The sequence below is a fragment of the Pseudomonas sp. Root562 genome (genome assembly GCF_001427125.1).
GTDB lineage: Bacteria > Pseudomonadota > Gammaproteobacteria > Pseudomonadales > Pseudomonadaceae > Aquipseudomonas.
In genome coordinates this window covers 57,672-288,357 of record NZ_LMGK01000021.1, presented here as the reverse complement: position 1 = coordinate 288,357, position 230,686 = coordinate 57,672, and the positions used below count along the sequence as shown (strand labels likewise).

At 59.0% G+C, this 230,686-nt stretch carries 213 protein-coding genes, 3 tRNA genes, 1 other RNA gene and 2 pseudogenes (2 of these 219 only partly in view); 92 read left to right on the top strand and 127 right to left on the bottom strand.

Features of this window, described 5'->3' with window-relative positions; translation table 11 throughout:
• The 3 genes from ASD60_RS17090 to ASD60_RS17080 all read right to left on the bottom strand — a co-directional run.
• Nucleotides 1-733: the 5' portion of a TauD/TfdA dioxygenase family protein gene (locus ASD60_RS17090; RefSeq protein ID WP_056855130.1), read on the bottom strand. 116 nt of this gene lie to the left of the window's left edge; 733 of the gene's 849 nt are visible here — the first part of the coding sequence; it begins with the start codon at nt 731-733; its stop codon lies beyond the left edge, outside the window.
• 13 nt (nt 734-746) lie between these two features.
• Nucleotides 747-1,727 (bottom strand): quinone oxidoreductase family protein, encoded by a 981-nt coding sequence (locus ASD60_RS17085; protein ID WP_056855129.1) that lies wholly within the window; start codon nt 1,725-1,727, stop codon nt 747-749.
• Nucleotides 1,728-1,834: 107 nt separating this feature from the next.
• Nucleotides 1,835-2,098, bottom strand: coding sequence for a hypothetical protein (locus ASD60_RS17080; protein WP_056855128.1), 264 nt, complete (start codon nt 2,096-2,098; stop codon nt 1,835-1,837).
• A gap of 106 nt (nt 2,099-2,204) precedes the next feature.
• On the opposite strand from ASD60_RS17080, the gene ASD60_RS17075 reads away from it, so the two are divergent.
• Both ASD60_RS17075 and ASD60_RS17070 read left to right on the top strand, forming a co-directional pair.
• Nucleotides 2,205-4,121 carry an alkaline phosphatase D family protein gene (locus ASD60_RS17075; RefSeq protein ID WP_056855127.1) on the top strand — a complete coding sequence of 639 codons (1,917 nt, stop codon included), beginning with the start codon at nt 2,205-2,207 and terminating at the stop codon, nt 4,119-4,121.
• Nucleotides 4,122-4,156: 35 nt separating this feature from the next.
• Complete coding sequence (locus ASD60_RS17070; protein ID WP_056855126.1) at nt 4,157-4,636, top strand: adenylate kinase; 480 nt, start codon at nt 4,157-4,159, stop codon at nt 4,634-4,636.
• Here ASD60_RS17070 and ASD60_RS17065 read toward each other — a convergent pair.
• On the bottom strand, nt 4,626-5,804 hold the full coding sequence (locus ASD60_RS17065; protein ID WP_056855125.1) for an aspartate aminotransferase family protein: 1,179 nt from the start codon (nt 5,802-5,804) through the stop codon (nt 4,626-4,628). The two genes, ASD60_RS17070 and ASD60_RS17065, sit on opposite strands and share 11 nt — an antisense overlap.
• A gap of 102 nt (nt 5,805-5,906) precedes the next feature.
• Here ASD60_RS17065 and ASD60_RS17060 point away from each other — a divergent pair, with 102 nt between their 5' ends.
• A complete protein-coding gene (locus ASD60_RS17060) occupies nt 5,907-6,815 on the top strand; it encodes a LysR family transcriptional regulator (RefSeq protein WP_056855124.1) in 909 nt (302 codons plus the stop codon).
• 3 nt (nt 6,816-6,818) lie between these two features.
• Here ASD60_RS17060 and msrA read toward each other — a convergent pair whose 3' ends face one another.
• Nucleotides 6,819-7,526: a peptide-methionine (S)-S-oxide reductase MsrA gene (gene msrA / locus ASD60_RS17055; RefSeq protein ID WP_056855123.1), complete on the bottom strand. Its 708-nt coding sequence runs from the start codon at nt 7,524-7,526 to the stop codon at nt 6,819-6,821.
• Between the two features lie 42 nt (nt 7,527-7,568).
• Nucleotides 7,569-8,087 (bottom strand): peptide-methionine (R)-S-oxide reductase MsrB, encoded by a 519-nt coding sequence (msrB, locus tag ASD60_RS17050; protein ID WP_056855122.1) that lies wholly within the window; start codon nt 8,085-8,087, stop codon nt 7,569-7,571.
• A 149-nt stretch (nt 8,088-8,236) separates the two neighbouring features.
• Between msrB and ASD60_RS17045 the strand changes: the two genes are divergently transcribed.
• From ASD60_RS17045 to ASD60_RS17030, 4 genes are all read left to right on the top strand, one after another.
• Complete coding sequence (locus ASD60_RS17045) at nt 8,237-8,956, top strand: response regulator transcription factor (RefSeq protein WP_056855121.1); 720 nt, start codon at nt 8,237-8,239, stop codon at nt 8,954-8,956.
• On the top strand, nt 8,953-10,473 hold the full coding sequence (locus tag ASD60_RS17040; protein WP_056855120.1) for a sensor histidine kinase: 1,521 nt from the start codon (nt 8,953-8,955) through the stop codon (nt 10,471-10,473). Before ASD60_RS17045 ends, ASD60_RS17040 begins: the two co-directional genes overlap by 4 nt.
• A 308-nt stretch (nt 10,474-10,781) precedes the next feature.
• Nucleotides 10,782-11,486, top strand: a complete 705-nt coding sequence (locus tag ASD60_RS17035) for a hypothetical protein (RefSeq protein WP_056855119.1) — start codon at nt 10,782-10,784, stop codon at nt 11,484-11,486.
• A 333-nt stretch (nt 11,487-11,819) separates the two neighbouring features.
• Nucleotides 11,820-13,250, top strand: coding sequence for an aminotransferase-like domain-containing protein (locus ASD60_RS17030; RefSeq protein WP_056855118.1), 1,431 nt, complete (start codon nt 11,820-11,822; stop codon nt 13,248-13,250).
• A gap of 115 nt (nt 13,251-13,365) precedes the next feature.
• Here the strand turns inward: ASD60_RS17030 and ASD60_RS17025 are convergent, their stop codons facing one another.
• The 10 genes from ASD60_RS17025 to ASD60_RS16980 all read right to left on the bottom strand — a co-directional run bounded on the left by ASD60_RS17025 (nt 13,366) and on the right by ASD60_RS16980 (nt 22,660).
• Nucleotides 13,366-14,166, bottom strand: a complete 801-nt coding sequence (locus ASD60_RS17025; protein ID WP_056855117.1) for an N-acyl homoserine lactonase family protein — start codon at nt 14,164-14,166, stop codon at nt 13,366-13,368.
• A 14-nt stretch (nt 14,167-14,180) separates the two neighbouring features.
• Nucleotides 14,181-15,140 carry a diiron oxygenase gene (locus ASD60_RS17020; RefSeq protein WP_056855116.1) on the bottom strand — a complete coding sequence of 320 codons (960 nt, stop codon included), beginning with the start codon at nt 15,138-15,140 and terminating at the stop codon, nt 14,181-14,183.
• A gap of 66 nt (nt 15,141-15,206) precedes the next feature.
• The gene (locus ASD60_RS17015; RefSeq protein WP_056855115.1) at nt 15,207-15,965 is read right to left on the bottom strand and encodes a TauD/TfdA family dioxygenase; all 759 of its coding nucleotides are present in this window, start codon (nt 15,963-15,965) and stop codon (nt 15,207-15,209) included.
• Nucleotides 15,966-15,986: 21 nt separating this feature from the next.
• On the bottom strand, nt 15,987-16,859 hold the full coding sequence (locus ASD60_RS17010) for a branched-chain amino acid aminotransferase (protein WP_056855114.1): 873 nt from the start codon (nt 16,857-16,859) through the stop codon (nt 15,987-15,989).
• Nucleotides 16,860-16,882: 23 nt separating this feature from the next.
• Nucleotides 16,883-18,223 carry a KamA family radical SAM protein gene (locus ASD60_RS17005; RefSeq protein WP_056855113.1) on the bottom strand — a complete coding sequence of 447 codons (1,341 nt, stop codon included), beginning with the start codon at nt 18,221-18,223 and terminating at the stop codon, nt 16,883-16,885.
• A gap of 32 nt (nt 18,224-18,255) precedes the next feature.
• Complete coding sequence (gene yfcF, locus ASD60_RS17000) at nt 18,256-18,900, bottom strand: glutathione transferase (protein WP_056855112.1); 645 nt, start codon at nt 18,898-18,900, stop codon at nt 18,256-18,258.
• Between the two features lie 210 nt (nt 18,901-19,110).
• Nucleotides 19,111-19,596, bottom strand: coding sequence for a cupin domain-containing protein (locus ASD60_RS16995; RefSeq protein ID WP_056855111.1), 486 nt, complete (start codon nt 19,594-19,596; stop codon nt 19,111-19,113).
• A gap of 84 nt (nt 19,597-19,680) precedes the next feature.
• Nucleotides 19,681-20,175 (bottom strand): RidA family protein, encoded by a 495-nt coding sequence (locus ASD60_RS16990; protein WP_056855110.1) that lies wholly within the window; start codon nt 20,173-20,175, stop codon nt 19,681-19,683.
• A 61-nt stretch (nt 20,176-20,236) separates the two neighbouring features.
• Nucleotides 20,237-21,517, bottom strand: coding sequence for an ATP-grasp domain-containing protein (locus ASD60_RS16985; protein WP_056855109.1), 1,281 nt, complete (start codon nt 21,515-21,517; stop codon nt 20,237-20,239).
• A gap of 42 nt (nt 21,518-21,559) precedes the next feature.
• On the bottom strand, nt 21,560-22,660 hold the full coding sequence (locus tag ASD60_RS16980) for a hypothetical protein (RefSeq protein WP_056855108.1): 1,101 nt from the start codon (nt 22,658-22,660) through the stop codon (nt 21,560-21,562).
• A 151-nt stretch (nt 22,661-22,811) separates the two neighbouring features.
• On the opposite strand from ASD60_RS16980, the gene ASD60_RS16975 reads away from it, so the two are divergent.
• Nucleotides 22,812-24,230: an aminotransferase-like domain-containing protein gene (locus ASD60_RS16975; RefSeq protein ID WP_056855107.1), complete on the top strand. Its 1,419-nt coding sequence runs from the start codon at nt 22,812-22,814 to the stop codon at nt 24,228-24,230.
• 61 nt (nt 24,231-24,291) lie between these two features.
• Here the strand turns inward: ASD60_RS16975 and ASD60_RS16970 are convergent, their stop codons facing one another.
• The 9 genes from ASD60_RS16970 to hmpA form a co-directional block, all read right to left on the bottom strand.
• Nucleotides 24,292-24,738, bottom strand: coding sequence for a hypothetical protein (locus tag ASD60_RS16970; RefSeq protein WP_056855106.1), 447 nt, complete (start codon nt 24,736-24,738; stop codon nt 24,292-24,294).
• Nucleotides 24,722-25,360: a DUF6036 family nucleotidyltransferase gene (locus tag ASD60_RS16965; RefSeq protein ID WP_056855105.1), complete on the bottom strand. Its 639-nt coding sequence runs from the start codon at nt 25,358-25,360 to the stop codon at nt 24,722-24,724. The genes ASD60_RS16970 and ASD60_RS16965 overlap by 17 nt, the downstream gene beginning before the upstream one ends.
• Nucleotides 25,361-25,694: 334 nt before the next feature.
• Nucleotides 25,695-26,582 (bottom strand): heme o synthase, encoded by an 888-nt coding sequence (gene cyoE / locus ASD60_RS16960; protein ID WP_056855104.1) that lies wholly within the window; start codon nt 26,580-26,582, stop codon nt 25,695-25,697.
• Nucleotides 26,583-26,592: 10 nt separating this feature from the next.
• Entirely contained in the window at nt 26,593-26,928 is a 336-nt protein-coding gene (gene cyoD / locus ASD60_RS16955) for a cytochrome o ubiquinol oxidase subunit IV (RefSeq protein ID WP_007916940.1), read from the bottom strand.
• Entirely contained in the window at nt 26,928-27,548 is a 621-nt protein-coding gene (locus tag ASD60_RS16950; RefSeq protein WP_056855103.1) for a cytochrome o ubiquinol oxidase subunit III, read from the bottom strand. Before ASD60_RS16950 ends, cyoD begins: the two co-directional genes overlap by 1 nt.
• A gap of 3 nt (nt 27,549-27,551) precedes the next feature.
• Complete coding sequence (cyoB, locus tag ASD60_RS16945; RefSeq protein WP_056855102.1) at nt 27,552-29,582, bottom strand: cytochrome o ubiquinol oxidase subunit I; 2,031 nt, start codon at nt 29,580-29,582, stop codon at nt 27,552-27,554.
• A gap of 3 nt (nt 29,583-29,585) precedes the next feature.
• Nucleotides 29,586-30,521, bottom strand: coding sequence for a ubiquinol oxidase subunit II (gene cyoA / locus ASD60_RS16940; protein ID WP_056855101.1), 936 nt, complete (start codon nt 30,519-30,521; stop codon nt 29,586-29,588).
• Nucleotides 30,522-31,326: 805 nt separating this feature from the next.
• Nucleotides 31,327-31,836 carry a disulfide bond formation protein B gene (locus tag ASD60_RS16930; RefSeq protein WP_056855100.1) on the bottom strand — a complete coding sequence of 170 codons (510 nt, stop codon included), beginning with the start codon at nt 31,834-31,836 and terminating at the stop codon, nt 31,327-31,329.
• 261 nt (nt 31,837-32,097) lie between these two features.
• On the bottom strand, nt 32,098-33,279 hold the full coding sequence (gene hmpA / locus ASD60_RS16925) for an NO-inducible flavohemoprotein (protein ID WP_056855099.1): 1,182 nt from the start codon (nt 33,277-33,279) through the stop codon (nt 32,098-32,100).
• 155 nt (nt 33,280-33,434) lie between these two features.
• On the opposite strand from hmpA, the gene norR reads away from it, so the two are divergent.
• The 5 genes from norR to ASD60_RS16900 all read left to right on the top strand — a co-directional run bounded on the left by norR (nt 33,435) and on the right by ASD60_RS16900 (nt 37,827).
• Nucleotides 33,435-34,985 (top strand): nitric oxide reductase transcriptional regulator NorR, encoded by a 1,551-nt coding sequence (norR, locus tag ASD60_RS16920; protein WP_056855098.1) that lies wholly within the window; start codon nt 33,435-33,437, stop codon nt 34,983-34,985.
• A gap of 250 nt (nt 34,986-35,235) precedes the next feature.
• On the top strand, nt 35,236-36,138 hold the full coding sequence (locus ASD60_RS16915; RefSeq protein WP_056855097.1) for a chemotaxis protein CheV: 903 nt from the start codon (nt 35,236-35,238) through the stop codon (nt 36,136-36,138).
• A 27-nt stretch (nt 36,139-36,165) separates the two neighbouring features.
• On the top strand, nt 36,166-36,624 hold the full coding sequence (locus ASD60_RS16910) for a GNAT family N-acetyltransferase (RefSeq protein WP_056855096.1): 459 nt from the start codon (nt 36,166-36,168) through the stop codon (nt 36,622-36,624).
• A gap of 43 nt (nt 36,625-36,667) precedes the next feature.
• Nucleotides 36,668-36,994, top strand: coding sequence for a hypothetical protein (locus tag ASD60_RS16905; protein WP_056855095.1), 327 nt, complete (start codon nt 36,668-36,670; stop codon nt 36,992-36,994).
• An 83-nt stretch (nt 36,995-37,077) separates the two neighbouring features.
• A complete protein-coding gene (locus ASD60_RS16900; RefSeq protein WP_056855094.1) occupies nt 37,078-37,827 on the top strand; it encodes a YkgJ family cysteine cluster protein in 750 nt (249 codons plus the stop codon).
• A 153-nt stretch (nt 37,828-37,980) separates the two neighbouring features.
• On the opposite strand, the gene ASD60_RS16895 is transcribed toward ASD60_RS16900, so the two are convergent.
• Nucleotides 37,981-38,217, bottom strand: a complete 237-nt coding sequence (locus ASD60_RS16895) for a hypothetical protein (RefSeq protein WP_056855093.1) — start codon at nt 38,215-38,217, stop codon at nt 37,981-37,983.
• A 164-nt stretch (nt 38,218-38,381) separates the two neighbouring features.
• Between ASD60_RS16895 and ASD60_RS16890 the strand changes: the two genes are divergently transcribed.
• Nucleotides 38,382-39,362, top strand: coding sequence for a 2-hydroxyacid dehydrogenase (locus ASD60_RS16890; protein ID WP_056855092.1), 981 nt, complete (start codon nt 38,382-38,384; stop codon nt 39,360-39,362).
• Between the two features lie 197 nt (nt 39,363-39,559).
• Entirely contained in the window at nt 39,560-40,069 is a 510-nt protein-coding gene (locus ASD60_RS16885; RefSeq protein ID WP_056855091.1) for a DUF2165 family protein, read from the top strand.
• Between the two features lie 12 nt (nt 40,070-40,081).
• Here ASD60_RS16885 and ASD60_RS16880 read toward each other — a convergent pair whose 3' ends face one another.
• Nucleotides 40,082-40,984: a DMT family transporter gene (locus ASD60_RS16880; protein WP_056855090.1), complete on the bottom strand. Its 903-nt coding sequence runs from the start codon at nt 40,982-40,984 to the stop codon at nt 40,082-40,084.
• A 151-nt stretch (nt 40,985-41,135) separates the two neighbouring features.
• On the opposite strand from ASD60_RS16880, the gene ASD60_RS16875 reads away from it, so the two are divergent.
• On the top strand, nt 41,136-42,011 hold the full coding sequence (locus ASD60_RS16875; RefSeq protein ID WP_056855089.1) for a helix-turn-helix domain-containing protein: 876 nt from the start codon (nt 41,136-41,138) through the stop codon (nt 42,009-42,011).
• A 26-nt stretch (nt 42,012-42,037) separates the two neighbouring features.
• Here ASD60_RS16875 and ASD60_RS16870 read toward each other — a convergent pair whose 3' ends face one another.
• The 5 genes from ASD60_RS16870 to ASD60_RS16850 all read right to left on the bottom strand — a co-directional run bounded on the left by ASD60_RS16870 (nt 42,038) and on the right by ASD60_RS16850 (nt 46,005).
• Complete coding sequence (locus ASD60_RS16870) at nt 42,038-42,364, bottom strand: DUF3325 domain-containing protein (protein WP_056855088.1); 327 nt, start codon at nt 42,362-42,364, stop codon at nt 42,038-42,040.
• The gene (locus ASD60_RS16865; RefSeq protein WP_056855087.1) at nt 42,365-43,942 is read right to left on the bottom strand and encodes a PepSY-associated TM helix domain-containing protein; all 1,578 of its coding nucleotides are present in this window, start codon (nt 43,940-43,942) and stop codon (nt 42,365-42,367) included.
• A complete protein-coding gene (locus ASD60_RS16860; protein ID WP_056855086.1) occupies nt 43,939-44,244 on the bottom strand; it encodes a DUF3649 domain-containing protein in 306 nt (101 codons plus the stop codon). Before ASD60_RS16860 ends, ASD60_RS16865 begins: the two co-directional genes overlap by 4 nt.
• Before the next feature lie 188 nt (nt 44,245-44,432).
• Nucleotides 44,433-44,843 carry an HPF/RaiA family ribosome-associated protein gene (locus ASD60_RS16855; protein WP_056855085.1) on the bottom strand — a complete coding sequence of 137 codons (411 nt, stop codon included), beginning with the start codon at nt 44,841-44,843 and terminating at the stop codon, nt 44,433-44,435.
• A 214-nt stretch (nt 44,844-45,057) separates the two neighbouring features.
• On the bottom strand, nt 45,058-46,005 hold the full coding sequence (locus ASD60_RS16850) for a LysR substrate-binding domain-containing protein (protein WP_056855084.1): 948 nt from the start codon (nt 46,003-46,005) through the stop codon (nt 45,058-45,060).
• Between the two features lie 135 nt (nt 46,006-46,140).
• On the opposite strand from ASD60_RS16850, the gene ASD60_RS16845 reads away from it, so the two are divergent.
• Entirely contained in the window at nt 46,141-47,517 is a 1,377-nt protein-coding gene (locus tag ASD60_RS16845) for an L-serine ammonia-lyase (protein WP_056855083.1), read from the top strand.
• 244 nt (nt 47,518-47,761) lie between these two features.
• Complete coding sequence (locus tag ASD60_RS16840; protein ID WP_056855082.1) at nt 47,762-48,079, top strand: DUF3509 domain-containing protein; 318 nt, start codon at nt 47,762-47,764, stop codon at nt 48,077-48,079.
• On the opposite strand, the gene ASD60_RS16835 is transcribed toward ASD60_RS16840, so the two are convergent.
• A complete protein-coding gene (locus tag ASD60_RS16835) occupies nt 48,076-48,576 on the bottom strand; it encodes a phosphate-starvation-inducible protein PsiE (RefSeq protein ID WP_056855081.1) in 501 nt (166 codons plus the stop codon). The genes ASD60_RS16840 and ASD60_RS16835 overlap by 4 nt on opposite strands.
• Nucleotides 48,577-48,852: 276 nt before the next feature.
• Between ASD60_RS16835 and ASD60_RS16830 the strand changes: the two are divergent.
• Nucleotides 48,853-49,107, top strand: a pseudogene (locus tag ASD60_RS16830) (YebG family protein); the annotation flags it as partial.
• Between the two features lie 158 nt (nt 49,108-49,265).
• On the opposite strand, the gene ASD60_RS16825 reads toward ASD60_RS16830, so the two are convergent.
• A complete protein-coding gene (locus ASD60_RS16825; RefSeq protein ID WP_056855079.1) occupies nt 49,266-50,285 on the bottom strand; it encodes a Glu/Leu/Phe/Val dehydrogenase family protein in 1,020 nt (339 codons plus the stop codon).
• A gap of 183 nt (nt 50,286-50,468) precedes the next feature.
• On the opposite strand from ASD60_RS16825, the gene ASD60_RS16820 reads away from it, so the two are divergent.
• Entirely contained in the window at nt 50,469-51,272 is an 804-nt protein-coding gene (locus tag ASD60_RS16820) for a SirB1 family protein (RefSeq protein WP_056855078.1), read from the top strand.
• Nucleotides 51,273-51,360: 88 nt separating this feature from the next.
• On the opposite strand, the gene maiA is transcribed toward ASD60_RS16820, so the two are convergent.
• Genes maiA through hmgA form a run of 3 tightly spaced genes read right to left on the bottom strand, consistent with a single transcriptional unit; the run spans nt 51,361 to nt 54,621 of the window.
• On the bottom strand, nt 51,361-51,996 hold the full coding sequence (gene maiA / locus ASD60_RS16815) for a maleylacetoacetate isomerase (RefSeq protein WP_056855077.1): 636 nt from the start codon (nt 51,994-51,996) through the stop codon (nt 51,361-51,363).
• A gap of 12 nt (nt 51,997-52,008) precedes the next feature.
• Entirely contained in the window at nt 52,009-53,313 is a 1,305-nt protein-coding gene (gene fahA / locus ASD60_RS16810; RefSeq protein WP_056855076.1) for a fumarylacetoacetase, read from the bottom strand.
• A gap of 3 nt (nt 53,314-53,316) precedes the next feature.
• Nucleotides 53,317-54,621: a homogentisate 1,2-dioxygenase gene (gene hmgA, locus ASD60_RS16805; protein WP_056855075.1), complete on the bottom strand. Its 1,305-nt coding sequence runs from the start codon at nt 54,619-54,621 to the stop codon at nt 53,317-53,319.
• A 164-nt stretch (nt 54,622-54,785) separates the two neighbouring features.
• Here hmgA and ASD60_RS16800 point away from each other — a divergent pair, with 164 nt between their 5' ends.
• A complete protein-coding gene (locus ASD60_RS16800; protein ID WP_056855074.1) occupies nt 54,786-55,586 on the top strand; it encodes an IclR family transcriptional regulator in 801 nt (266 codons plus the stop codon).
• 39 nt (nt 55,587-55,625) lie between these two features.
• On the opposite strand, the gene ASD60_RS16795 is transcribed toward ASD60_RS16800, so the two are convergent.
• From ASD60_RS16795 to ASD60_RS16780, 4 genes are all read right to left on the bottom strand, one after another.
• Complete coding sequence (locus ASD60_RS16795; RefSeq protein ID WP_056855073.1) at nt 55,626-55,949, bottom strand: hypothetical protein; 324 nt, start codon at nt 55,947-55,949, stop codon at nt 55,626-55,628.
• Between the two features lie 124 nt (nt 55,950-56,073).
• Nucleotides 56,074-58,623 carry a LuxR C-terminal-related transcriptional regulator gene (locus tag ASD60_RS16790; protein ID WP_056855072.1) on the bottom strand — a complete coding sequence of 850 codons (2,550 nt, stop codon included), beginning with the start codon at nt 58,621-58,623 and terminating at the stop codon, nt 56,074-56,076.
• A gap of 140 nt (nt 58,624-58,763) precedes the next feature.
• The gene (locus ASD60_RS16785) at nt 58,764-60,134 is read right to left on the bottom strand and encodes a DUF1329 domain-containing protein (protein WP_056855071.1); all 1,371 of its coding nucleotides are present in this window, start codon (nt 60,132-60,134) and stop codon (nt 58,764-58,766) included.
• A 23-nt stretch (nt 60,135-60,157) separates the two neighbouring features.
• Complete coding sequence (locus ASD60_RS16780; protein ID WP_056855070.1) at nt 60,158-61,951, bottom strand: DUF1302 domain-containing protein; 1,794 nt, start codon at nt 61,949-61,951, stop codon at nt 60,158-60,160.
• A gap of 698 nt (nt 61,952-62,649) precedes the next feature.
• Here ASD60_RS16780 and ASD60_RS16770 point away from each other — a divergent pair.
• Both ASD60_RS16770 and ASD60_RS16765 read left to right on the top strand, forming a co-directional pair.
• On the top strand, nt 62,650-64,863 hold the full coding sequence (locus tag ASD60_RS16770; protein ID WP_056855068.1) for an S-type pyocin domain-containing protein: 2,214 nt from the start codon (nt 62,650-62,652) through the stop codon (nt 64,861-64,863).
• Entirely contained in the window at nt 64,850-65,110 is a 261-nt protein-coding gene (locus ASD60_RS16765) for a bacteriocin immunity protein (RefSeq protein ID WP_056855067.1), read from the top strand. The genes ASD60_RS16770 and ASD60_RS16765 overlap by 14 nt, the downstream gene beginning before the upstream one ends.
• 80 nt (nt 65,111-65,190) lie before the next feature.
• Here the strand turns inward: ASD60_RS16765 and ASD60_RS28885 are convergent.
• Nucleotides 65,191-65,307: pseudogene (locus tag ASD60_RS28885) on the bottom strand (serine/threonine protein kinase); the annotation flags it as partial.
• Between the two features lie 91 nt (nt 65,308-65,398).
• Between ASD60_RS28885 and ASD60_RS16760 the strand changes: the two are divergent.
• Complete coding sequence (locus ASD60_RS16760) at nt 65,399-65,662, top strand: bacteriocin immunity protein (protein ID WP_056855066.1); 264 nt, start codon at nt 65,399-65,401, stop codon at nt 65,660-65,662.
• A 48-nt stretch (nt 65,663-65,710) separates the two neighbouring features.
• Here the strand turns inward: ASD60_RS16760 and ASD60_RS16755 are convergent, their stop codons facing one another.
• The 4 genes from ASD60_RS16755 to ASD60_RS16740 all read right to left on the bottom strand — a co-directional run bounded on the left by ASD60_RS16755 (nt 65,711) and on the right by ASD60_RS16740 (nt 69,120).
• Complete coding sequence (locus ASD60_RS16755; RefSeq protein ID WP_056855065.1) at nt 65,711-66,622, bottom strand: SDR family oxidoreductase; 912 nt, start codon at nt 66,620-66,622, stop codon at nt 65,711-65,713.
• Nucleotides 66,623-66,746: 124 nt separating this feature from the next.
• Complete coding sequence (locus tag ASD60_RS16750) at nt 66,747-67,649, bottom strand: alpha/beta fold hydrolase (RefSeq protein WP_056855064.1); 903 nt, start codon at nt 67,647-67,649, stop codon at nt 66,747-66,749.
• Entirely contained in the window at nt 67,649-68,431 is a 783-nt protein-coding gene (locus tag ASD60_RS16745; RefSeq protein WP_056855063.1) for a class II aldolase/adducin family protein, read from the bottom strand. The genes ASD60_RS16750 and ASD60_RS16745 overlap by 1 nt, the downstream gene beginning before the upstream one ends.
• 233 nt (nt 68,432-68,664) lie before the next feature.
• The gene (locus ASD60_RS16740) at nt 68,665-69,120 is read right to left on the bottom strand and encodes a flavodoxin (RefSeq protein ID WP_056855062.1); all 456 of its coding nucleotides are present in this window, start codon (nt 69,118-69,120) and stop codon (nt 68,665-68,667) included.
• Between the two features lie 102 nt (nt 69,121-69,222).
• Here ASD60_RS16740 and ASD60_RS16735 point away from each other — a divergent pair, with 102 nt between their 5' ends.
• Both ASD60_RS16735 and ASD60_RS16730 read left to right on the top strand, forming a co-directional pair.
• Nucleotides 69,223-69,699 (top strand): PAS domain-containing protein, encoded by a 477-nt coding sequence (locus ASD60_RS16735; RefSeq protein WP_056855061.1) that lies wholly within the window; start codon nt 69,223-69,225, stop codon nt 69,697-69,699.
• Nucleotides 69,700-69,753: 54 nt separating this feature from the next.
• Nucleotides 69,754-70,359 (top strand): hypothetical protein, encoded by a 606-nt coding sequence (locus ASD60_RS16730; protein ID WP_056855060.1) that lies wholly within the window; start codon nt 69,754-69,756, stop codon nt 70,357-70,359.
• Between the two features lie 3 nt (nt 70,360-70,362).
• Here the strand turns inward: ASD60_RS16730 and ASD60_RS16725 are convergent, their stop codons facing one another.
• Nucleotides 70,363-71,322 carry a MerR family transcriptional regulator gene (locus tag ASD60_RS16725; protein WP_056855059.1) on the bottom strand — a complete coding sequence of 320 codons (960 nt, stop codon included), beginning with the start codon at nt 71,320-71,322 and terminating at the stop codon, nt 70,363-70,365.
• 266 nt (nt 71,323-71,588) lie between these two features.
• On the opposite strand from ASD60_RS16725, the gene folM reads away from it, so the two are divergent.
• From folM to ASD60_RS16695, 6 genes are all read left to right on the top strand, one after another.
• Nucleotides 71,589-72,299, top strand: a complete 711-nt coding sequence (gene folM, locus ASD60_RS16720; protein WP_056855058.1) for a dihydromonapterin reductase — start codon at nt 71,589-71,591, stop codon at nt 72,297-72,299.
• Between the two features lie 20 nt (nt 72,300-72,319).
• Nucleotides 72,320-72,895: a GTP cyclohydrolase I FolE gene (gene folE / locus ASD60_RS16715; protein WP_056855057.1), complete on the top strand. Its 576-nt coding sequence runs from the start codon at nt 72,320-72,322 to the stop codon at nt 72,893-72,895.
• Between the two features lie 2 nt (nt 72,896-72,897).
• Entirely contained in the window at nt 72,898-73,269 is a 372-nt protein-coding gene (folX, locus tag ASD60_RS16710; RefSeq protein ID WP_007970304.1) for a dihydroneopterin triphosphate 2'-epimerase, read from the top strand.
• Between the two features lie 96 nt (nt 73,270-73,365).
• Entirely contained in the window at nt 73,366-73,662 is a 297-nt protein-coding gene (locus ASD60_RS16705; protein ID WP_056855056.1) for a DUF1244 domain-containing protein, read from the top strand.
• A complete protein-coding gene (locus ASD60_RS16700; protein WP_056855055.1) occupies nt 73,655-73,993 on the top strand; it encodes a HopJ type III effector protein in 339 nt (112 codons plus the stop codon). The genes ASD60_RS16705 and ASD60_RS16700 overlap by 8 nt, the downstream gene beginning before the upstream one ends.
• 194 nt (nt 73,994-74,187) lie before the next feature.
• Nucleotides 74,188-75,438, top strand: a complete 1,251-nt coding sequence (locus ASD60_RS16695) for a 2-aminoadipate transaminase (protein ID WP_056855054.1) — start codon at nt 74,188-74,190, stop codon at nt 75,436-75,438.
• Between the two features lie 265 nt (nt 75,439-75,703).
• On the opposite strand, the gene trxB is transcribed toward ASD60_RS16695, so the two are convergent.
• A complete protein-coding gene (gene trxB, locus ASD60_RS16690; protein ID WP_056855053.1) occupies nt 75,704-76,660 on the bottom strand; it encodes a thioredoxin-disulfide reductase in 957 nt (318 codons plus the stop codon).
• A gap of 315 nt (nt 76,661-76,975) precedes the next feature.
• Here trxB and cysZ point away from each other — a divergent pair, with 315 nt between their 5' ends.
• Nucleotides 76,976-77,728 (top strand): sulfate transporter CysZ, encoded by a 753-nt coding sequence (gene cysZ / locus ASD60_RS16685; protein ID WP_056855052.1) that lies wholly within the window; start codon nt 76,976-76,978, stop codon nt 77,726-77,728.
• A gap of 40 nt (nt 77,729-77,768) precedes the next feature.
• Complete coding sequence (locus ASD60_RS16680; protein ID WP_056855051.1) at nt 77,769-78,968, top strand: glycosyltransferase family 4 protein; 1,200 nt, start codon at nt 77,769-77,771, stop codon at nt 78,966-78,968.
• Between the two features lie 81 nt (nt 78,969-79,049).
• Here the strand turns inward: ASD60_RS16680 and ASD60_RS16675 are convergent, their stop codons facing one another.
• The 3 genes from ASD60_RS16675 to ASD60_RS16665 all read right to left on the bottom strand — a co-directional run bounded on the left by ASD60_RS16675 (nt 79,050) and on the right by ASD60_RS16665 (nt 81,452).
• Nucleotides 79,050-80,153: an NADH:flavin oxidoreductase gene (locus ASD60_RS16675; protein ID WP_056855050.1), complete on the bottom strand. Its 1,104-nt coding sequence runs from the start codon at nt 80,151-80,153 to the stop codon at nt 79,050-79,052.
• Nucleotides 80,154-80,361: 208 nt separating this feature from the next.
• Nucleotides 80,362-80,844: a glutathione peroxidase gene (locus ASD60_RS16670; RefSeq protein ID WP_056855049.1), complete on the bottom strand. Its 483-nt coding sequence runs from the start codon at nt 80,842-80,844 to the stop codon at nt 80,362-80,364.
• 122 nt (nt 80,845-80,966) lie between these two features.
• Nucleotides 80,967-81,452, bottom strand: a complete 486-nt coding sequence (locus tag ASD60_RS16665) for an FKBP-type peptidyl-prolyl cis-trans isomerase (protein ID WP_007942189.1) — start codon at nt 81,450-81,452, stop codon at nt 80,967-80,969.
• Between ASD60_RS16665 and ASD60_RS16660 the strand changes: the two genes are divergently transcribed.
• Genes ASD60_RS16660 through ASD60_RS16650 form a run of 3 tightly spaced genes read left to right on the top strand, consistent with a single transcriptional unit; the run spans nt 81,421 to nt 84,813 of the window.
• Nucleotides 81,421-81,747, top strand: a complete 327-nt coding sequence (locus ASD60_RS16660; protein WP_056855048.1) for a DUF3565 domain-containing protein — start codon at nt 81,421-81,423, stop codon at nt 81,745-81,747. The genes ASD60_RS16665 and ASD60_RS16660 overlap by 32 nt on opposite strands.
• Nucleotides 81,748-81,807: 60 nt before the next feature.
• Nucleotides 81,808-83,907: a phosphate acetyltransferase gene (pta, locus tag ASD60_RS16655; protein ID WP_056855047.1), complete on the top strand. Its 2,100-nt coding sequence runs from the start codon at nt 81,808-81,810 to the stop codon at nt 83,905-83,907.
• Complete coding sequence (locus ASD60_RS16650; RefSeq protein WP_056855046.1) at nt 83,908-84,813, top strand: acyltransferase; 906 nt, start codon at nt 83,908-83,910, stop codon at nt 84,811-84,813.
• Nucleotides 84,814-85,014: 201 nt separating this feature from the next.
• Here ASD60_RS16650 and cysN read toward each other — a convergent pair whose 3' ends face one another.
• The 3 genes from cysN to ASD60_RS16635 form a co-directional block, all read right to left on the bottom strand.
• Nucleotides 85,015-86,913: a sulfate adenylyltransferase subunit CysN gene (gene cysN, locus ASD60_RS16645; RefSeq protein ID WP_056855045.1), complete on the bottom strand. Its 1,899-nt coding sequence runs from the start codon at nt 86,911-86,913 to the stop codon at nt 85,015-85,017.
• Nucleotides 86,914-86,922: 9 nt separating this feature from the next.
• On the bottom strand, nt 86,923-87,840 hold the full coding sequence (gene cysD, locus ASD60_RS16640; RefSeq protein WP_034147080.1) for a sulfate adenylyltransferase subunit CysD: 918 nt from the start codon (nt 87,838-87,840) through the stop codon (nt 86,923-86,925).
• Nucleotides 87,841-88,086: 246 nt separating this feature from the next.
• Nucleotides 88,087-88,845 carry a Nif3-like dinuclear metal center hexameric protein gene (locus ASD60_RS16635; protein ID WP_056855044.1) on the bottom strand — a complete coding sequence of 253 codons (759 nt, stop codon included), beginning with the start codon at nt 88,843-88,845 and terminating at the stop codon, nt 88,087-88,089.
• A gap of 103 nt (nt 88,846-88,948) precedes the next feature.
• Here ASD60_RS16635 and algW point away from each other — a divergent pair, with 103 nt between their 5' ends.
• The 3 genes from algW to ASD60_RS16620 all read left to right on the top strand — a co-directional run bounded on the left by algW (nt 88,949) and on the right by ASD60_RS16620 (nt 93,034).
• Nucleotides 88,949-90,109, top strand: coding sequence for a Do family serine endopeptidase AlgW (gene algW, locus ASD60_RS16630; RefSeq protein WP_056855043.1), 1,161 nt, complete (start codon nt 88,949-88,951; stop codon nt 90,107-90,109).
• Nucleotides 90,110-90,196: 87 nt separating this feature from the next.
• Complete coding sequence (locus ASD60_RS16625; RefSeq protein ID WP_056855042.1) at nt 90,197-92,302, top strand: TonB-dependent siderophore receptor; 2,106 nt, start codon at nt 90,197-90,199, stop codon at nt 92,300-92,302.
• A gap of 12 nt (nt 92,303-92,314) precedes the next feature.
• A complete protein-coding gene (locus ASD60_RS16620; protein WP_056855041.1) occupies nt 92,315-93,034 on the top strand; it encodes a DUF4198 domain-containing protein in 720 nt (239 codons plus the stop codon).
• Between the two features lie 189 nt (nt 93,035-93,223).
• Here ASD60_RS16620 and hisC read toward each other — a convergent pair whose 3' ends face one another.
• The 10 genes from hisC to ASD60_RS16570 all read right to left on the bottom strand — a co-directional run bounded on the left by hisC (nt 93,224) and on the right by ASD60_RS16570 (nt 101,173).
• The gene (hisC, locus tag ASD60_RS16615) at nt 93,224-94,276 is read right to left on the bottom strand and encodes a histidinol-phosphate transaminase (protein WP_056855040.1); all 1,053 of its coding nucleotides are present in this window, start codon (nt 94,274-94,276) and stop codon (nt 93,224-93,226) included.
• 1 nt (nt 94,277) lies between these two features.
• Entirely contained in the window at nt 94,278-95,603 is a 1,326-nt protein-coding gene (gene hisD, locus ASD60_RS16610) for a histidinol dehydrogenase (protein ID WP_056855039.1), read from the bottom strand.
• Nucleotides 95,604-95,728: 125 nt separating this feature from the next.
• Nucleotides 95,729-96,364, bottom strand: coding sequence for an ATP phosphoribosyltransferase (hisG, locus tag ASD60_RS16605; RefSeq protein ID WP_008018703.1), 636 nt, complete (start codon nt 96,362-96,364; stop codon nt 95,729-95,731).
• 126 nt (nt 96,365-96,490) lie between these two features.
• The gene (murA, locus tag ASD60_RS16600) at nt 96,491-97,756 is read right to left on the bottom strand and encodes a UDP-N-acetylglucosamine 1-carboxyvinyltransferase (protein ID WP_056855038.1); all 1,266 of its coding nucleotides are present in this window, start codon (nt 97,754-97,756) and stop codon (nt 96,491-96,493) included.
• A gap of 22 nt (nt 97,757-97,778) precedes the next feature.
• Nucleotides 97,779-98,018, bottom strand: a complete 240-nt coding sequence (locus ASD60_RS16595) for a BolA family protein (RefSeq protein ID WP_008054378.1) — start codon at nt 98,016-98,018, stop codon at nt 97,779-97,781.
• A gap of 114 nt (nt 98,019-98,132) precedes the next feature.
• On the bottom strand, nt 98,133-98,438 hold the full coding sequence (locus ASD60_RS16590; protein WP_056855037.1) for an STAS domain-containing protein: 306 nt from the start codon (nt 98,436-98,438) through the stop codon (nt 98,133-98,135).
• Nucleotides 98,435-99,088 carry an MlaC/ttg2D family ABC transporter substrate-binding protein gene (locus ASD60_RS16585; RefSeq protein WP_056855036.1) on the bottom strand — a complete coding sequence of 218 codons (654 nt, stop codon included), beginning with the start codon at nt 99,086-99,088 and terminating at the stop codon, nt 98,435-98,437. The genes ASD60_RS16590 and ASD60_RS16585 overlap by 4 nt, the downstream gene beginning before the upstream one ends.
• 11 nt (nt 99,089-99,099) lie before the next feature.
• On the bottom strand, nt 99,100-99,567 hold the full coding sequence (mlaD, locus tag ASD60_RS16580) for an outer membrane lipid asymmetry maintenance protein MlaD (protein ID WP_056855035.1): 468 nt from the start codon (nt 99,565-99,567) through the stop codon (nt 99,100-99,102).
• Nucleotides 99,567-100,364, bottom strand: coding sequence for a lipid asymmetry maintenance ABC transporter permease subunit MlaE (mlaE, locus tag ASD60_RS16575; RefSeq protein ID WP_056855034.1), 798 nt, complete (start codon nt 100,362-100,364; stop codon nt 99,567-99,569). The genes mlaD and mlaE overlap by 1 nt, the downstream gene beginning before the upstream one ends.
• Nucleotides 100,364-101,173, bottom strand: coding sequence for an ATP-binding cassette domain-containing protein (locus ASD60_RS16570; RefSeq protein ID WP_056855033.1), 810 nt, complete (start codon nt 101,171-101,173; stop codon nt 100,364-100,366). The genes mlaE and ASD60_RS16570 overlap by 1 nt, the downstream gene beginning before the upstream one ends.
• A gap of 275 nt (nt 101,174-101,448) precedes the next feature.
• Here ASD60_RS16570 and ASD60_RS16565 point away from each other — a divergent pair, with 275 nt between their 5' ends.
• The 10 genes from ASD60_RS16565 (at nt 101,449) to ASD60_RS16520 (ending at nt 108,472) form a co-directional block, all read left to right on the top strand.
• Nucleotides 101,449-102,423 (top strand): KpsF/GutQ family sugar-phosphate isomerase, encoded by a 975-nt coding sequence (locus tag ASD60_RS16565; RefSeq protein WP_056855032.1) that lies wholly within the window; start codon nt 101,449-101,451, stop codon nt 102,421-102,423.
• Nucleotides 102,423-102,947, top strand: a complete 525-nt coding sequence (locus ASD60_RS16560) for a KdsC family phosphatase (protein WP_056855031.1) — start codon at nt 102,423-102,425, stop codon at nt 102,945-102,947. The genes ASD60_RS16565 and ASD60_RS16560 overlap by 1 nt, the downstream gene beginning before the upstream one ends.
• Nucleotides 102,948-102,954: 7 nt before the next feature.
• Entirely contained in the window at nt 102,955-103,527 is a 573-nt protein-coding gene (gene lptC / locus ASD60_RS16555; protein ID WP_056855030.1) for an LPS export ABC transporter periplasmic protein LptC, read from the top strand.
• Nucleotides 103,514-104,062: a lipopolysaccharide transport periplasmic protein LptA gene (gene lptA, locus ASD60_RS16550; protein WP_056855029.1), complete on the top strand. Its 549-nt coding sequence runs from the start codon at nt 103,514-103,516 to the stop codon at nt 104,060-104,062. Before lptC ends, lptA begins: the two co-directional genes overlap by 14 nt.
• Complete coding sequence (lptB, locus tag ASD60_RS16545; RefSeq protein WP_056855028.1) at nt 104,062-104,787, top strand: LPS export ABC transporter ATP-binding protein; 726 nt, start codon at nt 104,062-104,064, stop codon at nt 104,785-104,787. The genes lptA and lptB overlap by 1 nt, the downstream gene beginning before the upstream one ends.
• Nucleotides 104,788-104,967: 180 nt before the next feature.
• On the top strand, nt 104,968-106,461 hold the full coding sequence (locus ASD60_RS16540; RefSeq protein WP_056855027.1) for an RNA polymerase factor sigma-54: 1,494 nt from the start codon (nt 104,968-104,970) through the stop codon (nt 106,459-106,461).
• 74 nt (nt 106,462-106,535) lie between these two features.
• A complete protein-coding gene (gene hpf, locus ASD60_RS16535; RefSeq protein ID WP_007941242.1) occupies nt 106,536-106,844 on the top strand; it encodes a ribosome hibernation-promoting factor, HPF/YfiA family in 309 nt (102 codons plus the stop codon).
• Nucleotides 106,845-106,856: 12 nt separating this feature from the next.
• Entirely contained in the window at nt 106,857-107,321 is a 465-nt protein-coding gene (ptsN, locus tag ASD60_RS16530; RefSeq protein WP_056855026.1) for a PTS IIA-like nitrogen regulatory protein PtsN, read from the top strand.
• A 2-nt stretch (nt 107,322-107,323) separates the two neighbouring features.
• A complete protein-coding gene (rapZ, locus tag ASD60_RS16525; protein WP_056855025.1) occupies nt 107,324-108,181 on the top strand; it encodes an RNase adapter RapZ in 858 nt (285 codons plus the stop codon).
• Nucleotides 108,182-108,196: 15 nt separating this feature from the next.
• Nucleotides 108,197-108,472, top strand: a complete 276-nt coding sequence (locus ASD60_RS16520; RefSeq protein ID WP_056855024.1) for an HPr family phosphocarrier protein — start codon at nt 108,197-108,199, stop codon at nt 108,470-108,472.
• 122 nt (nt 108,473-108,594) lie between these two features.
• Here ASD60_RS16520 and pmbA read toward each other — a convergent pair whose 3' ends face one another.
• A complete protein-coding gene (gene pmbA / locus ASD60_RS16515) occupies nt 108,595-109,941 on the bottom strand; it encodes a metalloprotease PmbA (RefSeq protein ID WP_056855023.1) in 1,347 nt (448 codons plus the stop codon).
• Nucleotides 109,942-110,049: 108 nt separating this feature from the next.
• On the opposite strand from pmbA, the gene yjgA reads away from it, so the two are divergent.
• The gene (gene yjgA / locus ASD60_RS16510; protein ID WP_008054354.1) at nt 110,050-110,574 is read left to right on the top strand and encodes a ribosome biogenesis factor YjgA; all 525 of its coding nucleotides are present in this window, start codon (nt 110,050-110,052) and stop codon (nt 110,572-110,574) included.
• A gap of 48 nt (nt 110,575-110,622) precedes the next feature.
• Here yjgA and tldD read toward each other — a convergent pair whose 3' ends face one another.
• The 8 genes from tldD to mreB form a co-directional block, all read right to left on the bottom strand.
• A complete protein-coding gene (gene tldD, locus ASD60_RS16505) occupies nt 110,623-112,065 on the bottom strand; it encodes a metalloprotease TldD (RefSeq protein ID WP_056855022.1) in 1,443 nt (480 codons plus the stop codon).
• A gap of 19 nt (nt 112,066-112,084) precedes the next feature.
• Nucleotides 112,085-112,933, bottom strand: a complete 849-nt coding sequence (locus ASD60_RS16500; protein ID WP_056855021.1) for a carbon-nitrogen hydrolase family protein — start codon at nt 112,931-112,933, stop codon at nt 112,085-112,087.
• A 71-nt stretch (nt 112,934-113,004) separates the two neighbouring features.
• On the bottom strand, nt 113,005-116,808 hold the full coding sequence (locus ASD60_RS16495; RefSeq protein ID WP_056855020.1) for a YhdP family protein: 3,804 nt from the start codon (nt 116,806-116,808) through the stop codon (nt 113,005-113,007).
• A gap of 75 nt (nt 116,809-116,883) precedes the next feature.
• A complete protein-coding gene (rng, locus tag ASD60_RS16490) occupies nt 116,884-118,341 on the bottom strand; it encodes a ribonuclease G (RefSeq protein WP_056855019.1) in 1,458 nt (485 codons plus the stop codon).
• A 57-nt stretch (nt 118,342-118,398) separates the two neighbouring features.
• On the bottom strand, nt 118,399-118,995 hold the full coding sequence (locus ASD60_RS16485) for a Maf family protein (RefSeq protein WP_056855018.1): 597 nt from the start codon (nt 118,993-118,995) through the stop codon (nt 118,399-118,401).
• A 32-nt stretch (nt 118,996-119,027) separates the two neighbouring features.
• Nucleotides 119,028-119,519, bottom strand: a complete 492-nt coding sequence (gene mreD, locus ASD60_RS16480) for a rod shape-determining protein MreD (RefSeq protein WP_056855017.1) — start codon at nt 119,517-119,519, stop codon at nt 119,028-119,030.
• The gene (gene mreC, locus ASD60_RS16475) at nt 119,519-120,676 is read right to left on the bottom strand and encodes a rod shape-determining protein MreC (protein ID WP_082557604.1); all 1,158 of its coding nucleotides are present in this window, start codon (nt 120,674-120,676) and stop codon (nt 119,519-119,521) included. Before mreC ends, mreD begins: the two co-directional genes overlap by 1 nt.
• A gap of 143 nt (nt 120,677-120,819) precedes the next feature.
• Nucleotides 120,820-121,857 carry a rod shape-determining protein MreB gene (gene mreB / locus ASD60_RS16470; RefSeq protein ID WP_002555108.1) on the bottom strand — a complete coding sequence of 346 codons (1,038 nt, stop codon included), beginning with the start codon at nt 121,855-121,857 and terminating at the stop codon, nt 120,820-120,822.
• Nucleotides 121,858-122,068: 211 nt separating this feature from the next.
• Here mreB and gatC point away from each other — a divergent pair, with 211 nt between their 5' ends.
• The 6 genes from gatC (at nt 122,069) to ASD60_RS16440 (ending at nt 127,274) form a co-directional block, all read left to right on the top strand.
• Nucleotides 122,069-122,356 carry an Asp-tRNA(Asn)/Glu-tRNA(Gln) amidotransferase subunit GatC gene (gene gatC / locus ASD60_RS16465; RefSeq protein WP_007976465.1) on the top strand — a complete coding sequence of 96 codons (288 nt, stop codon included), beginning with the start codon at nt 122,069-122,071 and terminating at the stop codon, nt 122,354-122,356.
• Between the two features lie 16 nt (nt 122,357-122,372).
• Nucleotides 122,373-123,824 carry an Asp-tRNA(Asn)/Glu-tRNA(Gln) amidotransferase subunit GatA gene (gatA, locus tag ASD60_RS16460; RefSeq protein WP_056855015.1) on the top strand — a complete coding sequence of 484 codons (1,452 nt, stop codon included), beginning with the start codon at nt 122,373-122,375 and terminating at the stop codon, nt 123,822-123,824.
• Nucleotides 123,825-123,834: 10 nt separating this feature from the next.
• Nucleotides 123,835-125,280 carry an Asp-tRNA(Asn)/Glu-tRNA(Gln) amidotransferase subunit GatB gene (gene gatB, locus ASD60_RS16455; protein ID WP_056855014.1) on the top strand — a complete coding sequence of 482 codons (1,446 nt, stop codon included), beginning with the start codon at nt 123,835-123,837 and terminating at the stop codon, nt 125,278-125,280.
• A gap of 130 nt (nt 125,281-125,410) precedes the next feature.
• Nucleotides 125,411-125,785, top strand: coding sequence for a septal ring lytic transglycosylase RlpA family protein (locus ASD60_RS16450; protein WP_056855013.1), 375 nt, complete (start codon nt 125,411-125,413; stop codon nt 125,783-125,785).
• Between the two features lie 50 nt (nt 125,786-125,835).
• The gene (locus ASD60_RS16445; protein ID WP_056855012.1) at nt 125,836-126,897 is read left to right on the top strand and encodes a calcium/sodium antiporter; all 1,062 of its coding nucleotides are present in this window, start codon (nt 125,836-125,838) and stop codon (nt 126,895-126,897) included.
• Nucleotides 126,894-127,274, top strand: a complete 381-nt coding sequence (locus ASD60_RS16440; RefSeq protein ID WP_056855011.1) for a carboxymuconolactone decarboxylase family protein — start codon at nt 126,894-126,896, stop codon at nt 127,272-127,274. The genes ASD60_RS16445 and ASD60_RS16440 overlap by 4 nt, the downstream gene beginning before the upstream one ends.
• A 108-nt stretch (nt 127,275-127,382) precedes the next feature.
• Here the strand turns inward: ASD60_RS16440 and ASD60_RS16435 are convergent, their stop codons facing one another.
• The 5 genes from ASD60_RS16435 to kdgD all read right to left on the bottom strand — a co-directional run bounded on the left by ASD60_RS16435 (nt 127,383) and on the right by kdgD (nt 134,010).
• Entirely contained in the window at nt 127,383-128,324 is a 942-nt protein-coding gene (locus ASD60_RS16435; protein ID WP_056855010.1) for an AEC family transporter, read from the bottom strand.
• Nucleotides 128,325-128,509: 185 nt separating this feature from the next.
• Nucleotides 128,510-130,063: a galactarate dehydratase gene (gene garD, locus ASD60_RS16430; RefSeq protein WP_056855009.1), complete on the bottom strand. Its 1,554-nt coding sequence runs from the start codon at nt 130,061-130,063 to the stop codon at nt 128,510-128,512.
• An 11-nt stretch (nt 130,064-130,074) separates the two neighbouring features.
• On the bottom strand, nt 130,075-131,436 hold the full coding sequence (locus ASD60_RS16425) for an MFS transporter (protein ID WP_056855008.1): 1,362 nt from the start codon (nt 131,434-131,436) through the stop codon (nt 130,075-130,077).
• A gap of 155 nt (nt 131,437-131,591) precedes the next feature.
• Nucleotides 131,592-133,037, bottom strand: coding sequence for an aldehyde dehydrogenase family protein (locus ASD60_RS16420; protein WP_056855007.1), 1,446 nt, complete (start codon nt 133,035-133,037; stop codon nt 131,592-131,594).
• Nucleotides 133,038-133,098: 61 nt separating this feature from the next.
• On the bottom strand, nt 133,099-134,010 hold the full coding sequence (gene kdgD, locus ASD60_RS16415) for a 5-dehydro-4-deoxyglucarate dehydratase (protein WP_020796617.1): 912 nt from the start codon (nt 134,008-134,010) through the stop codon (nt 133,099-133,101).
• A gap of 367 nt (nt 134,011-134,377) precedes the next feature.
• On the opposite strand from kdgD, the gene ASD60_RS16410 reads away from it, so the two are divergent.
• Entirely contained in the window at nt 134,378-134,752 is a 375-nt protein-coding gene (locus ASD60_RS16410; RefSeq protein WP_056855006.1) for a hypothetical protein, read from the top strand.
• Between the two features lie 6 nt (nt 134,753-134,758).
• Entirely contained in the window at nt 134,759-134,986 is a 228-nt protein-coding gene (locus ASD60_RS16405; protein ID WP_056855005.1) for a hypothetical protein, read from the top strand.
• On the opposite strand, the gene ASD60_RS16400 is transcribed toward ASD60_RS16405, so the two are convergent.
• The 4 genes from ASD60_RS16400 to ASD60_RS16385 form a co-directional block, all read right to left on the bottom strand.
• Nucleotides 134,983-135,732 carry a FadR/GntR family transcriptional regulator gene (locus ASD60_RS16400; protein WP_177336588.1) on the bottom strand — a complete coding sequence of 250 codons (750 nt, stop codon included), beginning with the start codon at nt 135,730-135,732 and terminating at the stop codon, nt 134,983-134,985. The genes ASD60_RS16405 and ASD60_RS16400 overlap by 4 nt on opposite strands.
• A gap of 182 nt (nt 135,733-135,914) precedes the next feature.
• Complete coding sequence (locus ASD60_RS16395) at nt 135,915-137,642, bottom strand: ABC transporter ATP-binding protein/permease (RefSeq protein WP_056855004.1); 1,728 nt, start codon at nt 137,640-137,642, stop codon at nt 135,915-135,917.
• Between the two features lie 97 nt (nt 137,643-137,739).
• Complete coding sequence (locus ASD60_RS16390; protein ID WP_056855003.1) at nt 137,740-138,300, bottom strand: response regulator transcription factor; 561 nt, start codon at nt 138,298-138,300, stop codon at nt 137,740-137,742.
• Nucleotides 138,293-139,555 carry an ATP-binding protein gene (locus ASD60_RS16385; protein WP_056855002.1) on the bottom strand — a complete coding sequence of 421 codons (1,263 nt, stop codon included), beginning with the start codon at nt 139,553-139,555 and terminating at the stop codon, nt 138,293-138,295. Before ASD60_RS16385 ends, ASD60_RS16390 begins: the two co-directional genes overlap by 8 nt.
• A 377-nt stretch (nt 139,556-139,932) precedes the next feature.
• Here ASD60_RS16385 and ASD60_RS16380 point away from each other — a divergent pair, with 377 nt between their 5' ends.
• On the top strand, nt 139,933-140,652 hold the full coding sequence (locus ASD60_RS16380) for an SIMPL domain-containing protein (RefSeq protein ID WP_056855001.1): 720 nt from the start codon (nt 139,933-139,935) through the stop codon (nt 140,650-140,652).
• Between the two features lie 461 nt (nt 140,653-141,113).
• A complete protein-coding gene (locus ASD60_RS16375) occupies nt 141,114-142,739 on the top strand; it encodes an ABC transporter substrate-binding protein (protein ID WP_056855000.1) in 1,626 nt (541 codons plus the stop codon).
• Between the two features lie 100 nt (nt 142,740-142,839).
• On the opposite strand, the gene ASD60_RS29630 is transcribed toward ASD60_RS16375, so the two are convergent.
• Nucleotides 142,840-142,965 (bottom strand): hypothetical protein, encoded by a 126-nt coding sequence (locus ASD60_RS29630; RefSeq protein ID WP_269083297.1) that lies wholly within the window; start codon nt 142,963-142,965, stop codon nt 142,840-142,842.
• A 79-nt stretch (nt 142,966-143,044) separates the two neighbouring features.
• On the opposite strand from ASD60_RS29630, the gene ASD60_RS16370 reads away from it, so the two are divergent.
• The 7 genes from ASD60_RS16370 (at nt 143,045) to ASD60_RS16340 (ending at nt 151,907) form a co-directional block, all read left to right on the top strand.
• On the top strand, nt 143,045-144,646 hold the full coding sequence (locus tag ASD60_RS16370) for an ABC transporter substrate-binding protein (RefSeq protein ID WP_056854999.1): 1,602 nt from the start codon (nt 143,045-143,047) through the stop codon (nt 144,644-144,646).
• A gap of 172 nt (nt 144,647-144,818) precedes the next feature.
• Nucleotides 144,819-146,252 (top strand): OprD family porin, encoded by a 1,434-nt coding sequence (locus ASD60_RS16365; protein WP_056854998.1) that lies wholly within the window; start codon nt 144,819-144,821, stop codon nt 146,250-146,252.
• Between the two features lie 78 nt (nt 146,253-146,330).
• Complete coding sequence (locus tag ASD60_RS16360; protein ID WP_056854997.1) at nt 146,331-147,926, top strand: ABC transporter substrate-binding protein; 1,596 nt, start codon at nt 146,331-146,333, stop codon at nt 147,924-147,926.
• Between the two features lie 73 nt (nt 147,927-147,999).
• Nucleotides 148,000-149,010 carry an ABC transporter permease subunit gene (locus ASD60_RS16355; protein WP_056854996.1) on the top strand — a complete coding sequence of 337 codons (1,011 nt, stop codon included), beginning with the start codon at nt 148,000-148,002 and terminating at the stop codon, nt 149,008-149,010.
• A gap of 11 nt (nt 149,011-149,021) precedes the next feature.
• Nucleotides 149,022-149,948: an ABC transporter permease subunit gene (locus ASD60_RS16350; RefSeq protein WP_056854995.1), complete on the top strand. Its 927-nt coding sequence runs from the start codon at nt 149,022-149,024 to the stop codon at nt 149,946-149,948.
• 10 nt (nt 149,949-149,958) lie between these two features.
• On the top strand, nt 149,959-150,927 hold the full coding sequence (locus ASD60_RS16345) for an ABC transporter ATP-binding protein (protein ID WP_056854994.1): 969 nt from the start codon (nt 149,959-149,961) through the stop codon (nt 150,925-150,927).
• A complete protein-coding gene (locus ASD60_RS16340) occupies nt 150,927-151,907 on the top strand; it encodes a peptide ABC transporter ATP-binding protein (RefSeq protein ID WP_056854993.1) in 981 nt (326 codons plus the stop codon). Before ASD60_RS16345 ends, ASD60_RS16340 begins: the two co-directional genes overlap by 1 nt.
• A gap of 168 nt (nt 151,908-152,075) precedes the next feature.
• On the opposite strand, the gene ASD60_RS16335 is transcribed toward ASD60_RS16340, so the two are convergent.
• The gene (locus ASD60_RS16335) at nt 152,076-152,333 is read right to left on the bottom strand and encodes a hypothetical protein (protein ID WP_056854992.1); all 258 of its coding nucleotides are present in this window, start codon (nt 152,331-152,333) and stop codon (nt 152,076-152,078) included.
• Between the two features lie 229 nt (nt 152,334-152,562).
• Entirely contained in the window at nt 152,563-154,146 is a 1,584-nt protein-coding gene (locus ASD60_RS16330; protein ID WP_007973058.1) for a peptide chain release factor 3, read from the bottom strand.
• Between the two features lie 341 nt (nt 154,147-154,487).
• Here ASD60_RS16330 and ASD60_RS16325 point away from each other — a divergent pair, with 341 nt between their 5' ends.
• The 5 genes from ASD60_RS16325 to ASD60_RS16305 all read left to right on the top strand — a co-directional run bounded on the left by ASD60_RS16325 (nt 154,488) and on the right by ASD60_RS16305 (nt 159,753).
• Nucleotides 154,488-155,204, top strand: coding sequence for an ABC transporter permease (locus ASD60_RS16325; RefSeq protein WP_056854991.1), 717 nt, complete (start codon nt 154,488-154,490; stop codon nt 155,202-155,204).
• Between the two features lie 20 nt (nt 155,205-155,224).
• Nucleotides 155,225-156,118 (top strand): glycine betaine ABC transporter substrate-binding protein, encoded by an 894-nt coding sequence (locus ASD60_RS16320; protein WP_056854990.1) that lies wholly within the window; start codon nt 155,225-155,227, stop codon nt 156,116-156,118.
• Nucleotides 156,119-156,130: 12 nt separating this feature from the next.
• Nucleotides 156,131-156,784 carry an ABC transporter permease gene (locus ASD60_RS16315; protein ID WP_056854989.1) on the top strand — a complete coding sequence of 218 codons (654 nt, stop codon included), beginning with the start codon at nt 156,131-156,133 and terminating at the stop codon, nt 156,782-156,784.
• Complete coding sequence (locus ASD60_RS16310; protein ID WP_056854988.1) at nt 156,781-157,938, top strand: osmoprotectant ABC transporter ATP-binding protein OsmV; 1,158 nt, start codon at nt 156,781-156,783, stop codon at nt 157,936-157,938. Before ASD60_RS16315 ends, ASD60_RS16310 begins: the two co-directional genes overlap by 4 nt.
• 651 nt (nt 157,939-158,589) lie before the next feature.
• On the top strand, nt 158,590-159,753 hold the full coding sequence (locus ASD60_RS16305) for a type III PLP-dependent enzyme (protein WP_056854987.1): 1,164 nt from the start codon (nt 158,590-158,592) through the stop codon (nt 159,751-159,753).
• Between the two features lie 92 nt (nt 159,754-159,845).
• On the opposite strand, the gene ASD60_RS16300 is transcribed toward ASD60_RS16305, so the two are convergent.
• From ASD60_RS16300 to ASD60_RS16285, 4 genes are all read right to left on the bottom strand, one after another.
• On the bottom strand, nt 159,846-160,724 hold the full coding sequence (locus tag ASD60_RS16300; RefSeq protein ID WP_056855258.1) for a hypothetical protein: 879 nt from the start codon (nt 160,722-160,724) through the stop codon (nt 159,846-159,848).
• Nucleotides 160,725-160,772: 48 nt separating this feature from the next.
• A complete protein-coding gene (locus ASD60_RS16295; protein ID WP_056854986.1) occupies nt 160,773-162,989 on the bottom strand; it encodes an alpha-xenorhabdolysin family binary toxin subunit A in 2,217 nt (738 codons plus the stop codon).
• 260 nt (nt 162,990-163,249) lie between these two features.
• A complete protein-coding gene (locus tag ASD60_RS16290) occupies nt 163,250-163,951 on the bottom strand; it encodes a tetratricopeptide repeat protein (protein ID WP_056855257.1) in 702 nt (233 codons plus the stop codon).
• 57 nt (nt 163,952-164,008) lie between these two features.
• Nucleotides 164,009-164,689, bottom strand: a complete 681-nt coding sequence (locus tag ASD60_RS16285; protein WP_056854985.1) for a Fe2+-dependent dioxygenase — start codon at nt 164,687-164,689, stop codon at nt 164,009-164,011.
• 207 nt (nt 164,690-164,896) lie between these two features.
• On the opposite strand from ASD60_RS16285, the gene ASD60_RS16280 reads away from it, so the two are divergent.
• Together ASD60_RS16280 and ASD60_RS16275 are read left to right on the top strand one after the other, a co-directional pair.
• Nucleotides 164,897-167,221 carry a TonB-dependent receptor gene (locus ASD60_RS16280; protein WP_056854984.1) on the top strand — a complete coding sequence of 775 codons (2,325 nt, stop codon included), beginning with the start codon at nt 164,897-164,899 and terminating at the stop codon, nt 167,219-167,221.
• 200 nt (nt 167,222-167,421) lie between these two features.
• Nucleotides 167,422-169,950 carry a PepSY domain-containing protein gene (locus ASD60_RS16275; protein WP_056854983.1) on the top strand — a complete coding sequence of 843 codons (2,529 nt, stop codon included), beginning with the start codon at nt 167,422-167,424 and terminating at the stop codon, nt 169,948-169,950.
• A 147-nt stretch (nt 169,951-170,097) separates the two neighbouring features.
• Here the strand turns inward: ASD60_RS16275 and ASD60_RS16270 are convergent, their stop codons facing one another.
• The 4 genes from ASD60_RS16270 to ptsP form a co-directional block, all read right to left on the bottom strand.
• Nucleotides 170,098-171,639 (bottom strand): alkaline phosphatase D family protein, encoded by a 1,542-nt coding sequence (locus ASD60_RS16270; protein ID WP_056854982.1) that lies wholly within the window; start codon nt 171,637-171,639, stop codon nt 170,098-170,100.
• Nucleotides 171,640-171,806: 167 nt separating this feature from the next.
• Nucleotides 171,807-173,558 carry a PTS fructose-like transporter subunit IIB gene (locus ASD60_RS16265; protein WP_056854981.1) on the bottom strand — a complete coding sequence of 584 codons (1,752 nt, stop codon included), beginning with the start codon at nt 173,556-173,558 and terminating at the stop codon, nt 171,807-171,809.
• An 11-nt stretch (nt 173,559-173,569) separates the two neighbouring features.
• Nucleotides 173,570-174,511 carry a 1-phosphofructokinase gene (pfkB, locus tag ASD60_RS16260; RefSeq protein ID WP_056854980.1) on the bottom strand — a complete coding sequence of 314 codons (942 nt, stop codon included), beginning with the start codon at nt 174,509-174,511 and terminating at the stop codon, nt 173,570-173,572.
• A complete protein-coding gene (ptsP, locus tag ASD60_RS16255; protein WP_056854979.1) occupies nt 174,511-177,372 on the bottom strand; it encodes a phosphoenolpyruvate--protein phosphotransferase in 2,862 nt (953 codons plus the stop codon). The genes pfkB and ptsP overlap by 1 nt, the downstream gene beginning before the upstream one ends.
• Before the next feature lie 291 nt (nt 177,373-177,663).
• Here ptsP and cra point away from each other — a divergent pair, with 291 nt between their 5' ends.
• Nucleotides 177,664-178,659, top strand: a complete 996-nt coding sequence (gene cra, locus ASD60_RS16250) for a catabolite repressor/activator (RefSeq protein ID WP_056854978.1) — start codon at nt 177,664-177,666, stop codon at nt 178,657-178,659.
• 3 nt (nt 178,660-178,662) lie between these two features.
• The gene (locus ASD60_RS16245) at nt 178,663-179,439 is read left to right on the top strand and encodes a TatD family hydrolase (RefSeq protein WP_056854977.1); all 777 of its coding nucleotides are present in this window, start codon (nt 178,663-178,665) and stop codon (nt 179,437-179,439) included.
• A gap of 136 nt (nt 179,440-179,575) precedes the next feature.
• On the opposite strand, the gene ASD60_RS16240 is transcribed toward ASD60_RS16245, so the two are convergent.
• From ASD60_RS16240 to ASD60_RS16225, 4 genes are all read right to left on the bottom strand, one after another.
• Complete coding sequence (locus tag ASD60_RS16240) at nt 179,576-181,606, bottom strand: methyl-accepting chemotaxis protein (protein ID WP_056854976.1); 2,031 nt, start codon at nt 181,604-181,606, stop codon at nt 179,576-179,578.
• Between the two features lie 179 nt (nt 181,607-181,785).
• Nucleotides 181,786-182,622, bottom strand: coding sequence for a regulatory signaling modulator protein AmpE (ampE, locus tag ASD60_RS16235; protein ID WP_056854975.1), 837 nt, complete (start codon nt 182,620-182,622; stop codon nt 181,786-181,788).
• Nucleotides 182,619-183,179 (bottom strand): 1,6-anhydro-N-acetylmuramyl-L-alanine amidase AmpD, encoded by a 561-nt coding sequence (ampD, locus tag ASD60_RS16230; protein ID WP_056854974.1) that lies wholly within the window; start codon nt 183,177-183,179, stop codon nt 182,619-182,621. The genes ampE and ampD overlap by 4 nt, the downstream gene beginning before the upstream one ends.
• 64 nt (nt 183,180-183,243) lie before the next feature.
• On the bottom strand, nt 183,244-185,424 hold the full coding sequence (locus ASD60_RS16225) for a DUF1631 domain-containing protein (protein ID WP_056854973.1): 2,181 nt from the start codon (nt 185,422-185,424) through the stop codon (nt 183,244-183,246).
• A 255-nt stretch (nt 185,425-185,679) separates the two neighbouring features.
• Between ASD60_RS16225 and nadC the strand changes: the two genes are divergently transcribed.
• Complete coding sequence (nadC, locus tag ASD60_RS16220) at nt 185,680-186,528, top strand: carboxylating nicotinate-nucleotide diphosphorylase (RefSeq protein ID WP_056854972.1); 849 nt, start codon at nt 185,680-185,682, stop codon at nt 186,526-186,528.
• Between the two features lie 45 nt (nt 186,529-186,573).
• Here nadC and ASD60_RS16215 read toward each other — a convergent pair whose 3' ends face one another.
• From ASD60_RS16215 to rlmE, 17 genes are all read right to left on the bottom strand, one after another.
• Nucleotides 186,574-186,879 (bottom strand): DUF6388 family protein, encoded by a 306-nt coding sequence (locus ASD60_RS16215; RefSeq protein ID WP_056855256.1) that lies wholly within the window; start codon nt 186,877-186,879, stop codon nt 186,574-186,576.
• 133 nt (nt 186,880-187,012) lie between these two features.
• Nucleotides 187,013-187,088, bottom strand: a tRNA-Thr gene (locus ASD60_RS16210).
• 138 nt (nt 187,089-187,226) lie between these two features.
• Nucleotides 187,227-189,332: a polyribonucleotide nucleotidyltransferase gene (gene pnp, locus ASD60_RS16205; RefSeq protein WP_056854971.1), complete on the bottom strand. Its 2,106-nt coding sequence runs from the start codon at nt 189,330-189,332 to the stop codon at nt 187,227-187,229.
• A gap of 207 nt (nt 189,333-189,539) precedes the next feature.
• Nucleotides 189,540-189,809, bottom strand: a complete 270-nt coding sequence (rpsO, locus tag ASD60_RS16200) for a 30S ribosomal protein S15 (RefSeq protein ID WP_011332409.1) — start codon at nt 189,807-189,809, stop codon at nt 189,540-189,542.
• Between the two features lie 118 nt (nt 189,810-189,927).
• Complete coding sequence (truB, locus tag ASD60_RS16195) at nt 189,928-190,845, bottom strand: tRNA pseudouridine(55) synthase TruB (RefSeq protein WP_056854970.1); 918 nt, start codon at nt 190,843-190,845, stop codon at nt 189,928-189,930.
• A 3-nt stretch (nt 190,846-190,848) separates the two neighbouring features.
• The gene (gene rbfA / locus ASD60_RS16190; protein WP_034148332.1) at nt 190,849-191,250 is read right to left on the bottom strand and encodes a 30S ribosome-binding factor RbfA; all 402 of its coding nucleotides are present in this window, start codon (nt 191,248-191,250) and stop codon (nt 190,849-190,851) included.
• A gap of 159 nt (nt 191,251-191,409) precedes the next feature.
• Entirely contained in the window at nt 191,410-193,929 is a 2,520-nt protein-coding gene (gene infB, locus ASD60_RS16185; RefSeq protein ID WP_056854969.1) for a translation initiation factor IF-2, read from the bottom strand.
• A 27-nt stretch (nt 193,930-193,956) separates the two neighbouring features.
• Nucleotides 193,957-195,438 carry a transcription termination factor NusA gene (gene nusA / locus ASD60_RS16180; RefSeq protein ID WP_056854968.1) on the bottom strand — a complete coding sequence of 494 codons (1,482 nt, stop codon included), beginning with the start codon at nt 195,436-195,438 and terminating at the stop codon, nt 193,957-193,959.
• A gap of 47 nt (nt 195,439-195,485) precedes the next feature.
• The gene (rimP, locus tag ASD60_RS16175; protein WP_007973115.1) at nt 195,486-195,944 is read right to left on the bottom strand and encodes a ribosome maturation factor RimP; all 459 of its coding nucleotides are present in this window, start codon (nt 195,942-195,944) and stop codon (nt 195,486-195,488) included.
• Nucleotides 195,945-196,082: 138 nt separating this feature from the next.
• A tRNA-Met gene (locus ASD60_RS16170) sits at nt 196,083-196,159 on the bottom strand.
• 97 nt (nt 196,160-196,256) lie between these two features.
• Nucleotides 196,257-196,342: transfer RNA gene (locus ASD60_RS16165), tRNA-Leu, on the bottom strand.
• A 22-nt stretch (nt 196,343-196,364) separates the two neighbouring features.
• Nucleotides 196,365-196,748 carry a preprotein translocase subunit SecG gene (gene secG, locus ASD60_RS16160; RefSeq protein ID WP_017336473.1) on the bottom strand — a complete coding sequence of 128 codons (384 nt, stop codon included), beginning with the start codon at nt 196,746-196,748 and terminating at the stop codon, nt 196,365-196,367.
• Between the two features lie 4 nt (nt 196,749-196,752).
• Nucleotides 196,753-197,508 carry a triose-phosphate isomerase gene (gene tpiA / locus ASD60_RS16155; protein WP_056854967.1) on the bottom strand — a complete coding sequence of 252 codons (756 nt, stop codon included), beginning with the start codon at nt 197,506-197,508 and terminating at the stop codon, nt 196,753-196,755.
• A 66-nt stretch (nt 197,509-197,574) separates the two neighbouring features.
• Entirely contained in the window at nt 197,575-198,912 is a 1,338-nt protein-coding gene (glmM, locus tag ASD60_RS16150) for a phosphoglucosamine mutase (RefSeq protein WP_056854966.1), read from the bottom strand.
• Nucleotides 198,913-198,928: 16 nt separating this feature from the next.
• Nucleotides 198,929-199,780, bottom strand: a complete 852-nt coding sequence (gene folP / locus ASD60_RS16145) for a dihydropteroate synthase (protein ID WP_056854965.1) — start codon at nt 199,778-199,780, stop codon at nt 198,929-198,931.
• An 8-nt stretch (nt 199,781-199,788) separates the two neighbouring features.
• Nucleotides 199,789-201,699: an ATP-dependent zinc metalloprotease FtsH gene (gene ftsH, locus ASD60_RS16140; protein WP_056854964.1), complete on the bottom strand. Its 1,911-nt coding sequence runs from the start codon at nt 201,697-201,699 to the stop codon at nt 199,789-199,791.
• Nucleotides 201,700-201,901: 202 nt separating this feature from the next.
• Complete coding sequence (rlmE, locus tag ASD60_RS16135; protein ID WP_056854963.1) at nt 201,902-202,531, bottom strand: 23S rRNA (uridine(2552)-2'-O)-methyltransferase RlmE; 630 nt, start codon at nt 202,529-202,531, stop codon at nt 201,902-201,904.
• A gap of 101 nt (nt 202,532-202,632) precedes the next feature.
• Here rlmE and ASD60_RS16130 point away from each other — a divergent pair, with 101 nt between their 5' ends.
• Nucleotides 202,633-202,941 (top strand): YhbY family RNA-binding protein, encoded by a 309-nt coding sequence (locus tag ASD60_RS16130; protein ID WP_007942889.1) that lies wholly within the window; start codon nt 202,633-202,635, stop codon nt 202,939-202,941.
• A 9-nt stretch (nt 202,942-202,950) separates the two neighbouring features.
• Here ASD60_RS16130 and ASD60_RS16125 read toward each other — a convergent pair whose 3' ends face one another.
• The 8 genes from ASD60_RS16125 to grpE all read right to left on the bottom strand — a co-directional run bounded on the left by ASD60_RS16125 (nt 202,951) and on the right by grpE (nt 213,426).
• Nucleotides 202,951-203,355: a hypothetical protein gene (locus ASD60_RS16125; RefSeq protein WP_056854962.1), complete on the bottom strand. Its 405-nt coding sequence runs from the start codon at nt 203,353-203,355 to the stop codon at nt 202,951-202,953.
• Between the two features lie 31 nt (nt 203,356-203,386).
• On the bottom strand, nt 203,387-203,863 hold the full coding sequence (gene greA / locus ASD60_RS16120) for a transcription elongation factor GreA (protein WP_038861135.1): 477 nt from the start codon (nt 203,861-203,863) through the stop codon (nt 203,387-203,389).
• Between the two features lie 2 nt (nt 203,864-203,865).
• Nucleotides 203,866-207,087 (bottom strand): carbamoyl-phosphate synthase large subunit, encoded by a 3,222-nt coding sequence (gene carB / locus ASD60_RS16115; protein WP_056854961.1) that lies wholly within the window; start codon nt 207,085-207,087, stop codon nt 203,866-203,868.
• Between the two features lie 118 nt (nt 207,088-207,205).
• Nucleotides 207,206-208,342, bottom strand: coding sequence for a glutamine-hydrolyzing carbamoyl-phosphate synthase small subunit (gene carA, locus ASD60_RS16110; protein ID WP_056854960.1), 1,137 nt, complete (start codon nt 208,340-208,342; stop codon nt 207,206-207,208).
• A gap of 259 nt (nt 208,343-208,601) precedes the next feature.
• Nucleotides 208,602-209,405, bottom strand: a complete 804-nt coding sequence (gene dapB, locus ASD60_RS16105; RefSeq protein ID WP_056854959.1) for a 4-hydroxy-tetrahydrodipicolinate reductase — start codon at nt 209,403-209,405, stop codon at nt 208,602-208,604.
• A 10-nt stretch (nt 209,406-209,415) separates the two neighbouring features.
• On the bottom strand, nt 209,416-210,540 hold the full coding sequence (gene dnaJ, locus ASD60_RS16100; protein WP_007973132.1) for a molecular chaperone DnaJ: 1,125 nt from the start codon (nt 210,538-210,540) through the stop codon (nt 209,416-209,418).
• Nucleotides 210,541-210,839: 299 nt separating this feature from the next.
• Nucleotides 210,840-212,756, bottom strand: coding sequence for a molecular chaperone DnaK (gene dnaK / locus ASD60_RS16095; protein ID WP_056854958.1), 1,917 nt, complete (start codon nt 212,754-212,756; stop codon nt 210,840-210,842).
• Nucleotides 212,757-212,859: 103 nt separating this feature from the next.
• Nucleotides 212,860-213,426, bottom strand: coding sequence for a nucleotide exchange factor GrpE (grpE, locus tag ASD60_RS16090; protein ID WP_056854957.1), 567 nt, complete (start codon nt 213,424-213,426; stop codon nt 212,860-212,862).
• Between the two features lie 240 nt (nt 213,427-213,666).
• On the opposite strand from grpE, the gene recN reads away from it, so the two are divergent.
• On the top strand, nt 213,667-215,340 hold the full coding sequence (gene recN, locus ASD60_RS16085; protein WP_056854956.1) for a DNA repair protein RecN: 1,674 nt from the start codon (nt 213,667-213,669) through the stop codon (nt 215,338-215,340).
• A 73-nt stretch (nt 215,341-215,413) separates the two neighbouring features.
• Here recN and fur read toward each other — a convergent pair whose 3' ends face one another.
• Complete coding sequence (fur, locus tag ASD60_RS16080) at nt 215,414-215,818, bottom strand: ferric iron uptake transcriptional regulator (RefSeq protein ID WP_003197684.1); 405 nt, start codon at nt 215,816-215,818, stop codon at nt 215,414-215,416.
• A gap of 97 nt (nt 215,819-215,915) precedes the next feature.
• On the opposite strand from fur, the gene ASD60_RS16075 reads away from it, so the two are divergent.
• On the top strand, nt 215,916-216,443 hold the full coding sequence (locus ASD60_RS16075; RefSeq protein WP_034148348.1) for an outer membrane protein assembly factor BamE: 528 nt from the start codon (nt 215,916-215,918) through the stop codon (nt 216,441-216,443).
• A gap of 61 nt (nt 216,444-216,504) precedes the next feature.
• On the opposite strand, the gene ASD60_RS16070 is transcribed toward ASD60_RS16075, so the two are convergent.
• From ASD60_RS16070 to ASD60_RS16060, 3 genes are read right to left on the bottom strand one after another with little or no spacing between them, the layout of a single operon-like run.
• Nucleotides 216,505-216,819: an RnfH family protein gene (locus tag ASD60_RS16070; RefSeq protein ID WP_056854955.1), complete on the bottom strand. Its 315-nt coding sequence runs from the start codon at nt 216,817-216,819 to the stop codon at nt 216,505-216,507.
• Complete coding sequence (locus tag ASD60_RS16065; protein WP_056854954.1) at nt 216,812-217,246, bottom strand: type II toxin-antitoxin system RatA family toxin; 435 nt, start codon at nt 217,244-217,246, stop codon at nt 216,812-216,814. Before ASD60_RS16065 ends, ASD60_RS16070 begins: the two co-directional genes overlap by 8 nt.
• A 7-nt stretch (nt 217,247-217,253) precedes the next feature.
• Nucleotides 217,254-218,657 carry a sodium-dependent transporter gene (locus ASD60_RS16060; RefSeq protein ID WP_056854953.1) on the bottom strand — a complete coding sequence of 468 codons (1,404 nt, stop codon included), beginning with the start codon at nt 218,655-218,657 and terminating at the stop codon, nt 217,254-217,256.
• Between the two features lie 118 nt (nt 218,658-218,775).
• On the opposite strand from ASD60_RS16060, the gene smpB reads away from it, so the two are divergent.
• Nucleotides 218,776-219,258, top strand: coding sequence for an SsrA-binding protein SmpB (gene smpB, locus ASD60_RS16055; protein WP_007933497.1), 483 nt, complete (start codon nt 218,776-218,778; stop codon nt 219,256-219,258).
• Between the two features lie 130 nt (nt 219,259-219,388).
• On the opposite strand, the gene ASD60_RS16050 is transcribed toward smpB, so the two are convergent.
• Complete coding sequence (locus ASD60_RS16050; RefSeq protein ID WP_056854952.1) at nt 219,389-220,156, bottom strand: FCD domain-containing protein; 768 nt, start codon at nt 220,154-220,156, stop codon at nt 219,389-219,391.
• A gap of 262 nt (nt 220,157-220,418) precedes the next feature.
• Between ASD60_RS16050 and ASD60_RS16045 the strand changes: the two genes are divergently transcribed.
• The 10 genes from ASD60_RS16045 to ASD60_RS16005 form a co-directional block, all read left to right on the top strand.
• Nucleotides 220,419-222,113 carry a lactate permease LctP family transporter gene (locus ASD60_RS16045; RefSeq protein WP_056854951.1) on the top strand — a complete coding sequence of 565 codons (1,695 nt, stop codon included), beginning with the start codon at nt 220,419-220,421 and terminating at the stop codon, nt 222,111-222,113.
• A 151-nt stretch (nt 222,114-222,264) separates the two neighbouring features.
• The gene (locus ASD60_RS16040; RefSeq protein ID WP_056854950.1) at nt 222,265-223,089 is read left to right on the top strand and encodes a (Fe-S)-binding protein; all 825 of its coding nucleotides are present in this window, start codon (nt 222,265-222,267) and stop codon (nt 223,087-223,089) included.
• Nucleotides 223,086-224,543, top strand: coding sequence for a LutB/LldF family L-lactate oxidation iron-sulfur protein (locus tag ASD60_RS16035; protein ID WP_056854949.1), 1,458 nt, complete (start codon nt 223,086-223,088; stop codon nt 224,541-224,543). Before ASD60_RS16040 ends, ASD60_RS16035 begins: the two co-directional genes overlap by 4 nt.
• Nucleotides 224,540-225,211 (top strand): LutC/YkgG family protein, encoded by a 672-nt coding sequence (locus tag ASD60_RS16030; protein WP_056854948.1) that lies wholly within the window; start codon nt 224,540-224,542, stop codon nt 225,209-225,211. Before ASD60_RS16035 ends, ASD60_RS16030 begins: the two co-directional genes overlap by 4 nt.
• Nucleotides 225,208-228,018: an FAD-binding and (Fe-S)-binding domain-containing protein gene (locus ASD60_RS16025; protein ID WP_056854947.1), complete on the top strand. Its 2,811-nt coding sequence runs from the start codon at nt 225,208-225,210 to the stop codon at nt 228,016-228,018. The genes ASD60_RS16030 and ASD60_RS16025 overlap by 4 nt, the downstream gene beginning before the upstream one ends.
• 194 nt (nt 228,019-228,212) lie before the next feature.
• The gene (locus tag ASD60_RS16020; protein ID WP_056854946.1) at nt 228,213-228,488 is read left to right on the top strand and encodes a hypothetical protein; all 276 of its coding nucleotides are present in this window, start codon (nt 228,213-228,215) and stop codon (nt 228,486-228,488) included.
• Between the two features lie 95 nt (nt 228,489-228,583).
• Nucleotides 228,584-228,977: a transfer-messenger RNA gene (ssrA, locus tag ASD60_RS28405) on the top strand.
• A 448-nt stretch (nt 228,978-229,425) separates the two neighbouring features.
• Nucleotides 229,426-229,878: an Ohr family peroxiredoxin gene (locus tag ASD60_RS16015; protein WP_056854945.1), complete on the top strand. Its 453-nt coding sequence runs from the start codon at nt 229,426-229,428 to the stop codon at nt 229,876-229,878.
• A 60-nt stretch (nt 229,879-229,938) separates the two neighbouring features.
• The gene (locus tag ASD60_RS16010; protein ID WP_056854944.1) at nt 229,939-230,391 is read left to right on the top strand and encodes an Ohr family peroxiredoxin; all 453 of its coding nucleotides are present in this window, start codon (nt 229,939-229,941) and stop codon (nt 230,389-230,391) included.
• A 171-nt stretch (nt 230,392-230,562) separates the two neighbouring features.
• A protein-coding gene (locus ASD60_RS16005) for a MarR family winged helix-turn-helix transcriptional regulator (protein ID WP_056854943.1) crosses the window boundary here: on the top strand, nt 230,563-230,686 show its 5' end (the start). Its footprint extends 344 nt past the window's final position; only the first 124 of its 468 coding nucleotides appear in the window; the start codon lies at nt 230,563-230,565; its stop codon lies beyond the right edge, outside the window.

Sequence of the window (230,686 nt, the reverse complement as noted above, 5' to 3'; positions counted from 1 at the left end):
GCTTCCAGCGCCAGCGCACTTGATACTCAGGGATATATGCCTGACTGATCAGGTAACGCAGCAACTCGCCCGCACCAGGGTTGGCGTCCTGGCCAAAACGCACCCGGTCAGGGGTGTGGTAATTGCTCAAGTGAGTGGTGAAGGCATTGACGAACAGCACCTTTTCGCCGGTTTCCGGGTGCGTGCGCACCACCGGGTGCTCGGCGTCCGGGTACATCGCCTTCAGCGCCAGGCGCTTCTCGATCGGCATGGCCGCGCCGAAACTGGCTTCGATGCTGTGACGGGCGCGCAGGTCGGCGATCTTCACTTTCACATCATCCGGCAGATTTTCGTAAGCCAGAACCATGTTGGCCCACATGGTATCGCCGCCCACCGGCGGGCACTCCACGCAGCGCAGCACGCAACCCATCGGCGGGGCGTCGCGCCAGGTGGCATCGGTGTGCCAGGCGTTTTCGTAGCGGTCCATCGGCTGGTCGGGGTTCTTGTAGATCTGCACCAGCCCGGGATGCTCCGGATCACTGCCGGCCACCGGATGATCTTCCAGTTCACCGAAGCGCCGGGCAAAAGCCACGTGCTCGGCGCGAGTGATGTCCTGATCGCGCAGGAACACCACTCGATGCTTTAGCAGCTGGGCACGGATTTCGGCAAACAGACCGTCGTCGTGCACCGCGTCGGCCAGGTTTACGCCGGTCAACTCGGCACCGATGCTGCAGGTCAATTGTTCGACTTTCATGGCTGGCAGCTCCTTAAATGACGAAAATCGACGAGCCGGTAGTCTTGCGCGATTCAAGATCACGGTGCGCCTGCACCGCATCCTGCAAGGCGTAGTGCTGGTTGATCTCGATCTTGATCCGGCCGCTGCCGACATGGTCGAACAACTCACCGGCCAGCTCGGCCTTTTCCGCCGGGTCGCTGATGTAGTTGGCCAGGGCCGGGCGGGTCAGGAACAGCGAACCTTTCATCGCCAGCATCACCGGGTCGAAGGCCGGGATCGGCCCGGACGCCGTACCCACGCAGACCATCAGGCCACGGGGTTTCAACGAATCCAGCGAACCCATGAAGGTGTTCTTGCCAACGCTGTCGAACACCACGTTGACGCCCACACCGTCGGTCAGTTCGCGAACGCGAGCGGCAACGTCTTCATGGCTGTAATTGATCGTATGGTCGCAACCGTGAGCCCGGGCGATTTCAGCCTTTTGCTCGGTCGAGACCGTGCCGATCACGTTCAGGCCCAGCAGTTTGGCCCACTGCGAAACGATCAGGCCCACACCACCGGCAGCGGCATGCAGCAGAATGCTATCGCCTTCCTTGAAGTCGTAGATGCGGCGCATCAGGTACGAAGACGTCAGGCCGCGCATGGTCATGGCGGCAGCGGTTTCGAAACTGATGGTTTCCGGCAGCTTGATCAACGGTGCGGCCGGGATCAGGCGCTCGGTGCTGTAGGCGCCGAGGGTGTTGAGGAAACCGGTGTAAGTGACGCGATCCCCCACCTGGACATTGGTTACCCCTTCGCCGATGGCCTGGACCACGCCGGACGCCTCAACCCCCATGCCATTGGGCATCGGGATCGGGTAAGTGCCATTGCGAAAGTAGGTGTCGGCATAGTTCAGGCCGACCGCCACATGACGCAGACGCACCTGGCCCGGACCGGGGTCGCCGACTTCAACGTCCTCATAACGCAGGACTTCAGGACCACCGGTTTCGTAAAAGCGTACGGCTTTAGCCATTTTTCTTATTCTCCAATCTGCAATATGGGCGTGTTGCATCGAATTGCGCTGATTGGACTGTAGGACCAGGCCTGTTGAGACGCTTCTCATCAGACGACAATGGCTTTTCATTTGGTGACAGGCGGGGCGGCTCCCTCTTGGGTGCCAGTGCTCGGTTCCTTGGTCTTTTCGCCAGCGGCAGGCACGGCCGGGTTGCTGAATCCGGCCTTGGCGTTTTCCGCCTTGGTCTTGTGGATATCGCAGCCCTGCAACTCGCTCACCTGGGTGCAACCGGACTTTTCCAGCTGCTGGCGGTACTTGTCGTTGATGGCATGGGCCGGGGATTGCACCAGCAGCAAAATGGCCAGTGCCGGCAGGATACGTGTGTTCATGGCAGACCCTTTCCAATCGAGATGTTCTGACACCCACAATAGCCTGTCCCGCCGCCACCTGCGCTATCATCGCCCGCCTCTGAGCCCTCAAGAGTCTTGACCCCGGATGTCCGCAACGCTGCCCCTGCCCGACGCTCAATCCCTGCCCCCGGTCCTCGCCGGCCCGCTGCTGCGGCGGCTGGAGCCCACACGACTGGTGATGTGGCTGGTGGGGTCCCGTGCGCTGGAACTGACCCTGCGTTTGCAGGGCGTTGCCGATATCCGTCTCGACGCCGGGCATTGCACGGTGATTGCGGTGGGCACGCACGCCTTCGTGCATTTGATCGATGTGTCATTGGACGCTGCCCTGCCCTTTGACCAACGTATCGAATACGACCTGCTGCTGGAAGACGGCAAAGGCATCGCCGATTGGGCGCCGCATTTGCTTTACAGCGAGGCGGATTGCCCGAACTTCGTCCTGCGCTCGCGCATCGATCAGTTGCTGCACGGTTCCTGCCGCAAGCCCCATCACCCGGCGACCGACGGCTTGCTGTGCGTCGACAACCTGTTGGCGCAAGCACACGAAGCCAAGGATCGTCCGGCGCTGCTGATGATGAGTGGCGATCAGGTGTACGCCGACGATGTCGCCGGGCCGATGCTGCGGGCGATTCATGGCCTTATCGAGCGCTTGGGATTGTTCGGCGAGCATCTGCAAGGTGCCGTGGTCAGCGACAGCGCCGAGCTGTACGGCCACGCGGCGTGCTACTACCACCGCGCCGATTTGCTGCCGGCACTCAAGAGCAACGAAACCCTGCGCGATCGCTTTTTCGGGGGAGCGCGCAAGCCGATTTTCACCAGCAGCAGTGCCGACAATCATCTGGTGACGTTCGCCGAAGTCATGGCCATGTACCTGCTGGTCTGGTCGCCGACCCCATGGTCGCTGATCGCGCCAAAGCCGCCAAAACTGATCAAGGAACGTCGTGAACGCTATGCGCTGGAACAGGTGCGCATCGACGGTTTCAAGGCTGGTCTGGGCCGCGTTGCGCGGGCATTGGCGCACGTGCAGACGCTGATGATTTTCGACGACCACGACATCACCGATGACTGGAACCTCTCTGCGCAATGGGAAGAAACGGCCTACGGCCATCCGTTCTCCAGACGCATCATCGGTAATGCGCTGATCGCCTACATGCTGTGCCAGGGCTGGGGCAACAATCCGGACGCCTTTGTCGATGTCGTCGAGAAGGCCCGTGCATTCAGCGACACCGGGCACGACCGCTATCTCGACAGTGACGTCCAGGACCGGTTGATCGATGAACTGTTGCGTTTCCAGCATTGGCATTACGTGCTGCCCACCACGCCAGCCATGGTCGTGCTCGACACCCGCACCCGACGCTGGCGCAGCGAGATGAACCTCAAGCAACCCTCGGGCCTGCTCGACTGGGAGGCCCTCAGCGAACTGCAACAGGAGCTGCTGGATCATCCGTCGGCGATCATCGTTTCACCGGCGCCAGTGTTCGGCGTGAAACTGATCGAGACGGTACAACGGGTGTTCAGCTGGTTCGGCTATCCGCTGCTGGTGGACGCGGAAAACTGGATGGCCCATCGCGGCGCGGCCCAGGTGATCCTGAACATTTTCCGCCACTCGCGCACACCGGGTAATTACGTGGTGCTGTCGGGCGATGTGCATTATTCCTTCGTCTACGAAGTGCTGATTCGCCATCGCAAGGCTGGGCCGCGTATCTGGCAGATCACCAGCAGCGGCATCAAGAATGAATTTCCGCCGGCGCTGCTGGAATGGTTCGACCGCCTCAACCGCTGGCTGTATTCGCCGCGCTCACCGCTGAACTGGCTGACCAAACGTCGGCGCATGCGCATCGTGCCGCACGTTCCGGAGCATGCTGAAGCAGGTGAACGACTGTGGAACTCCGCGGGCATCGGCCAGGTGTTTTTCAATGACAAGGGACAGCCGCAGGATATTTATCAGCACAACTCGAATGGCTCCCCGAAGACACGCATGGTGGCTCCCGAGACAGAAGATTGAAAACCGGCTGATTTCCATTTCATTTGGTGTCGCTCATGGACCTCACCCGAACCCTGATCATCGGTAACTCCGGTTCCGGCAAGAGCTGGCTAGCGCAACGGCTCGCCGAGCAATTGTGCGTGCCATGGGTCGATCTCGATCAGATTCACTGGCTATCCGACGAACACAGCATCCCCCGCCCCCGCGCCGAAGCCCTGGGCATGGCGCGCATCGCCGCCGATGAACCCTGCTGGGTGATCGAAGGGGTTTACGGCTGGATCATCAGCGAACTGCTGCACCGCGCAACAGCGCTGATCTGGTTGTGCATTGAAGATGAAGCTTGCCTCGCCAATATCCGCCAGCGCGAAGTCAACGACGACGAGCGATCGATGGCGTTGCTGGAGTGGGCCGCAAGCTATCGAACACGTGATGGGTCCAGTGGGTTTGTGGCGCATCAGCGGTTGTTCGAGCGCTTTTGCGGTTCGAAGGTCCAGTTGAAAGATCGGGCTGAAATCAATGCTTTGATCAGGCACTGATTTTTATCGACCCACTTATCCCCCTGACAATCATCTCCACCTCCCGCTCATCAATGGTCAGCGGCGGCAGCAGGCGGATGATTTGTCCGCGTGTGACGTTGATCAGCAAGCCGTGGTCCCGGGCGGCGATCAGGCTCAGGTCGCGGATCGGTTGTTTCAGTTCGATGCCGATCATCAGGCCCTGACCGCGGATCTGCGCGACGTTCGGATGGCCCGCCAATTCTGTGCGCAATCTTTCGAGCAAATGCTCCCCTTGAAGCCGGGCGTTCTCCAGCAGCCCTTGTTCTTCGACGATATCCAGCACGGTGCAACCGACGCGGCAGGCCAGCGGATTGCCGCCGAACGTGCTGCCGTGGCTGCCCGGGGTAAAGAGCTCTGCGGCCCTGCCACGGGCCAGACAGGCACCGATGGGCACGCCGTTGCCGAGGCCTTTGGCCAGGGTCATGACGTCCGGCACGATGCCTTCGTGCTGAAAGGCGAACCACTGTCCGGTACGACCGATCCCGGTCTGGATTTCGTCGAGCATCAGCAACCATGAACGCCGGTTGCACCGTTCGCGCAGCGCCTTGAGGTAACCGGGCGGCGCCAGTTGTACGCCGCTTTCGCCCTGGATCGGCTCCATCAGGATCGCCACGATCCGCGAGCCATGCGCTTGCTGCACCTGGTCGAGCGCTTGCAGGTCGCCGAACGGCACCTTGACGAAATCACCCGGCAATTTGTTGAAGCCCAGACGCACGGCCGGGCCATCACTGGCGGACAACGTGCCGAGAGTTCGACCATGGAAAGCGTTCTCCATGACCACCACCAACGGTTGCTCGATGCCTTTGTGCCAACCATGCAACCGGGCGATTTTCAGCGCCGTCTCGTTGGCCTCGGCCCCGGAATTGTTGAAGAACGCCCGGTCCATCCCTGCCAGCCGCGTCAATTTTTGCGCCAGCCGTTGTTGCCAGTCGATGCTGTAGAGGTTGGACGTATGCAGCAACAATCCGGCTTGCTCACTGATGGCGGCAACGATTTTCGGGTGGGAATGGCCAACGTTGGTCACGGCCACACCGGCCACCGCATCCAGATACTCACGACCGGCCTGATCCCACAGGCGTGTGCCCAGGCCTTTGTTGAAACTCAGGGCCAAGGGTTGGTAAGTGCTCATCAGGCAGGCGGCGGTCATGACATCAAGCTCCAGCAAGGGTCGGTGTTTTTGCAGTATGGTTAGCCACCTGAGCTGGATAAACGCCTCAAAACTTCAATCATTTAAAAGCCGAGCTTGATAATGGATTTATTCCAGGCAATGAGTGTTTACGTGAAAGTGGTGGAAACCGGCAGCATGACCGCCGCGGCTTTTCAGTGCGAAATGTCCACGACCATGGTCGGCAATCACCTCAAGGCACTGGAACAGCGTCTGGGTGTGCGCCTGATGCACCGCACCACGCGGCGTCAGCGCCTGACCGAATTCGGTGCCGCGTATTACCAGCGTTGTCTGGAAGTGTTGGGACTGGTGGCGGATTCCGAGCGGCTTGCAGAACAGGCCCTCGACGAACCGAGCGGCATCTTGCGCATCACCGCTCCCTTGACCTTCGGCACCGAGCGGCTGGCACCGGCGCTGAGTGAGTTCAGCTTGCAAAACCCGCGGGTGAAGCTTGATGTGGTGCTGACCAACCGCCGTCCGGACCTTCTGGAGAACGGCCTGGATGTGGCGTTTCGACTCGGCGCACTGGAACCCTCAAACCTGATCGCCCGCCCGCTGATCGACTACACCCTGACCATGTGCGCCTCGCCGCAATATCTGGCCCGTCGGGGCACACCGCAAACGCCTGAAGACCTGCGACAGCACGATTGTCTGTCGTTTGCCTATCCGGCCGGGGATGACTGGCAGTCGGTGCAAAAGGAATGGCGTCTGGCCGGACCTGATGGCGAAGTCAGCGTGGGAGTCAGCGGGCCGATGCTGATCAACAGTTCGGCCGGCCTGCATCAGGCGGCGCTGACGGGTATGGGCATCGTGATGATGCCCGACGCGCTGGTCGAAGAAGACCTGCGGCAAGGAAACCTGCTGGCATTGATGCCGGATTACTGCCCGCCCAGCCGTCCGATGCATCTGGTTTACCCGCAGGATCGCCACCGTTTGCCGAAATTGCGCCGTTTCGTCGAATTCGCGGTACAGAAGTGGGGCAAGCACTCCTGACGCTTACCTCCCCTCCTTCACCAGCACCGGTTTTTCCTGATAACGCTCGGGAAACAGCTGCTTGAGCTGCGCCACTTTCGGCAGGTCATTGATCACGATGTAAGGATAGGTCGGGTGCTCGGTGAGAAAGTCCTGATGCTCTTCTTCGGCCGGGTAGAAACCGTTGTAGCTTTCCAGCTTGGTCACGATCGGTTTGTTGAAGGACTTGGCCGCGTCGAGCTGGGCAATGTAGGCCTGGGCGATTTTTTGCTGCTCGGCGCTTTTGGTGAAGATGGCCGAACGGTACTGAGTCCCGGTGTCCGGCCCCTGGCGGTTGAGTTCGGTCGGGTTGTGGGCGACTGAAAAGTAGATGTGCAGCAAGGTGCCGTAACTGACCTGGCTCGGGTCGTACGTCACTTCGACAGATTCCGCATGGCCGGTATTGCCGTCGCTGACGCGCTCGTACTGTGCCGTGTCGGCTGCACCACCGGCGTAACCGGAAACCGCATTCTTCACCCCTTTGACGTGTTGAAACACCCCTTGCACGCCCCAGAAACAACCGCCGGCGAACACCGCGGTTGCGCTGCGGGCCTGAGTGACTTCATCGAGCGCTGGCGGCGCAATCACCACCGCTTCTTCGGCACCACCCAAGGAGAACGCCGAGCATGGGCCGATAACGCTAACGGTGGCCAGGGCCAGCAGCGCACGACGCCAGGTGAGCAGGTTTTTCATGTAAGCAACTCCAGAATGATTCAAAGGGCAGGCAGGCAAAAATCAGACGGTTTTGGGCACGAACTTCATCGCCAGTCCGTTCATGCAATAACGCAGGCCTGTCGGTTTCGGGCCGTCATCGAAGACATGGCCCAAATGCCCGCCGCAACGTCGGCAATGCACCTCTTCGCGGACCATGCCGAAAGTGCGGTCCTGTCGAGTGGCCACAGCCTTGTCCAGTGGCGCCCAGAAGCTCGGCCAACCGGTGCGACTGTCGAATTTGGTGGCCGAGGAAAACAGCGGCAGATCGCAACCGGCGCAGGTGAACGTACCGTCACGGTGTTCGTTGTTCAGCGGGCTGCTGTAGGCGCGCTCGGTGCCCTCTTCGCGAAGGATTTCGTACTGCTCGTCGCTGAGGATCGCGTGCCATTCGCTATCAGTGTGGGTCACTTCGAACGCCTCGGCCGCGTTGACCTCGCTGATCAACGCCGAGCCTGTGGATAACTTCGGCAACAGGCCGATCGCCAGGGCCGTGACCCCGAGCCCGCTGCTCGCTACAAGAAATTGCCGTCGTGAAAACATGCTTGTCTCCCAAAACCAGGGGTGTTTCATGGAACACAGCCTAGGCTTTGGGTGATCGCCAAATCCTCACGGTAAGTTAAACAATTCGTGATAACTCGGGCGCTGGAAAACCCGCACAATGCGCTCATTGCGCCGAAGGATTGAGCTGGATGGAACAGACTAAACGCGTCCTCGTGGTCGAGGACGATACGCACATCGCCGACCTCATTTGCCTGCATCTGCGTGATGAGCAATTCGAGGTGGTCCACAGTGCCGATGGCAATGAGGGCATGCGCCTGTTGCAGCAAGGCAACTGGGATGCGTTGATCCTCGACCTGATGCTGCCCGGTGTCGATGGCCTGGAAATCTGCCGCCGCGCCCGGGCCATGGCCCGCTACACGCCAATCATCATCACCAGCGCTCGCTCCAGCGAAGTGCACCGGATCCTCGGCCTCGAACTGGGTGCCGATGATTACCTGGCCAAGCCGTTTTCCATGCTGGAACTGGTGGCGCGGGTCAAAGCCCTGTTGCGCCGGGTCGATGCGATGGCGCGCAACCTGAAGATGGACGCCGGCAGCCTGAACATCGACGGCCTGGCCATCGACCCGATCACCCGCGAAGTGGCTCTGAACGGTCGGCGGCTGGACCTCACACCCCGTGAGTTCGACTTGCTGTACTTCTTCGCCCGTCAGCCCGGCAAGGTGTTCTCGCGCATGGACCTGCTCAATGCCGTGTGGGGCTACAGCCACGAAGGCTACGAGCACACGGTCAACACCCACATCAATCGCCTGCGCGCCAAGATCGAGACTGACCCGGCGCAACCGGTGCGCATCCTCACGGTATGGGGGCGTGGCTACAAATTCGCCACCGGGGAGGAACCGCAGCCATGAGGTTGACGCTCACACAGCGCCTGTCGCTGGTGTTCGCCGTGTTGTTGCTGGTGTGCTGCGGCACGTCCGCGTGGATGCAGGTGCGCTCCAACCAGATGCATGAACAGGAAGTGGTGCAAGGCTTGTCCCGCGACCTGGCGCAACACATCGCCAATGACACGGTGCTGATGGACACCCAGGGACTGATGCCCAATGCGGTGCGCGATCTGTTCAGCAAGCTGATGCAGGTCAACCCGAGTGTCGAGGTGTACCTGCTCGATACCGAAGGCAGGATTGTTGGCAGCGCCGCGCCCGAAGGGAGGATTCGGCGCGACCGGCTCGACCTGGCGCCGATCCAGCGCCTGCTGCGGGGCGATGCACTGCCGATTCTCGGTGACGATCCGCGCAGTGTGGATACCCGCAAGGTATTCAGCGCCGCGCCACTGAAGGTCGATGGCAAACCCGCCGGTTACCTCTACGTGGTCCTGCTCGGCGAAGACCACGATCGGCTGGCCGAACGCGGTGCCACCAGTGCCGCACTCAACACCGCCCTGCTGTCCATCGGTTTGGTCGCGCTGCTGTGCCTGATTGCCGGTCTCACCGCGTTTGCCCTGATCACCCGGCCGTTGCGCCGTTTGACCGAAACCGTCAGCCAGTTCGACATTGACGGCGTCCCGGTCACCCCGGCCCTGCCCGTTACCGTAGAAAAAACCGCCAGCCACGATGAAATTGCCATCCTCGACGCCACGTTCCGGCAGATGCAGGCACGCCTCGGCGAGCAGTGGCGCTCGCTGACCCGCCAGGATCAGGAGCGCCGTGAACTGGTGGCCAATATCTCCCATGACTTGCGCACGCCATTGGCCTCACTGCACGGCTATCTGGAAACCCTGTCGCTCAAGGACGCCACGCTGTCCCCCGCCGATCGCCGCCGTTATCTGGGCATTGCGCTGGATCAGAGCCGCAAGGTCGGTGGGCTGGCGCAATCACTGCTGGAGCTGGTGCGGCTGGAACATGGTTTTGTGCAGCCGGTGCTGGAGCGGTTTTCCCTGACCGATCTGGCCCAGGACATTTTCCAGAAGTTCGAGCTCACCGCCGAAGCGCGCGAGGTCGAATTGAAGGCCACCTTTGCCCCGAACGTCTCGGTGGCGTGCGCGGATCTCGGCTTGATCGAACGGGTGCTGACCAACCTGTTCGACAACGCTCTGCGCCATACCCCACAAGGTGGCGAAATCGAACTTGGCTTGCGCCCGCTAGGCTCGTTTATCGAAGTGACCGTCAGCGATACAGGACCGGGGATTGCCCCGCAATTGCGCGACGGGTTGTTCCTGCGCCCGTTCAATATCGGCGGCGCACGGCGTGATGGCGGGTTGGGTTTGCGAATCGTGCATCGCATCCTGCAATTGCACGGGCGCGATATCCAGTTGATCGATGTGCCGGGACGCGGGGCGACCTTTCGGTTTTCGTTGCCGATTGATGAAGAGACAGCGACTGCGTTGGCGGTGCGTTCGATGAACCTCAATACACCGGGGCAGGCTTGAGAATTGGCTTGCCAGCGATTTTGATCGTTCCCACGCTCCGCGTGGGAATGCCTCAACGGACGCTCCGCGTTCGGCTCTGGCAGGGACGCGGAGCATCCCGGGCTGCATTCCCACGCAGAGTGTGGGAACGATCACATCGCGAGCAGGCTCGCTCCTACAGGGGATCGCGATTATCCAGCAAGGCAAAAAAACGACCAACCGCCCGTTGCTCCGTGACAACGCCGCCCCGGTCCAATAGATTAGGCGACCTGAAAAAGCCCCCGTGCTTTCTCGCCCCTATTCAAGCTGAAAAAAGTAGTGAAATTTCAATGTCCGATTCCAATACCGCTGAATCCGTAGTCACCTTGTCGTCCAAAGCGGAATACGAAAACTCCATCAATCTTTCACAACACGTGCCCCAGGCCAAAACCATCAGCGAGATGGTGCTGGACGCTTTCCAGTCCACCCGCGAAAGCGACCAGATCCGCGAGCTGCGCGCCGCGATCCGTCAGGCCCACGACAGCTTCGACGATGACAAGGCGTACGAACTGATGGGCCAGCTCAAGCAGCTCAAGGACGCCGAAGCCGCCGACATCGCCGCGCTCGAAGACCTGAGCAGCAAATTCCCGATCAGCCGCATCCTGTCCAGCTTCAAGGATGACCCGGCGTTCCAGGAAATTGTCTACGGCCTGGCGCTGAAAGTGCTGAACCAGACCCACCAGGCCATCAGCAACCCGAGCGGTGGCAAGAGCAAGGCTGCCAAGGCCAAGAAAGAAGTCGAAGTGTTCACCATCAGCAAGGACGGCATGAGTGTGACGCTGCCGCTGCGCACCCCGCGCTCGCGTTTGAGCGTCGACCGTGAAGCCCTGGAATTCCTCGGTTTCAGTTTTGTTGGCGAAGGCGATGAAGCCGAGCTGGAAAACGAGACATTCCTGGACAATGCCGGCAGCGAACAAGCGGTCAACCGCAAGAACATCATCACCGCCCTGCAACAGCAGACGGCGTTCGACGGCTATAGCATCACCGCTCAATAACCTGATACCCCATTATTTGTGGCGAGCGAGCTGGCTCGCGTCGGGCTGCGCAGCGGCCCCCGGAATTTGACGGCACTTACAGATTTTCGTGAGTGCAGCGCACTCAAGCACAAGCCAGCTCCATCGCCACAGTCACCTCAGCGACTCACTTAGCGCCCCGCCCTCGTGCGGGGCTTTTTATTGCCCGCGATTGCGGCGAATCCCCGATTACTCTTCCAGTATCAACGCCAGAACACCACTTCCCTTCCCCCTTCTGCACCACGGGTCCGTCTGCGGGAAGCGTCAACTCAGTTTCCAGCCCAAGACCTCAGCGGTGCGACTGCCGAGGTCATCATGAACACGCTCCCTCTCTACCGTCAGCTGGCCAATCATTATCTGGACGCGATCCGTAGCGGCACCCTGAAAACCGGCGAGCGCCTGCCTTCGATACGGCTGATGATGGAAAAACACGCCGTCAGCCTGTCGACCGCCGTGCAGGTGTGCCGGGAGCTTGAGGACTATGGCGTGCTGGAAGCGCGACCGCGCTCGGGCAATTACATTCGCCAGCCGGATACGCCAAAACAATCCGCGCCGATCACCCTGCTCCCGCCGCTGGATAGCGGGGTGTATGTCGGCATCCATGAGCAAGTGTCAGCGGTGCTCAAAGCCAGTCAGCGGGCGACGATCAAGGTCAATCTGGCCAGCGCCTATTGCGCACCTCAGCTCTATCCGTTGAAGACCTTGCAGGACAACATGATCAAGACTTTGCGCCAGGATCAGCACCTGCTCGACACCACCGGTTCGACCAGCGGCAACAGTACGCTGCGCAGCGTCCTTGCCCGCCGAATGCTGACCGCCAAGACCCATCTGACAGCCGAACGCATTGTCATCACCAACGGCGCCACCGAAGCGATCAACCTGGCCCTGCGTGCCGTGACCCACCCCGGTGATACCGTGGCCGTGGAATCGCCAACCTTCTACGGCGTGCTGCAAATTCTCGAAAGCCTGAACCTGCGGGTGCTCGAAGTCCCCGCTTCGCCCCATGCGGGAATTCATCTGCCGGCCCTTGAACATTTGCTGCAAGGGCCGGAGCGGATCAAGGCGCTGATCGTCATGCCCAACCTGCACAATCCGCTGGGCAGCATCATGCCCGACAGCCACAAGGCCCGACTGGTGAAACTCTGCGCCGAGCACGATACGGTGCTGATCGAGGACGACACCTACGGTGACCTGGTGGACACCGAGCAACCGCTGTCCACCCTCAAGCACTGGGACCGCAGCGACAATGTGATCTATTGCGCTTCGCTGAACAAAACCCTGGCCCCGGGCCTGCGCCTGGGCTGGATCAGTGCGGGGAAGTGGCACGACCGCGTGGAAATGCTCAAGCACACCCAGACCCGCGGCTGCGAGAAGCTGTCACAGCTGGCGGTCAGTGCGTTCATGGGCACACCTTCCTACGAGCGCTATCTGCGACGTTTGAGAAAAACCCTGACCCAACAGCGCCAGCAAATGAGCGCAGCGATCCTGCGCTACTTTCCCGAGGGTACCCGAGTGACCAATCCGCAGGGTGGCACGTTGCTGTGGGTGGAATTGCCTGTGCAGTATTCGTCCATGGCGCTTTTTCATGAAGCGCTGGACGTCGGCATCCAGATTTCACCTGGGGATATCTTTTCCAACGCCAAGCGGTTCAGGAATTTTCTGCGTATTGGCTGTGGGACGCCATATTCGCCGCGGATCGATGAGGCACTGGGGACGTTGGGGAACCTGCTCAAACTTCAGGGCTGATCCAACCCCTGTAGGATCACGGCTTGCCGGCGATGGCGTCAGCACATGCAACATTGCTGTGTCTGAAACACCGCTATCGCGGGCAAGCCTTGCTCCTACAGGTCAGGGGTGAGCTTTAGATCGGGGTCTGGTGCAGGCTGATGATATGCGGGTCATCATTCCAGTGCGGGAAGCGCTCGGCGATCAGCGGGTCGTGGCCGGGGATGACGTGGTCTTCGCTGTCGGCCAGGCGGTCGATTTCACTGAACGCTTCAAGGCTTTGCGCCAGGTCATCGATGATCGGAAACGGGCTGCGTTGGCGAATGTTGACCCACAGATGCGCGGCATCCGACGCCAGCACAATCCAACCACGCGCAGTATTGACCCGCACCACCTGACTGCCCGGCGTGTGGCCGCCCACGGCGTGCAAGGTCACGCCGGGCATGACTTCAACCGTGCCGTTGTGCAAACGCATCCGCCCTTCGAACAGCGGTGGCAGGGCCGACATCACGTCCTCGACTTCGTAGGTTTTATTCACCGTGTGATGGGCCATCTTCGGCCCGGTGCAAAAACGCAATTCAGCCTCCTGCAAATGCACCGTGGCTTTCGGAAACAACCCCAGATTGCCGGCATGATCCCAATGCAAATGCGTGAGGATCAGGTGCTCGACCTGCGCCGGATCGATGTCCAGTTGGCGCAGGGATTCTTCCGGCAGGCGATACATCTGGCGATTGCGGCGATCCGCCGTGGCCGGCTGGAAACAGGTGTCGACCACGATCACCTGTTGCTCGTTGCGGATGACCCAGAAGTAATAATCCAGCGGCATCGGCGCATTCGGATCGCCGCAGCAGGCGTCGTAGAGAAAATTCTCTCGGGCGGTGCGTTGGGCATTGGCGCCGACGCGGATGGCGAACACTTCGTACACAGGAACGGACATGCACACCTCCGGATTCAAGCCGCTGCCGTAGCTTTGAGGGTTGGACGAAAATCAAAGTCGATCTGCTCGCTGATGCCCAGGTCGCGGGCCAGTTTATGCAGGCCACTGTAGTCGCGCATGATCGTCGCGTTCTTGTTGCTCTCGCGGGTATCGGCAATGATCAGCGCCGCATCCTCAATCCCCAGCTGCGTCAGGATCGCCTCCCACATCGAGTAGTCCTGGGCGATAAAAGCACTCAGCGCCACCGACAGGTTGCGGGCGAAAAATTCCCGCTGGACTGGCTGCATATTGGCGTACATGACCTTGGCCACCTCGGCCAGCACCTTGCTGTGGGCATATTCGTCGCGGTTATGCAGTTCGGCGACGCGGCGGTTTTGCGGCTGGATGGTCTGGTCATCCGCCAGCAGGTCGAGGTAGGCATTGACGCTGATCTCGGCCACCACCGCAAACGTGATCGCCGCCAAGTCCCGTTGCCATTGCTCAGTCAGCTCTTCGCACAAGGCTTTCAGGCGCAGGTAAGTGACTGACGGTGGCAAGTCCAGATCCTGATCCAGTGCGCGGTCGAGTTTTGTTCGTTCGATAGCGCGCAGGTGCATCAGCGTGTGGTAGTGCTCGTCGATCAGCGTCTGTTGCATGGCCTCGCGAAAATGCCAGTCGTCCTTGCCCAGGTACTGATTGGCGATGACGCTCAGCGCCGGATTCACCACGTGTTCCTCGGCGGTCACGGTGCGCAGGTTGTAGCCGATCCAGCCCCAGGTCACCACGCTGCTTTTGAGTTCATCACTCAAGGCCTGGAATGCCGGGTGATGGAAAAACGGCACCATGCATTCTGGATAATCAGGGCGCGACGGATCGAACACTTCGTTGACCTGGGCTTTGTCCGGCGCACACACCGTGGCGCGTTTGGTCCAGGCCTGATTGAGCCGAACGATCAGTTGATGATCGACTTGAGCAATCTCGATTGCTGTTTGCATGACGCAATACCTGTAAGAAGCGCACCCGCGAGGGGTGCGCCTGAAGAATGAAGGGCGACGGAAAAATCAGGCCAGCCAGTAGCGGGTGAGGTTGCGCGCCGGGTCAGTGTATCGGCTGCGGGCGTGAATCATCCGCCAGTTATCCCAAATCAGCAGGCACCCGTCGGGAATCAGCACCGGGGTGTTGTGCTCGACAAAGTAGGCCTCGCCGAGCGCCGCAAACCTGGCCAGCGGCGACGTGCCGTTGGCGACCTGCGACTGCTGTAACGCTTCCTTCGAAGGGTTCACGTCGCCATAGTGAAACTGGTTGTAGCTGAAGCGAAAAATATCGCCGTCTGCGGTCGGGGTGAGGATGTACTCCCTGACTCGGGTTTGCGCCGGCTCGCCAGGCTTGGCGGTGGCGACAAACTCCACGGGCGTGTCGTCGAGCCATTCGCGCAGTTGCGGTTCGGAGCGCTCGAGGGACTTGAGAAATTCATAACCGTCCACCAGCCCCGTGTGCCCGCCACCGCAGGTCGCCTGTTTATGGCAATGCAACGCCAGATAACGGGGCGGCGGTCCATAGACCGGCGCTTCGGTGTGCGGGCCGATGCCGTTCATGCTCTGGGAGTACGGCAACGCTTCATACCCTGGTTTGCGGGTGATAGCGAAGGCGACCTGACCGTTGAACTGCGGAATGACCTGACCGAACTCGTGCAGTGTTCCTACAACATCGTGAGCAAATTCCCCGGGGGTGAGCACCGTCCAGCCCTGCGCCGACAATTGTTGATGACGATGGCCCAGTGAAACATAAGGTGTAGACGCGACTATCCCTTGATCTGACATGGCGAAGTTCCTGGCTGTTGTTCAGGCGTTGACGGTTGAGGTGTAAGCGGCGATCAAATCGCGGCAGGCATTGCCCGGTCGGTAGGACTGCTCGTCGATGCATTGCACCGGGGTGATTTCAGCGGCAGTGCCGGTCAGAAAACACTCATCGAAGGCGCCCAGGTCGGTCGGCAGGATCGTCCGTTCGACCACTTGATAATCCAGCGCCTTCGCCAGTTCGATCACGGTCTGCCGGGTAATGCCGTTGAGGAAACAGTCCGCCACCGGCGTGTGCAATGTCCGGTCCTTGACGAAAAACACATTGGCACTGGTGGCTTCGGCAACGTGCCCGCGCCAGTCGAGCATCAAGGCGTCGTGGTAGCCGTTGTTCTCAGCGTCATGCTTGCTCAACGTGGCGATCTGGTAGTGCCCGGAGGCCTTGGCTTCAAAGGGGCTGCTGTTGGGTGGCGGTCGACGCCAGATCGCGGTTTTCAAGCGAATGCCGGCCATGCGTGCCGCCGGGTCGAAATAGCTCGGCCATTGCCAGCAAGCGATCGCCACATGCACGCGATTGAAACGTGCCGAGGTGGAAATCATCTCGCTGCCACGCCACGCGACCGGTCGCAGGTAACCTTCGACCACACCGTTGCGTTGCAGCAGTTCGTGGCTCGCCGCTTCCAGCTCAGCGGGCTCAAACGGCAGGGCAAAGTCCATCAGTTGCGCCGAGCGATACAGCCGTTCGGTGTGCTCGCGCAGCTTGAAGATTTTGCCGTTGTACACGCGCTCCCCTTCATACACCGTGCTTGCATAATGCAAGCCGTGGGTCAGTACATGCAGGCGCGCTTCGGACCACTCGACAAATTCGCCATCGAGCCAGATCCATCCTTCGCGCTGATCAAACGGGATACCGCTCATGTCCTTATCTCCTGTAAATCGTCCTACGCCGTTTGCAGCAGGACCGGTATCAATTCGGGGCTTGCCTGGGCTTCGCTCTGAAAGAAAAACGCCCGCTCGCCAAACGCCGGGCGCAGGTCGTCGAACCAGGTCACGTGCGGATCGAAGTGCGCATAAAAAGTGCGCAACACCCACTGCGGATCGCGCGCCTGCAGGAACTGCAGCACGAAGACTTTTTCGCCAGCGACGGTTTCGATGCCGTTGATCAACACCTTGCCGTAGAAGGTGCTCATGGACGGCCCGCGCACGGTTCGCGCCAGTCCGGAGACCGTGCGATAGGCCGCCTGAAAAATCTCGAAGGCCCTGGCCAGCGGCATCGCGAAGTAATGGCTGGGGCCGGTGTCGCGCTCGACGAACATGTAATAGGGCACCGCACCGAGTCGTACGCCTTCGGTCCAGAGGTCCGCCCAATCGGCCGGGTTTTCGTTGATGTGGCGGATAACCGGCGCCTGCATGCGCAGCGTTGCCCCCGTGCTGCGAATGCGTTCAACGGCTTGGCGCGCGATGTCCTGACGGATTTCCACCGGGTGGTTGTAGTGCCCCATGATCGACAGGTTTTTCCCCGCAGCCACGATGCGCCGGAACAGCTCCAGCAGGTCGAGCGCATCCTTGTCGCTGACGAAGCGCTGCGGCCAATACGCCACCGATTTGGTGCCGATGCGGATGCTCTTCAGGTGTGGCAAATCCAGCAATGGCTCGATGTAACCGGCCAGCGAACGGGTGTTCATGATCATCGGGTCACCCCCGGTGATCAGCACATCGGTGACTTCGCTGTGTTGCTGCAGATAGTTCACCAACTCTTGGGATTCACGGGCATTGAACTTGAGTTCTTCCTCGCCGATGAACTGCGCCCAACGGAAACAGAACGTGCAGTAGGCGTGACAGGTCTGACCGGCACCGGGGAAAAACAACACGGTCTCACGGTACTTATGCTGAATGCCCGCGAGGACTTTTCCGTCGAGCGTCGCGCTGTTGTGCGTCAGTTGCCCGGCCGGGTGCGGGTTCATGCGCAACCAGATCGCTTCGATACGACGCTTGATCGCCGCGGGATCGTCCAACTCGATCAGCTGCTTGAGCGAGGCGTACTCCTCCGGCAGCAACATGTCCTTGTGCGGAAATGTCATGCGGAAAATCGGATCGTCCGGAATGTTGTCCCAATCGATCAGCGTCCCCAGTACATAGTCGTTGGTGCGAAATGGCATGACCCGCGCCACGACGCTCATGGCTTCCTGCAATGCCGGGGTCAACCTGTCCCAATAGGGCGTGTCGCGAATGGTGCGTGCGTTATAGGGTTTGTATCTTTCCTGCTCCAACATTCCTTGCATGGCAGCGCTCCTGGTGTTTGCCCTGACGATTGCTACACGACGGCCGGCGCTTTGCGCTCCAGGTCCATCCATGCGCGAACGCTGTCGCGATCCCACTGACGACGGACATACGCCGCCAATCGCGCAGGCACCTCGTCACCGTTGGCGACCAGGCGGTTGAGCATGATTGCCAGGTCGGTGTCGGCGATGCTCCAGTCACCGAACAGATGCTCGGCCCCCTCCTCCAGCAAACGGTCGGCCACGAACAACAGGCGCTCGGCAGCGGCCCGGGCTTCGTCGGACAGCGGCGTGTCTTTCTTGCCGAAATACACCAGGTCAAACGGACGCTCTTTGCGTACCACCAGCAGATCACTGCGCAGCCAGGCCTGCAGCTGACGGGCACGGGCACGCTGCTTGATGTCTTTTGGGTAAATGCTTTTTGAACCTGGAGCGAGTTCTTCCAGATATTCGGCAATGGCCGAAGATTCCGACAGCGCAAAACCTTCGTGAACCAGCAGCGGAATTTTGCAGGTCAGCGAAAGATCACGATAATGATCCTGGTAATTATCACGGGCTTTCAAATCCACCGTCACCAGATCAAATGAAAGTTGTTTTTCCTTTAACGCCACATAAGCCGACATTGCAAAAGCACTGACATAATCCGCGCCGAGATACAGTTTTAAGCTGGTACTTTCCATGGAACGCCCCCTTGCACTAAACACATTAATCCGTTGCATTTGAAGCGATCGTAGTAAGTTGATTAAGCGCTGAACAGATACAGAAATTATCTGTTTCTATCGATACAGAAATTCGTGGCGTGTTATTCGCCAGCAAGCATTTTTGGGGTACGCAAAAACGAAAAAGGGAGTCAGCGTAGGCGGACTCCCTGGTGTGCAGCAGACGGGAAATTACAGCTGGCGGGGGATCAGGCCAACGTGGTCGGCATGGTTGGACAACAACGCCATCTGCGGCATGTTGCTGAGGTTGAGCATGGTCAGCGGCTCGGTGGCGCTGGAGTTGACGAAGCCATGCTGCGTCCAGGCGGGCACCAGCAATACATCGCCTGGGCCAACGTCTACCTGCTCGGCCTCGCCCAGCGACAACGCGCCGCTGCCGGACTGGATGATGAACAGATGCCACCAGGCATGGCAATGGCCGTCGAGCGTTGCCCCCGGCACCAGCCATTGCATGGAGACCGCCATGCCGGGTGTCAATTGGCAACCGTCGATATGACTTTCGTGGGCCAGCGCAACAATATCGATGTCACTGGCTTCAAGCGCCTGACGCATACCGGCAAGTTCGGCACCTTTCCATACCCGGGGTTTTATCGGTTGCCGATCCAGACTCTGGCGAAAGTCCTTATATGAAAAAAACGCACCCTGAACGTTATTCATTTTTCCGTTTCCAACTTATTCTGCCGAATGGAGTCAACCGACCTTAGGCGAACATTTCAACAGTGTAAAGTCGAACAACTTCACTTATAACGCCGATGGTCTCAACGCCACGATCATATCAACTTCAATCGCTGCATTTTTTGGCAACTGATAAACACCGACCGTGGTGCGTGTATGTTTACCGGCATCACCCAGCACGTGGCTGAAGACATCCGACGCACCATTGGCGACATCGCTGAGATCGACGAAATCCTCCGTGCACCTCACATACACCGTTACCCGAATCAGCGACTTGATCTTGTCCAGCGAGCCAATGGCATCAACGATCAAAGCCAATCCGCGGATCGCACTGATGCTCGCGGCCGCTTGCGCATCCGCCATGTCGAGGTCGCGCCCGACCCGCCCCGTGTAGTGCATTTTGCCGTTCATGCGCGGCACCAGACCGCTGATATACAGTTCGTCGTGGTGACGAATCAACGGCGCGTAATGACCGCCAACGGTGTTCTCGCCGTAGATGTCATAGTCGAATTCCCGCGCCAGAGCGATGAAGCGCTCATCACAGGTCATGTGTTGAATCATTTACTGAACCCTCTTGATCAATACTGCATGAAACATCGATCGCTACCACTTGCCCCACGCCTCACCCCACTGCCCTGGCCGGTGCTGCCAGAGGGGTGATCCCGACCTTTGATTCAATGGCCTCGGCCAGACGCGACAGGTCCAGGCTGAGCTGCTCGTACCGCTCGTTGAACAACACGATGTGGCCGATGAACGAGAAGTTGTCCTTCACCAATGCGCTCACTGAATCACCGATGCGCTTGCTCAGCACGGCTTCCACCAGCTCGATATTCAGCGCCCGGGCTAGGGCCTGGACGTCCGGAACATCGCGCAGCAGGCCACTGGTGTTCGCTCTCAACAGGCGGATGCCGCAGTAGCCGCGCGCGACTGGATCATGGCTATCGACCTGACCTTCCACCGCCCAGCGGACCCAGCGCTCCCACGGGTCGAAGTCGATGAACGCCTTACGCGCCAGATCCCAGATATGCATGCCGCCGGGGCGCATGTTGGTTTCCACGGCCGAGGTGCGGTGGTTGGCCCTGTGGAAAACTTCGTTGTGCCAGGCTCCGTTGTCCTGCGACACCAGCCCAGCCATGTGGCGGCCGGCGGCCATCAGCCGAGCCTGGGCATCGGCCGCCAGCGGCGCAGGCACCACTTGTTGGATCTCGGCACGGTAGGCACCATCGGTGGTGGTTTTTTCGGTGATCCAGGTACTTCCGGCGACATAGTCCCAGCTGTACTCCCGAGCGTTCTGGATCAGCTCTTCGAGCACGATGCCGCCCTCGCGATAGGGCTTGAGAGCCTGCCAGGCTTCGTCGCATTCGGACGGATGCCGGATAACCCGGCAGCCTCGGCTGGCGCCTTCGCAGGCGGGTTTGATGAAAGCTTTGCCGCCCAGCTCAATCACCCGCTGGCGCAGCTCCGGCAGGCTTTCGATACGGGTCGAAACGATCGGCCGATAGTCCTCGGGTGCCACCGTGGCGCAGGCTTCGAGCTGGCGGAAAATCTGTTTGTCCAGCCCCGCCCGTGCCTCGGCCGGGGTAATGCCCGGCAGGCCGAAATGGTCGGCCAGCGCCGCACCGAGCAGCACGCCGCGATCGGAAAACGGCAGGACGCCGATCAGCTTCCAGCGATCTGCATTCAGGCAACCGACTACCAGTTCAAGCGACGCCGACACATCTTTCTCGGCCAGCGATGTAGTGCAAACGTGATCAGCGACCTGTTCGTCCTGAGGCTGGATCTGCTCGACCAGCAGGATCAGCCTCGCGTTGTACAGCGACTTGCACAAATCGCGCAGCTTCTGGATATCGTGAACCCGACTGCCGTTGTACCCCACCACTACTACGCACGAAGTCGTATTCATAAAACCCCCGACTTGCAAAGTGAAAACCGAAACGGCGATGACTCAGTCATGCAGCGACGCGATTGATTTACGGTTGAGCCCGTACCAGACCATGATCCCGGCGGCGCCAATGGCGGCCAGCACCAACGCGTTGTACGGCGGTGGCATGACCCGCATGATCAACACGGTCAGACCCGCACCGACGCCCAGCGACACTTCCTTGACGAACATGTTGTTCTGCTTGACCGAGAAGTAATCGAGATGACTGAACGCGCATTCGGCGATGGACAGCAACGCCACCCAGACCAGTGCGCCGGCCAGGGTTTCGACGTGGAATGCGGCAGGCGAAGACAGCACCGCAAAACCGCCGACGATGATGGCGATCACCGTCAGCACCTTGAAACGCCCGGTGCTCTCGATCAGTTTCATGACCGGCACTTGCGCGAACACCACCACGGCGCTGTTGAGGATCAGCATCAAGCCGTACCAGGTCGGCAGTTCGCCGGTCTTGAGCAGGATTGCTTGCGGCAGGATCGAGAACACGCCAAACAACTTGATGCCCATGATGATGCCGGCGATGACCCACGGCAGTTTGTTACCCCAACCGCTACCGTCCTTGCTGGCCGGGCGAGACACCGCGGCTTCGGTGGTAAAGGTCGCGCCCATGGCGATGGGCAGGCACAACAGGACGAACGCGGCGGCGCCGAAGAAAAACATGCCCGGGGTCAACAGTGGCGACAGCAGGATCAGACCCGCCAACAGGCTGCCCATGTTCATGGCCACGCGGTTGTAGGCTGCCCCCTCTTTGGTCTGTGCCGCTTCGCTCTTGATCAGGTAACCGGCAATCGCGATACCGTAGGCAAACAACGCCGCGGCAAACATGACAACGCCCTGGTTGCTGGTGACCGCCAGCAGCACCAGGCCGGCGGCGGCGCACAGCAACGTAACGCTCAAGGAACGGCGACCGAGCACCAGCAAGGTCAGCGGCAACAGCAGCAACAAGGCCCGATAGCCGAGGGCCAGAATGCTGTTGGTGGCGGTATCGAGCCAGACGTTGGCCTTGCCCAGCACCGCGAACAACGCCACGGCCGTGATGATTCGAATGGTGAACAACCGCAGGTTGATCACCGGTTTCGCCACGACGGCGGTTGTTTCTACACTCATGCAGCACCTCTTGAACCTGGTTGACTGAACGACCGGCAAAAGGTCGACAATCCATAAACACTCCAAAGCGATAGTAGAAAGAGATGCTTGTCTTGATCAGAGCAAGTTCGTATAGAATCAAACGAACTTTACTGCCGGAGAGACCAGTAAAATGCAGGCTCAGCGCGCAGTGATCGCCGCCATCGAGTTCCAGCAGGGTGTGCCGCTGGTGCAGCAGATCGTCGATCAATTGACCGTAGCAATCAGCCAGGGCGGCCTGCCCCACGGCTCCAGGCTGCCCCCGATTCGCGAACTCTCAGACTTGATGCACGTGGGCAAATCCACGGTGGTCGACGCCCTGGACCGCTTGCGGGCCAAGGGCCTGGTGGTTTCACGCCAGGGCTCGGGGCACTACGTGCACCGTTCCAGCAGCACCCTCCCGGCCAACGCCGGTCCGGACCTGCTGCCTCAGGACACCCTCAGCGTGGTCCGCCGCGCCGTGCTGCTGGACAATGGCGCACTGCGCCCGGGGGCGGGTTTTCTGCCCTCCTCGTGGCTGCCTGCCGAAGAACTGCTCAAAGCCGTACGCGGCACACTGCGCGCCACCACCCTGCGCATGGGTGAATACGGTAACGCCAGCGGTTACCTGCCACTGCGTCAGGCCCTGCGGGTGAAGATGGCGACCCTGGGCATCGAGGCGCCGGTAGAGCAGATCATCACCACCGCCAATACCGTCCAGGCCATCGACATGCTGATGCGCCTGCTGGTCAAACCCGGCGACACGGTGCTGCTCGACGATCCGTGTTATTTCACGATGCACACCAATCTGGCCTGGCACGGGGCGAAGGTCATCACCATTCGCCGCGAATGCGACGGAATGGACCTGGACGCCTTGGAGCAACTGCTGATCGCCCACCGTCCCGTGCTCTACATGACCAACAACGCGCTGCACAACCCGACCGGGCATTCGTTCACCTCGGCGCAGGTTTATCGCTTGCTGGAGTTGAGTCACCGCTACAACTTCCACATCCTCGAAGACGACCTGTACTGCGACATGCAGCAACGCCGAACCCCTCGCCTGGCTGCGAGCGGGCTGGACAATGTGTCTTACGTCTCCGGGTTCTCCAAGACCCTGACCGCCAACAGCCGCGTCAGCTTCGCGGTGCTCTCCCCGCAACTGGCGGCGCGGATGGTGACCCTGAAAATGGCCTGCGGCGGCATGACCTCGGAAATGGCCGAGCAGATCATTTGCACCATGCTCAGCGATGGCAGCTATGCCAAACACATGCGCCGCACCGTGGACCGGCTCTATGAATCGAACAGCCGGGTGGCAGCGTGGCTGGCTGAAGCCGGGTGTTCGGTGTCGTCCCTGCCGGGAGAAGGGTTGTACATCTGGACGCGATTGCCAGAGGGATACAAAGCCGAATGCCTGGCCAGAAAGGGCCTGGAAATAGACCTGGTACTGGCACCGGGGACCTTGCTCAGCAAAGCGGCGGACGCCAATCAGTTCCTGCGATTCAACGTGGCGCACAGTGATCACGTGCAAGTGCGGGAGCGGTTTTTCCGGTTGTTGGATAAAGCGTACAAATAACGGGCTTAGGCTGCAGGCCGTTACAAGACCAAACGATGCGACTTCTTCGATTCAATCTGCGCTAAATGGCGCGTTGCTCTGCTTCGTAATGCCGGGTCTGAAAAGGCATGAGGGCTTGGGCTTTGAGGCCGAGGCCCTCACTCAACCCCCAAGAGACAGCGAGCTCATCACGACGTCGACGCAATGGCGTGGCAACTGGTTGCTTCACCGCTTGCACTGAAGTTGAATGGGCAAAAAGCTCAAGCACATTGAGAGTTTCCGACACCCGGAGATCGGATAAGCAAGTAAATCGAGCGAATCGCTCGAGCAGATAGCCAGCACGCCGGACCTCCACCTCGTCAGTATGACGATTCAAAAAAAAGCTTACCTCGCTTTCCAGATTTGAATCCGAGTACCAGACAGCTTTGGCAGCGCTTACGAGGGCAGCGTCATCTGCTTGATTCAACGGTCTTTTTACCAGCGTGTCCAAGGCAAATGAGAGGACGTGGCCGCTATGGGGCTTCGTCATCTGTGCTCTCCAGATAATCATGCAAAATATTTGTGAGGACGGAGATCGGCAGCTCCTTGTTGCCAACATATACATCAATCGCCTGCAACGCCAGTCGACGAAATTCGGGAGCCAGGATAAAACCCGCTCTGAGAAGTGCCTTGATATCACCAATGTCTTGATCGGTGGCTCTACCCAGCTTTGAGATGGCAATGTCGATGGGGGCCGCAATATGAACGTGCAGCGGGGACTCAACCGGGAACTCTGTAAAGGGAAGGCTCCGCTCCCAATAGTCCTCATGAATGGGGCCAAAACTGGTGTTGTATTGCAGGTCGTAGTTCAGCTCCATCACGCGACCGGTTCGCTCATCGACAAACTGCTCGGGTATCTCTGCGAGCATGGTTTGCAGGTGTAAACCTTCGGGAACATTTGCCTCATAAATCTCTGCATCGACATCGGTAGAAACGCGATGATGGGTATAAAGGTGAACAGCGCAGCCACCGAACAGGATTATTTTGACCGCCCCTGGTCCCGCGTTCTCAAGTTCCAATTCTGCTTCGACAGATTTGAACATCGAAATCAAAGCCTGCCCCAGCGCTGTATCCGTCTTGACACGGGGGGTGATTACCTCTGGCACTTCCATCGTGGATCCTCGGGGATGCTTGTGAAAACGGCACCCTGAGGCTAGAGAGCCGACTTCCGAGCCTCAACCTGAAAACCCCGTGAGAAAGTTCAGGCTAATCCGTAGGCATTTTGCCAATCTCAGCCCCATGGAAAAACACCCCCTGCTTGTCTGCGGTTAGGCCTTACCTCGCTATAACATTGCTCTCATGCCTGAAACACCGCGTCGCGACTATCGCGAGCAAGGGACCGGGGCTGCATTCAACATTGGCGGCAACTCGGTACAGCAGATTCAACCCAACAAAAAGCCCCGCTCTTCTCTCGAAGGCGGGGCTTTTCGCTACAGCATCTGACTCTTAAGGCGCGTACGTCAGCAACAGCTCTGCCGGCACTTTGAAGTCCAGGGACATCATCACGCTCAATGCGGTAATGGTGAAGATCGAGAACACGAACAGCTTGCGTGCCCAGACCGTGTCATCCACTGCCTTGTAGCCGGTCCAGGCCATGTACAACCAGTACATGCCCATGGCTGCGGCGACGGCGAGGTAGCTCATGCCGGCGTAGCCGCTGAAGGTCAGCATCAGGGTCGCCACGAGGAAGGCCAGGATGTAGAGCAGGATGTGCTTCTTGGCCACTTCGATCCCGCGCTTCACGGGCAGCACCGGAATCGATGCGGCCAGGTAATCGTTGAAGCGGAAGATCGCGATGGCGTAGGAATGCGGCATCTGCCACAGGCTGAACATCACCAGCAGGGTCAGCGCGGCCATGTCGAAGGTGTTGCTCACCGCGACGTAGCCGATCACCGGCGGCATGGCGCCCGACAGACTGCCCACCAGCGTGCCGTGAACCGACTTGCGCTTGAGGTACAGGCTGTAGAAGCCGACGTAGATCACGAAGCCGATGACGGCGAACAGAGCGGCCAACGGGTTGGCCACCTTGTACAACAACGCAACGCCGAGAACACCCAGGACGGTCGCATAGATCAGGGCCAGTTTCAGGGAGATGAGGCCCTGGACCAGCACCCGGTTCTTGGTGCGTTCCATCTTGATGTCGATGTCGCGGTCGATGCAGTTGTTGAAGACGCAACCGGAGGCGACGACCAGGGACGTGCCGATCATGGCTGCCAGAAACACGGCCAGATCGACATGCCCTTTCGAGGCCAGGAAAAACCCGCCTGCCACAGAAAGCACGTTACCGAAAATGATCCCCGGTTTGGTGATTTGGATAAAGTGCTTGAGCGACATCGGGTCTACCTCACTTCGCCATCATGTACGTGTGGATGCTGAACATGATCCACAGCGACAGGCCAACCAGCAGCACGATTACAATCGCCGTGAAGACGAAGGCGATCACGTTGTTACGCTGCGCGATGGAACGGTCCAGGTGCAGGAAGTAATACAGGTGAACGATCACCTGGATCACTGCGAACAGCAGAACGATTGCCAGCGTGGTGGCCTTCGGCAGGCTCGGGTACATCACCAGACCGAACGGGATGACGGTCAGGATCACCGACAGGATGAAGCCGATGGCGTACGACTTGACGCTGCCGTGGCCAGCATCATGGCTGTCATGGGAGTGTGCATTAGCCATTACAGGGTCCCCATCAGGTAGACAACGGTGAAAACGCAGATCCAGACCACGTCCAGGAAGTGCCAGAACAGGCTCAGGCAGCTCAGGCGAGTCTTGTTGGTCGACGTCAGGCCCTTTTTCTGCACCTGATACATCATGATCGCCATCCAGATCAAACCGGCGGAGACGTGCAGACCGTGAGTACCGACCAGGGTAAAGAACGCGGACAGGAAGCCTGAACGGCTAGGGCCGTAGCCTTCGGAGATCAAGATGTGGAACTCGTTGATCTCCATCGCGATAAAGCCTGCACCCAACAGGAAGGTCATGCCCAGCCAGGTCAGTACCGCCTTCTTGTTGCCCTTGTACAACGCCAGCATGGCGAAGCCGTAGGTGATCGAACTGAACAACAGCAGAGCGGTTTCGCCCAGCACGTATGGCAGTTCGAAAATGTCGTGGCCCGACGGGCCACCCGCTACGTTGTTAACCAGTACCGCGTATACCGCAAAGATCGATGCAAACAGAATGCAGTCGGTCATCAGGTAGAGCCAGAAACCGTATACGGTCATCTCGCCCGAGTCGTGGTGGTCATCGTGCCCATGGTCACCATGGGCGTGTCCAACATTGGTCACTAAATTCGACATGGTTTAAGCCTGTTCCAACGAGGTTTCAACACGGGTGGCGGTGGCCGGGATTTTCCCTGCCGCGACCAGACGCTTGTGCTGCTCGGCTTCGATGCGCTCGATCGTTTCAACCGGGACCATATAGCCCTGGTCATCACGTGCAGCGTGGATCGCGAAGTAGACGACAGTGCCTACCAGGCTGGCGATGGCCAACCACCAGATGTGCCAGATCATGGCGAAACCGAACACGGTCAACAGAGCACCCATGACCACACCGGTGGCGGTGTTGTTTGGCATGTGGATCGGCTCGTACTTGGCCGGAGCCTTGTACGCGGTGCCGTTTTCCTTGGCTTCGGTGAACGGGTCGATGCAGTCAGCCTTAGGCAGCACGGCGAAGTTGTAGAACGGTGGTGGCGACGAGGTCGACCATTCCAGCGTGTGGGCATTCCACGGGTCACCGTGTTCGCACATGTTCTCTGGCTTGTTGCGGTCACGCACACTGACGTACAGCTGGATCAGTTGGCAGGCGATACCGAAAGCGATCATCACCGCACCGAACATGGCGACGTACAGGTACGGCACCCACTCAGGGTTGGTGGTGGCGTTCAGACGACGGGTCATGCCCATGAAGCCCAGTGCATAGAGCGGCATGAACGCGACGAAGAAGCCCGAGATCCAGAACCAGAACGCTGCTTTACCCCAGCCTTCGTGCAGCTTGAAGCCGAACGCTTTCGGGAAGTAGAACGCGAAACCTGCGATGTAACCGAATACCGCACCGCCGATGATCACGTTGTGGAAGTGCGCGATCACGAACAGGCTGTTGTGCAGAACGAAGTCGGCACCCGGAATGGCCAGCAGTACGCCGGTCATGCCGCCGATGGCGAAGGTCACCATGAAGCCCAGGGTCCACAGCACCTGGCTGGTGAAACGCAGACGGCCCTGGTAAATGGTGAACAGCCAGTTGAACAGCTTCACACCCGTCGGGATGGAAATCAGCATCGTCGCCAGACCGAAGAAGGCGTTGACGCTCGCACCCGAGCCCATGGTGAAGAAGTGGTGCAGCCAAACCATGAAGCCCAGTACCGAGATCGCGCCCGAGGCGTAGATCATCGAGTGGTGGCCGAACAGTTTCTTGCCGGTGAAGGCAGAGATGACTTCCGAGAAAATGCCGAATGCCGGCAGGATCAGGATGTACACCTCAGGGTGACCCCAGGCCCAGAACAGGTTGACGTACATCATTGGATTGCCACCAAGTTCATTGGTGAAAATGTGGAAATCCATGTAACGGTCAAGCGTCAGCAGAGCCAGGGTAGCGGTCAGGATCGGGAACGAAGCTACGATCAGAACGTTCGCCCAGGTGCAGGTCCAGGTGAAGATCGGCATGTCCATCAGCTTCATGCCAGGGGTACGCATTTTCAGCACGGTGGCCAGGAAGTTGACCCCCGTCAGTGTCGTACCTAACCCGGATAGCTGTAGCGCCCAGATGTAGTAATCCATCCCCACGCCCGGGCTGTATTGCAGGCCCGACAGCGGCGGATAGGCAACCCAACCGGTCTTGGCGAATTCGCCGACGCCCAGGGACAGGTTGATCAGCACTACGCCCGATACCAGCAGCCAGAAACTCAGGGAGTTCAGGAACGGGAAGGCAACGTCACGCGCGCCGATCTGCAGCGGCACTGCAAGGTTCATCAGGCCGGTGAAGAATGGCATCGCCATGAAGATGATCATGATCACACCGTGAGCGGTGAAGATCTGGTCATAGTGTTCAGGTGGCAGGTAGCCAGGCGAACCCTCGGTGGCCATGGCCAGCTGGGTACGCATCATGATGGCGTCGGCAAAGCCGCGCAGCAGCATGACCATGGCGACGATGATGTACATCACGCCGATTTTCTTGTGGTCGACCGACGTCAGCCACTCGGTCCACAAGTAGGTCCACTTCTTGAAGTAGGTGATTGCAGCGAACAGTGCCAGACCACCGAGCGCGATCATGGCGATGGTCACCATCACGATCGGTTCGTGGAACGGGACCGCTTCCCAACTTAATTTACCAAACATCGTTTACTCCTCTGCCCCGGCAGCTGAATGCGAGTTCATGTCCGTAGCGGCCACTTCTTTCTCTTTCTTCTCGTGCTTCACCTTAGGACCCGGTTTCATGCCTTCGTACTTGTCGACGATGATCTGGAACAGGTTCGGCGTAACCGAGGAGTAGAGCTCGACTGGGTTGTTCTGGCTCTGCTTGGAAAGGGCTGCGTATTCAGCTTGTTCAAGCTGTTTAGGTGCCTTTTTGACTTCACTTACCCAGGCGTCGAATTCTTCCTGGGAAGTTGCGATCGCTTTGAATTTCATACCGGTGAAACCGGCGCCGCTGTAGTTGGCGGAGATGCCTTCCATTTCAGCGTTGCGGTCGGCGATCAGGTGCAGCTTGGTCTGCATGCCCGCCATCGCGTAGATCTGGCCACCCAGGCCCGGGATGAAGAACGAGTTCATCACGGCGTCGGAGGTGATCTTGAAGTTGATTGGCGTGTGCGCCGGGAACACGATCTTGTTGACCGTGGCAATGCCTTGTTCCGGGTAGATGAACAGCCACTTCCAGTCCAGTGCGACCACTTCGATGGTCACAGGCTTCACGTCGGATTCGATCGGACGATAAGGGTCCAGCTCGTGGGTCGACTTGTAGGTGATGTAACCCAGGGCAATGATGATCAACACGGGAACAGTCCACACCGCGATCTCGATCTTGGTGGAGTGGTTCCATTTAGGCGTGTAGGTCGCCTTGGTGTTGGACGCGCGGTATTTCCAGGCGAACAGGAAGGTCATGACGATGACCGGAACCACGACCAACAGCATCAGCAGCGTTGCGGTGATGATCAGGTTTTTCTGTTCCAGGCCGACCTGGCCCGTGGGATTGAGCAAGGTCATGTTGCAGCCTCCCAGCAACAACGTGCCGAGCAGCGGCAATAAGCCTAGTAGTCTGGGGTACCTGTTTTTACTCATCTCACGACCTCTAAAGCAGCTTGCGCAATGCAGTTGGGTTTTGATCGCCAACACTTCACCCTGCCAAGGGTTGGCATTTTCTTGGATTGAATAAGGGCTTGCCCGTCGAGCGTCAGACGCGTTTCGACAAATCCTGGGCCAGCGGTGAGTTCTTATTCGAATTCGTGGTCAAAGGCCTTGTTACAGACCAATTCCATTTGGTGCGGATAGTTGGAGGCACCGACACCTGGGAGTCGCATGAAGCCGCCCGGCCTCTCGACACCCTGATTCTGCTCAAGCACCTCGCGAGGGTGAGCAGCGCCGGGAATTCAGTGCGGGCGATTGTAGTTATGTAGCGTTTTTTAAACCATGTCTCATCCCGAAATAATTTATATCCCGAGCCGCAACAATGCTTCGCCAAATTCGTAAAAGTGGCGCATCTTATCGAAATTGATTCTCAACAAAAACACCAAAATTTGTAGGTCTACCACCCGCGATTCAGACAGCTTCAGCGCTTTGGCGGCGATGCTCGATCTGGCCCAAGCCCCCAGATGACAAGGGCTCTGGCAAATCGCCAGAGCCTGTTAAAACTGCCTGCTCCAGCCGGATGGCGGGCAAAGTCGACACACTGCGAAACAGACCAATTTCATTGCCGGACCGCGTGCCAATCCGCAGCCTTGAAGGCCACTGCGACACAAAAGCTGTGACAACATGTCGCACACGTATCGCACCTCTGCTTGCGCCCTGTCAGGGACTTTTCAGCCACCCCCTGAAAACACAAAAACGCCCCGGCCCTCTCTGCGAGGACCGGGGCGTTTTTTTAATCTCAGCGCAGCGCTTTGCGGTTACGTATGGTCAGCAGCGGCACCAGTATCACCACCAGCACAAAGGCAACCAAAGCCCATTGCGCCAACGACAAACCGAGAATCGGCGGGTACGGCGTGGAGCAGAAGCCGTCGACCTGGAAGCCCAGCGGGAAAATCTTCGCCAGGGGCAAGTCGTCGACTATCGGCTGCAACACATCGACGCCACAACTGACCGCCGGGTAGAACTGCGTATAGACGTGATGCCCCGCTACGCCGACGCCTGCCAGGGCGCAAATCACCACCAGGGTTTCAAACACCGTGATGCTGCGACGGTTGCGCATGGCTGCACCGACAAAGGCAAAGATCGCGATCAACAGCAACGCATAACGCTGCAGAATGCACAGCGGGCATGGCGCCTCGCCCAGTACGATTTGCATGTACAGCGCACCGCCGATCAGCGCCAGGCAGATGATGCCCAGCAATACCAGAAAGCGCCGTTCACGCCCCAACCGCATTGTTTCCTCGCTCATCGCGTTTCCCTTGAAGATATCGATTAACCGCCAGTCTACACGCTGGACGCGAGCCGGGGGATGCCGGGGGAATAGACGATAAGCGGGTTAAGAAGGGATTAACTGATCGTTCCCATCTTCTGCTTGGGAACGCAGCAAAGGACGCTCTGCGTCCCATAAAGCGGACGCAGAGCGTCCGTGGAGGCGTTCCCACGCAGAGCGTGGGAACGATCAACCGAGGTAAAGGCAACGCGGTGAGATTGCTTCACCGCGCCAAACCGCTCACTCCAGTGCCGCAGCCGGCCCGAAGAACTCGTAGCGGCTTTGCTTCTCCGGCACACCCAGGGCCTTGAGGTGGCGTTTGATCGCCGCCATGAAACCTTTCGGCCCGAGGAAGTAAGCATCCACATCGCGTTCCTGCGGCAGCCATTCGCCCAACTGTTCCTGACTCAGCAAGCCAACCTTGTGCGCCGCCGGGCTCACGCCGTCGTCTTCGGCATAGCAGTAAAAGCGCTTGAGTTGCGGATGACGCTCGGCCAGCCCGTCGATCCAGTCACGGAAGGCGTGAACACTGCCATTGCGCGCGCAGTGGATGAAGTGCACCGGCCGCTGGGTCTGCAACGCCGCTTCGAGCATTGCCAGGGTCGGGGTGATGCCCACGCCACCGCTGATGAGCACCAACGGCTTGTCGCTGGCGGTCAGGGTGAACTCGCCCGATGGCGGGAACAGCTGAATGGTCGAACCCACGTGCAATTGATCATGCAGGAAGTTGGAGGCACGACCACCGGCCTCGCGCTTGACGCTGATGCGATATTGACCTTTGTTCGCCAGGGCCGACAGCGAGTAGTTACGGCGAATCTCTTCGCCATCGAGGATCAGTTTCATGCCGATGTACTGACCCGGCTCTGCTGCCAGAATCAAACCTTTGTCCACCGGTTCGAAGTAGAACGAGGTGATTTCCGCGCTTTCCTCGACCTTGGCCGCGACGATGAATTCCCGCGCCCCACGCCAGCCGCCCGGTGCCTGCTCTTTTTGGTCGTAGATGCTGGTTTCAGCACCGATGAGGATGTCCGCCAGTTGACCGTAAGCCGCGCCCCACGCCGCAATCACTTCCGGCGTGGCGATTTCTTCGCCGAGCACTTCGGCGATTGCGCGCAACAGGCAGGTGCCGACAATCGGGTAGTGCTCCGGAAGAATCTGCAAGGCCACGTGTTTGTTGATGATCTTCGCCACCAGATCGCCCAATTGGTCGAGCTGGTCGATATGGCGCGCGTACATCAGCACACCGTTGGCCAGCGCACGCGGCTGATCACCCGTGGCCTGGTGGGCCTGGTTGAACAGCGGGCGGACTTGCGGGTACTCGGACAGCATCATGCGGTAGAAGTGGGTGATCAGCGCTTCGCCACCGCTTTCCAGCAGCGGCACAGTGGATTTGACGATGGCACGGTCTTGGACGCTAAGCATAAAGTGACTCCTGAGCAACAAGGTTTCTTGACTATTGCTCTATGCTTATCAGGTTCCGTGCCAACAATTTAATCCATATAAATCAATAACTTGAAAACATGATAGTCAGAACGACACAGCCTGGCTTATAGTCACTCCGACTACATGGAGTCACTATGACTGCAAAATCCCTGCTTACTGCCCTGCTGCCCCTGGTCTCGGACCTGTCCCGCGAACTGCCCGAAAGCGAGCGCTATCGGCGCCTGCTCGAAGCCATGCGCGCCCTGCTGCCCTGCGATGCCGCCGCCTTGCTGCGCCTCGATGGTGAATGGCTGGTCCCGCTGGCTGTCGATGGGTTGAGTACCGACACCCTCGGCCGACGTTTCAAGGTCAGCGAACACCCGCGCTTTGAAGCATTACTGAGCAGCAGCGGCCCGACACGGTTCGCCGCCGACAGCGACATGCCCGACCCGTATGACGGTCTGGTCGATGGCCTCGATGACCATCTGGAAGTCCACGATTGCATGGGTTGCCCGCTACTTATCGATGAGCGCCCGTGGGGCTTGCTGACCTTGGACGCCCTCGACCCGGAGCAATTCGAACCGATCGAACTGGACGCCCTCGAGGCCTTCGCCAGCCTCGCCGCCGCCACGGTCAATGCCGTCGAACGCATTGAACGCCTGAACAATCGCGTCGAAGACGAACATCAGCGCGCCGAGGTCTATCGCCAGGCCAGCGGCCAGCAGAACCGCGAAATGATCGGCCAGAGCAAAGCGCTGAAACGGCTGGTGGAAGAAATCAATCTGGTGGGCGGCAGCGACCTGACTGTGCTCATCACCGGGGAAACCGGAGTCGGCAAGGAACTGGTGGCGCAAGCCATCCATGCGGCCTCGCCACGGGCCGACAAACCGATCATCAGCCTCAACTGTGCCGCGCTGCCCGACACCCTGGTGGAAAGTGAATTATTTGGCCACGTACGCGGCGCCTTCACCGGAGCGATGAGTGATCGTCGCGGCAAATTTGAACTGGCCAATGGCGGTACATTGTTTCTCGATGAAGTTGGGGAGCTTTCACTGACGGTACAGGCCAAATTGCTCCGAGTACTGCAAAGCGGCCAGTTGCAGCGATTGGGCTCGGACAAGGAACATCAGGTCGACGTTCGCCTGATCGCAGCGACCAACCGCGATCTCGCCGAAGAAGTGCGCAGCGGCCGCTATCGCGCCGACTTCTATCACCGCCTCAGTGTTTATCCTTTATTGGTGCCAGCCCTGCGTGACCGTGGCCGCGATGTGCTGCTGCTCAGCGGTTACTTCCTCGAGCAGAACCGCTCGCGCATGGGCCTCAACAGTTTGCGCCTCAATAGTGATGCCCAAGCTGCGTTGCTCGCCTATGACTGGCCCGGTAACGTGCGGGAACTGGAACACCTGATCGGTCGTAGCGCATTGAAGGCGCTGGGCAACTGCAAAGAGCGGCCAAAGATTCTCAGTTTGAGCGCTGCTGACCTGGACCTGCCCAACGGCAGCATTGAAGCCACTACCGAGCAACCGGCCGCCGCCGCGATGGCGTTGGTGACGGGTGATTTGCGCGAGGCGACAGAGAATTATCAGCGCCAGTTGATCGGCGCATGCCTGGAGCGGCACAACAACAACTGGGCCAGTGCCGCCCGTGAGCTAGGCTTGGATCGGGCGAATCTTGGGCGCATGGCCAAAAGGTTGGGCATGAAGTAAGCCCTTGTGGCGAGGCAGCTTGCTCCCGCTCGAGCGCGAAGCGGTCCCAAATCAGGCGAAGGAATGCGTTTGCAGCTGTTGCGGCTGCTACGCAGCCGAGCGCGAGCAAGCTCCCTCGCCACAGGGGGGACCAATTGACTGGCAGCCGGTAATTAACCTAAAGCCTGCCCCTGACAAGTCGATAACCCGGCATCGATAGCTGTTGGCGATCCTCGCGGTCGCCCGCCACCTTTTTCCACAGAAGGTTCTTATGTCCTCCACCAAAGCCCGCGCAGACTCACTTTCGCTTCTGCTGTTTACCTTGCGCAGCGGCAAGTTGATGGCGATCAACCTGCTCAAAGTCAGCGAAATCATCCCCTGCCCGCCGCTGACCAAACTGCCGGAGTCGCACCCGCACGTGAAGGGTATTGCCACCTTGCGCGGTACCTCGTTGTCAGTGATCGATCTCAGCCGCGCCATCGGCGAGCGCCCACTGGAAGATCCGGACGGTGGCTGCCTGATCGTCACCGATGTCAGCCGCTCCAAGCAGGGCCTGCATGTTCAGGCGGTGAGCAAGATCGTTCACTGCCTGACCACCGACATCCGCCCGCCGCCCTTTGGTTCCGGTGGCAGAAGCGCGTACATCACCGGCGTCACCTCGGTCGACGGCACGCTGGTGCAGGTGCTGGACATCGAAAAAGTCATCCACGGCATCGCCCCGGTGCAGATCGAGATGGCACCGACCGAACTGAGCATGGAAGACGCCGAAATATTGGGTAACGCGAGGATTCTGGTGGTCGATGACAGCCAGGTCGCCTTGCAGCAATCGGTGCATACCCTGCGCAACCTCGGCCTGCAATGCCACACCGCACGCAGCGCCAAGGAAGCCATCGATTGCCTGCTCGACCTGCAAGGCACCGCGCAACAGATCAACCTGATTGTCTCCGACATCGAAATGTCCGAGATGGACGGCTACGCCTTCACCCGCACCCTGCGCGAAACCCCGGACTTCGCGCACCTCTACGTGCTGTTGCACACCTCGCTGGACAGCGCGATGAACAGCGAAAAGGCCCGTCAGGCCGGGGCGAACGCGGTGTTGACCAAATTCTCCTCGCCGGAACTGACCAAGTGCCTGATCGACGCGGCCAAGGCTGTGGCCGAACAAGGTCATTGAGCCTTGGCCGGGGACTATTGCTGGTTGATGCGGCGCAACCTCGCAGAGGTCGCGCCGGCCATTGACTGGCCAACTGGCGTCCAATTGATTGACTATCGCCCCGAACTTGCACAAGCGGTACATCGCTTGATGGAACTGGGTTACCGCGACGGCGGTGGCCGGGTGCCGGCGCTGGAGCGCTGGCAACAAAATTTTGAAACCGATCCTGAATACGATCCCGCGCTGTGCTTTGTGGCCCTGGACGCCGAAGGCGTAGTTGCCGTGTGCCAATGCTGGACCAGTGCCTACATCAAGAATCTGGTGGTGCATCCACGGGCGCAACGCCGGGGCCTGGGACGCGCGCTGCTGTTGCATGCGTTCAAGGTATTTGATCAGAGACGGGAAGGTTTTGTGGATTTGAAGGTACTGGAAGACAACCATCGGGCGCGGCGGTTATATGAAAGTGTCGGAATGCGTGAGGTGCGTCGGGAACCGGTTCCACTCTGACATACTCACATGCTGGCCCTGTCTGCCCAAGGATTGCTGACCCATGAAAGCTGCCACCCTGACCTTCCTCTGCCTCACGGCCCTCGCTACCCAGGCCCACGCCTCCAGCCCTGATGCCTGGGCCGCCTACGATAAAACCGTGCTCGCCAGTTGCACCAAGGCCAGTGGCCTCAAGGATGCCAAACCCGTCGGCAATGCCGCGCAGTTCGATGACCGCGTTGGCTACACCGCGCTTTTGTTGCAAGGCCAGTATCCGCAAAAACACATGAAAGGCGCGCAAGGCACCGAGCTGTGCCTGTACAACAAAAAAAGCAAAACCGCTTACGTCACCGAATGGGACTCCATCCGCCCGGCCACCAAGGCGCAGTGAGTGGCGCATAACTTGCTTCGTCAGGGATCTGCACGGCGGCATCCTGTCGCCGATTGATGCCCCCGGATGCGACTGACCGTTAAATGAATACGACGTTTTCCTGCGTAGGCTGTGGCAAATGCTGCAATGACCACCATGTACCCCTGACCCTGCACGAAGCCCGCATGTGGGCGGCGGACGGGGGGCAAGTGATCATTCTGGCGGAAGCCTTTTTAAGTAACGGGCTGGGCTTGCCGGAGCAGCAACGAGAACACGCCGAACGCCGATCGGCGCGGGTTCGCAGCGCCGACGCAGAGGCCTACGTCGCCATCACCTTTGCGGCTTACAACGTCGGTGCCTGCCAGAATCTTGACGAAGACAACCTCTGCCGCATCTATGAGCGGCGGCCGCTGGTGTGCCGCATTTATCCGATGGAGATCAATCCGCACATTCCACTGAATACGGCCGGGAAGGATTGCCCGCCCGAGTCGTGGGAAAAAGGGCCTGAGCTGATCGTCGGTGGCGAGTTGGTCGACCGCGAGTTGTCAGAGCTGATCCAGCGTTCCCGTCAAGCGGACCGCGATGACATCCAGGTCAAGGACGCCATTTGTGCGCTGCTTGGGTTTCGCACGGCCGCGCTGAAAGGCGATGGATTCACCGCTTTTCTGCCGGACATGCACGAGTTCGCCACGATCATCGACGAATTGACCGGGCAGACGCTGCCGGAGTGGAGCAGCGAGTGGCAGTTTCATGTATCCGGCGAGGACATTGCCGGGCAGGTAATGGCGGCCGGTGCGCAATTGGCGACTGAGCAGCCTGCGAACTATGCGTTTATTTCGTTGCGGGCGGCTTGATTCGGGATTTGCTGTGTTTGCACCGGCGCCATCGCCGGCAAGCTGGCTCCCACAGGGTCAGCGCTGAACATAAAATTCACGAACATCTCATACCACTGTGGGAGCCAGCCTGCTGGCGATGGGGATAGTCCTGCCACCGCGATCATCCGGTGTTCAGCGCTTGCCCATCGACCGCCGAGTACCCGGAGGCGCCATGCCTGGGGTCTTGGTGTGGCCGTTTTTGGCACCGTTCTTGTACCACGGCTGGTTGGAGCCCTTGGCGGACGCCAGTTCACCCGGTTTGAACGGGAACTTGAACGCCGGGATTTCGGCTTTGGTTTCGCTGTCGGCGCTGGCGTCGACGCTGTCGCTCAAGACGTCGTCGGCCGGCGGTTGTTTCGGGGAAGTCATGAAAGCTCCGGGTGATGCGCAAATGTCGGGCCCGGTCAGCGAGCCACGAAAGGCGCCAGTATAACTGGATGAAGCGCTGCAAGCTGCTGTTAAGCGACTCGCACAAATCCCGCGAAGAATGTTAGCGTGCTCAGCATCCTCCTCCGCCCGACGAGCCTGCATCCATGAAAAAAACCGTCCTCGCCTTCAGCCGCGTCACGCCTGAGATGGTCGAACGCCTGCAGCAAGATTTCGACGTCATTGTGCCCAACCCGAAAAACGGCGACATCAACACCCAGTTCAACGAAGCCCTGCCCCATGCTCATGGCTTGATCGGCGTCGGTCGCAAGCTCGGACGCGCGCAACTGGAGAACGCCGCGAAACTGGAAGTGGTGTCCAGCGTCTCGGTGGGGTATGACAACTATGATGTGGCGTACCTGAGCGAACGCGGGATCATGCTGACCAACACCCCGGACGTGCTCACCGAAAGCACTGCCGACCTGGCTTTCGCCTTGCTGATGAGCAGTGCCCGTCGCGTCGCCGAACTGGATGCGTGGACCAAGGCCGGACAATGGCAGGCCACGGTCGGCGCGCAGCTGTTCGGTTGCGATGTGCACGGCAAGACCCTGGGCATCGTCGGCATGGGCAACATCGGTGCCGCCATCGCCCGCCGTGGCCGCCTGGGCTTCAACATGCCGATCCTCTACAGCGGCAACAGCCGCAAGACGGCGCTGGAACAGGAACTGGGCGCGCAGTTGCGCAGCCTCGATGATCTATTGGCCGAAGCCGACTTCGTGTGCCTGGTGGTGCCGCTCAGTGAGAAAACCAGACACTTGATCAGCCACCGCGAACTGGCGCTGATGAAGCCAAGTGCCATTCTGGTGAACATTGCGCGTGGCCCGGTGGTCGACGAGCCGGCACTGATCGAAGCGCTGCAAAACAACCGCATTCGAGGCGCAGGGCTGGATGTCTACGAAAAAGAACCGCTGGCTGAGTCGCCGCTTTACCAGCTGAAAAACGCGGTGACCTTGCCGCACATTGGCTCGGCCACACATGAAACCCGCGAAGCGATGGCCAACCGCGCCCTGGCCAACCTGCGCAGCGCGCTGCTCGGCGAACGACCGCAAGACCTGGTGAACCCGCACGTCTGGAAAGGCAAGAATTAAACCGAGTATTCCTGCAGAAGTTGCCCAGGGCTGCGATTTTTAAATCTTGATCGTCAAATAAAAATCGCAGCCCTCGTCAACTCCTACAAACATGCACAACGACACAACTTGCAATTCAGTACCAAACTTCTTCCCGAGAAAGATAGATAGACTCCGACACAACAATGGCAATAATCGTGCAATCGGAGTGCACTCTAATGAACAACTTCACCACCACCTTAGTTATCAGAAGGAGCAAACTACTCGTCGTCCTGATAGCTTTTTTGTTCGGATTCACTACTTCCATCAACAACTTCACCGACTATGCAGCCTACACCGAGTATATCGGGCGAATCATCAGCATGAGCGATACCACCGGTAATGATTCTCGACTTTACCGGGCCGTCACTCATCCGCTTTTTCATCATCGTTTTTACTGGGCAATCATAACGTTGGAAGTCATCTTTACCATCAGTTTCCTGGTAGGCGCCTATCAGATATACCGCAAACTTGCAGCACCACGAAGTGAATTCCATGAAGCAAAAAAATTCGCCATCATTGGATTCAGCAGCGCCATTTTCGTTTACCAGGTTTTATATGTAATCATTCTCAACGAGTGGTTCGACATGGAGTCTTCCGTCAATCGTAATGCCTTCTATTGGGCAAGAAGCAATATCGAATACATGTTTTTTGGGCTGATCTATCTGCTGGCGGTGAAGGATAACTGACTCCCTGGCTGTTCATGCCAGTTTCCTCGCCATCGGACTTACACTCGGCTTGGGTTTGCGGAACACCAAGACGTTACCCAACATGACCATCACCAACCCTGCCAGCGCCGGCGCGGTCCACTGATAGCCTTCGGCAATCGCCGAGACGTTCAGCGCCACCACCGGGAACAGCACGGTGCAATAAGCCGCACGCTCCGGCCCCATGCGACCGACCAGCGTGAGGTAAGCAGTGAAACCGATCACCGAACCTGGAATCACCAGATACAGCAGCGAGCCAATGTAGCGCGCATTCCATTCCATCTCGAACGGGATGCCCTTGACCAGGCACCACACCGACAACATCGCCGCGCCGTACGCCATGCCCCAGGCATTGGTCGTCAACGGTCTGAGCCCGGCTTTCTGTTGCAGGCTCGACAACATGTTGCCCGCCGAGAAACACAAGGTGCCGAGCAGCGCCAGACCCAACCCGAGCAAGGTTTGCGGGCTGGCGGTGTGGCCAGTGAGTTCAGGCCAGAACAACAGGCCCAGCCCGAGCAAGCCCAACGCACCACCCATCAACACATTGCGGGCGATTTTCTGGCCGAAGAACACCCGCGCATTGAGGGCGTTCCACAGGGTCGCGGTGGAAAACACCACGGCCACCAGACCGCTGGGAATCCACTGGCTGGCCGTCAGGAAACACATGAAATTGATGCAAAACAGACACAAACCCTGCGCCAGACAAATCAAATGCCCGCGCCGGTTCATCACTTGCAGCTTTCGGCTGAGCAACAACATCGCGAACAGCACCAGTGCGGCCAGGCCGAAGCGATAGACGATCGATACGGGAATCGCCACCACGCCCAGTTGCCATTTCAGGGCAATCCAGGTGGTGCCCCAGATCAGCACAGTCAACAGGTATAACGACAGGTTCATGGCAAAGGCTCCTCGATAGGCGCTCAGTGTCCTGCGCCGTGCCTTTGCGCACTTGCATAAACTTGCGCTTTTGTCAGGCAACTGGCTGGCAGTCGCAGCGCTACAGAGTAGGATGCAAGGCGTTGGAAGCAGGCGTTAGCGAGCAACGAACATGGCCTCACTGGATACCCTACAAGTCTTTCAAGCCCTCAACCGCTCGCCGAATGCTCGCCTTGAGCACAGCGCCGAGCTCGGTGACGGCTTGTCCGCAGCCTTGTGGAGCAACCACCACGACGCCCAGGATTACGAAGCGCCAAGCCATCACACGCTGTCGTGCTATATCGCTGGCGGCACCGGCACCTTTCGCCGTGACCAACCCGGCAACAAGGGTGGCCCCGACAAATTGTGCATATTGCCCGCCGACCACCAGTCAGGCTGGGTGATCAATGGCGACATTCGCCTGGCTCACCTGTATTTCAGCCCGGAACAATTTGCCCTTGGCTGCGTCACTCTGCTGGACCGCGAACCACGGGAGTTGCAACTGCGCGAACGGACGTTTCTCGATGACCCGCAGCAGGCGGTGCGTTTTCGTCAGTTGATCAGCCTCAACTGGGAAGAACCGGGCGAGCGCCTGCTCACCAGCAGCCTGGCCCACGAGATTCTCAGCCACGCCCTGCTCAGTCAGGTCAGCGTGCGACCGGGTCTGCGTCTCAAGGGTGGTTTGGCAGCACACCAACGGCGTTTGTTGGTGGAGTACATCGACAGCCATCTGGATCAAGCCATCAGCCTGGGGCAACTGGCAGCGTTGTGCGCGCTGTCGGAATACCACTTTGCGCGGATGTTCCGTGAGAGTTTCGGTTTGCCGCCACATCAGTACGTGTTGGCACGACGCCTGAACCGGGCGCGGGAACTGTTGCGCTCGACTTCGCAGCCGTTGGGCGAAATTGCCCTGGCGTGCGGATTTGCCAGCGCCAGTCACTTTACCAATCGTTTTCGCCAGAGCCTGGGTGGGACGCCCGGGGAATATCGGCAGGCGTTTTGGCGCTGATATCCAGAGGCTGGCAGATGATCCATTCAATACTGCGCGAACGCGACAATCGGGCTGGCCAGAAAGCTCACACCGGCCAACGCCAAGGCCAGGCGCGGGCGATACGGTATGAGCAACACCAGCAGCAAGGCACTGAGCATCAACACCGCAAACCAATCCACTAACCCGAGCGCCCAGTTCATCGCTGATACCGCCGGCCACAACGAAATCGCCAGCAACACCCAGCCCGCGACTTTCAACCACTGACGCGAGCGCATTGACGGTTTGCGTCCCAGCAGGTCGGCATGATGGCGGTCCATCGACAAACACAACGCGGTAAAACCGCTATAGCAGAGCAAAAGGGCCAGCAACATTCAGTTCGCCTCTTGCTCAAGGGTGATTGCTTGGGCGCGTTGCCGGACGCCATCGGTCTTTGCGGCGCGCCGCATTTTCCAGGCAGCCCAGGCGAGGAACAGCCCGCTGACCAGGCATGCCAAATCGAAACCGGCCATGGCCCAATCACCTTCTATCAAGGAGGTGCCCAAGTGATACGGCGTGGTCAGTGCATTGAGCAATGGCACGGCGCCAAACAGCAACGCGGCCAACGACAACTGCTCGACCCACGCCGTGCGCCCTCGGCGAGAGATGGCATGCAGCAGGCTCAGCGCCCATAGAATGAAGAAACTGTTGACCTCCCAATTGCCGCGCTCGGCCAACCCGATCGGCAACAAACGGTTGGCCCAGAAAAACCCGGCTACCGCGACGACCAACCCCGACATACCGGCGATATTCAGCACTTCCACCAGCCGCAGTTCGAAAGGCATCACGCTGCTCCTGGCATGTTTGAGCTGCCGCTTGCCAAGCCAGATCACCAGCCCGGTGCCGATCATCGCCGTGCTTGCCAGCCCACAGATAAAGTACAACCAGCGCAACAGCGGGCCGGCGAAATGGCCCATGTGCAAACCGTAGAAAGTGCCGGCGACGGCCATTGGCATGGCTTGCGCCGGGGTCGCGGCGAGCAGTTGCCCGGTCACGCCGTTGAACGTCACGGCGCTGCCGAAATCGTGAACCACGCGGTCTGCACCGCTGCGAGCCAACACCACAGTGGCGTTCGCATCACCCGGATTGTTCACCGTCAAGCGCCTGACCTGGCCACCCGCCCATTGCCCGCGGGCCTTTTCCAGCAGCGGTGCCAGGGGCAGCAATGGCGTTGGCTGACCAGCGGCTTTCGCGATATTGGCCGCTGGAAACACGTCGCTGAAAAACGCCTGCACATCGCCTTTGTACGCCGCCAAAATGCTCGCCGGCATCACCATGCTCATGAAAATCACCAGGCTGCTGTAGGTGATCATCAGGTGAAACGGCAACACCAGCACACCGACTGCGTTATGCCCGTCGAGCCAGGAGCGCTGGCCTTTGCGCGGGCGGAAGGTGAAAAAGTCCTTGAAGATTTTCTTGTGGGTGATGATCCCGCTGATCAACCCGACGAACATCACCATCGCTGCAATGGTCGACAGCCAACGCCCCCACGGATAGGGCATTTGCAGCTGGAAATGGAAACGGTAGAAGAACTCGCCGCCCTGGGTGTCCCGGGCCTGCACCTCACGGCCGGTTTGCGGATCGAGCAGTTTTGCCGTGAGTTGGCCGCGCTCACCGGGCTTTGCCGGTGCCTGTTGCCAGCGTACCGAGAGTGCCGGTTCGCGGGCGCTGGGCAATTCAATGATCCAGCGTGATGCGCCGGGAGCCTGTTGCTGAAGGTAATCCTGGGCAAGGGTCAGGCTCGATTCGGTGGACACCGACCGCGCGGGGATTTCCGGCTGCATCCAGTGAGTGGTCTCATCTTTGAAATAGGCCAGTGTGCCGGTCAGGAAAATCGCAAACAGCAGCCAACCGAAGAGCAAACCGACCCAGGTGTGCAACCAGGCCATTGCCTGGCGAAATCCCTCTTTCATGATTGCCCCATCCAGTAAGCCAGCCCTGCCAACGCCGCCAACAGCAGGCCTGTCAGGATCAACCCGGCCCAGGCTCGCCACGCTGTTCGACAAGCAAAGCACCAGATCACCGCAAGCAGATAGACCAGGAAGGAACTGAGCATTCCGGTCACCACCGCTTCGGCGCGGGCCATTGGCACCCACAGCGTCAGGCAGACACTCGCCAGCGCCGAGACGACATAGCCGCCAAGCACGGCAGCCAGCACGCGTGATGTGACCGCCAGTCGATAGGAAACGGGGAGCGTCTTGCTTGTGGCTTTCATGTTGCGACCTTGGAACCTGGTGAGGCGGCGTGAATATCACGTGGCCAGCAAGGCGCAATACTAATGATAAAGATTCTTATACGCAAAAGAAGTGAAGCCGTGATCACTTGCTCAGTGAATCCTGAAAACAAAACGGGCCTGCAATGCAGGCCCGTTTCGGTGGGTAAGTAAAAACAGTGAATCAGGCTTCAACCGTTTTGCGCAGCCTGTTCGTTTTCAAGAAACTCTTCTTCCAGTAGCACATCGGCGTGAGCCCTGCGCTCGAACGGCACCACAGCGGCTCGTGGTTTGCCTCGCAATTTGCCGAACAGATGTTCCAGCGCATGTTCGAGTTTTTCAGCGGCTCCATCGATCGCCAGTTCCAGGCTGGCGGCTTTATGGGTGACGGAAATCGGTTGGTGGCCTTTTGGCCGCGCCTCCAGTTGGCAGCGCAAATCGTGGGGACCCGGCTTGTCGCCGTTCTCGTCCCGCAGGTGAACCTCGACGCGTGTCAGGTCCTCCTCATATCGTTCGAGCGTGCTCTCAATGGTAGTACGTACCCACTCCTCCAGTCGTTTACTGCCTTGAATATGGTTATCGCTATTGACTTGGATTTGCATAGTTCATCCCTTATTTCAGCTAGCTCGCGAGAGGCCGGTCAGCTAAGCCCTTGGGCGTCATCACCGTGACCTCTTACTTACACAATCGGTCTGTACGCTGAACAATTCAACCCCTAAAAAAAGATAAATTTCTAATCGCAAAAAAAGCCGGACAACTGGCAAAAGCGCTGTTAAGGTCGGGAGTTGGTTCGGTCCGCCCCTAGGTAATAATTGCTCACATTTGCCGCTCGCCCAGCGGATGCAAACCGCGAAAAATCCCCGCTTCTTCCACCAGCCAGTCATGCACCGCACGCACGCCCGGATGACTTAGCGCCCCCGGCGCATAGAGCACCATGTAGCGTTTATGATTAGGCACCGTCAGCCCAAACGGCACGATCAATGCGCCGCGCTCCAACTCATCGTTGAGCAGCGTTCGCCGGGCAATGGCAACGCCCATCCCGGCGATGGCCGCTTCGATAGTCAGGTGATTGCGATTGAACGTGTGACCGCGACGCACATCGGCTCCTTCGAAACCGATGGCGTTGAGATAGAACTCCCATTCGGCGTATTCATAACTGCCACGCCAGGCTGTGATGTCATGCAGCAGTGGATAGTGCATCAAGTCCGCCGGCCCATGCAGCGGCGGGCGACCGCGCAGAAGGCCCGGTGCACAGACCGGAAAAATCTGTTCGTCGAGCAAGGCTGTGGATAACAGTCCCGGATAACTGCCGTCGTTGAGGTCGATGGCCAAATCGAAATCGCCCTCATGCAACGGCACGCTGCTGTCCTCGGCCACCAGGCGCAACTGGATGTCCGGAAACCGCTGCTGCAATCGCGGCAAGCGTGGCGTCAGCCATTTGCTGAGGAACGATGGAATCGAACGCACGCGCAAGGTGCCGCTGATCATGCCGGCGTCCAGTCGACGCAATTCCGCATCGATGCTGCCGTAAGCCTCATTGACGGTGATGGCCAGTCGCTGGCCTTCGGCACTCAACTCCACGCCCCTTGCACGTCGATGAAACAAGCGAAAACCCAGGCGCTCTTCAAGCTGGCGGATCTGCTGGCTGACCGCCCCCGGCGTGATGTGCAGTTCTTCCGCACAACGGGTGAACGACAAGTGCCGGGCGGCGCAAGAAAACACCTGCAGCCACACGTAGGTCTGGGCGTGCAATTGACGGCTCATTGTTTAGTCCTGCTAAAGGCTGTCTTAGGAAGTTTCGTTGGTCACGTAGGACCGAGGCAGGCAGTATCGCTGAAAGTGCGCTTGTCCTACAAAAATGGCAGCGATTCATCTTCCATTGCAGGAATAGGCTTTAGCATGGCTATCAGTGTTTTCGATCTCTTCAAAGTCGGCATCGGCCCATCCAGCTCTCATACCGTGGGTCCGATGCGTGCAGCTGCGACCTTCTCCCAAGCGCTGGTCGATCAACATTTGCTCGCCGATGTGCGGCGAGTTGAAATCCGCCTCTACGGCTCCCTGTCGGCAACCGGCGTCGGCCACGCCACCGACCGCGCCTGTGTCATGGGCTTGATGGGCGAGTGGCCGGACAGCATCAATCCCACGTCCATCGACAGTCGAATCCAGACCCTGCGCGAAACCGGCGAATTGTCCCTGGCAGGCCAGGTGACCATCGCCTTCGACTGGGCACACGATCTGCTGCTGCTTGACGAAAGCCTGCCCTACCACCCCAACGCCATGTCCCTGACAGCCTTCGGCGAAACCGGCGAGCTGTTTGAACAGACGTATTACTCGGTTGGTGGCGGTTTCATCATCGAAGCGGCTGAAGCCGAATCCGGGATCTCACCGGCCAGCGAAGTGCTGCTGCCGTACGATTTTTCCAGCGCCGTCGAATTGCTTCAGCTGTGCAACCAGCACAACTTGCGGGTTTCCGAATTGATGATGGCCAACGAACGGGCCTGGCGCAGTGACGCCGAAATCCGCCAGGGCTTGCTGCATATCTGGTCGGTGATGCGCGAGTGCGTCGAGCAGGGCTTGAACCATGAGGGCATCCTGCCGGGCGGTCTGAATGTTCCTCGTCGCGCGGCGAAATTGCACCGTAGCCTGCTGGAAATCGGCAAACCGAACGTCATCACCTCCACCCTCTCGGCGATGGAATGGGTGAACCTGTTCGCCCTCGCCGTGAACGAAGAAAACGCCGCCGGCGGGCGCATGGTCACCGCACCGACCAACGGCGCGGCGGGCATCATCCCGGCGGTGTTGCACTACTACATGAAGTTCAACCCGGATGCTTCGGACGATGATGTCGTGGCGTTCTTCCTGGGCGCGGCAGCGGTGGGCATTCTGTGCAAGAAAAACGCCTCGATCTCCGGCGCCGAAGTGGGTTGCCAGGGTGAAGTCGGCTCAGCCTGCGCCATGGCTGCCGCTGGCCTGGCAGAGGTGCTGGGCGCCACGCCGGAGCAACTGGAAAACGCCGCGGAAATCGGCCTCGAACACAACCTCGGCCTGACCTGTGACCCGGTGGGCGGGCTGGTGCAAGTGCCGTGCATCGAACGCAACGCGATTGCCGCCGTCAAGGCGATCAACGCCACGCAAATGGCTCTGCGCGGCGACGGCAAACACTTCATTTCCCTGGATCGGGTGATCCGCACCATGCGCGACACCGGTGCCGACATGCACGACAAATACAAAGAGACCTCACGCGGCGGCCTGGCGGTGAACTGGGTAGAGTGCTGATCGTTTTCGAGGCGCATCACGGTTTAATGCCCTGAATCGTGCAGGCAAAAAGAAGGCGGGCCACAGTGCCCGCCTTCTTTTTGCCGTGATCATTGTCCGACAATCCAGTCGGCATGCCCCTTGCTACATCCCTGTTGGAACAATGATGGCGATATGGCCGTGAAATGGCCGGTGGTCCGGCGTTGCGAACCAACCCGATCACGGCCGGTCAACAACTGCACGTTCAATCAGGCGGTGACGCATCATGGACAACCCCTTTCAGCTCATTACCGATGCCTTTGCAGCGGATTACCAGATCAACCTGAGCATTCAGGGCCTGGACGGCAGCATCATGCTGACCCTTTCCAACAATGGCCGGATCGTTGCCAAACGCATGATCAGTGCCGAGCAACGCAATGACCCTGCACGCCTTAAACGACTGGTGCAAAGCATCCAGTTCGGCATCGCCATCGAACAAGGCCACAGCGCCGTGGCCGTCCTCGAATCCATGACCGATGGCGGCACGCGCAGCCTGCCGCCCCCCCCAGCCAAAGGGCGCCCGCGCCCCACCATGGGCCTTTAAAGCTCGCCCTTCTCCACCTCCGGGTGTTCACTGGAACCCGCACCGATCTTGCGGTGCGGGTTTTCTATCTTCACCGACGGAAATTGCGACGAAGCGTAACGCACCACCAGAATCGCAAACGCCAGCAGCAGAATACCGCCACACAGGTAGATGATCCCCAGGTCCGGTGGATTGTGGTGCGACACGTTGGATATCAACAGCCGCGTCAGCGCAGTGATCGCCACGTAGATCAGGAAACGCACCGGCATGTGGTTGGTCTTGAAGTAAATCCCGACCATCGCCCCCAGTTCCAGGTAGATGAACAGCAGCAGGATGTCATCAATCTTGATGTGCCCCTTCTCGAGCATCCCGAGAAACTCCATCACCGCCGCCCACGCGGTCACCGCACCGATGGCGAACAGTGCGAGGTAATGAAAGGTTTCGACGAACAGGTTGCCCAGGGACTCAGCCAGTTGATGCACATTCTGCCGCAGCTTTTCGGCCCAGTTGATTTTCACGATGATGCTTCCTTAGGTCGGCTCGACCGGATAATGCGGGTTGGACGTGACGGTTTTCCGCATGCAGAAAAAAGGCCACTGCATGATGGCGAGCGGCCCGCAATTGCGCGCCGTGGCGTTTGGTCGCACCTTGGGTGCCGTGCACCTGACAAACCCTGAATCCGGACTACATTAAAAAGCCACTACCCAAAGCAAAGGGATTCGCTTATCCTTTTCGCTGTATATAGATACAGTAGTCGAAATCGACAACCAATGTGAAGGCATGTGAGGTGGTGAATGGCCGTCGAAGTGGTATACCGCAGCAGCCGAGATCTGGAGCGCTTGTTCATGGATAAAGCCGAAGCTGACCGTCATGACAAAATGCTCGAACTGGCCGAGTTGCTGGCTGAAGTGTTGCAAAAAGCCGTTCCGTCCCTGACCGAGCAGCAAGTGGAAGAAGCCGGGATCTACATGGCGAAAAATCGCGATGTCTTCGCCAAGGCATTCAAGAGCCAGCCGGACGCCCTGTCCGAATTGCTGAGCGCACCGGCTGAAATCGCGCCAACGGTCGAAGCGGTTGAAGCCGAAGAGCCGGCACCAGCGGCCAAACCGGCCAAGGCACCGAAAGCTGCGAAGTGACATGCGAATTGAATAGGCCCTGAGTCGAATGACTCAGGGCCTTTTTCATTTTCCAGACTCAAAGGTTCTTGTTATCGGTACAGCACTTTCTCGGCCAACTCATCGGCCACCCGCGCCGGTGAACGTTTCTCCGCCTGGGCATGGGCAAAGACTTCAGTAAGTCGCGTGCTGATTTTCGACAAATGCGCAGTGATGGTCGACAGCTCTTCCCCACGGTGCTTGAGCGAAACGTAGATCAAGCCACCGGCATTGATCACGTAATCCGGTGCGTACAGGATGCCGCGTCGCTCAAGTTGATCGGCGACGTCCAGGTGCGTCAGCTGATTATTCGCCGACCCCGCCACCGCCGAACAGCGCAATTGCGTGACGCTATGACTGTTCAGCACCCCGCCCAGACCACACGGGGCCAGAATGTCGCATGGCGTGCTGAGCAATGCATCGTTGGCAATCGGATGCGCGCCAAGTTGCTCCATGGCCAGTTGCACTTTGCCGTGATCGATGTCGCTGACCAACAACTCGGCACCCGCGGCATGCAGCTGTTCCGCGAGGGCGAATCCGACATTGCCCAGGCCCTGGATGGCCACGCGCAAACCTTCTAGATTGTCGCTGCCCAAGCGGGCCATGGCGGTAGCGCGAATGCCAGTGAATACGCCCATCGCCGCATGCGGCGCAGGATCACCCGCCGAGGTCGTGCTGGTGACGTGCTGGGTCTGTTGCGCGATGCAATCCATGTCCGCCACGGAAGTACCGCTGTCGATGGCCGTGATGTAGCGTCCGTCGAGTTGATCGATACAGCGTCCGAAAGCTTCGAACAGCGCCCCGCGGTTCGCGACATGGGCAGGCCGGACAATCACCGCCACCCCGCCCCCTTGGGCCAGGCCGGCCAGTGCCGCTTTGTAACTCATGCCTTGGGCAAGGCGTATGGCATCCTCGACAGCAGACTCGTCGCTAGGGTAGGCAAGGTAACGACAACCGCCCAGGGCAGGTCCCAGTCGGCTGTTATGGATGGCAATGACCGCCTTCAACCCGGTGACCGGGTCAACGCTCAGGTGCAGCGATTCAAGGCGAGTGCTTTGCATGAGAGCAAACATCGTAAGGCTCCCGAATCACTTCTTGTAGTCGCCAGTATAGGCTTGCGCCCAAAAATTGCAGAAGCGCACCGGAATAAGCGACGCAGCTGTAGAGTCTTTCGGAAATAACCTGTTGTTGCCCCTGCAAGGCACTGGACGAATAGCGGAGACGGGGCTAAAACGAGGCATTGCCCGGAGATTTCAATGACGCCGCGACAATCGTTTTTCGCTTGCCTGCAACGTTCACCGCCCGCCCTGTTCGAGGCGGCGCTGTGGATTTGCGTCGAACATGACAGCGAAGTGTCCCCCGAGGCAACGCTGGAAAAGGTGCGAGAACTGCAACAACGAGCCAGCGGCGGCTTGCCAATGCTGCCGGTGAGCGAGCTGGCGCAGCCGTTGCTGCGGCGCATGAATGATCTGGGGTTCGCGCAGGACGATGCCACACCCTTGCGGCCGCAAGCAGCGTTGATCCATAAAGTGTTGGAACGCCGACGCGGGCAACCGCTGGCCCTGGGGCTGATTGCGCTGGAATTGGCCAGAGGCCTGGAAATTCCCTTGGTCGGGGTAAACTTCCCCGGCCATTTTCTCTTGCGTGTGCCCGGTGCCGATCACTTGCTCGATCCCTGCGGCGGTCGCCGACTCTACCCCAACGACTGCCGCGAACTGCTGCAGCGCCAGTACGGCCCGAACATCAAGCTCAGTGCCGAACACCTGGTGACGGCCGAACCGGTGCAGATGCTGCAGCGCCTGTCACGCAACCTGCGCCAATTGCACCTTTCCCACGACGATTACATTGGTGCCCTGATCGACGCCGAGCGCGTGCTTGAACTGGGTAACGCCAACGCCGCCGACTACCTGGCCCGCGCCAGTCTCTACCAACGCCTGGACTGCCCGAACGCCGAGCGCTTCGATCTGGAGCATGCGCTGTTGCTCAGTGACGACCCGATCCAGCGCATTCGCCTGACGGAACGGCTTGGGCATTTGCCGCCCAACTCAATCGTCCACTGAAAACAAACCTTTGTGGGAGCGAGCCTGCTCGCGATAACGGCGGTCCATCCAAGACCGTATCGCGAGCAGGCTCGCTCCTACAGAGGTGTTACGGCGTGTCCGGTTGGTTTGCCGGATGCGCCTTGATGAACGCCGGATGCGTGGCTGCCAATGCCGCCACCCGACGAATTCGCGGGTACGCCTCAAGGGAAATGTTGAAACGCTCAGCGGCATACAACTGTGGGATCAGGTAAACATCTGCCAATCCGGGCTGCGGGCCGAAGCAGTAGCCTTGCTCGCCGATCAACTGCTCCACGGCCGCCAGCCCCTGGCCGATCCAGTGTCCGATCCACTCCATCACCTGCGGTTCATCATGGCCCAATTGCCGCAGCCGATTGAGCACGCTGACGTTGTGCAATGGATGCACGTCGCAACCGATCAACGCTGCCACACCGCGCTCATGTGCACGAGCGACAAGGTCTTTGGACAGCAGCGGCACCTGTGGATAACGTTCCTCCAGGTACTCGATGATCGCCGGTGACTGGATCAGCAACGCGCCTTCTTCAGTGCTCAAGGCCGGCACCCGCCCTTGGGGATTGAGGGCCAGGTACGGCGGTTGGCGGTGTTCGCCACCGGGCTGCGCGATCAGGTTGATCGGCAGCGCCTGATAGTCCAGCCCCTTGAGCGCCAACGCGATGCGCACCCGATAGGACGATGTCGAGCGGTAGTAGGTATAGAGTTCCATGCTCCGTTCCTCTCAGCGCGCCGGCAGCACTTTGCCGCGGCACTCGCCGAAGCCGATGGACGCGAAGCCCTCGCGAGTGCATCGGCCACGCAGGATGATTTCGTCACCGTCTTCAAGGAACTTGCGCACCTCGCCCGACGCCAGCTCGATCGGTTTTTTACCGCCCTCGGTGATTTCCAGCAGGCTGCCGAACTGACCGTTTTCCGGCCCCGACAAAGTTCCCGAACCGAACAGGTCACCGGCCTGCAATTGGCAGCCGTTGACGCTGTGATGCGCGACCATTTGCGCCACGGTCCAGTACATGTATTTCGAATTGCTCAAGGTCAGGCGATGAGCCGGCAGGTTTTGCTCGCGCATGGCTTCGGTCAAGAGCAAGACTTCCAGCTCGATATCGAAACCACCTGCAGCCTGATCACGTTTGTCGAACAGGTACGGCAGTGGCTGCGGATCACCTTCCGGGCGCGCAGGCTGGGCGCGACGGAAAGGCTCCAGCGCTTCAGCGGTCACGACCCATGGCGAGATGCTGGTGATGAAACTCTTCGACAGGAATGGCCCCAATGGCTGGTATTCCCAAGCCTGGATATCCCGCGCCGACCAGTCGTTGAGCAGGCAGAATCCGGCGATGTGATCGGCGGCGTCACCGATGGCGATCGAGTCGCCCATTTCGTTGCCCTGACCGATCCAGATGCCCAGTTCCAGTTCGTAGTCCAGACGTGCGCACGGGCCGAAGGTCGGCTCGGTCTGGCCGGCCGGCAGGGTCTGGCCTTTCGGGCGGCGTACGTCGGTGCCGGATGGACGAACAGTCGAAGCGCGGCCGTGATAACCAATCGGCACATATTTGTAGTTCGGCAGCAGCGGGTTGTCGGGACGGAACAGTTTGCCGACGTTCTGCGCATGCTCGATGCCGACATAGAAGTCGGTGTAGTCGTTGATCTTCGCTGGCAGGTGCATCTCACAATCCGTCGCCAGCGGCAACAGTTTTGCGCCTTGGGCTTCGATCTTGCCGTGCAGCGTGCTGCCTTCGCTCAACAGTTCCAGCAAGCGTTCGCGCAGCGCCACACGAGCGGCGCTGCCCTGCTCAAAGAACGCATTCAATTGACCGCCACGGGTGGCTTCGACGGCAGCTTTCGCGGCGCCGTCGAACAGGCCGGCATCCAGTGCGGCTTCCAGGTCGAAAATATGCTCGCCGATGGCCACGCCGCTGCGTGGCGCCGAACCCTTCACGCTGAACACGCCCAGCGGCAAGTTCTGCAGCGGGAAATCCGCGTGGCCGTTGGCGGAAGCAACCCAGCTGCGAGTGATGGAAGTCTGCGTCATGGGTTATCTCCGGGTCGGGTCGAAAGTGGCGGGCAGCGTAGCCCAGCAAGCGTCGTAGGTGGTTTGCAGTTGCGGGCAATCAAGGGCGAACCGGCTCGGGCGCAAGACCTGGCTGGTCTCGAACATGAAGGCCATGGTGTTATCGATTTTCGCCGGTTTGAGCTCAGCGTTGATCGCTTTGGTGCAGGTTTCGCCATCGGGGCCGTGGGCGCTCATGCAGCTGTGCAACGACGCGCCACCGGGTACGAAGCCTTCGGCCTTGGCGTCGTATTCGCCTTGGATCAGGCCCATGAACTCGTTCATCAGGTTGCGGTGGAACCAAGGTGGACGGAAGGTGTTTTCAGCCACCATCCAGCGCGGCGGAAAGATCACAAAATCGAGGTTGGCCAACCCATGGACACTGGTCGGCGAAGTCAGCACGGTGAAGATCGACGGGTCCGGGTGATCGAAGCTGACGGTACCAATGGTGTTGAAACGGCGCAGGTCGTACTTGTACGGCACGTTGTTGCCATGCCAGGCGACAACGTTGAGCGGCGAATGATTGAGTTCGCAGGCCCACAATTGTCCGAGGAACTTTTGGACCAGGGTGGTCGGCTGCGCAAGGTGTTCGTACGCCGCGACGGGGGTCAGGAAGTCCCGTGGATTGGCCAGGCCGTTGCTGCCGATCGGCCCGAGATCCGGCAGGCGCAATGGCGCACCGTGGTTTTCCGCGATGTAGCCACGCGCTTGCGGATCAAGCAGCTCGACACGAAATTTCAGGCCCCGGGGCAGTACGGCAATTTCCAGGGGCGCCACTTCCAGCACGCCCAGTTCAGTGGCAATGCGCAAACGCCCCTGCTGTGGCACCAGCAGCATTTCACCGTCGGCATTGAAGAACACCCGCTCCATGGAGCGATTGGCGAGGTAGTTGTAGATGCTGATGCCGGCCGGTTTTTCGGCGGAGGCGTTGGCCGCCATGCTCACCAGGCCGTCGATGAAGTCGGTCGGCTCAGCGGGAATCTCAAGTGGGTTCCAGCGCAGGCGATTGGGCGTCACTTCACCCAAGGGGCCACCGGCCATCTGTCGGTCGAGTTTGACGAATGCCGGGTGATTGGCCGATGGCTGAATGCGGTACATCCAGGTACGCCGCGCTTCGCTGCGGGCCATGGTGAAAGCGGTGCCGGAGAACAACTCGGTGTAGAGGCCGTAAGGGGCTTTTTGCGGGGAGTTCTGGCCGACGGGCAATGCACCGGGTAGCGCTTCGCTGCTGAATTCGTTGCCGAAGCCTGACTGATAAGCCAACGCCTGGGCGGTTGAATCGGGGTTCATGGAGCCTCCTGAACGGGAGTCGACGGTAACCGATCGCTCTGGAGCAGCGCTCATGGCCCGTCTGGGTTATTTTTATCGTAATTCAATTACGCATAACGTAATTTGATTGGTATTGACCGTCAAGCTATAAAGACGCCCATTCGTCCCGGGATCACAGCACCAACATGGAAAAGCCCAGCAGCGACAGCAACGGCAAACAGAAAGTCCGCTCCGCCGAGGTGGGGACCGACATCCTCAAGGCGCTGGCCGAGTTGTCGCCCTCGACCTCTCTTTCGCGCCTGGCCGAACACGTGCAGATGCCGGCGAGCAAGGTTCACCGCTATTTGCAGGCGCTGATCGCCAGCGGCTTTGCCGAACAGAACGCGGCGACCAACCATTACGGCCTGGGCCGTGAAGCCTTGCGCGTTGGCCTTGCGGCCCTCAACGCAATGGATGTGCTGAACGTCGCCGCCCTGCCCTTGGCCGAGCTGCGCGATGACTTAAATGAAACCTGTTTTTTAGCGGTGTGGGGCAATCAGGGCGCGACCGTAGTGCGCATCGAACCCGCGGTGCGTGCGGTTACGGTGGTCACACAATTGGGCTCGGTATTGCCCTTGCTCAGTTCTTCGACTGGCCTGGTCTTTGGCGCATACCTGCCCAAGCGCGAAACCGTTGAGCTGCGCGACCGGGAATTGCAGGAGCATGCCAGTCACGCGCTGGCAGATGAGCAGGCTTACACCCTGTTGTGCGAGCAGATCCGTGCGCGGGGCCTGCATCATGTGCATGGCTTGTTGATGCCGGGGGTGGACGCCTTGTCGGCACCGGTGATGAACGCAATGGGAAATGTCGTGGCCGTGTTGACCGTGGTCGGCCCGACGTCGCTGTTCCACGCCGACGAAAATGGCCCGGCCGCGCAGCGCTTGTTGTCCGCAACACGCGCCGTCAGTTGGCGAATGGGCTATGAGGCAAAAACACCCGGCGCTTGAATAGCGGTTGTGCCGGCACGCGCCGGCACAACCGCTGAATCAAACTACAGATTGAATTTGGAACAGCTCTGCAATATCTGCACTAATACCGTTGACTTCGTCAAACTCCAGACCTTTGAAACGATGTATCGAATCAAATGTATAGGCTTTGACAAACAAACCTAGATGGTCGCCCTCAAAGTAAGGAACTTCGCCGTCCTGCAATTTCAGATACAAGGCCCATACCAGCGTTTGCGAGTAAGTGACCAGTGGTTTTTCAAGCGAATAAACGCCATTGATGTAAACGTCGTCAACATCAATTCCACGCCCGCTGAGCCTTGCATGCAATATGGCACGCACTCGCTCGATATTTAATTCTTCCATGACTGAATAACCTGTTAATTAGAGTTGATAACGCCAGACTCAAACCATGGTTGCCTATGTCTGAGTCCTGCCAACATCTTAATTAAAACCATCATCGTTGCACCCAAGGGAGTGTTTGCATTCATTACTCCCGGGAAATCAATCCCAGCTTTTTTGCTATCGCTACTGCTTGAGTGCGACGCTCTACACCTAACTTGCTGTGGATTCGCCGCGCATGGGTTTTCACTGTATGTAATGAAATGAACAACTGTTCGGCAATCTGCTGGTTGGAGTTGCCTTGGGCAATCAGGCCAAGTACTTCCAGTTCCCGCCCGCTCAATGGATTGTCGTCGATTGTTGCCGCAGACTCGTCGTCCATGCCGTAACGGCTGAGCAAGGTCGGTTGGCGCAGGCGCAGTTCACACAAGGCCTGTTGCAATTGCCCACGCCCTGCCAGCTTCAGGCCCGCCAGCAATGCCGATTTCGCCAGATCGGTTTCGCCCGTCAGGTCCGCTACTTCGCAGATCGCCAACTGCAACTCCGCTTCCAGCGCCAGCATTGAATGTTGCTGGGCGTGAACGAGCAGGTTGTTGAGTTGTTCGAGCGGTTGTTGCGCCTCCTGCAGTCGGGTTTGGGCAAGCACCAGTAAATACTCGACACGGGCAATCAGCATCACGGTCGCGGGAGGGGCCTGGCGGGCATGCGTTCCGCGATAGTGACGCAACACACGGGTCAACGCTTCGCGAGCCAATTGCGGGCGCCCCTGCTGCAACCAGAAATGACTGCTGATTTGCAGCAATACACCCCGATAAACCGTTTCGGGAATCTGCCGCTGCTGCATCAAGCGCTCGGCATCGCGCAATCGATCGAAAGCGAGGGCGTAATCGCGTTGGTTGGCGGCCAGTTGGGCCTGCCCCAGAAAGCCATACAACGCACGCTTGTCCTGGCTGTGCAGGCAGTCTTGCAAACCAGACTGGAAGAATTCGGCAGCCACCTCTTCCTGCCCCTGACATAGCGCCAGTCGCCCGCGCTGCAGGGCAATCCTGCCCAGCAACGGCGTCGGCCGATCAGCCTGTCGACTCAACAATGCGTGGACATCGGCCAACAAGCTTTCGGCTCGCCGCGGCGCACCTCGCTGCTCCAGCAATTGGGCGTGATCAAGTTCAAGCAAGCCTTCAAACAGCAACGAACCTTGCGCACGGGCCAGACACAACGCCTCACGATTGTAGGCTTGCGCAGTATCGAGTTGGGCGTTGAGCAAGGCTTGTTGAGTCAACCCGGACAAACACAACAGCCGTGCGGGCCAGGCATCCGGCGTCAATTCAGCCAGCGCGTCAATAAAGTGTGCACGTGCCGCTTCCATGCGCCCCAGCAAATGCAACAGCCAACCTTGTTGTGCCTGCCAGCGAGCCAGCAATTGCCGCTGAAGCGTGGCGGTCGGTTGTGGTGCGAAACGGGCCAGTTGGCCAATGCACTCGGCAGCCTGATCGAAGCGCCCGGCGAACAACAACGCCGCCGTGATCAGTCCCACCAACTGCGGCGAACCGAGGGTCAACTCTTCGCCCTGTCGCTCATGCAGATTCAACAACAAGCGCACGTTTTCTCGCCGGAACAAATGCTCAAGACTGAAGTGCTGCAACAGAGTGACGGCAACCTCGAACTCTTCAGCCAGCAGCGCTTGTTCGAACGCCCCCTGCCAGTCTTCCTCGGCGCAAAACCACTGACATGCGCGCCGATGCCAGGCACGCCCCGCCGAACCCCGCTCGTCGCCCACGGCCCGGGCCAACGGCACAAAAACCCGCAGCCACTCGCTGGAGTCTTCCCACGGCTCGATGAAACAGCCCATGTCCTGCAATTGATGCAACCATTGCGCCCCTTCACCGGCGCCGAACAGATGCTCGCAGAGGCTGGCGTTGAATCGCGGCAAACGCGCCAGTACCTGCCAAGCCTCAATCAGTTCAGGGGCCAGCGCGCTGAACAACTCATGGTGCAAATAATCGAGCAGTGTCGCCGAGCGCTCCTGTTTGTTCTGCTCGGCTGCCCACTGGCAGGCATCCAGCAAGGCAATGCGCACACCGGCACACCAGCCTGCACTGCGCTGAATAATTCTGCGTGCTGTATGCGTGGCCATTGCTGGCTCGACATGACTGAGCAAATGCTGGACTTCACACTCGGTAAACGCCAGCGCGCGCGCCTCGCATTCGTACAACTCATCATCAAGCAACAGCCGGGGCCAGTTGCATTGTGGACGTCGGCGCGAGGCCAGCCACCAATTCAATGTCGGGCTTCTGACAGCCAGTAAACGATCCAGAAAGCGATCGAGTTCGGGGTTGGAAACCCGGCAATAATCGTCGATGAAAAGCCAGGTTGGCACCTGCAAACGGGACAGGTACTCCAGCAAAAAAGTCTCATCGGCCGAAGCCAGACCCAGCGCATGTGCAAGGCGTTGCCGGAAAGCGGCGATACCCAGGGATTCCCCGGCCATCGGCAACCAACACACCCGGCAATCCACCGGCGCACGTAACAGGCACTCGGTGAGCAGCGCACTCTTGCCGCTGCCCGCTGGTGCGCAGAGCAACTTCACTCGAGCCGTCGAGGCCAGCAATGGCTCGACCAAACGCTCTCGAGCCAGGTGATGGGAGGACAGGCGAGGCAGGAATCCAGGACGGTCCAGACACAATGTCATGGCAGTCATAGTGATGCGCCTTGTTATTGTTGTGGCGCCACCCTAGCCCCCTCCCGAGCGCTTGTTGAAGAAGTATTCAGCACGCTGATTTGCGGCCATAAAAAAGGTGACTGCGAGGTCACCTTTTTGTGTAAGACGCTGTAGGACGATTACCTCACACCCGTACTCCTGAGCGCCGCCGGCGTGTAGTCCCCGGCTTTTGCCGCGATGTTGAATTCGAAGCTGCGTTTCTCCTCATTCTTCATCCCCAGGGCAATGTATCGACCGGCAATCAAGTCATACAGCGCTTCGACGGTGTAGGCCGGTACCTGATGATCGTAGTAGAACTGCGCATGCCCTTCGGCGACTCGCCACAGTTGGCCACGACCGTCGTAGTGATCGGCCAGCGCCACCTGCCAGGTGTCTTCGTCGATGTACATATGACGCTTGGCGTAAACATGCCGTTCGTTAGGCTTGACCGTGGCCACCACTTCCCAGACCCGGTGCAGCTCATAGCGTGTCAGGTCCTGGTTGATATGGCCGGCCTTGATCACATCGGTGTATTTGAGGTCTGGCGAATCGAGTTTGTAGCTGTTGTACGGAATGTACATTTCCTTCTTGCCGACCAGCTTCCAGTCGTAGCGATCCGGTGCGCCGGAAAACATGTCGAAGTTGTCGGTAGTACGCAGCCCGTCAGACGAAGTGCCCACACCGTCATACGCCACTTGCGGCGCGCGACGCACACGACGCTGACCGGCGTTGTAGATCCACGCCTTGCGCGGTTCCTGAACCTGATCGAGGGTCTCGTGAACCAGCAGCACGTTACCCGCCAACCGCGCCGGCGCGGTCACTTCCTGCTTGAAATAGTTGAGGACGTTCTCGTCACTGCCCGGCTTCAAATCCCCCAGCAGCGATGGCACGGCCACTTCGTCCTTGAATCGAATGACGGTGAAATCACCATTGGACTGTGGCGTGGCCTGGGTAATGGTGCGACGCAAGTTGCCGCCGTGATAACGGGTGATGTGGTTCCAGATGACCTCGACACCGTTCTTCGGAATCGGAAAGGCGTAATAGCGATTGCCAGTGAAATTGGCCAGACCGTTGCCATCGTTGGTCGGTGTCACGTTCAACGCGCTGCGTTTGGCCGCCTCATAGACTTCTGGCGGCAGGGCCGCGGTGCGGTGGCTGGGGTAGACCGGAATCTTGTAGGTCTCGGGGTAGCGCTTGAACATCGCGATCTGCCCGTCAGACAGCTTGTCCTTGTATTTGTCGACCGTTGCGGCAGTGATCACGAACAGCGGTTTTTCATTGGCGAATGGATCAGCCAGGAAACCCTTGCTGTCCACCGCACCAGCGTTTTTCGGAATGCCACCGGTCCACGGCGGAATCGAGCCGTCGGCATTGCCGGCCTTCTCGCCACCGAGCGGGGTGAGCGTGGTGCCAAGCTTGTCGGCTTCTTGTGCCGATACGGCGGCCATCACGTTGACGGCCAGCAGACTCAGGGCCAGGGCGGAACCGATTTGCAGAATCATCTTGCGCATTGAATTCATCCTTTTCAGCCAGATCAGAAGTTCACGCCAAAGCTCAACGCCACGAAGTCGCGGTCTTCGAGCACGTTGTAGTCACCGCCGAAGAAATCGGTGTAACTGAGGCTTGCGGTGTAGGTGTTGCGGTAGTCCGCATCAACGCCAAGGCTGACGGCCTTGGCCCCTTCGTTGAACAACCCGTTGGGACCATAACCGGCGACGTCATGGGACCAGGACAGATTGGGTTTGAAGTTGATCCCGGCAATGACGTTGTTGTAATCAAGGATTGCCCGGGCGCGATAACCCCAAGAGGTCGAAGTCACGAAACCGTCGGTATCGCCACCGAAACCATACTGGCCGTACACCGAGTCGCGGCCATAGCGCAGTTTGCTGCGAGACTCCAGGCCTCCGACCCGCACCACCGCCGCCTCACCCACCAGGGTCAGGCGATCAGCGCCTGCAATCTGGTCGATGAAGTGCGTCAGGGTGCTCTGGACCTGCGTCACTTCCTTGCGCCGATAACCTGTGTTGTCGGCACCGGGCGCGGTCGCAATGGGCGACGCTGCGCCACCGGCAATGGGGTTGAGCATCGCCAGGGTCAGGTCATTGGTGTTGACCTGCACCGGCGCGTTGGGGCGATAACTGATCTCGCCGGTCCACGCCGTGCCGGTAGGCAGCGTCGTGGAAAAACTCGCGCCGTAGAGGCGAATGTCCTCGGGGTATTCAAGGTAGTACTGACCGCGACCGAGCATCACACTCTGCGCCAGCCCCCCACCGCTACCCGGAGCGATGCGGTTGGCCGTGGTGACAATGCCCGGAATGCTCGCCAGCGTTCTGAGCCCCGCCGTCGTGGTGCCGACTGTCGGGGTTCGGCTGTGGTAATTCATGAAATACAGGCCGTACTCGGTGTCGTCGCCCAGCCAACGCAACGCGGTCCCCCACTGCCCCGAGTCCCGGGCATCGCGGTCGCCACCACGGGGAACGACCACGCCTTCGCTGGTCACCTCGAAGCCCTGGCCAAACGCCGCAGCAATCGGTTGCAACGGTGCAATCGCAGGGCTGGCGACCGTGTATCCCTTGTTACATCCGTCCGCTACCACGTCGACCCCGAAGAAGGTGCCGCAGTTATCGACGACGGTCTGATCCCACTCCAGTTGATAGAAACCTTCGACGGTCAACTTGTCGGTCAGGCCTTGGGAAGCAAACAACATGTTGACCGGGATCAGCCCTTCCTTGATCTCGGCACCCGGACGACGAAACGCGGAAACGTCGACCGGGTTGATGCTGTTGATCGAGTTGCCGATGAACGTACTTTCGCCCCAGCTCACCACCTGTTTACCGGCACGAACAGTCCCCGGCAGATCGGCGATGGAATAGTTGTGATAGACGAAGGCGTCGAGAATCTGCGCACCGGAAGACTTGGAGCCCTCTTTGCGGTTGTGATCGCTGATCGGCTTGAACGGCCGGTCTTCGTCCTTCAATTCGAAGTCGTACCAATACTTGCCACGGACGAACACACCGGTGTCGCCGTATTTCAGTTCAAGGTCGTGAATACCCTTGAAGATCTTCGAGAAGGTTTCGCCTTTCTTGAAATTCTGACGACCGTCGTCGCCGGTCGACGCCTGCCCGCTACCACCGTTGACCGTGCCCACCAGGGCATCGTCCGCATCGCGCATGCCCCAACTGGCGCCGACCGACAGCGAAGAGTCGAACGTCCCTTCGATTTCCCCGATGTTGAATGAAACAGCCTGCGCCTGGGCACAGCAGCCCAAGGCAACCGCAGCGGCCAGCGCCTGCGGTGTGAAGATGGCGCGCATTGTTGTTTTTGTCATGCGTCTTCCCCGGTGAGTGACAGAAGGCCTCACCCTACTGCCGCAGGCCTGGGGCGATAAGCGCACCAAGGAGGTATTCGCGATGTACCTCCAAAGGATGACTGGCCATATGGAACGGGCGATTGCGCGGGGCATAGACAGACTGGATGTGAAGGCATCAGTCGAATTCATGGACTACGCTGCAGGCGATCGAACTGTTACGCAGCCGGTAACGGTGCATGTCGGGAATCGCTGTTTTTCCTTTGCCGGCAAAGACTTATTCTTACCGGGCTTTCACGGATTACAGCCCGGAAGCACAACAGATTTCAGGTGAGTTGAAGCGTTTCGACTCATCGCCCCGTGTACACCGACGTTGATTTGTAGCTCCTGGATCCAACGTCTTGCTTGGCCGCTGCGTTTGCAGCGGCCTTTTTTATGGGCAATTGCTTTTGCGAGCAGACTTTCCTCATTTGATGTTTAAAACCAGTCCTACAAGGTACTTCCTATAATCGCTTAGGAAAGTTCATTTCTTCGTAGAGGGCAATCTCGCTTATATATCGCCCACCCGAAACGTCACACGAACATCTATGTGAAATCCCACATGGATCTCAGACGCATTACTTCTCATTCCAATGTAGCTTAAAACAGCAGAAAAGAAATACAGCGCATGCATGCCACGCTTGTGCCTCAACTATATGCACACTCAAAAGGATATGAATATGCAAAAACCACCAACGCGGCCCAATACTTCGAGGCCGGGTTATCATGAAATTAGTCGGCCTGTCGAAATTGTCGGAGTAGCGCCCGACCACTTCACTCCCCCGCAGCGCGCGGGCAATAATTTGCAAGCAGGCCCCTTTGGCCCAAACGTATCAAATTACAATCAGAATCGTGGCACCGTAATAAACACGACTCGAGCCCTGGAACAGGAATATCAGGTCAGACTCAATCAATTAGCACACACAACCGAATCTGAACTTTCGGCAACTCGACATGAAGGTCCGACTGACCCACTTCCACCTTTGCAATCGACTGCTCGGGAATTAGGGGTAGTCAGTAAACTTATTGAACGAAAAACCGCACAACAACACGCAAACACTGCCGCTGCAAATTCATTTTATGGAGGTGATCCATTCAACCGGCATATCAATGAATTCATGGTAAGGGCCACAAAAATAGAGAAGTGGCCCGGCCCGAATGGCATTGCCATGCAAATGTTGAATCAGTCACTTAGAGCAGCGATCGAAGCAAGATTGCTGGCTCAATCACTACAGTTGCTCCACCAGCGAGCCGCCAACCTCCAACAGACCTACAGTGTCCTGCAAGCCGCCGAGCAGGCACGCGTCAGAGCGGAAACCGAAGCACTGGCACATGCACAGGAGCTGTCACGACTGGCCGCATTGGCAGAAGCCGAACGAGCGGCCGCCGAGCAGGCCCGGATTGCCGCTGAGGCTGCCGCACAGTACTTCGCGGCTGAACAGGCTCGTCTCGAAGCCGAGGCCGAACTTCAAAGGCAAAACCAGCAGGAGCGCATTGAAAAAGAGCTCCGAGTGGAGAGAAAGGCGCAAGAACAAAAGCAGCAACAAGCTCTTCTGAACATACAGGCTGAGGCCCAACGACAAGCCGAGCAGGCACACGAGGCGAAAGAGCGAAAGGAGGTCAATGCTAAAAAACAGGCGGAAGGGCTCGCAAGATTAAATGCGATGGTTGCGATGTTCGATTCATGGGAAGCCGCCAAAACCAGTCGGTCATTTCCCGTATCGGGCTCGGCCGTGACTGCTGGTCCGGTGTTCACCGTGGCAAAAGGGCGCCTCGCCACAAACGCAGCCACGTCCTTAGCAATCAAGACGTCCCTGCGAACCGGAACAACTGCCGTGATGACGGCAGCAGCGACCTCAGCCAGTGCGGTCCTTATAGGATTCGCGGCGCTGCTGTTCCCTTCGCCATTAGGAGACGGCGAAAGCCGCCAATTGAACGTGCCACTTCGGGATCTGATTCCCGACGATATCCATACTTGGTCTCTCACGTTCGACGAATACGAGCCCGACAATCTTCACGCATTTAGCATTCCCCTTTCGGAACTCACAACTGTCGAGATTGATGGTCTGCTTGCCTCAGCGCAGGCGAATGCAGAAGTCGAACTGCCAGTCGCTATCGGTTCCAAAACCGTAGGTAATACAACGGAGTTCTTCGTCGCAGCCACCAATGGCACTTCCGTGCCGGGTAAAGTCCCAGTTCGGCTCGCCACATACGATCCAAACCTCAACGTTTACACCGTTGACAATCCAGACGCCCCGTCGATCGGTATGACCTGGACGCCGATAGTCAACTCCGCTAACGCATCAACCTATTTTCCGGCAAGCGCGCCAAACACCGCTGTTTATGACGGCACTACCCTAACGGCCCTTGAAGGGAGGACTGATTCGTTCCCTGAGCTGGATCTGTACAGTTTTGGTGGCTTTATTACGGTTTTCCCGGCGGACTCGGGAATCCCTCCAATCTTCACGATGTTCAGGGATCGGCGGGGTGAGCCCGGGGTTGCCAACGGGTATGGGGAACCGTTATCGGGAATTTGGTTGGGACCAGCCTCGCAAGGTGATGGCGCGGTGATTCCCAATCAAATTGCGGATAAACTCAGAGGACAAAACTTTCCGAACTTTAGAGCGTTTAGAGAGGCACTTTGGAAAGCAGTAGCTAGCGATCCCGACGTGGCAACACAGTTTAGAGCTCACAACATAAAAGCAATGATAAACGGAAAGGCTCCATCTGCCCGAGAGGACGACCACCTTGGAGACAAAGTCAAGTTTGAACTACACCATATAAAGCTGATTTCCGAAGGCGGCGCAGTGTACGACATTGACAACATAAGAGTTGTGACCCCGAAACGTCACGCTGAATTGCATAAAAAGGTAAAAATCAATGAGCCACGATAATTACTCAGATTATACAGAAGCCGAATTTCTCCAATTTGTCACAAAAATTTGCGACGCAGCCTTTCCGACTGAAAAGGAGCATACGGATGCAATACTTCTGTTCAAGAAGCTTACAGAACACCCACAAGGGTCTGACTTGATTTATTACGCAGACTCAGATGAAGAATCTACTCCCAAGGCTATTATTGAAAAAGTAAAAGCTTGGCGATCAGCGAACGGAAAGAAAGGATTTAAAATCGAAGAATAAAATTTTAAAGACGGGTAGGCACTCCTGCTTGCCCCTCTCCTATTTGATTCTGTTTCACAACGAATACTTTTACAGATTGCCATCTCCTTCAACGCTTCAATATTGTCCTTCGGATGCGCCGCTCCTTCGAAATCACAAATCTGCTGCCAATGCGCGGCCACGTCTTCCGGGGAGAACCCCACCCGTGGACCGAACCCGGCGCAGAGACGGTCTATAATCTCGATAATCTGCGTGTATTAACGCCAAAGCAACACATTGCAACTCACTCCAAGAAAGGCGAATAGAAAAATGGAACTCAAAAACAAATTCGAAGAATACACCGAATCCGAATACGCGAATCTTATCATCCGTCTATTTCAAGGTGGATTCCGTTCAGAAGAAGAGCATGACGCCATTGTCGAAAATATAGTCAGCACATCTGAACACCCAAACGGAACAGGAGTCTTGTATTACCCTGAAGAAGGTGTTGAAGATAGTCCAGCCGGAGCATTGAAAGCCATTAAAGATTGGCGAGCTGCGAACGGAAAGAATGGATTTAAAACCGAAGAATAAAAATACAAGGGAGCAAGCATACGTGCTTGTTCCCTTTTCAAGTTCTATTTACAACGAATACCTCTGCAAATTCCCCATCATCTCCTTCAACGCTTCAATATTGTCCTTCGGATGCGCCGCCCCTTCGAAATCACAGATCTGCTGCCAATGCGCCGCCACGTCTTCCGGGGAGAACCCCACCCGTGGATCGAATCCGGCGCCGAGGCTGCGTTCCCAGCGGACTTTGCCCATCCAGCCGCCGCCGACTTCGAACAGGCCGGAGGTTTCCTGGCAGTTTTCGCTGGCCAGGTATACCACCAGCGGGCTGACCAGTTCTGGCTTGAGTTGTTCGAAGACTTGCGGCGGGATCAGGCCTTCGGTCATGCGGGTGCCGCCGGTGGGGGCGATGGCGTTGACCAGGACGTTGTTCTTGCGGCCTTCGATGGCCAGGGTGCGGGTCAGGCCATAGAGGCCAAGTTTGGCCATGCCGTAGTTGGATTGGCCGAAGTTGCCGTAGATGCCTGAAGTGGACGCGGTGAAGATCACTCGACCGTAGTTTTGCTCGCGCATGTGCGGCCAGGCAGCGCGGGTGACTTTGTAGGCACCTTCGACGTGGACGCGGTAAACCAGGTCCCAGTCGGCGTCGTCCATTTTGTGGAACGTCTTGTCGCGCAGGATACCGGCGTTGTTGACCACCACGTCGACCCGGCCGAAGGCATCGAGGGCGTGCTGGACCAGTTTGTCGCCATCGGTGACCGAGTCGTGGTTGGCCTCGGCGGTGCCGCCGGCCTCGCGGATTTCAGCCACAACGCGGTCGGCGGCCGAAGCGTTGGCGCCTTCGCCCTGGGCCGAGCCGCCAAGGTCATTGACCAGCACTTTCGCACCCTGTTTGGCGAATAACAGTGCATGCGCCCGTCCCAGGCCGCCACCTGCACCGGTGATGATCACGACTTTATCTTCGAAGCGCACAGACTCATTCATGTGAGGAAACTCCAGCAGGCCAGGGACATTACCCGGGAGTGTCAGGCACGGCGCTGCCGCTCACAATGAACACGGCGGAGGCTGAATGGTGCGCGATAAGGCTGGGGGATGATGAGCCCCAGCCTCAGGAACAGGCCACTTTGAGGGGTGGCATCACCAACCGGTCGCGAAACGCCAGGTAATGCTTGAGCACCTGGCACGGCGCCTCGATCTGGGGATAGTGACCAATATCGGTCAGCAGCACGGTGTCCGGTTCGGGGATCAGCTCGCGGTAACGCGCGACCATGTGCGCGCCCGAGATCGGATCGACTTCGCCATCGATTACCCGCAGCGGTACTTCACCGCGCTGCATTGCACTGACCCAGCGATCGCGCTGGACGCGGCGCTCCGGAATGTATGTGATCAATTTGTGCATGATCCGAGGCCCGCGATTGCTTTCGATCAGGCTCCAGAAATCATCCATTTCGCTTTCGCTGGGACGGGTCTGCGGCCCGAAAATCTGGCGGAAGCTTTTCACCAGGCCGTCGCGACTGAACGCGCGGCCGATCATCCAGCCCAGGGGGCCGAGCAGCAGTTTTTGCATCAGCACCGGACGGTGGGTTTCCGGAAACAACCCGCCATTGAGAAACACGCAACTGGCGAGATTGATCCGCGATTCGTAATGCCGGGCCAGCAGTTCCTGGGCCACGCTGTCGCCATAATCATGAGCCAGTACATGCACCGGTTGCTCGACATTCAGATGAGCCAGCAATGCCTGTTGCAGATCGGCCTGCTCCAGCAGGCTGTATTCATGGTTGACCGGTTTGGCCGAGTCGCCGAAGCCCAGCATGTCGCAGGCAATCACCCGATAACGCTGGGCCAGCGGTTGCCAGAGATAATGCCAGTCCCAACTGGCACTCGGGAAACCATGGATGAGCAACAGCGGCTCACCCTGTCCCGCCGTCCAGTAATGGATGGTCTGACCATGGAAATCGAAGGTCTGCCCGCGTTTGCGCCAGACACTCAGGGGGATCTCTGCGAGTGCCATTAGAGTTTATAACCCGGGTCTTGTTTATCGAGTTTGCGCAGCAACGCCGGCCACGCCAACGCTCCGCCCATGCCTTGGGAGCTTTTGGTGACACCGGCAATCATTGCCCTGGCGCCGGCAAGAATCTGCGGTTCGATGGCGATCAACTCGGCACCACCGTTCTGTGCCATGACCTGAATGTCACAGGCGCGCTGAAAGGTGAACATCATCAGGAAGGTGTCGGCGATGCTGTTGCCGCAAGTCAAAAGGCCATGGTTGTGCAGCATCAGGAAGTTGTTCTCGCCGAGGTCGGCTTGCAGACGTGCCTTTTCTTCGTGATTCAGCGCAACGCCTTCATAGGCGTGATACGCCAGGCTCGACAGAACAAAAAGCGACTGCTGGCTGATCGGCAAAATGCCCTGCTTCTGCGCCGAGACCGCAACACCTGACGCCGTATGGGTATGCAGCACACAGACCACGTCATGGCGAACTTCGTGAACGGCACTGTGGATGGTGTACCCGGCCGGATTGATCTCGTAGGGACTGTCCATCAACTTGTTACCGGCCTGATCGACCTTGACCAGGCTCGACGCGGTGATTTCATGAAACATCAAGCCGAACGGGTTGATCAGGAAGTCTTCGGTGCCAGGTACTTTGGCAGAGATGTGGGTAAAAATCAGATCGTCCCAGCCATGCTGGGCCACCAGACGGTAACAGGCAGCGAGGTCGACACGGGTCTGCCATTCGGCTGCGCTGACCAGGTCTTTGACGCTGTGTGAGGATTGGACTGGGGTTACGCTCACGGCAAGGAACCTCGGCTTTTTTATTATGGAGTGTTTCCAATGACTACCGAGTCTAGTCAGCCTCCAGGGTTCCCGTAGTTGCATTGGCAGCCAGCTTGATGGCCGAACGAGTCAGTGGCTCAAAGAGTTTGGATCCGTGTCAAAGTACCGCCGCCAGGCAAGGCGAGGCGCGCCTTTGAAGCAACCTCGACAGAACCGTGACAGCGGTTGAAACGAACGTTGAAGACTGTCGGTCAACCGCGCAATGCGCTGACCAGTTCTGCCAGCCAGGGCTCTGCATCGGCTTCAGGGGTCACACTTTCACTGGCGTCCAGACGCAGCATCGGCAGGACTTCGCGAATACCCAACTCGCCGAACAGCTCGCGCATCAACTCGCCACCGCCACAAAAAGTATCGCCATAACTGGCATCGCCCAGCCCGATGACCGCACCGGGCAAACCACGCCATTGAGCGGGCAACTGGTCGCGAATCGAGAAATACAGCGGTTGAAGATTATCCGGCAATTCGCCCATGCCAGTGGTCGAGGTCACGGCGAGCAAGGCGTGCGGGGCAAACGCTTGAATGTCTGCAAGGCTTGCACGGGGGTTGTGCAGGGTTTCGAAACCGGCAGCGTTCAAAATGTTCGCGGCGTGACGGGCGACTTCTTCAGCCGTGCCGTAAACCGAGCCGGAAATGATGGCGACTTTCATCAATCTGATCCTGAACCTGAGTGAAAGACCGGGATATTAACAGCACGGTCAGCATTGTTCTTTTAGAATGCCGCAGACAACCAACAAGGAAGGGTTTCACCGATGATCAACGCAAAGCTGCTGCAACTGGCCATCAATGCCTCCAATGACGGCATCGTGATTGCCGAGAAGGAAGGCGAGCAAGACAAGATCCTGATTTACGTCAACCCTGCTTTCGAACGCCTGACTGGGTACACCAGCGAAGAAATCCTCTACCAGGATTGCCGCTTCCTTCAGTCGGGAGACCGAGATCAGCAGGCCCTCCCGTTGATCCGCGATGCATTGAACAATGAAGGCTCCTGCCGGGAGATCATCAGGAATTACCGCAAGGACGGCACCCCTTTCTGGAACGAGCTGTCGATTTCCACGGTGAAAAATCCGAATGACGGACAGGTCTACTTCATCGGCGTCCAGAAAGATGTGACCGTGCAGGTCAAGGCGCAGCAGCGGGTTGCACAGCTCGAAGCGCAACTGGCTGAAGTCCAGGCCGAACTCGCGGCGATAAAGGCGACGAACGGCGCAAACAAAACGGCGAATTAATTGTCATTAACTACAATCACCAATGACTTTGTATCTATATCTTTCGAGTTTGCTATGCAACGCGACGCGCTCCTGACCCAGGATGAGCTGGATTTCATCCAGACCATGCAACATAACCCGCAGCTCAATGTGCGGGATGCGACGTCGAGTCTGCTGGTCAACGGTGGATCGCAAATCCGTGACTTGCTCACGCGCCTTGCTGCGCATGAGCAAGTGACCATCCAAGCCAATTTCGAAAATCAACAGATGACCTTCCCCCTGCATCTGGTGGAAGACGAATTTCACGCGCTGCATCTTCGGCTGGGCGTACCCAGCATTTATGAAGACGGGCCATTGGTCCGCCCATGGCGGCTGGTGCTCGACGAGCCGGTAGCCCTTGAAAATGCCAAGGGCCAGCCCGGCACGATGTGGGTGCATGAAGTATCGTTCAAGGGCGTGCTGTTGGAGGTTCGCAACAAAACCAAGGCACCGAAGCACTTCGCCTTGTGGTTCAGCCCGTCAGGCTATGAGCGAATCGCCTTGCGTGGCACGTTCGAGAAGGAAACCGAACAAGGCTTCTATGCCTATCAGTTGAGCCAGGACGACAAGGATGAAACCGAGCGTTTGCGCCAGTACATCCTGCAGCAGCACCGACTGACCCACCCCGCCCTGCATCTCTGACGATCAGGTATCCAGACCGCCAGCAAGAAATTGATTCAGGCGCTGGCGCATCACCGTTCCCTCGTTCCCCAGGCAGCCAATCGACGATCCGGCCAGGCTTTCCTGCGCCAGATCCGATGCATCGCCCGCCAACAACACTGGACAATCCAGGCTCATCGCCAGGCGATTCAAACGCCGTGGCAGTTCCGCCGTCGGCACGTGGTTGGAGAACAGCACCAATGCCTGTGGCTTGATTCGTTCGCAAACCAGGGTCAATTCATCAAACGGCTGACCAATGGTCAATACCCGCACGCCCGTTTGCCCGGAGCCGAGAAACAGCGCAGCAAGCAACAGCTCAAGCTCCCGGCATTGTCCCGCGAGGGCACAAACGATGACTCGTCTTGGTTGTTTGTCGCGAATCAGCAGCAGGCGCTGCAACACTCTTGATCGCAGAAAACCATCGAGGAAAAGCCACTCGCTGGTCCTGCCGAACGTATCCTGGCGTTGCAGCAACTGCTTCCAGAGCGGAAGAAGGATGTCCTGGAAAACGACCGGCTGCGAATACGTGGAAAAAATCTGACCGTAGACCTGATCCAGCCGAACCTCATCGAATGACACGACGGCGGCCTCGATCTGTTGCTGCCACTGCGAGTAGTCAGCCTGCACAAGGTCTTGAGGTATGAGGTGCGACAACGCTTGAAGCGGCGCAGCCTTGGCCAGGATCTTGCCGATTTTGCTGACTGCCACACCGCGTTCGATCCAGCCGAGAATGCTGCGCACCCGCTCGACATCGGCCATCGAATACAGACGATGCCCACTAGCGGTGCGTGTCGGCACGATCAGCCCATACCGGCGCTCCCAGGCACGCAGGGTGACCGGGTTGACGCCGGTCAGGCGCGACACCTCGCGAATGGGGAAGAGCTCATCCTGCTCCAGTAAGCCGCTGTGGCGGGAATCCGAAGCGATGTCAGTGATTACGGGCATCTGGCTAAACATCCTTGTAGCGTTCGAGGCCCATTCTAACTCTCCAGTCCCGAAAAAATTCAACCTGACGCGGGAAAGAATGTCACTGTCGTTTCTGGCACATCAGCAATAGGCCTTGTCTGGCCCGAGACGCACCCCATCACCCCCGACGCTGCGCCTGGCGAAACACCTCTCCTGAGTGACCTCGGCACTGCCCTTGCGGTGGGCGTAGGTGAACGCTGCAATGCGCTGGTATAGTTTTGCTCTTAACGCGATGCGAGCCGCTCATGACCTCTTCTGCAGCCCCTATCCTCATCACCGGTGCCGGCCAGCGTGTTGGCCTGCACTGTGCGCAGCGACTGCTCGAAGACGGTCATCGCGTGATCTTCAGCTACCGCAGTGAACGGCCCGGCGTACAGACCCTGCGGGATTTGGGGGCGACGGCAGTGTTTGCGGACTTTTCCAGCGAGGCTGGGATTTTTGCATTCATCCGTGAACTGAAAACCCATACCGACAGCCTGCGGGCAATTGTCCACAACGCTTCCGAATGGCTCGCCGAAACCGCGGATACCGATGCAGCGGCATTCACCCGCATGTTCAGCGTACACATGTTGGCGCCCTACCTGATCAACTTGCACTGCGCCGACTTGCTGGAACGCTCGAGCCCCGCCGATATCGTGCACATCAGCGACGACGTGACCCGCAAGGGCAGCAGCAAGCACATTGGCTACTGCGCCAGCAAAGCCGGGCTCGACAGCCTGACCCTGTCCTTCGCTGCAAAGTACGCGCCGCACATCAAGGTCAACGGGATCGCGCCCGCCCTGCTAATGTTCAATGCTGACGACGATGCAGCCTATCGCGCCAAGGCACTGGCCAAGTCCGCCCTGGGCATCGAACCGGGCAGCGAAGTGATCTATCAAAGCCTGCGATATTTGCTCGACAACCCGTATGTCACCGGCACGACCCTGACCGTCAATGGCGGAAGGCACATCAAATAAGTGTCCCGCGAGGATCTTCCATGACGCTATTCCTGCACCAGAACGCCCTGTCCCAGAGCTATCGCGAGATCCTCATCGGCCTCGGTGAAAATCCTGATCGCGAAGGCCTTCGAGACACCCCGGCGCGTGCGGCCAAGGCGATGCAGTACCTATGTCATGGCTACGAACAAAGTGTCGAAGAGATCGTCAATGGCGCGCTGTTCGCCTCCGACAACGATGAAATGGTGATCGTCGACAACATCGAGCTCTATTCGCTTTGCGAACACCACTTGCTGCCCTTCATCGGCAAGGCGCATGTGGCTTATATTCCCACTGGCAAGGTGCTGGGCCTGTCGAAGATTGCCCGGCTGGTGGACATGTTTGCCCGCCGCCTGCAAATCCAGGAAAACCTCACCCGGCAAATCGCCGACGCGGTGCTGCAAGTCACCGGCGCGGCAGGCGTCGCAGTGGTCATCGAAGCCCAGCATATGTGCATGATGATGCGCGGCGTCGAGAAACAGAATTCGACCATGAACACCTCGGTGATGCTCGGCGCCTTTCGCGAGTCAAGCAACACCCGCCAGGAGTTCCTGCAATTGATTGGACGGAGCAAGTAGTAATGCCACAACTTCAACCAGGCATGGCACGCATCCGGGTCAAGGACCTGTGTCTGCGCACTTTCATTGGCATCAACGAAGATGAAATCCTCAACAAGCAGGATGTGTTGATCAACCTGACCATCCTCTATGCGGCCCAGGAAGCGGTGCGTGACAACGATATCGATCACGCGCTGAACTACCGCACCATCACCAAAGCGATCATCGCCCACGTGGAGGGCAATCGTTTTGCCCTGCTTGAACGCCTGACCCAGGAAATTCTCGATCTGGTCATGGCCAACGCCTCGGTGCTGTATGCCGAAGTCGAAGTCGACAAGCCCCACGCGCTACGGTTTGCCGAGTCGGTGTCGATTACGCTGGCGGCAAGCCGCTAGCTTCAAGCTATAAGCGTCAGGCTGTAAACTTGCAGCCACCACAACCCAACTTGCAGCTTGAAGCTTGCCGCTTGAAGCTGTCTCGCCGAGACCGCCATGAACGATCAACAACGCCTCGAACTCGAAGCCGCGGCCTTTCGCCGGCTAGTGGCCCACCTGGACAGCCGCAAGGATGTGCAGAACATCGACCTGATGAACCTTTCCGGGTTCTGCCGCAACTGCTTGTCCAAGTGGTACAAGGCCGCCGCCGACGAACGTCAGATCGACGTCAGCCTCGATGACGCTCGCGAAGTGGTTTACGGCATGCCGTATACCGAATGGAAAGCCCGATTTCAGCAAGAAGCCAGCGCCGAACAACAAGCGGCGTTTGCCAAAGGAAAACCCAATGAGTGATTTGAACACCCTGCGCGCAAGTCTCAAGACCGGTGAACACATCTTCGCCGACACCCTCGCGTTCATTGCTGCCGGTTACGACTACCAGCCTCAGGCCTTCAATAATGGCGGCGTGGAAAACGCCGCCGGGCAGAACGAAGGCTCGTGCAAGACCCTGGGCCTGGCGTTGATGGAAGGCCTGAGTGATGAAGAAGCGCTGCTGGCGTTCGGCGAACATTATCGTTCGGTGCTGGCGACGCCTGAGGGCAGCGATCACGGCAATATTCGTGCGTTGATCGCCCATGGCCTGGCCGGTGTGAAGTTCACCCAACAGCCCCTGACCCGCCGCTGACAGCTTTCTGCATGAGCACGGCTTGCCGGCGATGGCGTCCTCAAGATCGCCATCGCCGGCAAGCCGTGCTCCTGCAGGGATCGGCGATACATCCCGACTTTTCAGATTGACCCGGTGATTTTATTTCGTTTGCCTGGCACCGCTGCTCACGGCTTAGATAAAAAGAAGTCCTCCTTCTTCCGAGCCGGTCATCCATGCGCAACGAAACCATCAGCCAGTCGATCAACATCGTTCACCCTGTCACGCTCAGCCACGGCAAAAACGCCGAGGTCTGGGACACCGACGGCAAACGCTACATCGACTTTGTCGGTGGCATCGGCGTGCTCAACCTTGGCCATTGCCATCCGCGCATCGTCGAGGCCATCCGCGAGCAAGCCACGCGCCTGACCCACTACGCGTTCAATGCCGCGCCTCATCAGCCGTACATCGACTTGATGGATCGCCTCTGCGCGTTCATCCCGGTCGATTACCCGGTCAGCGGCATGTTGACCAACAGCGGCGCCGAAGCCGCCGAGAACGCGCTGAAAATCGTCCGTGGCGCCACCGGTCGCAGTGCCGTGGTTGCCTTTGACGGCGCCTTCCACGGTCGCACCCTGGCGACACTCAACCTCAACGGCAAAGTCGCGCCCTACAAACAGAAGGTCGGTGTGCTGCCCGGACCGGTGTATCACTTGCCTTTCCCCAGCCAGGACAACGGCGTGACCTGCGCCGAAGCCCTGAAAGCCATGGAACGGCTGTTCAGCGTCGAAATCGACGTCGAGGACGTGGCTTGCTTCATCGTCGAGCCGGTGCAGGGTGAAGCCGGGTTTCTGGCCATGGACATAACGTTCGCCCAAGCGCTGCGCCGTTTCTGTGACGACAAGGGCATTGTGTTGATTGCCGATGAAATCCAGTCGGGTTTCGGCCGTACGGGGCAACGCTTCGCGTTCTCGCGTCTGGGCATCGAGCCGGACCTGATCCTGCTCGGCAAAAGCATCGCCGGCGGCGTGCCGCTGGGTGCGGTGGTCGGGCGCAAATCGCTGCTCGACAACTTGCCCAAGGGCGGGCTCGGAGGCACCTACTCCGGAAATCCCATCGCTTGCGCCGCCGCTTTGGCGACGCTGGACGAGATGACCGATGCCCACCTACAAGCCTGGGGCTCGCAGCAGGAAGAGGCGATTGTCAGTCGCTACCAAGCCTGGTGTGATCGCAAGTTATCGCCCTTCCTCGGGCGCCTGACCGGCGTTGGCGCAATGCGCGGCATTGAACTGACCCACGCCGACGGCACACCCGCCGCCGCGCAGTTGACGCAACTGCTGGCACTGGCGCGGGACGCCGGGTTGCTGCTGATGCCAAGCGGCAAGTCGCGGCACATCATTCGCTTGCTGGCGCCGTTGACCACCGAGGCGGCGGTGCTTGAAGAGGGGCTGGATATCCTTGAGGCGTGCCTGGCCAGACTGACCTGAGTGCACTCGCTCCTAAAGCAATTGATGATTAATCGAAGGTATAAAAAGACCGGCCAAGGCCTAATGCTGTTCACTTAAGGACGAGCACTATACCCGTGGCGAGGGAGCTTGCTCCCGCTGGGGCGCGAAGCGGCCCTAAAAAAGGGACTGCTGCGCAGCCCAGCGGGACGGTGCGGCGATCCGACAAGCTCCCTCGCCACAGGATGCCAACTTTTTCTTAAGTGAACATCATTAGGCCGAGGCCGGTTTTTTCATGAAAGCAGAATCAGGCGTTCTGCAGGCCGTCGAGGTAACGTTCAGCATCCAATGCCGCCATGCAGCCGGCGCCGGCGGAGGTGATGGCCTGACGGTAAACGTGGTCAGCCACGTCACCGGCAGCGAAGATGCCTTCCAGGTTGGTCGCGGTGGCGTTGCCATCACGGCCGCCGTGTACCACCAGGTAACCGTCCTTGAGGGTCAACTGACCTTCGAACAGCGAGGTGTTCGGGGTGTGGCCGATCGCGATGAACACGCCGTCGACTTTCACTTCGTCGAAGCTGCCGTCGTTGTTTTTCAGGCGGGCACCGGTCACGCCCATGTTGTCGCCCAGGACTTCGTCCAGCGTCGCGTTCAGCTTCAGCTCGATCTTGCCTTCGGCAACACGGGCATTGAGCTTGTCGATCAGGATTTTCTCGGCGCGGAAGGTTTCGCGACGATGGATCAACGTCACCTTGCTGGCGATGTTGGCCAGGTAGAGGGCTTCTTCCACCGCGGTGTTGCCGCCACCGACCACAGCGACTGGCTTGTTGCGATAGAAGAAACCGTCGCAGGTCGCGCAGGCCGAAACGCCTTTGCCCATGAAGGTTTCTTCGGACGGCAGGCCCAGGTAACGAGCACTGGCGCCGGTGGCGATGATCAGGGCGTCGCAAGTGTAGGTCGCGCTGTCGCCCGTCAGGGTGTATGGCTTGGCAGCGAAGTCCACGGCGTTGATGTGATCGAAAACGATCTCGGTTTCAAAGCGTTCGGCGTGCTCGCGCATCCGCTCCATCAGCGCCGGGCCGGTCAGGCCGTGGACATCGCCAGGCCAGTTGTCGACTTCAGTGGTGGTGGTCAGTTGACCGCCGGCCTGCATGCCGGTGATCAGCAGTGGCTTGAGGTTGGCACGGGCGGCATATACCGCAGCGCTGTAACCGGCAGGGCCGGAACCGAGAATAATCACTCGCGAATGACGGACTTCAGACATGACCTGCTCCTGTTGACCGGCCCGGAACACCTGGCGCGGAACGCCGGATCACCGGCGGGAATAAAAAAGAACGGTTGAAAGCACTTGGGGAAGGCTTGAACCCGACCGTCCTGTAAAAAGATTGGGTGCAGCGTATCGAGGGGGCGAAGATTAAGGAAATACGGTTTAACAATCCAGCTCATAGGTGGTCTCTATGCCGTCAGGGTGATTTTCAGGACGCCTTTGTTACAGTGAATGTCGATACCGCTGCCGTGCTTTCACCTGCCAGGCAAAGCCGGTAAGGTCGGCGCGTTTACCCTCTGCTCGGAGCTCGTTATGCCCGCCCCCGTTCTATCCGGCCCGCAATACCTGCGTGAAGGCCTCAAACTGGTCCTCAGCCCCGGCCTGCGTTTGTTCGTGTTGTTGCCGCTGGCGATCAACCTGGTGCTGTTCGTCGGATTGATCTATCTGGCCGGCCATCAGTTCAGCCTGTGGGTCGATACGCTGATGCCTTCCCTGCCCGAGTGGCTGAGTTTCCTCAGTTACATCCTCTGGCCGCTGTTCGTGGTGCTGGTGGTGTTGATGGTGTTCTTCACCTTCACCATGCTCGCCAACATCATCGCCGCGCCGTTCAACGGCTTTCTCGCAGAGAAAGTCGAGGTGGTGGTACGCGGCACCGACGATTTCCCGGCGTTCAGCTGGGCTGAACTGGTTGCGATGATCCCGCGCACCCTGGCCCGCGAGATGCGCAAACTCGGCTACTTCCTGCCACGGGCGATCGGCCTGTTCATTCTCTCGTTCATCCCGGTTGTGAACATCATTGCCGCACCGCTGTGGCTGCTGTTCGGGGTGTGGATGATGGCGATCCAGTACATCGACTACCCGGCGGACAACCACAAGCTGGGCTGGAACGAAATGCTTGCCTGGCTGCGGCAGAAACGCTGGCAGAGCATGGGTTTTGGCGGCAGTGTTTACCTGGTGCTGCTGATCCCGGTGGTCAACATCCTGATGATGCCGGCCGCCGTGGCTGGTGCGACACTGTTCTGGGTGCGCGAGCGCGGTGCGGAGAACCTGGTGGTACAACGCTGACGCGGTCATAAATCCATCATCTGACCGTCACAACGTCGACATGGCCTCAGCAGAAACTGGGGTCATGACGACAGCTCTGCATATCACCCTGATCACTGAAACCTTCCCTCCGGAAATCAACGGCGTGGCCAATACACTGGGTCGCCTGTGTGACGGTTTGCGCGCGCGCGGGCATCAGGTGGAATTGGTCCGGCCTCGTCAGGGCTGCGATCAGCAGACCGGCAGCGACGATGAATTGCTGCTGTGCCGGGGTTGGCCGCTGCCAGGTTATCCAGGCTTGCAATGGGGTCAGTCGTCGATGCACAAGTTGTTGCGACGCTGGAAGCGTCATCGCCCGGATGTGCTGTACATCGCCACCGAAGGTCCGCTGGGCTTGTCGGCATTGCGCGCGGCACGGCGTCTGGGCATTTCGGTGGTCAGCGGCTTCCACACCAATTTCCAGCAGTACTCCAGCCAATACGGCTTCGGCTTGCTGACCCGGTTGCTGACGCACTATCTGCGCTGGTTCCACAACCGCTCGAACCTGACGCTAGTGCCGAGTGTCAGCCAGCGCATGGAACTGGAGCGCCGGCATTTCGAACGCCTGGCATTACTATCCCGGGGCGTCGACAGCCAATTGTTCCACCCGGCCAAACGCCTGGGCGCTCTACGCGAGCAATGGGGGCTGGGTGAGAACGACATTGCTGTCATCCACGTAGGACGCTTGGCGCCGGAGAAAAACCTGGGCTTGCTCAGGCGCTGTTTCGACAGCCTGAAAAGCAGTTATCCACAGCGTCACCTCAAAATGATCGTGATCGGCGACGGGCCGCAACGGGCGGACCTGGAAAGGGATCTGCCCGAGGCGATCTTTTGCGGTTCTCAACGCGGCGAAGCGTTGGCTGCTCATTATGCGTCGGGGGATGTGTTTCTATTCCCGAGCCTGACGGAAACCTTCGGCAACGTGGTGCTTGAGGCATTGGCCTCGGGGCTCGGCGTGGTGGCTTACGATCAGGCGGCGGCCGCGCAACATATTCGCCATGGTTACAACGGTGTGCTCGCGATGCCTGGTGATGAAGAAGCATTTTGCGATGCGGCAGCCTGGATGCTCGAAGAGCGGGAAACCTTGCGTTGCGTGCGGCTCAATGCGCGCCAGCATGCCAGTCGCCAGGGTTGGGCAGCGATCATTGAACAGTTTGAGGGGCAGTTGCGTGGGGCCTGTGTACAGGGGCAGGTGCTGCCGGGGGCGGCGATGTTGCCTTGACAGCTTCGCGGGCAAGCCTCGCTCCTACAGTGATCGCGCTCTTCTGTAGGAGCGAGGCTTGCCCGCGAAGGCATCCGACGCTTAAACCAGCGTCATCAACGCCTCACGGCTGAACGGCAGAATGTCTTCTTCACGACCGTCGCGCACCTTCTGCGCCCAGTCCGGGTCTACCAGCAGCGCACGGCCGACCGCCACCAGGTCGAACTCGTCGTTGTTCAAACGCTCAAGCAATTTTTCCAGGCTGGCCGGCTGCGCCACCTTGTCGGTGTTGACCATGAACTGCAGGAACTCGCCATCCAGACCGACGCTGCCCACGGTGATGGTCGGCTTGCCGGTGAGTTTGCGGGTCCAGCCTGCGAGGTTCAGTTCAGAGCCATCGAACTCCGGCTCCCAGAAACGGCGGGTCGAGCAGTGGAAAATATCCACGCCAGCGTCAGACAACGGCTTGAGAAATTCACCCAAGGCTTGCGACGTCTGCACCAGACGCGCGGTGTAATCCTGCTGCTTCCATTGAGAGAAACGGAAGATGATCGGGAAACCTTCACCGACCGCAGCACGCACGGCCTGAATCAGCTCGATGGCGAAGCGCGAACGATTGGCCAGGCTGCCGCCATATTCGTCGGTGCGCTGGTTGCTGCCCTCCCAGAAGAACTGGTCCACCAGATAACCGTGAGCGCCGTGGATTTCCACGCCGTCCATGCCTATGCTCTGGGCATCCTTGGCAGCCTGGGCGAACGCGGCAATCACGTCCTGAATATCCTGCCTGGTCATGCCGTGAACCACGACCTGCCCGTCCTTGATTTTTTCCGAAGGACCATAGCCCGGCACGCTGGCGTCCGGCTCGGTACCGATACGACGCACGCTGCCGACATGCCACAACTGCGGAACGATCTTGCCACCTTCGGCGTGCACGGCATCGACGACCTTTTTCCAGCCCGCCAACGCGGCCTCACCGTAGAAATGCGGAACGTTCGGGTAGCCGTTGGAAGCCTTGTGACCAACGGTAGTGCCTTCGGTGATGATCAGGCCGACACCCGCGGCGGCACGACGACGGTAGTACTCGATCACTTTGGAGTTAGGCACGCCACCCGGCGAAAACGAACGGGTCATCGGCGCCATGACGACTCGGGTCGGCAGTTCGAGGCTGCCGAGGTGGAACGGTTTAAACAAGGCTTTTACAGGCATGGGACGCTCCACGGAGGATGACTTTATGACGGCGATAATATGGAGACTGGAGCGCCTTGAACAGCACTATTGATATTGGTGATCAAGGAATAAAAGGCGGAAAGCATCGAAGGAGCGAGCCTTGCCCGCGAAGGCTGTCGGTCAGTCGACATCATTACTGACTGATCTGACGCCTTCGCGGGCAAGCCTCGCTCCTACAGGGGAGATATCAGCTCAGGGCTTTTTCAATCGCCTGAATGACAGAGGGATCATCCGGTGCAGTACGTGGCGAGAACCGCGCCAGTACCCGACCATCCTTGCCCAGCAGGAATTTTTCGAAGTTCCAGGTGATGTCACCCGGGAACTCGGCACCCTCGCCCGCCAGCAGCTTGTACAGCTGATGACGCTCGTGACCGTTGACTTCCAGCTTGCTGGACAACGGAAAGGTCACGCCATAGTTGAGGCTGCAAAACTCCTGAATCTCTTGCTCGCTGCCAGGCTCCTGCCCGGCAAACTGGTTGCATGGCAAACCCAGCACGCTGAAACCTTTGCCCTTGTATTGCTGGTAGAGGTTTTCCAGCGCGGCGTACTGTGGGGTCAGGCCACATTTGGAGGCAACGTTGACCACCAGCACGACTTGCCCCTTGAACGGTGCCAGAGGTAGCGCCTGACCATCCAGGGCTGTCAAATTAAGGTCGTGAAAAGCACTCATGACGTACTCCAGATTCCAGTGTTCTTCTCGAAACAGCCGCTTGGCGGCGTCACACGGGACAGCCGCAGACTAAAAAGGCGCCCTCGGGGCGCCTCTCCAGTCATCTGAGCTTAGCGCACAAATCAGTGGTGATGGCCACCTTCGCCATGGACGTGGCCATGAGCGATTTCTTCCTGGCTGGCGTCACGGATGGCAACGATCTTGACCTGGAAATTCAGGCGCTGGCCGGCCAACGGGTGGTTGCCGTCGACGGTTACATCGTCGCCGTCCAGATCGCGGATGGTAACGATCTGCATCTGGCCATCCGGAGCAGAAGCGTGGAACTGCATGCCGACTTCCAGTTCATCAACGCCTTCGAACATGCTGCGGCTCAGGGTGCTGACCAGTTCGGCGGCATATTCGCCGTAAGCGTCTTCCGGTTCAACGGCTACGGTCAGCTCGTCGCCGACAGCTTTGCCTTCCAGGGCTTTTTCCAGGCCAGGGATGATGTTGCCTGCGCCTTGCAGGTAGACCAGCGGCGCGCCGCCGGCGGAGCTGTCGATGACCTCACCAGCGTCGTTGGTCAGGGTATAGTCGATGGAGACAGCCTTATTGGCGGCGATCAGCATGGGGCGAGACCTTTTGCATAAGAATATAGAAAGACCCAGTTTAGCGAAGCAATCGCCCGAAAGCGAACACAACCCGGACAGACGGGATTCGACGATTACTGGGTTTCATCAGGATGAGGACGGTCACTGGGTGGTCGAGCTTTCCTGCGGCCATACCCAACACCTGCGCCACCAGCCGCCGTGGCAATCAAGGGCCTGGGTCATGGACCCGGTGCAACGCCTGGAAAAAATAGGCCAGCCCTTTGCTTGCGGTTGGTGCGCACAGGGCTCGGTTAGCGATAACCTTGGTGACTGAATTTCGGTAGACGGCCAGTCATAGGCCCTCACCTTTGCCATGCTCCTTCAGAGAATCCGCATGCAAACTTTTTTTATCGCGCCCACCGATTTTGGTGTGGGTCTGACCTCCATCAGCCTCGGGCTGGTGCGCACCCTTGAACGCGCTGGCCTCAAGGTTGGCTTTTTCAAACCGATCGCCCAGCCGCATCCGGGTGACACGGGACCCGAGCGCTCCACCGAACTGGTGGCCCGCACCCACGGTTTGAAGCCGCCGCAACCCTTGGGCCTGGCCCACGTCGAACGCATGCTCGGCGACGGCCAGCTCGATGAGCTGCTCGAAGAAATCATCACCCTGTATCAGCAGGCTGCCATCGGCAAAGACGTGCTGATTGTCGAAGGCATGGTCCCGACCCGCAGCGCCAGTTACGCCGCACGGGTCAACCTGCACCTGGCCAAGAGCCTCGATGCCGAGGTGATCCTGGTGTCGGCGCCGGAAAACGAGGTGCTGACCGAACTCTCCGGCCGCGTGGAATTGCAGGCGCAATTGTTCGGCGGCCCGAAAGACCCGAAAGTCCTTGGCGTGATCCTCAACAAGGTTAAAACCGACGAGAGCATGGAGGCCTTCGCCGCGCGCCTCAAGGAGCATTCACCGCTGCTGCGCAGCGGGGATTTCCGCCTGTTGGGCTGCATCCCGTTTCAACCGGAACTGAACGCGCCGCGCACCCGTGACGTGGCCGATTTGATGGGCGCCCAGGTGCTCAACGCCGGTGACTACGAAACCCGGCGCATGACCAACATCATCATCTGCGCCCGCACCATGCGCAACACCGTGGAACTGCTCAAGCCCGGCGTGCTGGTGGTAACCCCGGGCGATCGCGACGACATCATCCTCGCTGTCAGCCTTGCGGCCATGAACGGTGTGCCGTTGGCCGGCCTGCTGCTGACCAGCGACACCCTGCCGGACCCACGCATCATGGATTTGTGCCGGGGTGCATTGCAGGCGGGCCTGCCGGTATTGTCGGTGAGCACCGGCTCCTACGACACCGCCAACCAGTTGAACGGACTGAACAAGGAAATCCCGATCGACGACCGCGAACGGGCCGAAATCATCACCGATTTTGTCGCCAGCCATCTGGACGCCAGCTGGCTGCATCAGCGCTGCGGCACGCCGCGGGAAATGCGCCTGTCGCCAGCCGTGTTCCGCTATCAACTGATCCAGCGAGCGCAGAACGCCAACAAACGCATCGTGTTGCCTGAAGGCAGCGAGCCGTTGACCGTGCAAGCTGCCGCGATCTGCCAGGCCCGAGGTATCGCCCGTTGCGTGTTGCTGGCAAAGCCCGAAGACGTGCAGGCCGTGGCCCGTGCCCAAGGGATCGAGTTGCCGCCCGGGCTGGAAATTCTCGATCCGGACCTGATCCGCGAACGCTACGTCGAGCCGATGGTTTCGCTGCGCAAGAGCAAAAGCCTCAACGCGCCGATGGCCGAACAGCAGTTGGAAGACACGGTGGTGATTGGCACCATGATGCTGGCGCTGGATGAAGTCGATGGCCTGGTGTCGGGGGTCATTCACTCCACCGCCAACACCATCCGCCCGGCCCTGCAACTGATCAAGACGGCGCCGGGCTGCACCCTGGTGTCGTCGGTATTCTTCATGCTGTTTCCGGAGCAAGTGCTGGTCTATGGCGACTGCGTGATGAACCCGCACCCGAGCGCCAGCGAGCTGGCCGAGATTGCGCTGCAAAGTGCCGATTCGGCCGCGGCGTTTGGCATCACGCCGCGCGTGGCGATGATCAGCTACTCCAGCGGTGAATCGGCCAGCGGTGAAGAAGTCGAGAAGGTTCGCGAAGCCACCCTGCTGGCCCATGAACAGCAAAACTCGCTGCTGATCGACGGCCCGTTGCAATACGACGCCGCCGCCAACGAAACCGTGGCCCGGCAACTGGCGCCGAACAGCCAGGTGGCCGGTCGCGCTACCGTGTTTGTGTTCCCTGACCTCAACACCGGCAACACCACCCACAAAGCCGTGCAGCGCAGCGCCGACTGCGTGAGCCTTGGACCGATGCTCCAGGGTCTGCGCAAACCGGTGAACGACCTGCCGCGAGGCGCGCAAGTCGACGACATCGTCTACACCATCGCGTTGACCGCGATTCAGGCAGCCAACCGACCTATGGATGTTTAAATGCTGGATTTCCTACCTGCACCGGTTCGCGGTGTGATCGCTTCACTGCTGTTGGCGTTGAACACGATTCTGCTCTGCTCGTTCCTGTTCTGCGTGGCGCTGGTCAAGGCTCTGCCATTCGCTGTCACTCAACGTCTTGCGGGCTGGCTGATGAGCCACACCCACGAGGCCTGGATCAGCCTCAACAAAGGCTGGATGAACCTGGTCCGTCGCACGCGCTGGCACATCAGCGGCTTGCAAGGGCTCGACTACAAGCACTCGTACCTGATCACCAGTAACCACCAGAGCTGGGTCGACATTCTGGTGCTGCAGTACGTGCTCAATCGACGCATCCAGCCGTTGAAGTTCTTCCTCAAACAGGAACTGATCTGGGTGCCGGTGATTGGCCTGGCGTGGTGGGCTCTGGGCTTTCCGTTCATGAAACGCTACTCCAAGGCCTATCTGGAGAAGCATCCGGAGAAGAAAGGCAAAGACCTGGAAACCACCCGCAAGACCTGCGCGAAGTTTCGCAATAACCCGGTGGGGATTTTCAATTTCGTCGAGGGCACGCGGTTCACCGAGGGCAAGCATGCCCAGCAGAAATCACCGTTCAAATACCTGCTCAAACCCAAGGCCGGCGGCATTGCCTTTGTGCTGGATGCGATGGGCGAGCAACTGGAATCCATCGTCAACGTGACCATCCACTACCCCGCCGGCCGCCCGGGCTTCTGGGATTTGCTGTGCGGCAACGTCGCGGACGTGGTGGTGCACTTTGAAGAGCTGAAGATTCCACCGCAGTTCATTGGCAAGAACTACGACCAGGATGGTGAGTATCGGCTGCAGTTCCAGGGCTGGATCAATCAGATGTGGCAGGACAAGGATGCGCTGCTGGAACAGATGCACCGCGAGTATCCAGCCAAACGCTGATCCCCTGTGACTGATCGTTGCCTGATCGTTCCCACGCTCCGCGTGGGAATGCCTCCACGGACGCTCCGCGTTCGGCTCTGGAGGGGACGCAGAGCGTCCCGAGCTGCATTCCCACGCCGAGCGTGGGAACGATCATCTCAAGGACACAAAAAACCCGCCGGATGATCACTCATCGGCGGGTTTTCTATTAACGGCTAAGCCTTAGATCGCGCCACGCTTGCGCAGCAGATCCAGCACTTGCTTGACGCCTTCTTCCAGCGATACGGACTGGGTGTCGATCACCAGGTCGGCATCCAGCGGCACGTCGTACGGGAAGGACTCACCCGGGATGTTATCCCCGGCCGCCGCGTACAGGCCCTGTGGGTCACGCTCGGCGCAGACAGTCGGCGAGGCCTGGACGTAGACCGTCAACAGACGTTCCTTGCCGATCAACTCCCGAGCCTGTTCACGACCTTCGGCACTCGGCGCAACGAACGCCGCCAGCGTCAGCAGACCGGCTTCGTTGAACTGACGCGCCACGTGCGCGGCACGACGCCAGTTCTCGGTACGCCCGGCGCGATCCTGGGGCAGACCTTTGTTGAGGTCGTGACGCAGGTTCTGGCCATCGAGTACGAACACCGCACGACCCAAATCGAACAGCTTGCGTTCAACCGCATACGCCAGAGTGCTCTTGCCCGCACCCGACAAACCGCTGAACAGCACGGTGGCCGGTTGCTGACCGAAGCGCTGGGCACGCTCTTCTGTGGCGACGTGAGCCAGCTTGCCGTGGTGGGTGCTGGTGCCATGGGCCAAAGGCTGGGCGACGATCATGCCGGCGCCGACGGTGCCATTGGTCAGGCGGTCGATGATGATGAACGCGCCGGTGGTGCGGTTGCTGTCGTAACCGTCGAGGGCAATCGGCGCATCGAGCGCGATCTTGACCTTGCCGATCTCGTTCAGTTGCAACGCGCTGGCCGGACCTTCTTCCAGGGTGTTGACGTCGACCTTGTTGACGATGCTGGCGATGGAACCCGGCACATAACTGGTGGCGCGTTTGATGTCGTACTTCTTGCCCGGCAGCATCGGCTCTTCAGCCATCCACACCAGCATCGCTTCGAAGCTGTCGGTCACCGGTGGCACGTTGTCGGCATGCACCAACAGGTCGCCACGGGAGATGTCGATTTCGTCTTCCATGGTCAGCGTGACTGCCTGACCTGGACCTGCATGCTCCAACTCACCTTCGAAGGTGACGATGGATTTCACGCGGCTGCTCTTGCCCGACGGCAGGACCACGACTTCGTCGCCTTTCTTGACGATGCCGCTGGCCAGCGTACCGGCGAAGCCACGGAAGTTCAGGTTGGGACGGTTGACGTACTGCACCGGGAAACGCAGATCGGTGAAGTTGCGGTCGCCCGCCACTTCCACGGTCTCGAGAATTTCCATCAACGACTGGCCGGTGTACCACGGCGAGCGCTCGGACTTGTTCACCACGTTGTCGCCCTTGAGCGCCGACATCGGCACGAAGTGCATGCTGGTCGGCTTGAGCTTCAGGCCTTCGGCGAACTTCAGGTAGTCGGCCTTGATCGACTCGAACACGTCCTGATCGAAGCCCTTGAGGTCCATCTTGTTGATGGCGACGACGATGTGCTTGATGCCCAGCAACGAGGCGATGAAGCTGTGACGGCGGGTCTGGGTCTGCACGCCGTAACGGGCATCGACCAGGATGATCGCCAGGTCACAGGTGGAAGCACCGGTGGCCATGTTGCGGGTGTACTGCTCATGGCCGGGCGTGTCGGCGATGATGAATTTGCGCTTGGCGGTGGAGAAATAGCGGTACGCGACATCGATGGTGATGCCCTGTTCACGCTCGGCCTGCAGGCCATCGACCAGCAACGCCAGGTCGATGTCTTCGCCGGTGGTGCCGACTTTTTTCGAGTCGCGGGTAATGGCTTCCAGGTGATCTTCGTAGATCATCTTGGAATCGTGCAGCAGGCGCCCGATCAGGGTGCTCTTGCCGTCGTCGACGTTACCGCAGGTCAGAAAGCGCAGCAGCTCTTTACGTTCGTGCTGGCCCAGGTAGGCGAGGATGTCCTCGCTGATCAAATCAGATGCGTGCGACATAACAACCCCTTAGAAATAACCCTGACGTTTTTTGTCTTCCATGGAGCCTGCGCCATCGTGGTCGATGACACGGCCCTGGCGCTCGGAAGTTCGCGTCAGGAGCATTTCCTGAATGATGTCCGTAAGGCTTTCGGCCTCGGACTCCACCGCGCCCGTCAACGGGTAGCAGCCAAGGGTGCGGAAACGCACTTTCTTTTTGACGATGCGCGCTTTGTCTTCATCGCTCAGGTGTTCGAGGATGCGCTCATCGTCGATCATGATCAGCGTGCCGTTCTTCTCGATGACTTCACGCTCGGCGGCGAAGTACAGCGGGACGATCGGGATGCCTTCAAGGTAGATGTACTGCCAGATGTCCAGTTCGGTCCAGTTCGACAGCGGGAACACGCGGATCGATTCGCCTTTGTTGACCTTGCCGTTGTAGACGTTCCACAGCTCGGGACGCTGGTTCTTCGGGTCCCAGCGGTGTTTGCTGTCGCGGAACGAGTACACGCGCTCTTTGGCGCGGGATTTCTCTTCATCGCGGCGGGCACCGCCGAAAGCGGCATCGAAACCATACTTGTCCAGAGCCTGTTTCAGGCCTTCGGTCTTCATGATGTCGGTGTGCTTGGCACTGCCGTGGGTGAACGGGTTGATGCCCTGCGCCACGCCGTCAGGGTTGACGTGGGTGATCAGGTCCAGGCCCAGCTCAGCGACCATCTTGTCGCGGAACTTGTACATCTCCTGGAATTTCCAGCGGGTGTCGACGTGCATCACCGGAAACGGCAATTTGCCCGGGAAGAACGCCTTGCGTGCCAGGTGCAGCATCACGGCGGAGTCTTTACCGATGGAGTACAGCATCACCGGGTTGTCGAACTCGGCGGCCACCTCGCGGATGATGTGGATGCTTTCCGCCTCCAGCTGTTTCAGATGCGTCAGTTTGTCGACCATGGCTACTCACGAAATCTTTCTTATGAACGGCCAGCGGGCCGTGTTCGAGCGAGGAATCCTAGCACAGCGACCTCTTCTAATCAGGACGCCAACTAGATCGAAAGAGCATATGAATATGCCTGCCTGTTTGGGCCAAGCTCCCGTAGGAGCGAGGCTTGCCCGCGAAAAACGATAACGCGATTTGGTCAGGTACACCGCGTTATCTTCTTCGCGGGCAAGCCTCGCTCCTACAAAGGGAGGGTGTGGTCAGATGGGATTCGGGCAATCGATGAAGATGTGCTCGAGGGCAAAGCGCCTTGCCAGGTAATCGCCCAAGGCCTGCACGCCATAACGCTCGGTGGCATGGTGACCGGCTGCAATGAAACTGATGTCGTTTTCCCGGGCGCTGTGGAAGGTCTGCTCCGACGCTTCGCCGCTGAGGTACAGGTCGACGCCCGCCAACACGGCTTGATCGATATAGCCCTGGCCACCACCGGTGCACCAGCCGACCCGGCGGATCATGTTGCTGCCTTCGATCAGCAGCGGTTCGCGGCCCATGACTTCCTGCACACGGCGGGCGAAATCGCGAGGGGTCGCCGGCTCGTTCAATGAACCGACCAGCCCGACGATCTTCAGGTTATCCGGGTCCAGCGGACCTTCGACAGTAATGTCCAGCTGCCGCGCCAGTTGTACGTTATTGCCAACCTCCGGGTGCAGGTCCAGCGGCAGGTGATACGACAGCAGGCTGATGTCGTGCTTGAGCAAGGTTTTCAAGCGGCGCTGCTTCATGCCGGTGATGCACGGATTTTCGCCCTTCCAGAAATATCCGTGGTGCACCAGCACCAGATCGGCATTGGCTTGCACGGCGGCATCGAGCAAGGCCTGGCTGGCGGTGACGCCACTGACGATGCGCATCACCTGCGGCCGGCCTTCGACCTGCAGGCCATTGGGGCAGTAATCGGCAATTTTCGAACTGGCGAGGTAACGGTCGGCTTCTTCGACCAGGGTGCTCAGGGCGACGGCCATAAAAGACTCCTAAATATCCCGTTCAGAGGCACGCGCGGCCTCGTATAATGCGCGTCATTATGAGCGGTCTCATTCCGCCTGCAACTCTCTCAGGACGTGCTTAATGCTCAAGGCGCTGCGTTTTTCCGGCTGGCCGCTGTTGGCCGGCGTGCTTGTCGCTCTGTTAATCATCCAGCGTTACCCGCAGTGGGTCGGGCTTCCAAGCCTCGACGTCAACCTGCAGCAAGCGCCGCAAACCACCAGCATGAAAGAAGGCCCGGTCTCCTATTCCGACGCGGTAACCACCGCCGCGCCATCGGTGGTGAACCTGTACACCACCAAGGTCATCAACAAACCCAGCCATCCGCTGTTCGAGGATCCGCAGTTCCGGCGCTTCTTCGGCGACAACTCGCCCAAGCAGAAACGTATGGAATCGAGCCTCGGTTCCGGCGTGATCATGAGCCCGGAAGGTTACATCCTGACCAACAACCACGTGACCACCGGTGCCGATCAAATCGTCGTGGCGCTCAAGGATGGGCGTGAAACCCTGGCTCGCGTGATCGGCAGCGATCCGGAAACCGACCTCGCGGTGCTGAAGATCGACTTGAAAAACCTGCCTTCGATCACTGTCGGCCGCTCGGACAACATCCGCATCGGCGACGTCGCGCTGGCCATCGGCAACCCGTTCGGCGTCGGCCAGACCGTGACCATGGGCATCATCAGCGCCACCGGGCGCAATCAACTGGGCCTGAACAACTACGAAGACTTCATTCAAACCGATGCCGCGATCAACCCCGGCAACTCCGGTGGTGCGCTGGTAGATGCCAACGGCAACCTGACCGGTATCAACACGGCGATCTTCTCCAAGTCCGGCGGCTCTCAAGGCATCGGCTTTGCGATTCCGGTGAAACTGGCGATGGAAGTGATGAAATCGATCATCGAGCACGGCCAGGTTATTCGTGGCTGGCTGGGTATTGAAGTACAACCGTTGTCCCAGGAGCTGGCGGAATCGTTCGGTCTTTCGGGGCGCCCGGGCATTGTCGTGGCCGGGATTTTCCGTGACGGCCCGGCGCAGAAAGCCGGGCTGCAACTGGGCGACGTGATTCTTGCCATCGATGGCGAACCTGCGGGTGATGGCCGCCGCTCGATGAACCAGGTCGCGCGGATCAAACCGACCGACAAGGTCACGATTCAAGTCATGCGTAACGGCAAGGAAATCAAACTGACGGCGGAAATCGGTTTGCGTCCGCCGCCGGCGCCGGTGAAAGAAAAAGAAGAGAAATAAGCCAGACCCGATCAATTCGGGTCAATGGAAGACATTCTCATCGGTCATGTTATATTGTTTCAATTCTAGCAATTGGAACAACATAACATGTCGTCTCGAACAAAGTCCTGCGTGGCAAGTCTTGCCCTCGGGCTGCTGGGTGAACCGGTCTTCGCCGAACAATCCCAGGCATTGGAACTGGACGCCATCAGCGTCACTTCCGACTACGAATCCCCCACCGGGCCTGTCGCTGGCTACCGCGCCACCCGCTCTGCCAGCGCGACCAAGACCGATACCGCCATCCGCGACATCCCGCAATCGATCAGCGTGGTCCCCGTCAGCGTGCTCGACGATCTAGGCAGTACCCACGTTGAGCGCGCACTGGACTTCGCCGGCGGGGTTTCCAGACAGAACAACTTCGGTGGCCTGACGCTGTACGAATACAGCGTGCGCGGCTTCACCACATCGGAGTTCTACAAGGACGGTTTCAGCGCCAACCGTGGCTACCCGAGCTCGCCGGATGTGGCGAACATCGAGCGCATCGAAGTGCTTAAAGGCCCCGCCGCCAGCTTGTATGGGCGAGGTGATCCGGGTGGCACGGTGAACATCGTCACCAAGAAACCTCAACCCGAAGCCTTCGCGACCCTGCACACCAGCGCGGGCAGTTGGGATCGTTATCGCACGGCGCTGGACGTCAACACGCCACTCGATGACCAGGGCAACGTGCTGTCGCGGGTGAATCTGGCCGTCGAGGACAACCACAGCTTTCGCGATCACGTCGACAGCCAGCGGGTGTTTGTCGCGCCTTCCTTCAGTTGGCAACTGAACACGGACACCAGCCTGCTGGTAGAGAGTGAATTCGTTCGTCACAGCTCGACCTTCGATCGCGGCATCGTCGCACCCGACAACACCTGGAGTGGCGTATCCCGTTCGACCTTCCTCGGCGAACCCGACGATGGCGACATCGACAACCACAACAATCAGCTGCAGGCCGCCCTCGAGCATCAGCTCAACGACACCTGGAAATTGCGCCTGGCCAGCCATTACAAGCAAGGCAAACTCTGGGGCTTCGCCTCGGAGGCGCGCCCGCTGAATGCCGACGGCCATACCGTCAACCGCCGTTATCGAGAACGTGACAACAATTGGCACGACAGCATTAGCCAACTCGAACTGCGCGGCTTTTTCGACACCGGCCACTTGCAGCACGAATTGTTGATCGGCAGCGAATACGAGAACTTTCGCAAGAACGAGCGGGTGACAACCATTGCCGGCAGCCCCTACGCCATCGATATCTACCAACCGGTCTACGGTCAGCCAAAACCCAACGGCGCACGTTCCGGTACGGACTTCTTCGAGCATGTCGAGAGCCATGCACTGAACCTGCAGGACCAGATCATTTTCAACGACAAACTGCGCGGGCTGCTCGGTGTGCGGTTCGAACACTTCGAGCAACGCATCGACGATCGCACCCGTGGCGCCACCAGCAACCAGACTCACGACGCGCTGACCCAAAGGGCCGGTTTGCTGTACCAACTGACGCCTGAGGTCGGCCTGTTCGCCAACGCCTCCACTTCGTTCAAACCGAACAATGGCCTGGACGCGGCCGGTAAATCCTTCGACCCGGAAGAAGGCATCGGCTACGAGATCGGGATCAAGAGTGAGCTGTTCGATGACCGTTTGAGCAGCACCCTTGCCGCTTTCCATATCGAAAAAGAAAACGTCCTCGCCCTCGACCCGGCTACAGATACCAGCCGCGCCATGGGCAAGGCACGCAGCCAGGGAATCGATCTGCAAGTGACCGGGCAAGTCACCGACGCTGTCCGGCTGATCGGCGCCTTCGCCTACATCGATGCTGAAGTCACTGAAGGCGACAAGGTCATTCCCACCGGCAGCCGCATTCTCGGCGTGGCCAAACGCAGTGGCAGTCTGTTGGGGGTTTATGAGTTCCAGGACGGTCGACTGCGCGGTTCGGACGTTGGCGCCGCGTTCACTTACGTCGGTGATCGCTCGGGTGAAGCCGGCAGCGACTTTGAACTACCTGCCTACCACACCGTCGACCTGCTGGCCCATTACAAGGCCAGCGACAACGTCACGCTGGGCCTGAACCTGAACAACCTTTTCGACGAGAAATACTTCGAGCGCTCCTACAGCAACTACTGGGTCAACCCCGGCGAGCCGCGCAATTTCACTGTCAGCCTGACACTCACTCTGTAAAAGGAAGTCCCCATGCACCCACTCAAACCCCTGGCACTGCTCGGCTTGCTGTTTGCCACAGAAGTCTCGGCCCACGGCCTGTGGACCGAACAACGTCGAGGCAACATCGAGGTCATTTACGGTCACGGCGCCGAAGACAATGCTTTCAAGGCACAGAAAATCAGCGGCGCCTGGGCTTATGACGGCCATGGAAAAATGATTCCGGTGACGGTACAGCGGCTGCCCGATCACGCACGCCTGCAACCGCTTAAACCACCCGCCGTGATGGCGGTGGCGCTCGACAATGGCATGTGGTCGCAGACCAGCGACAAGAAATGGATCAACGAAGGCCGCAGCAAGGTACCGGGGGCGATCGAGGCGACCCAGACGTTCAAGTACAGCCTGGCGATTTATCAGCCGGGGGCGAAGTTGCCCAAACTTGATCAACTGAAATTGCTGATTCTGCCTGAGGTCGATCCGCTGACTGTAGGACCGGGCGGATCATTGCCGGTGCGAGTATTGCTGGATGGCAAACCGGCGGCGGGCGTGAAGTTGGTGGGGGACTATCGCAACGCACCGAATACCTTGAGCACCGAAACCGATGCACAGGGTCGGGCACAGGTGGTGGTGCGCAATGAAGGCTTGAACGTGATTTCGGCGCAGATGGAAGTGCCGGTAAAAGACAGCCCTGACGTGAACAGTCGCGGGCTGTTCAGCTCGCTGACGTTCCTAGGCGAGCCGCATCACGAGTAACCCATAAAACCTTGTAGGAGCGAAATGCTGTTCACTTAAGGACGAACACTGTACCCGTGGCGAGGGATGCTGACGTTCTCTTAAGTGAAGAGCGAGGCTTGCACGCGAAGGACGATGGCTCGGTATTCGTTTTTTACCGAGTCGTCCTTTTTCGCGGGCAAGCCTCGCTCCTACAGATTCCGGGCCGGTTTAGAGATCGCCGAGACCGTCGATCAGCGCCTGGTTCTGCTCTGGCGTACCGATGCTGATCCGCAGGAACTGTGCAATCCGCTCCTGCTTGAAGTGCCGAACGATCACGCCTTGCTCACGCAACTTCGCCGCAAGCCCTGCCGCATCGTGCTGCGGGTGACGGGCAAAAATGAAGTTGGCCGCCGATGGCAGCACCTCAAAACCCTTCTCCTCCAACTGCGCAACAACCTTCTGGCGATTCTCGATCACCAATCGGCACGTCTTGTCGAAATACTCGCGGTCCTCGAATGCGGCGGCGGCGCCGACATTGGCCATGCGATCCAGCGGATAGGAGTTGAAACTGTTCTTGATCCGCTCCAGCGCCTCGATCAGGTCCGGATGGCCGACTGCCAGACCCACTCGCAGTCCCGCCAGGGAACGGGATTTGGACAAGGTCTGGGTCACCAGCAGATTTGGATAGCGGTCCACCAGCGCAATCGCGGTTTCACCGCCGAAGTCGATGTACGCCTCATCGACCACCACCACCGAATCCGGACTCGCCTGGAGAATCTGCTCGACCGCGTCCAGTGCCAGCAGGCAACCGGTCGGCGCGTTCGGGTTGGGGAAGATGATCCCGCCGTTCGGTTTGGCATAGTCCGCCGGGTTGATTCGGAACTGCTCGTCCAGCGGTACGGCGTCGAACGTGATGCCGTACAACCCGCAGTAGACCGGGTAAAAGCTGTAGCTGATGTCCGGGAACAGCAATGGCTGATCGTGTTGCAGCAGACCGTGGAAGATGTGCGCCAGCACTTCATCGGAACCGTTACCGAGGAACACCTGGTTGTTCTGCACGCCGTAGTATTTGGCCACGGCATTCTTCAACAGATCGCTGTTGGGGTCCGGGTACAGGCGCAGGTTGTCGTTCAGTTCAGCCTGCATCGCTGCCAGGGCTTTGGACGATGGACCGTACGGGTTTTCGTTGGTGTTGAGCTTCACCAGCTTCGCCAGTTTTGGCTGTTCGCCCGGCACGTAAGGCACCAGATTCTTGACGAACGGGCTCCAGAATTTACTCATCTCAGTTCCCCTTCTTGTCGTCAACGATGCGGTATTCGGCGCTACGGGCGTGCGCGGTCAGCGACTCGCCACGAGCCAGCACGGAAGCGGTTTTACCGAGTTCCGAAGCACCCTGTTCTGAGCAGAAGATGATCGACGAACGTTTCTGGAAGTCATACACACCCAGCGGCGACGAGAAGCGCGCAGTACCGGAAGTCGGCAGCACGTGGTTCGGGCCGGCACAGTAATCGCCCAGCGCTTCGGACGTGTGTCGGCCCATGAAAATCGCCCCGGCGTGACGAATCTGCGGCAACCAGGCTTGTGGATCGGCAACCGACAGCTCCAGGTGCTCCGGCGCGATACGGTTGGCCACTTCCATGGCTTGTTCCATGTCGCGCACCTTGATCAACGCACCACGGCCATTGATCGAGGTTTCGATGATCGTGGCGCGTTCCATGGTCGGCATCAGCTTGGCGATGCTGGCCGCGACCTTGTCGAGAAACTCGGCATCCGGGCTGACCAGAATCGCCTGGGCGTCTTCGTCGTGCTCGGCCTGGGAGAACAGGTCCATGGCGATCCAGTCCGGATCGGTCTGACCGTCGCACACCACAAGAATTTCCGACGGACCGGCGATCATGTCGATACCGACCTGGCCGAACACGTGGCGCTTGGCGGTGGCGACGTAGATGTTGCCCGGGCCGACCACCTTGTCGACCTTCGGCACGCTTTCGGTGCCGTAGGCCAATGCCGCAACGGCTTGCGCACCGCCGATGGTGAAGACCCGGTCGACCCCGGCGATGCAGGCAGCGGCCAGCACCAGTTCGTTGATCTCACCACGCGGGGTTGGCACCACCATGACCACTTCGGTCACGCCGGCAACCTTGGCCGGAATGGCGTTCATCAGCACCGACGATGGGTAAGAAGCCTTGCCGCCCGGCACGTAGAGGCCAGCGCGATCCAGCGGCGTGACTTTCTGGCCCAGCACCGTGCCGTCGGCCTCGGTGTAGCTCCAGGAGTCCTGTTTCTGCTTTTCGTGGTAGCTGCGCACACGGGCGGCAGCGACTTCGAGCGCTTCGCGCTGCGCCACGGAGATGCGGGTCAATGCCAGCTCCAGGCGCTCACGCGGCAGGATCAAGTCGGCCATGGACTGAACGTCCAAACCGTCGAACTGGCGGGTAAAGTCCACCAGCGCCGCGTCACCGCGCTCGCGCACAGCCTTGATGATGTCCAGCACTCGCTGATTGACCGAGTCGTCAGACACACTTTCCCAGCTCAGCAGATGATCCAGATGATGCGCGAAATCCGGGTCAGCAGCGTTGAGTCGGCGAATTGCAGTCGGTGCGGTCATAGCGAGAGCCTCATAGGAATGGCAAAAAACTCAGGCGCCCGAAGCTAACATTCGATCCGCTTGGGCACCTGAGAATTCTGGCTATGAGGCGGATAGACGGCGCGACTCAGCGTCGCGCAGGTGAATCAGCCGCGGTGTCGAGACTCCACTGCCTTGCGCAGGGTGTCGATCAACGCCTGGATACGGGCGTGCTGCATTTTCATCGAAGCTTTGTTGACGATCAGACGGGAGCTGATGGCCGCAATGAAATCCTGTGGCTCCAGGCCATTGGCCCGCAGCGTGTTGCCGGTGTCGACCACGTCGATGATCTTGTCGGCAAGACCGATCAGCGGTGCCAGTTCCATCGAACCGTACAGCTTGATGATGTCGACCTGGCGCCCCTGTTCGGCGTAGTAACGCTTGGCAACGTTAACGAACTTGGTGGCGATGCGCAGGCGGCCCTTGGGCTCGACCGCGCCGACCTTGCCAGCCGTCATCAACTTGCATTGGGCGATTTGCAGGTCCAGTGGCTCATACAAGCCCTGGCCGCCGTATTCCATCAGCACGTCTTTACCGGCGACACCGAGGTCGGCGGCACCATGCTCGACATAGGTCGGCACATCGGTGGCACGCACGATCAGCAGGCGTACATCTTCCTGGGTCGTGGGAATGATCAGCTTGCGGCTCTTGTCCGGATTCTCGGTCGGCACGATGCCCGCTTCAGCGAGAAGCGGCAGGGTGTCGTCAAGGATGCGGCCCTTGGACAGTGCGATGGTCAACATGGGAAACGTCAGTCCTTATCAAGGTACTCATGCCCGGTCGCAAACGGCGCCGGACACACATCGAGCCGGAAACCGGCTCGACTTCAACAATTCAACGGGCATGTCCTTATGCCCCAGCAGCAGGAACTAGCCCGGAACGCGACGGATCTTGGCGCCCAGCATCTGCAGTTTCTCTTCGATGCACTCGTAACCACGGTCGATGTGGTAGATGCGATCGATGAGGGTGTCGCCTTCGGCAATCAGTGCCGAGATCACCAGGCTGGCCGAAGCGCGCAGGTCGGTAGCCATGACTGGCGCGCCCTTGAGCTTTTCGGTACCGGTGACGATGGCGGTGTTGCCTTCGACCTGGATCTTGGCGCCCATGCGGTGCAGTTCGTAAACGTGCATGAAGCGGTTTTCGAAGATCGTCTCGATCACAGCACCGGTGCCTTCGGCAATGGCGTTGAGGGAGATGAACTGTGCTTGCATGTCGGTCGGGAACGCCGGGTACGGAGCGGTCCGCACGTTGACGGCTTTTGGCCGCTTGCCGTGCATGTTCAGCTCGATCCAGTCTTCGCCGCAGGTGATTTCGGCACCCGCTTCGCGCAGTTTTTCCAGCACGGCTTCAAGGATGGTCGGATCAGTGTCCTTGACCTTCACGCGCCCGCCGGTCACGGCAGCAGCAACCAGGTAAGTACCGGTTTCGATACGGTCCGGCATCACCTTGTAAGTGGTGGTGTGCAGACGCTCGACGCCATCGATGGTGATGGTATCGGTACCGGCGCCGGAAACCTTGGCACCCATGGCATTCAGGAAGTTTGCCAGGTCGACGACTTCAGGCTCGCGCGCGGCGTTGGCCAGAACGCTGCGGCCCTTGGCCAGGGCGGCGGCCATCATGATGTTCTCGGTACCGGTCACGCTGACGGTATCGAAGAAGAAGTGCGCACCGCGCAGGCCGCCTTCAGGCGCCTTGGCCTTGATGTAGCCGCCTTCGACGTCGATGATCGCGCCCATGGCTTCAAGACCGCGGATGTGCAGGTCAACCGGACGCGAGCCAATGGCGCAACCGCCAGGCAGGGCAACTTCGGCTTCGCCGAAACGGGCAACCATCGGTCCCAGTACCAGAATCGACGCACGCATGGTTTTAACCAGTTCGTACGGAGCGATCAGGGTCTTGATGGTGCGAGGGTCGATCTCGACTGCCAGCTTCTCGTCGATCACCGGCTCAATGCCCATGCGACCGAACAGCTCGATCATGGTGGTGATGTCGTGCAGGTGCGGCAGGTTGGCAACGGTGACCGGGCCATCGCACAGCAGCGTGGCAGCCAGGATCGGCAGGGCAGAGTTCTTTGCCCCGGAGATGCGGATTTCGCCGTCAAGACGAGCACCGCCAGTAATAATCAATTTATCCATAAGAATCTCGACGCCCTTGGGCTCAGGTGCGCTCGGCCCAGGCCGCGCTGCTGAAAAATTTCATAGTGACCGCATGGATGCTGCCATCGGTGATCCATGGGTTCAAATGGGCATAGATCTGCTGCTGACGCTTCACCGGGCTCAACGCCGCCAGTTCATCGCTAATCACGTTCAGCTGGAAATTGCAGCCTTCGCCCTCGACTTCAACCTTTGTTCCGGGCAGCTTTCCTTCAAGGAAGCTCTTCACTTCTACGGCCTGCATGCTCAACCTCAATCGGCGCCATGTGCGCGCGGGTCGGACATCATACAAAAAAGCCCCGCGCCTGCGAACCCCGCGGAGCAGGACTCTGACGGGGGGCTTCTTTATAGATGCGGGTTAGGGATGCGCCAACAGCTCGGTCAGCTCGCTGACCTGAGCGATTTCACGCATGTCTTCCGGCATTGCGCGGATGCTCAGCGCCTTGCCGGCAGCCTGTGCGTCGCGCATGAAACACAGCAGCAACGACAAACCGACGCTGCTGGATTTTTCTACCGCCGAACAATCGACCACCACTGTCGCCGCCTTGCTGGCCTTGATCAGCGCCTGCCCCTGCTGACGCAAGGCCGGGCCGGTGCGGTAGTCCAGCACGCCGCTGAGCCGCAGCTCGCCGGCTTCGTCCATCCGGACTGCCGACTCACTCATTGAGTTTGCTTCTCGGACGATTGTTCGGCAGTTTCCTTGGCCTTGGCGACTTCCCCGGCCCAACCATTGATGGTCTTGTCCAGATCGTTGCCATTGCGCTGCATTGCATCGGCGAACTGATCGCGGAACAGCTTGCCGATGTTGATGCCGTTGATGATGACGTTACGCAGTTTCCATTCGCCATTGATTTTTTCGAGGGTGTAGGACACTGGGTAGATCGCACCGCTGCTGCCCTTGACCGTCATGCCGACACTGGTGCGGTCCCCGGACTCCTCCTTGGGAGCGTCAACGGTGATGCCCTGGTTGTTGTACTCCAGCAAGGCGTTGCCATAGAACTGGAACAGACCTTTCTTGAAGTTCTCTTCGAAGGTCTTCATCTGTGCAGGCGTGGCTTTGCGCGAGTACTTGACCGTCATGATGCTTTTGGAGATGCCCTCGGCATCGACGACAGGCCCGACAATCGTGTTCAGCGCGTTATAGAAGTCTTGCGGATCTTGCTTGTATTTCTCTTTGTTGGCGGCCAGGTCGGCCAGCATCCGATTGGTGGTGTCCTGGACAAGGTCATGAGCGGAAGGGGCCGCCACGGCGTTAGCCATCAACGGCACGGCCGCGAGCAATATCAACAGGCCACGTCGCAAGGTAGAGATCATTTACAAATTCCTCATTTGGGGTCTTTGCTAACGGTGTTGAGAAGGAACTTCCCGATCAGGTCCTCGAGCACCAGCGACGACTGCGTGTCATGGATGGTCCCGCCATCCTTGAGCAACGCTTCTTCCCCGCCCACGCTGATACCGATGTACTTCTCGCCCAACAGGCCAGCGGTCAGGATAGATGCAGTGGAATCAGCCGGCAGATTATCTACACGCTTTTCCAGCTGCATGGTCACCCGACCGGTGAAACTGTCGCGGTCCAGATCGATCGCTGTGACCTTGCCGATAGTGACACCGGCCATGGTCACTTTAGCTCTGACCGTCAAACCGGCGATATTGTCGAAATACGCATAAAGTTTATAGGTGTCGGTGCTCGGGCTCGGGGACAGGCCACTGACCCGCAATGCCAGCAGCAACAAAGCCAGGATGCCAGCCAGCAAGAAAAGGCCGACACCGATTTCCAGGGTGCGGTTTTGCATCAGAAATCTCCAAACATCAAGGCGGTCAGAATAAAGTCCAGACCGAGGACTGCCAACGAGGCATAGACCACGGTCTTGGTAGTGGCGCGACTGATTCCCTCGGAAGTGGGCTCGCAGTCATAGCCTTGGAATACGGCGATCCAGGTCACGACGAAGGCAAATACGATGCTTTTGATGATGCCGTTGAGCACATCGTCAGTGAAAGTCACACTGTTCTGCATGTTCGACCAGTAGGAGCCCTCGTAGACACCCAGCCAGTCGACAGCCACCCACGAACCACCCCAGATGCCCACCACGCTGAAAATCATCGCCAGCACCGGCAGGGAAATGAAGCCGGCCCACAGGCGCGGGGCAATGATGTACTTGAGCGGGTCGACCCCGATCATTTCCAGGCTGGAAAGCTGTTCGGTGGATTTCATGTTGCCGATCTCGGCTGTCAGCGCCGATCCGGCACGCCCGGCAAACAGCAACGCGGTCACGACCGGCCCCAGCTCACGCAAAAGCGTCAGCGCGACCATCTGCCCTACCGCCTGCTCCGAGCCGTAGCTGGACAGAATGTTGAAGCCTTGCAGCGCCAGCACCATACCGATGAACACCCCGGAGACCACAATGATCACCAGGGACATCACGCCTACCGAATGCAGTTGCTTGACCAGCAGACCGAAACCGCCGCCGATACCGCCGCGACCCAGCAGTGCGTGAAACAGAAACAGCGTCGAGCGCCCGAACACCGCCAGCACATCGATGCCGGCGTGGCCGAACCGGCGCACTCGTTCCAATAGTGAAATCTTGCGCATCAACGCTTCCCCAGAAGATCTGCGCGGTAATCCGTCGCTGGAAAGTGGTACGCGACCGGACCATCGGGTTCACCGGTCATGAATTGACGGATGCGCGGGTCGTCCGAGTTCATCAGTTCGTCCGGCGTGCCCTGCCCCAGAACCTGCCCGTCGCCCACTACATAGATGTAGTCGGCAATGCTCGCGGTTTCGGCCAGGTCGTGGGAAACCACGATACTGGTGATGCCCAAGGCATCATTGAGCAAGCGGATCAGGCGCACCAATACGCCCATGGCGATCGGGTCCTGGCCAACGAAGGGCTCGTCATACATGAGAATCTGGGGATCGAGCGCAATGGCCCGCGCCAGCGCGACACGACGCTTCATGCCGCCGGACAGTTCGTCGGGCATCAGGTCGATGGCACCGCGCAAACCTACGGCCTGCAATTTGAGCAGGACGATATCCCGGATCATTTCTTCCGGCAGCTCGGTGTGAACGCGCAGTGGAAAAGCCACGTTCTCGAATACATCGAGATCGGTAAACAGTGCGCCACTCTGGAACAGCACGCCCATGTGCTTGCGGGCATCGAACAGATCGCTGCGCGACAGCGTCGGCAGGTTCTGCCCATTGACCCAGACTTCGCCGCTATTGGGCCGCAATTGTGCGCCCATCAACCGCAACAGCGTAGTCTTGCCACACCCGGAAGGTCCCATGATGCCGGTGACCTTGCCGCGGGGAATACGGATATCGACGTTATTGAAAATGCTGCGCGCACCGCGCTTGAAGGTCAGTCCCTTCAGCTCGACCGCGTAGGCGTTATCGGCACTCATCTAAACTCCTTGCGATGCAGCCTCTCACTCGGACGCCTGACTTTCTGACGAAAGCACATGCCTCTCGGGCGGGCCGAACTGGCGGCGAACTATATCACTGCAATGGTCACGCGCCCAAGGCCAAAGCCGGGCCATATTCGGTCACATGCCCGCCATGACGCGTCATTTAGAGGGATTGAGTAACAAGGAATGACAATGCGCGACGAACTTGCGTGAGGGTTTCGATCATAACCGCTATAATCGCCGCCTTTTCATCAGGCTAAACGATTTCTGACATGAGCCAATCCAGCGACCTGATTCAATCCGCCCAACGCACCATTCGCCTCGAAGTGGAAGCCGTACAAGGCTTGCTGCCACAAATCGATGCGGATTTCGTACGCGCCTGCGAGATGATTCTGGCCAGCAAAGGCCGCGTAGTCGTGGTCGGCATGGGCAAGTCGGGGCACATCGGCAACAAGATCGCCGCCACCCTGGCCAGCACCGGCACCACGGCATTTTTTGTCCACCCCGCCGAAGCCAGCCATGGCGACATGGGCATGATCACCCGGGACGACATCATTCTCGCGCTGTCGAACTCCGGCTCGACCAATGAAATCGTCACCCTGCTGCCACTGATCAAGCGCCTGGGCATCCAGCTGATCAGCATCACCGGCAACCCTGACTCGCCGCTGGCCAAGGCCGCCGAGGTGAACCTGAATGTTCACGTCGAACACGAAGCCTGCCCGCTGAACCTGGCGCCGACTTCATCGACGACCGCCGCACTGGTCATGGGCGATGCCCTGGCCGTTGCCTTGCTTGAAGCCCGCGGCTTTACCGCTGAAGATTTCGCGTTCTCGCACCCGGGCGGCGCCCTGGGCCGACGCCTGCTGCTGAAAGTGGACAACGTCATGCACGCCGGTCAGGAGCTCCCACAGGTCCAGCGCGGCACCCTGCTCAAGGATGCATTGATGGAAATGACCCGCAAGGGTCTGGGCATGACGGTGATCCTTGAAACCAATGGCAAACTGGCCGGGATCTTTACCGACGGTGATTTGCGCCGCACCCTGGACCGCAGCATCGACATCCATAGCGTCACGATCGATCAGGTCATGACCGCCCACGGCAAGACTGCCCGCGCCGAAATGCTCGCCGCCGAGGCCCTGAAAATCATGGAAGACCACAAGATCAACGCACTGGTCGTGGTTGACGACGAAGACCGTCCGGTCGGCGCCTTGAACATGCACGACTTGCTGCGCGCGGGGGTAATGTAATGAGTACCGACCTGTTGCAACGCGGCCAGGCAATCAAACTGGCGGTTTTCGACGTCGACGGCGTTCTCACCGACGGTCGCCTGTATTTCCTTGAAGACGGCAGTGAATTCAAGACATTCAATACGCTCGACGGGCAAGGCATCAAAATGCTGATGAACGCCGGCGTACAGACCGCCATCATCAGCGGCCGCAAGACCCCGGTGGTCGAACGTCGGGCAAAAAACCTCGGCATTCCTCATCTGTTCCAGGGGCGCGAAGACAAACTGGTGGTTCTCGACGGTCTTCTTGAGCAATTAGGCTTAAGCTATGAACAGGTCGCCTACCTCGGTGACGACCTGCCGGACCTGCCGGTGATTCGCCGCGTCGGTTTGGGCATGGCTGTGGCCAATGCCGCCAGCTTCGTGCGCGAGCACGCCCACGGCGTCACGATGGCCCGCGGTGGAGAAGGTGCCGCCCGTGAATTCTGCGAACTGATCCTGCGCGCCCAGGGCCGCCTCGATGCGGCCAACGCCGCGTACCTGTGAGCCAAACATGCTGAGCAAAAAAATACGCAACATACTGCTGTTCGGCTGCATCACGGCGATTTTCGCCGCGGTGGGCTATTGGAACATCAGTCCGGAACGCTTCCTCGACAAGCCGGTCGTGCAGGTCGATAACAGCGCAATTGATTACTACGCCATCAATGCCCATAGCGTGCAGTTCCTGCCCGATGGCAAGTTGCAGTATGAAATGACTTCGGACAAGGTCGAGCACCTGAAAGCGACTGAAGTAACGCTACTGACCAATCCGGACCTGAACATGTTCCGCGGCACGCAGTTTCCATGGCATGTCCAGAGCGATAAGGGTGAAGTCAATCCAGACGGCACCCAGGTCGAACTGATCGACTCGGTACGCATCACCCGTTTCGATGAGAAAAACCGCAGAACCCTGATCACCACCACTCGTATGACGGTGTTCCCGCAGCAGCAATATGCGCAGACCGAGCAACCCGTTAGAATCGACGGCGCTGGCGGTGTATCGACTGGCAAGGGAATGAAAGCGTATTTGAAAGAAAGCAGGATACACCTGCTATCGAACGTAAGAGGACAGTATGAGGCTCGTTAAAACCCTCCCTATTTTGCTCAGTCTGAGCGCTGCACTGGGAAGCGTGAGCGCCTGGGCTCTGCCGGACGATCAACAGCAGCCTATTCGCATCCAGGCCGACGACGCCCAACTGGACGACAAGAACGGTATTGCCACCTACACGGGCGATGTCATCATCACCCAGGGTTCGATGAAGGTCACCGGCAACAAAGTGACCATGACACGCGCTCCGAATGGCGACATCGACGTGGTGACATCGGTGGGCAACCTGGCCTACTTCGAGCAACTGCAGACCGCGGGCGACACCAAACCCGTGCAGGGCTACGGCGTAACCATCCAGTACCACGCCTCGCAAAATCGCGTGGTGCTGATCGACCGCGCCAAAGTCATCGACAAGGACAACAACGTCACCCAGGGCGAGAAAATCGTCTACGACACCCAGAAGAAGCTGGCCAGCGCCGGTCGCGCCACGGGTAGCAAGGTGACCGAGTCGCGTCCGCGCGTCGACATGGTGATCCAGCCGAAAAAGAAAACCGACGAGCAAAAGGCCCAGTAATGGCAACTCTGAAAGCTCAGCATCTGGCCAAGAGCTACAAGAGCCGCCAGGTCGTGCGTGACGTCAGCCTGTCCATCGACAGCGGTCAGATCGTCGGCCTGCTTGGCCCCAACGGCGCCGGCAAGACCACCTGCTTCTACATGATCGTCGGCCTGGTACAGGCCGATCAGGGTCGCGTACTGATCGACGACCTGGACGTCAGCCACCAGCCGATGCATGGTCGTGCGAAGGCGGGTATCGGCTATCTGCCGCAGGAAGCGTCGATCTTCCGCAAACTCTCGGTCGCCGATAACATCATGGCGATTCTCGAGACCCGCAAGGAACTCGACAAGGCTGGCCGACGCAAGGAACTGGAAAGCCTGCTGCAGGAATTCCACATCAGCCACATCCGCGACAACCTCGGCATGAGCCTGTCCGGTGGTGAGCGTCGTCGCGTGGAAATCGCCCGGGCATTGGCCACCAACCCGAAATTCATTCTCCTCGACGAACCTTTCGCCGGCGTGGACCCGATTTCGGTAGGCGATATCAAGCAGATCATTCATCACCTCAAGGCCAAGGGCATTGGCGTGCTGATCACCGACCACAACGTCCGTGAAACGCTGGATATCTGTGAAACCGCCTACATCGTCAACGATGGCCAACTGATCGCCGAAGGTGACTCCGACACCATCCTGGCCAACGATCTGGTCAAGGAAGTGTATCTGGGCCACGAGTTCCGCCTGTAAGCACTGAAGCTCATGGCGGTACAGTTCGCGACAAACAGTAAAAATCAACCAGTTTTTATTGTTACAGCGGTCTAGGCAAACACTTCAGTTTCAGGCATATAATTTGCTTATGTTTGGCGCTTCGGCGCCCTGTAGTGGATGGCGCATGTGCGCCGGCGAATAAGGTGTTAAGCCCCTGCCATGAAACCATCGCTAGTCTTGAGAATGGGCCAGCAGCTGACGATGACACCGCAGCTGCAACAGGCCATCCGCCTGCTCCAATTGTCGACCCTGGACCTGCAACAGGAAATCCAGGAGGCCCTGGAGTCCAATCCGATGCTCGAACGCCAGGAAGATGGTGAGGATTTCGACAATTCCGACCCTCTGGCCGACAACGTCGAACAGAAGCCCAACACCGAGATTCAGGAACCCTCGTATCAGGAAAGCGCCCCGACGGTGGACAACCTCGAGGAAGGCGACTGGAACGAGCGCATCCCCAACGAGCTACCGGTCGACACCGCGTGGGAAGATGTCTACCAGACCAGCGCCAGCAGCCTGCCGAGCAACGATGACGACGAGTGGGATTTCACCACCCGCACCTCGGCCGGCGAGAGTCTGCAAAGCCATCTGTTGTGGCAACTGAACCTGGCGCCGATGTCCGACACCGATCGCCTGATTGCCGTGACCTTGATCGATTGCATCAACAATCAGGGCTATCTGGACGAGACGCTCGAGGAAATCCTGGAAGCGTTCGATCCGGAACTGGATATCGAGCTGGACGAAATCGAAGCCGTCCTGCACCGCATCCAGCAATTCGAGCCGGCCGGTATCGGCGCGCGCAACCTTGGCGAATGCCTGTTGCTGCAACTGCGCCAGTTGCCCGCCAAGACTCCGTGGCTGGCCGAAGCCAAGCGTCTGGTCACCGACTACATCGACCTGCTCGGCAGCCGTGACTACAGCCAGCTGATGCGCCGCATGAAGCTCAAGGAAGATGAGCTGCGCCAGGTGATCGAACTGGTCCAGAGCCTCAACCCGCGTCCGGGCTCGCAAATCGAGTCCACCGAGGCCGAGTATGTCGTCCCCGACGTCATCGTGCGCAAGGACAATGAGCGCTGGCTGGTAGAGCTCAATCAGGAGTCGGTACCACGGCTGCGAGTGAACGCCCAGTACGCCGGTTTTGTGCGCCGCGCCGACACCAGCGCCGACAACACCTTCATGCGCAATCAGTTGCAGGAGGCTCGCTGGTTCATCAAGAGCCTGCAAAGCCGCAACGAAACCCTGATGAAAGTTGCCACCCAGATCGTCGAGCATCAGCGCGGCTTTCTGGAGTACGGCGACGAAGCCATGAAACCGCTGGTGTTGCATGACATCGCCGAAGCGGTCGGCATGCACGAATCGACGATCTCCCGGGTGACCACGCAAAAATTCATGCATACCCCCCGGGGCATTTATGAGCTGAAATACTTTTTTTCCAGCCACGTCAGCACCTCCGAAGGCGGCGAATGCTCGTCTACGGCGATCCGCGCGATCATCAAAAAACTGGTTGCCGCGGAAAATCAGAAAAAGCCGTTGAGTGACAGCAAGATCGCTGGTTTACTGGAGGCACAAGGCATTCAGGTGGCTCGCCGCACCGTCGCCAAGTACCGCGAATCCCTCGGGATCGCGCCTTCGAGCGAACGCAAGCGGTTGATGTAGAGCCACGCCACAGCGTTCCAGTGGCAGATCATCGGGTCTGCCGCTTTATGCACTGGCAACGAAGGAGAAGCTGTATGCAAGTCAACATCAGTGGACACCAACTGGAAGTGACCGAACCTCTTCGCACCTACATCGGCGAAAAACTCGAACGACTGGAGCGACATTTCGACAAGATCACCAACGTGCAGGTCACGATGACAGTCGAAAAGCTTAAGCAGAAAATCGAAGCCACGTTGCATATTCCCGGCAATGAAGTGGTCGCCAACGCGGAGCATACCGATATGTACGCGGCGATCGACGCATTGACCGACAAGCTGGATAAACAACTCAAAAAGCATAAGGAAAAGACCCAGAGCCTCCTCCAGGGCGCGACCGGTCGTTAACACTCCCTACCCATGATCCGACTTGAAAGCATCCTGACCCCCGGCCGTTCCCTGGTGAACGTGCCGGGCGGCAGTAAAAAGAAAGCCCTCGAGCAAATTGCCAACCTCATCCATCGCGAAGTGCCGGATCTGGCCATGCAGGATGTCTTCGAGAGCCTGGTCGCCCGTGAAAAACTCGGTTCAACCGGTTTTGGCAACGGTATCGCCATCCCCCACTGTCGCCTCAAGGGCTGTCATTCACCCATCAGTGCCTTGATGCACCTTGATGCCCCTATCGATTTCGATGCCATCGACGGCGCACCGGTTGACCTGCTGTTCGTTCTGCTGGTCCCGGAAGCCGCTACCGATGCGCACCTGGAACTTTTACGCCAGATCGCCAGCATGCTCGACCGCAAGGAAGTGCGTGAAAAACTGCGCAGCGCGCCGAGCAATGAAGCCTTGTATCAGGTAGTCCTGGACGAGCAAAACGGTCATTAATCATGCGCTTGATCATCGTCAGCGGACGCTCCGGCTCAGGTAAAAGTACTGCCCTCGATGTGCTTGAGGACAATGGCTATTACTGCATCGACAACCTGCCTGCCGGGTTGCTGCCCGAGTTGGCCGAGCGCGCATTGATCCATACCGAACTGGTGCAACCACTGGTTGCCGTATCCATCGACGCGCGTAACTTGCCGAGTCACCTGTCGCGGTTCCCCGAACTGCTCGAAGAAGTCCGCAGCCGGCATATCCAGTGTGATGTCCTGTACCTGGACGCCGACGAAGAAACCTTGCTGAAACGCTTTTCCGAAACCCGTCGTCGCCACCCATTGAGCAGCGCCAATCGCTCGTTGGCCGAGGCCATCAGTGATGAAACCAGCCTGCTCGGGCCGATTGCCGACCTTGCCGATCTCAAGGTAAATACCACCAACCTGAACCTGTATCAGCTGCGCGATACGATCAAGCTGCGCCTGCTGAACCAGCCGGAACCCGGCACGGCATTCCTGGTGGAATCTTTCGGCTTCAAGCGCGGCATGCCGGTGGACGCCGATCTGGTGTTCGATGTGCGCTGCCTGCCCAACCCCTACTGGAAGCCGGAGCTGCGCGCGCAGTCCGGCCTTGATCAACCTGTGATCGAGTACCTGGCGGCGCAACCGGATGTCGAGGAGATGTTCCAGGACATTTCCACATACTTGCTCAAATGGCTACCGCGCTTTGCGGCCAGTAACCGCGCTTACGTCACGATTGCCATCGGTTGCACCGGCGGACATCACCGCTCCGTCTACCTGACCGAACGCTTGGGCAAGACCCTGCAGCAATCCCTGAAGAACGTCCAGGTTCGCCACCGCGACCTCAGCTAAAGGATTCACATCGCGATGCCTGCTCTGGAAATCGAAATCATCAACAAGCTGGGCCTGCACGCCCGGGCATCCGCAAAATTCGTTGGGGTCGCCGGTCAGTTCAAGGACTGTACGATCAGGGTAGGCCGCACGCCGCAAACCACCGTCGACGGAAAAAGCATCATGGCCATGATGATGCTGGCTGCCGGCAAAGGTACGAGGATCTACCTGAGTACGGAAGGCGAACAGGAGCAGGAAGCGTTGGACGCCTTGGTCGCACTGATCAACAACTACTTCGACGAAGGCGAGTAAGCGGCAAACCTATCGTTGACCGACACTGCGAAATCGCGACCACGGTTGCTTCTGCCGAGTCAGCCCCATGAAAAAGGCGCGCCACCCAATGGGTGGCGCGCCTTTTTCATGGGCTGCTGAGGTTAGCTACCGGCGACTGTCATCCGCTCGATCAACACCGAACCGGTGCGAATGTTGCTGCGCAGCTCCAGGTCATTACCCACGGCAACGATCTGTTTGAACATGTCGCGCATGTTGCCGGCGATGGTCACTTCCTGGACCGCAAACTGGATCTCGCCGTTCTCGACCCAGTAGCCCGCCGCGCCGCGCGAATAATCGCCCGTCACCATGTTCAGGCCCTGGCCCATCAACTCTGTGACCAACAAGCCACGCCCCATGCGTCGCAGCAAGGCAGCCTGATCTTCGTCGCCATGGGTGACAAACAGGTTGTGCACACCGCCGGCGTTCGCGGTGCTCGGCATGCCGAGCTTGCGGCCGGAATAGGTGCCGAGGATGTAGGAAACCAATTCGCCCTTTTCGACGAACGGCTTGGCGTAGGTTGCCAGGCCATCGCCATCGAACGCGGCACTGCCCATGGCGCGCATCAGGTGCGGTCGCTCATCGATCGTCAGCCATTCCGGGAACAACTTCTGGCCGAGGGTGCCCTCAAGGAACGACGATTTGCGATACAGGCTGCCGCCGGAAATCGCCGACAGGAAACTGCCGAACAAGCCACCGGCCAATTCTGCCGAAAACAGCACTGGCACTTCGCAGGTCGGCACCGGACGCGCACCCAGGCGGCTCGCCGCTCGCTGCGCGGCACGCTGGCCGATGCTGACAGGGTCGGCCAGCAAACTGCCCTGGCGATTCACGTCGTACCAGTAATCACGCTGCATCTGGCCATCGGCCTCGGCAATCATTACGCAGCTCAGGCTGTGGCGGGTCGACGCATAACCACCGACAAAACCGTGGCTGTTGCCATAGACCCGGCAACCCTGATGCGTGCTCAGGGTGGTGCCGTCGGCATTCTTGATCCGGCTATCGGCGGCAAACGCCGCAGCTTCGCAGGCCAGCGCCTGCTCTATGGCTTGTTCCGGGGTGATGTCCCATTGGTGGAACAGGTCGAAGTCCTCCACGTCACGCGCCATCAGAGCAGCATCTGCAAGGCCCGACGCTTCGTCTTCCGAGGTGTGTTTGGCAATGGCCAACGCCGCCGCGACGGTTTCGCGAATGGCATCCGGGCCACTCGCCGAAGTGCTGGCCGAGCCCTTGCGCTGGCCGACATACAAGGTGATGCCAAAACCCTGATCACGATTGAATTCAACGGTTTCGACTTCACGCTGGCGCACTGTGGTCGACAGGCCCTGCTCCAGGGACACTGCCACTTCACAGGCACTGGCACCCTGGCGCTTGGCTTCAGCGATGATCTGCTCGACTTGTTCCTGCAGTGCCGGCAACGCTTGTGGGCCGACGCTTTCAACTGCACTCATGCTGTTCTCCACTCAAATTCTGCTTTCGGTAACGGTCATCGAGCGACCGGGCCGGACAAGCGGCCCCCGACTGGTTATCATGGCGGCGTTTCTTTGCGGACGGCCACCATGGTTGATTCTTACGACGACTCCCTCGATACGGGAGAAAAAAGCAAATCCCAGGTTAAACGCGAGCTGCATGCTCTGGTTGACCTCGGCGAGCGCCTTACAACACTCAAGCCTGACTTGCTGGCAAAACTGCCATTGACCGACGCTTTGCGCCGGGCTCTGGCCGATGCGCCCAAGCACACCGCGAACATCGCGCGTAAACGGCATCTTCAGTTCATCGGCAAGCTGATGCGCGATCAGGACACTGACGCCATTCTGGTTCTGCTCGATCAACTCGATGCCTCCACTCGCCAGTACAACGAACGTTTCCATAACCTGGAGCGTTGGCGCGATCGCCTGATCGCCGGCGACGATGCCGTGCTGGAAAAATTCGTCGTCGACTACCCGGACGCGGACCGCCAGCAATTACGCTCCCTGATCCGACAGGCCCAGCACGAGGTTGCGCAAAACAAGCCTCCTGCTTCCAGCCGTAAAATCTTCAAGTACATCCGTGAGCTGGACGAGACTCAACGCGGTCTGCGCTGAATCTCTGACCGGGTGAGTCGCCAGGCGACTCACCCGAAGCTTCACGTCTTATGCGCCCGTGCCACCCACGGTGATCGCATCAATTTTCAGCGTTGGCTGGCCGACACCTACCGGCACCGACTGCCCATCCTTGCCGCACGTCCCCACTCCACTGTCCAGCGCCAGATCGTTGCCGACCATCGACACTTTACTCATGGCTTCCGGACCGTTGCCGATCAAGGTCGCGCCTTTGACCGGCGCAGTGATCTTGCCGTCCTCGATCAGGTACGCCTCGCTGGTGGAAAACACAAACTTGCCGCTGGTGATATCCACCTGCCCGCCGCCAAGGTTCGCGCAGTAGATGCCGCGTTTCACCGAAGCGATGATTTCCTGCGGATCGCTTTCGCCGGCGAGCATGTAGGTGTTGGTCATGCGCGGCATCGGCAAGTGCGCGTAGGATTCGCGGCGACCGTTACCGGTTCGGGCGACGCCCATCAGACGCGCGTTGAGCTTGTCCTGCATGTAGCCCTTGAGGACGCCGTTTTCGATCAGCGTGGTGCATTCGGTCGGCGTGCCCTCGTCGTCGACGTTCAAGGATCCGCGGCGCCCCGACAGGGTGCCATCATCGACAATGGTGCAAAGCTTGGACGCAACCATCTCGCCCATGCGCCCACTGTAGGCCGAGCTGCCCTTGCGGTTGAAATCGCCTTCCAGGCCGTGACCGACCGCTTCGTGCAGCAGCACGCCGGACCAACCGGAGCCGAGCACCACCGGCAGCGTACCGGCCGGCGCAGGGATGGCTTCGAGATTCACCAGCGCCTGACGCAGTGCCTCACGGGCATACCCCATGGCGCGGTCTTCAGCGAGGAAATAGCGGTAATCGGTACGACCACCGCCACCATGGCCGCCGCGCTCGCGTCGACCATTTTGCTCAACGATCACGCTGACGTTGAAACGCACCAGCGGCCGCACATCCGCCGCCAGACCACCATCGGTGGATGCCACCAGAATCCGCTCCCAGACCCCCGCCATGCTCACGGTCACTTGCTGGATACGCGGGTCGAGGGCACGGGTCGCGGCATCGATGCGCTTGAGCAGGTCGACTTTCTCGGCGCGGGTCAGCACTTCCAACGGATTGTCCGGAGCGTACAGCTGAGCGACATCTTGCGTGGTGAACGCTTGCACGGTGCCGTTCTGTCCCGCCCGGGAAATCGAACGGGCAGCACGGGCCGCCGCACCCAAGGCTTCCAGGGTGATCGCGTTGCTGTAGGCAAAACCGGTTTTCTCTCCCGATTGCGCCCGCACGCCAACCCCTTGGTCGAGGTTGAAACTGCCTTCCTTGACGATGCCGTCTTCCAGCGCCCAGGACTCGGATATCTGCCCCTGGAAATACAGGTCGGCGGCATCGATGCCCGGCCCGGCCAGGTCGCCGAGTACGCCTTGCAGGCTTTCGATTGTTACGCCGCCAGGCGCCAGGAGATGTTCACTGACTGAGGACAACAACTCGCTCATATGCTTTACGCCTTAAAATTCATCGTTCTGAGGCAGGTCGCTGGGCGCCCTGCGAGAAAAAGCGCCGATGACTGGACACCGGCATCCGCGCCCGGATGGACGCCTGTTCGCTGCTATCGCGTTCGGCCAGCAGCACGGCCTCGCCTTGATCCTGTTGCGCCAGCACCCGGCCCCACGGGTCGATGATGGCAGCATGGCCAAACGTTTCCCGCGGCCCCGGATGCGTCCCGCCCTGGGCGGCCGCGAGCACATAACACTGTGTCTCGATGGCCCGTGCGCGAATCAGCACATCCCAATGCGCCGCGCCGGTCACCGCGGTGAACGCCGATGGAGCGGTAATCAGCTCCGCGCCGGCTGCACGCAATTCGCTGTAGAGCTCCGGAAAGCGCAAGTCATAACAGACTGTCAGGCCAACCCGGCCAACCGGCGTGTCCGCCACCACAACGCCACTGCCATAAGCATAGTCATCGGATTCACGGTAACGGCCACGATTGTCGGCCACGTCGACGTCGAACAGGTGCAGTTTGTCGTAGCGCGCCACTGTTTCGCCTTGATCATCGACCAGCAGCGAGCAGGCATGCACCTTGGCCGTCGGTTGATCCACCGGCGGCAACGGCAAAGTGCCGGCCACTATCCATAACTTGAGGTCACGTGCGGTCTGTTTCAACCATGGCAGGATCGGGCCTTCGCCCAAGGCCTCGGCGCGGCCGATGTCGGCAATGTCGCGGCGCCCCATGGCAGCGAAGTTTTCCGGCAGCACGGCAAGCACAGCCCCAGCCTTCGCAGCCTGTTCGAGCAGGCGTCGGGCCTGGACCAGATTGGCCAGCACATCGCTCTGGCTGACCATTTGAATCACCGCTACAGACATGGCGCACTCCTGGAAACGTATGCGGCCATGCTACTCCATAGATTTGCCGAGCGCCTTTTCAAAAAAGAAACTCAAAACGGCTTGTCGAAGGTGATTTTCGGTTCTTTCCACGGCCCCTTGACGGTGTACTTCACACTGGCGAAGCGAGCCACGCGGTCTCCGATCAGCTTGTCGATCAGAAACAGCGCACCACCGATGGCCGGTGCTCCGACGATCAGCGCGGCAATCGGCAGGTTGTTGGTCACCGGCAAGGTCACCAGCAGTTTCGCATCGATCTGATCGGCGACCATGTTCAAAGTGCCATCAAGCTCGATGGTGCTCGACGGGCCGGTCAGGCGGATCGGTTCACGCGTGACGTACACGCCGTTGTTTGCCTCCAGCAGGCCTTTGACCCGGTCATAGCTCAAGCCTTTGCCGAACAGGTCGGAGAAGTCCAGACGCAAGCGGCGACCAATGGAATTGAAGTTGAGCAGGCCGAACACACGCAAAGCCTGGGCACTGCCTTCGACTTCGACAAACTGGCCTTCTTTGAGTGAGGCGTCCAGCGTGCCCGAGAAGCGCTTGGTCGCCAGCCATGCTGGCGATCCCGGCCAGCGCCCATCGACGTCCATATGGAACTCCTGGCTGGTGACGCTCGGTGCAAAGCCCCAGCCCTTGAGCACATCAGCGAGGTTCTTGCCGCTGGCCCGGCCCTTGAAAAAGCTTGTGCTGGAACCGGGCACGCCTTCCCAGCCACCACTGCCCTGCAACAGAATGCCCTTCAGGCCCATGTCCAGCGAATTGAACGCAATGCCTTTAGGCGTCGGACGAATCTTCAATGACCAGCCGCCGACCAGGTCGTTGCCCTGGAACAACTGGTTGATGGTGATATCCAGCGCCGGAATCTTCGTCGGATCGACTGAGGCCAGTGGGTCCGGGGAGTTTTCGTCGGCCAGTACCGTCGGATCAGGTGCCGGCAAACGCACGTATTGCAAGTTGACCACCAACGGCGCGGATTTCGCATCGGGAATAGTGGCACTGCCCTTGGCTTGCTGGCTGTCAAGCTGCAAGGCCCAGGCGGACGGCTTGCGCGTCAATTGCACAGAAGCCTGATCCAGCGTAGTGCCGAGCGCGCTGAGCTTGCCGACCTTGAAGTCGGCGCTGCTGAGCAGTTGCTTGGCACTGCCCCCCGGATCCTGTCCGGCGTATTTATTGACCAGATCCTGCCAGGGGCCGACATCCAGCTCCGACAGCACTCCGCGAATACGCAAGCCCTTGGCGCCGGGTAACACCGCGTCGCCGTTGCCGAGGAACAACTCACCACGGCCGTTGTTAAAGTTGCCCGTCGGTGCGGCAAAGGTGAAATTCGCCAGCTGACCGTAGTTCACCCAGTAACGCCGCTCTGCGCCCTGCAACGTCATGCGAAATGTCGTGTCTCGCCCCTCCTCTGCTGTCAGGCCGAAAGGTGCGGGCAGATCGACGGCAACGCCTTTGAGACTGGAGTTGACCATCAACTGGCTGTCGGCACCATCCAGTGTCAGTTGCAGCTGATACGGGATCACGCCACTGACCGGCAACGGCTGGGTAACGCTCAGCCACTCGGTGAGTTTCTTCACTTCAACCTGCCCCGAGGCCACGACCCGGGTATTGAGCTTGCCTTCACGGCCATCGGCAAAAATTTGCGCGCTCACCGGTTTATCGAAAGCCCGGGCGGTGATGTTCTGCCCGCTAAGCCCCTTGGTGCTATCAAAACGAAAATCGCCTTTGAGTTGAGTCAGCTCCAGAGGGGGCTCGGGAAGTTTCAGGCGAGCCTTGGCGGTTTTGAAGTCGACCTGGATTTTCGGCTGCTCACCTTTGGCCAGCGGGATATCCAGCTTCAGCTTGCCTTGCAGATCACCCTCGCCTTCCCAGCCGGCAAAGGTCTCGGCAGTGCCGATCGGCGCCTCCTTGAGGATTTTCAGGCCATCGCCCAACCCGCCGGCGAACCCACCGTCGAGAAACAGATGACTGTTCTGCCCCTGGGGTACGTGGGGAATATTGACGTAAATGTCGCTGACCTGGGTATCGAGCAATTGGCCCTTGCTGGCCAGGATGCGCACGCCGCTGTCTTCAACGAACACATCACCGGTGACCTTGCTGACGTGTGGCCAACCTGGCTGGAACGCCAGTTCGGCATCGTGCACCTTGAAAAACAGGCTGATGCTGCGGTCGGTCTCGGCGGCGCCGTGGTTGAGCGAACCTTGATACTGGAAGAAGCCTTGATCCACCGCCCCTTTGAGAATCGCCGTGCGCAGCCATTCGTCCAGCGCCGGGCTGAGGACAGTCGGCAGGTACTTGGCGGTATAGCGACCGTCACCGTCCACCAGGCCGACCCGCAGATCCATGTAATCTTCCCGGGTTTCATCGAAAAACAGGCGAATCAGAAAGTCACCGGCTATCTTGCCCTCCTCGCCCAGCACCTTCAGGTACGGCGCGATCAGGGTGAAACTCTCTTTGTCGAGTTTCCAGGTCAGGCGGGCGTTGGCCTGGATGTATTGCCATGGCTTGGCGAAAATCGGGTCCAGGTGCAGCATGAAATCCTTGCTGTCCATGCGCAGTTCGCCGTGCCCAAGATCACCGCTGATGCTGCCCGTTACATTTCGTGCCGCCGGAGCCCCGTGATAGGCATCAAACCCAACCTGCTCAAGGTTGGCCGCGAAACTGAACTTGCTGTCGTCGGTGGCGTTAGGGCGCAAATCGATCAGAACGTTGCGCAACCCTCCGGTCACCTTCAGCCGATCAACCACTGTAGCCAGACCTTCAGGCAAGGGCGCCAGGGCATTGAGCAACGGTGTCAGCGGAGTCAGGTCGAGGCGGTCGGCTTGCAGGTGCCAGAGCTCTTCGGACTTGTCGGAGGCCGCGGTTTGCTTGAGCTGCAGATGCGTTTCCCAGCGACGTTCACCAAGGTTCATGGCCAGCGAATCCAGGGTCACCATCATGCCTTCGGCGTTGCGCTGGAAGTAGGCGTTGAGCGCCAGGTTACTGATCTTGACGGGTTTACGCTCGGCATAGGCGCCATTGAGTTGCGGTGCATTCAGGCGCACCGCTGCACTCTGCAGCGTCCCTTGCCCCCAGGTGACCCACACCTCGCCACCGGCCTTGATCTCGGAGAAATTCCACTGTCGGGTCAGTCGTTCGGGCAGCCATTTTGACCAGTCGCTCTGCGGCAGGCTGACATAAGCCTGCGCTTCGCCGTCCTTCCACTGACTCGCGCGAATGCGGGTGCGCAGGTTAATGGCCACCGGCTGCCCGTCCGGCAACGTCAGGCGGGCATCCAGTCGCTGGCGAACCGCACCGGTTTTCAGGCTCAGGCCGACGTAGGTCAGGGTCAGCGGCGACTCACCAAACGGTTGCAAGGTGACCTGGCTGTCGAGCACCGACAAGCGCTGGATCATTTGCATGCGATTGAGCATTTGCTCGGGGTCCAGCGGCTGATCGTCCTTGACCGGCAAGCCCTCCAGCGCCCACTGCCCGTCCTCGCCTTCCTTGAGGCTGATCTTCAGGCCGTTGAGTTCCAGATGGGCGATGCGCACTTCACGGGCCATGAGGCTGGCCCAGAGGTCCGGCACCGCGCGCACCTTTTCCAGATGCAAGGCATTGGTGCCGACACCGACCGTCACATCGTGGGCCGAGAGAATGGGCGCGAAACCACTCCAGTCGCCCCGCAGCTCGCCAATTTGCAGCGGCATGCCCAAAGCCTCGCTGGCTTTGGTTTCGACTTCGGCGCGGTATTCGGCCACCAGCGGCGTCAGTTCCCGGCCGAGACTGACGTAAAACGCCATCAACACCAAAACCAACGCGCACAGGCCCAGACCCCAGCGGGTCAGTGCGGCCAAAATGCGTGTCAGACGCTCCATGTCAGTTGGCTCCCATGGCAAATGTTTTGCAAAAAGCTGAGGCCAGCCATTGTGGAAAAATCACGACGCAGCGACTCAGAGCAACACCACGTCGTATTGTTCCTGGGAGTACATGGTTTCCACCTGAAAACGGATGGTGCGCCCGATGAAACCTTCGAGTTCGGCGACGTTGCCCGACTCTTCATCGAGCAGTCGGTCGACAACTTTCTGGTTCGCCAATACACGATAGCCTTCCGCCTGATAGGCGCGCGCCTCACGGAGAATTTCGCGGAAAATTTCGTAGCAAACGGTTTCCGGAGTCTTCAACTTGCCGCGGCCCTGGCAACTCGTGCACGGCTCGCAAAGCACTTGTTCGAGACTCTCCCGGGTGCGTTTGCGGGTCATCTGCACCAGGCCAAGCTCTGTGATGCCAATGATGTTGGTCTTGGCGTGATCCCGTTCGAGCTGCTTCTCCAGCGTGCGCAGCACCTGGCGCTGATGCTCTTCATCTTCCATGTCGATGAAGTCGATGATGATGATCCCGCCGAGGTTGCGCAGACGCAGTTGACGAGCAATGGCAGTCGCCGCTTCGAGGTTGGTCTTGAAAATGGTTTCTTCGAGGTTGCGGTGACCGACAAACGCGCCGGTGTTGACGTCGATGGTACTCATGGCTTCCGCCGGGTCGACCACCAGATAACCACCGGACTTGAGCGGCACTTTGCGCTCCAGGGCTTTCTGGATTTCGTCTTCGACGCCATACAGATCGAAAATCGGCCGCTCGCCGGGGTAGTGTTCCAGACGATCGGCGATCTCCGGCATCAGTTCGGCGACAAACTGCGTGGTTTTCTGGAACGTTTCCCGGGAATCGATGCGGATTTTCTCAATCTTGGGGCTCACCAGATCGCGCAGGGTACGCAACGCCAGGCCGAGATCTTCGTAGATCACGCTCGGTGCGCTGATGGTTTTGATTTGCTCGCTGATCTGGTCCCACAGCCTGCGCAGATAGCGGATGTCCATGAGGATTTCATCGGCCCCGGCCCCTTCGGCTGCTGTACGCAGGATAAATCCGCCGGCTTCCTTGATGCCCTCTTTGGCAACGCAATCGGTGACCACTTGCTTGAGGCGGTCGCGCTCGGCTTCATCCTCGATCTTCAGCGAAATGCCAACATGTGCGGTGCGCGGCATGTAGACCAGATAGCGCGAAGGGATCGACAGTTGCGTGGTCAACCGTGCGCCTTTTGAGCCGATCGGATCCTTGGTGACTTGCACTACCAGGCTCTGGCCTTCATGCACCAGCGCGCTGATGCTCTCGACCGCCGGCCCCTCGCGCAGGGAAATTTCCGATGCATGAATGAAGGCGGCGCGATCCAGGCCGATATCGACAAATGCCGCCTGCATGCCCGGCAATACCCGCACAACCTTGCCTTTATAGATGTTGCCGACGATCCCGCGCTTTTGCGTGCGTTCGACGTGAACCTCTTGCAGGACACCGTTTTCGACCACCGCCACGCGCGATTCCATCGGCGTGATGTTGATCAGGATCTCTTCGCTCATGGCAGGGTCTCGTTCAGGCATGTTCACGGTAATGGCCGCATCTGTTCAGTACGACGCTCAACGCGCGTTATGGGTTTGCCAACAGGGTATGCCGAAATGGCCGAGCACCTCGAAGGTTTCGCACAGCGGCAGTCCGACCACCGCCGAGTAACTTCCATTGAGCCCGGCGACAAACACCGCGCCCAGCCCTTGTATGCCGTAGCCGCCGGCCTTGTCCTGCGGCTCGCCGCTGGCCCAATAGGCCGCGGCCTCGTCACGCGTGATCGGGCGAAAACGCACCAGGCTGGTAATTACCCGAGACTCGCAATGCTCGCCTTCAAGCACGGCAATTGCGGTCAGCACCTGATGTTCGTTGCCGGACAACATCATCAGCATGGCGCACGCGTCGGCTTCATCAAGCGGTTTGCCAAGAATTTTTCCGTCGAGCACCACGGCGGTATCGGCGCCGAGCACACAGAACGATTCTTCAGACACGACCGTACGCTGCCCGGCCTCGGCCTTGCCGCGCGCCAGGCGCTCGACATAGGCCGACGGGGTTTCATGGATCAAAGGGGTTTCATCGATATCCGCACTGATGACGGAAAACGGTACGCCGATCTGCGTAAGCAGTTCACGCCGACGCGGCGAACCAGAGGCGAGGTACAACCGTTTCATCAAGACCTCTCCCTGTCTAATGCCTGAGCGAATTAATTGATTTTGTAGCGTCGACGCAATCCGCGCAAACCGAAGCTGATCCAGGGCCAGAGCAAGGCGCTGACCAGCGCCGGCAACACCAGCGCCAGGGTTGGCTGACGGTTACCGGTCAGGGCGCTGAGCCACAACTGGACCAACTGCGCGAGACCGAAGATCACCAGTATCACCAGGCTCTGCTGCCACATCGGGAACATCCGCAGACGTTGTTGCAGCGCCAGGACCAGGTAAGTGATGAGAGTCAGGATCAATGCGTTCTGGCCCAGCAGCGTACCGTAGAGCACGTCTTCGGCCAGGCCCAGGCACCACGCGGTGACCATCCCGACCTTCTGCGGCAAGGCCAGCGCCCAGAACGCGAGCAACAGCGCCAGCCACAGCGGACGCAGGATTTCCATGAATTGCGGCAGCGGCGAAACGCTGAGCAGCAAACCGATGGCGAATGTCAGCCAGACGATCCAGCCATTTCGGGAGGCAGTAACACCGACCATTATTCTCGTCCCCCAGGAGTAGCCGGCGCAGAGACTGGCGGTTTGGCAGCAGGCTTGACGACGGCAGGTTGAGCGGCCGGTGGTTTGGCGGCAGCGGGTGCGGTCGCAGGCGGTTTAGGGGCGGCCGGGTGCGTGGCCGTTGGCTTGACCGGTGTGGCGGCAGGCGGTGTGGTCGCCGGGGCTGCCGGTGTGGCCGCTGCCGGTGTCGCAGGAGCTGCAACGGCTGACGGGACGAGCGCCGGTTTGGGCACGGTCGCCGGAATAACCGGCCCACCGCCCTGCGCATCCAGGGATTCCTGCGCCTGGGCGGCATCGTTGGCACGCTCTTCCGGGGTACGGGTGTCGCTGAACACCAGCAGCAGGTAACGGCTGCGATTCAGTGCTGCAGTCGGCACCGCACGGACAATGGCGAATGGCTGGCCGGAATCGTGAATCACTTCCTTGACCGTCGCGACCGGATAACCGGCCGGGAAACGCTGCCCCAGACCGGAGCTGACCAACAGATCGCCTTCCTTGATGTCGGCGGTGTCGGCCACATGACGCAGCTCCAGGCGCTCCGGATTACCGGTGCCACTGGCAATTGCGCGCAAGCCGTTGCGGTTGACCTGCACCGGAATGCTGTGGGTGGTATCGGTCAGCAACAGTACGCGGGAGGTGTACGGCATCAACTCCACCACCTGGCCCATCAGGCCGCGGGCATCGAGTACCGGCTGACCGAGAACCACACCGTCGCGCTCACCTTTGTTGATGATGATGCGATGGGTGAACGGATTAGGGTCCATGCCGATCAACTCGGCCACTTCGACCTTCTCGTTGACCAGTGCCGAAGAGTTCAGCAACTCGCGCAGCCGGACGTTCTGCTCGGTCAGGGCGGCAAGCTTTTGCATGCGCCCCTGCAACAGCAGGTTTTCAGTCTTGAGTTTTTCGTTTTCGGCGACGAGTTCGGTCCGGCTGCCAAACTGGCTGGCGACACCTTGCCATAGCCGCTGCGGCAGGTCGGTGATCCAGTAAGACTGCATCAACACCAGCGACATTTGGCTACGCACTGGCTTGAGCAGTGTGAAGCGGGCATCGACCACCATCAGCGCGACCGAAAGCACGACCAGCACCAACAAGCGCACGCCCAGTGAGGGACCCTTGGTGAAAAGCGGTTTAATAAGCCGCTCCTCCCAGGCAAATGTTCTCTTTATTCATACGGCAGCAAACCGGCCTGGATGCAGAGTGACAGAAGATAAACGCGAACAGGCAGCACTGCAAAGTGCCGCCTGCGCGCTCAACAACATAGAGGCGTTCCGGCGACTTATTCGCTGGAAAGCAGATCCATGGTGTGTTTATCCATCATTTCCAATGCACGGCCACCGCCGCGAGCAACGCAGGTCAGCGGGTCTTCGGCGACGATCACCGGCAGACCGGTTTCCTGGGCCAGCAGCTTGTCGAGGTCGCGCAGCAAGGCGCCACCACCGGTCAGCACCAGACCACGCTCGGCGATATCGGAAGCCAGTTCCGGAGGCGATTGCTCCAGGGCGCTTTTCACTGCCTGAACGATGGTGGCCAAAGACTCCTGCAGAGCTTCCAGCACTTCGTTGGAGTTCAGGGTGAATGCGCGTGGAACGCCTTCAGCCAGGTTACGGCCACGAACGTCGACTTCACGAACTTCACCGCCCGGGTAGGCCGTACCGATTTCCTGCTTGATGCGCTCGGCGGTGGATTCGCCGATCAGGCTGCCGTAGTTGCGACGTACGTAAGTGATGATCGCTTCGTCGAAACGGTCGCCGCCCACACGTACGGATTCGGCGTACACCACACCGTTCAGGGAGATCAGTGCGATTTCGGTGGTACCGCCACCGATATCGACAACCATCGAACCGCGAGCTTCTTCAACCGGAAGGCCGGCACCGATCGCAGCGGCCATCGGCTCTTCGATCAGGAACACTTCGCGGGCACCGGCACCAAGGGCCGACTCACGGATGGCACGACGCTCAACCTGGGTGGATTTGCACGGGACGCAGATCAGCACACGAGGGCTGGGCTGCAGGAAGCTGTTTTCGTGAACCTTGTTGATGAAATACTGCAGCATCTTTTCGCAAACGCTGAAATCGGCGATCACGCCGTCTTTCATCGGACGAATGGCAGCAATGTTGCCTGGCGTACGGCCCAGCATGCGCTTCGCTTCGGTGCCGACAGCCACGACACTTTTCTGGTTACCGTGTGTCCGAATGGCCACAACCGATGGCTCATTCAGGACGATACCGCGCTCGCGCACGTAAATAAGGGTGTTGGCAGTGCCCAGGTCAATGGAAAGATCGCTGGAAAACATGCCACGCAGTTTCTTGAACATGGGAAAGGGACCCTAGGCAACGCGTGGGTAAAAAAGTGCGGCAAACTCTAACAACGACAGGGATTTTGGGCAAGGCGCCAATATGTTAAATTGGCCGCTTTTCTGTGCACCAAGCCCCACAATCGCGGCCTTATGACCGTAGAAGTGCGGTAGTGTTCCGACAATCTAACACACGGACGCCGTCCGTTTTGTTTTCCACTGGAGAATCCCAATGGCGCTTGAACGCTCCGACGTGGAAAAAATCGCTCATCTGGCCTGCCTTGGCCTCAATGATGCCGATCTTCCACACATCACTTCGGCCCTCAACAGCATTCTCGGGCTGGTCGACGAAATGCAGGCGGTCAATACCGACGGTATCGAACCGCTGGCTCACCCACTGGAAGCCAGCCAGCGCCTGCGTGCAGACGTCGTGACCGAGACCAATAACCGCGAGGCCTACCAGTCCATCGCACCAGCGGTCGAAAACGGCCTGTACCTGGTTCCGAAAGTCATCGACTAAAGGGAAAGAGCCTGCAATGCATCAATTGACTCTGGCCGAGATCGCCCGCGGACTCGCCGATAAAAAGTTTTCTTCCGAAGAGCTGACCAAAGTCCTGCTGGCGCGCATCGCCCAACTCGATCCTCAGCTCAACAGCTTCATCAGCCTCACCGAAGACCTGGCGCTGTCGCAGGCGAAAGCCGCTGACGCCCGCCGGGCCAATGGTGAGAGCGGCGCGCTGCTGGGCGCGCCGATCGCCCACAAGGACCTGTTCTGCACCCAGGGTATTCGCACCAGCTGCGGCTCGAAGATGCTCGACAACTTCAAGGCACCGTACGACGCCACCGTCGTCGCCAAGCTGGCCGCTGCCGGGGCTGTAACCCTGGGCAAGACCAACATGGACGAATTTGCCATGGGTTCGGCCAACGAGTCGAGCTACTACGGCCCGGTGAAAAACCCGTGGAACCTGGAACACGTGCCGGGTGGTTCGTCCGGTGGTTCGGCGGCGGCAGTCGCCGCTCGTCTGCTGCCAGCGGCGACCGGCACCGACACCGGTGGTTCCATTCGTCAGCCCGCTGCATTGACCAACCTTACAGGCCTGAAACCGACGTACGGTCGCGTGTCGCGTTGGGGCATGATCGCTTACGCGTCCAGCCTCGATCAGGGCGGCCCGATGGCGCGCACCGCCGAAGACTGTGCGATTTTGTTGCAAGGCATGGCCGGTTTCGATCCGAACGACTCCACCAGCATCGACGAGCCCGTGCCTGATTACAGCGCCAGCCTCAACGGCTCGCTGCAAGGCCTGCGCATCGGCGTGCCGAAGGAATATTTCAGCGCAGGTCTGGACCCACGCATCGCCGACCTGATCATGGCCAGTGTCGAAGAGCTGAAAAAGCTCGGCGCCGTGATCAAGGAAATCAGTCTGCCGAACATGCAGCACGCTATTCCGGCGTACTACGTGATCGCCCCGGCGGAAGCCTCGTCCAACCTGTCGCGTTTCGACGGCGTGCGCTTCGGTTATCGCTGCGAAAACCCGGTCAATCTGATCGACCTGTACAAACGCTCTCGCGGCGAAGGCTTCGGGCCGGAAGTGCAGCGCCGGATCATGGTCGGCGCCTACGCGCTGTCCGCCGGTTACTACGATGCCTACTACCTGAAGGCGCAGAAGATCCGTCGCTTGATCAAGAACGACTTCATGGCGGCCTTCAATGAGGTCGACATCATCCTCGGCCCAACCACGCCGAACCCGGCCTGGAAGCTCGGCGCCAAGAACAGCGACCCGGTCGCTGCTTACCTGGAAGACGTCTACACCATCACCGCCAACCTCGCGGGCCTGCCGGGCCTGTCGATGCCGGCAGGTTTTGTCGACGGCCTGCCGGTCGGCGTGCAACTGCTCGCTCCGTATTTCCAGGAAGGCCGCCTGTTGAACGTTGCCCACCAGTATCAATTGAATACTGACTGGCACACCCGCACCCCAACCGGCTTCTGAGGAGACACACATGCAATGGGAAGTCGTGATCGGGCTGGAGATTCACACTCAGCTCACCACCCGGTCGAAAATCTTTTCCGGTAGTTCCACCACCTTCGGTTCCGAGCCGAACACCCAGGCCAGCCTGATCGACCTGGGCATGCCCGGTGTGCTGCCGGTGCTGAACCAGGAAGCGGTGCGCATGGCGGTGATGTTCGGTCTGGCGATCGACGCCGAGATCGGCCAGCACAACGTGTTCGCCCGCAAGAACTACTTCTACCCGGACCTGCCCAAGGGCTACCAGATCAGCCAGATGGAATTGCCGATCGTCGGCAAGGGCCACCTGGACATCGCCCTGGAAGACGGCACGGTCAAACGTGTCGGCATCACCCGAGCGCACCTGGAAGAAGACGCCGGCAAGAGCCTGCACGAAGAGTTCAGCGGCGCCAGCGGCATCGACCTGAACCGTGCCGGCACGCCACTGCTGGAAATCGTCTCCGAGCCGGACATGCGCAGCGCCAAGGAAGCCGTGGCTTACGTCAAGGCGATCCACGCACTGGTGCGTTATCTGGGGATTTGCGATGGCAACATGGCCGAAGGTTCGCTGCGTTGCGACTGCAACGTGTCGATCCGCCCGAAAGGCCAGGTCGAGTTCGGCACCCGGTGCGAGATCAAGAACGTCAACTCGTTCCGCTTCATCGAAAAGGCGATCAACAGCGAAATCCAGCGTCAGATCGAGCTGATCGAAGATGGCGGCAAGGTGATCCAGCAGACACGCCTGTACGATCCGAACAAGGACGAAACCCGTCCGATGCGCAGTAAAGAGGAAGCCAACGACTACCGTTATTTCCCCGATCCTGACCTGCTGCCAGTGGTCATCGAGAACGCGTTCCTCGACGACGTGCGCGCCACCCTGCCGGAATTGCCACCGCAAAAGCGCGAGCGCTTCCAGGCGCAATTCGGCCTGTCGGTGTACGACGCCAACGTCTTGGCCACCAGCCGCGAACAAGCCGATTACTTCGAGAAAGTCGCGAGCATCGGCGGCGACGCCAAACTGGCGGCGAACTGGGTGATGGTCGAACTGGGCAGCCTGCTCAACAAGCAAGGCCTGGACATCGAACAGTCGCCGGTTTCTGCCGAGCAACTGGGCGGCATGCTGTTGCGCATCAAGGACAACACCATCTCCGGCAAGATTGCCAAGGTAGTGTTTGAAGCGATGGCCAACGGCGAAGGCAGTGCCGACGAGATCATCGACAAGCGTGGCCTCAAGCAAGTGACCGACACCGGCGCCATCTCGGCGGTGCTGGACGAAATGCTCGCGGCCAACGCCGAACAGGTCGAGCAATACCGCGCGGCAGACGAAGCCAAGCGCGGCAAGATGTTCGGCTTCTTCGTCGGCCAGGCCATGAAAGCCTCCAAAGGCAAGGCCAACCCGCAGCAGGTGAACGAATTGCTGAAAAGCAAGCTCGAAGGCTAACCACAGGGATCGTTCCCACGCTCTGCGTGGGAACGCCTCTCTGGACGCTCTGCGTCCGCTTATTTTGTGACGCGGAGCGTCACGAGCTGCATTCCCACACGGAGCGTGGGAACGATCATGGGGTCACCTAATGAAGCGTCTGCTAAGTGCCTGCGCCCTCCTCTCGCTCCTTGCCGGTTGCGCCAGCAACGATATCGTCGATCCGCACGGCTATGACAAGACCGGAGTTGCCTCGTATTACGGCGCCAAACACCAAGGCAAGCGCACCGCCAGTGGTGAGCGTTTCAACAAGAATTCCCTGACCGCCGCCCATCGCCAATTGCCTTTCGGCACACGGGTGAAGGTCACTAACCTGAACAACGACAAGTCCTGCGTGGTGCGCATCAACGACCGCGGGCCACATACCCGTGGACGCCTGATCGACTTGTCCCATGAAGCTGCCGCGCGCTTGGGCATGCTCAGGAGCGGCACTGCGCGGGTTCGCGTCCAGGCCCTCGACGACTGACACTTGGAGCCCCAGCCATTTTCGGACTAGCCGACCTACCCCTGATCAGCGTGATCGAATTGCTCAGCGGCCTGGTGCTGTTGATTGCCGGCGCCGAATTGATGGTGCGCGCCGCGGTACGACTGGCCGCGCGCCTGCATGTTCGACCGCTGATCATCGGCCTGACCATCGTCGCCCTCGGCAGCAGCGCGCCGCAGATGGCCGTCAGCCTGCAAGCCACGCTGACCCATAACGCCGACATCGCTGTCGGCAGTGTGATCGGCAGCAGCATATTCAACATCCTGGTCACTCTCGGCCTCTCGGCGTTGATCATTCCACTGCGGGTGTCGCGGCAACTGGTGCGCCTGGATATTCCCCTGATGATCGGTGCCAGCCTGCTGGTTTTCTTACTGGCGTGGAATGAAGAACTGACTCGCGCCGACGGTGTGGTTCTGCTCGCGTCATTGCTTCTGTACCTGGCGTTGCTGCTGCGCCAGTCACGGCATTCTGTGCGTCCGGTATCGGCTCACAGCCACACCGGCGAAGCGCCATGGTTCACCAGCGTGCTGATGATCATCGCCGGGCTGGGGATGCTGGTGTATGCGGGGCATCTGTTGCTGGGTGCAGCGGTGGCGGTTGCCACCGACCTGGGTTTGTCAGAGCGGATCATCGGTCTGACCATCGTTGCGGTCAGCACCTCCTTGCCTGAACTGGCGACATCGCTGATCGCAGCGTTGCGCGGTGAACGGGAGATCGCCGTGGGCAACGTGATCGGCAGTAATTTGTTCAACCTTCTGGGCGTGCTCGGAGTGACGGCACTGCTTGCGCCATCGCCCCTGTCCGTATCGCCCAACGCCCTGGACTTCGACCTGCCGGTGATGCTCGGTGTCGCCGTGCTGTGCATGCCGGTGTTCTACTCCGGTTATCGCGTGACCCGCGCCGAAGGCCTGCTGTTTCTGGGCTTGTACCTGGCTTACGGCCTGCACGTGTTGTCGTTCACCACCGGCATGCCACTGGCGGGCAAGCTTGAGCACCTGATGCTGTTTTTCATCCTGCCGGCGCTGGTGGCATTTTTGTTGTTCACGTCGCTGCGCGCCTGGCGGCGCCAACACCACAAGAAGGAATTGCCATGACCGAGCATAAAAAACCCGGCGTTGAAGTACGTCGCCAAGTGATGGGCGACGCCTTTGTCGACCGCGCCCTGGGCAACGCCACAGATTTCACCCAGCCATTACAGGATTTCGTCAACGAACACGCCTGGGGCGCCGTGTGGAATCGTGAAGGCTTGCCGCTGAAAACCCGCAGCCTGATCACCCTCGCCGCGCTGACCGCGCTGAAGTGCCCGCAGGAATTGAAAGGTCATGTACGCGGCGCACTGAACAACGGCTGCACCGTGGATGAAATCCGCGAAGCGCTGCTGCATTGCGCGGTGTATGCCGGTGTGCCGGCGGCAATCGATGCGTTTCGGGCGGCGCAGGAAGTGATTGATAGCTACCAGAAGCCGGAGTAATCAGGTCCGCCCCCTTCGCGGGCAAGCCTCGCTCCTACAGGGGATATCGAACCCGTAGGAGCGAGGCTTGCCCGCGAAGAGCACTGATACACGCCGCAAATCTATCGATTAAATCCACCCACCCCACTGCAACAAAAAGATCCCGATATTGGTGGTGACCGCTGCCATCAGCGTGGTGATCACGATGATCGCCGCCGCCAATTCATGATTGCCGTCCGCCGCGCGGGCCATGACGAAACTGGCCGCTGCAGTCGGGCTGCCGAAGTACAGGAACAGAATCCCCAACTCCGCACCACGGAAGCCCCAGAGCCAGGCGCCGAGTGTCGCCAGGATCGGCAGGCCGAGCATTTTCACCAGGCTCGAGCTGAATGCCATCGAACCACTTTTGCGCATCGCCGCCAGCGACAACGTGCCGCCAATGCAGATCAACGCCAACGGCAAAGTGGTTTGCGCCAGATATTGGCCGGACGTCTCCAGCCATCCCGGCAGACTGATTTTGAAGTACGCAAACGGGGCCGCCGCAAACACGCTGATGATCAACGGATTGACCATGACGCTTTTGCAGATGCTCCACGGATCGGACTTGATCACCGGGCTGTACACCGCCAGCACGATGGTCGACAGCGTGTTGTAGAACAGGATGACCAACGCCGCGAGAATCGCCCCGAGGGAAATCCCATAGTCGCCGTACATGCTCGCTGCCAGCGCCAGGCCGATGACCCCGTTGTTACCGCGAAAGGCGCCCTGGGTATAAATTCCGCGGTCTTCGCGCGGGCATTTGACAATCGCCCAACCCCAGGCGATGGCAAAGCACACCAGGGTCGCGAGGGAGAAATAGATCAGCAGCGCCGGTTGCAGCGCGGCGTGCAGGTCGGCATGCAGGATGCCCAGAAACAGCAACGCCGGCATGCTGACGTTGAACACCAGGGCCGACGCGGTGTGGATGAAGTTGTCGTTGATCCAGTCGATGCGTTTGAGCAACACCCCGAGAAACAGCATGGCGAACACCGGTGCGGTGATGTTCAGGGTTTCGAGGAAAATTGCCAGCATGCCGGGGGTAACCTTGGGTGAGCGTCGTTAGTAGGCTAATGATAAGCCACTTTCACCCGGATCGTTCCCACGCTCTGCGTGGGAATGCCTCTTGTGACGCTCTGCGTCGAGCTTTTGGGACGCAGAGCGTCCCGGGCTGCATTCCCACGCAGAGCGTGGGAACGATCAGCTCCCTCGCCACAGTCTCAGGTGATCGGCGCCGGGTTGAACAAGGTGATGTCGTTATGCAGCTTGTGCTTCTCAGCCCACGTCTGCTGCTTGCCGCTGGCCACATCCAGATAGTAGTGGAACAACTCCCAGCCCAGCTCCTCGATGGAGGCCCGGCCTGTAGCAATGCGCCCGGCGTCAATGTCGATCAGGTCCGGCCAGCGTTGCGCCAGTTCCGTCCGGGTCGACACTTTCACCACGGGGGCCATGGCCAAGCCATAAGGCGTGCCACGTCCGGTGGTGAACACGTGCAGGTTCATCCCCGCCGCCAGTTGCAACGTCCCGCAGACGAAGTCGCTGGCCGGGGTCGCGCAGAAGATCAGGCCTTTGTCCTTGAACCGCTCGCCAGGGCCGAGCACGCCGCTGATTGCGCTGCTGCCGGACTTGACGATCGAGCCCAGGGATTTCTCGACGATGTTCGACAACCCGCCCTTCTTGTTGCCTGGCGTGGTGTTGGCGCTGCGATCCGCTTCGCCCTTGGCGAGATAACGGTCGTACCAGTCCATTTCCCGTACCAGTTCCTCGGCGACCTCCCTGGTCTGCGCCCGAGATGTCAGCAGGTAGATTGCGTCGCGCACTTCGGTGACTTCGGAAAACATCACCGTCGCGCCCGCCCGCAGCAACAGGTCCGAGGCATAGCCGAGGGCCGGGTTGGCAGTGATGCCGGAAAACGCATCGCTGCCACCGCACTGCATGCCGAGAATCAGCTCGGACGCCGGCACGGTTTCCCGACGGCGTTGATCAAGCTTCTTCAGACGGATTTCCGCCAGCTCCATGATCTGTTCGATCATCTCGGTAAAACCGTGACTGGAATCCTGCAGGCGATAGAGCCACGGCTCGCTCAAGTCCACCGAGGCATCGTCCTCGTGCATCACTTGCCCGGCCTGCAATTTCTCGCAACCCAGGCTGATCACCAGGGCCTCACCACCCAAGTTCGGGTTGCGCGCCAGATTGCGCACAGTACGAATCGGGATGTAGGCGTCGGTGGCCGTAATTGCCACGCCACAGCCGTAGCTGTGGGTCAACGCCACCACGTCATCAACGTGCGGGTACTTGGGCAGCAATTCGTCCTTGATACGCTTGACCGCGTGGTCGAGCACACCGGTCACACATTGCACGGTGGTGGTGATGCCAAGGATGTTGCGCGTGCCGACGGTGCCGTCGGCGTTGCGATAACCCTCGAAGGTGAAGCCTTCCAGCGGTGCTTGCGCGGCCGGCACTTCGGTAGACAGCGGCAGGCTGTCCAGCGGTGGCGCGGTCGGCATGCGCAGTTGATCTTCCTTGACCCAACTGCCGCGTGGAATCGGCTGCAAGGCGTAGCCAATGACCTGGCCGTAACGAATCACCTGGCCACCCTCGGGAATGTCTTCCAGGGTGACCTTGTGGCTCTGTGGCACGAAGTCCACGGTGACCAGGCCATCGGCAAACTCGGTGCCGGCCGGGACGCCCTGATCGTTGACCACGATCACCACATTGTCCCGCTCGTGCAGGCGGATGTAGCGCGGCGAGTCGGAATGTTCAATCAACTGCATGACGCCGCTCCTCAGGAATGCGCTTGAGACAATTTATTGTTGGTTTCAGGACCGCTGACCGGTGGCTCTTTGAGCACCACACGCTTGATCGGACCGACGATCACCAGATAGCTGAACACCGCGACCAGTGCGTTGCAACCAACGAACACCAGCGCCCACTTGAACGAGCCGGTGGAACTGATGATGTAGCCGATCACGATCGGGGTGGTGATCGAGGCCAGGTTACCGAAAGTGTTGAACAGGCCACCGCTCAGACCGGCGATCTGTTTCGGCGAGGTGTCGGACACCACGGCCCAGCCCAGTGCGCCAACGCCTTTGCCGAAGAATGCCAGGGCCATGAAGCCGACGACCATCCATTCAACATCGACATAGTTGCAGGCCACGATGCTGCTGGAAACCAGCAGGCCGGCAATGATCGGTGCCTTGCGGGCGAAGGTCAGGGAATGGCCTTTGCGCAGCAGGTAATCGGAAATCACCCCGCCGAGCACACCACCGATGAAGCCGCAGATCGCCGGCAACGAGGCGATGAAACCGGCCTTTAGGATGGTCATGCCGCGTTCCTGCACCAGGTACACCGGGAACCACGTCAGGAAGAAGTAGGTGATACCGTTGATGCAGTATTGGCCCAGGTACACGCCGAGCATCATGCGGTTGGTCAGCAACTGACGGATGTAATCCCACTTCGGACCGTCGGACTTCTTGCCCTTCTGGTCCATGTCGACCATGCCGCCGTTCTCGGAGATGTGCTTGAACTCGGCATCGTTGATCCGTGGGTGTTCACGCGGGCTGTAGATCACTTTCAGCCAGATCAGCGAGAAGATGATGCCCAGGATACCCATGACGATGAACACATGTTCCCAGCCGAAGGAGTAGACGATCCAGCCCATCAGCGGGGCGAACAGCACGGTGGCGAAGTATTGCGCGGAGTTGAAGATCGCCGAGGCCGTACCGCGTTCAGCGGTCGGGAACCACGCCGCAACGATGCGCGCGTTGCCAGGGAAGGACGGCGCTTCGGCCAGGCCCACCAGGAAGCGCAGCATGAACAGCGCAACCACCGCCGTGGACATGCCAAATTCACCGACGAAGCCTTGAAGCACGGTGAACAGCGACCAGGTGAAGATGCTCAGTGCGTAGATTTTTTTCGAACCGAAACGGTCCAGCAGCCAGCCACCGGGAATTTGCCCGGCCACGTAGGCCCAACCGAATGCGGAGAAAATATAGCCAAGGGTGACGGCGTCGATGCCGAGGTCTTTTTGCAGGCTGGAGCCAGCGATAGCGATGGTAGCCCGGTCGGCGTAGTTGATCGTGGTCACCAGGAAAAGCATGAGCAGGATCAGATAGCGGACGTGAGTCGGCTTTTGCGTCGATTGCATGTAGATGTACTCCCACAAATTATTTTTATGCGCGGGTGAATCTTCTTCGGTCTTTTGTGGGAGCTGGCTTGCCAGCGATGCGGGCACCCCGGTGTGTCATTGACACCGGGTGATGCGATCGCCAGCAAGCCGGCTCCTACAGGGTATTGCGTGGATCAGGAGCCGATGTAGCTGGTCTTCACGACCGTGTAGAACTCTTGCGCATAGCGACCTTGCTCACGTGATCCATAGGATGAACCTTTACGCCCACCGAACGGAACGTGGTAATCCACGCCGGCGGTCGGCAGGTTGACCATTACCATCCCGGCTTGGGAGTGGCGCTTGAAGTGGTTGGCGTACTTCAGGGATGTGGTGGCGATGCCCGCCGACAGACCGAATTCGGTGTCGTTGGCCATGGCCAGCGCAGCATCGTAATCGGCGACGCGGACAATGTTGGCCACCGGACCGAAGATCTCTTCACGGCTGATGCGCATCGCAGCTTCGCTGTCGGCAAACAGCGTTGGCGCGAGGAAGTAGCCCTCGGTGTCACAGGTCACCAGACCGCCGCCGCTGACCAGACGCGCACCTTCGGACTGGCCGATGTCGATGTACTTCATGTCTTGCTCGAGCTGCGCTTGCGAAACGACAGGACCGATGTCAGTGCCGGCTTTCAGGGCGTGGCCGACTTTGATCGACTTCATGCGTTCGGCCATGGCTTCAACGAACTTGTCGTGAATCCCGGCGGTGACGATGAAGCGGCTCGACGCGGTGCAACGCTGGCCGGTGGAGTAGAACGCGCTCTGTACCGACAGTTCGACCGCTTGCTTGAGGTCGGCGTCGTCGAGAATGATCTGCGGGTTCTTGCCGCCCATTTCCAACTGAACCTTGGCCTGGCGCGAGACGCAGCTCACGGCGATCTGGCGACCAACGCCCACGGAACCGGTGAAGCTGATGCCGTCGACCTTCGGGCTGTGCACCAGTGCATCGCCCACTACTCGACCACTGCCCATCACGAGGTTGAACACACCGGCGGGGAAGCCTGCGCGGGAAATGATTTCCGCCAGCGCCCAGGCGCAGCCCGGCACCAGGTCCGCAGGCTTGAGCACAACGCAGTTGCCGTAGGCCAGGGCCGGGGCGATTTTCCACGACGGAATGGCAATCGGGAAGTTCCACGGAGTGATCAGGCCGACCACGCCCAAGGCCTCACGAGTCACTTCGACGTTGACGCCCGGGCGCACCGACGGCAGATAGTCGCCGGACAGACGCAGGCATTCGCCGGCGAAGAACTTGAAAATGTTACCGGCGCGGGTCACTTCACCGATGGCTTCAGGCAGGGTCTTGCCCTCTTCCCGGGCCAGCAGCGTGCCGAGCTCTTCGCGACGGGCGAGGATTTCGCTGCCGACTTTGTCCAGGGAATCGTGACGCGCCTGAATACCGGACGTGGACCAGGCCGGGAATGCGGCACGGGCAGCATCAATGGCGGCGTTGACCTGGGCCAGGTCAGCCTTGGCGTAATCGCCGATGTTGTCGCTCAGCTCGGACGGGTTGATGTTCGCCGAGTAATCGCCACCGGCAACCCATTCGCCATTGATGTAGTTATCGAAACGCTTTGCATCTGCCACTTTAAGATCTCCTCACGCAAAAGGCCGCTGATCACTCAGCGGCCTTACTTAAACGGATGTGTTACTGCGCACCCTGCTTGTCGATCAGCGCCGCGAGCATTTCGTACTCTTCGCCAGTCAGATCGGTCAGCGGCGCCCGCACAGGGCCTGCGTCATAGCCGGCAATTTTTGCCCCGGCCTTGACGATGCTCACCGCATAACCCGCTTTGCGGTTACGGATGTCCAGGTACGGCAGGAAGAAGTCGTCGATGATCTTGCCAACGGTGGCGTGATCTTCGCGAGCGATCGCGTGGTAGAAATCCATCGCGGTCTTCGGGATGAAGTTGAACACCGCCGAGGAGTAGACCGGCACGCCCAGCGCCTTGTAGGCAGCGGCGTAGACTTCAGCGGTCGGCAAACCGCCCAGGTAGCTGAAGCGATCACCGAGGCGGCGACGGATCGACACCATCAACTCGATATCACCCAGGCCATCCTTGTAGCCGATCAGGTTCGGGCAGCGCTCGGCCAGACGCTCCAGCAGCGGCGCGTTCAGGCGGCAAACGTTGCGGTTGTAGACCACGACGCCGATGTTGACCGATTTGCACACCGCTTCAACGTGAGCGGCAACACCGTCCTGGCTGGCTTCGGTCAGGTAGTGCGGCAGCAGCAACAGGCCTTTGGCGCCCAGACGTTCGGCTTCCTGTGCGTACTCGATGGCTTGACGGGTCGAACCGCCCACGCCGGCCAGGATTGGCACGCTGGTGGCGCAAGTGTCGACGGCAGTCTTGATGATTTCCGAATATTCGCTGGCCGCCAGAGAGAAGAACTCACCGGTGCCACCTGCGGCGAACAGAGCCGAGGCGCCGTATGGGGCCAGCCATTCCAGACGCTTGATGTAGCCAGCGCGATTGAAGTCGCCCTGTGCATTGAAATCGGTAACCGGGAAAGACAGCAGACCGGAAGAGAGGATGGACTTCAGTTCTTGTGGATTCATTATTCGAACACCCTGGGTTGCGACGTTTGTGTGTGATGACCGTTCAGCCTGCGCTGAAGTTGTAGGTCATCGTACAACTTAAAATACAACCGTCAACTGCATTTCATCGCGCTGGGTGAAAATTGTTCGACAAAAGGCTCGGAAACCCCATGTTTAAAAGCCTTTGGTGGGACTGAAGAAGATGGCGCTTCGAATAATACCAATCCTAGAGATACGTCATCCTAGGACCCTAAGAAGCATAACCGCTTGTCGAAACTGTAATTTCTATCAGTTCCGAATGACGCATCTCTAGAGGGATAACTCTGATCCGGAGCTTGGCATGTGCCGCAACCCATTTCGCCAACCTCGACACTCCAAGGAATACATCATGGCGCTTGAAGCCCCAACGCTTACAGGAATCACAACCCGGCCCGACGATCAGGAAACTGTCGTGGTGTTGTCGAAGCTCCAAGGAGATCTGGAAGTCTGCATTCCCGATTCCGCATATTCCTCGCCTTACAACGAAGCCTTTGCAATCTTGAATCTGGACAAGGGCGACCTGGAATGGCGGGGGAAAAAGATCCCTACCGGACAATACAACGAAGACATTGACGACGTCGCAAGAACGCCAAACCTGAAAGTTTACGTCTCCAGAGAAGAAGTGAAGAGACACGTAAACAAGACAGTCACGCTGTGCTACCAGATCGGCGGCGAGAACGAACCACAAACCAGCTCACTGCTGACATTGCGCATCGAATGGTAATCAGTCATGCCAACAAAACATCGATTTAACTTTCCGACCAGCGCCCAGCTCAAGCCGCTGGTCATGCCAATGGAATTCGACCTGCACGTGAGCATTGGAGATTGGGTCGAATTTGAGTTGATGCCGGGAAAAACCCTGGAGGTCACTCAAAAAAAATTCAAGGTATTGGGTGATAACACAGTCGAGTACATCGACTATGTGACGGTGCCAGTGGAAAATCCTGTGCTCCCCTAAACCCGCTGCGCCTCAGCCTCTTCATGGGCATGACGCAACCGCTCGCGGCTGTTGGTCAGGTGCAGGCGCATGGCGGCGCGGGCGGCATCGGAGTCCTGGCGGGCGATGGCGTCGTAGATTTCTTCGTGCTCGCGGCTCAGGCGATTCATGTAGTGCTGCTGATCGTCATGGGCCAGCCGCGCGGAGTTGAGCCGAGTGCGCGGAATGATGCTGGTGCCCAGGTGAGTCATGATGTCGGTGAAGTAACGGTTGCCGGTGGACAGGGCAATCTGCAGGTGGAACTGGAAGTCCGAAGCCACGGCATCACTGGCGTGAGACACGCTTTCGTTCAGCGCATCCAGTGCCGCGCGCATCAAGGCCAATTGCTCGGGACTGCGACGCTGGGCAGCGAGGCCGGCGGATTCCACTTCAAGACTGATGCGCAATTCCAGGATCGCCAGCACGTCACGCAAGGTGACCACGGTTGCCGGGTCGATGCGAAAACCACTCGGGCTCGGTGTGTCGAGAACGAAGGTGCCGATACCATGGCGGGTCTCCACCTGCCCCGCCGCCTGCAAACGGGAAATCGCCTCGCGCACCACCGTGCGGCTGACACCATGGGCATCCATGATCGCCGACTCGGTGGGCAGCTTGTCGCCACGCTTGAGGTGACCGTCGCGGATCTGCTCGGACAGCACCGTCACCAGTTCCTGAGCGAGGCTGCGGCGCTTGCGAGGTAGGCGTGGTGCGTCGTTCGGGTTTTCCATGGTGGACGTCTGTCTCGAAATATTCGGCTGCTGAAACCGCATCATAGCGCAACGCGGTTGTACGATCACCACCACCCCTGGTAGGAGCAAAGCTTGCTCGCGATGAACGATCACGCGGTCCCAGGTCGAAAACCGCATGACGGCGATCGCGAGCAAGCTTTGCTCCTACAGAGGCATGATGTTCAGGCGGTCACGGCCTGGTCCACCAAGTGCCCATTTTCGATACGCACATGCCGTGGATGGAAGCGCTTGAGACTGCTGCGATGGCCAACGCTGACAATGCTCAGCCCGGGCAATTCGTCGATCAGTGCCTGATACAGCGACGCTTCGTCCTCTTCATCCATCGCCGAGGTCGCTTCGTCCATGTACAGCCATTGCGGGGCGTAAAGCAGCGCGCGGGCAAAGGCCAGTCGCTGTTGCTCACCCGGCGAGAGCATGCGTTGCCAGTGATTGGCTTCATCAATACGCGCCACCAGATGCGGCAATCGGCAGGTTTCCAGGACGTGCGCATAACGCTCGCTCTGATACGTACCGCCATCCTGTGGATAACTCAGCGCTTCACGCAACGTACCGATCGGCAGATACGGCTTTTGCGGCAAGAACAGATAACGCGCCGCCGGCAGACGAATGCTGCCGTGACCGGACGGCCACAGATGCCCCATCGCCCGCAGCAACGTCGACTTGCCGCTGCCGGAACGCCCGCTGAGCATCACGCGCTCGCCCTCCTCCACAGTCAGGTCGGCATTGGTCAGCAAGTGACGGCCGTCGGCCAGGTCCAGGCCCAGGTTGTGCACTTGCAATGCATCACCCTGGTTCTGTACATCAATGGCCGGTGCGCGCTGTTCGTTGTCGGTCATGGCCTGACGGAAGCTGAGCAGACGATCGCAGGTGGCGCGCCAGGAAGCCAGGCTTTGGTAGGCACTGATAAACCAGCTGAAACTTTCCTGCACATTGCCGAACGCCGAGCTGATCTGCATCAACTCGCCCAGTTCGATCTTGCCCGCCAGGTAACGCGGCGAAGCAACGATGAACGGAAAGATAATGGCAGCCTGGTTGTAACCTGCCGTAAAGAAGGTCAGGCGCTTGGACACCTTCATGATGTCCCAGAAATTGTGCCAGACCATCCCGAAGCGGCCGCTCAAGCGACGATTTTCGTTCGGCTCGCCGTTGTACAACGCGATGCTTTCAGCATTCTCACGAATCCGCACCATGGAGAAACGCAGGTCGGCCTCGAAGCGTTGTTGTTGGTTGTTCAGACCGATCAAGCGACGACCGATCAAATGCGTCAGCCAACTGCCCACCACGGCGTAAACCAGCACGCACCAGAACATGTAGCCGGGAATGGTGATACCGAAGACTTCGATACTGCCCGACACGCCCCACAAAATGATCGAGAACGACACCAGGCTGACGATATTGCGCAGCAGACCGATACCCAGTTCAAGGGTGTTGTTGGTGAAGTTGTTGAGGTCTTCGGAAATCCGCTGGTCCGGGTTATCGGTGTAGCCGCCCTGCTCCAGCTGGTAGTAATTCTTGTCGTTGAGCCACCGCGTGAAATGTTTTTCGGTCAGCCAGGCCCGCCAGCGGATCGTCAACATCTGAGTCAGGTAGAGGCGATACACCGCACCGACAATCGCCACCGCCGCAATCGCGCAGAAGTACAGGATCAGGCGCCAGAAAGCGGCTTCGTCTTTCTGTTGCAGCGCGTTATAGAAATCCTTGTACCAGGTGTTGAACCACACCGAGATGCCCACGCTGATCAGTGACAACGCGATCACCGCGATCAACAACGCCCAGGCCTTGGCCTTCTCCTCACTTTGCCAGTAAGGCGTGATCATCGCCCACACTTTGCGAAAAAACTGCCCGCGCACAGCATCGTTGACCGCGGAGTACTCAGCGTTCTGGTTCATGGATAAGGCTCAATAGAGAAAAGTACACGCACGAACCGATCATAGATGATCGGTTCGGTTTGTCGCGAGGAGCGGCCCGCATTCGTTCAGCGCAGGTTCAGCGACGAACGGGGCGCTTCTGCAGTTTGCGCTGCAGCGTGCGGCGGTGCATGCCCAGGGCGCGGGCCGTGGCGGAAATGTTGCCTTCGTGTTCGGTCAAAACCCGCTGAATGTGTTCCCACTGCAAGCGGTCCACCGACATCGGGTTTTCCGGCACCAGGCTGTCGAGGTCGGCGTGTTCGGACAGCAGCGCCGCCAATACGTCGTCGGCATCGGCCGGTTTGCACAGGTAGTTGCAGGCACCACGCTTGATCGCTTCGACGGCAGTGGCAATGCTTGAGTAACCGGTGAGGATGACCACGCGCATTTCCGGGTCCATTTCCAGCAACTTGGGCAACAACACCAGGCCGGAATCGCCATCCATTTTCAGGTCCAGTGCGGCGTAGTCCGGCAGATCGGCCTTGGCCAGTTCCAGGCCTTCCTCGGCGGAGCCAGCCGTGCTGACGCGGAAACCACGGCGAGCCATGGCGCGAGCCATGACGCGGGTGAAGGTGGCGTCGTCATCGACCAGCAGCAAATGCGGCAGTTCTTCGCCTTCGACTTGGGTTTCGTCACTCATGTTGGTCTCCTCGGGCGACACGGGGCAGGCGCAGCTCGGTGAGCGTGCCACCTTCCTCATGACTGTAGAGTTTCACTGAGCCGCCGGCGCGTGTCACGCTGGCCTTGCTCAAAAACAGGCCCAGGCCGAAGCCTTTGCCCTTGGTGGTAAAAAACGGTTTGCCGATCTGTTCGGCGATAGCCAATGGTACGCCTGCGCCGTGATCGCGGATGCTGATGGTGAGGTTTTCGGCGTCCCAGTCCAGCGTCACCTGCAAGCCCTCCGGGCAGGCATCAGCGGCATTGTTGAGCAAATTCAGCAAGGCCTGGGTCAGGTCAGGCGGTGGCGCCATGCGTGGCACCGTGCCCTGGCCGAGGCGCTGGAAGCGGTAACTGGCCTCCGGACGCATCAGGTGCCAGCGATTGAGCGCTTCGTCGAGCCAATCGGTAACGTCCTGCATTTCCACCGCCAACCGGCGATTGGCCTCGGCGGCGCGTACCAATTGCTGCAAGGTCTCTTTGCACAGCTTGACTTGATCCTGCAACACGCTCAGGTCGTCCTGCAACATAGGGTCGTGATGGTCCTGGCGCATTTCCTTGAGCAGCACGCTCATGGTCGCCAATGGCGTACCCAGCTCATGCGCCGCGCCCGCGGCCTGGGTGGCGACAGCCAGGAGCTGTTGGTCGCGCAGGCCTTCTTCACGGCGGATGGCGCGCAACTCTTCCTGTCGGCGCAGTTCTTCGGCCATGCGAGCGGCGAAGAAGGTGATCACCGCCGCCGCCAGGGCGAAACTCAGCCACATCCCGTACACCTGCAGGTTTTCCCGGGCGATGGGGAAGGTTTGCAGCGGATAGAAGCGTGCCAGCAACAGGGTGTACATCGTCAGCGCAATGCCCGACAGGATCACCGAATAACGCCACGGCAACGTTACGGCAGCGATGGTCAGCGGCACCAGATAATAGGAAACGAAGGGGTTGGTCGACCCCCCGGAGAAATACAGCAAGGCACTGTGGATAAACAGGTCGCAGGCCAGTTGTACGGCGTATTCCAGCTCGGTCACCGGCCATGAGGTGCGCAAGCGAATCGCGGTGAATGCACACAGCAGCATTGAGCAACCGAGGGTGGCGGCCAGTTGAAACCAGGGCAACGGCAACAATTCGAACCAGTAGGCCAGGCCTACCGACCCGGCTTGGGCAGCCAGTACCAAAGTCCGGATGAAAGTCAGCCGCCAGAGATTCTGGCGAGTGGCGGAAGTGATTTGAACGGGGGCGAGCATGAGCTCTCCTGATGAGCGCTCCAGGCGGATCATTGGGAGTATAACCAAGCGGCGCCTTCAGAAGCGAAAGTGCGGCAAACGACCACATGCCAAATCTGATAACGCTGTGGTGGCGAGGGGGCTTGTCGGATCGCCGCACCGTCCCGCTGGACTGCGTAGCAGGCCCGCTCCATCGTACCGGGTAAAACAGGGAGGTCCTGCAATCCGACTTTGCGACTGCTTCGCAGCCGAACGGGAGCAAGCTCCCTTACCACAAAAAGCCCAGCACACGTTATCTGTATAGAAGTTGTAACTGTGCGAACCGGATCATTATCGCTAGAGTCTGATGGGTTCACGCAGGCCCGAACGATTCCCTGCACATCATCCCAGGAGCTTTCATGCACACATTCCGCCGCAGCGCCGCCCTCCTTGCCCTGAGCGTTGGCGCTTTCGCCAGCCTCCCGACCCTGGCGGCCGACGAACTTCATTACAACCAGATTTCCCTGCGCGCCGAAGTCAGCCAGGAAGTGGCTCGCGACTTGATGATCGTGACCCTCTACACCGAAGAACAAAACACCGACCCGGCCAAACTCGCGGCCGACGTCAGCACCACCATGAACAAGGCGCTGGCCCAGGCCAAACAGGTCAAGGACATCACCCTGCGCCAAGGCAGTCGCAACAGCTATCCGATCTACGACACCAAAGGCCAGAAGATCACCGGCTGGCGTGAACGCGCCGAGTTGCGCCTGGAAAGCACCGACTTTGCCGCCCTGTCGAAGTTGACCGGCGAACTGCTCACAGACCTGAAGATGGGCGGCATGGACTTCGCCATTGCCACGCCAACCCGCAAGGCCAGCGAAGACACCTTGCTCAAGGAAGCAGTGACTGCCTTCAAGGCACGGGCGCAACTGGCAACCGATGCGCTGGGCGGCAAAGGCTACAAAATCGTCAACCTGAACCTCAACAGCAACGGCTATCCGCAACCGTACATGCGCGCGCCGATGATGATGAAAGCGGCCAGCATGGACGAAGCGGCGCCGGTCACTCCACAAGTCGAAGCCGGCACCAGCCAGGTCAGCATGACGGCTGACGGCTCGATCGAAGTGCTGATGCCCTGAGTCGAAGCCACCATTCAATCAGGCGATCACACGGTGATCGCCTTTTTTTTTGCAAACTGCCATCTATGCTCTATCTGCGACGACAGAAATCCCTGAAAAACAGCCACAGTTGCACTTCGTACAACTCGACCAATTGCAGTGCAACGATAACCACTCCCATCAACCTCTACCCACCCCTTTAGAGCGGGGTATAAATAGGTAACACCTCGCCCCACCCACGGGCAACCCAAGCTATATTCGCACCACAAAGGTGCACTAAATGCACTGCAAAAATGCCGCGCAAACGGTCAAATGCGTCAACTTTTATACAAATGCGACATTAAGGTACGTTCGTGCCACCGTTTAAGACCTGCAGTCGCTCAAGATCTTGCATTGGGTATGCCCCCTGCATAAGTATCCGCAGGCACGACTCACGAGGTCGTCCTCAAAATTAAAAAATGACAACAAATCATGAGGCCACCATGCTTAAACAAGCGGTCATTCCGTTTTTAGTCGGCGCCAGCTTATTGGCCGCCGCACCGTTCGCCCAAGCTGCGACCAACCTGGTGTTCTGCTCCGAAGGAAGCCCGGCCGGTTTCGATCCAGGTCAATACACCACCGGAACCGACTTCGACGCCTCTGCAGAAACCATGTTCAACCGCCTGACCCAGTTCGAGCGCGGCGGCACCGCTGTCATTCCTGGTCTGGCGACCAGCTGGGACGTCTCCGCTGACGGCCTGACGTACACCTTCCATCTGCGCGAAGGCGTCAAGTTCCACACCACTCCTTACTTCAAGCCGACCCGTGAGTTCAACGCCGACGACGTGCTGTTCACCTTTAATCGCATGATTAACAAGGATGACCCGTTCCGCAAAGCGTACCCGACCGAATTCCCGTACTTCACCGACATGGGGATGGATACCAACATCACCAAGATCGATAAAGTCGACGACAAGACCGTCAAGTTCACCCTCAAGGACGTAGACGCCGCGTTCATCCAGAACATGGCCATGAGCTTCGCCTCGATCCAGTCCGCCGAGTACGCCGCCCAGCTGCTCAAGGAAGGCAAGGCCGCCGACATCAACCAGAAGCCGGTCGGCACTGGTCCGTTCGTGTTCAAGAGCTACCAGAAAGACTCCAACATCCGCTACACCGGGAACAAGGACTACTGGAAGCCGGATGACGTGAAGATCGACAACCTGATCTTCGCCATCACCACCGACCCGTCGGTACGCATCCAGAAACTGAAGAAAAACGAGTGCCAGGTCACCCTGTTCCCGCGTCCGGCCGACCTCAAGGCGCTGCGTGAAGACAAGACCCTGAAGCTGCCTGACCAGGCTGGTTTCAACCTCGGTTACATCGCCTACAACGTGATGGACAAAGTCAAGGGCAGCAACGAGCCGAACCCGCTGGCCCAACTGAAAGTGCGTCAGGCACTGGACATGGCGGTCAACAAGCAGCAGATCATCGACTCGGTTTACCAGGGCGCCGGCCAACTGGCCGTCAACGCCATGCCGCCGACCCAGTGGTCCTACGACACCACCATCAAGGATGCACCGTACAACCCTGAGAAAGCCAAAGAGCTGCTCAAGGAAGCCGGCGTGAAAGAAGGTACCGAAATCGTTCTGTGGGCGATGCCGGTACAGCGTCCGTACAACCCGAACGCCAAGCTGATGGCAGAAATGCTGCAGTCCGACTGGGCGAAAGTCGGCCTCAAGGTCAAGATCCAGAGCTACGAGTGGGGCGAGTACATCAAGCGCTCCAAAGGCGGCGAGAACCAGGCCATGCTGATTGGCTGGAGCGGTGACAATGGTGATCCCGATAACTGGCTGAACGTGCTGTTCGGCTGCGACTCGCTGGAAGGCAACAACTTCTCCAAGTGGTGCGACAAGAAGTTTGACGACATCGTCAAGCAAGCCAAGCGCACTTCGGATCAAGGCAAGCGCACCGAACTGTACAAGCAAGCGCAACACGTCCTCAAAGACGCTGTTCCAATGACACCTATCGCTCACTCGACGGTGTTCCAACCCATGCGCGCCAATGTGCAGGACTTCAAGATCAGCCCGTTTGGCTTGAATTCCTTCTACGGCGTCAGCGTCAGCAAATAAGATCGGGTAACGGCGACGTCCTGGACGTCGCCGTTACTTTATCAACCGAGAAAGCAGGAATTCGCCTACATCCAAGTCGACTGCTGCTTACAGCAGAACGTCAGGCCACGTAGTCATTTCCTACGAGACTTTCGGACTCTTCGCATTTACTGCCGGAGCCACGGTTCATACCGTCGGTATCCGACCAGCTCATGCGTGGGTCATCGGTTTGTTTGCTGCACGTCATGGCTTGAAACCAGTGAAGCCTCGTCGTCTACGCACGGATTGCAGGCTCATTGTCACAACACTGAACAAGAGAGAGCGTCATGCGCCATACCTTGGTTTTATCTGCACTGCTGGGCACCGGTCTGCTGGCCGCTACCTCCATGGGCCACGCGGCCAGTAACAGCCTGGTGTTCTGCTCCGAAGGCAGCCCCGCCGGGTTCGATACGGCGCAATACACGACAGCGACTGACAATGATGCCGCCGAGCCGCTGTACAACCGGCTGGCAGAGTTTGAAAAAGGCTCGACCAATGTCGTACCGGGCCTGGCCACAAACTGGGATATTTCCGAGGACGGCCTCAAGTACACCTTTCACCTGCGCCCAGGGGTGAAGTTTCACACCACCAAATATTTCACCCCAACCCGTGAATTCAATGCCGACGACGTGCTGTTCACCTTCAACCGCATGCTCGATCCGCAACAACCTTTCCGCAAGGCCTACCCGACAGAGTTTCCGTACTTCAACGGGATGAGCCTGAACAAGAACATCGCCAAGGTTGAAAAGACCGGGCCGCTGACCGTGGTCATGACGCTCAACAGCGTCGACGCCGCGTTCATTCAGAACATCGCCATGAGCTTCGCCGCCATTCTCTCTGCCGAGTACGCCGACCAGCTGCTGGCCGAGGGCAAGCCGAGCGACATCAACCAGAAGCCGATCGGCACCGGGCCGTTCGTGTTCAAGAGCTATCAGAAAGACTCGAACATCCGTTACACCGGCAACAAACATTACTGGGCGCCTGAGCGCGTCAAGCTCGACAACCTGATCTTCGCCATCAACACCGACGCTTCGGTACGTGTGCAGAAACTCAAGGCCGACGAGTGCCAGATCACCCTGCATCCGCGTCCGGCCGATGTCACCGCGCTGAAGAACGACCCCAAGCTGCAACTGATCGAGAAGCCCGGCTTCAACCTCGGCTACATCGCCTACAACGTGCGCCACAAACCGTTCGACCAGCTTGAAGTGCGTCAGGCGCTGGACATGGCGGTGAACAAGCAAGGCATTCTCAACGCCGTTTACCAGGGCGCGGGGCAACTGGCGGTCAACGCCATGCCGCCGACCCAGTGGTCCTACGACGACACCGTCAAGGATGCCGCCTACAACCCGGAAAAAGCCAAGGAATTGCTCAAGGCTGCCGGCGTCAAGGAAGGCACCGAGATCACTTTGTGGGCCATGCCCGTCCAGCGTCCGTACAACCCCAACGCCAAGCTGATGGCCGAGATGCTCCAGGCTGACTGGGCGAAAATCGGCCTCAAGGTCAAGATCGTCAGCTATGAATGGGGCGAGTACATCAAGCGCACCAAGAATGGCGAGCACGACGTCAGCCTGATCGGCTGGACCGGTGACAATGGTGACCCGGACAACTGGCTCGGCACGCTGTACAGCTGCGATGCCATCGGCGGCAACAACTATTCCATGTGGTGTGATCCGGCTTACGACAAGCTGATCAAGCAAGCCAAGGTCGTGACCGACCGCGACCAGCGCACCGTCCTCTACAAACAGGCGCAGCAGTACCTCAAGCAGCAGGTGCCGATCACGCCAGTCGCCCACTCGACGGTCAATCAGCCGTTGAGCGCCAAAATCGAAGGGTTCAAGGTCAGCCCCTTCGGTCGTAACGTTTTCTCGGGTGTCAGCATCGAAAAATAAAACCGTGTAGCTGAATCGCTGGGGGCGTACTGCGCCCCCATGCAGGCGCCTTGCCGTAATTCGCCCAAAAGGCATGCAGCAAACGTTTGCGTTGCGTGAAAGAGTTCCAAAGCAATAGCCGCTCATCAAAAAAGAACGGCATAAAAAAAAGAAATAAAAAGGAGCTTCACCCATGAAACTGAGCAGCACCGCAATACTGGCCCTGGCCATCAGCAGCGTGACCGCCACGGCTTACGCTGAAACCCAGAGCCAGGCTTTCACACCGGTTACCGTGAAAGAAAAATCCGCTCAAAGCGAAGCCACTGGCTTTGTGGAAGGCCAGTCGATTACCGGCACCACGCGTAACTGGTACGCCAATGAACAACTGAAACGCGGCGGCAAGTTCCGCTACAGCAAAGACGGCGCATTGCCGGAAACCGATCGCCGTATCAACTGGGTGCAAGGCACCATCCTCAAGTACAACTCGGGCTTCACCGAGGGCACGGTCGGCTTCAGCACTGAAGTCGCCGCCTACAACGCCATTGCACTGGAGCGTGATCGCGAAAACCTGGCTGCCGGCAACGGTGGCGCGCCCAAGACCGGCGCCTTCTCGGGTAACAACCGTACCCTGACCGAGAAAGGCGGCGATGCGGTGGGCCAGTGGAGCAAACTGGGCCTGGCCAACGTCAAGGCGCGCGTCTCCAACTCCACCCTGACTGCCGGTCGCCAGAGCTACAGCAGCCCGCAAGTCGACACCATCGGCAACCGTGCCCTGCCTTCGAGTTTCGAGGGTGTGAGCCTGAATGTCGCGGAGCTGGAAAACCTGACCTTTGATATCGCGACCTTCGATCGCGTGTCTCCGCGTATGGAACAAAGCCTGCAAAAATTCCGTACGGAATACGCCAACGGCCGCGTGGAATCCGATCACATTTACACGGGCGGCATCACCTACACCCCATTCTCCAGCCTGACCACCAGCCTCTGGGCAACCCAGGCTGAAGACATCTGGAACCAGTACTACTTCGGCGCTACCCACGTGCTGGGCGACAGCCAGGTGCTGAGCCTGACCACTGGCCTGAACTATTACAAAACCCAGGAAGAAGGCAAGGCGCTGATCGGCGACATCGACAACGATACTTACTCGCTGTCGTTCGGCCTGACCCACCAGGCTCACACCTTGACCTTCTCGTATCAGGAAGTGAACGGTAACGAGTACTTCGACTACCTGCACGAAACCAACGGCATCTACCTGGCCAACTCCCTGCTGTCGGACTTCAACGGCCCGAACGAGAAATCCTTCCAGGTAGCGTATGGCCTGAACATGGCTGAATACGGTGTGCCAGGCCTGAAATTCAACATCTACCAGGCGCGTGGCTGGGGCATCGACGGCACCCACTACACCGGCAACAAAGGCGTCGCTGGCAAAGGCTACGACGGTGTGCAGGAACAGGACGGCGAACACCACTACGAATACGGTATCGGTGCCACTTATGCAGTTCAGAGCGGTCCGTTCAAGGCCACCACGATCCGCGGCACCTATACCGCTCACCGTGCCAGCGAGTTCCAGTCCGATGGCAGCATCAACGAGTTCCGTCTCGTGACCACCATCCCGTTCAATATTCTGTAATGCATTGGGCCGAACGGTGCGCTCAGCGATGAGTCGCCGTTCGGCTTTTGTCCTTTAACCGATTGCAGAGGGTTCTTGATGAAAATGCTTCCCCTACGTGCGGCCATCGCGGCCGCCTTGCTGAGTGTCGCGGTGGGCGTATCGGCCAAGCCGCTGGTGGTTTGCACCGAAGCCAGCCCCGAAGGCTTCGACATGGTCCAGTACACCACTGCAGTCACAGCCGATGCGGTGGCAGAAACCATTTTCAATCGCCTGGCAGATTTCAAGCCCGGTACCACCGATGTGATTCCGGCACTGGCCGAATCGTGGGACATCAGCGACGACGGCCTGAGCTACACATTCCACCTGCGTAAAGGCGTCAAGTTTCACACCACCGAATACTTCAAGCCGACCCGCGACATGAATGCCGACGACGTGGTCTGGAGCTTCCAGCGCCAGCTGGACCCAAACCACCCATGGCACAAACTGTCGAGCGTGGGCTTCCCCTACTTTGAAAGCATGGGCTTCAAGGAACTGCTCAAGAGTGTCGAAAAAGTCGATGACAACACGGTCAAGTTCACCCTGACCCGCCGTGAAGCGCCGTTCCTGGCCGACATCGCCATGGCCTTCTCCTCGATCTATTCCGCCGAGTACGCCGATCAGTTGCTCAAGGCCAACAAAACCGCCGATCTGAACAACAAACCGGTCGGTACCGGCCCGTTCATCTTCCAGCGCTACAACAAGGACGCTCAGGTTCGCTTCAAGGCCAACCCGGACTATTTCCGTGGCAAGCCACCGGCCGAGGCGCTGATCCTGGCCATCGCCACCGACAACAACGTGCGCCTGCAAAAACTCAAGGCCAACGAGTGCCAGGTCGCGCTGTATCCGAAACCGGACGACATCCCGAGCATCAAGAAAGATCCGAACCTGAAAGTCGATGAGCTGAACGCGATGACTGTTTCGTACATCGCCATGAACACCACCCACAAGTACCTGAACGACGTGCGGGTGCGCAAAGCCATCGACATCGCCTTCGACAAAGAGGCCTACGTCAACGCGCTGTTCGGCAAAGGCAACGCGACCGCCGCGGTCAACCCGTACCCGGATACCCTGCTGGGCTACAACCACAGCCTGAAGAACCCTGCCCGTGACCTGGACAAGGCCCGCGCCCTGCTCAAGGAAGCCGGGGTACCGGCAGGCACCACGTTGACGCTGTTCACCCGTAACGGTGGCGGCCCGACCAACCCGAACCCGATGCTCGGCGCGCAGATGATGCAGGCTGACCTGGCCAAGGTCGGGATCAAGGTCGACATCCGCGTGATGGAATGGGGCGAAATGCTCAAACGCGCGAAAAACGGCGAGCACGATATGGTTTCCGCCGGATGGGCGGGCGATAACGGCGACCCGGATAACTTCCTTACGCCTATGCTCAGTTGCGAAGCGGCCAAGAACGGCGAAAACTACGCACGCTGGTGCAATGACAAGTTCCAGGCACTGCTCGATCAGGCCCGGGAAAAAACCGACCCGGCCGAGCGTGCAGCCCTGTACGAACAGGCTCAGGTTATTTTTAACCAGGACCAGCCATGGATCAGCATGGCGCACACTAGAATGTTCACCGCAATGCGCAACAACGTAGAGGGCTATCACATTAGCCCCCTCACCACGAATAACTTCGCCACCACCCAGGTGAAGTAAATAAGAAAACTCCCGGCAAGCCTGATCCAGGCCTGCCGGGCACGCCTAACCGGCTGATGAGGTACACCACACGATGTTTAGTTTTATTGCCCGCCGACTGGGGTTACTGATCCCCACGTTCTTCGGCATCACCTTGCTGACTTTCGCGTTGATTCGCATGATCCCTGGCGACCCCGTGGAAGTCATGATGGGAGAACGCAGGGTCGACCCCGAAATGCACGCTCAGGCAATGGAACGCCTAGGTCTGAACAAACCCCTCTATGCCCAGTACCTGGATTACATCGGCAAACTGGCCCACGGCGATCTCGGGGAATCCCTGCGTACCCGTGAGAGCGTCTGGACGGAGTTCACCTCCCTCTTCCCCGCGACCCTGGAACTGTCCATGGCCGCCCTGTTGTTCGCCGGCATCCTGGGCCTGCTGGCCGGGGTGATTGCGGCACTCAAGCGAGGATCGCTGTTCGACCACGGGGTGATGGGCGTCTCCCTCGCGGGGTACTCGATGCCGATCTTCTGGTGGGGCCTGATCCTGATCATGTTCTTCTCGGTGAGCCTGGGCTGGACCCCGGTATCCGGGCGGATCGACCTGCTCTACGACATTGAGCCGCGTACCGGCTTCATGCTGATCGATACACTGCTGGCCGATGACGTCGGCGCGTTCTTCGATGCGCTGCACCACCTGATCCTGCCGGCCATCGTGCTGGGGACCATTCCATTGGCGGTGATCGCGCGAATGACCCGCTCGTCGATGCTCGAAGTGCTGCGTGAAGACTACATTCGTACCGCCCGCGCCAAAGGCCTGTCGCCATCGCGTGTGGTATTCGTCCACGGCCTGCGTAACGCGCTGATCCCGGTACTGACCGTGGTTGGCCTGCAAGTCGGCACCCTGCTGGCCGGCGCGGTCCTGACCGAAACCATTTTCTCCTGGCCGGGCATCGGCAAATGGCTGATCGAAGCCATTGGCGCCCGTGACTATCCGGTTGTACAAAACGGCATCCTGTTAATCGCCTGCCTGGTGATTCTGGTCAACTTCGTAGTGGACATCCTCTACGGCTTTGCCAACCCACGCATCCGTCATCAGCGCTGAGGTCAATACCCATGAGCACTCCAACATCCTCAGTAGCCACCGCCGCGTCCGCCGTGGATCAAAGCCTGCTGTACCCGTCGCCGTACAAAGAGTTCTGGCAAGCGTTCTCCAGGAACAAAGGTGCCGTTGCCGGCCTGATGTTCATGCTGCTGGTGATTTTCTGCGCCATCTTCGCCCCGTGGGTTGCCCCCCATGACCCGAGCGAGCAATACCGTGACTTCCTGCTGACCCCGCCAGCCTGGCTGGAAGGCGGGCAGATCCAGTTCCTGCTCGGCACCGATGAACTGGGTCGTGACCTGCTGTCACGCCTGATCGAGGGTTCGCGGCTGTCGTTGCTGATCGGCTTGTCGTCGGTGGTGATGTCGCTGATCCCGGGCATCCTGCTGGGTCTGTTCGCCGGTTTCTTCCCGAAAGCCGTCGGCCCGACCATCATGCGCCTGATGGACATCATGCTGGCCCTGCCATCGCTGCTGCTGGCCGTGGCGATCGTCGCCATCCTCGGCCCTGGCCTGATCAACACCGTGATCGCCATCGCCGTCGTGTCCCTGCCGTCCTACGTTCGCCTGACCCGCGCCGCGGTGATGGGCGAACTGAACCGCGACTACGTGACCGCCGCGCGCCTGGCCGGTGCCGGCCTGCCGCGCCTGATGTTCGTGACCGTGCTGCCCAACTGCATGGCGCCCCTGATCGTTCAGGCGACCCTGAGCTTCTCCTCGGCGATTCTCGATGCTGCCGCCCTTGGCTTCCTCGGCCTTGGCGTACAACCGCCAACCCCTGAGTGGGGCACCATGCTGGCCTCGGCCCGCGACTACATCGAACGCGCCTGGTGGGTAGTCAGTCTGCCTGGTTTGACCATTTTGCTCAGCGTGCTGGCAATCAACTTGATGGGTGACGGCCTGCGCGACGCGCTGGACCCGAAACTCAAGAACGCCGCCTGAGGAGATTCCAATGTCACTGCTAGAAATCAAGAATCTCAACGTTCGCTTCGGCGACAAAAACGCTACGCCAGTGGTCGATGGCCTCGACCTGAAAGTCGACAAAGGCGAAGTGCTGGCCATCGTTGGCGAGTCGGGTTCGGGTAAATCCGTGACCATGATGGCGCTGATGGGCCTGATCGAGCACCCTGGCATCGTCACCGCCGACTCGCTCAGCTTCGACGGCAAGGACATGCTCAAGCTCAGCAACCGTCAGCGTCGGCAGATCGTCGGCAAAGACCTGTCGATGGTCTTCCAGGACCCGATGACCGCGCTGAACCCAAGCTACACGGTGGGTTTCCAGATCGAAGAAGTGCTGCGCCTGCACCTGAAAATGTCCGGCAAGGCCGCTCGCAAGCGCGCCATTGAGTTGCTGGAAAAAGTTGAAATCCCGGGCGCGGCCAGCCGCATGGAAGCCTACCCGCATCAACTGTCCGGTGGCATGAGCCAGCGCGTCGCGATCGCCATGGCGATTGCCGGCGAACCGAAACTGCTGATCGCCGACGAACCGACCACCGCGCTGGACGTAACGATCCAGGCGCAGATCATGGACCTGCTGCTGGCCTTGCAGAAAGAGCAGAACATGGGCCTGGTGCTGATCACCCACGACCTCGCCGTCGTGGCCGAAACGGCCCAGCGCGTGTGCGTGATGTACGCCGGCCAGGCCGTCGAAGTCGGCCAGGTGCCGCAACTGTTCGACATCCCGGCGCACCCGTACAGCGAAGCGCTGCTCAAGGCGATTCCGGAACACAGCCTGGGCGCCTCGCGCCTGTCGACCCTGCCGGGCATCGTGCCCGGTCGCTACGATCGCCCGCAGGGCTGCCTGCTGTCGCCGCGCTGCCCGTACGTGCAGGACAACTGCCGCGTGCAACGTCCGGCCCTTGACCCGAAAAGCAACAGCCTCGCCCGCTGCTTCTACCCGCTGAACCAGGAGGTGGCGTAATGGCCGTCGTACTTACCGCCCGCGACCTGACCCGTCACTACGAAGTGTCCCGAGGCCTGTTCAAGGGTCACGCCACCGTGCGCGCCCTCAACGGCGTGTCATTCGAACTGGAAGCCGGCAAGACCCTCGCCGTCGTCGGCGAGTCGGGCTGCGGCAAATCCACCCTGGCCCGCGCCCTGACCCTGATCGAAGAGCCGTCTTCGGGTTCCCTGAAAATCGCCGGCCAGGAAGTCGCCGGCGCCGACAAGGCCCAGCGCAAGCAACTGCGCAAAGACGTGCAGATGGTGTTCCAGAGCCCATATGCGTCGTTGAACCCACGGCAGAAAATCGGTGATCAACTCGCCGAGCCGCTGTTGATCAACACCAACCTGTCGGCCACCGAACGTCGCGAGAAAGTCCAGGCGATGATGAAGCAGGTAGGCTTGCGTCCCGAGCACTACCAGCGTTATCCGCACATGTTCTCCGGCGGTCAACGCCAGCGTATTGCGCTGGCTCGGGCGATGATGCTGCAACCGAAAGTGCTGGTGGCGGACGAACCGACCTCGGCGCTGGACGTGTCGATCCAGGCACAGGTACTGAACCTGTTCATGGATTTGCAGCAAGAGTTCAACACTGCCTACGTGTTCATTTCCCACAACCTGGCGGTCGTTCGCCATGTTGCCGACCACGTGATGGTGATGTACCTCGGCCGTCCGGTGGAAATGGGGCCGAAGGAAGACATCTACACCCGTCCCCTGCACCCCTACACCCAGGCGCTGTTGTCGGCGACACCGACCATCCACCCGGATCCGGACAAGCCGAAGATCAAGATCGTCGGCGAACTGCCCAACCCGCTGAACCCGCCGCCCGGCTGCGCTTTCCACAAGCGCTGCCCATACGCCACCGAACGTTGCAGCACTGAAGAGCCGGCCCTGCGCCTGCTCGACAGCCGCCAGGTGGCGTGCCATTACGCCGAGCAATTTGTACACGGCGCGGCATAAAAACCGCCTTGAAAAAAATGCAGGAGCCAGCCTGGCGATTACGGAATATCAGTCGACTCTGCATCGACTGGCACACCGCAATCGCTAGCAGGCTAGCTCCCACAGGGACTGAGTTGAGCAAAAACCCCTTCTACTTCCGGTAGAAGGGGTTTTATTTTGTCTGTAGATCTACGTCTGGCTATCACCTTCGTCGGCTTCATCGGAGTCCGGGTCATCGGTCATCGAGTCGTCGTCCCCCGCGCTGCCACCCTGACCCTTGTCGCCCGGCTCCGATTCGGACTTGGCGATCATCAGCTCAGCATGCCCTGCCTGACTGCTTGAAGCCTGAGTTTCATGATCCTCGCACTCAGCCCAGACCGCCGAGCTGCCGAGGGCCAACATCACCAACACCTTCAACATCAAAATAACGCGTAGCAAGCTGTTCATGGCCGAATCCGTCCTTCGTAGAGTGCCTGTCTGGCGCTTAGTGAAATCTAGTTCCGATTAACTCGGTTCTCCAGATAGGATGCTGAAGCTGAGCCGTAAATGCCGTGAATCGGCAGATTGCTTTCGAATAAGGCCTATACCCAAATCCACTAAAGCATCAGGCCATTCGCCAGGCATTAAAAAGCCCCGGTGCTTTCGCCACGGGGCTTTTGGTTTTGCAGCTCAGCGCTTAATGATGCTCACGCGTCGCACGGAATTTCACGTCCGGCCAGCGTTCTTCCATCAGTGCCAGGTTGACCCGGGTCGGGGCGAGGTAGGTCAGGTGACCGCCGCCGTCCAGCGCGAGGTTTTCCACGGCCTTGTTGGAGAATTCCTCAAGCTTCTTCTTGTCGCTGCATTCGATCCAGCGCGCCGAGTAAACGGTGATCGGCTCGTAGGAGCACTCGACCTTGTATTCCTCTTTCAAACGGCTGGCGACCACATCGAACTGCAGCACACCGACGGCGCCGAGGATGATGTCGTTGCTGCGTTCCGGGAAGAACACCTGGGTCGCGCCTTCTTCGGCCAGCTGTTGCAGGCCCTGGCGCAGTTGCTTGGATTTGAGCGGGTCTTTGAGGCGCACGCGGCGGAACAGTTCTGGAGCGAAGTGCGGGATGCCGGTGAAGCCCAGGACTTCGCCTTCGCTGAAGGTGTCGCCGATCTGGATGGTGCCGTGGTTGTGCAGGCCGATGATGTCGCCGGCAAATGCTTCTTCCAGTTGCTCACGCTCAGAGGAGAAGAACGTCAAGGCGTCGCCGATCCGCACGTCCTTGCCGGTGCGCACGTGGCGCATCTTCATGCCTTTTTCGTACTTGCCCGAGCAGATACGCATGAAGGCGATGCGGTCGCGGTGTTTCGGGTCCATGTTCGCCTGGATCTTGAAGATGAAGCCGGAGAACTTCTCCTCCACCGGCTCCACGGTGCGCTCGTTGGCCACCCGGGCCAGAGGGCGCGGAGCCCAATCAACCACAGCGTCGAGAACATGGTCGACACCGAAGTTGCCCAGCGCCGTACCGAAGAACACCGGGGTCAACTGACCGTCGAGGAATTCCTGCTGGTTGAACTCATGACAGGCCCCTTGCACCAACTCGAGCTGTTCGAGGAAGCGCTCGTATTCGTCGCCCAGGTGCGCGCGCGCTTCATCGGAATCAAGCTTCTCGATGATCTTGGTTTCGGTGCGCTCATGACCATGACCGGCGGTGTAGACGATGATGTAGTCATCGGCCAGGTGATACACGCCTTTGAAGTCCCGGTAGCAGCCGATCGGCCAGGTGATCGGCGCGGCCTTGATCTTCAGGACCGCTTCGATTTCGTCGAGCAGTTCGATCGGGTCGCGGATGTCACGGTCGAGTTTGTTGATGAAGCTGACGATCGGCGTGTCACGCAGACGGCAGACATCCATCAGCGCAATGGTCCGTGGCTCTACACCTTTACCGCCGTCGAGCACCATCAACGCCGAGTCCACCGCCGTCAGGGTGCGATAGGTATCTTCGGAGAAGTCTTCGTGGCCCGGGGTGTCGAGCAGGTTGATCATGTGCTCGCGATACGGGAACTGCATGACCGACGTGGTGATGGAGATACCACGCTGCTTTTCCATTTCCATCCAGTCGGAGGTGGCATGGCGGTCGGACTTGCGAGACTTCACCGTGCCGGCTACCGCAATCGCCTTGCCCATCAGCAAGAGCTTTTCGGTGATGGTGGTTTTACCGGCATCGGGGTGGGAAATAATGGCGAAAGTGCGGCGTTTCGCGACTTCGGCGGCCTGTTTGGTCATGGGAAATCGCCTGGCAGGTGATTCAAAAAAGGGCGCAGATTATAGCCCAAGTTGATCGAAGAACCGAACCGTTGAGCACATCAGGGGTGGCCAAATGCTGTTTCAGATGGGAACCTTTTGAATCACGGAGACGTCCACTCCCCCGTTACGACCATTCGTCAGGGGATGAAACATCTGCATTGTCGGCCTGACGAGGCTGCGCTTATGGCTCGATAAGCCGTACGCCGTCCCTACAGGGCGCGCGCTCGGTATCAGCTACTTCTCGCGAACGTTATTCCGGCAGCCAGGCATGGCATGCCACACGGAATGGCGTTCGCCGACTGAAAAAAAGGAGTCCGCCTGTGGCTATTCGCTATGGCAAAGGGCTGATAGGAGGCGTGCTGGTAATCGCCCTTCTGGCCCTGCTGATCCACTGGATCGGCATCAACACGATCGAACATTACCGCGACGATTTGTTGTTTTACCTGCAAGCTCATCTGATTCTCGTCCTCGCCTCCATGCTGGCCGCCCTTGTCGTGGGCATCCCTGCCGGCATATTCCTCAGCCGCCCGAACATGATCGGCCGCGCCGAGCGCTTCATGCAGTTCTTCAATATCGGCAACACGGTTCCGCCTCTCGCCGTTCTGGCCATCGCCCTCGGCATCCTCGGCATCGGCAGTGGCCCGGCGATCTTCGCCCTCTTCCTCGCCTCCTTGCTGCCCATCGTGCGCAACACCTACGAAGGCCTGAAAAACGTCCAGGGCTCACTCAAGGAAGCCGCGGTCGGTATCGGCATGACACCCACTCAAGTGTTGTGGCGTGTCGAATTGCCCAACGCCGTGCCGATCATCATCGGCGGCGTGCGCGTGGCACTGGCAATCAATGTCGGAACCGCGCCGCTGGCCTTCCTGATTGGCGCCAACAGCCTCGGCAGCCTGATCTTCCCCGGTATTGCCCTGAACAATCAGCCGCAACTGCTGCTCGGCGCCGCGTGTACCGCGCTGCTGGCCTTGTTGCTCGATGGCCTGGTGACCCTCGCCAGCCGTCTCTGGCTCGAACGCGGTTTGCGCCCGTCTTAAGCCTCGGCAAAGGAATCGTCATGAAAACATCAAGCTTTTTACTGGGCTGCGTTCTGCTGTTTGCAGGATTTGCCCAAGCCGCGGAAAAACCGGTTATTCGCATCGGCGCCCGGGTGTTCACCGAACAGACCCTGCTGGCGGAGATCACTTCGCAATACCTGCGTACCAAAGGTTACGAGGTGCAAGTCACCGGCGGCCTGGGCAGTAACCTCGCCCGCAGTGCCCACGAAAGTGGGCAACTGGACATGCTTTGGGAATACACCGGCGTGTCGTTGGTTTCCTACAACCATGTCACTGAAAAACTCGACAGCGAACAGTCCTACGCACGAGTCAAAGAACTCGACGCGAAAAAAGGCCTGGTCTGGCTCACTCCGTCGAAGTTCAGCAACACCTACGCCCTCGCCCTGCCGAAAAACGTCGCTGACCAGTACCCACAGATCAACACCATCAGCGAGCTCAACTCGGTGCTGCGCAAGGAAGCCCAGACCAACAACCTGGTGGCGCTGGACACCGAGTTCGCCAATCGCTCGGACGGACTCGACGGCATGGTCGAGCTCTACGACATGAACCTGAGCCGCAAGAACATCCGCCAGATGGACGCTGGCCTGGTCTATACCGCGCTGCGCAACGGCCAGGTGTTTGCCGGACTGGTCTACACCACCGACGGTCGACTCAACGCCTTCAAGTTGAAACTGCTGGAAGACGACAAGCATTACTTCCCGGACTACACCGCCGCACCGGTGGTGCGTAAGGCCTACCTTGATGCGCATCCGCAACTCGCCGAACAGCTCAAGCCACTGGCTGAACTGTTCGACGACGACACCATGCGCGAGCTCAACGCGCGGGTCGATGTCGAGCATCAAAGTCCGTCAGCCGTCGCCGCCGATTTCCTGCGCCGACACCCGATTAATTAAGGAGGAAAAGTCATGGAATTCTTGAACGCCTTTTCCCATCTCGACTGGTCGCAGGTTTTGCACCTGACGTGGCAACACATCACGCTTGTCGGGATCGCCGTAACCCTGGCGATCGTGGTCGGGGTGCCGCTGGGCATTTTGATGACACGCTTCCCGAGCCTCGCCGGGCCTTTGCAGGCCAGCGCCACGGTGCTGCTGACCGTGCCGTCGATTGCGCTGTTCGGCCTGCTACTGCCGTTCTACTCGAAATTCGGCCAAGGCCTCGGTCCGATGCCGGCGATCACTGCGGTGTTCCTTTATTCACTGCTGCCGATCATGCGCAACACCTACCTGGCGCTGAGCGGTGTCGAGCCGGGTATTCGTGAAGCCGCGCGAGGTATCGGCATGACCTTCGGCCAGCGCCTGCGCATGGTCGAACTGCCGATTGCCGTGCCGGTGATCCTTGCCGGTGTGCGCACCGCCGTGGTCATGAACATCGGTGTCATGACCATCGCCGCCACCATCGGTGCCGGTGGATTGGGCGTACTCATCCTCGCTTCCATCAGCCGCAGCGACATGTCGATGCTGATTGTCGGCGCCGTGCTGGTCAGTTTGCTGGCCATCTTCGCCGACCTGCTTCTGCAATGGCTGCAACGCACGCTGACTCCAAAAGGACTCCTCAAATGATCGAACTTCAAAACCTCAGCAAGACCTTCCAAAGCAACGGCAAAGATGTGAAAGCCGTGGACTCGGTGAGCCTGACTGTCAATGAAGGCGAAATCTGTGTGTTCCTCGGGCCATCGGGTTGCGGCAAAAGCACCACGCTGAAAATGATCAACCGCCTGATCAAGCCGACCTCGGGCAAGATCCTGATCAACGGCGAAGACACCACCGGCCTCGACGAAGTGACCCTGCGTCGCAACATCGGCTACGTGATCCAGCAGATCGGTTTGTTCCCGAACATGACCATCGAAGAGAACATCGTGGTAGTGCCGAAATTGCTCGGCTGGGACAAACAGAAATGCCACGACCGCGCCCGCGAATTGATGAGCATGATCAAGCTCGAACCCAAGCAATACCTGCATCGTTATCCACGGGAATTGTCCGGTGGCCAGCAACAACGGATCGGCGTGATTCGTGCACTGGCGGCCGATGCGCCGCTGTTGTTGATGGACGAACCGTTCGGCGCGGTCGACCCGATCAACCGCGAAATGATCCAGAACGAGTTCTTCGAAATGCAGCGGGCGCTGAACAAGACCGTGATCATGGTCAGCCACGACATCGACGAAGCCATCAAGCTCGGTGACAAGATCGCGATCTTCCGCGCTGGCAAGCTGCTGCAGATCGACCATCCGGACACACTGCTTGCGCATCCGGCGGATGACTTTGTCAGCAGCTTCGTCGGTCAGGACAGCACCCTCAAGCGCCTGTTGTTGGTGAAAGCCGAAGACGCAGCGGACAACGCGCCCTCTGTCAGCCCCGAAACACCCGTGGCCGAGGCGCTGGAATTGATGGACGAGCACGACCGCCGTTACGTGGTGGTGACTTGCACCGAGAACAAGGCGCTGGGCTACGTGCGCCGCCGCGACCTGCACCGCCAGACCGGCACGTGCGGGCAATACCTGCGCGAGTTCAACGCCACCGCTGCCTACGACGAACATTTGCGCATCCTGTTGTCACGGATGTATGAGTTCAACCGTTCGTGGCTGCCGGTGATGGATGCCGAAAGGGTGTTTTTGGGTGAGGTGACGCAGGAGTCGATTGCGGCCTACCTGAGTTCAGGTCGTTCACGCGGGATGAAGACCAGTATCGTCTCGCCAGCAGAGGCCGTGGTCGCCTGATCAATAAATAGTCAGAAACGAACCTGTGGCGAGGGAGCTTGCTCCCGCTGGGTCGCGAAGCGGCCCCTCTTTTAAAAAAGCGGGGACTGCTTCGCAGTCCAGCGGGAGCAAGCTACCTCGCCACAGTTTTTTGTGTTTTCAAAGACTGGAAAAGAATATCAACACCGAGGTGGGCTCTGGCACTGCTAAAGCACCCGCCACATTAATCAAAATCGCCTTCACACCCGCCTCTCGCCGCCAACGTCGCCGATGTTGACGCCATCACACTTCTCTACGAACTAGCTGACAAAAGCATCGAACGTGCAGGTATTTTTAACACTGGAAAAATCACGGGGAACATCTGCCCGTCACACAGGTCCGCTACAAAGAGTGATATCGGGTACGCACGTCAGAAGCGTGCAAAAACGCGACATTTTTTGTTGATCTCAAGCCCCTCACGCCCTAAAGTTCGCGCCGAACGTCCATGCTGGAAACGATCCATCCGGCTCAAGTACTGACGACGAGACAGCAAGGCCAAGGGAAAGCTGCACTTCCCATGGCCTTTTTGCTTTCGGCGACATGCCTTGGGAAGTAGGCGAACCAAAGTGGGGATACGGAGGACGTTCATTTGCACCCATTGATTAACGACGTTTGCCACTAGGAGTCCCAAGTATGTCGATCCAGGTCGAAGACTATTTTGCGCGCGAAACCTTTCAGAAAATGAAGGCGTTCGCCGACAAGCAAGAAACCCCGTTCGTGGTGATCGACACCGCGATGATCAGCCAGGCCTATGACGACCTGCGCGCCGGTTTCGAATTCGCCAAGGTCTACTACGCGGTCAAGGCCAACCCGGCCGTGGAAATCATCGACCTGCTCAAAGAGAAAGGCTCGAGCTTCGACATCGCCTCGATCTACGAGCTGGACAAAGTGATGAGCCGCGGCGTCAGCGCCGACCAGATCAGCTACGGCAACACCATCAAGAAATCCAGGGACATCCGCTACTTCTACGAGAAGGGCGTACGTCTGTTCGCTACCGACTCCGAAGCCGACCTGCGCAACATCGCCAAAGCAGCGCCGGGTTCGAAAGTCTATGTACGTATTCTCACCGAAGGCTCGACCACCGCCGACTGGCCATTGTCGCGCAAATTCGGCTGCCAGACCGACATGGCCATGGACCTGCTGATCCTCGCCCGTGACCTCGGCCTGGTGCCCTACGGCATCTCCTTCCACGTCGGTTCGCAACAGCGCGACATCAGCGTCTGGGACGCGGCTATCGCCAAGGTCAAAGTAATCTTCGAGCGTCTGAAAGAAGAAGACGGCATCGAACTGAAGCTGATCAACATGGGCGGCGGCTTCCCGGCCAACTACATCACCCGCACCAACAGCCTGGAAACCTACGCTGAAGAAATCATCCGTTTCCTCAAGGAAGACTTCGGTGATGACCTGCCGGAAATCATCCTCGAACCCGGCCGCTCGCTGATCGCCAACGCCGGTATCCTGGTCAGTGAAGTGGTATTGGTCGCGCGCAAGTCCCGCACTGCGGTTGAGCGCTGGGTATATACCGACGTGGGCAAGTTCTCCGGCCTGATCGAAACCATGGACGAAGCCATCAAGTTCCCGATCTGGACCGAAAAGAAAGGCGAGATGGAAGAAGTGGTCATCGCCGGCCCGACTTGCGACAGCGCCGACATCATGTACGAAAACTACAAGTACGGCCTGCCGCTGAACCTGGCCATCGGTGATCGCCTGTACTGGTTGTCGACCGGTGCCTACACCACCAGTTACAGCGCCGTTGAGTTCAATGGCTTTCCGCCGCTGAAATCGTTTTACGTTTGATAGGCATCCTCTCTGGTCCTGAAACAGGGTAACCCGTGTTCAGGACGAGACAACTCCATTAAAAAAGCCCATAAATTTTATGGGCTTTTTTTTCATTCACGAAGCCAAAGCTCAAGGTGGTTCATCATCTTCACGCACTCACCAGCGCCCTCCAGGGTGCCGGCCAGCTTGAAGTTTAATTCGCCGAGCCTCGCTGCCGTCTTTGCCCGGAGCAGCTCAATGAACACCCCATGGATACGTCGATAAAGCTCCTCAATGAATAACTGCATCTGAGCGATCACCGCAACGAACCCGGTGAATAACGCTGCAATATCTGCCTTATATTCTTCAGCGCTGACTGAAGGGTCCCTCGAAGAGTAATTGAAGTCCCAGACCGGAGTAGTCACAGGCTCGCCGAATAACGCCTGCGCAACCTTTGGCGTTGCATGGCAATTACAGGACCGATATTCCATGGCTGTGGTGAATACCGACCTCAACCCAAACGATTCTACATATACTTCTCCCAACGTAAATTTCAATTCTCCTACCGCGATTCTTAGCTCATCGAATCGAAGAGCCAGTTCATGAATCAAATCTGGCACCTTCGTAGGCGGAAATAACATCCAGGTCGGGGACCTGGATAAACTGAACTGCCTGAAATCCACCTGATCAATGGGCTCATCCCGCGAGGTTTTTCCGGTCATCTCCAAACATTCACGAGTGAATATGTCGAGATCTGAAAAAAAAGCTTCGCCTAAAAGCAAAGTTTCTCTGGTACGCCCCCAAAAGGTCTTTAAATATCGCTCATTGAACGGGGCATTCACCAGCCGCGAGTCCTTGGGCAGACTGGCAAGTTGATGGCCGTTTTTTCTACGAAGCTCAAGCATAAGCGATATACGATCAAAGGTCGGATACAAAGAACCTAGAAAAGTGCTGTATCGATTTAAAATGCGCCGTTGCGCTGATGTAAAACCATAGTCTTGTGAATTCATATTCATCATTTGAAGGGGATGGGCATATGACCACCCCCTAAATCCTGTTTATTGATAAACTGGTTTCATGTATTTGACAACTTCCGCTATTTTGGACACTGCACTATCCGCTCGCTTTTCGACGGAAATCGAAGCATCTTGCTTGAACTCACGAGAAAATTTTTCTACATCATTCTTCAGCTTTGAAAACTCATTTACGTATTTCGAACGACCGTCATCCACCTCGTTCAATGTCTTGACCAGAGTGATTTTCCCATCAATCTGGAGAATATGCCTGGCGTACTTTTGCGAGTGCGCTCGCAAATCAGTTGCCTTCTCGGCGAGTCGGTTATACGCGGCCACCATATTGAGAAAAGAAATAGCCTCACCTATACCCGAGATTATTTTCTTAAGCATATCAACAGCAAATAACGCAACCTGGACCTGCGGGGGTGCCAAACCCAACGCTTTCAAACTTTCAAGTGACAATTGAGCTTCTTCGCCAATTTTTTCGACGCCAGCTTTGGCGATCAAGTCAATCGCTTCGGACACCGACTTCATCTGCTCAGTCAGCTCGGCCAATTTTTCCTCGGTTTTAATCTTGAGGTCTTCCGTGAATATCCGATCCTGCGTGAGCGCTACAATCCATCCTTCAGGAGCCTCCCGATCATACGGGATGCTAATACCCCTTTGAATGCTTTTTAGATCCTCAGCATGTGCGCAGACTTTATTGGAAAGGTTATTGAGTTCCACCTCCATATCCTCCCGTACTTCATCCGCATCCTCCGGATTAACCAATTCTGCCTGGTAGCCTTTGAGCTTTTTCTCGGCACGCTCAAGAAAAAGAGTAAAGTCCTGAGCATTCTTGCGCAGCTCAAATGTAATCTTGTTAATATTGAACGCTACGCTATTCATCGTAACAACAGTGCCCGGCAAGTAATCGAATTGTTCGAAAAGCATTTGCGCAGAAGTATTCGCCCCTTGCACTTCAGCATTATGACCACGCAGCTTGACCACATTAAAAACCGGAACATCCACACTATAAATCAACCCACGCATTGCCATCCCCTCCCCAAAAACCAAACGATTGCTCTCATATTCTTTATCAGCCTCTGCGAACACGCTGAGCAACTGATCCGAACCTACTTTTATCTGCTCCCAAGGCTCGACAATACTGAGTATCTGATTCTTGAATCGTCTCAGGGAGGTTGCTTCATCCAGCTTGGTAACGTCTTGCATGGAAGCCGCGATGTAGTTACTCAACGCATTCCATACCAGCATAAGGTTTTGAGTCGCCACTTCAGCTTCAACCGCAACGTAACTCAGGTTCTGCAGATCATCACGCACTCTGTTCAAAGAGCTCAGTGTCTGGCTTTTGCTGGCCATCAATTGATTCGCGGTTCTTTGCAAATCTTTAAGCTTGTTACGCTGAGTGCGTATCTGCTCAGCTTTGACACCCTGGTAGATGCCGAGAATCAAACCGCCAACATTCAAGGTCGCTGCTGCCTTGATTGCCTCTTGAACCATCTGATCATATTGCTTGTTGAGATCCTCAATCTCTTTTGAGCGCTGATCAATTTCATCCTGCAGAACCTGTATATCTGCCCCATAGGTATTGTTCTTAACAAACTCAAGTCGCAACCTGATTTGCGGCAGCACTTTCGTGAGCATGTCGTGGCCAAACTCGTTCAGTCTGGTTCGTACCGACTCGGCGCTTTGATGACATTGCGTGACCTTGAACAGCAGATCATTGAGGTAGATTCGAATTTCGTTTACATCTCCGGGAGACACCTCATCACTGGGGAGGCCTGGAACTTTCATTTTCAGTTTCAGATACTCTTCCGGCGTATTGATATTATATTCTTCCAGATATTTCGATATCTTGAGGTCCTCATACACCTCTACAATTGAGTAACCTGTCCCGAGGATGCTGCCGGCAAAAATTTTCAGCTCGTTGCCTGTCAGCATTATGTCCCGGCGTAATGGTGACCAGCGCTTGGCATGGTTATAGGTCAAAGTGAATGTAAATAAAAAATCACTCGCCGTCAGCCCCTTGCCCCCCTCATCACCCGCGCCGTAATTCAAGTATGCAATTACATCTTGCAGCCGAACAGGAAGAGAAAGCCCTAACGTTTCATACTTCTTGAGACTGATGATCTGTTCCTTGGTCAACTGTATCCCCATTCCACGGTGATGCTCTTCACCCACACCTAACGATGCATTCACAAACACCTGGGGTGTTTTGGCGGCAGCTTCGACCAGTTCATTATTCGTTTTCAACTCCATCAGAGACTCCTTGTCTTCGTCGAGTATTAAGAAAGAATTAACAACAACAATATTCAAGCGCCGCTTCCGGCGACACTTTTCAATACTGTGAAAACAACCTTAAGGCGATACGAAACAAATCAACAAGTCTTAAAATATTAAAATTCAAGACAGCAGACATTAATAAAATAACCAGACCAGCAACAACCATCCCGCCCGCCAACTTTTACAGCGCGAGATTTTAATATGGGCTTTCTATTAATTAATGAACAGCGAAGCTGTTACGACGTGACCAACTGTGATAATCGCTGTTGATAAACTTCAGCCATCCCACGAATCTGCGGATGTCTTGCGCTCGACAAGGCTACAACGCTCACCCGCAGGAAATTGCTGTTTCCTCCCGCCAACGCCTTGTGCAACCACTCCAGAGCCTCGCCGATTTGTCCTTCTTCCGCCAGGAGCCCTGCATAACTGAATTGCCCACGAAAATCCCCGCCGAGCGCCGAGCGTCGATACCAGCTTCGCGCCGCGAGTGGGTCAGCGAGGCAAAACTTGCCTTCCTCCAGATAACGCCCCAACAGATTCATCGACTTCGCATGGCCCAGTTCGGCTGCCTGGCGATACAGACTCAAGGCTTGCCGCTGATCCACCGCCACGCCACGCCCGGTCGCCAACAGATTGGCATAGTTGTATATCGCCCAATCCAGTCCGGCTTCGGCAGCCTGGCGATAATGCCCCGCAGCAACCGTCGCATCGGCTACGCAACCCCAACCGTGTTCATGACAACGACCCAGCATGTTGCGCGCCATCAAATGCCCGCCTTGGGCAGCGATCTCGAACCAGCGCACAGCCAGCGGCTGATCCTGCTCAATACCTTGCCCATCCAGCAAAATTTGCCCGAGCAAGGCCTGAGCGTCGAGCACACCCTCACGCGCGGCGATCAAAATCGCCTGTGCAGCGCGTGCCGGGCTTTCCTCGAGCATGGTTTTAAGCTGGTCACCGTCGAGGACTTCCTCGCGGCGCAAACGAAAATCCGCCACTTACACCTCGACCCAGCGGCGCAACAGATTGTGATAAGTGCCGGTCAAGCGGATCAACGATGGGTGATCGGGCACATCGCGGGTCAGGTCGCGGATCGCCCCGTCCATCTCGAACAACAGTGCCCGCTGGCTGTCTTCACGCACCAGGCTCTGCGTCCAGAAGAACGAGGCGTATCGCGTACCCCGCGTCACCGCGTTGACCTTGTGCAGGCTGGTGCCGGGGTACAGGACCATGTCGCCGGCGGGCAACTTCACACGCTGGGTGCCGTAGGTATCCTGGATTTCCAGTTCGCCGCCGTCGTAGTCCTCGGGCTCACTGAAGAACAGCGTGGCCGACAGGTCAGTGCGTACCCGTTCGATGCTGCCCTTGGGTTGGCGCACGGCGTTATCGATGTGGAAATCGAAACTGCCACCGGCCGTGTAACAGTTCAGCAACGGAGGAAAGACCTTGTGCGGAAGTGCTGCTGACATGAACTGCGGGTTTTTCCACAGTCGCTCCAGCATGGCCGCGCCAATCTCCTTGGCCAGCGGATGACCTTCCGGCAATTGCAAATTGTGCTTGGCCTTGGCCGACTGGTAACCGGCGGTGATCTTGCCGTCGGCCCAATCAGCCTGTTCCAGAGCCTCGCGGATGCGCTGCACTTCTTCTTTTTCGAACAAGCCTGGAATGTGCAGCAGCATGGCGTAGACACCTGGAAGCAAAAGGACGCCAATGGTATTGATTCTTATTGCCTGTGTAAAACCCGCTAGACGAACGAAGCAGCAAAAACCGTAAGGTCAAATTGTAAAGAATGTAAATTCAGTGCGAATAGCAATATTTCGCAATTGCTACAAATACGTGTTTACCCTATATTCCGCCGCCTCAAATCCTTGGGGAGGGGAATCAAAATGTCACGTCAACACCCACAATTACCGGTCAGCTCACCGCGTTTGCTCGCTTCTGCAATTGGCGTGGCAATCACCGCCGGCTCCGCTGGTCACATGGTTTTCGCGGCTGAAAAAACCGACGAGAAAGCGCCGGGCAACACGATTTCCCTCGGTGCCACGGCCATCACAGGTGAAGCCCAGGACGACACTTCCTACAACGTCGAAAAAGCCTCCTCACCCAAGTACACCGCGCCGCTGGTTGACACTCCGCGTTCGATCACGGTCATCCCGCAACAAGTCCTCAAGGACACGGGCGCGATGAACATGCAGGACGCGTTGCGCACCGTTCCCGGCATCACCTTCGGTGCCGGTGAAGGTGGCAACCCGCAAGGCGACCGTCCGTTCATTCGTGGTTTCGATGCCCAAGGCGACACCTATCTGGATGGCGTGCGCGATACCGGTTCGCAGAGCCGCGAGATCTTCGCCGTAGAGTCGATCGAAGTCAGCAAAGGCCCGAACTCGGCCATCGGCGGCCGCGGCGCGGCCGGGGGCAGCATCAACCTTGTGAGCAAAAAAGCGCATCTGGGCGACTCGTTCGACGGTGGTTTCACCTGGGGCTCCGACCAGACCCAGCGTTACACCATGGACGGCAACTATCAGTTTTCCGACACCGTCGCCGGCCGTCTGAACCTGATGAGCCACGAGAGCAACGTCGCCGGCCGTGACAGCGTCGACTACGATCGCTGGGGCGTGGCGCCGTCGCTGGCGTTCGGCCTGGGCACCGACACCCGGGTCAACCTCGACTACTACCACCTCGAAAGCAACGACACGCCGGACTCGGGCATTCCTTATTCGATTCCGACCGCAGGCTCGGCGGCGCGCACCAAGTCCAATCCGGACAAACCGGATGACGGCGGCGACAGCAGCAACTTCTATGGCCTCGACAACCGCGACTTCCGCAAGACCCGCGTCGACACGGCGACCATTGCCATCGAGCACGACCTGAGCGACGCGCTCACGGTCAAGAACACCCTGCGTCATGGCAACAGCATGCAGGACTACATCCTGACCCAGCCGGACGACAGCAAGGGCAACGTCAACAATGGCAGCGTCTGGCGCCGTGCGAACACCCGCGTCAGCAACACCGAGACCACCACCAACCAGACCGACCTGTTTGGCGACGTCTACATCGCCGGCTTCAAGAACAGCTTCGCCACCGGTATCGAGCTGAGCCGCGAAGAAAGCAAGAAGTCCTCGTACAACGTCAACACCGACACCACGCCAAGAACTGCCGCAGCGACCACCAATTGCAGCCCCGCGCTGATCGGCGCGCCAAGCGGTTACAACTGCACCTCGCTGTCCAGCCCGAACCCGAGCGACCCATGGAACGGCGCGATCTCGCGCAACTATGCCGGCACCGACACTACGGGTAAAACCTACGCGCTCTACGTGTTCGACACTTTGACGTTGTCCGAGCAGTGGCTGGTGAACATGGGCCTGCGCTACGACCACTTCGACACCGACTACAAGACCTACAACGCGGCCGGCACCACCACCTCCAAGGGCGATGATGTCAGCGAGTTCGTTACCGGTCAGTTCGGTGTGGTCTACAAGCCGGCGGAAAACGGCAGCATCTATGCGTCCTACGCAACATCCGCCACCCCACCGGGCGCGACCCTGGGCGAAGGCCAGGACGGCAACCCGCTGGGTGGCACGCCTGATCGCAATGGCAACCTGCTCGCCAGCGACATGGAGCCGGAGACCACCAAGAACTACGAAATCGGTACCAAGTGGGATCTGTTGAACGATCGTCTGTCGCTGACGGCTGACATCTTCCGCACCGAGAAAGAAAACGCTCGGGTGCAAACCAACACCACCACGTACGAAAACGTCGGCAAAACTCGGGTTCAAGGTTTCGAACTGTCGGCCACTGGCAAGCTCACCGACAAATGGCAGGTCTTCGCCGGTTACGCCTACATGGACAGCGAGCAAATCGATGGCGGCGACATGCCGGCCAACCGAGCCAACAATGGCAACGAACTGCCGAACACACCGAAAAACAGCGCCAGCCTGTGGACGACTTACCAGGTCACGCCGAAGCTGACCATCGGCGGCGGCGCATTCTATGTCGACGACGTGTTCGGTAGCGCAGCCAACACCACCATGGTTGATTCCTACGTTCGCTACGATGCGATGGCGGCCTACAAGCTGACCAAAAACGTCGACCTGCAATTGAACGTGCAGAACCTGACCGACGAAACCTACTACGACAAAGCGTTCTCGACTCACTTCGCCAACCAGGCGGCGGGCCGTACTGCTTTGCTGAGCACCAACTTCCACTTCTGATTGACTGTCATACGACAATCGCTGTGGGAGCGAGCTTGCTCGCGATGGGGCCATAACATTCAACATGCATGTTGACTGTAAGGCCGCCATCGCGAGCAAGCTCGCTCCCACAGCTTTTGTGTGTAAAAGGAATGTTTCTCGACAACCCACGGCATAATGCGCGCCGTGATGACAACTTTTGAACGAACAAGGCGAGCGACGTGTTGAAGAAAACCCTGTTCCAGTTGCACTGGTTTTTTGGCATCAGCGCCGGACTGGTCCTGGCCCTGATGGGCATCACCGGGGCGACGGTATCGTTTCAGGACGAGATCCTGTATGCGTTGAATCCTTCTGTGTTGCAGGTGCAGAAACAGGTCGCCGGTGTGCTGCCGCCCGCTGAATTGGTGGAGAAGATCGAAGCGGCCACGAACCTGAAAATCGCGATGCTCTCGGTCGACATCGACAACGACGTCGCCGCAAAAGCCTTCTTCACCCCGGCACCGGGTGAGCGCCGCGGCCCCATGCGTTTCTTCGATCCGTACACCGGCGAATTGCTGGGCGACGCCACTGGCCAGCAGTTCTTCGGCCTGATGCTGCAACTGCACCGTTTTCTCGCCATGGGCGATACCGGGCGGCAAATCACCGGCGCCTGTACCTTGATCCTGGTGTTCTTCTGCCTGTCCGGCCTCTATCTGCGCTGGCCGCGCCAGTGGAAAAGCTGGCGCGCGTGGCTGACTCTCGACTGGAAGAAAAAAGGTCGCAGCTTCAACTGGGACCTGCACTCGATCGCCGGCACCTGGTGCCTGGTGTTTTATCTCCTGGCAGCGCTGACCGGGCTGTCCTGGTCCTACGAGTGGTACAACAAGGGTCTGAACAAATTGCTCTCCGACTCACCGCAGAACGAACGCGTTCGTGGTGGTCGCGGCCCGGCACCGAAAGGCCCGGCGCCGACAGCCGATTATTCGGCCATGTGGAGCAGCATCTACAGCGCGGCCGGTCCCGGCCTGAGTTTCTATAACACCCGCATGCCACCGGTGGCCGGACAACCGGCGACCGTTTTCTATTTGCTCAAGGATTCGCCCCACGACCGCGCGCTGAACCAGATCACCCTCGATCCGCTCACCGGCGTCATCAAGCGGCACGAGCGCTACAGCGACAAGAGCTTCAAGGCACAGTTGCTGACCAGCATCTATGCGCTGCATGTCGGCAGTTTCTTTGGCATTGGCGGACGGATCATCCTGACGATCACCGCGCTGACCATGCCGCTGTTCTTCATCACGGGCTGGATGTTGTACCTCGATCGTCGACGCAAGAAACGCCAGGTCAAGGACGCACGCAAAGGACTGGCCCAGCCGGGCAGCGATGCGTCAGCGTGGCTGATCGGTTTCGCCAGTCAGAGCGGCTTCGCCGAGCAACTGGCGTGGCAGACTGCCGGCCAATTGCAGGCCGCCGGCCTGCCGGTCAAGGTCCAGCCGTTGGCGGATGTCAGCGAGCAAGATCTGCGTGAATCGAGCAACGCTTTGTTCGTGGTCAGCACTTTCGGCGACGGCGAAGCACCCGATAGCGCCCGGGGGTTTGAACGCAAGTTACTGGGCCGCAGCTTGAGCCTGGAAAGCCTGAACTATGCGGTACTCGGCCTCGGTGACCGCCAGTATCAACACTTCTGTGGATTCGCCCGACGCCTGCACAGCTGGCTCGGCGAACATGGCGGCAAGACCCTGTTCGCCCCCGTGGAAGTCGACAGTGGCGACCCTTACGCCTTGCGTCACTGGCAGCAACAACTGGGCCAGTTGACCGGTCAGGCGCCGGTGGACACCTGGCAAGCGCCGAGCTACGACAACTGGACCCTGACCCGCCGCGAACAAATCAACCCGGACAGCAGCGGTTCGCCCGTCTATTTGCTGGGCCTCACCGCACCCACCACCAGCAGTTGGCTGGCTGGCGACCTGGTGGAAGTGTTGCCGCGCAACTGCCCTTGGGCGATTGAACATTTCCTTGATGGCCTGGGCATCGATGGACGGGCAACGATTGAACTCGACGGTTTGTCGCAACCGCTGGAGCAAGCCCTTGCCAGCCGCCAACTGCCAGAAAATCGCAGCCATCTGGTCGGCCTGCACGCGCAAGCGCTGGTAGCCGCTCTGGTGCCGTTGGCCAAGCGCGAATACTCCATTGCCTCGATTGCCGCCGACGGCATTCTGGAGTTGATCGTACGCCAGGAACTGCATGCCGATGGCAGCCTCGGTGTCGGCTCCGGTTGGCTCACTGAACACGCGCCTGTAGGCAGCAGCATCAGTCTGCGGGTGCGCCGCAACAGCGGCTTCCATCTCCCGAACGAACCCGTGCCCATGATTCTGATCGGCAACGGCACCGGTCTGGCCGGCTTGCGCAGCTTGCTCAAGGCGCGGATTGCCGATGGCCAGCAACGCCAGTGGCTGTTGTTCGGCGAGCGCCATCGGCAACACGATTACCTGTGCCGCGATGAGCTGGAAGAGTGGTTGATTTCCGGAGATCTCCAGCGCCTGGACCTGGCGTTCTCGCGGGATCAGGCCGAGAAGATCTACGTGCAGGATCGCCTGCGCGAATCGGCCGGCGAATTGAAGAAATGGCTGGCGGACGGCGCGGTGATCTACATCTGCGGCAGCTTGCAGGGCATGGCCTCCGGGGTCGATCAAGTGCTCAATGATGTGCTCGGTGCTGTCGAAGTCGAGCGCCTGATCGAACAAGGCCGCTACCGCCGCGACGTGTACTGACAACTGCGCACCTGCCCCTGTCGTTGATCGTTCCCACGCTCTGCGTGGGAATGCGGCCCTGGGACGCTCTGCGTCCCAAAAGCCGAACGCAGAGCGTCCGTAGAGGCGTTTCCACGCAGAGCGTGGGAACGATACTCCATCAGCGGGTCACACCGGCTGCAACGTCTGTTCAAAGACGGAAACCCCATCCAGATCACGCAACACCACGCTCAACGCCCCGCTCTGCCCCTCGATATTCACCTCACCGAAAAACTGAAACCCGGCAAACGGTGAAATGTTCTGCGCGGGCGGTGCTTTCTGGAACACCACTTGCGGGCCGAAGGTTTTATCCAGCGGATTAGGCCCGTAGCTCCCGGCATTCAAGGGACCTGCGACGAACTCCCAAAACGCTTCGAAATCCTGGAACGCGGCGCGGTCCGGGTGGTAGTGATGCGCGGCGCAATAATGCACATCCGCCGTCAGGAACAGGAAGTTGCGCACCTGCTGCGCCCGCAGGAACCCCAGCAGCTCGGCAATTTCCAGCTCGCGGCCCTGGGCCGGTCCCGGATCGCCATTGGCCACCGCCTCCCAGCGCTCGACACCGGGGCTGACCTCGCCATCGGGCACGCCGAGGCCGATGGGCATGTCGGCAGCGATGACTTTCCATTGTGCTTTGGAAGCTTTCAACGATGCTTTCAACCAGTCCAGTTGTTCACGACCGAGGAAGGGTTTGGCGCCACCCAGGTTGTCGTCATTGGCCTCGCGGTAACTGCGCATGTCGAGCACAAACACATCGAGCAATGGTCCGTAACTGAGCTGGCGATAGATCCGTCCGCCACCATCGGCGCTCTGCAAACGCATCGGTGCATATTCGAGCCAGGCCTGACGCGCGCGGCCCACCAGGCTGTGGATATCTTGGCTCTTGTAGCGCTCATCCAGTTGCTTGCCTGGCGACCAATTGTTCACCACTTCATGGTCGTCCCACTGCCAGATTTGCGGCACTTCGGCATTGAAGCGACGGATGTTTTCGTCCATCAGGTTGTAGCGGTAATTGCCGCGATAGTCGTCGAGGGTTTCGGCGACTTTGCTCTTGGCCTCGGTGGTGATGTTGCGCCACACGCGACCGCTTTCGGTGGTGAGTTGGGCGGGTACGGGGCCGTCGGCGTAGATGGTGTCGCCGCTGTGGATAAAGAAGTCCGGCAGGCGCAAACGCATGGCTTCGTAGATGCGCATGCCGCCGATGTCCGGGTTGATGCCGAAGCCCTGACCGACGGTGTCGCCGCTCCAGACGAACCGAATGTCGCGGCGAGTTTGCGGCACGCTGCGCAAGTGGCCGAACCACGGTTCGCTGGCGACGCCGCTCTGGGCATCTTCAAACTGTACGCGATAGAAAATCGCCTGGTCGGCGGGCAACCCGGTCAACTCGACACGGGCGGTGAAATCGGAGCGGGCATCGGCCAATGCCGAGACGAAACGCCGAGGGTTGGGGAACAGACTGCGGGTGTCCCATTCCACCACCATTCGAGCCGGGCGGTCGCTGCGGCTCCAGATAATCGCCCGGTCTCCCAACAGGTCGCCGGACTGCACGCCGTCGGTGAGTTGTGGTCGATCCTTGACCGAAGCGATGACCGCCGGCGCCAGCCCCGGCAACAACAGTCCGGCGCCGACCGCTTGCATCACACGACGACGGCCAAGGTTGAAATCGCTCATGGTGTTCTCCCTGGAAAAGGAAAAACTTAAGCACGTGTCCGTGACGCTGATGTGAAAACGCGATCCTTGTAGGAGCCGAGCTTGCTCGCGATGGCGGTGTTTCATTCACCTCGATGTTGAATGTCAGTCCGTCATCGCGAGCAAGCTCAGCTCCTACAGGTTCCGCCTCAGGCCTTGGCCGGCTCCAGCGCCAACTCAACCGTCTCCGGGCGCTTGACCAGCGCATACACCACCGCCGTCAGCAAACTCCCGGCGACAATCGCCAGCAGATACAGCAACGCATGATTGATCGCATTCGGAATCAACATCACGAACAACCCACCGTGGGGCGCCATCAGTTTGCAGCCGAAATACATCGACAACGCACCGGTCAGCGCACCACCGGCAATGCTCGCCGGAATCACTCGCAACGGATCTTTCGCAGCAAACGGAATCGCCCCTTCGGAGATGAAGCACAACCCCAGCACCAACGCCGCTTTACCGGCCTCGCGTTCGGTCTGGGCGAATTTGCGTCGGGCGATGAACGTGGCAATCCCCAGGCCAATCGGCGGCACCATGCCGGCGGCCATGGTCGCGGCCATCGGTGCATAACTCTGCGACGCCAGCAGTCCCACCGAAAATGCATAAGCGGCTTTGTTGATCGGTCCGCCGAGGTCGACGCACATCATCGCGCCCAGCAGCACGCCGAGGAGAATCGCGTTGGTGGTGCCCATGCTGTCGAGAAAATGCGTAAGCCCGGCAAGCATCCCCGCCACCGGTTTACCGACCACATAGATCATCACCAGACCGGTAAACAAACTGGCGAGCAACGGGATGATCAGAATCGGTTTCAACGCCTCGAGGCTTTGCGGTAAACGCGCGTAGCGGTTGATCGCCTGCGCCGCGTAACCGGCGATAAAACCGGCGATGATCCCGCCAATGAATCCAGTGCCCAGGGTACTTGCCAACAGTCCACCGATCATCCCCGGCGCCAGGCCCGGCCGGTCAGCAATCGAGTAGGCGATGTAGCCCGCCAGCAACGGCACCATCAACTTGAACGCCGTGTCGCCGCCAATTTGCATCAGCGCCGCCGCCAGCGTGCCCTCTTCCTTGAACGCAGTGATGCCGAACACGAAGGACAAGGCGATCATCAAGCCGCCCGCTACCACCATCGGCAGCATGAACGAGACACCGGTCAACAGGTGCTTGTAAACGCCGGTCTTGTCTTTTTTGGCCGCGGCGCTGGCACCCGTCGCTGCGCTTTCCTGGGTGCCTTCGGCGAGGGCCTTGTTCAATGTCGCTTCGGCTTGCTTGAGCGCAATGCCGGTGCCGCAGCGGTAGATTTTCTTGCCGGCGAAACGCTCGGTGGCCACTTCGATGTCTGCTGCCAGCAACACCACGTCGGCATCGGCGATGGCCTGCGCACTCAGCGGGTTGCGCGCACCGACCGAGCCCTGGGTTTCCACTTGCAGGTCGTAGCCCAAGCGCTTGGCCGCTTGCTGCAATGCTTCGGCGGCCATGAAGGTATGCGCGACACCGGTCGGACACGCGGTGACCGCGACCAGGCGCGGTGCATTATTTGCGGCCCCCGCCGGTTCCACGACGGCTTCGGCGACGGCTTCAGGCGCTGTGTAAACCTGAGCTTCTTCAGCCCCGCGGCGCAACACTGATTCCACATCCTGAAGGGCCTGGGCCGGGGTGCTCTGGTAGATGCGCTTGCCCACGAATCGCGACATGTCCACCGGCGCACTGGTGACCAGCAACACCCATTCGGCCGCATCGAGTGTGGCCGCCGACAGTTGCCGCTCGGGGTGCGCCGCATCGCTGATCTCGACGCTGGTGCTCCAACCCTGGCGCTGGGCTGCTGCGTCCAGCAAACGGGCGCACAGCACACTGGTGACCATGCCGTTCGGGCAGGCAGTAACAATGGCTAACTTCATGACCAACCCTCTTATTGTTCTGTCAGGGGACGCACGCGCACACCCTGTTCAAGCTGCGCCAGGCGCGCCGCATCGCTGATACCGAAACCGATCTGGGTAACCGCCATCGCGGCAATTGCCGTGGCCGTTCGCAAGGTTTGCTCAGGTGTATCGGCACTGACCAATCCGTGCAGCATGCCGGCCAGCAAGGAATCACCAGCGCCCACGGTGCTGGCGACGCTGACCTTGGGTGGCGTGGCATGCAGCGCCGAACCGACACTGAACCAGTTCACGCCGTCGGCACCGTGGGAAATCACCACATGCTCGATACCCAGGGCGTGCAAACGGTTCGCCGCTTCTGCCTGGGCCAGAACCGAAACCGCTTCGCTACCCAGCACCTCTGCCAACTCTTCGCTGTTGGGCTTGATCAGCCACGGGCCGGCCGTGAGCGCGGCGCGCAATGCTTCGCCGCTGGTGTCGAGGGCGACTTTCAAACCGAGGTTTTTCAAGCGCACGATCAGCGCCTGCAACCACTGCGGGCTGACACCCTGCGGCAGACTGCCCGCGACGACGACGGCGTCATGCCCCGGCGCAATCTGGTCAAGCCGATCAAGCAAATCCTGTTGCGCCGCCGCGCTGACCATCGGTCCCGGACCATTGAGGTCGGTGATGCGCCCGTCGCTTTCCGCCAGTTTGATATTGCTGCGGGTCTCGCCGGGAACACGGATGAACGCATCGACAAAACCGCGTTTGGCAAACAGGGTTTCGAACGCTTGCAGATTGTCTTCACCGAGAAAACCACTGACCGTCAGCTGATGGCCCAAGTCCGCCAGCACCTGTGCCACGTTCACCCCTTTACCGGCGGCGTGGCTGTGCAGGGCGTCGCTGCGATTGACCTGACCGGGCTCCAGGCGCGACAACTCGACGGTGAGGTCGAGCGCCGGGTTGAGGGTCAGGGTAAGAATCCGGGCCATTACAGGGCCTCCACTAGTGCGCGCACTTCATTGGCGCTGCCCACGGCGAGCGCCTCTCGGGCAAGAATTTGAGTCTGGCTGAGGCTGAGTTCGCGAATCCGCGCCTTGACCTCGGCAATGCTGCGACCACCGACGCTGAGCTCATCCACACCCAGACCGACCAGCACCGGCACCGCCAGCGGATCGGCCGCCAACTCACCGCAGACACCGACCCACTTGCCATGGGCATGGGCCGCTCGAACGGTGATATCGATCAGTTGCAGCACCGCCGGATGCAAGCCATCGGCCTGGGCGGAAAGCGTCGGATGACCCCGGTCGATGGCCAGGGTGTATTGCGTCAGGTCGTTGGTGCCGACACTGAAGAAATCGACCTCTTTGGCCAGCACCGGCGCCAACAACGCCGCCGACGGCACTTCGATCATGATCCCCAGTTGCAGGTCCGCCACCGGGATTTCCAGGCGCAGGCGTTCGGTCATGTCTCGTGCCTGACGCCACTCATCGACGCTGCCGACCATCGGGAACATGATCCGCAACGGACGGTTGTCGGCAGCGCGCAACAAGGCGCGCAACTGCGCTTCCATCACCTGCGGACGCTGCAGGGTCAGGCGAATGCCGCGCACGCCGAGAAACGGGTTTTCTTCCTTGGCAATCGGCCAATAAGGCAGCGGTTTGTCACCGCCGACATCCAGCGTACGCACCACCAGCGGCCGCCCGGCGAGGCCATCGAGGACACGGCGGTATTCGGCTTCCTGCGTCGCCTCGTCCGGCGCTTGCGGGTGGGCCATGAAAATCAGTTCGGTGCGCAACAGGCCAATGCCTTCGGCGCCCTGCTCCACCGCGCCGGTCACGCCTGCGCTCTCACCAATGTTGGCAAACACCTCCACCGCATGCCCGTCGGTCGTCAACGCCGGTTGATGGCGTTGTTCGGCGGCAGCCTTCAGACGTTGCTCACGGGTATCTCGCTCTTCAGTTGCGCGCTGCAAAGTGGCCACATCGGCATCCACGTGCAGGCGACCGCGCTGACCATCGAGCAACAACGGCGTGCCGGGCGCCAGCAGCAGCACTGCAGGGCCGGCGCCGACCAGTGCCGGAATACCCAGGGCCCGGGCGACAATGGCGCTGTGCGCGGTGGCGCCGCCACGGGCGGTAAGAATGCCGGCCACACGGGCCGGATCGAGACGCGCCACATCGGACGGGCCGACTTCGTCCATCACCAGAATGTACGGTTGATCCGGCTCGTGCGGGGTTTCGATTCCGCACAGTTGCGCCAACACGCGCCGGCCAATGTCGCGCAGATCGGCGGCGCGCTCGGCGAGCAACGCGTCGTGCAAGGCTTCCTGCTGCCGGGCCGCCGCTTCGATTACCGACATCCACGCCGCTTCGGCGCTTTCGCCCTGCTTGAGGCGGGTGTCGACTTCATCGGTCAACTCAGGGTCGTCGAGCATTTCCTGGTGGGTGATGAAAATCTCGCGAATGGCCTTGGCCTTGCTGCGCTCGATCAAGCCCTGAATGTCCTGGCGTACCGCGGCCAGTGCTTGCTTGAGACGCTCGCGCTCGGTCGCCGCGGATTCACCGCGCAGCGGGTATTCGATGGTTTGCAGCACTTGAATATGCGCCGGGCCGATGGCGATTCCCGGCGCAGCGGCGATAGCCTGCACCAGACTCCCGGAGGTCGGCGCCAGCAGTACTTGCGTCACTTCAGCGATTTCTTCGCGCGGCTGGCTCACCGGTGGCAGCGGCTCGACTTCCTCACCCAGGCCTTCTTCGATGGCAGCCAATAGCGCGGGCAAGGCATCGGCGGCAATACTGGGCTCGGCGATGATTTCCAGCACCTGACCGCGACGGGCGCCGAGGCTGAGCAATTTGCTCAGACTCTTGACCGATACCGCGCTGTCCTGACCATCGACGATGCGGATGCGAATCTCGCCTTCAAAACTTTTTGCCAATTGCGCGAGAATCTTCGCCGGGCGCGCATGCAATCCGTGGGCGTTCGCCAGCGCAATGCGCGCACTCGGCCAATCGGCAGGCAGTTCACCACCGAGCACTTCCAGCACCGCACGGCAGCTGGTGGCGCGCCCCAATTCATGGCCTCGACCTTCTATCAGCAAGGCGCACAGACGTTCGAGCAACGCCTGATGGGCCTCGCCCAGACTGGCCAGGCAAAACAGTCCGTTAAGCGGTTGGCCGAGGTAACGCAGCGGTTTGTCCGGGGTGACGAAGGCCAGTCCCGGACGCTTCACCGTTTGTTCGCTGTGCAGCCACCACAGGCCATCACCCAGCGGCAGAGCTTCGACCTGCTGCAACACTGCCGAGAAACCGTTGCTCACGCAGTCGGCCTGGCGCAGCAATCGCGCGCCGCGCCAAACCAGCTCTTCGAAATCTTCAGCGGCAACGCCCAGGCCAATCATCTGTGCATCCAGCGCCAGCTCCTGCGGCGCGCCTTGCAGCAGCTTGAGCAAGGCTTCGGCAGAGCTGGCGCGACGCAAGGCCTGTCCCAGATCGGTCTCGCCGAGGGCCCGGGTCAGCAGCTGCAACAGGCGCAGGTGTTCGTCGGATTTGGCAGCGATGCCAATGGCCAGGTAAACGGTCTGGCCGTCGCCCCAATCAACGCCGTCGGGGAACTGCATCAGCCGCACGCCCGTGGTGTATACCTGATCGCGGGTTTGCGGCGTACCGTGGGGAATGGCAATACCTTGACCGAGAAAGGTCGAGCCCTGGGCTTCACGGGCCTGCAGACCGGCCAGGTAACCGTCGGCAACCAGGCCGTCGGCGACCAGATGTCCGGCCAGTAATTGCAACGCTGCGGCCTTATCCACAGCCGACTGGCCCATGGAAATCTGCTCTATGGTGAGCTCGAGCATGCTTTCTCCTTTTTGGCACCTTGGGTGCCAGGTATTGTTTTGAATGATTCAGCTTAGGCTTTTGTCTTGAAACAATCTTTGGCGGTTTCGCGGCAGCACCTGCCAAAGCGTATTTAATCCAGAAAATACGCCTGCTGAAACGTTTAATCTAGAATGATTGGCACGTTACTCGATTCTGTTGCGTCGTTGAAGCCCAACTTGTCGGATGCGTTGTGACGATGGTCGGCTGCCCGAATCGGGTAGGATTGGCGAAAATGTCGAGGCAAGCTCGAGAAAACAAGGAATTGCGGGTTGAAACTCAGTGATATAGCTCAGTTGGCCGGTGTGTCCGTCACCACCGCCAGCTACGTCATCAATGGCAAAGCCGAACAGCAACGCATCAGCAGCGCCACCGTCGAGCGCGTAAGCGCGGTGGTCGAATTGCACGGCTTCACACCCAATCCCCAGGCTGCCGGCCTGCGCAGCCGGCACACCCGCACGCTGGGCTTTATTTTGCCGGATCTGGAAAACCCCAGTTACGCGCGAATCGCCAAACTGCTGGAACAGGGCGCGAGGGCTCGCGGCTATCAGCTGCTGATCGCCAGTTCCGACGATGCACCGGACAGCGAACGGCAATTGCTGCAACTGTTCCGCGCCCGGCGCTGTGACGCGTTGATCGTTGCCAGTTGCCTGCCCCCCGGCGACGACAGCTACCGGCAATTACAGGCCAAGGGCCTGCCGATCATCGCCATCGACCGGGTCATGGAGCCCGAGCATTTCTGCTCGGTGATCAGTGACGACCGCGAAGCCAGCCTGCACCTGACGCAAAGCCTGCTCGACCCGCTGCCCAAACAGATTGCCCTGATCGGCGCCCGTCCCGAGCTGAGCATCAGCCAGGAGCGCGCCGCCGGCTTCAAAGAAGCGCTGGCCGGTTACAACGGTGAAATGCTGATCGAGCACGGCGAGTCGTTCAGCCGCGAATGCGGTAAACAGTTGATGGAAGAATTACTTCAGCGTGTCGGGCATCTTCCCGAAGCGCTGGTGACCACTTCTTACGTACTGCTGCAAGGCGTGTTCGATGCCTTGCACGACTTCCCGTTGAAAAACCGCCCACTGCGCCTCGGCACTTTCGGCGATACCCAATTGCTGGACTTTTTGCCGTTGCCGGTCAACGCCATGGCCCAGCAACATCAGTTGATCGCCGACAAAGCCCTGGCCCTGGCCCTGGCAGCCATCGAGCAATCCGATTACCAACCCGGCGTGCAGGCCATTGCCCGGACGTTCAAACAACGTATTCGTCAGGACTGAGCCATGGACCTGATCGACACCCACACACACCTGGACTTTCCCGACTTCGAAACGGATCGTCAGGCACTGATGGCCGAAAGCCGCGCCCTCGGGGTCAGGGAAATGGTGGTGCTGGGGGTTTGTCAGGGCAACTGGCAGCGGGTCTGGGAGCTGGTGCAAGACGATCCCGACCTGCATGCCGCGTTCGGCTTGCACCCGGTGTACCTGGACGATCATCGGCCTGAACACCTGACGCAACTCGGCGACTGGCTGACCCGCCTTGCCGGGCATCGGCAGCTGTGTGCTGTGGGTGAAATCGGCCTGGACTACTACATCGAAACCCTCGATCGCCAGCGTCAGCAAGCGTTGTTCGATGCGCAACTGCAACTGGCGGTGGACTTCAATCTGCCGGCGCTGATTCATGTGCGGCGCAGTCACGCGGTGGTGATTGCCACACTGAAACGCTTCAAGTCGAAACGTGCCGGGATCATCCACGCCTTCGCCGGCAGTCAGGAAGAAGCCCGCGAGTACATCAAGCTCGGCTTCAAGCTGGGCCTGGGCGGTGCCGCGACCTGGCCGCAAGCGCTGCGCATGCACCGCGTGCTGGCAAAATTGCCGCTGGAATCGGTGGTGCTGGAAACCGACTCACCGGACATGGCGCCCGCGATGTTTCCCGGTCAACGCAACAGCCCGGCGCATTTGCCGGCAATCTGTGCCGCACTGGCCGACATCATGACCATCAGCCCCGAACAACTGGCCGCCGCCAGCACCGCCAATGCCCGTGAGTTGTTCGGCTGGTAAACACATTAAGCAGATCGTTCCCACGCTCTGCGTGGGAATGCAGCCCGGGACGCTCCGCGCCCCATCCAGAGCCGAACGCGGAGCGTCCGATGAGGCATTCCCACGCAGAGCGTGGGAACGATCATGCGATGCGGATTTAAACGCGAAATGCGCTGATCAACTGTTTGAGCTCAACCACCTGCGCCGACAACGCGCGGCTGGCGTCCTCGGTCTGGTGCGCACCCTCAGCGGTGCGCTCGCCGGCGCGGTTGATCTCAACGATGTTCTGGTCGATGTCGTGGGCCACAGCGGTCTGCTGCTCCACGGCGGCGGCGATCTGCTGGTTCTGGTCGACGATCATGCCGACCGCACCGAGGATATTTTCCAGTGCGAGCTGGACCTTTTCTGACTGCCCCACGGTGCCGTTCGCCATCTCATGGCTGACCCCCATCGCCTTGACCGCCGCACCGACACCGCCGTGCAACTTGGCGATCATCTGCTCGATTTCCTCAGTCGATTGCTGGGTGCGTTTGGCCAGGGTCCGGACTTCGTCAGCCACTACGGCAAACCCGCGCCCCTGCTCACCGGCCCGTGCCGCTTCGATCGCAGCGTTCAGCGCCAGCAGGTTGGTCTGCTCGGCAATGCTCTTGATCACTTCCAGCACGCGACTGATGGATTGGCTGTCACTGGCCAGTTGATTGATCACCAACACCGACTGATCAATCTCGCTGGCCAGTGCCGCGATGCTGCCTTGCTGGGACTGCACCAGGCCGCGCCCGCTGATGGTTTCATCGTTGACGCTGTGGGCGCTGCTGACCGCTGCCGCCGCACTGCGCGCCACTTCCAGGGAAGTGGCGGACATCTGGTTCATCGCCGTGGCGACCTGCTCGATCTGGGTGCGCTGCCCGGCCACCGCCTGGTTGCTTTGCGCCGAAACATTTTCCACTTGCCCGGCTTGACGCTCGACCTCGCTGACGGTCTGTCCGACGCGCTCGATCAGGTCATGGATTTTCTTCACCGTGCCGTTGAACACCTCGCCCAACTCTCCGAGTTCATCGCGGCTGTTGGCGCTGAAGGTAACCGTCATGTCGCCCGCCGCCACTTTGTCCATGACCCCACCCAGGCGTTTGAGAGTGGTGCGGGTAGACGCGTAGAAACCGCCGTAGAGATAGAAGATCAGGACAAACACCACCGACAGCGCCACGGCCTGCAGGATCATGTGTGTGCGGTTCTGGTCCAGACGTTGCTGCAACTGGGTGCCGAGAAACTTCAGGGTGGCTTCATTGAGTTGGTAGGTCGAATCCATCAAGCCAGTGACCTGGTCGTAGAAGGCTTGCCATGGCGTATCGAGTGTATCGGCCATCACCACCTTTTCTTCGAACAGCTCGCTGGCTTTTTTCAACGAGGCTCTGCTGCTGTCTGCCTGAGCAGCCAGGGTCTGCGCCGCGGCCTTGCTGGAGTTTGTCGCGTCCTGCAACTTCAAGCCGTACTCGGCCTGGAGTTTTTCGATCTGCCCCAACAGGTCATCGAATCGGTTGCTCGATGCCGAGTTGAGAAAACCTTGCCCCAGCGAGGCCGCGCCCATCGCACGGCCGTCCCCCAGAATCTGGGTGATGCGCGGAGTGACGTTGGTCACCAGTTCGCTGAGTTGGCGCATGTCGCTTTGATTGTCGAGGCTCAGACCGGCCTGACTGGCAATGAGCTGGCTGAAAAGCTGGGCATTACCCACCAGCTTGCCCGCCAGGGCACTTTTGCTTTGCAGGGATGTTTCCGTTTGCTGTGCCTTGAACGCAGCGACCATCTCATCGCGTTTGCCGTCGAACACCGCAATGTGCTCCGGATCGCTGCTCATTGCCGTCAACCCTTGCAGGCGCGTCAGCACGCTTTTTTCCAGGCTGCTGATTTGCGCCTCGATATTCCCGGCCCTGCCGGACTGGCCGAGGGCAAAATTGATCTGCACCAGGTTGTTCAAGGTTTCCAGATCGCGTCGTAGCGTCAGGCTACTGCCCAACAGGTCGAGGCTTTGCAGTTCGATCCGGGTGCCCTGGAATTCGCGATAGGAATCGCGTACCAGATAGAAATTGGTGACTAACATTGGCACCAGGAACAGGACGCTGATCAGGCTGAACTTCATGCCGAAGCTCAGGCGATTCATTAGCGCAACGGCGGGATAGAGCAAGCTCTTCACTGGAAGTCTCCCTTGGATTTCTTATTTTTATTGGCAGGCGCAGCGAGGCAGCAGATAGCCACTATTGAGCGCTATCCCTGTATAGCTTAAATCGGCAGGAAGTTTTGTAACTTAAGGTTAACGAGAGGTCAGCGCAGCCCTGTAGCAGCGGGCATCACTTGCTACAGGGATCAATCGCTTCAGGGCAAGACAGTCCACAATGCAAAACCGGCATACCACAGCACCGCCGCTCGCAGCAGTAACTCCCAGAGCCGGTCGAGATTGTTGATGCCGTCGGGCCCTGCGACCGGTGCAGGAATTTCCGCGGCCACCCGCCCAGCCTTCTCGATCAACTGAGCAGCGCTGATGTTCCAGTTCAGCAATTCGTGCAACATCACCCGGCTGACAGCAACAAAATTGCCGACCAGGGCAAAGCTCGCGGCCAGCAAGCGCACCGGCACCCAATCGAATGCGTGACGCAATTGCCCTGCGCGCTCGACCACGGCCGGGTTTTGCCCGTGCTCTTCAGCCAGGGCCAGCAGGCGGTAGCTCAAGGCGGCGACCGGCCCCAACAGGAAGTACCAGAAAATCACCGCAAAGAAACTCTGGTAAGCCTCCCACAGCAAATGCCCTTCAACCCGCTCCAGCAGTTGTTCGCCGCTGTCGGCGCAGATATCCAGATCGCGCTTGGCGACATGGGCCGCCGCTTGCAGATCTTCTCGACGCCAGGCATCGCGAAACGGCCCAAGACCGGCAAGCAGATCTCCGCGCCCCAGGCTGTAGATAACCACCAACAGGTGTACCGGCAAGGCCAGCAGACCGTAAGCCACCGGGTCAATCACCACCAGCAGCAGGCCCAGTAGCGCAACGGGAAACAGCACCAGTACCGCTAGAACCAGCCATGGACGCTGCACCAGACGCGGGCTGAGCTCAAGCTTGTGCAGCTCGCGAACCCAGCCGCCATCGCGTTGAACCCGATGGCGCAGGGCCGAAAACTTCTCGATCCAGACCGCCAACAGCAACACCAGAAAACTCATTGTCCTTCCTCTTTTGCCAGGGCTGCGCGATAGCGTGCCCAGTCGAACGCCGGCCCCGGATCCGTCTTGCGCCCGGGGGCGATGTCGCTATGCCCACAGATCCGCTGTGCAGTGATCGCCGGGAACGCCGCTTGCAACTGCCGAGTCAGCCCGGTCAACGCATCATACTGAGCATCGGTGAATGGCAGATCATCCGTGCCTTCCAATTCAATGCCCACGGAAAAATCGTTACAGGTTTCCCGCCCCTCGAAATTCGAAACGCCAGCGTGCCAGGCGCGCTCAAGACAAGAGACAAACTGGGTAACCGTACCGTCACGCTCAATCAGAAAATGTGCGGACACCCGCAGATCGGCAATCCCCTCAAAGTAGGGGTGCTCCGTGACATCCAGACGATTCTGGAAAAACGCCTGCACCTTGCCCGTGGCGAACTGCGCCGGCGGCAGGCTGATGTTATGGATCACCAGCAGGGAAATTTCGCCCTCGGGGCGCGCATTGAAGTTGGGCGAGGGGCACAAACGCACGTCCTGACACCAACCGCTCGCGGGGTCCAACTGCATACCGATTCCTTCAACGACAAGTGTGTTGGCCGTCAGTATGCCGCGATAGCCCCCCGGGATGCGATCACTTGCCGCGCTCAAGGCGTCGCAGATTGCCGATCACCGTCTCCAGCGCCCGATCAAACAGCAAGGTGTCATCGAGCGTACGCACCGTACCGCGACGAAACTCCAGGGCCAGGCTCGCACGGCTGTGCTCCAGCACCTTCATACCAGTGCGGTTGACGAAAATGTAATGGCCCGTGACGTCGATAATCGCTGCCAGCTTGCAGCGCAGCGTATTGTCCTGATCCTCCTGGAACTCGACCCAGCCACCAAGGCGCAACTGGTCCACGTGCCACAGCCCGATATCATCGGCCGACAAAGGCACCGCAGTGGCCTGTACCGGTCCTTCATCGGCTGACTGCAAGACCATTGCTTCGAGCACCTGAACCAACTCCGGCGCGTCCTTTGGCGCATGAGGCTCAGGCTCGAACAACTGAACATGCAAACCTTCCAGCTCACTGAAAAACTCACTGGTGGCGAACGGATCGAACGTCGAACCACTCAGGCCTTCGCGCAACGCCTTGAGCAAGCCCGGCACCAGCGCCAGCAAGCGCGAACGCGCGTCCGGTTCGTCATGGCACTGAACGCTCCAGATCAACTGCTCCATGGTCTGCACAGCCGCATGCCACTGCGTCGATTGATGACCATGCTTGAGAAAGGTCAGCAGCAACACTTTGCTCCAGGCGTCCTGAACAAACAGCACCACGCTGCGCGGCAGACTTTTGCCCAACAAGGCCAGATTCAAAGCCTGTTCGACATGTTGACGGGCCAGCGCAGCTTTCGCCCGGCCTTCTTCAGCATCACGAGTGCGCTGCTCCAGCAATTCACTGCGACGCCGCTCATCGGCGATGAACGCCAGGAAGTCAGCCAGCAGATCGGAAAAAATCGTCGGGTCATCGACGAAGTCATTCAACAACCGCTTCACCACCTGTTCGATGCGCAAGTACAGGCTATCGCGCTGAACATCGTCGCAGCTGCTCCAGCCGAGCGTGGCACTGGCTATTTCATTGAGCAGACGCTTGGCCGGGTGATCGCCGCGACTGAAAAAACGCTTGTCCAGAACCGCCACCTTGACCATCGGGATTTGCAACTGGCCAACCAACGCCTTGAGGCTCTGCGGCAAGTCGCGGTCGTGGCGGATGCACTCGAACAGCATGGCGATCAGGTTGATGACATCTTCATCCGCCACCCCCACCACGCGCGACTTGCCGCTTTTGACACTGACGCGAGTCAGCAACTGTCCCAGCTGATTGCGCAGATCGAAATCGTCCTGGCTGGCGTGCGTCGGCACGTATTGCTGCAAGTACGAAAGCAGCCGCAACAGGTCCCGTGAGGAAATCGGCTGTGCGGGCGCGCTTGCTTCGAGGATTGGCGTGAAACGGCCGCGCACCTGGGACAACAGGTGCTGCAATGGCAGAAACACCGGTGGCAGGCTGTCGTCGAGTGCTGACACTTGCGACTCAACGGCCACAGGCGTTTCGACAGACGTAGCAATCGTTCGCGCCGGGACGGGCTGGAGATCGGGCAGCACGCCCATGACTACCAACAACTGGTTGGCTTCACCATAGAGCTGGTCAGCATCGTTGAGCACATAGCGCTCGAACAATTTGAGGATAATCAACTTGACCTTGATCTCTACCCCGAGATTGCGCCCGGCCCGCAGGAAAAACTCACACAGCAACGTCGGCCCCAAAGGGTTGTGCCTTTCAATCAGCGTCTTGCCCAACAGCGTACTGAGGCGTGCGGTGAGCTGGTCGAGCGCCAAACCGTCACGATCCAGTATTTTATTGACCATCGCTTCTACCGCGACTGTGCGCTCCAGCTCGTCGCCGGGCTGCGCAAACGAAGCGCCGGCCGACAGCGCCATGGAGCCGTTCACAGGTGTTACGTCGTAGCGGGAAAGACGAGCAAATGCCTCGAAGATCTGATCGAAAAAAAGCCGCTCGATACTTTTGCGCTTGAGGCGCAAATCGCGCATGGCCTGAAAGTAAATGTTCTGCTCGATGCTATCTCGAGCCCGATCCGTCATTTCAAAAAGTGTGTCGTCCGCATTGTCAAACAGCGCCTGCAGGCCTTTCCTGAGCTGCAGCACAGCCTTGTCGCGAACCTGAAGCAGAATCACAGGCAGGCGGGTGAGCGGCGTATGAATCGCCTGATCGGTAGGCGCCTTGTGCAAAGGCACTACATTCCCGTCGTTGTGCATCCCGGTCCCCCTGAAACAATGATTCCACGAATCGTCAAAGTCATGACGTCAATTGCAAGGCGCGATTATCTTGCAAAAAACCACCCCGGTACCAGCGACCCGTGTTCCTCCATGGAAATACAGACCAGTACGGGCGGTATTTGCTTGCGGGAATCGACCAAATGCATGTTTCGCTGCGCCGACAATCTTTCGCACGCCTTGGGTTGCTCCGCGGCATGGCCCTATAATCGGACCACTTTGTTTGTGGAGTCCGTTATGCCGAATCTACGTCTCGCCGATCTGAACGCCGAAATCGAAGCCAACGTGCGCCGCGCGTTGCTCGAAGACATCGGCAGCGGCGACATCACCGCGCAGCTGATCCCGGCCGAACGCCTGGCCAAAGCCACCATCATTACTCGCGACGCTGCCGTCATTGCTGGCACCGCTTGGGTCGACGCGGTTTTCCGGCAACTGGACCCACGGGTCGCAGTGCATTGGCAAGTCGCCGATGGCGAGCGGGTGAAACCCAATCAGGCGCTGTTCCACCTCGAAGGTCCGGCGCGCTCGCTGCTGACCGGCGAACGCAGCGCGCTGAACTTCCTGCAAATGCTGTCCGGTGTGGCCACTCGCGCGCAGTACCTGGCGGACTTCGTTGGCGAAACCCAGGTCAAGCTGCTCGACACCCGCAAAACCCTGCCGGGGCTGCGTCTGGCGCAAAAGTACGCCGTGACCTGCGGCGGTTGTCACAACCACCGCATCGGCCTGTATGACGCCTTCCTGATCAAGGAAAACCATATTGCTGCTTGTGGCGGCATTGCGCAGGCCATTGCCGCCGCGCACAAGATCGCGCCGGGCAAACCGGTAGAGATTGAGGTAGAAAGCCTGGATGAGCTCAAAGAAGCCCTGGCGGCCGGGGCAGACATCATCATGCTCGACGAACTGAGCCTGGATGACATGCGCGAAGCCGTGCGCCTGAACGGCGGCAAGGCAAAACTGGAGGCCAGCGGCGGGATCAATGAAAGCACGCTGCTGCCGATCGCCGAAACTGGCGTGGATTACATCTCGATTGGTGCGATGACCAAGGATGTGAAAGCGGTGGATCTGTCGATGCGCTTGAGTCTCTGATCACATCGAACTGTAGGAGCGAGCAGGCTCGCTCCTACATGAGTGTCAAACCACCAGATTATTCATCTCGCAGTACTCTTCCCACTCGACGCCCAACACTTCGGCAGCTTCCTTATGCAGCTCCAGGCGCTTGGCCTCGAACTCTTGCGGGGTGCAGGTGTACTTGAGCGTCAACTCCCAAGGCTGCAGGCCCTGGGCCTCCGCCTCATCCTCGAACGCCCACTGGATCTGATCTTTCTGATCGTCGGCGGGCAGGTCCTTGATCTCATCGGCTAACTGGGGTGAGTCGATCAAGTATTTCTTGAGCGCTTCTTCGTGGCGGGCTTCTTGGGTCAACTCTTTAACGGTCATGGCGTTCTCGCTGATCTGGGGAATGGAAGATGGATCTGGATCATCAAGGATCTCTCTGACGCAAAAAACCGTATGAAGCGCGGTTTGTCTGGCCTTCAGAACCATTCGGGATCATCTGAAAACAGAGTGTCGCTGGTGCCCGAGACAGGAATCGAACCTGCGACCTTCGCGTTACGAGTGCGCTGCTCTACCGGCTGAGCTACACGGGCGGTGGGCTAAACCTAGCACTGACTTTAGGGTCAGGCAACTTCCAAGTCGCTTCAATTTTCTGCGGACAAAAAAATGCCCCACAGCTTTCACTGCGGGGCATTTTCTACAACGTTGAAGCCATCAGGCTGAAGGGCTGATTAAACGCCCGAAGCCTTGGCAGCTGCTACGTCTTTGATGGACAGCTTGATACGGCCGCGGTTGTCCACGTCCAGTACCAGTACTTCCACTTCCTGACCTTCCTTGAGGATGTCGGTCACTTTCTCAACGCGAGCATCGCTCAGCATGGAGATGTGCACCAGACCGTCCTTGCCAGGCAGGATGTTGACGAATGCGCCGAAGTCGACGATGCGCTCAACCTTACCGACGTAGATCTTGCCGATCTCGGCTTCAGCGGTGATACCCAGAACGCGCTGACGTGCTGCTTCAGCTGCTTCCTTGGTTTCGCCGAAGATCTTGATCGAACCGTCGTCTTCGATATCGATCGAAGCCTTGGTTTCTTCACAGATCGCACGGATGGTCGCGCCACCTTTCCCGATAACGTCACGGATCTTGTCGGTGTCGATCTTCATCGCGATCATGGTCGGAGCGTTGGCCGACAATTCGGTACGCGACTGGCCAATGATCTGGTTCATCTGACCGAGGATGTTCAGGCGCGCTTCCAGGGCTTGGCCCAGAGCGATCTCCATGATCTCTTCGGTGATGCCCTTGATCTTGATGTCCATCTGCAGCGCGGTGACGCCTTTGGCGGTACCGGCTACCTTGAAGTCCATGTCGCCCAGGTGGTCTTCGTCACCCAGGATGTCGGTCAGAACAGCGAATTTCTCGCCTTCTTTAACCAGACCCATGGCGATACCGGCAACTGGCGCCTTCATCGGCACACCAGCGTCCATCAGTGCCAGGGAAGCACCGCAAACGGAAGCCATCGAGCTCGAACCGTTGGATTCGGTGATTTCCGAAACCACGCGAATGGTGTACGGGAACACGTCGGCGGCAGGCAGCATGGCCGAAACCGAACGACGGGCCAGACGGCCGTGACCGATTTCACGACGACCGGCACCACCCATGCGACCACACTCGCCTACCGAGAACGGTGGGAAGTTGTAGTGCAGCATGAACGGGTCTTTTTTCTCGCCTTCCAGGGTGTCCAGCAGCTGTGCATCACGGGCGGTGCCCAGAGTTGCAACGACCAGGGCCTGGGTTTCGCCACGGGTGAACAGGGCCGAACCGTGGGTTTTTGGCAGGACACCGACTTCGATGTTCAACGGACGTACGGTCTTGGTGTCGCGACCGTCGATACGTGGCTTGCCGTTAACGATGTTTTCGCGAACGGTGCGGTATTCGATTTCACCGAAAGCCGCTTTGACGTCGGAAGCGGAAGGCTGGCCTTCTTCACCGGACAGCTTGGCAACAACCTGGTCTTTCAACTCGCCCAGGCGAGCGTAACGGTCGGCTTTGACGGTGATGGTGTAGGCCTGGGAGATCGCTTCGCCGAACTCGGCACGGATAGCGCCCAGCAGTTCGGTGGCTTCTGGCGCTGGAGCCCAGGTCCAGGTTGGCTTGGCAGCTTCGGCAGCCAGTTCCTTGACCGCGTTGATCACAACCTGGAACTCGTCGTGAGCAAACAGTACCGCGCCCAGCATCTGGTCTTCGGTCAGCTCTTTGGCTTCCGATTCAACCATCAATACGGCGTCCGAAGTACCGGCAACGACCATGTCCAGGCTCGAGGCAGCCTGTTGCTCGTAGGTCGGGTTCAGCAGGTAGCCGGTGCTTTCGTGGAAGGCAACGCGGGCAGCGCCGATCGGGCCATCGAAAGGAATGCCGGAGATCGCCAGGGCTGCCGAAGTACCGATCATCGCAGCGATGTCCGGATCGGTCTTCTTGCTGGTGGAAACGACGGTGCAGACAACCTGCACTTCGTTCATGAAGCCTTCAGGGAACAGCGGACGGATCGGACGGTCGATCAGTCGGGAAGTCAGGGTTTCTTTCTCGGAAGGACGGCCTTCACGCTTGAAGAAACCGCCAGGGATCTTACCGGCAGCGTAAGTTTTTTCCTGGTAGTGAACAGACAGAGGGAAGAAGCCCTTGCCTGGATCGGCTTGTTTTGCACCGACTACGGTCACCAATACGCTGACGTCGTCGTCAACGGTGACCAATACTGCGCCGGAGGCCTGACGGGCGATTCGGCCAGTCTCGAGGGTAACGGTCGACTGACCGAACTGGAATTTTTTGATTACCGGGTTCACGGTGTCCTACCTTCTTTTGTGGCTCTTGGGGAAACGGGTTTCTTGCGAAATTCTTGGGCAACGCCGGGAATCGGCCCGACACAATTGTCCAGGTGCTACTCAGGTAAAGCAGGTATCCAGATAAAACTTGAGGCTGGGAGCCTGCCGTGCACTGGCGGGAAACCCGCTGGTGCACGACAGACAACCAACCTCTAGCGCAATCGCTTATTAGCGACGCAGACCCAGGCGAGCGATCAGAGCGCTGTAACGGCTCACGTCCTTGCCTTTCAGGTAGTCCAGCAGCTTGCGACGCTGGTTAACCATGCGGATCAGACCACGACGGGAGTGGTGATCTTTACCGTTGGCCTTGAAGTGACCTTGCAGTTTGTTGATGTTGGCGGTCAGCAGTGCTACTTGCACTTCCGGCGAACCAGTGTCACCAACAGCTTGCTGGTAGTCAGCAACGATTTGAGCTTTTTCTTGAACGTCGAGAGCCATGAGGCAATCCTTTTATCAGGAAACTGTTTGTCGAAAAACAGTTTCAACAGGCCAGGGACAAATCCCTGTATCTAAAAATGAGTAGTGACCGTGCCTGCTGACAGCCACACTCGTTCGGTCATTCTGACCGAATCAGTCGACGCGGCGCGATGCGCCCGTCTTCGCTCACTTCACCGATACCGATGAAGCGACCATTGTGATCCTGTACCCGTACCATGCCGAACTTCGGTGCATCCGGGGCGCGAACCGGCTGGCCGTTGAGCCAGTAGAACGAGCTGTGCTCCGAGAACTGCAACAACGGCCAATCGAGCAGGCCGCTGTCCGATGGCATCAGGAAGCGATCAACCGCTTCGTTGCCGCCTTCGGCATGTACCGCTTCCAGCTCTTCCAGGGTGACGGTCTGGGCCAGCGTGAAAGGCCCGGCCTGGGTACGTCGCAGTTCTGCAACGTAAGCGCCACAACCGAGTTTTTCACCAATATCCTCCACGAGGGTACGAATATAGGTGCCTTTGCTGCAATCCACTGCCAGTCGCGCAGTATCACCTTCGAAGGCCAGCAATTCCAAGCGCGCAATAGTAACAGAACGCGGTTCGCGCTCCACTACTTCGCCAGCACGCGCCAGCTTGTACAACGGCTGGCCATCCCGCTTGAGGGCCGAGTACATCGGCGGTATCTGACTGATTTGCCCACGAAAATCCGGCAGGACAGCTTCGATATCGGCGCGACCAACGGTCACCGGGCGTTCCTGCAGAACCTCACCTTCGGCGTCCGCCGTGGTGGTGGTTTTGCCCAGTTGCGCCAACGTCTCGTAACCCTTGTCCGAATCGAGCAGGTATTGCGAGAACTTGGTGGCTTCACCGAAGCACAGCGGCAGAACGCCGGTGGCCAGCGGATCGAGACTGCCGGTGTGACCGGCCTTCTCGGCGTTCAGCAACCAGCGGACCTTCTGCAAAGCTGCGTTGGAGGTGAACCCCAGCGGCTTGTCGAGCAGGATGATTCCGCTGACATTACGACGGATACGTTTGACCTGAGCCACCGATTACTCCTTGGTGTCTTCGGCTTCTGCCGCAACCGGATGCTGATTGTCTTCAGCCACAGCGCGCTCGATCAATGCCGACAGATGCGCACCGCGCACGACGCTTTCGTCGTAGTGGAAGTGCAATTGCGGGACGCTGCGCAGCTTCATTTCGCGAGCCAGTTGCATACGCAGGAAACCGGCGGCGGAATTCAGCACCTTGATGCTTTGAGCGATGTCTTCAGCGCTGTCCTGGCCCATCACGGTGATGAAAATCTTGGCATGACCGACGTCACGGCTGACTTCCACAGCAGTAATGGTGACCAGGCCGACGCGCGGGTCTTTGACTTCGCGACGGATCAGCTGTGCCAGCTCGCGCTGCATCTGATCGCCGATACGTTGGGTACGGCTATATTCTTTTGCCATGTCTTGTTACCTGTAACTGCCCCACGGTGAAACCCGTGAGGTCTGAAAGCGGCAAACGCCCGGCCTGACAGAAGCCAGACCGGGCGTTGCGTTTAGAGTCCGGGTGATGCGTCGCACGATTGAGTGCGACCGGCCATCACGGCTCCTGAAGTGCGCGAGTTAGAGGCTGCGAGCAACCTGAACCTTCTCGAAGACTTCGATCTTGTCACCGACTTTGACGTCGTTGTAGCTCTTCACGCCGATACCGCATTCCATGCCGGCACGTACTTCGGAAGCGTCATCCTTGAAGCGGCGCAGGGATTCCAGCTCGCCTTCGAAGATAACGATGTCTTCACGCAGTACACGGATTGGACGGTTACGGTGAACAACACCTTCGATAACCATGCAACCGGCGATCGCGCCAAACTTCGGCGAGCGGAACACGTCACGTACTTCGGCGATACCCAGGATGTTCTCGCGAACATCGCTGCCGAGCATGCCGGTCAGGGCTTTCTTGACGTCTTCGATGATGTCGTAGATCACGTTGTAGTAACGCATATCCAGACCTTCCTGCTCGACGATCTTGCGAGCACCGGCATCGGCACGCACGTTGAAGCCAAACAGTACAGCGTTGGAAGCCAGTGCCAGGTTGGCGTCGGATTCGGTGATACCACCGACACCGCCACCGACCACACGCACCTGCACTTCGTCGTTACCCAGGCCGTTCAAGGCACCGTTCAACGCTTCCAGCGAACCACGGACGTCGGATTTGAGGACGATGTTGAGCGTCTTCTTCTCTTCCTGCCCCATGTTTTCGAAGATGTTTTCCAGCTTGCCGGCGTGAGCGCGAGCCAGTTTGACTTCGCGGAACTTGCCTTGACGGAACAGAGCCACTTCACGGGCTTTCTTCTCGTCGGCAACCACGCTCATCTCGTCGCCAGCGTCCGGGGTACCGTCCAGGCCGAGAATTTCGACAGGGATGGCCGGACCGGCTTCCTTGATTGGCTTGCCGTTCTCGTCGAGCATGGCCCGAACGCGACCGTAGTTCGAACCGACCAGGACCATGTCGCCTTGACGCAGGGTACCGTCCTGAACCAGAACGGTAGCCACCGGGCCACGGCCCTTGTCCAGACGCGATTCAACCACGACACCACGGCCAGGAGCCGAAGGAGTTGCAGTCAGTTCCAGGACTTCGGCTTGCAGCAATACGGCTTCGAGCAGTTCGTCGACACCGGTACCCATCTTCGCCGAGACCGGTACGAATGGAGTATCGCCACCCCACTCTTCCGAAGTCACGCCGTGGACCGACAGTTCGCTACGGATGCGATCGAGGTCAGCACCTGGCTTGTCGATCTTGTTCACAGCAACAACCAGCGGAACGCCAGCAGCCTGAGCATGCTGAACGGCTTCGATGGTTTGCGGCATTACGCCGTCGTCCGCTGCAACCACCAGGATCACGATGTCGGTCGCCTTGGCACCACGGGCACGCATTGCGGTAAACGCGGCGTGACCAGGGGTGTCGAGGAACGTCACCATGCCACGGTCGGTTTCAACGTGATATGCACCGATGTGCTGGGTAATGCCACCGGCTTCGCCAGCAGCAACCTTGGCACGACGGATGTAGTCGAGCAGGGAAGTTTTACCGTGGTCAACGTGGCCCATTACGGTCACGACTGGCGCACGGGAAACAGCCTCACCTTCAAACTTCAGGGACTCTGCCAGGGAATCTTCCAGGGCGGTATCGCTGACCAGGGTCACTTTGTGGCCCAGTTCTTCAGCAACCAGTTGGGCAGTTTCCTGATCCAGTACCTGGTTGATGGTCGCTGGAGTACCCAGTTTGAACATGAACTTGATGATTTCAGCAGCCTTGACCGACATCTGCTGAGCGAGATCGCCAACAGTGATGGTCTCGCCGATCTTCACTTCACGCACGACAGGGCCGGTTGGGCTCTGGAAACCGTGGGCGTTGCGCTTCTTCAGCTTGGCCTTGCCGCGACCACCGCGACGGAAGCCATCGCTTTCTTCGTCGGTAGTACGTGGGGCAACGCGTGGCGCAGGTGCTTTTTCCTTGACCGAAGCACGATGCGGAGCGTTTTTGCGCTCGCCATCGCCACCACCGCGACGATTGTTATCGTCGGCACGTGGCTTGTCCGGACGGCGCGGCTCGTCACGCTTGCGAGCGTCTGCAGCCGGTGCGGCAGCCACAACCGGTGCGCTTTCACGCACAGGCTCGGCCACTGCAACAGGCGCAGCAACAGGTTCGGCTGGAGCGGTCGGCGCAGCAGCAGGCTGGCGACGCGCTTCTTCTTCGGCGCGACGCTTGGCTTCTTCTTCAGCCTTCTGACGTGCAGCATTTTCTACTGCGCGACGTTCATCCAGTTCACGCTTGCGCTCGGCTTCGATTTCTTCCGGGCTGCGCTGTACGAAGACTTTCTTCTTGCGTACTTCAACGCTGATGCTTTTGCTGCCAGCAACACGCAGGGTGCTGGTGGTTTTACGCTGCAGCGTAATCTTGCGTGGTTCTTCCACTTTCGCCTTGTGGCTGCTTTTCAAGTGAGTCAGCAACGATTGCTTCTCACTGTCAGTCACACTTTCTTCGGCGGCGGTGTGCGGCAGACCTGCCTCACGCATCTGCTGCAACAGGCGCTCTACCGGTGTTTTGACCTCATCGGCCAGTTGTTTCACCGTGACTTGCGTCATGCACTTCTCTCCTCAGGCCGCGCCTAATTACTCGAACCAGTGGGCTCGGGCGGCCATGATCAACTTGCCGGCACGATCATCGTCAATGCCGTCGATGTCGAGCAGATCGTCAATAGACTGCTCGGCCAGGTCTTCGCGGGTAATTACGCCGCGCACCGCCAGTTCCATCGCCAAATCCTTGTCCATACCCTCAAGCGAGAGCAGGTCTTCGGCCGGATGGGCGTCTGCCAGCTTTTCCTCAGTAGCGATGGCTTTGGTCAACAAACGATCCTTGGCACGAGCGCGAAGCTCGTTGACGATGTCTTCGTCAAAGCCGTCGATGTTGAGCATCTCTTCCAACGGTACGTAGGCAATCTCTTCCAGGCTGGTGAAGCCTTCATCTACCAGCACCTGAGCCAGTTCTTCATCGACTTCAAGCTCTTCGATGAAGTTGCGCAGGATGTCGCCGGTTTCTGCTTGCTGCTTAGCCTGGATGTCCGATTCGGTCATCACGTTCAGGGTCCAGCCAGTCAACTGGCTAGCCAGACGCACGTTCTGACCACCGCGACCGATGGCCTGAGCCAGATTGTCTGCGCCAACGGCGATGTCCATTGCGTGGGCATCTTCGTCAACGATAATTGCCGCAACCTCAGCCGGGGACATGGCGTTGATTACGAACTGAGCCGGGTTGTCGTCCCACAGGACTATGTCCACACGCTCACCGCCCAACTCGCCCGACACTGCCTGGACGCGCGAACCGCGCATACCGATGCAAGCGCCCTGCGGGTCGATGCGTTTGTCCTTGGAGCGGACGGCGATCTTGGCGCGCGAACCCGGATCACGGGATGCAGCCATCACTTCGATCAGGCCTTCAGCAATTTCCGGCACTTCGATGCGGAACAACTCGATCAGCATTTCCGGCGCGGTACGCGACAGGATCAGCTGCGGGCCGCGGTTCTCGGTGCGGATTTCCTTGAGCAGTGCACGCAAGCGCACACCCACCCGGAAGGTTTCGCGAGAAATGATGTCTTCACGGGCCAGCAACGCCTCAGCGTTGTTGCCCAGATCGACGATCACGTTGTCGCGGGTCACTTTCTTCACGGTGCCGGAGATGATTTCACCCAGGCGTTCGCGGTAAGCGTCAACAACCTGAGCGCGTTCGGCTTCGCGAACCTTCTGCACGATGACTTGCTTGGCAGTCTGTGCAGCGATGCGACCAAATTCGATGGACTCGATTTTTTCTTCTACGACGTCACCGACCTTGGCACCAGGATGCGTCTCTGCAACCTTGCTCGGCCAGGTTTCAATGGCCGGATCGTCCAGGTCTGCTTCTTCGACGACCGTCCAGCGACGGAAAGTCTCATAAGCACCGGTGTGGCGATTGATTTCCACACGCAGATCAACTTCGTCCTCGAAACGCTTTTTGGTAGCAGTGGCCAAGGCCAGCTCCAGCGCTTCAAAAATTACGTTTGCCGGTACACCCTTTTCGTTGGATACCGACTCAACAACCAGCAGTACTTCTTTGCTCATCGTACGCCTCGCCTTTCGCAAGCCATTGGATCCGCGGGATCCGCGTCTCAGTCAAAACTGGGAATAATGTTGGCCTTGTCGATCATATCGATCGGCAACAGGAACTCATGGTCTTCAACCTGCACCACGACGTCCTGCTCTTCTACACCGCGCAGAAGGCCCTGAAAGTTGCGTCGACCTTCAAAAGGCGAGCGCAGCTTGATCTTCACTTGTTCACCGGCAAATTTTGCAAACTGCTCAAGAGTGAACAGTGGGCGTTCCATGCCAGGCGAGGAAACTTCAAGGGTGTATTCAACGGAGATTGGATCTTCAACATCCAGCACACCGCTGATTTGACGGCTGACAATGGCGCAATCGTCCACCAGCACGCCACCCTCTTTATCGATATAAACGCGCAACATTGAGTGGCGACCCTGGGCCGAAAACTCAATACCCCAGCATTCATAGCCTAGGGCCACGACCACCGGGGCCAGCAAGGCCTGCAACTCTTCTAGCTTGCTCGACACCTGAACCCCCTAGTGCATGTATGTGCATGCTATGCAAAATAAAAAAATGGGCGAAACGCCCATCCTTGAAACGCCGTCGAACAGCGGCGTTGAAAGTGTCCAGCTAACAAAAAGCCCCTTAAAAGGGGCTCCTTAAACTGGTTGCGGGGGCCGGATTTGAACCGACGACCTTCGGGTTATGAGCCCGACGAGCTACCAGACTGCTCCACCCCGCGACAAAGCTGGGGCGGAAGTATACGACCGATCCCCTACAGGGTCAATGTAACCTTCCACCTGCAAGAAAGCCCGCAACTGCGGGCTCTCCTGACTAATTGGTACCGAGAAGGGGACTCGAACCCCTACACCCTATGGGCACAACCACCTCAAGGTTGCGTGTCTACCAATTCCACCACCTCGGCAATACTACGTTTGAAACCCTTCTTACTTCTGCTCTTGAGCTGGAGGCACGTCAGTCGCTGGAGTAGCCGACTTTTGCTCTTGAAGCACCGGGACATCATCAGAAGCCGGTTGTTGCTTTGGAACTTCCAGTACCGCCGGGTTTGGGAGACCTACTTGAGTCAGCTGGTGAGCCTTCTCTTTAGCAAAGTAACCTAACCCCAAGCTGGTTATGAAAAAACCTGCGGCAAGTATAGCAGTAAACTTACTAAGAAAGGTAGAGGAACCTTGGCTTCCGAACACAGTATTTGAAGCACCTGCTCCGAAAGACGCGCCAGCATCCGCACCTTTACCCTGCTGCAGCAATACGAGAGCAACTACGCCCAATGCACCCAGCAGATGAAAAACGACTACGACTGTTTCCAGCATTTTTTCAGTTTCCCGCGGCGCGACAAATCGCACCGAACTCATCTGCATTCAGGGAAGCCCCACCAATGAGGCCTCCATCGATATCCGGCATGCCGAACAGTTCGACCGCATTGGCCGCCTTCACGCTGCCGCCGTATAGAAGCCGCACACCTTGTGCGACTTCAGAATTTTCTGCCGCCAACTGGGCACGAATGGCTGCATGCACATCCTGCGCCTGTTGCGGCGAAGCAGTCAGCCCGGTACCAATGGCCCAGACCGGCTCGTAAGCAATTACTGCGCTTGCAAAAACACCGACACCCAGCTCGTCGATGATGCTGCTCAGCTGACGCGAGACAACCTCAACGGTCTTCCCCGCTTCGCGCTGCTCGAGGGTCTCCCCTACACACAACACCGGAATCAAGCCGCTTGCCTGTGCCGCTGCGAACTTGCGGATCAGCGTTGCGTCCTGCTCGCCCATAATCTGGCGACGCTCGGAGTGCCCGACAAGCACCAGGGAACAACCTGCATCCACCAACTGACTTGGCGAGACCTCGCCGGTCAGTGCACCTTGCCCGGATTCCACTGCAGAATTCTGCGCGCCGATCGAAATCGACTTTCCTTTCAAGCCATCAACCACTTGGCTGACATGCAACAAAGGCGGGAATACCGCTACATCAACACCGCTCGGCAAGGCCAAGTCACGAAGGCCGTTGATCAGCTCAGCGACGCTGGCGCGGGTACCGTGCATCTTCCAGTTACCAGCTACCATAGGGCGACGCATGCTGTACCTCGTCGGTCAAAGTGGGCGCAGATGTTACCCAACACAATCAAGGCTGGCAAGCCGAATTCAGGCAGAAACTTCACTTACCAGTTTTGCCAGCTCTTCGGCGTAACCACGAACCTGCGTTTCGTCTTCGCCTTCGACCATGACGCGCACCAAAGGCTCTGTTCCCGACTTGCGCAACAGCACTCGGCCGCGCCCGGCCATAGCGCTTGTGACGCGTTCGCTTGCCTGCTTCACCGAAGGATGATCAAGCGGGCTCGCTCCTCCACCAAACCGCACATTGATCAACACTTGAGGGCACTTGCGCAGCGCTTGACGCGACTGCGCCAGACTCTCGGAGCGCGTCTTGAGCGCCATCAGAACCTGCAGCGCGGCGATGATCGCATCACCCGTAGTGGTGTGACTGAAGCAAACGATATGGCCCGAGTTCTCGCCGCCAACCAACCAATTGCGCTCCAGCAGATCAGCGATTACATATCGATCGCCGACGTTGGCACGTACAAATGGAATCGCCAGGTCCGCCAGGGCCAATTCCAGCCCCAGATTACTCATCAACGTCCCGACCACTCCACCCTGAAGCTTGTCACGCTCATGCAGGTCGCGGGCGATAATGTAAAGCAGCTCGTCACCATCGACGACAGTGCCGGTGTGATCGACCATCAAAACACGATCACCATCACCATCGAATGCAATTCCCAAGTCGGCGTGCTCAGCCAGCACAGCAGCCTGCAACTGCCCCATGTGGGTCGAACCGCAATTTTCATTGATGTTCAAGCCGTTGGGTTGCGCAGACAGGACGACGACATCTGCGCCCAGTTCGCGAAACACGCTCGGCGCCACTTTGTAAGTCGCACCATGGGCACAGTCGAGAACGATTTTCAGCCCTGCAAAACTGGTCCCCGTAGGCACACTGCTCTTGCAGAACTCGATATAACGACCCGAGGCGTCGTTGATGCGCGTGACCTTGCCGATCTTGCTCGACTCAACCACTGTCATGGGCGTGTCCAGCAGTTCTTCGATCATCTGCTCAACTTCATCCGGCAACTTGGTGCCTTTGCCGGAGAAAAACTTGATGCCGTTGTCGTCATGAGGATTGTGCGATGCACTGATCACGATACCGGCTTCTGCATGGAACGTACGCGTCAAGTAAGCGATAGCGGGAGTCGGCATCGGCCCCAGAAGCATCACATCGGCGCCCGCAGAAGTCAGGCCCGCCTCAAGTGCCGACTCAAACATGTACCCTGAGATCCGGGTGTCCTTGCCGACCAGCACCTTGCAAGCGCCCATCTTGCGGAACGCCATTCCCGCGGCCCAGCCGAGCTTGAGCATGAAGTCAGGAGTAATCGGGTATTCACCGACTCGACCACGAATGCCGTCAGTACCAAAATATTTCCTACTCATAAACGCTCCATCATTCTTATTCGGCTGATTCCACTGCGGCGATCATCCTCACCACATCGACTGTTTCGGCTACATCGTGGACGCGCAATATACGCGCACCTTTATGTGAAGCCAGCGCCGCGAGGGCAAGACCGCCATACAGGCGCTCACCTACCGGACGATTCAACGCCTGCCCTATCATGCTTTTTCGCGAAACCCCAACCAACAGGGGGCGCCCCAAGGCATGCAAGGCATCCATATGTTTGAACAAGCTCAGGTTGTGCTGCAAGGTCTTTGCGAAGCCAAAGCCAGGATCGAGAATGATCTTATCGCTGGCTATGCCCGCCGCCTCACACTGGACCATCCGCTCGGCGAGAAACTCGCCCACTTCTCTCGTGACGTCCAGGTAGTGCGGATTGTCCTGCATGTCGCCCGGCTCACCGAGCATATGCATCAGACACACGGGCAAGCCGGTCGCAGCGGCTGCATCCAGGGCACCATCGCGACGCAACGAGCGTACATCGTTGATCAAGCCAGCTCCCAGTCGCGCGGTTTCACGCATGACGGCGGGAGTCGAGGTGTCAACCGAGATAATCACATCAAGCTCGCGATGAATCCGCTCGACGACCGGCGCTACACGTTCCAGCTCTTCCAGCGGCGAAACCGCCCTGGCGCCGGGCCGGGTCGATTCACCACCGACATCAATAAGCGTCGCGCCAGCAGCCACCATCGCCTCGGCATGGCGCAAGGCCGCATCGAGCTGGCTGTACTGGCCGCCATCGGAGAACGAATCAGGGGTGACATTGAGAATGCCCATGACATGCGTCTGGGCCAAATCAAGAACCCGGTTGCCGCAAGGCAACCGGGTCGAGGACTGAACAGAAGTCATTTCAAACCTTAAACGTCAGCAGCCGGACCGCCGATAGGTGTTTCCGGACGCTCGCCCTGTACTGCTGGAGGCGTGCCGGATGCACCGGTGCCACCAGACCAGTCCCGCGGTTCGCGAGGTGTACGACCGGCCATGATGTCGTCGATCTGCTCGGCATCAATCGTTTCATACTTCATCAGTGCATCGGCCATGGCATCGAGCTTGTCACGGTTATCCGTAAGGATCTGCTTGGCCGTACCGTAGCACTGGTCAATGATGCTGCGCACCTCGGAGTCGATCAGTTTGGCTGTCTCACCGGAGAAGCTGGCACTCTGACCACCACCACCGCGACCGAGGAACACTTCACCCTCTTCTTCGGCGTACATCAATGGACCGAGCTTCTCGGAAAGACCCCACTTGGTCACCATGTTCCGCGCAATCTGGCTGGCGCGCATGATGTCATTGGAGGCACCCGTGGTGACGCCATCGAAGCCCAGGGTCATCTCTTCAGCGATACGGCCGCCGTAGAGCGAGCAGATCTGGCTGATGAGCGCGCGCTTGGACAGGCTGTAGCGATCTTCTTCCGGAAGGAACATGGTCACACCCAGCGCACGACCGCGCGGGATAATCGAGACCTTGTAGACCGGGTCATGCTCAGGCACGACGCGACCAACGATGGCGTGGCCGGCTTCGTGATAAGCGGTGTTCTGCTTTTCTTTCTCGGACATGACCATGGATTTGCGCTCGGCACCCATCATGATCTTGTCTTTGGCCAGTTCGAACTCTTTCATCTCGACGATGCGCTTGCCGGCCCGGGCAGCGAACAACGACGCTTCGTTGACCAGGTTGGCCAGGTCAGCACCGGAGAAACCAGGCGTGCCACGAGCGATCACTGCCGGGGCGACGTCGTCACCCATCGGCACTTTGCGCATGTGGACCTTAAGAATCTGCTCACGACCACGGATATCCGGCAGACCAACCACAACCTGACGGTCGAAACGGCCCGGACGCAGCAGCGCAGGGTCGAGTACATCTGGACGGTTGGTTGCGGCAATCACGATGATGCCGTCATTCATTTCGAAGCCGTCCATCTCTACCAGCAACTGGTTGAGAGTCTGCTCGCGCTCGTCATGACCACCGCCCATGCCGGCACCACGGTGACGACCGACGGCGTCGATTTCGTCGATGAAGATGATGCATGGCGCGTGCTTCTTGGCCTGTTCGAACATATCGCGAACGCGGCTGGCACCAACACCGACGAACATTTCGACGAAGTCGGAACCGGAAATGGTGAAGAACGGCACTTTGGCTTCACCGGCAATCGCCTTGGCCAGCAAGGTTTTACCGGTACCCGGAGGACCGACCATCAGCACGCCGCGAGGAATACGACCACCCAGGCGCTGGAACTTGCCCGGATCACGCAGGAACTCGACGAGCTCGCCCACCTCTTCCTTGGCTTCGTCGCAACCGGCAACGTCAGCCAGCGTGGTTTTCACCTGATCTTCGGAAAGCAGTCGCGCCTTGCTCTTGCCGAAGCTCATCGGGCCACCCTTGCCGCCGGCTCCACCCTGCATCTGCCGCATGAAGAACATGAACACGGCGATGATCACGAGGATCGGGAAGCTGGCGACCAGGAGCTGGGTCCAGATGCTTTGCTGTTCCGGCTGCTTGCCTTCGACTACGACATGGTTATCCACCAGGTCGCCGATCAGACCGTTGTCCTGAATTGCCGGACGAATGGTCTTGAAGCTGTCGCCATCGGTGCGTTTGCCGGTGATGACGTAGCCATCAACGGCTACGCGTTCGACCTTGCCATCCTTGACCTGCTGGATGAAGTCGGAATAGTTGAGGGTCTGCGGCTCGTTAGGGCTGGAGAAGTTGTTCATCACCGTCACCAGGACTGCCGCGATGATCAACCACAGGATCAGATTCTTTGCCATATCGTTCAATTAACTACCCTCTGAAGCAAGCGCCGCTGATGGCGCGCGCTTCGCATGATATTCACCGGCCTAACTTACTACATTACCTACGACTCTGGCAGGCGCCGTCTGTAACCCTTTGTGAAACACTTTCTACACAATATTCGCTAAAGCGCTCGGGGCGAAATACGAAAAACCTATCACCCCGCGAAAAAACCTCGTTTTACTCACTACGCCCGCAGTAACCCCAAGCCAACATGTATTGCTCGCGGGAACTGCCGCGGGAAGAGTCTGGCTTGATCATCTGGATCTTGTCGAATTTCTTGCGAGCATCCTTCAGATAAGAATCGAACCCTTCACCCTGAAAAATCTTGATCACGAAATTACCACCGGGCTTGAGTATCCGCTCCGCCAGATCAAGAGCCAGCTCACAAAGAAACATGGCCTTGGGCATATCCACTTCGGGCGTACCACTCATATTGGGGGCCATATCGGAAATCACAAGGTCCACCTGCGAATTACCGACGGCCTCAAGGATCCGGGCAAGCACTTCGTCCTGGGTGAAGTCACCCTGGATGAAGGTCACATCCGGAATACTGTCCATTTCCAGAATGTCCGAAGCGATCAGGCGCCCCTGGCCACCAATCAGCCGGCTGGTGACCTGCGACCAGCCACCGGGCGCCGCGCCCAGGTCGACAACGCTCATGCCAGGGCGGATCAGCTTGTATTTCTCCTGGATCTCCAGAAGTTTGTAACTCGCACGCGAGCGGTAGCCATCCTTCTGCGCCTGCTTCACATAGGGATCGTTGACATGTCTTTTCAGCCAACCAAGGCTTGTCTTGGAACGCGCCATTGGGCACCTCGTTGATAAGGGTCGTGATTAATTGGGCGGATCCACGAGCCCTCGGGTAAAATGGCCGCCATTTTACAGAATCCAGACGAAAGGGTCAGATTATGCCGCTCACTCAAGAGCAGAAGAAACAATACAAATCCATTGGCCACCATCTGAAACCAGTTCTGATTGTGGCAGACAACGGTTTGACTGAAGGTGTATTAGCCGAGCTTGAACGTGCACTGGCAGATCACGAGCTGATCAAGATCAAGCTCAATATCCTCGATCGCGAATCGCGCCTGGCGTCCATCGCTGAACTGTGCAAGGTCGGCAAAGCGGATCTGGTTCAGGTCATCGGCAAGATGGCGCTGATTTACCGCAAGAACTTCAGCGTCAACAAGCAGCTGTCGAACGTTCATCGCTTCAAGTGATGACAAGGGTCACGGGTGTGCTTCGCGCACCCTGCCACTCCATCCCGGCACCGGCTGCAATACCAGGACCAGCCCGGAAAAGCCCAACACCAGATAGCTGAACGCCTGCCAACGGACCGCATTCGGCCAACCGATACGCACAGCGATGAACATCGCACACGCATATAGCGCCATCAACAGCAGTTGCCCACGAATATCAAGCCAGAGACTGAAAAGACCCTCGGCCTGAATCAGCACCAGAGCCTGAAAAATCACACACGCTGCGGCAAAGCCGATCATCAGCGCATTCAGCATGCCTGCGATTTCGTCGATCAGCAGCGGCGCCAGACCTATACGGTCCAGCACCGGCAGCAGACCGATGTGCAACAGCCACAAGCCACCGACCCACAACATCTGGGTCAACTGCCAAAGCATGGCGCCTGCACGGAGCGGGCGCTTGCCTTTATTAGATGTGGCGAACTTCGACAATCTCGTACTCGATAACGCCACTTGGCGTTTTCACCGCGACCACATCGCCCTCTTCCTTGCCGATCAAGGCACGGGCCAAGGGCGAGCCGACAGAAATCTTGCCGAGTTTGAAGTCAGCCTCATCCTCACCCACGATGTGGTAAGTGACGCTTTCATCAGTCTCGACGTTGGCGATTTCAACGGTGGTGCCGAAGATGACCTTGCCGGTGTGAGGAATGGTCGTGACATCGATGATGACCTGGTTCTGAATCCGGCCTTCAATGTCACGTATCCGCGCCTCGACCATACCCTGCTGCTCGCGGGCAGCATGGTATTCGGCGTTTTCCTTCAAATCACCCAACTCGCGGGCCGTACCGATGTCCTGGCTGAGCTTCGGACGAACGACCTTGGTCAGGTGAGCATGTTCTTCTTCCAGGGCGCGAGCGCCCTGAACGGTCATTGGGTACTTCGTTATGCTCATGCCTTCAATCCTGCGTGTAGATCCTGCAAGCGGCGCACGGTCTTTTCGGGACCGAACTTCAGCGCTTCGCAGATAGCTTCGCCAGCAGCAATGGTGGTGGTGCAGTAAATCTTGTGCTGCAGGGCATTGCGACGAATGGAATAGGAGTCAGCGATCGACTGACGACCTTCGGTGGTGTTGATGATCAGCGTGACTTCGTCATTCTTGATCATGTCGACCACGTGCGGACGACCCTCGGTCACCTTGTTCACGCGGCGCACCTTCAGGCCTGCGGCTTCAATCAGCTTGGCAGTACCGGCAGTGGCGACCACTTCGAAGCCCAAGTTGATCAGATCACGGGCCACGCCCGCAACCAGTGGTTTGTCGTCGTCACGCACGCTGATGAACGCAGTACCGCCGGTCGGCAGCACTTCGCTGGCACCCATCTGGGCTTTGGCGAACGCCTCACCGAAGGTATCGCCCACGCCCATCACTTCGCCGGTCGACTTCATCTCAGGGCCGAGGATCGGGTCAACCCCAGGGAATTTGGCGAACGGGAAAACCGCCTCTTTCACGCTGTAGAAGTTCGGAATAATTTCCTTGGTGAAACCCAGTTCTTGCAGGGTTTTACCGGCCATCACGCGTGCTGCGATCATCGCCAGGGAAACACCGATGCACTTGGACACGAACGGCACGGTGCGGGAAGCACGCGGGTTGACTTCGATGACGTAGATGTCTTCGCCTTGCAGCGCCAACTGTACGTTCATCAGGCCGACCACGCCCAGTTCCAGGGCCATTTTCTTGACCTGCTCGCGCATCTCGTCCTGGATGTGTGCCGGCAGCGAATACGGCGGCAGCGAGCACGCGGAGTCACCAGAGTGAACACCCGCCTGCTCGATGTGCTGCATGATCGCACCGATCACCACGTCTTTGCCGTCGCAGACCGCATCGACGTCCATCTCGATGGCGCAGTTGAGGAAGTGATCCAGCAGCACCGGGCTGTCGTTGGACACTTGAACCGCCTCGCGCAGGTAGCGCTTGAGTTCTTCTTCTTCGTAGACGATTTCCATCGCACGGCCGCCCAATACGTAGGACGGACGCACCACCAGCGGGTAACCGATCTTGGCGGCGGCACGAATCGCTTCGTCTTCGCTGCGCACGGTGGCGTTTGGCGGCTGACGCAGGTTCAGGCGCTGGACCATCTGCTGGAAGCGCTCGCGGTCTTCGGCACGGTCGATGGCGTCAGGGCTGGTGCCGATGATCGGCACGCCGGCGGCTTCCAGGGCGCGGGCCAGCTTCAGCGGGGTCTGGCCGCCGTACTGGACGATCACGCCTTTCGGCTTCTCGACGCGAACGATTTCCAGCACGTCTTCCAGGGTCACTGGCTCGAAGTACAGGCGATCGGAGGTGTCGTAATCGGTGGAAACGGTTTCCGGGTTGCAGTTGACCATGATGGTCTCGTAACCGTCATCGCGCAGGGCCAGTGCCGCGTGTACGCAGCAGTAGTCGAACTCGATGCCCTGGCCGATACGGTTCGGACCGCCGCCCAGGATCATGATCTTGTCGCGACCCGACGGCGCGGCTTCGCACTCTTCTTCGTACGTCGAGTACAGGTACGCGGTATCGGTGGCGAACTCGGCGGCGCAGGTGTCGACGCGCTTGTAGACCGGGAAGATTTCCAGCTTGTGACGGTGAGCACGCAGGGCCTTCTCGGTCACACCCAGCAGCTTGGCCAGACGCATGTCGGAGAAGCCTTTGCGCTTGAGGCGGAACATCAGGTCACGGTCGATGCTGGTCAGGCCCAGGGTCTTGACCTTCTCTTCGTCCTTGATCAGATCTTCCATCTGCACCAGGAACCAAGGATCGATCATGGTCATGCCGAAGATGTCTTCAACACTCATGCCGGCGCGCATGGCGTCCGCCACGTACCAGATGCGCTCGGCGCCCGGCACGGTCAGTTCGCGCTTGAGGATGCTCATGCTTTCCGGGTTGCGCAGGTCAACCTTCTCGTCCAGACCGCACACGCCGACTTCCAGACCGCGCAGGGCTTTCTGCAGGGACTCCTGGAAGGTACGGCCGATGGCCATGACTTCACCCACCGACTTCATCTGAGTGGTCAGGCGCGCGTCAGCCTTGGAGAATTTCTCGAAAGCGAAACGTGGCAGCTTGGTCACGACGTAGTCGATGGACGGTTCGAAGGACGCCGGGGTCTTGCCGCCGGTGATATCGTTCGACAGCTCGTCGAGGGTGTAGCCCACAGCCAGTTTGGCCGCGACCTTGGCGATCGGGAAACCGGTGGCTTTCGAAGCCAGTGCCGAGGAACGGGATACTCGCGGGTTCATCTCGATCACGACCATGCGGCCGGTGTTCGGGCAGATACCGAACTGAACGTTGGAACCGCCGGTTTCCACACCGATCTCGCGCAGTACCGCCAGGGAGGCGTTACGCAGGATCTGGTATTCCTTGTCGGTCAGGGTCTGTGCCGGCGCCACGGTGATCGAGTCACCGGTGTGCACGCCCATCGGGTCGAAGTTTTCGATCGAGCAGACGATGATGCAGTTGTCCTTCTTATCGCGGACAACCTCCATTTCGTATTCTTTCCAGCCGATCAGCGATTCGTCGATCAGCAGCTCTTTGGTCGGCGACAGGTCCAGACCACGGGCACAGATTTCTTCGAACTCTTCACGGTTGTAAGCGATACCGCCACCGGTGCCGCCCATGGTGAAGGACGGACGAATGATGCACGGGAAGCCGAGCTTCTCGAGGACCGCGTTGGCCTCTTCCATGCTGTGGGCGATACCGGAACGCGGGCACGCCAGGCCGATGGATTTCATCGCCTTGTCGAAGCGCGAACGGTCTTCAGCCTTGTCGATGGTGTCGGCGTTGGCACCGATCATCTCTACGCCGAACTTCTCCAGAACGCCTTCGCGCTCCAGGTCCAGGGCGCAGTTCAGGGCAGTCTGGCCACCCATGGTCGGCAGCAGCGCGTCCGGACGCTCTTTCTCGATGATCTTGGCAACGGTCTGCCACTTGATCGGCTCGATGTAGGTGGCGTCGGCCATGGCCGGGTCGGTCATGATGGTAGCCGGGTTGGAGTTCACCAGGATGACGCGGTAACCCTCTTCGCGCAGGGCTTTACAGGCCTGGGCGCCGGAGTAGTCGAATTCGCAGGCCTGGCCGATCACGATCGGGCCAGCGCCGAGAATCAGGATGCTTTTAATGTCTGTACGTTTTGGCATGGGTTTGTCACTCAAATCCGCAGGTCAGTCGGCAAGCCGTCTTGTTCAATCTGTGAAGCCTTGAGGGGGCCGCCGGTTTCGGGACCACCCTCAGGCTTTGCTGCATCAGGGCGAGCGATCAGCGTCGCTTGGCCATCTCAGTGATGAAGCGATCGAACAATGGCGCTACGTCGTTCGGGCCAGGGCTGGCTTCCGGGTGACCCTGGAAGCTGAAGGCGCTCTTGTCGGTACGCTCGATCCCTTGCAGGGTGCCGTCGAACAGCGATTTGTGGATCGCGCGAACGTTGGCTGGCAGGGTCGCTTCGTCTACCGCAAAGCCGTGGTTCTGGCTGGTGATCATCACCACGCCGGTATCCAGGTCCTGGACCGGGTGGTTGGCACCGTGGTGGCCGTGACCCATTTTCAGGGTCTTGGCGCCGGAGGCCAGGGCCAGCAGTTGGTGACCGAGGCAGATACCGAAGACCGGGATCTCGGTTTCCAGCACGTCCTTGATCGCCTGGATCGCGTAGTCGCAAGGCTCCGGATCGCCAGGACCGTTGGACAGGAACACGCCGTCCGGCTTCAGCGCCAGCACATCGGCAGCAGGGGTCTGAGCAGGCACCACGGTCACGCGGCAGCCGCGCTCAACCAGCATGCGCAGAATGTTCACTTTGACGCCGTAGTCGTAGGCAACTACGTGGTACGGCAGCTCGGAAGCTTCGATGGTCGCATGGCTGTCGGTTTTCAGATCCCAGACAGTCGAGCGCCACTCGTACTTTTCTTTGGTGCTGACGACTTTTGCCAGGTCCATGCCCTTCAGGCCAGGGAAACCCCGGGCTGCGGCGATAGCGGCTTCTTCGGAAATATTGTCACCGGCCATGATGCAGCCGTTCTGCGCGCCTTTTTCACGCAGGATGCGCGTCAGGCGGCGGGTGTCGATACCGGCGATGGCCACAACGTTGTTGGCCTTCAGGTAGTCGGACAGGGACATCGTGTTACGCCAGTTGCTCGCAACCAGCGGCAGGTCGCGAATGACCAGGCCAGCCGACCAGACGCGGTTCGACTCGGCATCTTCCGGAGTAGTACCGGTGTTGCCGATGTGCGGGTAAGTCAGGGTAACGATCTGTTGGGCGTAGGAAGGATCGGTAAGGATTTCCTGATAGCCGGTCATTGCGGTGTTGAACACCACCTCACCAACGGTTTGACCGTCGGCTCCAATGGCTTCGCCGCGAAAAATGCTGCCATCAGCAAGGGCGAGTATGGCTGGCTTAGTCAAGAAGACCTCCCGTAAATAAAGCCTGAAAGGGCGATCGCAGGTTGTAAAAAAGCGGAGTGACGTATGGACACGTCACCCCGCTTCTTCACTGAATTATTCTGCGCGCTTTTAGTGGACACACTAAAGCTGTAGCTTACAGAAAAAGGCATTTTTGGTCTACCGCCAATGAGCCTTAAAGGCTGGAGAATGCGACAGGACGTCGCTTGGCGGAACAAAACCGGGCTCGAACGCTGTGCACGAGCCCGATTTCGGGTGCATCTTAACGCAGGTCGAGCACGTCTTGCATGTCGTAAAGACCAGGCTCGCGCCCATCCAGCCACAATGCAGCTCGCACAGCACCCTTGGCGAAGGTCATGCGACTGGAGGCCTTGTGCGTGATCTCGACACGCTCACCTTCAGCGGCGAACAGCACAGTGTGATCACCGACGATATCGCCAGCGCGCACAGTGGCAAAGCCGATGGTTTCGCGAGCGCGCGCACCGGTCTGGCCTTCACGGCCATACACCGCCACTTGCTTCAGGTTACGACCCAAGGCATCCGCGATGACTTCGCCCATGCGCACCGCCGTACCGGACGGCGCGTCGACTTTGTGCCGGTGGTGAGCCTCGGTGATTTCGATGTCGACATCGTCACCCAGCACGCGAGCCGCGGTGTCGAGCAACTTCAGGCACAGGTTCACACCCACGCTGAAGTTGGCCGCAAAGACGATCGGAATGTCCTTGCCCGCTTCCGCCAGCAATTGCTTTTCTTCAACGCTGAAGCCAGTGGTGCCAATGATCATCGCCTTGTTGTGCTTGCGGCAGAAGGCGAGGTTTTTCAGGGTCACCGTCGGATGAGTGAAGTCGATCAGCACGTCGAATTCGTCGACAACACGATCCAGATCACCCGACAACGGCACACCGATCCGCCCCAGCGCAGCCAGCTCACCAGCATCAGCGCCGACCAGCGTGCTGTCCGGGCGATCCACTGCCGCCGTCAAACCGGCACCCGGCGTTTGCTGCACGGCTTCGATCAAGGTTTTGCCCATGCGCCCGGCGGCGCCCATCACTGCTATACGTCGCATGCCTGTCTCCTTACAAGTCGCCGAAGAAGCGCTTGACGCCTTCGAACCAGCCAGTGGTCTTCGGTGAATGGCTGTTGTCGTCAGCCAGGGAACTGCGGAACTCTTCGAGCATTTCGCGTTGGCGACGGCTCAGGTTGACCGGGGTTTCGACTGCCACACGGCACATCAGATCACCGGCACCACCGCCACGCACAGGCGCAACACCCTTGCCACGAACACGGAACTGCTTGCCGGTCTGAGTACCCTCTGGGATCTTCAGCTTGACCCGACCATCAAGGGTAGGGATTTCCAGCTCGCCACCCAGCGCCGCGTCGACGAAGCTGATCGGCACTTCGCAGAACAGGTGCTTGCCATCACGCTGGAAGATCGAGTGCTCACGCACATTGATCACCACGTAAAGGTCGCCAGTAGGGCCACCTTGAGCGCCCGCCTCGCCTTCGCCGGACAGGCGAATGCGGTCACCGGTATCGACACCGGCCGGCACTTTCACCGACAGGGTCTTGTACTCTTCGACACGACCTTCGCCGTGGCAGGAATCGCACGGATCGGAAATGATCTTGCCCTGGCCATGGCAACGCGGGCAGGTCTGCTGCACCGAGAAGAAGCCTTGCTGCATGCGCACCTGGCCGATACCGCCACAGGTCGGGCAAGTGACCGGCGAGGAACCTTTCTTGGCACCCGAGCCATCGCATGGCTTGCAGTTGACCAGGGTCGGAACGCGGATATTCACGGTCGTGCCGCGCACCGCTTCTTCCAGGTCCAGCTCCAGGGTGTAGCGCAAATCACTGCCGCGCTGAGCACCGCCACGGGAACCGCCGCGACCGCCACCGAAGAAGTCACTGAAGACATCGCCAAAGATGTCGGAGAAATTCTGACCGCCGAAGCCGGCGCCGCCGCCCCCCATGCTCGGATCGACACCGGCATGGCCGTACTGGTCGTACGCCGCGCGCTTGCTGGAGTCGGACAGCACTTCGTAGGCCTCGTTGGCCTCCTTGAACATCTCTTCCGACGCTTTGTCATCGGGATTACGGTCCGGGTGGTGCTTCATCGCCAGGCGACGGTAGGCCTTTTTCAGGTCTGCCTCGCTTGAGCCTCGTTCAACACCCAATACTTCGTAATAGTCACGCTTTGCCATAAGTCATTTGCACTCTTGAGGACGTTCGGCAAACCTCTCCTGAGCCCCGCCGAACTCGTTGAGCCCCAATACAGGCCCGGACCCAACTCACGTCAATTCAACGATCCTGGTCTTTGATTCAGATGTGGTACTCGCGGCTCGAAAAGCAGGAGCATTCCCGGCCATACCAGCAGCAAACGAACGTTGTCGCATGCTGTAAAAATTCGCGTGTTCCAGACACGCCAACGCGGGAGCAAGCTCCCGCGCGGCGACATCCTACCAGTCACCGCCTGAAGGCAGTCAACCGGGCGACCAACAACTTACTTGTGGTCTTTTACTTCTTCGAACTCGGCATCGACAACGTCGTCAGCCTTTTCAGCCGATTCACCCTGCGGTGCCGCGCCTTCAGCTGGCTGAGCCTGTTCGGCGTACATTTTCTGGGCCACTGGCGCGGAGACCTTGGACAGCTCTTCAACCTTGGCTTCGATAGCGGCCTTGTCGTCGCCTTTGACAGCGGCTTCCAGGGCAACTACGGCAGCTTCAATTGCAGTCTTCTCTTCAGCGCTCACCTTGTCGCCAGCATCAGCGACCATTTTGCGCGTCGAGTGCACCAGAGCATCGCCCTGGTTACGGGCAGCGGCCAGCTCTTCGAACTTGCGGTCTTCCTCAGCGTTAGCTTCGGCATCACGCACCATGCGCTCGATCTCTTCGTCGGACAGACCGGAGTTGGCCTTGATCACGATCGACTGAGTCTTGCCGGTGGCCTTGTCTTTGGCGCCTACGTGCAGAATGCCGTTGGCGTCGATGTCGAAGGTCACTTCGATTTGTGGCACGCCACGTGGTGCTGGTGGAATCTCGGCCAGGTCGAACTTGCCCAGGGACTTGTTCTGCGCCGCTTGCTTACGCTCACCCTGCAGCACGTGAATGGTTACCGCGCCCTGGTTGTCGTCGGCAGTCGAGAACACTTGCGATTTCTTGGTAGGAATCGTGGTGTTTTTCTCGATCAGCGCGGTCATCACGCCACCCATGGTTTCGATACCCAGGGTCAGCGGGCTGACGTCGAGCAGCAGAACGTCTTTAACATCACCAGCCAGAACGGCGCCCTGAATCGCAGCACCCATGGCAACGGCTTCGTCCGGGTTCACGTCCTTGCGAGCTTCTTTACCGAAGAACTCGGTCACCAGCTTCTGAACCAGTGGCATACGGGTCTGACCGCCTACCAGGATCACGTCGTTGATCGCGCCAACGTCGATGCCGGAGTCTTTCAGCGCGATGCGGCAAGGCTCGATGGTGCGTTGAACCAGGTCTTCAACCAGCGCTTCCAGCTTGGCACGGGAGATCTTCACGTTCAGGTGCTTAGGACCAGTGGCATCTGCAGTGATGTACGGCAGGTTGACGTCGGTCGACTGAGCGGAAGACAGCTCGATCTTGGCTTTTTCAGCGGCTTCTTTCAGACGCTGCATGGCCAGCGGATCACCCTTGAGGTTCATGCCGCTTTCTTTCTTGAATTCGTCGACGAGGTAGTCGATCAGACGAATGTCGAAGTCTTCACCACCCAGGAAGGTGTCACCGTTGGTGGCCAACACTTCGAACTGGTGCTCGCCATCGACTTCAGCGATTTCAATCACGGAAACGTCGAAAGTACCGCCACCCAGGTCATAAACGATCACGGTGTGATCGCCTTTGGCCTTGTCCATACCGTAAGCCAGAGCAGCCGCGGTTGGTTCGTTGATGATACGTTTTACGTCCAGGCCCGCGATGCGGCCGGCGTCTTTGGTCGCTTGACGCTGGCTGTCGTTGAAGTAGGCCGGAACGGTGATGACCGCTTCGGTTACCGGCTCGCCGAGGTAATCTTCGGCGGTCTTCTTCATTTTCTTCAGGATTTCAGCCGAGATTTGTGGCGGAGCCATTTTCTGGCCGTTGACCTCAACCCAGGCGTCGCCGTTGTCAGCCTTGGCGATTTTGTACGGAACCATCTTGATGTCTTTCTGCACGACTTCTTCGTCGAACTTACGACCGATCAGACGTTTTACCGCGTACAAGGTGTTGTGCGGGTTGGTCACTGCCTGACGCTTGGCGGACTGGCCGACCAGAATCTCGCCATCGTTGGCGTAAGCGATGATCGACGGCGTGGTGCGCGCGCCTTCGGCGTTTTCAATAACCTTGGCTACGCCGTTTTCAAGTACGGAGACGCAGGAGTTGGTAGTCCCCAGGTCGATACCGATAATTTTGCCCATGTTCACTCTCCCGAAACTTTTGGATTTGGTTGCCGCAGCAGTGGTGGCTAACTGCGGTAGCACTTAAACGCTTGACTTCTAAATGGGGGCCTTGCGGCTAATTTCAAGCCTGCTCGTCAATAGAAGGCGAAACCGGTGCAGGCGCCTTGCTGACCACGACCATTGCCGGGCGCAGCAGGCGGCCATTGAGCTGGTAACCCTTCTGGAACACCTTGAGCACGCTGTTCGGCTCGACATCGGCGCTTTCCTGCATGGCCATCGCCTGATGAAGAACGGCGTTGAACGGTTCGCCATGCGGATCGATGGCTTCCAGCTGATAACGCTTCAACGTGTCCTGGAACATTTTCAGGGTCAGCTCGATGCCTTCGCGCATTGGACGGATGCTTTCGTCATCCGGGCTGGACAACTCCAGGCCGCGCTCCAGGCTGTCGATGATCGGCAGCAGGTCACCGGCGAACTTTTCCAGCGCGAACTTGTGAGCCTTCTCGACATCCTGCTCGGCGCGACGGCGGACGTTCTGCAGATCGGCGGCCACACGCAAAGCCTGATCCTGTGCGCCGGCCAACTGCTCTTCGAGCACTTGTACCCGAGCCGCCAGATCATCACCCGAAGCTTGAGAAGCCTGATCGGCGTCTAGATTTTGCGTATCCACTGTCTGTTCGTCAGCCATAGAATTCTCCTTTCAATATCGTCCGCGAGCTCTACTCGCGCTTCTGTCCAGCTATATGGGGCCGCAAAATCCGGCTTCAAGGGGCCAGACGTGATTAACCCTACAAAAAGCTTTGTATCGGTATTCCTTGCTGCGCTAACGATTTCGTCGGATCGAGCGAAACGAGCTAAGCGAGGGCATTGTCAGCCAGAAACAAAACACTGTATAAATAACCAGACCTAAAGCCTGGGAGCGGCCTTTATGCTGGTGCACCTGTCCGTACACAACTACGCCATCGTTGAACATCTCGATCTCGAACTCGATCGCGGAATGAGCGTGATCACAGGGGAAACCGGCGCCGGCAAGTCGATCATGCTCGACGCCCTGGGCCTTACCCTGGGCGACCGCGCCGACAGCGGCGTGGTCCGCCCCGGCGCAGACAAGGCCGATATCCTGGCCACCTTCGACCTGGCTGATATCCCGGAAGCCAGCACCTGGCTGGCCGAGCGCGATCTCGAGAACGACGGCCCGTGCATCCTGCGCCGGGTGATCACCGCCGAAGGACGCTCGCGCGGCTACATCAACGGTACGCCCTGCCCGCTCGGCGACCTCAAGGCGCTGGGCGAACTGCTGATCGACATCCACAGCCAGCATGAACACCAATCCTTGCTCAAGACCGACACCCATCGCCGCCTGCTCGACGAGTATGCCGGGGCGACCGATCTCGCCCGCCAGGTCCAGCTCGCCGCCCAACGCTGGCGCCAGACCCATCAGGAACTCGAACGCCTTTCCAACTCCGGCGATGAGCAACGCGCCCGCCACCAACTGCTCAGTTATCAGCTTGAAGAACTGGAAAACCTCGGCCTGGGTGATAACGAGCTGGAACAGCTGGAACAGGAACACAAAAACCTGACCAATGCCGAAACCTTGCTGGGGATCTGCCGGCAGGTGGTCGAGCAATGCAGTGAAAGTGATTCCGGCAATGTATTGAATGCCCTCACCGCCTGCCTCAACCGCCTGTCGAGCGTGAATAGCTCCATCGGCGCGCTCGGCGAAGCCAGCAGCCTGCTGACCAGTGCACAGATTCAGGTTGAGGAGGCCGTGGGCGAGCTAAACCGTTTCCTCGACAATTTCGATGCCGACCCGGCCCGCCTTCAGTTTCTGGAAGAACGTCTCGACGCGATCTACACCATGGCGCGCAAACATCGCATCCAGCCCACCGAGGTCGCGGAGATGCAGCAGCGCCTGCTGGACGAAATCGAAACCCTGAATGCCAACGATGAATCCATCGAGCGGCTGAGCGACGAATTGGCGTCCTATGCCCGTCATTATCAGGAGAAAGCCCGGGAGCTGAGTGATCTGCGCCACCAGGCATCGAGCAGCCTGGCCAGCGCCGTGGAGCAGGAAATCCAGCGCCTGGGCATGCCCGGAGGGCGTTTCACTATCGAGCTTCGCCCCAACAACAGTAACGAACTTTTACCGAATGGCCTCGAACAGGTAGAACTGCTGGTCAGCGCAAACCCGGGACAGCCATTGAAGGCCCTGGCGAAAGTGGCTTCTGGCGGTGAGCTGTCACGGATCAGCCTGGCGATTCAGGTCATTACCGCACAAACATCACGCGTGCCAACCCTGGTGTTCGACGAAGTGGACGTAGGCATTGGTGGCCCGACCGCCGAAATTGTAGGCCAGTTGCTGCGTCGACTTGGCGAGCGCGGGCAGGTACTGACCGTGACTCACTTGCCCCAAGTGGCTGCGCAGGGGCACCAACATCTATTTGTGCACAAAGTGCGGGGCGAGGACGCCACTCGCACCGCCGTCTCCAAGCTGAGCAAAAACGATCGAGTCGAAGAAGTCGCCCGAATGCTGGGTGGTATCGATCTCACCAAGGAATCCCTGGCTCATGCCAAGAAAATGGTGGTGACTGCGAAGGTTTAAGGCGGGCAGAAAGCACGAAGGCGACCCAGAGGTCGCCTTCGTTCGTATCGCGAACCAGGTTCGCGCGACATGCTTACTTTTTCTTGCGTACGTACAGCACCAGATTGTGATCAACCATCTCGAAGCCGTACTTGTCGACGATGGCTTTCTGCAGGCGCTCGATTTCTTCGTCGAAGAATTCGATCACTTCACTGGTTTCGACGTTGACCATATGGTCGTGATGCTTGCCGTCGTCCAGTTCGAAGACCGCATGGCCTCCGTCGAAGTTGTGCCGCACCACAAGGCCAGCTGCCTCGAACTGGGTCAGTACACGGTAAACCGTGGCCAGACCGACGTCCTCGCCAGCCTCCATCAGCGCCTTATAGACATCTTCAGCGCTCATGTGGCGTTGCTCGGCGGAATCGAGCATTTGCAGAATCTTGACCCGTGGCAGGGTCACTTTGAGGCCGGCTTTGCGTAGTTCGCTATTTTCAACCATGGTCAGCTTTCTCGCGATGCTGCTTCGCAGCTTCTCTTAATGCGGGTATGATCGGCGTTTACGTTGTCCCAGCCAAGATAGTGGAAGTCGCCCACCGATGCAAAACACCAAGCTCTTGCTAACCAGTTTCACCTTTGTGGGACTGCTCGCACTCGCCGGTTGTTCATTCCCCGGGGTTTACAAAATCGACATCCAGCAGGGCAATGTCGTCACGCAGGACATGATAGACCAGTTACGCCCGGGAATGACCCGCAAGCAAGTACGGTTTATCATGGGCAACCCTCTGCTGACCGACACGTTCCATGCCGATCGCTGGGATTACCTGTACAGCCTGCAACCCGGGGGCGGTGAACGCCAACAGGAACGCATTAGCGTTATCTTCAACCCTAATGATCAGCTTGTCAGCCTTTCTGGCGATTTCATGCCAGGCGTGAGCCGCGATGAAGCGATTCTCGGCAAGGACAGTGGCACCACGGTTACCGCTCCGGCAGAAAACGTCGAGAAGCCGAAGCCGGAGAAACCGGTCAAGCCAGGTTCGTTGCTGGATCAGATTCAAAAGGATGTCGACGGCGTAGAAACCGTTCCGGTCCCGACGCCAGAACCACTGGACACCTCGCCGCAATAATTTGCGACGCAATAAAAAACCCGGCTGGTCCGGGTTTTTTATTGCCTGTTCATTTTGTCACTCATTGATTCTTGGCTTTGGCCTCTGCCGCCTTCGCAGCGCGCAGTCGCCGAACTTCCTTGGGGTCGGCCAGCAGCGGCCGATAGATCTCGATTCGATCTCCCGACTGAACCACTCGCGTATCGGGATCGACAATCACCTTGCCGAATATGCCCACCGGGCACTCGGCCAGATCCAGTTCGGCAAACACCTGGCCGATCCCGGATTTCAACAGTGCGGCGCGAATGGTCGTTCCCTCCGGCACCGCGACAGGCATGAGAACCTGACGATCTACAGCGGCGTACACGACCTCAACGTCAATCATTACCTCAACCATGCATTTGCTTCGCCCGCTGGCAGAATGCATCCACCAGCGTATTGGCCGCCTGGTTGAACAAAGGCCCCAAGGTGGCACGAATAATTGGCCCCGCATAATCAAACGACAGGTCCAGGCTGATCTTGCAGGCTTTATCGCCCAATGGCTTGAACACCCAGACACCGTGCAACTGGGTGAACGGCCCTTCTTCAAGGTTCATTTCGATCGACTGACCGGGGACCAAGGTATTACGCGTCACGAAATGCTGGCTGAGCCCGCCCTTGGCCACACCGACGCTGGCGCGCATGTGTTCAGCGGAACTCTCCAGAACTTCAGCCGATGAGCACCATGGGAGGAATTCCGGATACCGCGCCACGTCGTTGACCAGGTCATAAAGCGCTTGCGCCGGATATGGCAACAGGGCTGAACGAGAAATGTGTGTCGTCATGTCAGCGTCACTTCCAGAGCTGGGCGGCAAACACTACGAGAATGCCGATGGGCGCCACATAGCGCATCAAGAACAAGGACAAAGCGAACAACGCCGGATTACGAATCGACAACTCTTCACGCACCGCGTCACGACCCATCACCCAGCCTGCAAACACCACGAAACACAACCCACCGAGTGGCAGCATGATCCGCGAGGTGAAGAAATCGATCACGCCGAAGAAGTCGAGGCCGCCTGTCGCCCCCCACTGGTAGAGGTGGAACAACCCGCCTTCGTTCACGAAAAACTTGGCTTCCTTCCAGATATTGAAGGAAAACACTGTGCCCAGACCAACAAACCAGCAAGTGAACGCCAGCCAGAAGGTGACCCAGGCGCGACTGATTTTCGAGCGCTCGACCAGGTAAGCCACCATCGGTTCGAGCAGCGAGATCGCCGAACTCCAGGCAGCAATCGCGACCAGAACGAAGAACACTACGCCCATCAACTGACCAAACGCTACGTTGCCAAAGGCAAATGGCAGGCTGACAAACATCAGGCCAGGGCCTTCGCTCGGATTCAGGCCCGCGGCGAACACGATCGGAAACAGCGCCAGACCAGCCACCAGGGAAACAAAGGTATCAAGCAGCGCCACCCCAACGATGGTTCCGGAAATCGACGAGCTCTTCGGCATATAAGCACCGTAGATCATGATCGAACCAACCCCGACGCTCAGGGAAAAGAATGCGTGCCCCATGGCCGGCAGCAAGCCGTCGAGGACTTTTTCCGGATGGAAGTCGAACATGAAATGCACGCCTTCCATGAAATGCCCGGTAGTCATGCTGTAACCCAGCAGAACAATCACCATCACGAACAGCAAGGGCATCATGATCCGCAAGCTGCGCTCAAGCCCGGCAACCACACCCTTGGCAATCACCACTGCCGACAACAGCATGAAAACTGTGTGCCAAAGTGTCAGCCGCCATGGATCGGCGATCACCGCACCGAAGTAAGCGCCCACCTGATCGGGCGTCGCGCCCTGGAAGTCGCCACGCCCCATGTCGATGATGTAGTCCAGCGACCAGCCGCCTACCACGCTGTAAAAAGACAGGATCAGCAACGCCGTGATCATCCCGGCGAATGCCCCCCACGACCACTTGGCCGAATGCCCCGCCTCCAGCGCCAGCACCTTCAGGGCATTGGCCGGACTCTGCCGGGCGCGTCTGCCGATGAGGGTTTCTGCGAGCATGACCGGCACACCGATCAGCGCGATACAGGCCAGGAACATCAGTACGAAAGCGCCGCCGCCATAGACGCCAACCATGTAGGGGAATTTCCAGATACTACCCAAGCCCACGGCCGAACCGGTCGCGGCGAGTATGAAGACCCAGCGGCTAGCCCAACTGCCGTGGACAGAAACCTTGTCTGTCGACATCGTTATCACGCCCAAGCGTTCGAAAAAGAGCGCGCATTGTCCGGGATTCACTCAACCTGCTCAAGCACGTAGCAACACCGTAGCCGACTCGCGTGCAACTCCCTATAATGCCGCCCCTATGGCTAAACAGAAGAAACACCCAACAGGGACCATCGCGCAAAATAAAAAGGCGCGACACGATTACTTCATCGAGCATAAGTTCGAGGCTGGTCTGGTCCTGGCCGGCTGGGAAGTAAAAAGTCTGCGGGCAAGCAAGCTGCAGCTGGTTGACAGTTATGTGCTGCTCAAGGATGGCGAAGCCTGGCTGCTCGGCAGTCACATTACGCCCCTGACGACGGCCAGCACCCACGTCATCGCTGATCCGGTCCGCACCCGTAAATTGCTGCTCAACCGACGCGAGCTGGAGAAGCTCGCCGCCGCTGTGCAGCAGAAGGGTTACGCCTGCGTGTGCCTGTCCTGGTATTGGAGCAAGCACATGGTCAAGTGCGAGATCGCACTGGGCAAGGGCAAGAAGGAATACGACAAGCGCGACACCGAGCGCGAGCGCGACGCCGGTCGCGAATTACAGCGTGCGGTGCGCAACAAGGGCAAGGAAGACTGATTTTTCTGCCTGAGTTGATCGTTCCCCACGCTCCGCGTGGGAATGCAACGATGGACGCTCTGCGTCCGCTTTGTGACGCGGAGTGTCACGGGATTCATTCCCACGCTGAGCGTGGGAATGATCATACCGACTACATCCCCTTGCGCCGCTCCGCCCGCGCAACGCGTTGCACTTCCTGGCGCACCTCCTCCAACACCTCCTGCACATACAGAATGTGACGACTGGAGACTTCCCTCGCCTGTTCGGCCCGCCCCTCGATGATCGCCTGATACAACTCTCGGTGTTGCGTGATCAACATGTCGCGAGTTTCGGTGCGCTGCTTGTACATGCCGCCGATATTGGTCACGACGTTGCGCTTGAGCAAATCGAACAGTCCGCGAATGGTATGCAGCAAAACAGCGTTATGGCTGGCCTCGGCGATCGCCAGATGAAATTTCGCATCGGCCGCGCCCTCTTCCGCCCGACTCACTTCATCGTGACGCGAATAGCAGTCCTGCAACTCATTGAACGCGGCGGTCAGGCGCTCGCGGTCGACATCCGTGGCGCGCAACGCCGCGTAATACGCACAGGACGCTTCCAGAGTGTGGCGGAATTCAAGCAGATCGCGCTGAGCCTCGGGATTACTCTCTAGCAAATGCAGTAGAGGGTCACTGAACGTCGTGCCCAACGACTCCACCACGTAATTGCCGCCACCCTGCCGGCTGACCAGCAAGCCCTTGGCCGTCAGCTTTTGTATCGCCTCGCGCAAGGAAGGGCGTGAGACACCGAACTGTTCGGCCAGCGCGCGCTCGGCCGGCAAGCGCTCACCCGCCTTCAACGTACCCTCAAGGATCATGCCCTCGAGCTGCTCGACAATATCGTCAGACAAACGGCGCTGACGAATCTGATCAAACCCCATAACTCACCTTCTCCAAGATCCGACGGCGCGCCGGCGCTCTATTCTGGCCCATTGCCGCCGTATCGGCACCTGCCGTACAGCACCTGAATCCACACAACGCAGCCCATTGCAGTCCCGGTATTCGACAAAAGTTTTAGGGCGGCAAATTGACACACCGCCTACAAGGCTTTTACCCTAGCCAACAGCGATTGTAAATTGGTATTACCAATTATCCAAGAACGCTGATCAGTGCCTGACCAACAACAATTAGGGGCCACCCCATATGCAAACCTGGCAACAGCTCTACAGCCCGCTCGGAAGCCTCGGTTTATCCGCGCTCGCGGCCGTTATACCTATCGTGTTTTTCTTCCTGGCTCTGGCCGTGTTCCGTCTCAAGGGGCACGTTGCCGGTAGCATCACGCTGGCCTTGTCGATCCTGGTGGCGATTTTTGCCTTCCAGATGCCGGTCGACATGGCTTTCGCAGCCGCAGGGTATGGTTTCGCCTATGGCCTTTGGCCGATTGCGTGGATCATCGTGGCCGCTGTTTTTCTTTACAAACTGACGGTCAAAAGTGGGCAGTTCGAAGTGATCCGCAGCTCGGTGCTGTCGATCACTGACGACCAGCGTCTGCAAGTGCTGTTGATCGGCTTCTGCTTCGGCGCGTTTCTTGAAGGTGCGGCCGGTTTCGGTGCACCGGTGGCGATTACCGCCGCTCTGCTGGTCGGCCTGGGTTTCAACCCGTTGTACGCCGCGGGCCTGTGCCTGATCGCAAACACCGCGCCGGTAGCTTTCGGCGCCCTGGGGATTCCGATCATCGTCGCCGGGCAAGTGACCGGCATCGACGCGTTCAAGATCGGCGCCATGACCGGTCGCCAGCTGCCGCTGCTGTCGCTGTTCGTGCCGTTCTGGCTGGTGTTCATGATGGATGGCCTGCGCGGCGTTCGCGAAACCTGGCCCGCCGCTCTGGTTGCCGGCTTGAGCTTCGCCGTGACTCAATACTTCACGTCGAACTTCATCGGCCCGGAACTGCCGGACATCACTTCGGCCCTGGCCAGCCTGATCTCCCTGACCCTGTTCCTGAAAGTCTGGCAGCCAAAACGCGCCGCCGGCCAGCACATCGTCGGGGCCGTATCGGCTTCCGTGGTCAGCGCCAGCGCCGGTGGTTTCGGCCAGAAGCGCACCACCCTGGCATCGCCCTACAGCCTCGGGGAAATCATCAAGGCGTGGTCGCCGTTCCTGATTCTGACCGTGCTGGTGACCATCTGGACCTTGAAGCCGTTCAAGGCGATGTTTGCCGCCGGCGGTTCGATGTACAGCTTCGTGTTCAATTTCGCTATCCCGCACCTTGATCAGATGGTGATCAAGGTTGCACCGATTGTGGCTAACCCGACTGCCATTCCAGCCGTGTTCAAGCTTGATCCGATTTCCGCGACCGGCACGGCGATTTTCTTCTCCGCACTGATCTCGATGCTGGTTCTGAAGATCAACCTCAAAACTGGTCTGACCACTTTTAAAGAGACCTTCTACGAACTGCGGTGGCCGATTCTGTCCATCGGCATGGTGCTGGCGTTCGCCTTCGTCACCAACTACTCGGGCATGTCGTCGACCATGGCCCTGGTGTTGGCCGGCACGGGTGCAGCCTTCCCGTTCTTCTCACCGTTCCTCGGTTGGCTCGGTGTGTTCCTGACCGGTTCCGATACCTCGTCCAACGCACTGTTCAGTTCGTTGCAAGCGACCACCGCCCACCAGATCGGCGTCAACGACACCTTGCTGGTGGCAGCGAACACCAGTGGCGGCGTGACTGGCAAGATGATCTCACCGCAATCGATCGCCGTGGCCTGCGCCGCGACCGGGCTGGTGGGCAAGGAGTCGGACCTGTTCCGCTTCACCCTCAAGCACAGCCTGTTCTTTGCCACGATTGTCGGCTTGATCACGCTGGCTCAGGCCTATTGGTTCACCGGCATGCTGGTGCACTAAAAGCCACAACCGATACGGAAAAAACCGACGCCGGACCACGATTCCGGCGTCAGCTATTCACAACCCGGTCTGTAAGGCTGCTGAAAGAATCTCACTCTATATTCAGCGGCCTCAGCGGACGGATAACCGGGCCCACCCGGAGACACGCCTGATGAGCGAGCTTTTTTACAACGCTGTGCCGAATGCGACCCGTGTCGCCCCGCCACTGCCCGAGCCTCGGCAATACCCCAGCGAGAAACCGCAGCGGGTGTACCTGTTCGGGACCTGCGTAGTGGACTTGTTCTACCCGCAAGCCGGAATGGACGCGATCCATCTACTGGAGCGCGAAGGGATCCGTGTCGAGTACCCGCAAGGGCAAAGCTGTTGCGGTCAACCGGCGTACACCTCGGGTTATACCGAGCAGGCCCGGACAGTGGCGCGCTCGCAGCTGGCGCTATTTGCCGGGGATTATCCGGTGGTGGTGCCGTCGGGTTCCTGTGCCGGCATGTTGCGCGAACACTATGCCGACTTGTTCAAGGACGAGCCGGACACGTTGAAACAGGTCGAGGCCTTGGCGGCCAGGACCTATGAGCTCACCGAGTTCCTGCTGTTCGTCTGCAAGGTGCAGCTCAAGGATAGCGGTGAACCGGTAAAAGTAGCGTTGCACACGTCGTGTTCGGCACGCCGTGAAATGAACACCCACCTGCACGGCCGTGAGCTGTTGTCGCAGCTGAGCAATGTGGAGCGAGTCGACCACAGCCATGAAAGCGAATGCTGTGGCTTCGGTGGGACTTTCAGCGTCCGTATGCCAGACATTTCCGGCGCGATGGTGGCTGACAAGACCCGATCGCTGAAGGAGTCCGGCGCGTACAAGGTACTCAGCGCCGACTGCGGTTGCCTGATGAACATCAACGGCTCACTGGAAAAACAGCAGGAAGCGTTACGCGGTCAGCATCTGGCGAGTTTCCTCTGGCAACGTACCGGAGGTGCCCAATGAGCGCCGCCGAGATTATTCCTACGGTCGCTGTAGAAGAGGATTTCCGCACCCGGGCTCACGAGGCCTTGGGTGATGCGCAATTGCGGGGCAACTTCCGCAAGGCGATGGATTCACTGATGACCAAACGGGCCGCGGCTTTCAGCGATGCCCATGAGCGGGAACATTTACGCGCGCTGGGCAATGCCGTCCGCGCCCGTGCTTTATCGAAGTTGCCCGAGCTGCTCGAGCAACTTGAACAGAACCTGACCCGCAACGGTGTGACAGTGCACTGGGCGGAAACGGTGGACGAAGCCAATGGCATCGTCCTTTCGATCATCCGCGCTCACGAGGGGCGGCAAGTGATCAAGGGTAAATCGATGGTCAGCGAAGAAATGGAGATGAACCACGTCCTCGCTGAACAGGGCATTGAATGCCTGGAATCGGACATGGGCGAGTACATCGTCCAGCTCGACCACGAGAAGCCTTCACACATAATCATGCCGGCGATCCACAAGAACGCCGGTCAGGTCGCGTCCTTGTTCCACGACAAGCTTGGCGTGGAATACACCAAGGACGTTGACCAACTCATTCAGATCGGTCGCAGAGTCCTGCGACAGAAGTTCTTCGAAGCGGACATCGGCGTTTCCGGTGTCAACTTCGCCGTGGCTGAAACCGGCACCCTGCTGCTGGTGGAAAACGAAGGCAACGGCCGCATGACCACCACCGTGCCACCGGTGCACATCGCCGTGACCGGCATCGAAAAGGTTGTGGAAAACCTGCGCGATGTGGTGCCGCTGCTGTCATTGCTGACACGCTCGGCCCTCGGCATTCCGATCACCACTTACGTCAACATGATTTCCGGCCCGCGCAAGGCACATGAGCTCGACGGCCCGCAGGAAGTGCACCTGGTGCTGCTCGACAATGGTCGCAGCCAGGCCTTTGCCGACAGCGAACTGCGTCAGACCCTGAACTGCATTCGCTGTGGCGCCTGTATGAATCATTGCCCGGTCTATACCCGAATCGGCGGCCATGCCTATGGCGAGGTCTACCCCGGCCCTATCGGAAAAATCATCACCCCGCACATGGTTGGCCTGGCGAAAGTCCCGGATCATCCGAGCGCCTCTTCCCTGTGCGGCGCTTGCGGCGAGGTATGTCCGGTAAAAATTCCGATCCCGGCGTTACTCCGTCGTCTTCGGGAAGAGAACGTCAAAGCCCCGGACAGCCCACACCATGTGATGCGCGGCCAGGGCAGCAAATACTCGCGCAAGGAGCGGTTCATCTGGAACGCCTGGGCGAAGCTCAATAGCTCACCGACGCTGTATCGCCTGTTCGGTTTTGCCGCGACGCGCCTGCGCGCCCTTGTGCCGGACAATGTCGGCCCATGGACGCAAAACCACAGCGCACCGAAACCCGCTGCCCGCTCACTGCATGACATGGCGCGCGAACATTTGGCCAAACAGGGAGACCGTCGATGAGCGCCAAGCAAAACATCCTCGCCAAACTGCGCAAAAGCCTGACAGGCACCACACCGGTGGCTGACAACTTCGATGTCGATCTGGTGACGCAGTCTTACACCTACGCACCGGAACAGCGCATCCCGCAACTGCGCAAACTGATGGAAGCGGTGCACACGGAAATCCACCTGACGTCGGCTGAAGGCTGGCCTGAGTTGCTCGGGCAATTATTGAAGGATCGCCAATTACCGAGCCTGTTGATTGCACCGACCACCCCCCACGGGCAGCGTGTCGTACAGCACTGGGAGAAAAATCCTGATCTGCCGGCACTCAAGGCCTATGATCGACCGGTCGAAGAGTGGAAAGCCGAGCTGTTCAACGACACTCCGGCGAGTCTGACTACGACCCTCGGCGCCATCGCCGCGACCGGCAGCCTGATCATCTGGCCGACACGGGAAGAACCGCGATTGATGAGCCTGGCGCCACCGGTGCATTTCGCCCTGCTCAAGGCCAGTGAAATCCGCGACAATTTTTATCAGGTCCAGCAGGAGTTCGAGTGGGCGCAAGGCATGCCGACCAATGCCCTGCTGGTATCCGGCCCGTCGAAAACCGCTGACATTGAACAAGTGCTGGCCTACGGCGCCCACGGTCCGAAAGACCTGGTGGTGCTGATCCTGGAGGATCAATGACTTTACCGGCCGCTTTCCTGCGTGATGCACAGCAACTGATTCCCTGCGAACGGCGCTTCGACGACCCGTTGTCGACCCTGGCTTTCGGCACCGATGCCAGTTTCTATCGGCTGATCCCGCAACTGGTGATCCGCGTCGAATCCGAAGATGAAGTGGTAGCGCTGCTGAAACTGGCCCAGCGCGATAAGGTGCCGGTGACCTTCCGCGCCGCCGGCACCAGCCTGTCCGGGCAAGCCATCAGCGACTCAGTGCTGATCGTCCTTGGGGATAACTGGAACGGTCGTGAGATCCGCGGCCAAGGCACGCAGATTCGTCTGCAACCCGGCGTAATCGGAGCACAAGCCAATGCCTGGCTTGCGCCGTTCGGGCGCAAGATCGGACCGGACCCGGCATCGATCAATGCCTGCAAGATCGGCGGCATCGTCGCCAACAATGCCAGCGGCATGTGCTGTGGCACCGCGCAAAATACCTATCACACCCTGGCCGGCATTCGTCTGGTGCTGGCCGATGGCAGCCGTCTCGACACTGAAGACGCCACCAGTGTCGCGGCGTTTCGGCAAAGCCATGCAGAGCTGCTTGAACGCTTGGCGACGCTGGGCCGCGAGACCCGCGCCAACGCCGAACTGGCGGCAAAGATTCGCCACAAATACCGTCTGAAAAATACCACCGGCCTGTCACTCAACGCCCTGGTGGATTACGACGAGCCTGTGGATATCTTGAGCCACCTGCTGGTCGGTTCCGAAGGCACACTCGGTTTCATCAGCGCGGTGACCTACGACACGGTGATCGATCACCCGAACAAGGCCTCGGCGCTGATTGTTTTCCCGGACGTGGAAACCTGCTGCAACGCGGTCACCGTGCTGAAAAGCCAACCGGTGTCGGCGGTAGAACTATTGGACCGGCGCAGTCTGCGCTCGGTGCAAAGCAAACCCGGCATGCCCGCTTTCGTACAACACCTGTCGAACAATGCCTGCGCCCTGCTGATCGAATCCCGCGCAGCATCGTCCACATTACTGCACGAGCAACTGGCGCAAATCATGGCGTCGCTGGCGTCGTTCCCGGTGGAGAAGCAAGTCGACTTCACCGAAGATCCGCTGGAAAACGCCCGTCTCTGGGCAATCCGCAAGGACACCTTCCCTGCAGTCGGTGCGGTGCGCAAAACCGGAACCACGGTAATCATCGAAGACGTGACCTTCCCGGTGGAACAACTGGCCATCGGCGTGAATCGCCTGATCGAGTTGTTCGACAAACATCACTACGACGAAGCGATCCTTTTCGGACACGCACTGGAAGGCAATCTGCACTTCGTCTTCACTCAGGGCTTCAATAGCCCGGAAGAAGTCGCACGCTACCAGGCGTTCATGGACGACGTCGCGCAACTGGTCGCGGTGGAGTTCGGCGGCTCGTTGAAGGCTGAACACGGCACCGGGCGCAACATGGCGCCGTTCGTTGAGCTTGAATGGGGCAGCGATGCCTATCAATTGATGTGGCAGCTCAAGCGTCTGCTCGATCCCAATGGCATTCTCAATCCGGACGTGGTGCTCAGCGAAGATCCGCAAATCCACCTCAAGCACTTGAAACCCTTGCCGGCCGCCGACGAGATTGTGGATAAGTGCATCGAGTGCGGGTTCTGCGAGCCGGTTTGTCCGTCGAAAGGCCTGACCTTGAGCCCGCGCCAGCGCATCGTGATCTGGCGCGATATCCAGGCGAAGAAACGCGCCGGTGTCGATACCCGTGAACTTGAAGCGGCCTATGAATACCAGGGCATCGACACCTGTGCCGCGACCGGTCTGTGTGCGCAACGCTGCCCCGTGGGAATCAACACCGGCGAGCTGGTGAAAAAGCTTCGCGGCCAACACGCCACTCATACGAAAACCGCCAATTGGCTGGAAGGCAATTTCGCCACAGCCATGCAAGGCGCGCGCTTCACACTGCATGTAGCCAACGGCGCAAGAATGTTGCTGGGCGCGCCACGATTGGCAAAGTTGTCGGCAACGCTGACCCGCTTGTCCAAAGGCCAGGTCCCGCAATGGACCAGCGCCATGCCGCAGCCGGAAAAAGCCATTCGCTTCAGCCCATCGGTGACCGACGAACGCCCGCGCGTGGTGTATTTGGCAGCCTGCGTTTCACGCGCTATGGGGCCGGCGGCCGGCGACAAAGAACAAATGTCGCTGTACGACAAAACCCGTGGCCTGCTGGAAAAAGCCGGTTATCAGGTGGTCTTCCCGGACAATCTGGACAATCTCTGCTGCGGCCAGCCGTTCGCTTCCAAGGGTTATGCCGAACAGGCCGAACACAAACGCCAGGAACTGATCGGTGCCCTGCTCCACGCCAGCCGTGGCGGGCTCGATCCGATCTACTGCGACACCAGCCCCTGCACCTTGCGCCTGACTCAGGATCTGGGCGACGTACGCCTTGACCTGTACGACCCGGTGCGCTTCATCCGCACGCACTTGATGGATCGACTGGACTTCATCCCACAAGAGGCGCCGATCGCGGTACATGTCACCTGCAGCACCCAGCACCTGGGCGAAAGCCAGGCATTGATCGATCTGGCGCGCAGATGCAGCAACAACGTGATCATCCCGGAAGGTATTCACTGCTGCGGCTTTGCCGGTGACAAAGGCTTCACGACGCCAGAACTCAATGCTCACTCGCTGCGCACGTTGAAAGACGCCGTGCAGTACTGCGAAGAAGGCATCTCTACCAGTCGCACCTGTGAAATCGGCCTGAGCCAGCATGGCGGGATCGATTATCACGGATTGGTTTACCTCGTGGACCGCGTGACGCAAGCGCGTCCGGTTTGAACAGGCGGCTTGCGTAAAAGGGGCGTTTTCGCCCCTTTTTGCTTTGCAGCACCATCATCAACCCGAAAAAAAAACCGAATTCCTGCGCGCGGCTATAGTCATTTGACTAGGCTCTTTGAAAGGAGCTTATAACCACCTCGGCCAGCAGCCCGCGTTATCGGCAGCACCGAGCCCACATGCGCAAGGAGATACCCATGAAGCACTCTGCAATTGCTGGAATGTTCATCGCTGCTGCAATGTTGGCGTCGCCGGTGTTTGCGGCGGATAAAGACCTGTGTACCGATAACCTTCAAACCATTGATGACTTCGTAAACAGTGCGCCCTCTATTCCGGAAGGCACTCTGGACAGCGTCAAAGCAGCGCAGACAAAAGCCAAGGCAGCCCAGGCGGCAGGCAACGACAAGGATTGCGTAGAGATTTCCAGCGGTATCATTACCAAAATGCAGATTCGAAACCCAACGCGGAACTGATACCAGGTGCGGCCAACCTTCGGGTTGGCCTTCCGGGCCACAATGTCGTAGACTGTTCGTGCTTGTTGCTCATCCGTTTCACGAGCAATGAGTTCGGGGCCGTTTAGGATTCGACGCCGGTTGCGAAACTTTAGGTGCATGCCGAGTTGGTAACAGAACTCGTAAATCCACTGTTGCAACTTCTTATAGTTGCCAATGACGAAACCTACGGGGAATACGCTCTCGCTGCGTAAGCAGCCTTAGCTCTTCCCTTCTGGTACCTTCGGGTCCAGCAATCATCAGGGGATGTCTGTAAACCCAAAGTGATTGTCATATAGAACAGAATCGCCGTGCAGTACGTTGTGGACGAAGCGGCTAAAACTTACACAACTCGCCCAAAGCACCCTGCCCGTCGGGTCGCTGAGGGTTAACTTAATAGACACGGCTACGCATGTAGTACCGACAGCGGAGTACTGGCGGACGGGGGTTCAAATCCCCCCGGCTCCACCAACTCAACAAAAAAAGACGTCCTCGGACGTCTTTTTTTGTGCCTGAAATTCAGCCTCCTCCCCAATGTCAATAATCCTCGAAAGGCTCTACGCCGCATCCTCGCGGCATGGGCCGGGCGACGCTTGGCGTTTTTCACAGGATGCCCGTGCCACCGTTCATCGTCGGGGCAGAAAATAATCTTTGACATTGTTGAGGCTTCGGCAGATTATTATCACATCGCATACGATCTAATCGAAAGCGACCAACAACATCAGCCCATTGCCGTTGGAGATTCAGCCATGAACACCGGAAGCCGCCAGACCCAGATCAATTCGACCTTCCACGCTTCCAATGGCCACAACGGCAACAACTGGATCACAGCAACAGGCAATCAATAGATCGTTTACCGCATCAAACAAATCGCATGCGATGTTATCGCATAGAATGCAACCCTTGGAGGAACCGTCCCATGAGCAAGATCGAGAAAGTACTGGCTACCGGTAAAACCCATACTACCCTGAGCAACGCTGGCACCACCTCGCGTGGCCATAACGGCAATCTCGACATCGAGCTGTCGTCCCCCGGCTCGACTCAGCCGGCTCATGTGTTTGCCGCCACCCAACCGCATCCGAAAGCCGAGCAACTGTTCGCCGGGGCATGGTCGGCCTGCTACACCGCAGCGGTTGGCCTGGTCGCGGCAGAGCGCAACATCGCACTGCCGGCAGACCTGGCCGTCGACATCGAAATCGACCTCGGCCAGACCGGCCCGGCTTACTTCCTTCAAGCCCGGCTGACCGTGCGCGTGCCGGGGCTGGCCCACGACGTCGCGACCGAACTGGCACACATCGCCGACTCCATCTGCCCGTACTCCAAAGCTACACGCGGCAATATCGACGTTGCCCTGAGCGTTATTACCGCCTAAAACATCGCATGCGATGTTAGCGCACACGAATTTAATAACTGAAAACCTGAGGACATCATCATGAGCAAGATCGAAAAAGTACTGGCCACCGGCAAAACCCACACCACCCTGAACAGCGCTGGCACTACTACGCGCGGGCATAACGGCAGCCTCAACATCGAATTGTCGTCCCCCGGCAGCGCCACGCCAGCGCATGTATTCACCGGTGTGCAGCCGCACCCGAAAGCCGAGCAACTGTTCGCCGGGGCATGGTCGGCCTGCTACATCGCCGCAGTAGGTCTGGCGGCGCAGCAGTTAAAGGTGACGCTACCGGCCGATACCGCCGTCGACATCGAAGTCGATCTGGGCCAGACCGGCGCAGCCTACTTCCTCCAGGCTCGACTGACCCTGCGCGTACCCGGCCTGTCACACGAAATCGCCACCGAACTGGCACACAACGCCGATGCCATCTGCCCGTACTCCAAGGCAACACGCGGCAACATTGATGTAGCCATCAACGTCCAGACCGCGTAACGCTGTCCACGGCCGGTCCGCCAGGGTGTTGTTCTCCCGCTGGACCGGCCACCGGCTTCAATCACCGGTCACAGTGGACGATACGCCAAGGTCTGAGCACTTCCGACACCATCGCATGCGATGTATAGTCGAGACTTGCAACCCATCCGTCCTTGCCCAGAGAGAATGCGCATGAAATCCACTGACAAGACATCCGCTCTCGACCTGAAGCTTTCCGAGTTTTTGTGCTTTGCGGTTTATTCTTCCAACCTTGCCTTCGGCAAGGCTTACAAACCCATGCTCGAACGAATGGGCT

Coding starts and splice junctions, on each gene's coding strand:
- ptsN (WP_056855026.1), top strand. CDS start 106,857: ATGATCCGACTTGAAAGCATCCTGACCCCCGGCCGTTCCCTGGTGAAC.
- ASD60_RS16070 (WP_056854955.1), bottom strand. CDS start 216,819: ATGGTTGAGGTAATGATTGACGTTGAGGTCGTGTACGCCGCTGTAGAT.
- ASD60_RS16360 (WP_056854997.1), top strand. CDS start 146,331: ATGAAAATGCTTCCCCTACGTGCGGCCATCGCGGCCGCCTTGCTGAGT.
- ASD60_RS16585 (WP_056855036.1), bottom strand. CDS start 99,088: ATGATCTCTACCTTGCGACGTGGCCTGTTGATATTGCTCGCGGCCGTG.
- grpE (WP_056854957.1), bottom strand. CDS start 213,426: ATGGCTGACGAACAGACAGTGGATACGCAAAATCTAGACGCCGATCAG.
- ASD60_RS16025 (WP_056854947.1), top strand. CDS start 225,208: ATGACTTTACCGGCCGCTTTCCTGCGTGATGCACAGCAACTGATTCCC.
- ASD60_RS16750 (WP_056855064.1), bottom strand. CDS start 67,649: ATGGCACTCGCAGAGATCCCCCTGAGTGTCTGGCGCAAACGCGGGCAG.
- folE (WP_056855057.1), top strand. CDS start 72,320: ATGACGCTATTCCTGCACCAGAACGCCCTGTCCCAGAGCTATCGCGAG.
- ASD60_RS16050 (WP_056854952.1), bottom strand. CDS start 220,156: ATGGGGTTTGATCAGATTCGTCAGCGCCGTTTGTCTGACGATATTGTC.
- hmgA (WP_056855075.1), bottom strand. CDS start 54,621: ATGAACCCCGATTCAACCGCCCAGGCGTTGGCTTATCAGTCAGGCTTC.
- ASD60_RS16885 (WP_056855091.1), top strand. CDS start 39,560: ATGAACAACTTCACCACCACCTTAGTTATCAGAAGGAGCAAACTACTC.
- hpf (WP_007941242.1), top strand. CDS start 106,536: ATGCAAGTCAACATCAGTGGACACCAACTGGAAGTGACCGAACCTCTT.
- cyoB (WP_056855102.1), bottom strand. CDS start 29,582: ATGTTTGGTAAATTAAGTTGGGAAGCGGTCCCGTTCCACGAACCGATC.
- cyoE (WP_056855104.1), bottom strand. CDS start 26,582: ATGTCGCTCAAGCACTTTATCCAAATCACCAAACCGGGGATCATTTTC.
- ASD60_RS16880 (WP_056855090.1), bottom strand. CDS start 40,984: ATGAACCTGTCGTTATACCTGTTGACTGTGCTGATCTGGGGCACCACC.
- ASD60_RS16865 (WP_056855087.1), bottom strand. CDS start 43,942: ATGAAAGAGGGATTTCGCCAGGCAATGGCCTGGTTGCACACCTGGGTC.
- ASD60_RS17035 (WP_056855119.1), top strand. CDS start 10,782: ATGTCCGATTCCAATACCGCTGAATCCGTAGTCACCTTGTCGTCCAAA.
- ASD60_RS16340 (WP_056854993.1), top strand. CDS start 150,927: ATGGCCGTCGTACTTACCGCCCGCGACCTGACCCGTCACTACGAAGTG.
- ASD60_RS16860 (WP_056855086.1), bottom strand. CDS start 44,244: ATGAAAGCCACAAGCAAGACGCTCCCCGTTTCCTATCGACTGGCGGTC.
- smpB (WP_007933497.1), top strand. CDS start 218,776: ATGGCTAAACAGAAGAAACACCCAACAGGGACCATCGCGCAAAATAAA.
- cysN (WP_056855045.1), bottom strand. CDS start 86,913: ATGTCGCACGCATCTGATTTGATCAGCGAGGACATCCTCGCCTACCTG.
- ASD60_RS16900 (WP_056855094.1), top strand. CDS start 37,078: ATGAATACGACGTTTTCCTGCGTAGGCTGTGGCAAATGCTGCAATGAC.
- trxB (WP_056855053.1), bottom strand. CDS start 76,660: ATGTCTGAAGTCCGTCATTCGCGAGTGATTATTCTCGGTTCCGGCCCT.
- ASD60_RS17075 (WP_056855127.1), top strand. CDS start 2,205: ATGTCCGCAACGCTGCCCCTGCCCGACGCTCAATCCCTGCCCCCGGTC.
- ASD60_RS16850 (WP_056855084.1), bottom strand. CDS start 46,005: ATGAGCCGTCAATTGCACGCCCAGACCTACGTGTGGCTGCAGGTGTTT.
- ASD60_RS16030 (WP_056854948.1), top strand. CDS start 224,540: ATGAGCGCCAAGCAAAACATCCTCGCCAAACTGCGCAAAAGCCTGACA.
- ASD60_RS16970 (WP_056855106.1), bottom strand. CDS start 24,738: ATGACGAAGCCCCATAGCGGCCACGTCCTCTCATTTGCCTTGGACACG.
- ASD60_RS16225 (WP_056854973.1), bottom strand. CDS start 185,424: ATGCACAACGACGGGAATGTAGTGCCTTTGCACAAGGCGCCTACCGAT.
- ASD60_RS16370 (WP_056854999.1), top strand. CDS start 143,045: ATGCGCCATACCTTGGTTTTATCTGCACTGCTGGGCACCGGTCTGCTG.
- ASD60_RS16330 (WP_007973058.1), bottom strand. CDS start 154,146: ATGACCAAACAGGCCGCCGAAGTCGCGAAACGCCGCACTTTCGCCATT.
- ASD60_RS16010 (WP_056854944.1), top strand. CDS start 229,939: ATGAGCAAGATCGAAAAAGTACTGGCCACCGGCAAAACCCACACCACC.
- ASD60_RS17085 (WP_056855129.1), bottom strand. CDS start 1,727: ATGGCTAAAGCCGTACGCTTTTACGAAACCGGTGGTCCTGAAGTCCTG.
- ASD60_RS16950 (WP_056855103.1), bottom strand. CDS start 27,548: ATGTCGAATTTAGTGACCAATGTTGGACACGCCCATGGTGACCATGGG.
- msrB (WP_056855122.1), bottom strand. CDS start 8,087: ATGTTTTCACGACGGCAATTTCTTGTAGCGAGCAGCGGGCTCGGGGTC.
- secG (WP_017336473.1), bottom strand. CDS start 196,748: ATGCTGGAAACAGTCGTAGTCGTTTTTCATCTGCTGGGTGCATTGGGC.
- ASD60_RS17070 (WP_056855126.1), top strand. CDS start 4,157: ATGGACCTCACCCGAACCCTGATCATCGGTAACTCCGGTTCCGGCAAG.
- folM (WP_056855058.1), top strand. CDS start 71,589: ATGACCTCTTCTGCAGCCCCTATCCTCATCACCGGTGCCGGCCAGCGT.
- tpiA (WP_056854967.1), bottom strand. CDS start 197,508: ATGCGTCGCCCTATGGTAGCTGGTAACTGGAAGATGCACGGTACCCGC.
- rpsO (WP_011332409.1), bottom strand. CDS start 189,809: ATGGCTCTCGACGTTCAAGAAAAAGCTCAAATCGTTGCTGACTACCAG.
- recN (WP_056854956.1), top strand. CDS start 213,667: ATGCTGGTGCACCTGTCCGTACACAACTACGCCATCGTTGAACATCTC.
- fur (WP_003197684.1), bottom strand. CDS start 215,818: ATGGTTGAAAATAGCGAACTACGCAAAGCCGGCCTCAAAGTGACCCTG.
- ASD60_RS16875 (WP_056855089.1), top strand. CDS start 41,136: ATGGCCTCACTGGATACCCTACAAGTCTTTCAAGCCCTCAACCGCTCG.
- ASD60_RS16820 (WP_056855078.1), top strand. CDS start 50,469: ATGACGCCGCGACAATCGTTTTTCGCTTGCCTGCAACGTTCACCGCCC.
- nadC (WP_056854972.1), top strand. CDS start 185,680: ATGCCGAATCTACGTCTCGCCGATCTGAACGCCGAAATCGAAGCCAAC.
- ASD60_RS16075 (WP_034148348.1), top strand. CDS start 215,916: ATGCAAAACACCAAGCTCTTGCTAACCAGTTTCACCTTTGTGGGACTG.
- ASD60_RS16500 (WP_056855021.1), bottom strand. CDS start 112,933: ATGTCTGTAGCGGTGATTCAAATGGTCAGCCAGAGCGATGTGCTGGCC.
- ASD60_RS16595 (WP_008054378.1), bottom strand. CDS start 98,018: ATGCAGGCCGTAGAAGTGAAGAGCTTCCTTGAAGGAAAGCTGCCCGGA.
- rapZ (WP_056855025.1), top strand. CDS start 107,324: ATGCGCTTGATCATCGTCAGCGGACGCTCCGGCTCAGGTAAAAGTACT.
- ASD60_RS17010 (WP_056855114.1), bottom strand. CDS start 16,859: ATGAGCGGTATCCCGTTTGATCAGCGCGAAGGATGGATCTGGCTCGAT.
- ASD60_RS16245 (WP_056854977.1), top strand. CDS start 178,663: ATGGACCTGATCGACACCCACACACACCTGGACTTTCCCGACTTCGAA.
- ASD60_RS16675 (WP_056855050.1), bottom strand. CDS start 80,153: ATGCCTGTAAAAGCCTTGTTTAAACCGTTCCACCTCGGCAGCCTCGAA.
- ASD60_RS16405 (WP_056855005.1), top strand. CDS start 134,759: ATGCCAACAAAACATCGATTTAACTTTCCGACCAGCGCCCAGCTCAAG.
- pta (WP_056855047.1), top strand. CDS start 81,808: ATGCAAACTTTTTTTATCGCGCCCACCGATTTTGGTGTGGGTCTGACC.
- ASD60_RS16680 (WP_056855051.1), top strand. CDS start 77,769: ATGGCCTCAGCAGAAACTGGGGTCATGACGACAGCTCTGCATATCACC.
- ASD60_RS16845 (WP_056855083.1), top strand. CDS start 46,141: ATGGCTATCAGTGTTTTCGATCTCTTCAAAGTCGGCATCGGCCCATCC.
- ASD60_RS17040 (WP_056855120.1), top strand. CDS start 8,953: ATGAGGTTGACGCTCACACAGCGCCTGTCGCTGGTGTTCGCCGTGTTG.
- ftsH (WP_056854964.1), bottom strand. CDS start 201,699: ATGGCAAAGAATCTGATCCTGTGGTTGATCATCGCGGCAGTCCTGGTG.
- pmbA (WP_056855023.1), bottom strand. CDS start 109,941: ATGAGTGCAGTTGAAAGCGTCGGCCCACAAGCGTTGCCGGCACTGCAG.
- rlmE (WP_056854963.1), bottom strand. CDS start 202,531: ATGGCGCGTTCCAAGACAAGCCTTGGTTGGCTGAAAAGACATGTCAAC.
- hisD (WP_056855039.1), bottom strand. CDS start 95,603: ATGACCGCACCGACTGCAATTCGCCGACTCAACGCTGCTGACCCGGAT.
- ASD60_RS16265 (WP_056854981.1), bottom strand. CDS start 173,558: ATGAAGTTAGCCATTGTTACTGCCTGCCCGAACGGCATGGTCACCAGT.
- hmpA (WP_056855099.1), bottom strand. CDS start 33,279: ATGCTTAGCGTCCAAGACCGTGCCATCGTCAAATCCACTGTGCCGCTG.
- ASD60_RS16670 (WP_056855049.1), bottom strand. CDS start 80,844: ATGAGTGCTTTTCACGACCTTAATTTGACAGCCCTGGATGGTCAGGCG.
- ASD60_RS16765 (WP_056855067.1), top strand. CDS start 64,850: ATGAGCCACGATAATTACTCAGATTATACAGAAGCCGAATTTCTCCAA.
- ASD60_RS16215 (WP_056855256.1), bottom strand. CDS start 186,879: ATGACCGTTAAAGAGTTGACCCAAGAAGCCCGCCACGAAGAAGCGCTC.
- ASD60_RS17060 (WP_056855124.1), top strand. CDS start 5,907: ATGGATTTATTCCAGGCAATGAGTGTTTACGTGAAAGTGGTGGAAACC.
- ASD60_RS16395 (WP_056855004.1), bottom strand. CDS start 137,642: ATGAACCAGAACGCTGAGTACTCCGCGGTCAACGATGCTGTGCGCGGG.
- ASD60_RS16930 (WP_056855100.1), bottom strand. CDS start 31,836: ATGAGCGAGGAAACAATGCGGTTGGGGCGTGAACGGCGCTTTCTGGTA.
- ASD60_RS16730 (WP_056855060.1), top strand. CDS start 69,754: ATGCAACGCGACGCGCTCCTGACCCAGGATGAGCTGGATTTCATCCAG.
- ASD60_RS16800 (WP_056855074.1), top strand. CDS start 54,786: ATGGAAAAGCCCAGCAGCGACAGCAACGGCAAACAGAAAGTCCGCTCC.
- ASD60_RS16345 (WP_056854994.1), top strand. CDS start 149,959: ATGTCACTGCTAGAAATCAAGAATCTCAACGTTCGCTTCGGCGACAAA.
- ASD60_RS16065 (WP_056854954.1), bottom strand. CDS start 217,246: ATGACGACACACATTTCTCGTTCAGCCCTGTTGCCATATCCGGCGCAA.
- ASD60_RS16965 (WP_056855105.1), bottom strand. CDS start 25,360: ATGGAAGTGCCAGAGGTAATCACCCCCCGTGTCAAGACGGATACAGCG.
- ASD60_RS16625 (WP_056855042.1), top strand. CDS start 90,197: ATGTCGTCTCGAACAAAGTCCTGCGTGGCAAGTCTTGCCCTCGGGCTG.
- ASD60_RS16895 (WP_056855093.1), bottom strand. CDS start 38,217: ATGACTTCCCCGAAACAACCGCCGGCCGACGACGTCTTGAGCGACAGC.
- ASD60_RS16760 (WP_056855066.1), top strand. CDS start 65,399: ATGGAACTCAAAAACAAATTCGAAGAATACACCGAATCCGAATACGCG.
- maiA (WP_056855077.1), bottom strand. CDS start 51,996: ATGGAACTCTATACCTACTACCGCTCGACATCGTCCTATCGGGTGCGC.
- ASD60_RS16705 (WP_056855056.1), top strand. CDS start 73,366: ATGAACGATCAACAACGCCTCGAACTCGAAGCCGCGGCCTTTCGCCGG.
- ASD60_RS16375 (WP_056855000.1), top strand. CDS start 141,114: ATGCTTAAACAAGCGGTCATTCCGTTTTTAGTCGGCGCCAGCTTATTG.
- ASD60_RS16540 (WP_056855027.1), top strand. CDS start 104,968: ATGAAACCATCGCTAGTCTTGAGAATGGGCCAGCAGCTGACGATGACA.
- ASD60_RS16295 (WP_056854986.1), bottom strand. CDS start 162,989: ATGGAGTTGAAAACGAATAATGAACTGGTCGAAGCTGCCGCCAAAACA.
- folX (WP_007970304.1), top strand. CDS start 72,898: ATGCCACAACTTCAACCAGGCATGGCACGCATCCGGGTCAAGGACCTG.
- lptC (WP_056855030.1), top strand. CDS start 102,955: ATGCTGAGCAAAAAAATACGCAACATACTGCTGTTCGGCTGCATCACG.
- murA (WP_056855038.1), bottom strand. CDS start 97,756: ATGGATAAATTGATTATTACTGGCGGTGCTCGTCTTGACGGCGAAATC.
- ASD60_RS16735 (WP_056855061.1), top strand. CDS start 69,223: ATGATCAACGCAAAGCTGCTGCAACTGGCCATCAATGCCTCCAATGAC.
- cyoA (WP_056855101.1), bottom strand. CDS start 30,521: ATGAGTAAAAACAGGTACCCCAGACTACTAGGCTTATTGCCGCTGCTC.
- dapB (WP_056854959.1), bottom strand. CDS start 209,405: ATGCGACGTATAGCAGTGATGGGCGCCGCCGGGCGCATGGGCAAAACC.
- rng (WP_056855019.1), bottom strand. CDS start 118,341: ATGAGCGAAGAGATCCTGATCAACATCACGCCGATGGAATCGCGCGTG.
- ASD60_RS16400 (WP_177336588.1), bottom strand. CDS start 135,732: ATGGAAAACCCGAACGACGCACCACGCCTACCTCGCAAGCGCCGCAGC.
- ASD60_RS16870 (WP_056855088.1), bottom strand. CDS start 42,364: ATGTTGCTGGCCCTTTTGCTCTGCTATAGCGGTTTTACCGCGTTGTGT.
- hisC (WP_056855040.1), bottom strand. CDS start 94,276: ATGAGTAAATTCTGGAGCCCGTTCGTCAAGAATCTGGTGCCTTACGTG.
- yjgA (WP_008054354.1), top strand. CDS start 110,050: ATGGTTGATTCTTACGACGACTCCCTCGATACGGGAGAAAAAAGCAAA.
- infB (WP_056854969.1), bottom strand. CDS start 193,929: ATGACGCAAGTCACGGTGAAACAACTGGCCGATGAGGTCAAAACACCG.
- ASD60_RS16320 (WP_056854990.1), top strand. CDS start 155,225: ATGAAAACATCAAGCTTTTTACTGGGCTGCGTTCTGCTGTTTGCAGGA.
- ASD60_RS16975 (WP_056855107.1), top strand. CDS start 22,812: ATGCAGGCTCAGCGCGCAGTGATCGCCGCCATCGAGTTCCAGCAGGGT.
- ASD60_RS16790 (WP_056855072.1), bottom strand. CDS start 58,623: ATGACTGCCATGACATTGTGTCTGGACCGTCCTGGATTCCTGCCTCGC.
- ASD60_RS16305 (WP_056854987.1), top strand. CDS start 158,590: ATGTCGATCCAGGTCGAAGACTATTTTGCGCGCGAAACCTTTCAGAAA.
- norR (WP_056855098.1), top strand. CDS start 33,435: ATGACTGCAAAATCCCTGCTTACTGCCCTGCTGCCCCTGGTCTCGGAC.
- ASD60_RS16590 (WP_056855037.1), bottom strand. CDS start 98,438: ATGAGTGAGTCGGCAGTCCGGATGGACGAAGCCGGCGAGCTGCGGCTC.
- ASD60_RS16315 (WP_056854989.1), top strand. CDS start 156,131: ATGGAATTCTTGAACGCCTTTTCCCATCTCGACTGGTCGCAGGTTTTG.
- ASD60_RS16045 (WP_056854951.1), top strand. CDS start 220,419: ATGCAAACCTGGCAACAGCTCTACAGCCCGCTCGGAAGCCTCGGTTTA.
- mlaE (WP_056855034.1), bottom strand. CDS start 100,364: ATGCGCAAGATTTCACTATTGGAACGAGTGCGCCGGTTCGGCCACGCC.
- dnaJ (WP_007973132.1), bottom strand. CDS start 210,540: ATGGCAAAGCGTGACTATTACGAAGTATTGGGTGTTGAACGAGGCTCA.
- cysD (WP_034147080.1), bottom strand. CDS start 87,840: ATGGTCGACAAACTGACGCATCTGAAACAGCTGGAGGCGGAAAGCATC.
- ASD60_RS16780 (WP_056855070.1), bottom strand. CDS start 61,951: ATGACAAAAACAACAATGCGCGCCATCTTCACACCGCAGGCGCTGGCC.
- lptB (WP_056855028.1), top strand. CDS start 104,062: ATGGCAACTCTGAAAGCTCAGCATCTGGCCAAGAGCTACAAGAGCCGC.
- dnaK (WP_056854958.1), bottom strand. CDS start 212,756: ATGGGCAAAATTATCGGTATCGACCTGGGGACTACCAACTCCTGCGTC.
- mlaD (WP_056855035.1), bottom strand. CDS start 99,567: ATGCAAAACCGCACCCTGGAAATCGGTGTCGGCCTTTTCTTGCTGGCT.
- lptA (WP_056855029.1), top strand. CDS start 103,514: ATGAGGCTCGTTAAAACCCTCCCTATTTTGCTCAGTCTGAGCGCTGCA.
- gatA (WP_056855015.1), top strand. CDS start 122,373: ATGCATCAATTGACTCTGGCCGAGATCGCCCGCGGACTCGCCGATAAA.
- carB (WP_056854961.1), bottom strand. CDS start 207,087: ATGCCAAAACGTACAGACATTAAAAGCATCCTGATTCTCGGCGCTGGC.
- ASD60_RS16410 (WP_056855006.1), top strand. CDS start 134,378: ATGGCGCTTGAAGCCCCAACGCTTACAGGAATCACAACCCGGCCCGAC.
- hisG (WP_008018703.1), bottom strand. CDS start 96,364: ATGTTGACCATCGCACTGTCCAAGGGCCGCATCCTTGACGACACCCTG.
- ASD60_RS16665 (WP_007942189.1), bottom strand. CDS start 81,452: ATGCTGATCGCCGCCAATAAGGCTGTCTCCATCGACTATACCCTGACC.
- ASD60_RS17030 (WP_056855118.1), top strand. CDS start 11,820: ATGAACACGCTCCCTCTCTACCGTCAGCTGGCCAATCATTATCTGGAC.
- ASD60_RS16890 (WP_056855092.1), top strand. CDS start 38,382: ATGAAAAAAACCGTCCTCGCCTTCAGCCGCGTCACGCCTGAGATGGTC.
- rbfA (WP_034148332.1), bottom strand. CDS start 191,250: ATGGCAAAAGAATATAGCCGTACCCAACGTATCGGCGATCAGATGCAG.
- ASD60_RS16755 (WP_056855065.1), bottom strand. CDS start 66,622: ATGAATGAGTCTGTGCGCTTCGAAGATAAAGTCGTGATCATCACCGGT.
- ASD60_RS16700 (WP_056855055.1), top strand. CDS start 73,655: ATGAGTGATTTGAACACCCTGCGCGCAAGTCTCAAGACCGGTGAACAC.
- ASD60_RS16795 (WP_056855073.1), bottom strand. CDS start 55,949: ATGGAAGAATTAAATATCGAGCGAGTGCGTGCCATATTGCATGCAAGG.
- ASD60_RS16060 (WP_056854953.1), bottom strand. CDS start 218,657: ATGTCGACAGACAAGGTTTCTGTCCACGGCAGTTGGGCTAGCCGCTGG.
- yfcF (WP_056855112.1), bottom strand. CDS start 18,900: ATGGAAAGTACCAGCTTAAAACTGTATCTCGGCGCGGATTATGTCAGT.
- ASD60_RS16855 (WP_056855085.1), bottom strand. CDS start 44,843: ATGCAAATCCAAGTCAATAGCGATAACCATATTCAAGGCAGTAAACGA.
- ASD60_RS16520 (WP_056855024.1), top strand. CDS start 108,197: ATGCCTGCTCTGGAAATCGAAATCATCAACAAGCTGGGCCTGCACGCC.
- ampD (WP_056854974.1), bottom strand. CDS start 183,179: ATGCAGTTGGACCCCGCGAGCGGTTGGTGTCAGGACGTGCGTTTGTGC.
- ASD60_RS17020 (WP_056855116.1), bottom strand. CDS start 15,140: ATGCAAACAGCAATCGAGATTGCTCAAGTCGATCATCAACTGATCGTT.
- ASD60_RS16995 (WP_056855111.1), bottom strand. CDS start 19,596: ATGAATAACGTTCAGGGTGCGTTTTTTTCATATAAGGACTTTCGCCAG.
- ASD60_RS16980 (WP_056855108.1), bottom strand. CDS start 22,660: ATGAGTGTAGAAACAACCGCCGTCGTGGCGAAACCGGTGATCAACCTG.
- ASD60_RS16785 (WP_056855071.1), bottom strand. CDS start 60,134: ATGCGCAAGATGATTCTGCAAATCGGTTCCGCCCTGGCCCTGAGTCTG.
- ASD60_RS16915 (WP_056855097.1), top strand. CDS start 35,236: ATGTCCTCCACCAAAGCCCGCGCAGACTCACTTTCGCTTCTGCTGTTT.
- ASD60_RS16355 (WP_056854996.1), top strand. CDS start 148,000: ATGTTTAGTTTTATTGCCCGCCGACTGGGGTTACTGATCCCCACGTTC.
- kdgD (WP_020796617.1), bottom strand. CDS start 134,010: ATGAATCCACAAGAACTGAAGTCCATCCTCTCTTCCGGTCTGCTGTCT.
- ASD60_RS16365 (WP_056854998.1), top strand. CDS start 144,819: ATGAAACTGAGCAGCACCGCAATACTGGCCCTGGCCATCAGCAGCGTG.
- cyoD (WP_007916940.1), bottom strand. CDS start 26,928: ATGGCTAATGCACACTCCCATGACAGCCATGATGCTGGCCACGGCAGC.
- fahA (WP_056855076.1), bottom strand. CDS start 53,313: ATGACGCAGACTTCCATCACTCGCAGCTGGGTTGCTTCCGCCAACGGC.
- gatC (WP_007976465.1), top strand. CDS start 122,069: ATGGCGCTTGAACGCTCCGACGTGGAAAAAATCGCTCATCTGGCCTGC.
- glmM (WP_056854966.1), bottom strand. CDS start 198,912: ATGAGTAGGAAATATTTTGGTACTGACGGCATTCGTGGTCGAGTCGGT.
- cysZ (WP_056855052.1), top strand. CDS start 76,976: ATGCCCGCCCCCGTTCTATCCGGCCCGCAATACCTGCGTGAAGGCCTC.
- ASD60_RS16725 (WP_056855059.1), bottom strand. CDS start 71,322: ATGCCCGTAATCACTGACATCGCTTCGGATTCCCGCCACAGCGGCTTA.
- garD (WP_056855009.1), bottom strand. CDS start 130,063: ATGCAGTTGATTGAACATTCCGACTCGCCGCGCTACATCCGCCTGCAC.
- ASD60_RS16380 (WP_056855001.1), top strand. CDS start 139,933: ATGCACACATTCCGCCGCAGCGCCGCCCTCCTTGCCCTGAGCGTTGGC.
- nusA (WP_056854968.1), bottom strand. CDS start 195,438: ATGAGCAAAGAAGTACTGCTGGTTGTTGAGTCGGTATCCAACGAAAAG.
- ASD60_RS16740 (WP_056855062.1), bottom strand. CDS start 69,120: ATGAAAGTCGCCATCATTTCCGGCTCGGTTTACGGCACGGCTGAAGAA.
- ASD60_RS16310 (WP_056854988.1), top strand. CDS start 156,781: ATGATCGAACTTCAAAACCTCAGCAAGACCTTCCAAAGCAACGGCAAA.
- msrA (WP_056855123.1), bottom strand. CDS start 7,526: ATGAAAAACCTGCTCACCTGGCGTCGTGCGCTGCTGGCCCTGGCCACC.
- gatB (WP_056855014.1), top strand. CDS start 123,835: ATGCAATGGGAAGTCGTGATCGGGCTGGAGATTCACACTCAGCTCACC.
- ASD60_RS16910 (WP_056855096.1), top strand. CDS start 36,166: ATGCGGCGCAACCTCGCAGAGGTCGCGCCGGCCATTGACTGGCCAACT.
- algW (WP_056855043.1), top strand. CDS start 88,949: ATGCTCAAGGCGCTGCGTTTTTCCGGCTGGCCGCTGTTGGCCGGCGTG.
- ASD60_RS17015 (WP_056855115.1), bottom strand. CDS start 15,965: ATGTCAGATCAAGGGATAGTCGCGTCTACACCTTATGTTTCACTGGGC.
- ASD60_RS16565 (WP_056855032.1), top strand. CDS start 101,449: ATGAGCCAATCCAGCGACCTGATTCAATCCGCCCAACGCACCATTCGC.
- ASD60_RS17025 (WP_056855117.1), bottom strand. CDS start 14,166: ATGTCCGTTCCTGTGTACGAAGTGTTCGCCATCCGCGTCGGCGCCAAT.
- ASD60_RS16660 (WP_056855048.1), top strand. CDS start 81,421: ATGGAGACAGCCTTATTGGCGGCGATCAGCATGGGGCGAGACCTTTTG.
- ASD60_RS16825 (WP_056855079.1), bottom strand. CDS start 50,285: ATGTTTGCTCTCATGCAAAGCACTCGCCTTGAATCGCTGCACCTGAGC.
- ASD60_RS17005 (WP_056855113.1), bottom strand. CDS start 18,223: ATGCAAGGAATGTTGGAGCAGGAAAGATACAAACCCTATAACGCACGC.
- ASD60_RS29630 (WP_269083297.1), bottom strand. CDS start 142,965: ATGACGTGCAGCAAACAAACCGATGACCCACGCATGAGCTGGTCGGAT.
- ASD60_RS16495 (WP_056855020.1), bottom strand. CDS start 116,808: ATGGAGCGTCTGACACGCATTTTGGCCGCACTGACCCGCTGGGGTCTG.
- ASD60_RS16440 (WP_056855011.1), top strand. CDS start 126,894: ATGACCGAGCATAAAAAACCCGGCGTTGAAGTACGTCGCCAAGTGATG.
- ASD60_RS16985 (WP_056855109.1), bottom strand. CDS start 21,517: ATGAATACGACTTCGTGCGTAGTAGTGGTGGGGTACAACGGCAGTCGG.
- ASD60_RS16485 (WP_056855018.1), bottom strand. CDS start 118,995: ATGAAACGGTTGTACCTCGCCTCTGGTTCGCCGCGTCGGCGTGAACTG.
- ASD60_RS16905 (WP_056855095.1), top strand. CDS start 36,668: ATGAAAGCTGCCACCCTGACCTTCCTCTGCCTCACGGCCCTCGCTACC.
- ASD60_RS16635 (WP_056855044.1), bottom strand. CDS start 88,845: ATGGCCGTCGCCCTGAGCACCCTGGTCGAAGAAGCCGACCGTTACCTC.
- ptsP (WP_056854979.1), bottom strand. CDS start 177,372: ATGCTCGAGCTCACCATAGAGCAGATTTCCATGGGCCAGTCGGCTGTG.
- ASD60_RS16385 (WP_056855002.1), bottom strand. CDS start 139,555: ATGCTCGCCCCCGTTCAAATCACTTCCGCCACTCGCCAGAATCTCTGG.
- ASD60_RS17045 (WP_056855121.1), top strand. CDS start 8,237: ATGGAACAGACTAAACGCGTCCTCGTGGTCGAGGACGATACGCACATC.
- ASD60_RS17065 (WP_056855125.1), bottom strand. CDS start 5,804: ATGACCGCCGCCTGCCTGATGAGCACTTACCAACCCTTGGCCCTGAGT.
- ASD60_RS16390 (WP_056855003.1), bottom strand. CDS start 138,300: ATGAGTGACGAAACCCAAGTCGAAGGCGAAGAACTGCCGCATTTGCTG.
- ASD60_RS16770 (WP_056855068.1), top strand. CDS start 62,650: ATGCAAAAACCACCAACGCGGCCCAATACTTCGAGGCCGGGTTATCAT.
- ASD60_RS16280 (WP_056854984.1), top strand. CDS start 164,897: ATGTCACGTCAACACCCACAATTACCGGTCAGCTCACCGCGTTTGCTC.
- ASD60_RS16560 (WP_056855031.1), top strand. CDS start 102,423: ATGAGTACCGACCTGTTGCAACGCGGCCAGGCAATCAAACTGGCGGTT.
- folP (WP_056854965.1), bottom strand. CDS start 199,780: ATGACTTCTGTTCAGTCCTCGACCCGGTTGCCTTGCGGCAACCGGGTT.
- ASD60_RS16425 (WP_056855008.1), bottom strand. CDS start 131,436: ATGCAATCGACGCAAAAGCCGACTCACGTCCGCTATCTGATCCTGCTC.
- tldD (WP_056855022.1), bottom strand. CDS start 112,065: ATGAGCGAGTTGTTGTCCTCAGTCAGTGAACATCTCCTGGCGCCTGGC.
- ASD60_RS16695 (WP_056855054.1), top strand. CDS start 74,188: ATGCGCAACGAAACCATCAGCCAGTCGATCAACATCGTTCACCCTGTC.
- ASD60_RS16285 (WP_056854985.1), bottom strand. CDS start 164,689: ATGCTGCTGCACATTCCAGGCTTGTTCGAAAAAGAAGAAGTGCAGCGC.
- ASD60_RS16015 (WP_056854945.1), top strand. CDS start 229,426: ATGAGCAAGATCGAGAAAGTACTGGCTACCGGTAAAACCCATACTACC.
- ASD60_RS16335 (WP_056854992.1), bottom strand. CDS start 152,333: ATGAACAGCTTGCTACGCGTTATTTTGATGTTGAAGGTGTTGGTGATG.
- ASD60_RS16035 (WP_056854949.1), top strand. CDS start 223,086: ATGAGCGCCGCCGAGATTATTCCTACGGTCGCTGTAGAAGAGGATTTC.
- ASD60_RS17080 (WP_056855128.1), bottom strand. CDS start 2,098: ATGAACACACGTATCCTGCCGGCACTGGCCATTTTGCTGCTGGTGCAA.
- ASD60_RS16130 (WP_007942889.1), top strand. CDS start 202,633: ATGCCGCTCACTCAAGAGCAGAAGAAACAATACAAATCCATTGGCCAC.
- ASD60_RS16450 (WP_056855013.1), top strand. CDS start 125,411: ATGAAGCGTCTGCTAAGTGCCTGCGCCCTCCTCTCGCTCCTTGCCGGT.
- ASD60_RS16990 (WP_056855110.1), bottom strand. CDS start 20,175: ATGATTCAACACATGACCTGTGATGAGCGCTTCATCGCTCTGGCGCGG.
- ASD60_RS16350 (WP_056854995.1), top strand. CDS start 149,022: ATGAGCACTCCAACATCCTCAGTAGCCACCGCCGCGTCCGCCGTGGAT.
- ASD60_RS16040 (WP_056854950.1), top strand. CDS start 222,265: ATGAGCGAGCTTTTTTACAACGCTGTGCCGAATGCGACCCGTGTCGCC.
- ASD60_RS16650 (WP_056855046.1), top strand. CDS start 83,908: ATGCTGGATTTCCTACCTGCACCGGTTCGCGGTGTGATCGCTTCACTG.
- ASD60_RS16300 (WP_056855258.1), bottom strand. CDS start 160,724: ATGAATTCACAAGACTATGGTTTTACATCAGCGCAACGGCGCATTTTA.
- pfkB (WP_056854980.1), bottom strand. CDS start 174,511: ATGGCCCGGATTCTTACCCTGACCCTCAACCCGGCGCTCGACCTCACC.
- ASD60_RS16125 (WP_056854962.1), bottom strand. CDS start 203,355: ATGCTTTGGCAGTTGACCCAGATGTTGTGGGTCGGTGGCTTGTGGCTG.
- ASD60_RS16290 (WP_056855257.1), bottom strand. CDS start 163,951: ATGCTCGAGGAAAGCCCGGCACGCGCTGCACAGGCGATTTTGATCGCC.
- ASD60_RS16570 (WP_056855033.1), bottom strand. CDS start 101,173: ATGAGTGCCGATAACGCCTACGCGGTCGAGCTGAAGGGACTGACCTTC.
- ASD60_RS16840 (WP_056855082.1), top strand. CDS start 47,762: ATGGACAACCCCTTTCAGCTCATTACCGATGCCTTTGCAGCGGATTAC.
- ASD60_RS16020 (WP_056854946.1), top strand. CDS start 228,213: ATGAAGCACTCTGCAATTGCTGGAATGTTCATCGCTGCTGCAATGTTG.
- mreB (WP_002555108.1), bottom strand. CDS start 121,857: ATGTTCAAGAAACTGCGTGGCATGTTTTCCAGCGATCTTTCCATTGAC.
- ASD60_RS16435 (WP_056855010.1), bottom strand. CDS start 128,324: ATGCTGGCAATTTTCCTCGAAACCCTGAACATCACCGCACCGGTGTTC.
- ASD60_RS16270 (WP_056854982.1), bottom strand. CDS start 171,639: ATGAGCGATTTCAACCTTGGCCGTCGTCGTGTGATGCAAGCGGTCGGC.
- mreD (WP_056855017.1), bottom strand. CDS start 119,519: ATGGTCGGTGTTACTGCCTCCCGAAATGGCTGGATCGTCTGGCTGACA.
- ampE (WP_056854975.1), bottom strand. CDS start 182,622: ATGAGTTTTCTGGTGTTGCTGTTGGCGGTCTGGATCGAGAAGTTTTCG.
- ASD60_RS16620 (WP_056855041.1), top strand. CDS start 92,315: ATGCACCCACTCAAACCCCTGGCACTGCTCGGCTTGCTGTTTGCCACA.